This window comes from Variovorax sp. 54 (assembly GCF_002754375.1).
Taxonomy (GTDB): domain Bacteria; phylum Pseudomonadota; class Gammaproteobacteria; order Burkholderiales; family Burkholderiaceae_C; genus Variovorax.
Window position 1 is genome coordinate 5,534,145 of record NZ_PEFF01000001.1, and the last position, 219,947, is coordinate 5,754,091.

Annotated in this window: 223 protein-coding genes and 2 tRNA genes (2 of these 225 cut by a window edge); 120 read left to right on the top strand and 105 right to left on the bottom strand. The window is 67.5% G+C overall.

The window, feature by feature from the left end; genetic code table 11:
• The 7 genes from CLU95_RS25285 to CLU95_RS25315 all read right to left on the bottom strand — a co-directional run.
• Positions 1-430, bottom strand: partial view of a tripartite tricarboxylate transporter substrate binding protein gene (locus CLU95_RS25285; RefSeq protein WP_099796135.1) — the 5' end (the start) only. Its footprint begins 551 nt before the window's first position; the window shows 430 of its 981 coding nt (coding positions 1-430); the start codon lies at positions 428-430; the stop codon falls past the left edge of the window.
• A gap of 53 nt (positions 431-483) precedes the next feature.
• Positions 484-2,055, bottom strand: coding sequence for a galactarate dehydratase (gene garD, locus CLU95_RS25290; protein ID WP_099796136.1), 1,572 nt, complete (start codon positions 2,053-2,055; stop codon positions 484-486).
• 22 nt (positions 2,056-2,077) lie between these two features.
• Positions 2,078-3,373, bottom strand: coding sequence for a TRAP transporter large permease (locus CLU95_RS25295; RefSeq protein WP_099796137.1), 1,296 nt, complete (start codon positions 3,371-3,373; stop codon positions 2,078-2,080).
• A gap of 8 nt (positions 3,374-3,381) precedes the next feature.
• A complete protein-coding gene (locus CLU95_RS25300) occupies positions 3,382-3,870 on the bottom strand; it encodes a TRAP transporter small permease (RefSeq protein ID WP_099796138.1) in 489 nt (162 codons plus the stop codon).
• 139 nt (positions 3,871-4,009) lie between these two features.
• Entirely contained in the window at positions 4,010-4,987 is a 978-nt protein-coding gene (locus CLU95_RS25305; RefSeq protein WP_099796139.1) for a TRAP transporter substrate-binding protein, read from the bottom strand.
• 44 nt (positions 4,988-5,031) lie between these two features.
• Positions 5,032-5,922 carry an SMP-30/gluconolactonase/LRE family protein gene (locus CLU95_RS25310; protein ID WP_099796140.1) on the bottom strand — a complete coding sequence of 297 codons (891 nt, stop codon included), beginning with the start codon at positions 5,920-5,922 and terminating at the stop codon, positions 5,032-5,034.
• 17 nt (positions 5,923-5,939) lie between these two features.
• Positions 5,940-6,764: an NAD-dependent epimerase/dehydratase family protein gene (locus CLU95_RS25315; protein WP_099796141.1), complete on the bottom strand. Its 825-nt coding sequence runs from the start codon at positions 6,762-6,764 to the stop codon at positions 5,940-5,942.
• A 109-nt stretch (positions 6,765-6,873) separates the two neighbouring features.
• Here CLU95_RS25315 and CLU95_RS25320 point away from each other — a divergent pair, with 109 nt between their 5' ends.
• The 7 genes from CLU95_RS25320 to CLU95_RS25350 all read left to right on the top strand — a co-directional run bounded on the left by CLU95_RS25320 (position 6,874) and on the right by CLU95_RS25350 (position 14,254).
• On the top strand, positions 6,874-7,734 hold the full coding sequence (locus CLU95_RS25320) for a FadR/GntR family transcriptional regulator (RefSeq protein ID WP_099797477.1): 861 nt from the start codon (positions 6,874-6,876) through the stop codon (positions 7,732-7,734).
• Positions 7,735-7,857: 123 nt separating this feature from the next.
• On the top strand, positions 7,858-8,847 hold the full coding sequence (locus CLU95_RS25325) for a Bug family tripartite tricarboxylate transporter substrate binding protein (RefSeq protein WP_099796142.1): 990 nt from the start codon (positions 7,858-7,860) through the stop codon (positions 8,845-8,847).
• 150 nt (positions 8,848-8,997) lie between these two features.
• Positions 8,998-9,909 carry a 5-dehydro-4-deoxyglucarate dehydratase gene (gene kdgD / locus CLU95_RS25330; RefSeq protein WP_099796143.1) on the top strand — a complete coding sequence of 304 codons (912 nt, stop codon included), beginning with the start codon at positions 8,998-9,000 and terminating at the stop codon, positions 9,907-9,909.
• A 54-nt stretch (positions 9,910-9,963) separates the two neighbouring features.
• Positions 9,964-10,425: a nuclear transport factor 2 family protein gene (locus tag CLU95_RS25335; RefSeq protein WP_099796144.1), complete on the top strand. Its 462-nt coding sequence runs from the start codon at positions 9,964-9,966 to the stop codon at positions 10,423-10,425.
• Positions 10,426-10,439: 14 nt separating this feature from the next.
• Positions 10,440-11,426, top strand: coding sequence for a Bug family tripartite tricarboxylate transporter substrate binding protein (locus tag CLU95_RS25340; protein WP_099796145.1), 987 nt, complete (start codon positions 10,440-10,442; stop codon positions 11,424-11,426).
• A 16-nt stretch (positions 11,427-11,442) separates the two neighbouring features.
• Complete coding sequence (gene gudD, locus CLU95_RS25345) at positions 11,443-12,804, top strand: glucarate dehydratase (RefSeq protein WP_099796146.1); 1,362 nt, start codon at positions 11,443-11,445, stop codon at positions 12,802-12,804.
• A 13-nt stretch (positions 12,805-12,817) separates the two neighbouring features.
• Positions 12,818-14,254 carry an aldehyde dehydrogenase family protein gene (locus tag CLU95_RS25350; RefSeq protein ID WP_099796147.1) on the top strand — a complete coding sequence of 479 codons (1,437 nt, stop codon included), beginning with the start codon at positions 12,818-12,820 and terminating at the stop codon, positions 14,252-14,254.
• Positions 14,255-14,570: 316 nt separating this feature from the next.
• Here the strand turns inward: CLU95_RS25350 and CLU95_RS25355 are convergent, their stop codons facing one another.
• Positions 14,571-16,109, bottom strand: a complete 1,539-nt coding sequence (locus tag CLU95_RS25355; RefSeq protein WP_099796148.1) for a glycine betaine ABC transporter substrate-binding protein — start codon at positions 16,107-16,109, stop codon at positions 14,571-14,573.
• A gap of 110 nt (positions 16,110-16,219) precedes the next feature.
• Here CLU95_RS25355 and CLU95_RS25360 point away from each other — a divergent pair, with 110 nt between their 5' ends.
• Positions 16,220-17,278, top strand: a complete 1,059-nt coding sequence (locus tag CLU95_RS25360; RefSeq protein ID WP_099796149.1) for an ROK family protein — start codon at positions 16,220-16,222, stop codon at positions 17,276-17,278.
• 8 nt (positions 17,279-17,286) lie between these two features.
• Here CLU95_RS25360 and CLU95_RS25365 read toward each other — a convergent pair whose 3' ends face one another.
• The 4 genes from CLU95_RS25365 to CLU95_RS25380 all read right to left on the bottom strand — a co-directional run bounded on the left by CLU95_RS25365 (position 17,287) and on the right by CLU95_RS25380 (position 22,898).
• Positions 17,287-19,050 (bottom strand): Ig-like domain-containing protein, encoded by a 1,764-nt coding sequence (locus CLU95_RS25365; protein WP_099796150.1) that lies wholly within the window; start codon positions 19,048-19,050, stop codon positions 17,287-17,289.
• Between the two features lie 615 nt (positions 19,051-19,665).
• Positions 19,666-21,045, bottom strand: a complete 1,380-nt coding sequence (locus tag CLU95_RS25370; protein ID WP_099796151.1) for a phospholipase D-like domain-containing protein — start codon at positions 21,043-21,045, stop codon at positions 19,666-19,668.
• A 26-nt stretch (positions 21,046-21,071) separates the two neighbouring features.
• Positions 21,072-21,749 (bottom strand): glutathione S-transferase family protein, encoded by a 678-nt coding sequence (locus CLU95_RS25375; RefSeq protein WP_099796152.1) that lies wholly within the window; start codon positions 21,747-21,749, stop codon positions 21,072-21,074.
• A 27-nt stretch (positions 21,750-21,776) separates the two neighbouring features.
• Positions 21,777-22,898, bottom strand: a complete 1,122-nt coding sequence (locus CLU95_RS25380; protein WP_099796153.1) for a 5-methyltetrahydropteroyltriglutamate--homocysteine S-methyltransferase — start codon at positions 22,896-22,898, stop codon at positions 21,777-21,779.
• Positions 22,899-23,043: 145 nt separating this feature from the next.
• On the opposite strand from CLU95_RS25380, the gene CLU95_RS25385 reads away from it, so the two are divergent.
• From CLU95_RS25385 to CLU95_RS25430, 10 genes are all read left to right on the top strand, one after another.
• The gene (locus CLU95_RS25385) at positions 23,044-24,153 is read left to right on the top strand and encodes an aromatic ring-hydroxylating dioxygenase subunit alpha (protein WP_099796154.1); all 1,110 of its coding nucleotides are present in this window, start codon (positions 23,044-23,046) and stop codon (positions 24,151-24,153) included.
• Positions 24,154-24,167: 14 nt separating this feature from the next.
• Positions 24,168-24,926: a GntR family transcriptional regulator gene (locus CLU95_RS25390; protein ID WP_257214731.1), complete on the top strand. Its 759-nt coding sequence runs from the start codon at positions 24,168-24,170 to the stop codon at positions 24,924-24,926.
• 45 nt (positions 24,927-24,971) lie between these two features.
• Positions 24,972-25,961 carry a PDR/VanB family oxidoreductase gene (locus CLU95_RS25395; RefSeq protein WP_099796156.1) on the top strand — a complete coding sequence of 330 codons (990 nt, stop codon included), beginning with the start codon at positions 24,972-24,974 and terminating at the stop codon, positions 25,959-25,961.
• 154 nt (positions 25,962-26,115) lie between these two features.
• Positions 26,116-27,300: an ABC transporter substrate-binding protein gene (locus tag CLU95_RS25400; RefSeq protein WP_099796157.1), complete on the top strand. Its 1,185-nt coding sequence runs from the start codon at positions 26,116-26,118 to the stop codon at positions 27,298-27,300.
• 142 nt (positions 27,301-27,442) lie between these two features.
• Positions 27,443-28,315, top strand: a complete 873-nt coding sequence (locus CLU95_RS25405) for a branched-chain amino acid ABC transporter permease (RefSeq protein ID WP_099796158.1) — start codon at positions 27,443-27,445, stop codon at positions 28,313-28,315.
• Position 28,316: 1 nt separating this feature from the next.
• Entirely contained in the window at positions 28,317-29,303 is a 987-nt protein-coding gene (locus tag CLU95_RS25410) for a branched-chain amino acid ABC transporter permease (RefSeq protein WP_099796159.1), read from the top strand.
• Positions 29,300-30,061: an ABC transporter ATP-binding protein gene (locus CLU95_RS25415; RefSeq protein WP_099796160.1), complete on the top strand. Its 762-nt coding sequence runs from the start codon at positions 29,300-29,302 to the stop codon at positions 30,059-30,061. The genes CLU95_RS25410 and CLU95_RS25415 overlap by 4 nt, the downstream gene beginning before the upstream one ends.
• Entirely contained in the window at positions 30,054-30,761 is a 708-nt protein-coding gene (locus CLU95_RS25420) for an ABC transporter ATP-binding protein (protein WP_099796161.1), read from the top strand. The genes CLU95_RS25415 and CLU95_RS25420 overlap by 8 nt, the downstream gene beginning before the upstream one ends.
• 38 nt (positions 30,762-30,799) lie before the next feature.
• The gene (locus tag CLU95_RS25425) at positions 30,800-32,503 is read left to right on the top strand and encodes a tannase/feruloyl esterase family alpha/beta hydrolase (protein ID WP_099796162.1); all 1,704 of its coding nucleotides are present in this window, start codon (positions 30,800-30,802) and stop codon (positions 32,501-32,503) included.
• A gap of 128 nt (positions 32,504-32,631) precedes the next feature.
• On the top strand, positions 32,632-32,931 hold the full coding sequence (locus CLU95_RS25430) for a putative quinol monooxygenase (RefSeq protein ID WP_099796163.1): 300 nt from the start codon (positions 32,632-32,634) through the stop codon (positions 32,929-32,931).
• On the opposite strand, the gene CLU95_RS25435 is transcribed toward CLU95_RS25430, so the two are convergent.
• From CLU95_RS25435 to CLU95_RS25445, 3 genes are all read right to left on the bottom strand, one after another.
• Positions 32,928-33,662 (bottom strand): DsbA family protein, encoded by a 735-nt coding sequence (locus tag CLU95_RS25435; protein ID WP_180288672.1) that lies wholly within the window; start codon positions 33,660-33,662, stop codon positions 32,928-32,930. The genes CLU95_RS25430 and CLU95_RS25435 overlap by 4 nt on opposite strands.
• Positions 33,650-34,549, bottom strand: coding sequence for an MBL fold metallo-hydrolase (locus CLU95_RS25440; RefSeq protein WP_099796164.1), 900 nt, complete (start codon positions 34,547-34,549; stop codon positions 33,650-33,652). Before CLU95_RS25440 ends, CLU95_RS25435 begins: the two co-directional genes overlap by 13 nt.
• A gap of 121 nt (positions 34,550-34,670) precedes the next feature.
• On the bottom strand, positions 34,671-35,588 hold the full coding sequence (locus CLU95_RS25445) for a LysR family transcriptional regulator (protein ID WP_099796165.1): 918 nt from the start codon (positions 35,586-35,588) through the stop codon (positions 34,671-34,673).
• A 100-nt stretch (positions 35,589-35,688) separates the two neighbouring features.
• Here CLU95_RS25445 and CLU95_RS25450 point away from each other — a divergent pair, with 100 nt between their 5' ends.
• The 3 genes from CLU95_RS25450 to CLU95_RS25460 are packed head-to-tail and all read left to right on the top strand — an operon-like array spanning position 35,689 to position 38,853.
• A complete protein-coding gene (locus CLU95_RS25450) occupies positions 35,689-36,636 on the top strand; it encodes a hydroxymethylglutaryl-CoA lyase (protein WP_099796166.1) in 948 nt (315 codons plus the stop codon).
• On the top strand, positions 36,633-37,832 hold the full coding sequence (locus CLU95_RS25455; protein WP_099796167.1) for a CaiB/BaiF CoA transferase family protein: 1,200 nt from the start codon (positions 36,633-36,635) through the stop codon (positions 37,830-37,832). Before CLU95_RS25450 ends, CLU95_RS25455 begins: the two co-directional genes overlap by 4 nt.
• A 34-nt stretch (positions 37,833-37,866) precedes the next feature.
• Positions 37,867-38,853, top strand: a complete 987-nt coding sequence (locus CLU95_RS25460) for a tripartite tricarboxylate transporter substrate binding protein (RefSeq protein ID WP_099796168.1) — start codon at positions 37,867-37,869, stop codon at positions 38,851-38,853.
• Between the two features lie 139 nt (positions 38,854-38,992).
• On the opposite strand, the gene CLU95_RS25465 is transcribed toward CLU95_RS25460, so the two are convergent.
• The 3 genes from CLU95_RS25465 to rpoD form a co-directional block, all read right to left on the bottom strand.
• The gene (locus CLU95_RS25465; RefSeq protein ID WP_099796169.1) at positions 38,993-40,120 is read right to left on the bottom strand and encodes an HPP family protein; all 1,128 of its coding nucleotides are present in this window, start codon (positions 40,118-40,120) and stop codon (positions 38,993-38,995) included.
• A gap of 12 nt (positions 40,121-40,132) precedes the next feature.
• Entirely contained in the window at positions 40,133-41,371 is a 1,239-nt protein-coding gene (locus CLU95_RS25470) for a multidrug effflux MFS transporter (RefSeq protein WP_099796170.1), read from the bottom strand.
• A gap of 109 nt (positions 41,372-41,480) precedes the next feature.
• Entirely contained in the window at positions 41,481-43,685 is a 2,205-nt protein-coding gene (gene rpoD, locus CLU95_RS25475; protein ID WP_257214732.1) for an RNA polymerase sigma factor RpoD, read from the bottom strand.
• Between rpoD and CLU95_RS31220 the strand changes: the two genes are divergently transcribed.
• Entirely contained in the window at positions 43,678-43,962 is a 285-nt protein-coding gene (locus tag CLU95_RS31220) for a hypothetical protein (RefSeq protein WP_257214733.1), read from the top strand. The genes rpoD and CLU95_RS31220 overlap by 8 nt on opposite strands.
• A 181-nt stretch (positions 43,963-44,143) precedes the next feature.
• Here the strand turns inward: CLU95_RS31220 and dnaG are convergent, their stop codons facing one another.
• Positions 44,144-46,171 (bottom strand): DNA primase, encoded by a 2,028-nt coding sequence (gene dnaG / locus CLU95_RS25480; RefSeq protein WP_099796172.1) that lies wholly within the window; start codon positions 46,169-46,171, stop codon positions 44,144-44,146.
• A 74-nt stretch (positions 46,172-46,245) separates the two neighbouring features.
• On the opposite strand from dnaG, the gene CLU95_RS25485 reads away from it, so the two are divergent.
• Complete coding sequence (locus tag CLU95_RS25485; protein ID WP_099796173.1) at positions 46,246-47,193, top strand: YihY/virulence factor BrkB family protein; 948 nt, start codon at positions 46,246-46,248, stop codon at positions 47,191-47,193.
• Here the strand turns inward: CLU95_RS25485 and CLU95_RS25490 are convergent.
• Both CLU95_RS25490 and CLU95_RS25495 read right to left on the bottom strand, forming a co-directional pair.
• Positions 47,141-47,899: a 3-hydroxyacyl-CoA dehydrogenase gene (locus tag CLU95_RS25490; RefSeq protein WP_099796174.1), complete on the bottom strand. Its 759-nt coding sequence runs from the start codon at positions 47,897-47,899 to the stop codon at positions 47,141-47,143. The genes CLU95_RS25485 and CLU95_RS25490 overlap by 53 nt on opposite strands.
• Positions 47,900-48,029: 130 nt before the next feature.
• Positions 48,030-48,581 carry a phasin family protein gene (locus CLU95_RS25495; RefSeq protein WP_099796175.1) on the bottom strand — a complete coding sequence of 184 codons (552 nt, stop codon included), beginning with the start codon at positions 48,579-48,581 and terminating at the stop codon, positions 48,030-48,032.
• A 185-nt stretch (positions 48,582-48,766) separates the two neighbouring features.
• Here CLU95_RS25495 and CLU95_RS25500 point away from each other — a divergent pair, with 185 nt between their 5' ends.
• Positions 48,767-49,693, top strand: a complete 927-nt coding sequence (locus CLU95_RS25500; protein WP_099796176.1) for a histone deacetylase family protein — start codon at positions 48,767-48,769, stop codon at positions 49,691-49,693.
• Positions 49,690-50,148, top strand: a complete 459-nt coding sequence (locus CLU95_RS25505; RefSeq protein ID WP_099796177.1) for an acyl-CoA thioesterase — start codon at positions 49,690-49,692, stop codon at positions 50,146-50,148. The genes CLU95_RS25500 and CLU95_RS25505 overlap by 4 nt, the downstream gene beginning before the upstream one ends.
• Before the next feature lie 56 nt (positions 50,149-50,204).
• Here CLU95_RS25505 and CLU95_RS25510 read toward each other — a convergent pair whose 3' ends face one another.
• Together CLU95_RS25510 and CLU95_RS25515 are read right to left on the bottom strand one after the other, a co-directional pair.
• The gene (locus tag CLU95_RS25510; RefSeq protein WP_099796178.1) at positions 50,205-50,615 is read right to left on the bottom strand and encodes a hypothetical protein; all 411 of its coding nucleotides are present in this window, start codon (positions 50,613-50,615) and stop codon (positions 50,205-50,207) included.
• Positions 50,616-50,670: 55 nt separating this feature from the next.
• On the bottom strand, positions 50,671-50,904 hold the full coding sequence (locus CLU95_RS25515) for a CsbD family protein (RefSeq protein ID WP_099796179.1): 234 nt from the start codon (positions 50,902-50,904) through the stop codon (positions 50,671-50,673).
• 188 nt (positions 50,905-51,092) lie between these two features.
• On the opposite strand from CLU95_RS25515, the gene pncB reads away from it, so the two are divergent.
• The 8 genes from pncB to CLU95_RS25555 all read left to right on the top strand — a co-directional run bounded on the left by pncB (position 51,093) and on the right by CLU95_RS25555 (position 60,247).
• The gene (pncB, locus tag CLU95_RS25520) at positions 51,093-52,313 is read left to right on the top strand and encodes a nicotinate phosphoribosyltransferase (protein WP_099796180.1); all 1,221 of its coding nucleotides are present in this window, start codon (positions 51,093-51,095) and stop codon (positions 52,311-52,313) included.
• A 49-nt stretch (positions 52,314-52,362) separates the two neighbouring features.
• Positions 52,363-53,775 (top strand): sodium:proton antiporter, encoded by a 1,413-nt coding sequence (locus CLU95_RS25525; protein ID WP_099796181.1) that lies wholly within the window; start codon positions 52,363-52,365, stop codon positions 53,773-53,775.
• 34 nt (positions 53,776-53,809) lie between these two features.
• Positions 53,810-54,802, top strand: a complete 993-nt coding sequence (locus CLU95_RS25530; protein WP_099796182.1) for a 2-hydroxyacid dehydrogenase — start codon at positions 53,810-53,812, stop codon at positions 54,800-54,802.
• 40 nt (positions 54,803-54,842) lie between these two features.
• Positions 54,843-56,219, top strand: coding sequence for a DNA recombination protein RmuC (locus CLU95_RS25535; protein ID WP_099797479.1), 1,377 nt, complete (start codon positions 54,843-54,845; stop codon positions 56,217-56,219).
• Entirely contained in the window at positions 56,216-57,379 is a 1,164-nt protein-coding gene (locus CLU95_RS25540; protein ID WP_099796183.1) for an MFS transporter, read from the top strand. Before CLU95_RS25535 ends, CLU95_RS25540 begins: the two co-directional genes overlap by 4 nt.
• 131 nt (positions 57,380-57,510) lie before the next feature.
• The gene (locus tag CLU95_RS25545) at positions 57,511-59,049 is read left to right on the top strand and encodes a DHA2 family efflux MFS transporter permease subunit (RefSeq protein WP_099796184.1); all 1,539 of its coding nucleotides are present in this window, start codon (positions 57,511-57,513) and stop codon (positions 59,047-59,049) included.
• A gap of 89 nt (positions 59,050-59,138) precedes the next feature.
• A complete protein-coding gene (locus tag CLU95_RS25550) occupies positions 59,139-59,594 on the top strand; it encodes a hypothetical protein (protein WP_099796185.1) in 456 nt (151 codons plus the stop codon).
• 2 nt (positions 59,595-59,596) lie between these two features.
• A complete protein-coding gene (locus tag CLU95_RS25555; protein ID WP_099796186.1) occupies positions 59,597-60,247 on the top strand; it encodes a TetR/AcrR family transcriptional regulator in 651 nt (216 codons plus the stop codon).
• Positions 60,248-60,256: 9 nt separating this feature from the next.
• On the opposite strand, the gene CLU95_RS25560 is transcribed toward CLU95_RS25555, so the two are convergent.
• The 3 genes from CLU95_RS25560 to earP all read right to left on the bottom strand — a co-directional run bounded on the left by CLU95_RS25560 (position 60,257) and on the right by earP (position 63,038).
• The gene (locus tag CLU95_RS25560) at positions 60,257-61,120 is read right to left on the bottom strand and encodes a TIGR00730 family Rossman fold protein (RefSeq protein ID WP_099797480.1); all 864 of its coding nucleotides are present in this window, start codon (positions 61,118-61,120) and stop codon (positions 60,257-60,259) included.
• Positions 61,121-61,238: 118 nt separating this feature from the next.
• Positions 61,239-61,793: an elongation factor P gene (efp, locus tag CLU95_RS25565; protein WP_093011949.1), complete on the bottom strand. Its 555-nt coding sequence runs from the start codon at positions 61,791-61,793 to the stop codon at positions 61,239-61,241.
• A gap of 153 nt (positions 61,794-61,946) precedes the next feature.
• A complete protein-coding gene (earP, locus tag CLU95_RS25570) occupies positions 61,947-63,038 on the bottom strand; it encodes an elongation factor P maturation arginine rhamnosyltransferase EarP (RefSeq protein ID WP_099796187.1) in 1,092 nt (363 codons plus the stop codon).
• A 104-nt stretch (positions 63,039-63,142) separates the two neighbouring features.
• Here earP and CLU95_RS25575 point away from each other — a divergent pair, with 104 nt between their 5' ends.
• Positions 63,143-64,594, top strand: a complete 1,452-nt coding sequence (locus CLU95_RS25575) for a M20/M25/M40 family metallo-hydrolase (RefSeq protein ID WP_099796188.1) — start codon at positions 63,143-63,145, stop codon at positions 64,592-64,594.
• 64 nt (positions 64,595-64,658) lie between these two features.
• On the opposite strand, the gene CLU95_RS25580 is transcribed toward CLU95_RS25575, so the two are convergent.
• The gene (locus CLU95_RS25580; RefSeq protein ID WP_099796189.1) at positions 64,659-66,743 is read right to left on the bottom strand and encodes a gamma-glutamyltransferase family protein; all 2,085 of its coding nucleotides are present in this window, start codon (positions 66,741-66,743) and stop codon (positions 64,659-64,661) included.
• 154 nt (positions 66,744-66,897) lie between these two features.
• On the opposite strand from CLU95_RS25580, the gene uvrC reads away from it, so the two are divergent.
• The 3 genes from uvrC to CLU95_RS25595 are packed head-to-tail and all read left to right on the top strand — an operon-like array spanning position 66,898 to position 70,379.
• A complete protein-coding gene (uvrC, locus tag CLU95_RS25585) occupies positions 66,898-68,871 on the top strand; it encodes an excinuclease ABC subunit UvrC (protein WP_099796190.1) in 1,974 nt (657 codons plus the stop codon).
• A gap of 57 nt (positions 68,872-68,928) precedes the next feature.
• Positions 68,929-69,495: a CDP-diacylglycerol--glycerol-3-phosphate 3-phosphatidyltransferase gene (gene pgsA / locus CLU95_RS25590; protein ID WP_099796191.1), complete on the top strand. Its 567-nt coding sequence runs from the start codon at positions 68,929-68,931 to the stop codon at positions 69,493-69,495.
• Complete coding sequence (locus CLU95_RS25595) at positions 69,492-70,379, top strand: DMT family transporter (protein ID WP_099796192.1); 888 nt, start codon at positions 69,492-69,494, stop codon at positions 70,377-70,379. Before pgsA ends, CLU95_RS25595 begins: the two co-directional genes overlap by 4 nt.
• A gap of 18 nt (positions 70,380-70,397) precedes the next feature.
• Here the strand turns inward: CLU95_RS25595 and CLU95_RS25600 are convergent, their stop codons facing one another.
• Positions 70,398-71,360 carry a LysR substrate-binding domain-containing protein gene (locus CLU95_RS25600; RefSeq protein ID WP_099796193.1) on the bottom strand — a complete coding sequence of 321 codons (963 nt, stop codon included), beginning with the start codon at positions 71,358-71,360 and terminating at the stop codon, positions 70,398-70,400.
• 70 nt (positions 71,361-71,430) lie between these two features.
• On the opposite strand from CLU95_RS25600, the gene CLU95_RS25605 reads away from it, so the two are divergent.
• From CLU95_RS25605 to CLU95_RS25630, 6 genes are all read left to right on the top strand, one after another.
• Positions 71,431-72,342, top strand: a complete 912-nt coding sequence (locus tag CLU95_RS25605) for an alpha/beta fold hydrolase (protein WP_099796194.1) — start codon at positions 71,431-71,433, stop codon at positions 72,340-72,342.
• Positions 72,339-73,424, top strand: coding sequence for a tartrate dehydrogenase (locus CLU95_RS25610; RefSeq protein ID WP_099796195.1), 1,086 nt, complete (start codon positions 72,339-72,341; stop codon positions 73,422-73,424). The genes CLU95_RS25605 and CLU95_RS25610 overlap by 4 nt, the downstream gene beginning before the upstream one ends.
• 209 nt (positions 73,425-73,633) lie before the next feature.
• Positions 73,634-73,906, top strand: coding sequence for an HU family DNA-binding protein (locus CLU95_RS25615; protein WP_099796196.1), 273 nt, complete (start codon positions 73,634-73,636; stop codon positions 73,904-73,906).
• A 29-nt stretch (positions 73,907-73,935) separates the two neighbouring features.
• Positions 73,936-74,011 (top strand) — tRNA-Val (locus CLU95_RS25620).
• A 76-nt stretch (positions 74,012-74,087) separates the two neighbouring features.
• Positions 74,088-76,007, top strand: coding sequence for a SurA N-terminal domain-containing protein (locus tag CLU95_RS25625; protein ID WP_099796197.1), 1,920 nt, complete (start codon positions 74,088-74,090; stop codon positions 76,005-76,007).
• Between the two features lie 108 nt (positions 76,008-76,115).
• The gene (locus CLU95_RS25630; protein WP_099796198.1) at positions 76,116-76,790 is read left to right on the top strand and encodes a histidine phosphatase family protein; all 675 of its coding nucleotides are present in this window, start codon (positions 76,116-76,118) and stop codon (positions 76,788-76,790) included.
• A 6-nt stretch (positions 76,791-76,796) separates the two neighbouring features.
• Here CLU95_RS25630 and CLU95_RS25635 read toward each other — a convergent pair whose 3' ends face one another.
• Both CLU95_RS25635 and CLU95_RS25640 read right to left on the bottom strand, forming a co-directional pair.
• The gene (locus CLU95_RS25635) at positions 76,797-77,129 is read right to left on the bottom strand and encodes a hypothetical protein (RefSeq protein WP_095744681.1); all 333 of its coding nucleotides are present in this window, start codon (positions 77,127-77,129) and stop codon (positions 76,797-76,799) included.
• Positions 77,130-77,225: 96 nt separating this feature from the next.
• Positions 77,226-77,474 carry a GlsB/YeaQ/YmgE family stress response membrane protein gene (locus tag CLU95_RS25640; protein ID WP_099796199.1) on the bottom strand — a complete coding sequence of 83 codons (249 nt, stop codon included), beginning with the start codon at positions 77,472-77,474 and terminating at the stop codon, positions 77,226-77,228.
• A gap of 278 nt (positions 77,475-77,752) precedes the next feature.
• Here CLU95_RS25640 and CLU95_RS25645 point away from each other — a divergent pair.
• Positions 77,753-77,828 (top strand) — tRNA-His (locus CLU95_RS25645).
• A gap of 287 nt (positions 77,829-78,115) precedes the next feature.
• Positions 78,116-78,463, top strand: a complete 348-nt coding sequence (locus tag CLU95_RS25650) for an H-NS histone family protein (RefSeq protein WP_056583066.1) — start codon at positions 78,116-78,118, stop codon at positions 78,461-78,463.
• Positions 78,464-78,561: 98 nt separating this feature from the next.
• Here the strand turns inward: CLU95_RS25650 and CLU95_RS25655 are convergent, their stop codons facing one another.
• A complete protein-coding gene (locus CLU95_RS25655; protein ID WP_099796200.1) occupies positions 78,562-79,548 on the bottom strand; it encodes an NADPH:quinone oxidoreductase family protein in 987 nt (328 codons plus the stop codon).
• Between the two features lie 128 nt (positions 79,549-79,676).
• Here CLU95_RS25655 and surE point away from each other — a divergent pair, with 128 nt between their 5' ends.
• The 5 genes from surE (at position 79,677) to rlmD (ending at position 84,729) form a co-directional block, all read left to right on the top strand.
• Positions 79,677-80,435, top strand: a complete 759-nt coding sequence (gene surE / locus CLU95_RS25660; protein WP_099796201.1) for a 5'/3'-nucleotidase SurE — start codon at positions 79,677-79,679, stop codon at positions 80,433-80,435.
• Positions 80,436-80,439: 4 nt separating this feature from the next.
• Positions 80,440-81,216 carry a protein-L-isoaspartate(D-aspartate) O-methyltransferase gene (locus CLU95_RS25665; protein ID WP_099796202.1) on the top strand — a complete coding sequence of 259 codons (777 nt, stop codon included), beginning with the start codon at positions 80,440-80,442 and terminating at the stop codon, positions 81,214-81,216.
• A gap of 11 nt (positions 81,217-81,227) precedes the next feature.
• Positions 81,228-82,148, top strand: a complete 921-nt coding sequence (locus CLU95_RS25670; protein WP_099796203.1) for a peptidoglycan DD-metalloendopeptidase family protein — start codon at positions 81,228-81,230, stop codon at positions 82,146-82,148.
• A 4-nt stretch (positions 82,149-82,152) separates the two neighbouring features.
• Positions 82,153-83,226, top strand: a complete 1,074-nt coding sequence (locus tag CLU95_RS25675) for a sigma-70 family RNA polymerase sigma factor (RefSeq protein ID WP_099796204.1) — start codon at positions 82,153-82,155, stop codon at positions 83,224-83,226.
• A 66-nt stretch (positions 83,227-83,292) separates the two neighbouring features.
• Entirely contained in the window at positions 83,293-84,729 is a 1,437-nt protein-coding gene (gene rlmD / locus CLU95_RS25680) for a 23S rRNA (uracil(1939)-C(5))-methyltransferase RlmD (RefSeq protein WP_099796205.1), read from the top strand.
• 46 nt (positions 84,730-84,775) lie between these two features.
• On the opposite strand, the gene CLU95_RS25685 is transcribed toward rlmD, so the two are convergent.
• Positions 84,776-85,477, bottom strand: a complete 702-nt coding sequence (locus CLU95_RS25685; protein WP_099796206.1) for a Bax inhibitor-1/YccA family protein — start codon at positions 85,475-85,477, stop codon at positions 84,776-84,778.
• A gap of 176 nt (positions 85,478-85,653) precedes the next feature.
• On the opposite strand from CLU95_RS25685, the gene CLU95_RS25690 reads away from it, so the two are divergent.
• Complete coding sequence (locus tag CLU95_RS25690) at positions 85,654-86,061, top strand: GlcG/HbpS family heme-binding protein (RefSeq protein WP_099796207.1); 408 nt, start codon at positions 85,654-85,656, stop codon at positions 86,059-86,061.
• 184 nt (positions 86,062-86,245) lie between these two features.
• Here the strand turns inward: CLU95_RS25690 and hemP are convergent, their stop codons facing one another.
• The 12 genes from hemP to bfr all read right to left on the bottom strand — a co-directional run bounded on the left by hemP (position 86,246) and on the right by bfr (position 94,797).
• The gene (gene hemP / locus CLU95_RS25695; protein ID WP_099796208.1) at positions 86,246-86,458 is read right to left on the bottom strand and encodes a hemin uptake protein HemP; all 213 of its coding nucleotides are present in this window, start codon (positions 86,456-86,458) and stop codon (positions 86,246-86,248) included.
• A 103-nt stretch (positions 86,459-86,561) separates the two neighbouring features.
• Positions 86,562-86,975: an ExbD/TolR family protein gene (locus CLU95_RS25700; RefSeq protein ID WP_099796209.1), complete on the bottom strand. Its 414-nt coding sequence runs from the start codon at positions 86,973-86,975 to the stop codon at positions 86,562-86,564.
• Positions 86,976-86,983: 8 nt separating this feature from the next.
• Positions 86,984-87,700 (bottom strand): MotA/TolQ/ExbB proton channel family protein, encoded by a 717-nt coding sequence (locus CLU95_RS25705; protein WP_099796210.1) that lies wholly within the window; start codon positions 87,698-87,700, stop codon positions 86,984-86,986.
• A 22-nt stretch (positions 87,701-87,722) separates the two neighbouring features.
• Positions 87,723-88,412 (bottom strand): energy transducer TonB, encoded by a 690-nt coding sequence (locus tag CLU95_RS25710; RefSeq protein WP_441351516.1) that lies wholly within the window; start codon positions 88,410-88,412, stop codon positions 87,723-87,725.
• Between the two features lie 104 nt (positions 88,413-88,516).
• A complete protein-coding gene (locus CLU95_RS25715; RefSeq protein ID WP_062473051.1) occupies positions 88,517-88,789 on the bottom strand; it encodes a (2Fe-2S)-binding protein in 273 nt (90 codons plus the stop codon).
• A gap of 111 nt (positions 88,790-88,900) precedes the next feature.
• On the bottom strand, positions 88,901-89,581 hold the full coding sequence (locus CLU95_RS25720; RefSeq protein ID WP_099796212.1) for a Fe2+-dependent dioxygenase: 681 nt from the start codon (positions 89,579-89,581) through the stop codon (positions 88,901-88,903).
• A 101-nt stretch (positions 89,582-89,682) separates the two neighbouring features.
• Positions 89,683-91,047 (bottom strand): sulfite reductase subunit alpha, encoded by a 1,365-nt coding sequence (locus CLU95_RS25725; RefSeq protein WP_099796213.1) that lies wholly within the window; start codon positions 91,045-91,047, stop codon positions 89,683-89,685.
• Positions 91,044-92,057: an FAD:protein FMN transferase gene (locus CLU95_RS25730; protein WP_099796214.1), complete on the bottom strand. Its 1,014-nt coding sequence runs from the start codon at positions 92,055-92,057 to the stop codon at positions 91,044-91,046. Before CLU95_RS25730 ends, CLU95_RS25725 begins: the two co-directional genes overlap by 4 nt.
• 32 nt (positions 92,058-92,089) lie before the next feature.
• Positions 92,090-92,899: a DUF4198 domain-containing protein gene (locus CLU95_RS25735; protein ID WP_099796215.1), complete on the bottom strand. Its 810-nt coding sequence runs from the start codon at positions 92,897-92,899 to the stop codon at positions 92,090-92,092.
• A gap of 46 nt (positions 92,900-92,945) precedes the next feature.
• On the bottom strand, positions 92,946-93,446 hold the full coding sequence (locus CLU95_RS25740) for a DUF2271 domain-containing protein (protein WP_180288759.1): 501 nt from the start codon (positions 93,444-93,446) through the stop codon (positions 92,946-92,948).
• A gap of 95 nt (positions 93,447-93,541) precedes the next feature.
• Positions 93,542-94,189, bottom strand: a complete 648-nt coding sequence (locus CLU95_RS25745; RefSeq protein ID WP_099796217.1) for a PepSY-associated TM helix domain-containing protein — start codon at positions 94,187-94,189, stop codon at positions 93,542-93,544.
• A 131-nt stretch (positions 94,190-94,320) separates the two neighbouring features.
• A complete protein-coding gene (gene bfr, locus CLU95_RS25750) occupies positions 94,321-94,797 on the bottom strand; it encodes a bacterioferritin (protein WP_062473038.1) in 477 nt (158 codons plus the stop codon).
• A 259-nt stretch (positions 94,798-95,056) separates the two neighbouring features.
• Here bfr and ahpC point away from each other — a divergent pair, with 259 nt between their 5' ends.
• Both ahpC and ahpF read left to right on the top strand, forming a co-directional pair.
• Entirely contained in the window at positions 95,057-95,620 is a 564-nt protein-coding gene (gene ahpC / locus CLU95_RS25755) for an alkyl hydroperoxide reductase subunit C (protein ID WP_062473036.1), read from the top strand.
• Positions 95,621-95,708: 88 nt separating this feature from the next.
• Positions 95,709-97,265 carry an alkyl hydroperoxide reductase subunit F gene (gene ahpF / locus CLU95_RS25760; protein WP_099796218.1) on the top strand — a complete coding sequence of 519 codons (1,557 nt, stop codon included), beginning with the start codon at positions 95,709-95,711 and terminating at the stop codon, positions 97,263-97,265.
• 81 nt (positions 97,266-97,346) lie between these two features.
• Here the strand turns inward: ahpF and ppsR are convergent, their stop codons facing one another.
• Complete coding sequence (gene ppsR, locus CLU95_RS25765; RefSeq protein WP_062473023.1) at positions 97,347-98,168, bottom strand: posphoenolpyruvate synthetase regulatory kinase/phosphorylase PpsR; 822 nt, start codon at positions 98,166-98,168, stop codon at positions 97,347-97,349.
• Between the two features lie 193 nt (positions 98,169-98,361).
• Between ppsR and ppsA the strand changes: the two genes are divergently transcribed.
• The 7 genes from ppsA to dnaB all read left to right on the top strand — a co-directional run bounded on the left by ppsA (position 98,362) and on the right by dnaB (position 104,605).
• The gene (gene ppsA, locus CLU95_RS25770) at positions 98,362-100,758 is read left to right on the top strand and encodes a phosphoenolpyruvate synthase (RefSeq protein WP_099796219.1); all 2,397 of its coding nucleotides are present in this window, start codon (positions 98,362-98,364) and stop codon (positions 100,756-100,758) included.
• A 225-nt stretch (positions 100,759-100,983) separates the two neighbouring features.
• A complete protein-coding gene (locus CLU95_RS25775) occupies positions 100,984-101,445 on the top strand; it encodes a hypothetical protein (RefSeq protein WP_099796220.1) in 462 nt (153 codons plus the stop codon).
• Positions 101,446-101,561: 116 nt separating this feature from the next.
• The gene (gene rpsF / locus CLU95_RS25780) at positions 101,562-101,936 is read left to right on the top strand and encodes a 30S ribosomal protein S6 (RefSeq protein ID WP_062473016.1); all 375 of its coding nucleotides are present in this window, start codon (positions 101,562-101,564) and stop codon (positions 101,934-101,936) included.
• Positions 101,937-101,940: 4 nt separating this feature from the next.
• On the top strand, positions 101,941-102,255 hold the full coding sequence (priB, locus tag CLU95_RS25785) for a primosomal replication protein N (RefSeq protein ID WP_062473014.1): 315 nt from the start codon (positions 101,941-101,943) through the stop codon (positions 102,253-102,255).
• A 21-nt stretch (positions 102,256-102,276) separates the two neighbouring features.
• On the top strand, positions 102,277-102,558 hold the full coding sequence (rpsR, locus tag CLU95_RS25790; RefSeq protein ID WP_007830781.1) for a 30S ribosomal protein S18: 282 nt from the start codon (positions 102,277-102,279) through the stop codon (positions 102,556-102,558).
• Positions 102,559-102,573: 15 nt separating this feature from the next.
• Positions 102,574-103,026 (top strand): 50S ribosomal protein L9, encoded by a 453-nt coding sequence (gene rplI / locus CLU95_RS25795; protein WP_099796221.1) that lies wholly within the window; start codon positions 102,574-102,576, stop codon positions 103,024-103,026.
• A 172-nt stretch (positions 103,027-103,198) separates the two neighbouring features.
• Positions 103,199-104,605 (top strand): replicative DNA helicase, encoded by a 1,407-nt coding sequence (gene dnaB, locus CLU95_RS25800; protein WP_099796222.1) that lies wholly within the window; start codon positions 103,199-103,201, stop codon positions 104,603-104,605.
• Between the two features lie 20 nt (positions 104,606-104,625).
• On the opposite strand, the gene CLU95_RS25805 is transcribed toward dnaB, so the two are convergent.
• The 8 genes from CLU95_RS25805 to CLU95_RS25840 all read right to left on the bottom strand — a co-directional run bounded on the left by CLU95_RS25805 (position 104,626) and on the right by CLU95_RS25840 (position 110,351).
• Positions 104,626-105,375, bottom strand: coding sequence for a helix-turn-helix transcriptional regulator (locus CLU95_RS25805; protein ID WP_099796223.1), 750 nt, complete (start codon positions 105,373-105,375; stop codon positions 104,626-104,628).
• Entirely contained in the window at positions 105,375-105,842 is a 468-nt protein-coding gene (locus CLU95_RS25810) for an MGMT family protein (RefSeq protein WP_099796224.1), read from the bottom strand. Before CLU95_RS25810 ends, CLU95_RS25805 begins: the two co-directional genes overlap by 1 nt.
• A complete protein-coding gene (locus CLU95_RS25815; RefSeq protein WP_099796225.1) occupies positions 105,839-106,288 on the bottom strand; it encodes a GyrI-like domain-containing protein in 450 nt (149 codons plus the stop codon). The genes CLU95_RS25810 and CLU95_RS25815 overlap by 4 nt, the downstream gene beginning before the upstream one ends.
• Before the next feature lie 43 nt (positions 106,289-106,331).
• A complete protein-coding gene (locus CLU95_RS25820; protein WP_099796226.1) occupies positions 106,332-106,781 on the bottom strand; it encodes an EVE domain-containing protein in 450 nt (149 codons plus the stop codon).
• Positions 106,782-106,787: 6 nt separating this feature from the next.
• Entirely contained in the window at positions 106,788-107,159 is a 372-nt protein-coding gene (locus CLU95_RS25825; protein WP_099796227.1) for a VOC family protein, read from the bottom strand.
• A gap of 162 nt (positions 107,160-107,321) precedes the next feature.
• The gene (locus CLU95_RS25830) at positions 107,322-109,130 is read right to left on the bottom strand and encodes a PhoH family protein (RefSeq protein WP_099796228.1); all 1,809 of its coding nucleotides are present in this window, start codon (positions 109,128-109,130) and stop codon (positions 107,322-107,324) included.
• A 217-nt stretch (positions 109,131-109,347) separates the two neighbouring features.
• Positions 109,348-109,824, bottom strand: coding sequence for a peroxiredoxin (locus CLU95_RS25835; RefSeq protein WP_062472998.1), 477 nt, complete (start codon positions 109,822-109,824; stop codon positions 109,348-109,350).
• Positions 109,825-109,967: 143 nt separating this feature from the next.
• The gene (locus CLU95_RS25840; RefSeq protein ID WP_099796229.1) at positions 109,968-110,351 is read right to left on the bottom strand and encodes an Mth938-like domain-containing protein; all 384 of its coding nucleotides are present in this window, start codon (positions 110,349-110,351) and stop codon (positions 109,968-109,970) included.
• A gap of 100 nt (positions 110,352-110,451) precedes the next feature.
• Between CLU95_RS25840 and CLU95_RS25845 the strand changes: the two genes are divergently transcribed.
• Genes CLU95_RS25845 through CLU95_RS25875 form a run of 7 tightly spaced genes read left to right on the top strand, consistent with a single transcriptional unit; the run spans position 110,452 to position 117,577 of the window.
• Positions 110,452-111,684 (top strand): pyridoxal phosphate-dependent aminotransferase, encoded by a 1,233-nt coding sequence (locus CLU95_RS25845; protein WP_099796230.1) that lies wholly within the window; start codon positions 110,452-110,454, stop codon positions 111,682-111,684.
• Positions 111,681-112,715, top strand: a complete 1,035-nt coding sequence (locus tag CLU95_RS25850; RefSeq protein WP_099796231.1) for a DUF1176 domain-containing protein — start codon at positions 111,681-111,683, stop codon at positions 112,713-112,715. The genes CLU95_RS25845 and CLU95_RS25850 overlap by 4 nt, the downstream gene beginning before the upstream one ends.
• Positions 112,716-112,738: 23 nt before the next feature.
• Positions 112,739-114,061 carry a homoserine dehydrogenase gene (locus tag CLU95_RS25855; RefSeq protein ID WP_099796232.1) on the top strand — a complete coding sequence of 441 codons (1,323 nt, stop codon included), beginning with the start codon at positions 112,739-112,741 and terminating at the stop codon, positions 114,059-114,061.
• A complete protein-coding gene (thrC, locus tag CLU95_RS25860; RefSeq protein ID WP_099796233.1) occupies positions 114,058-115,473 on the top strand; it encodes a threonine synthase in 1,416 nt (471 codons plus the stop codon). Before CLU95_RS25855 ends, thrC begins: the two co-directional genes overlap by 4 nt.
• A gap of 16 nt (positions 115,474-115,489) precedes the next feature.
• Complete coding sequence (mobB, locus tag CLU95_RS25865; protein ID WP_099796234.1) at positions 115,490-116,035, top strand: molybdopterin-guanine dinucleotide biosynthesis protein B; 546 nt, start codon at positions 115,490-115,492, stop codon at positions 116,033-116,035.
• Positions 116,028-117,317 (top strand): molybdopterin molybdotransferase MoeA, encoded by a 1,290-nt coding sequence (locus CLU95_RS25870; protein ID WP_099796235.1) that lies wholly within the window; start codon positions 116,028-116,030, stop codon positions 117,315-117,317. Before mobB ends, CLU95_RS25870 begins: the two co-directional genes overlap by 8 nt.
• Before the next feature lie 8 nt (positions 117,318-117,325).
• A complete protein-coding gene (locus CLU95_RS25875; protein ID WP_099796236.1) occupies positions 117,326-117,577 on the top strand; it encodes a MoaD/ThiS family protein in 252 nt (83 codons plus the stop codon).
• On the opposite strand, the gene dapA (CLU95_RS25880) is transcribed toward CLU95_RS25875, so the two are convergent.
• Positions 117,564-118,463, bottom strand: coding sequence for a 4-hydroxy-tetrahydrodipicolinate synthase (gene dapA / locus CLU95_RS25880; RefSeq protein ID WP_099796237.1), 900 nt, complete (start codon positions 118,461-118,463; stop codon positions 117,564-117,566). The two genes, CLU95_RS25875 and dapA (CLU95_RS25880), sit on opposite strands and share 14 nt — an antisense overlap.
• 252 nt (positions 118,464-118,715) lie before the next feature.
• Between dapA (CLU95_RS25880) and CLU95_RS25885 the strand changes: the two genes are divergently transcribed.
• A complete protein-coding gene (locus CLU95_RS25885) occupies positions 118,716-119,198 on the top strand; it encodes a molybdenum cofactor biosynthesis protein MoaE (protein WP_099796238.1) in 483 nt (160 codons plus the stop codon).
• A 25-nt stretch (positions 119,199-119,223) separates the two neighbouring features.
• Here CLU95_RS25885 and CLU95_RS25890 read toward each other — a convergent pair whose 3' ends face one another.
• Positions 119,224-120,060 carry an acid phosphatase gene (locus CLU95_RS25890; RefSeq protein ID WP_099796239.1) on the bottom strand — a complete coding sequence of 279 codons (837 nt, stop codon included), beginning with the start codon at positions 120,058-120,060 and terminating at the stop codon, positions 119,224-119,226.
• A gap of 123 nt (positions 120,061-120,183) precedes the next feature.
• A complete protein-coding gene (locus CLU95_RS25895) occupies positions 120,184-121,176 on the bottom strand; it encodes a Bug family tripartite tricarboxylate transporter substrate binding protein (RefSeq protein ID WP_099797481.1) in 993 nt (330 codons plus the stop codon).
• Between the two features lie 145 nt (positions 121,177-121,321).
• Between CLU95_RS25895 and clpB the strand changes: the two genes are divergently transcribed.
• Together clpB and CLU95_RS25905 are read left to right on the top strand one after the other, a co-directional pair.
• Entirely contained in the window at positions 121,322-123,943 is a 2,622-nt protein-coding gene (gene clpB / locus CLU95_RS25900) for an ATP-dependent chaperone ClpB (protein WP_099796240.1), read from the top strand.
• A 9-nt stretch (positions 123,944-123,952) separates the two neighbouring features.
• Positions 123,953-124,282, top strand: coding sequence for a hypothetical protein (locus CLU95_RS25905; RefSeq protein ID WP_223301262.1), 330 nt, complete (start codon positions 123,953-123,955; stop codon positions 124,280-124,282).
• Between the two features lie 16 nt (positions 124,283-124,298).
• Here CLU95_RS25905 and CLU95_RS25910 read toward each other — a convergent pair whose 3' ends face one another.
• The 6 genes from CLU95_RS25910 to CLU95_RS25935 are packed head-to-tail and all read right to left on the bottom strand — an operon-like array spanning position 124,299 to position 130,957.
• Complete coding sequence (locus CLU95_RS25910; RefSeq protein WP_099796241.1) at positions 124,299-126,131, bottom strand: AMP-dependent synthetase/ligase; 1,833 nt, start codon at positions 126,129-126,131, stop codon at positions 124,299-124,301.
• Positions 126,128-126,961, bottom strand: coding sequence for an ABC transporter ATP-binding protein (locus tag CLU95_RS25915; protein ID WP_099796242.1), 834 nt, complete (start codon positions 126,959-126,961; stop codon positions 126,128-126,130). The genes CLU95_RS25910 and CLU95_RS25915 overlap by 4 nt, the downstream gene beginning before the upstream one ends.
• Positions 126,962-126,969: 8 nt before the next feature.
• The gene (locus CLU95_RS25920) at positions 126,970-128,154 is read right to left on the bottom strand and encodes an ABC transporter substrate-binding protein (protein WP_099796243.1); all 1,185 of its coding nucleotides are present in this window, start codon (positions 128,152-128,154) and stop codon (positions 126,970-126,972) included.
• A 15-nt stretch (positions 128,155-128,169) separates the two neighbouring features.
• Positions 128,170-129,207 carry a branched-chain amino acid ABC transporter permease gene (locus CLU95_RS25925; protein WP_099796244.1) on the bottom strand — a complete coding sequence of 346 codons (1,038 nt, stop codon included), beginning with the start codon at positions 129,205-129,207 and terminating at the stop codon, positions 128,170-128,172.
• A gap of 2 nt (positions 129,208-129,209) precedes the next feature.
• Positions 129,210-130,088: a branched-chain amino acid ABC transporter permease gene (locus tag CLU95_RS25930; protein WP_056583166.1), complete on the bottom strand. Its 879-nt coding sequence runs from the start codon at positions 130,086-130,088 to the stop codon at positions 129,210-129,212.
• Positions 130,088-130,957, bottom strand: coding sequence for an ABC transporter ATP-binding protein (locus tag CLU95_RS25935; protein ID WP_099796245.1), 870 nt, complete (start codon positions 130,955-130,957; stop codon positions 130,088-130,090). The genes CLU95_RS25930 and CLU95_RS25935 overlap by 1 nt, the downstream gene beginning before the upstream one ends.
• Positions 130,958-131,095: 138 nt before the next feature.
• Between CLU95_RS25935 and CLU95_RS25940 the strand changes: the two genes are divergently transcribed.
• Genes CLU95_RS25940 through arfB form a run of 4 tightly spaced genes read left to right on the top strand, consistent with a single transcriptional unit; the run spans position 131,096 to position 134,197 of the window.
• The gene (locus CLU95_RS25940) at positions 131,096-131,758 is read left to right on the top strand and encodes a TetR/AcrR family transcriptional regulator (RefSeq protein WP_257214734.1); all 663 of its coding nucleotides are present in this window, start codon (positions 131,096-131,098) and stop codon (positions 131,756-131,758) included.
• Entirely contained in the window at positions 131,755-132,546 is a 792-nt protein-coding gene (locus CLU95_RS25945) for an enoyl-CoA hydratase/isomerase family protein (RefSeq protein WP_099796247.1), read from the top strand. Before CLU95_RS25940 ends, CLU95_RS25945 begins: the two co-directional genes overlap by 4 nt.
• Before the next feature lie 42 nt (positions 132,547-132,588).
• The gene (locus CLU95_RS25950; protein ID WP_099796248.1) at positions 132,589-133,773 is read left to right on the top strand and encodes an acetyl-CoA C-acyltransferase family protein; all 1,185 of its coding nucleotides are present in this window, start codon (positions 132,589-132,591) and stop codon (positions 133,771-133,773) included.
• A gap of 16 nt (positions 133,774-133,789) precedes the next feature.
• Positions 133,790-134,197 carry an alternative ribosome rescue aminoacyl-tRNA hydrolase ArfB gene (gene arfB / locus CLU95_RS25955; RefSeq protein ID WP_099796249.1) on the top strand — a complete coding sequence of 136 codons (408 nt, stop codon included), beginning with the start codon at positions 133,790-133,792 and terminating at the stop codon, positions 134,195-134,197.
• Here arfB and CLU95_RS25960 read toward each other — a convergent pair.
• Positions 134,166-134,693 carry a hypothetical protein gene (locus tag CLU95_RS25960; protein ID WP_099796250.1) on the bottom strand — a complete coding sequence of 176 codons (528 nt, stop codon included), beginning with the start codon at positions 134,691-134,693 and terminating at the stop codon, positions 134,166-134,168. The genes arfB and CLU95_RS25960 overlap by 32 nt on opposite strands.
• Before the next feature lie 123 nt (positions 134,694-134,816).
• Here CLU95_RS25960 and CLU95_RS25965 point away from each other — a divergent pair, with 123 nt between their 5' ends.
• Positions 134,817-135,395, top strand: a complete 579-nt coding sequence (locus CLU95_RS25965) for a DUF3299 domain-containing protein (RefSeq protein WP_099796251.1) — start codon at positions 134,817-134,819, stop codon at positions 135,393-135,395.
• Here CLU95_RS25965 and CLU95_RS25970 read toward each other — a convergent pair.
• On the bottom strand, positions 135,379-135,885 hold the full coding sequence (locus CLU95_RS25970) for a GNAT family N-acetyltransferase (protein ID WP_099796252.1): 507 nt from the start codon (positions 135,883-135,885) through the stop codon (positions 135,379-135,381). The genes CLU95_RS25965 and CLU95_RS25970 overlap by 17 nt on opposite strands.
• A gap of 132 nt (positions 135,886-136,017) precedes the next feature.
• On the opposite strand from CLU95_RS25970, the gene CLU95_RS25975 reads away from it, so the two are divergent.
• Positions 136,018-136,431: a GFA family protein gene (locus tag CLU95_RS25975; protein WP_099796253.1), complete on the top strand. Its 414-nt coding sequence runs from the start codon at positions 136,018-136,020 to the stop codon at positions 136,429-136,431.
• Between the two features lie 2 nt (positions 136,432-136,433).
• Here CLU95_RS25975 and CLU95_RS25980 read toward each other — a convergent pair whose 3' ends face one another.
• From CLU95_RS25980 to CLU95_RS26010, 7 genes are all read right to left on the bottom strand, one after another.
• Positions 136,434-137,318, bottom strand: coding sequence for a LysR family transcriptional regulator (locus CLU95_RS25980; protein ID WP_099796254.1), 885 nt, complete (start codon positions 137,316-137,318; stop codon positions 136,434-136,436).
• Between the two features lie 31 nt (positions 137,319-137,349).
• A complete protein-coding gene (locus tag CLU95_RS25985) occupies positions 137,350-139,080 on the bottom strand; it encodes a SulP family inorganic anion transporter (RefSeq protein ID WP_099797482.1) in 1,731 nt (576 codons plus the stop codon).
• A gap of 61 nt (positions 139,081-139,141) precedes the next feature.
• On the bottom strand, positions 139,142-139,600 hold the full coding sequence (locus CLU95_RS25990; protein WP_099796255.1) for a DUF2501 domain-containing protein: 459 nt from the start codon (positions 139,598-139,600) through the stop codon (positions 139,142-139,144).
• A 122-nt stretch (positions 139,601-139,722) separates the two neighbouring features.
• Positions 139,723-140,940, bottom strand: coding sequence for a beta-ketoacyl-[acyl-carrier-protein] synthase family protein (locus CLU95_RS25995; RefSeq protein WP_099796256.1), 1,218 nt, complete (start codon positions 140,938-140,940; stop codon positions 139,723-139,725).
• Positions 140,937-141,179: an acyl carrier protein gene (locus CLU95_RS26000; protein ID WP_099796257.1), complete on the bottom strand. Its 243-nt coding sequence runs from the start codon at positions 141,177-141,179 to the stop codon at positions 140,937-140,939. Before CLU95_RS26000 ends, CLU95_RS25995 begins: the two co-directional genes overlap by 4 nt.
• Positions 141,180-141,347: 168 nt before the next feature.
• Positions 141,348-142,034 carry a phosphatase PAP2 family protein gene (locus CLU95_RS26005; protein WP_099796258.1) on the bottom strand — a complete coding sequence of 229 codons (687 nt, stop codon included), beginning with the start codon at positions 142,032-142,034 and terminating at the stop codon, positions 141,348-141,350.
• A 65-nt stretch (positions 142,035-142,099) separates the two neighbouring features.
• On the bottom strand, positions 142,100-143,002 hold the full coding sequence (locus CLU95_RS26010) for an AraC family transcriptional regulator (protein WP_257214735.1): 903 nt from the start codon (positions 143,000-143,002) through the stop codon (positions 142,100-142,102).
• Positions 143,003-143,091: 89 nt separating this feature from the next.
• Here CLU95_RS26010 and CLU95_RS26015 point away from each other — a divergent pair, with 89 nt between their 5' ends.
• The 4 genes from CLU95_RS26015 to CLU95_RS26030 all read left to right on the top strand — a co-directional run bounded on the left by CLU95_RS26015 (position 143,092) and on the right by CLU95_RS26030 (position 147,722).
• Positions 143,092-144,342: an MFS transporter gene (locus CLU95_RS26015; RefSeq protein ID WP_099796259.1), complete on the top strand. Its 1,251-nt coding sequence runs from the start codon at positions 143,092-143,094 to the stop codon at positions 144,340-144,342.
• 40 nt (positions 144,343-144,382) lie between these two features.
• Entirely contained in the window at positions 144,383-145,135 is a 753-nt protein-coding gene (locus CLU95_RS26020) for a sulfite exporter TauE/SafE family protein (protein WP_099796260.1), read from the top strand.
• A gap of 101 nt (positions 145,136-145,236) precedes the next feature.
• Positions 145,237-146,277, top strand: a complete 1,041-nt coding sequence (locus CLU95_RS26025; protein ID WP_099796261.1) for a MerR family transcriptional regulator — start codon at positions 145,237-145,239, stop codon at positions 146,275-146,277.
• Between the two features lie 26 nt (positions 146,278-146,303).
• A complete protein-coding gene (locus CLU95_RS26030) occupies positions 146,304-147,722 on the top strand; it encodes a carotenoid oxygenase family protein (RefSeq protein WP_218967471.1) in 1,419 nt (472 codons plus the stop codon).
• A gap of 11 nt (positions 147,723-147,733) precedes the next feature.
• Here CLU95_RS26030 and CLU95_RS26035 read toward each other — a convergent pair whose 3' ends face one another.
• Positions 147,734-148,651: an AEC family transporter gene (locus tag CLU95_RS26035; protein ID WP_099796263.1), complete on the bottom strand. Its 918-nt coding sequence runs from the start codon at positions 148,649-148,651 to the stop codon at positions 147,734-147,736.
• Positions 148,652-148,764: 113 nt separating this feature from the next.
• On the opposite strand from CLU95_RS26035, the gene CLU95_RS26040 reads away from it, so the two are divergent.
• The 3 genes from CLU95_RS26040 to CLU95_RS26050 all read left to right on the top strand — a co-directional run bounded on the left by CLU95_RS26040 (position 148,765) and on the right by CLU95_RS26050 (position 152,008).
• A complete protein-coding gene (locus CLU95_RS26040) occupies positions 148,765-149,739 on the top strand; it encodes a tripartite tricarboxylate transporter substrate binding protein BugE (protein ID WP_099796264.1) in 975 nt (324 codons plus the stop codon).
• Positions 149,740-149,806: 67 nt separating this feature from the next.
• A complete protein-coding gene (gene xerD, locus CLU95_RS26045; protein WP_070059540.1) occupies positions 149,807-150,721 on the top strand; it encodes a site-specific tyrosine recombinase XerD in 915 nt (304 codons plus the stop codon).
• A gap of 468 nt (positions 150,722-151,189) precedes the next feature.
• Positions 151,190-152,008 carry a DUF4393 domain-containing protein gene (locus CLU95_RS26050; RefSeq protein WP_099796265.1) on the top strand — a complete coding sequence of 273 codons (819 nt, stop codon included), beginning with the start codon at positions 151,190-151,192 and terminating at the stop codon, positions 152,006-152,008.
• Positions 152,009-152,070: 62 nt separating this feature from the next.
• Here CLU95_RS26050 and CLU95_RS26055 read toward each other — a convergent pair whose 3' ends face one another.
• Positions 152,071-152,955 (bottom strand): LysR substrate-binding domain-containing protein, encoded by an 885-nt coding sequence (locus CLU95_RS26055; RefSeq protein ID WP_099796266.1) that lies wholly within the window; start codon positions 152,953-152,955, stop codon positions 152,071-152,073.
• A 250-nt stretch (positions 152,956-153,205) separates the two neighbouring features.
• On the opposite strand from CLU95_RS26055, the gene phnD reads away from it, so the two are divergent.
• From phnD to CLU95_RS26100, 9 genes are all read left to right on the top strand, one after another.
• Entirely contained in the window at positions 153,206-154,069 is an 864-nt protein-coding gene (phnD, locus tag CLU95_RS26060) for a phosphonate ABC transporter substrate-binding protein (protein WP_099797484.1), read from the top strand.
• On the top strand, positions 154,066-154,917 hold the full coding sequence (gene phnC, locus CLU95_RS26065; protein WP_099796267.1) for a phosphonate ABC transporter ATP-binding protein: 852 nt from the start codon (positions 154,066-154,068) through the stop codon (positions 154,915-154,917). The genes phnD and phnC overlap by 4 nt, the downstream gene beginning before the upstream one ends.
• Positions 154,914-155,735 carry a phosphonate ABC transporter, permease protein PhnE gene (gene phnE, locus CLU95_RS26070; protein ID WP_099796268.1) on the top strand — a complete coding sequence of 274 codons (822 nt, stop codon included), beginning with the start codon at positions 154,914-154,916 and terminating at the stop codon, positions 155,733-155,735. Before phnC ends, phnE begins: the two co-directional genes overlap by 4 nt.
• Before the next feature lie 59 nt (positions 155,736-155,794).
• The gene (gene psrA / locus CLU95_RS26075) at positions 155,795-156,898 is read left to right on the top strand and encodes an iron-containing alcohol dehydrogenase PsrA (RefSeq protein WP_099796269.1); all 1,104 of its coding nucleotides are present in this window, start codon (positions 155,795-155,797) and stop codon (positions 156,896-156,898) included.
• 72 nt (positions 156,899-156,970) lie between these two features.
• The gene (locus tag CLU95_RS26080) at positions 156,971-157,939 is read left to right on the top strand and encodes a Bug family tripartite tricarboxylate transporter substrate binding protein (RefSeq protein WP_099796270.1); all 969 of its coding nucleotides are present in this window, start codon (positions 156,971-156,973) and stop codon (positions 157,937-157,939) included.
• Positions 157,940-157,983: 44 nt separating this feature from the next.
• Positions 157,984-158,976 carry a Bug family tripartite tricarboxylate transporter substrate binding protein gene (locus tag CLU95_RS26085; RefSeq protein ID WP_099797485.1) on the top strand — a complete coding sequence of 331 codons (993 nt, stop codon included), beginning with the start codon at positions 157,984-157,986 and terminating at the stop codon, positions 158,974-158,976.
• 45 nt (positions 158,977-159,021) lie between these two features.
• Entirely contained in the window at positions 159,022-159,603 is a 582-nt protein-coding gene (locus CLU95_RS26090) for a TetR/AcrR family transcriptional regulator (protein ID WP_099796271.1), read from the top strand.
• 94 nt (positions 159,604-159,697) lie between these two features.
• Complete coding sequence (locus tag CLU95_RS26095; RefSeq protein WP_099796272.1) at positions 159,698-160,831, top strand: thiolase family protein; 1,134 nt, start codon at positions 159,698-159,700, stop codon at positions 160,829-160,831.
• A 39-nt stretch (positions 160,832-160,870) separates the two neighbouring features.
• Positions 160,871-161,326, top strand: coding sequence for a MaoC family dehydratase (locus CLU95_RS26100; protein WP_099796273.1), 456 nt, complete (start codon positions 160,871-160,873; stop codon positions 161,324-161,326).
• 3 nt (positions 161,327-161,329) lie between these two features.
• On the opposite strand, the gene CLU95_RS26105 is transcribed toward CLU95_RS26100, so the two are convergent.
• Together CLU95_RS26105 and CLU95_RS26110 are read right to left on the bottom strand one after the other, a co-directional pair.
• Positions 161,330-162,010, bottom strand: coding sequence for a pentapeptide repeat-containing protein (locus tag CLU95_RS26105; protein WP_099796274.1), 681 nt, complete (start codon positions 162,008-162,010; stop codon positions 161,330-161,332).
• Positions 162,007-162,819, bottom strand: coding sequence for a ferritin-like domain-containing protein (locus CLU95_RS26110; protein WP_099796275.1), 813 nt, complete (start codon positions 162,817-162,819; stop codon positions 162,007-162,009). The genes CLU95_RS26105 and CLU95_RS26110 overlap by 4 nt, the downstream gene beginning before the upstream one ends.
• Positions 162,820-162,856: 37 nt before the next feature.
• On the opposite strand from CLU95_RS26110, the gene CLU95_RS26115 reads away from it, so the two are divergent.
• Positions 162,857-163,381, top strand: coding sequence for a gamma carbonic anhydrase family protein (locus tag CLU95_RS26115; RefSeq protein WP_099796276.1), 525 nt, complete (start codon positions 162,857-162,859; stop codon positions 163,379-163,381).
• A gap of 31 nt (positions 163,382-163,412) precedes the next feature.
• A complete protein-coding gene (gene hslO, locus CLU95_RS26120; RefSeq protein ID WP_099796277.1) occupies positions 163,413-164,411 on the top strand; it encodes an Hsp33 family molecular chaperone HslO in 999 nt (332 codons plus the stop codon).
• Between the two features lie 12 nt (positions 164,412-164,423).
• Here hslO and CLU95_RS26125 read toward each other — a convergent pair whose 3' ends face one another.
• Both CLU95_RS26125 and CLU95_RS26130 read right to left on the bottom strand, forming a co-directional pair.
• Entirely contained in the window at positions 164,424-165,302 is an 879-nt protein-coding gene (locus tag CLU95_RS26125) for an NAD(P)-dependent oxidoreductase (protein ID WP_099796278.1), read from the bottom strand.
• Positions 165,303-165,337: 35 nt separating this feature from the next.
• Positions 165,338-166,126, bottom strand: coding sequence for an SDR family oxidoreductase (locus CLU95_RS26130; protein ID WP_099796279.1), 789 nt, complete (start codon positions 166,124-166,126; stop codon positions 165,338-165,340).
• Positions 166,127-166,232: 106 nt separating this feature from the next.
• On the opposite strand from CLU95_RS26130, the gene CLU95_RS26135 reads away from it, so the two are divergent.
• Entirely contained in the window at positions 166,233-167,108 is an 876-nt protein-coding gene (locus tag CLU95_RS26135) for an AraC family transcriptional regulator (protein WP_099796280.1), read from the top strand.
• A gap of 9 nt (positions 167,109-167,117) precedes the next feature.
• On the opposite strand, the gene CLU95_RS26140 is transcribed toward CLU95_RS26135, so the two are convergent.
• Genes CLU95_RS26140 through CLU95_RS26175 form a run of 8 tightly spaced genes read right to left on the bottom strand, consistent with a single transcriptional unit; the run spans position 167,118 to position 173,939 of the window.
• Complete coding sequence (locus CLU95_RS26140) at positions 167,118-168,101, bottom strand: hypothetical protein (RefSeq protein WP_099796281.1); 984 nt, start codon at positions 168,099-168,101, stop codon at positions 167,118-167,120.
• Positions 168,102-168,153: 52 nt separating this feature from the next.
• Positions 168,154-168,831: an AAA family ATPase gene (locus CLU95_RS26145; RefSeq protein WP_099796282.1), complete on the bottom strand. Its 678-nt coding sequence runs from the start codon at positions 168,829-168,831 to the stop codon at positions 168,154-168,156.
• Positions 168,828-169,460, bottom strand: a complete 633-nt coding sequence (pnuC, locus tag CLU95_RS26150; protein WP_099796283.1) for a nicotinamide riboside transporter PnuC — start codon at positions 169,458-169,460, stop codon at positions 168,828-168,830. Before pnuC ends, CLU95_RS26145 begins: the two co-directional genes overlap by 4 nt.
• Positions 169,461-169,485: 25 nt before the next feature.
• Entirely contained in the window at positions 169,486-169,764 is a 279-nt protein-coding gene (ftsB, locus tag CLU95_RS26155; protein WP_070059525.1) for a cell division protein FtsB, read from the bottom strand.
• 15 nt (positions 169,765-169,779) lie between these two features.
• Positions 169,780-171,063 carry a phosphopyruvate hydratase gene (gene eno / locus CLU95_RS26160; protein ID WP_099796284.1) on the bottom strand — a complete coding sequence of 428 codons (1,284 nt, stop codon included), beginning with the start codon at positions 171,061-171,063 and terminating at the stop codon, positions 169,780-169,782.
• Between the two features lie 52 nt (positions 171,064-171,115).
• Positions 171,116-171,406 carry a DUF1330 domain-containing protein gene (locus tag CLU95_RS26165; protein WP_056583246.1) on the bottom strand — a complete coding sequence of 97 codons (291 nt, stop codon included), beginning with the start codon at positions 171,404-171,406 and terminating at the stop codon, positions 171,116-171,118.
• Complete coding sequence (kdsA, locus tag CLU95_RS26170; protein WP_099796285.1) at positions 171,403-172,260, bottom strand: 3-deoxy-8-phosphooctulonate synthase; 858 nt, start codon at positions 172,258-172,260, stop codon at positions 171,403-171,405. Before kdsA ends, CLU95_RS26165 begins: the two co-directional genes overlap by 4 nt.
• Entirely contained in the window at positions 172,257-173,939 is a 1,683-nt protein-coding gene (locus tag CLU95_RS26175) for a CTP synthase (RefSeq protein WP_099796286.1), read from the bottom strand. Before CLU95_RS26175 ends, kdsA begins: the two co-directional genes overlap by 4 nt.
• A 124-nt stretch (positions 173,940-174,063) precedes the next feature.
• Between CLU95_RS26175 and coaBC the strand changes: the two genes are divergently transcribed.
• The 4 genes from coaBC to CLU95_RS26195 all read left to right on the top strand — a co-directional run bounded on the left by coaBC (position 174,064) and on the right by CLU95_RS26195 (position 176,884).
• Positions 174,064-175,287, top strand: coding sequence for a bifunctional phosphopantothenoylcysteine decarboxylase/phosphopantothenate--cysteine ligase CoaBC (gene coaBC / locus CLU95_RS26180; protein WP_099796287.1), 1,224 nt, complete (start codon positions 174,064-174,066; stop codon positions 175,285-175,287).
• On the top strand, positions 175,287-175,727 hold the full coding sequence (locus CLU95_RS26185; protein ID WP_099797486.1) for a hypothetical protein: 441 nt from the start codon (positions 175,287-175,289) through the stop codon (positions 175,725-175,727). The genes coaBC and CLU95_RS26185 overlap by 1 nt, the downstream gene beginning before the upstream one ends.
• 16 nt (positions 175,728-175,743) lie before the next feature.
• Entirely contained in the window at positions 175,744-176,190 is a 447-nt protein-coding gene (gene dut, locus CLU95_RS26190; protein WP_099796288.1) for a dUTP diphosphatase, read from the top strand.
• A 193-nt stretch (positions 176,191-176,383) separates the two neighbouring features.
• Positions 176,384-176,884 (top strand): glycine zipper 2TM domain-containing protein, encoded by a 501-nt coding sequence (locus CLU95_RS26195; RefSeq protein ID WP_062474665.1) that lies wholly within the window; start codon positions 176,384-176,386, stop codon positions 176,882-176,884.
• A 71-nt stretch (positions 176,885-176,955) separates the two neighbouring features.
• Here CLU95_RS26195 and CLU95_RS26200 read toward each other — a convergent pair whose 3' ends face one another.
• Positions 176,956-177,480: an FKBP-type peptidyl-prolyl cis-trans isomerase gene (locus CLU95_RS26200; protein WP_099796289.1), complete on the bottom strand. Its 525-nt coding sequence runs from the start codon at positions 177,478-177,480 to the stop codon at positions 176,956-176,958.
• A 14-nt stretch (positions 177,481-177,494) separates the two neighbouring features.
• Here CLU95_RS26200 and CLU95_RS26205 point away from each other — a divergent pair, with 14 nt between their 5' ends.
• The 3 genes from CLU95_RS26205 (at position 177,495) to CLU95_RS26215 (ending at position 179,476) form a co-directional block, all read left to right on the top strand.
• The gene (locus CLU95_RS26205) at positions 177,495-178,637 is read left to right on the top strand and encodes a JmjC domain-containing protein (protein ID WP_099796290.1); all 1,143 of its coding nucleotides are present in this window, start codon (positions 177,495-177,497) and stop codon (positions 178,635-178,637) included.
• On the top strand, positions 178,627-179,133 hold the full coding sequence (locus tag CLU95_RS26210) for a hypothetical protein (protein ID WP_099796291.1): 507 nt from the start codon (positions 178,627-178,629) through the stop codon (positions 179,131-179,133). Before CLU95_RS26205 ends, CLU95_RS26210 begins: the two co-directional genes overlap by 11 nt.
• 94 nt (positions 179,134-179,227) lie before the next feature.
• Positions 179,228-179,476: a hypothetical protein gene (locus CLU95_RS26215; protein ID WP_099796292.1), complete on the top strand. Its 249-nt coding sequence runs from the start codon at positions 179,228-179,230 to the stop codon at positions 179,474-179,476.
• 81 nt (positions 179,477-179,557) lie between these two features.
• Here the strand turns inward: CLU95_RS26215 and CLU95_RS26220 are convergent, their stop codons facing one another.
• From CLU95_RS26220 to CLU95_RS26250, 8 genes are all read right to left on the bottom strand, one after another.
• Positions 179,558-180,337: an MBL fold metallo-hydrolase gene (locus tag CLU95_RS26220; RefSeq protein WP_099796293.1), complete on the bottom strand. Its 780-nt coding sequence runs from the start codon at positions 180,335-180,337 to the stop codon at positions 179,558-179,560.
• 5 nt (positions 180,338-180,342) lie between these two features.
• Positions 180,343-181,425: an outer membrane protein assembly factor BamC gene (gene bamC, locus CLU95_RS26225; protein WP_099796294.1), complete on the bottom strand. Its 1,083-nt coding sequence runs from the start codon at positions 181,423-181,425 to the stop codon at positions 180,343-180,345.
• Positions 181,426-181,574: 149 nt separating this feature from the next.
• Entirely contained in the window at positions 181,575-182,471 is an 897-nt protein-coding gene (gene dapA, locus CLU95_RS26230; RefSeq protein WP_373670073.1) for a 4-hydroxy-tetrahydrodipicolinate synthase, read from the bottom strand.
• Positions 182,472-182,542: 71 nt separating this feature from the next.
• Entirely contained in the window at positions 182,543-183,115 is a 573-nt protein-coding gene (locus CLU95_RS26235; RefSeq protein WP_099796296.1) for a class I SAM-dependent methyltransferase, read from the bottom strand.
• A 10-nt stretch (positions 183,116-183,125) separates the two neighbouring features.
• Positions 183,126-183,269: a hypothetical protein gene (locus tag CLU95_RS30955; protein ID WP_180288673.1), complete on the bottom strand. Its 144-nt coding sequence runs from the start codon at positions 183,267-183,269 to the stop codon at positions 183,126-183,128.
• Between the two features lie 24 nt (positions 183,270-183,293).
• Positions 183,294-184,523 carry an MFS transporter gene (locus CLU95_RS26240; protein WP_099796297.1) on the bottom strand — a complete coding sequence of 410 codons (1,230 nt, stop codon included), beginning with the start codon at positions 184,521-184,523 and terminating at the stop codon, positions 183,294-183,296.
• A 143-nt stretch (positions 184,524-184,666) separates the two neighbouring features.
• The gene (locus CLU95_RS26245) at positions 184,667-185,863 is read right to left on the bottom strand and encodes an MFS transporter (RefSeq protein WP_099796298.1); all 1,197 of its coding nucleotides are present in this window, start codon (positions 185,861-185,863) and stop codon (positions 184,667-184,669) included.
• Positions 185,856-187,058, bottom strand: coding sequence for a serine hydrolase domain-containing protein (locus tag CLU95_RS26250; RefSeq protein WP_099796299.1), 1,203 nt, complete (start codon positions 187,056-187,058; stop codon positions 185,856-185,858). The genes CLU95_RS26245 and CLU95_RS26250 overlap by 8 nt, the downstream gene beginning before the upstream one ends.
• 90 nt (positions 187,059-187,148) lie before the next feature.
• Here CLU95_RS26250 and CLU95_RS26255 point away from each other — a divergent pair, with 90 nt between their 5' ends.
• The 5 genes from CLU95_RS26255 to CLU95_RS26275 all read left to right on the top strand — a co-directional run bounded on the left by CLU95_RS26255 (position 187,149) and on the right by CLU95_RS26275 (position 193,781).
• On the top strand, positions 187,149-188,060 hold the full coding sequence (locus CLU95_RS26255; RefSeq protein ID WP_099796300.1) for a LysR family transcriptional regulator: 912 nt from the start codon (positions 187,149-187,151) through the stop codon (positions 188,058-188,060).
• 74 nt (positions 188,061-188,134) lie between these two features.
• Positions 188,135-190,123, top strand: coding sequence for a DNA topoisomerase IV subunit B (locus CLU95_RS26260; RefSeq protein WP_099796301.1), 1,989 nt, complete (start codon positions 188,135-188,137; stop codon positions 190,121-190,123).
• Between the two features lie 32 nt (positions 190,124-190,155).
• The gene (locus tag CLU95_RS26265; RefSeq protein WP_099796302.1) at positions 190,156-191,097 is read left to right on the top strand and encodes a lytic transglycosylase domain-containing protein; all 942 of its coding nucleotides are present in this window, start codon (positions 190,156-190,158) and stop codon (positions 191,095-191,097) included.
• Positions 191,098-191,187: 90 nt separating this feature from the next.
• Positions 191,188-193,584, top strand: coding sequence for a DNA topoisomerase IV subunit A (parC, locus tag CLU95_RS26270; protein WP_099796303.1), 2,397 nt, complete (start codon positions 191,188-191,190; stop codon positions 193,582-193,584).
• On the top strand, positions 193,584-193,781 hold the full coding sequence (locus tag CLU95_RS26275; protein WP_225617000.1) for a hypothetical protein: 198 nt from the start codon (positions 193,584-193,586) through the stop codon (positions 193,779-193,781). The genes parC and CLU95_RS26275 overlap by 1 nt, the downstream gene beginning before the upstream one ends.
• An 18-nt stretch (positions 193,782-193,799) precedes the next feature.
• On the opposite strand, the gene CLU95_RS26280 is transcribed toward CLU95_RS26275, so the two are convergent.
• On the bottom strand, positions 193,800-194,771 hold the full coding sequence (locus CLU95_RS26280) for an ABC transporter substrate-binding protein (protein ID WP_099796304.1): 972 nt from the start codon (positions 194,769-194,771) through the stop codon (positions 193,800-193,802).
• 417 nt (positions 194,772-195,188) lie between these two features.
• Complete coding sequence (locus CLU95_RS26285) at positions 195,189-196,316, bottom strand: MBL fold metallo-hydrolase (protein ID WP_099796305.1); 1,128 nt, start codon at positions 196,314-196,316, stop codon at positions 195,189-195,191.
• 153 nt (positions 196,317-196,469) lie between these two features.
• Here CLU95_RS26285 and CLU95_RS26290 point away from each other — a divergent pair, with 153 nt between their 5' ends.
• Entirely contained in the window at positions 196,470-197,000 is a 531-nt protein-coding gene (locus CLU95_RS26290; protein ID WP_099796306.1) for a cysteine hydrolase family protein, read from the top strand.
• Here the strand turns inward: CLU95_RS26290 and CLU95_RS26295 are convergent.
• The 3 genes from CLU95_RS26295 to CLU95_RS26305 form a co-directional block, all read right to left on the bottom strand.
• Positions 196,997-197,734 carry a metallophosphoesterase family protein gene (locus CLU95_RS26295; RefSeq protein WP_099796307.1) on the bottom strand — a complete coding sequence of 246 codons (738 nt, stop codon included), beginning with the start codon at positions 197,732-197,734 and terminating at the stop codon, positions 196,997-196,999. The genes CLU95_RS26290 and CLU95_RS26295 overlap by 4 nt on opposite strands.
• Positions 197,735-197,806: 72 nt before the next feature.
• On the bottom strand, positions 197,807-198,958 hold the full coding sequence (locus CLU95_RS26300; RefSeq protein WP_099796308.1) for an acyl-CoA dehydrogenase family protein: 1,152 nt from the start codon (positions 198,956-198,958) through the stop codon (positions 197,807-197,809).
• A 153-nt stretch (positions 198,959-199,111) separates the two neighbouring features.
• Positions 199,112-200,836 (bottom strand): CorA family divalent cation transporter, encoded by a 1,725-nt coding sequence (locus tag CLU95_RS26305; RefSeq protein ID WP_218967446.1) that lies wholly within the window; start codon positions 200,834-200,836, stop codon positions 199,112-199,114.
• 134 nt (positions 200,837-200,970) lie between these two features.
• On the opposite strand from CLU95_RS26305, the gene CLU95_RS26310 reads away from it, so the two are divergent.
• The 8 genes from CLU95_RS26310 to CLU95_RS26345 all read left to right on the top strand — a co-directional run bounded on the left by CLU95_RS26310 (position 200,971) and on the right by CLU95_RS26345 (position 207,997).
• A complete protein-coding gene (locus CLU95_RS26310; RefSeq protein ID WP_099796309.1) occupies positions 200,971-201,642 on the top strand; it encodes an amino acid ABC transporter permease in 672 nt (223 codons plus the stop codon).
• A gap of 31 nt (positions 201,643-201,673) precedes the next feature.
• Positions 201,674-202,327, top strand: a complete 654-nt coding sequence (locus CLU95_RS26315) for an amino acid ABC transporter permease (protein ID WP_099796310.1) — start codon at positions 201,674-201,676, stop codon at positions 202,325-202,327.
• 51 nt (positions 202,328-202,378) lie between these two features.
• Positions 202,379-203,176 carry a transporter substrate-binding domain-containing protein gene (locus tag CLU95_RS26320; protein WP_099796311.1) on the top strand — a complete coding sequence of 266 codons (798 nt, stop codon included), beginning with the start codon at positions 202,379-202,381 and terminating at the stop codon, positions 203,174-203,176.
• Positions 203,177-203,212: 36 nt separating this feature from the next.
• Positions 203,213-203,968: an amino acid ABC transporter ATP-binding protein gene (locus CLU95_RS26325; protein WP_056583293.1), complete on the top strand. Its 756-nt coding sequence runs from the start codon at positions 203,213-203,215 to the stop codon at positions 203,966-203,968.
• Positions 203,968-204,711 (top strand): sugar phosphate isomerase/epimerase family protein, encoded by a 744-nt coding sequence (locus tag CLU95_RS26330; RefSeq protein WP_099796312.1) that lies wholly within the window; start codon positions 203,968-203,970, stop codon positions 204,709-204,711. Before CLU95_RS26325 ends, CLU95_RS26330 begins: the two co-directional genes overlap by 1 nt.
• Before the next feature lie 10 nt (positions 204,712-204,721).
• Complete coding sequence (locus CLU95_RS26335) at positions 204,722-205,675, top strand: sugar kinase (protein ID WP_099796313.1); 954 nt, start codon at positions 204,722-204,724, stop codon at positions 205,673-205,675.
• Positions 205,675-206,655 (top strand): 2-hydroxyacid dehydrogenase, encoded by a 981-nt coding sequence (locus CLU95_RS26340; protein ID WP_099796314.1) that lies wholly within the window; start codon positions 205,675-205,677, stop codon positions 206,653-206,655. Before CLU95_RS26335 ends, CLU95_RS26340 begins: the two co-directional genes overlap by 1 nt.
• Positions 206,656-206,968: 313 nt before the next feature.
• Entirely contained in the window at positions 206,969-207,997 is a 1,029-nt protein-coding gene (locus tag CLU95_RS26345; RefSeq protein WP_099796315.1) for a LacI family DNA-binding transcriptional regulator, read from the top strand.
• On the opposite strand, the gene CLU95_RS26350 is transcribed toward CLU95_RS26345, so the two are convergent.
• Positions 207,963-209,624, bottom strand: coding sequence for a GMC family oxidoreductase (locus CLU95_RS26350; protein ID WP_099796316.1), 1,662 nt, complete (start codon positions 209,622-209,624; stop codon positions 207,963-207,965). The two genes, CLU95_RS26345 and CLU95_RS26350, sit on opposite strands and share 35 nt — an antisense overlap.
• Before the next feature lie 149 nt (positions 209,625-209,773).
• Between CLU95_RS26350 and CLU95_RS26355 the strand changes: the two genes are divergently transcribed.
• On the top strand, positions 209,774-210,421 hold the full coding sequence (locus CLU95_RS26355; protein ID WP_099796317.1) for a response regulator transcription factor: 648 nt from the start codon (positions 209,774-209,776) through the stop codon (positions 210,419-210,421).
• Positions 210,422-210,442: 21 nt separating this feature from the next.
• Here CLU95_RS26355 and CLU95_RS26360 read toward each other — a convergent pair whose 3' ends face one another.
• The 3 genes from CLU95_RS26360 to CLU95_RS26370 all read right to left on the bottom strand — a co-directional run bounded on the left by CLU95_RS26360 (position 210,443) and on the right by CLU95_RS26370 (position 213,718).
• Positions 210,443-211,543 carry an agmatine deiminase family protein gene (locus tag CLU95_RS26360; RefSeq protein WP_099796318.1) on the bottom strand — a complete coding sequence of 367 codons (1,101 nt, stop codon included), beginning with the start codon at positions 211,541-211,543 and terminating at the stop codon, positions 210,443-210,445.
• Positions 211,544-211,577: 34 nt separating this feature from the next.
• Positions 211,578-212,687 (bottom strand): agmatine deiminase family protein, encoded by a 1,110-nt coding sequence (locus tag CLU95_RS26365; RefSeq protein WP_306513137.1) that lies wholly within the window; start codon positions 212,685-212,687, stop codon positions 211,578-211,580.
• Positions 212,688-212,803: 116 nt separating this feature from the next.
• Positions 212,804-213,718 carry a LysR family transcriptional regulator gene (locus tag CLU95_RS26370; RefSeq protein WP_099796320.1) on the bottom strand — a complete coding sequence of 305 codons (915 nt, stop codon included), beginning with the start codon at positions 213,716-213,718 and terminating at the stop codon, positions 212,804-212,806.
• Positions 213,719-213,818: 100 nt separating this feature from the next.
• On the opposite strand from CLU95_RS26370, the gene CLU95_RS26375 reads away from it, so the two are divergent.
• Complete coding sequence (locus CLU95_RS26375) at positions 213,819-214,886, top strand: agmatine deiminase family protein (protein ID WP_257214737.1); 1,068 nt, start codon at positions 213,819-213,821, stop codon at positions 214,884-214,886.
• Between the two features lie 2 nt (positions 214,887-214,888).
• Here CLU95_RS26375 and CLU95_RS26380 read toward each other — a convergent pair whose 3' ends face one another.
• Positions 214,889-216,640, bottom strand: a complete 1,752-nt coding sequence (locus tag CLU95_RS26380; RefSeq protein WP_099796322.1) for an ATP-binding response regulator — start codon at positions 216,638-216,640, stop codon at positions 214,889-214,891.
• A 145-nt stretch (positions 216,641-216,785) separates the two neighbouring features.
• Entirely contained in the window at positions 216,786-217,547 is a 762-nt protein-coding gene (locus tag CLU95_RS26385) for an IclR family transcriptional regulator (RefSeq protein WP_099796323.1), read from the bottom strand.
• Positions 217,548-217,643: 96 nt separating this feature from the next.
• On the opposite strand from CLU95_RS26385, the gene CLU95_RS26390 reads away from it, so the two are divergent.
• Together CLU95_RS26390 and CLU95_RS26395 are read left to right on the top strand one after the other, a co-directional pair.
• Positions 217,644-218,441, top strand: coding sequence for an enoyl-CoA hydratase (locus tag CLU95_RS26390; RefSeq protein ID WP_099796324.1), 798 nt, complete (start codon positions 217,644-217,646; stop codon positions 218,439-218,441).
• A gap of 3 nt (positions 218,442-218,444) precedes the next feature.
• A protein-coding gene (locus CLU95_RS26395) for an acetate--CoA ligase family protein (protein WP_099796325.1) crosses the window boundary here: on the top strand, positions 218,445-219,947 show its 5' portion. The gene runs 585 nt beyond the window's last position; 1,503 of the gene's 2,088 nt are visible here — the first part of the coding sequence; the start codon lies at positions 218,445-218,447; its stop codon lies off the right edge, out of view.

Sequence of the window (219,947 nt, forward strand, 5' to 3'; positions counted from 1 at the left end):
TCGTGTTCCACGGCGCATCGGCCTTCACGGTGATCGCGGCCGGGTCGGCGTTGAGTTGCGCAATGGGCTGGAAGTCGTCGTAGTTGAACTTGGCCAGGCCCAGGTGCGGCAGCGTGAGCAGCTCCACGGTGAGCACCGCGAGCTTGTAGCCATCGGGCTTGGCGTTGATCACCTCGGTCCAGCCGATGGCGCCACCCGCGCCGGGGCGGTTGACGATCACGATGCTCTGCGAGATGTGCTTGCGGCTCGCTTCAGAGAACGCGCGCGCCAGCCCGTCGGTGCCGCCGCCGGGCTGGTAGGGCACGAGCAGCTCGATGGTGCGGTTCGGGAAGTCGTTGGCTTGCGCCGCGGCGGGCGCGGCCAGACCGAGCGAGAGGGCGGCGGTGGCCGAAAGGGCGGCAATGCCGCGGACGAACTGGCTTCTTTGCATGGTGTCTCTGTCTCCGTTGTTGATCTGTGGTGGCGGCCGGCGAGGCGCGCGGCTCAGGTGACCGGTGCCGGGTTGAACAGCACCAGCGCGTTGTGCAGCTTCCAGTGCTCGGCCCAGGTCTTCTTGCGGCCGCTGGCCACATCGAGCATCAGGCGGAACATCTCCCAGCCGATGTCTTCGATGCTGGCTTCGCCGTCGGCGATGCGGCCTGCGTTCACGTCCATCAGGTCGTGCCAGCGGCGCGCGAGGTCGCTGCGCGTGGCGACCTTGATCACCGGCACCTCGGCCAGCCCGTAGGGTGTGCCGCGGCCGGTGGTGAATACGTGCAGGTTCATGCCGGCCGCGAGTTGCAACGTGCCGCAGATGAAGTCACTGGCGGGCGTGGCGGCGTAGATCAGGCCCTTCTGTTTGACCTTCTCGCCGGGCGCGAGCACGCCGGTGATCGGCGCCGAGCCCGACTTCACGATCGAGCCCATCGCCTTCTCGACGATGTTCGACAGCCCGCCCTTCTTGTTGCCCGGCGTGGTGTTGGCACTGCGGTCGACGCGGCCCTGGTGCAGGTAGGCGTCGTACCAGGCCATCTCGCGGATCATGGCGTCGGCCACTTCGGGCGTGGACGCGCGCGAGGTGAGCTGGTCGATGCCGTCGCGCACCTCGGTCACTTCCGAGAACATCACGGTGGCGCCCGCGCGCACCAGCAGGTCGGTGCAAAAGCCCACGGCGGGGTTGGCGGTGACGCCCGAGAAGGCGTCGCTGCCGCCGCACTGCACGCCCACGACCAGTTCGCTGGCGGGCACGGTCTCGCGTCGGCGTTGGTTCAGGCGCGCGAGGTGCACATCGGCCTGGCGCATCACCGAATCGATCATCGACATGAAGCCGACGTGCGCGTCGTCCTGCAGGCAGACCACGTCGAGGTCGTCGGCGGGCGCGCCGCGTTGGTCGGTGATCGGGATGGTGCCGGGCGGCAGCAGCCGTTCGGGCTGCAGCTTCTCGCAGCCCAGGCTCACGACCATCACCTCGCCGCCGAAGTTCGGGTTGAGGCTGATGTTGCGCAAGGTGCGGATTGGCACGATGGCGTCGGGCGCGTCGATGGCGACGCCGCAGCCGTAGCTGTGTTCGAGCGCCACCACGTCATCGACGTGCGGGTACTTCGGCAGCAGCTCGGCCTTGATGCGTGTCACGGCAAACTCGGTCACGCCGGCCACGCACTGCACGGTCTGCGTGATGGCCAGGATGTTGCGCGTGCCCACCGAGCCGTCGGCGTTGCGGAAGCCCTCGAAGGTGTAGCCCTCGAGCGGCGGCAGGGCAGGGGGCTTGACGGTCGCGATGGGCAGGCCGTCGAGCTCGGGCGCGACCGGCATGCGCATCACGCGCTCGTGCACCCAGCTGCCGCGCGGCAGCGCCTTGAGCGCGTAGCCGATCACCACGTTGTAGCGGACGATGGCCGCACCCTCGGCCAGGTCGGTCAGCGCGACCTTGTGGCCCTGGGGCACGGTGTCGACCAGCACGAGGCCGTCGTCGAAGGCCGTGCCCGTTTTGAGGCCGCCGTCGTTCGCAACGATGGCGACGTTGTCGGCCGCGTGGATGCGGATGTACAGCGGCGGTCGGGTGTTCGCATCGGCCATCGTGAGGCCCTTTCTTCTGTCTTTACTTCACCACCATGAACAGGCTCGGGAGCCAGGTGGAAAACGCGGGAACGAAGGTAACGACCCCGAGCGCAAAGATCAATGCGCCGTAGAAGGGCCAGATGGTCTTCATCACCGTGCCCACCGACACCCCGCCGATGGCACAGCCGACGAACTGGGTGGTGCCCACGGGCGGCGTGTTCAGGCCGAGCGCGCAGTTGATGAGCATCACCACGCCGAACTGCACCGAGGTCATGCCGTACTGCTGTGCAATCGGCAGGAAGATCGGCGTGCACAGCAAGATGGTCGCGGCCATGTCCAGGAAGGTGCCCAGCACGAACAGGATGATGTTGATGAGCAGGAAGATCATCCACGGCGTGGTCGTGAACTGCGACAGCATCTGGCCCGTGAGTTCGGCCACGCCGTACAGGCTGATCAGGTAGCCGAAGGTGCTCGAGATGCCGATCAGCAGCAGGATCACGCCCGTGGTGCGCACCGCCTTCGAGGCGGCCTTGATGAAGTGCTCCCACTTCAGCGTGCGGTACACGAAGATCGTGAGCGCCAGCGCATAGAGCACCGCCACCGCCGCAGATTCGGTCGCCGTGAAGATGCCCGACAGGATGCCGCCGAGGATCAGCACCACGATGAACAGGCCTGGCAATGCCGCTGCGAACGAACGTGCCACGATGTCCCAGCCCGGGAACTTGCCGGCGGGGTAGCCGCGCTTCACGGCCACGAGGTAGGCCGCTGCGAGGTTGCTGAGCGTGAGCACGGCCGCCGGCAGCAGCGCCGCCAGGATCAGCGCCGCGATCGACACCTTGCCGCCCGCGGCGAGCGAGTAAATGATGAGGTTGTGGCTCGTCGGCATCAGCGCGCCGACCAGTGCCGCGTGGGTCGTCACGTTGACCGCGTAGTCGGCGTGATAGCCCTCCTTCTTCATCATCGGGATCATCACGGCGCCCATGGCCGAGACGTCCGCCACGGGCGAGCCCGAGACGCCGCCGAACAAGGTGCAGGCCACCACGTTCGACATGCCGAGACCTCCGCGCACGTGGCCCACGAGGTTGCGCGCAAAGTTGACGATGCGGTCCGCGATGCCGCCGTAGAGCATGAGCTCGCCGGCGAAGATGAAGAACGGAATGGCCAGGAACGAGAAGATGCCCATGCCCGAGGTCATCTGCTGGAAGCCCACCGCGAGCGGCAGGCCTTCGTACAACAGCGTGGCCAGGGCCGACAGGCCGATCGAGAACGCCACCGGCACGCCGAGCAGCAGGAACAGCGTGAACGAGAGGCAAAGAATGAGAAGAGGGGTCGTCATGATGAGGTTCAGCCCCAGGAGGGTTCGACTTCGCGGCCCTGGGCGAGCGCGATGATGTGTTCGATCGAGAACATCACGATGAGGACGCCCGACACGGTGGCGGGCACGTACTTCCAGCCTTCGGAAATCCACAGCGTGGGCAATCTGTAGTCCCACACCGATTCGGCGAGCGAGGCGCAGTTCCAGGCCATGGCCAGGCCGAAGATCAGGATCAGCACGTGGATGAGGTATTCCATCTTCAGGCGCAGCCAGTCGGGTGCGAGCACGAGGAAGGATTCAAGCCCGATGTGGCCCGCGTCGCGCACGCCCACGGCCACGCCCAGCATGGTCACGTAGAGCACCAGCAGCAGCGCGAGGCTTTCGGCCCAGGTGGGGGTGTTGTTGAGCACGTAGCGGCCGAACACCTGCCAGCTCACGGCGCAGATCACCGCGACGAGACCGAGGATGCCCAACCACATGCAGGCACGGGCGAGCGTGCGGCAAAGTTTGGTGTACATATTTCCAGCGCGAAAAATGGAGAGGCCCCGCCTCTTCGTGGAACACCGAGGAACCGGCTTTGCCGGGCCTCAGGTGTTGCCCCCGGTAGGGGGTTGGAGAAGCGACACGAAGTGCGCGAAGCCTGGGGGCGAGCCCTGTTTACTTTGTGTCCTGGACGCGCTTGACCAGGTCTTTCAGCTTCGCGTCCGTGATGAACTTGTCATACACCGGCTTCATCGCGGCCTGGAACGGGGCCTTGTCGACGTCGATGATCTCGGCGCCGCCGGCCTTCACCGTGGCCAGCGACTTCACTTCACGCTCCTGCCACTGCTTGCGCATGTAGGGCACCGATTCCTTGGCGGCCTGGCGGATCCAGCCTTGCTCTTCGGCGGAGAGCTTGTCCCACGCGCGCTTGGAGAACAGCAGCATCTCGGGCGCCATCGAGTGCTCGGTCTTGCTGTAGTACTTGGCGACCTCGAAGGCGCGCGCGCTTTCGTAGGTGGGGTAGTTGTTTTCTGCGGCATCGATGAGGCCGGTCTTCAGGCCGGTGTAGACCTCGCCCATGGGCATCGGCGTGGCGTTGGCGCCCATGGCTTCGAGCATCGATACCCACAGGTCGGACTGCTGCACGCGGACCTTCAGGCCCTTCATGTCGGCGAAGGTGCGCACGGGCTTCTTGGCCGTGAACATCGAGCGCGCGCCGCTGTCGTAGTAGGCCAGGCCCACGAAGCCCTGCTTCTCGCACGACTTCAGGATTTCTTCGCCGATCGGGCCGTCGAGCACCTTGTGCAGGTGTTCGACCGAACGGAACAGGAAGGGCATGGTCGGCACCTGCGTCTCGGCGCAGATGTTGTTCATGGGCGCGATGTTCACGCGCACCATCTGCAGCGCGCCGATCTTGGTCTGCTCGATCGTGTCCTTCTCGTTGCCGAGCGCGCTGTTGTTGAAGACCTTGATGCTGTGCTTGCCCCCGGACAACGCCTTGAGCCGTTCGCTCATGAACTTCACGGCGGTCACCGTGGGGTAGTCGTCGGGGTGGATGTCGGCCGAGCGGAACTCGGTGGCGCCTGCAGCCAGCGTGGTCAACGCGGCCGCAGCGCCGGCAGCAAGTGCGATGAGTGTCTTGTAGAGCTTCATTTGTCTCGTCCTCTTGGTGGTTGTCGTAAACAGAAAGAAAGGGGTCAGCCGCCGAACGCCGGCTCGGGCACGCCGGCCACGCCGGGCCGCAGCGCGAACACGCCGCCGGCCAGCGGCTGGTCCGACAGGTCGATGCCGCCGGGGCGGATCGAGGTGACGAACAGCGTGTCGAGGTTTGCGCCGCCGAAGGCGCACATGGCGGGCTTCTTCACCGGCACGGCGAGCGAGCGGTCGAGCCGGCCGTCGGGCGTGAAGCGGTGCACCAGGCCGGCGTCGTTGCCGCAGATCCAGTAGCAGCCGTCGACGTCCATCGCCGCGCCGTCGGGGCGGCCGGGCAGGGGCTGCATGTCGATGAACAGGCGCCGGTGGTGGGGCGTGCCGGTGTCGGTGTCGTAGTCGAAGGCCCAGACGGCCTGCACGCTCGGGTGCGAGTCCGACAGGTACATCGTGCGGCCGTCGGGGCTGAAGGCCAGGCCGTTGGGCACGATCAGGTCGTCGAGCTTCAGGGCGGCGCCGTCGTCGCCGGGGCCGTAGCTGTAAAGACGGCCGACGCGTGCGCCGGCGGCCATGTCGAGCAGCATCGTGCCGGCCCAGAAGCGGCCCTGCCGGTCGCAGCGGCCGTCGTTGAAGCGCATGCCCGGCGCGGCGTGCGCCACTGGCGCGAGCGGCGTGGCCGCGAGCGTGCCGTCGGTGCGCGGGCGCAGCGAGAACAGGCCGCTTTCCATGCCGGCGATCCACTCGCCGAGTTGGTCGGCGCGGGGTGCGATGCAGGCGATCATTTCATCGGCCTGCCACGTCGCATGGCCTTCGCCGGCGTGCCAGCGGTTGAGCGTGCGCGCGGGAATGTCGACCCAGTAGAGCGCCTGCTGCGCGGCCAGCCACACCGGGCTTTCGCCCGTGCCGTTGCGCGCGTCGAGAACGAGGTCGGCTTGCATGTCGTGGTGCTGCGCGTTCAGTCGCCGAACGGGCCTTGAGCAGTGAACGCGCCGCCCTGGTAGATGGCGTTCGGGTCGGTGGGCGCCACCTTCGGCTGCGCCTCGACCTTGTCGCGGAACACCTCGGAGCTGTCTTGCGGCACGAAGCCCAGGTGCGCGGCGGCGGCGTTGTTCCACCACAGGTCGCGGTTGGCCGACATGCCGTAGACCACCGTGTGCTTCACGTCGGGCGTGAAGAGCGACTTTTCGATCAGCGCCGTGAGGTCGCGGTAGCTGAGCCAGGTGCTCATCATGCGGCGGTTGAGCGGCTCGGGGAACGACGAGCCGATGCGGATGCTCACCGTTTCGATGGCCCAGCGGTCGAAGTAGAACTGCGCCATGTCTTCGCCGAAAGACTTCGACAGGCCGTAGTAGCCGTCGGGCCGGCGCGCGGCGTGCGCGTCGATGTGCTCGTCTTGTTTGTAGAAGCCGATCACGTGGTTCGAGCTGGCGAACACCACGCGCTTCACGCCGTGGCGGCGCGCGGCCTCGTACAGATTGAACACGCCCTTGATGTTGGCTTCGAGCACTTCTTCGAAAGGGCGCTCGACCGACACGCCGCCGAAATGGGCGATGGCGTCGCAGCCGGCCACCAGCGCGTCGACCGCGGCCTTGTCGGACAGGTTGCAGGGCACGACTTCTTCGTGCGCGCCCGTGGCCGGCGCGATGTCGGCGATGTCGGAGAGGCGGATCACGTTCGCAAACGGTGCGAGCCGTTCGCGCAGCACGCGGCCCAGGCCGCCGGCGGCGCCGGTCAGCAGCAAGCGGCCGAGTGGGGAGGAGGGGGCTTCAGGCGTCGACATGTCTTCGGGATGTGTGATGGGAAGCGGAGGGAGTGGACAACTGTGTCACCGTTTTTAGGTGATAAGTTATCTGTTGTCGTACAACTGTGAGGGGATTATGATCGTCGCCATGGCCCCAACGATTGCGGGTAATCCCGAAGTTCAGAAAACGACCGCCGACAACCCGGCGGGAAGCGCCGCCTTCGTGGGGCGGCCGCGCCAGCGCGCGCGCGGCCTGGCGCACGGGCTGGTGGAAGACCTGGGCGAGAAGATCCGCAGCCAGTCGCTGCGGCCGGGCGACAAGCTGCCGACCGAGTCGGCCATCATGCAAGCCTATGGCGTGAGCCGCACCGTGGTGCGCGAGGCGCTGTCGAAGCTGCAGGCGGGCGGGCTGGTCGAGACGTTGCACGGCGTGGGCACCTTCGTGCTGCAGCCGCGTCCGGGCGGCATGGGCGGTGTGTTCCGCCTCGATCCCGGCGAGATCGCAACCTCGGTCGACGTGCTCGCCGTGCTCGAGCTGCGCATCAGCCTGGAGACCGAATCCGCCGGGCTGGCCGCGAGCCGGCGCACCGACGAGCAGCTGGTCGCGATGCGCCAGGCGCTCGACGCGTTCGAGCAGAACGTCACGGTGGGCGGCGACACCGTGGCGCCCGATTTCGCTTTCCACCTGGAGATCGCGCAGTCGACCGGCAACCCCTATTTCGCCGACATCATGCGGCACCTGGGCACGACGATCATCCCGCGCACGCGCATCAGCGCGATCCGCGTGCAGGACGGCAGCTACCTGAGCCGCGTGAACCGCGAGCACGAAGAAATCTACGCGGCCATCGCGCGCCGCGACCCCGAGTCGGCACGCGCCGCGATGCGCATCCACCTGACCAACAGCCGCGAGCGGCTGCGCATGGCGCAGGAAGCCGCGCAACAGCAAAAAGCCAAGGCGGAGGCGGCCGGCAACGGCGCCGCTTCGTCCGACAACACCCCTTCGCGCTGAGTTCGCCCTGAGTTTTCAGGGCCCAAGTCTGGACAAGCTGATTTTCTAGTTGTACGATGACTGATAACATGCGACGCCATCGCGGCCACGCATGCCTGCATCGAACTTCAGGAGACAGCCCCCATGACCGTCAACCGACGCGGCGCGCTCGGCGCCGCCCTCGCCACCACACTGGCCGCCAGCCTGCCCTTGCACGCATTCGCGCAAGGGGCGGGCGGCAATTGGCCTTCCAAACCCATCCGTTTGATCGTGCCGTACCCGCCGGGCGGCTCGTCGGACATCATTGCGCGCGCCATCGGCCAGCCGCTGTCCGAAGCGCTGGGCCAGCCCGTGGTCATCGAGAACCGCGCGGGCGCCAACGGCAACCTCGGCGCCGACATGCTGGCCAAGGCGCCGGGCGACGGCCACACGCTCATGCTGTGCGACCTCGGCGCGCTGGCCATCAGTCCGTCGCTGTACCCCAAGCTGCCCTTCGACCCGTCGAAGGACCTGCGCAGCGTGGCCATGCTGGCCTACTCGCCGCACCTGCTGGTGGTGCACCCCTCGGTGCAGGCGAACACGCTGAAGGAACTGGTCGAGCTGTCGAAGAAGAGCGACCTCAACTTCGCCGTCACCGCCAGCGGCAGCACCGCGCACCTGGCCGGCGTCGAGTTGCAGCGCAAGAGCGGCGCCAAGTGGGAATACGTGCCCTACAAGGGCGGCGTGCAGGCCGTGCTCGACACCGTCGCCGGCCAGACGCAGGTGCTCATGAACGGCATGCTGGCCACGTACCCGCATGTGCAGAGCGGCAAGCTCAAGCTCATCGCGGTGTCGAAGTCGACGCGCATGCCGCTGATCGGCAACGTGCCGACCATCGCGGAGCAGGGCGTTCCCGGCTACGAGTCGGGCACATGGCAGGGCGTGGTCGCGGCGCGCGGCACCCCTGACGCGGTGATCGCCCGGCTCAACAAGGAACTGGTCCGCATCATCCGCACGCCCGACATCCGGGCGCGCCTGGCGGGGCAGGGCGCCGAGGTCGTGACCATGACCGCGCCCGAGCAGGACCAGTTCTTCGCCAAGGAGCGCGCGCGCTGGGCGCAAGTGATCCAGCAGGCCAACCTGAAGCTCGACTAGTCATGTGGGCCCCCCGGCTTTGCACTCGCTTCGCTCCGTGTCATTCGCCACCCCCCGAGGGGGAGGCGCGGCTCGCCTTGGGGCGGCCCGGCGGCGGCCGCCTCCCCGCTCCCTGAATTTTTTCCTTTTACTTTTTTATTGGAATCTCCGATGAACCCGCAAGAACTCAAGACCATCATGGGCTCCGGCCTGCTCTCGTTCCCGCTGACCGACTTCGACAGCAACGGCGACTTCCACAAGAAGGGCTACATCGAGCGCCTCGAATGGCTGGCGCCCTACGGCGCGAGCGCGCTGTTCGCCGCGGGCGGCACGGGCGAGTTCTTCTCGCTGACGGGTGAGGAGTACCCCGAGATCATCCAGACCGCGGTCGACACCTGCCGCGGCGTGGTGCCGATCATTGCCGGCGCCGGCGGCCCGACGCGCTTTGCCATTCAATGCGCGCAAGCCGCAGAGAAGGCCGGCGCGCACGGCATCCTGCTGCTGCCGCACTACCTCACCGAAGCCGGCCAGGAAGGCCTGGCCGCGCATGTCGAGGCCGTGTGCAAGAGCGTGAAGTTCGGCGTGATCGTCTACAACCGCGCCTCGAGCCGCCTCAAGCCCGACACGCTGGCCCGCCTGGCCGAGCGCAACCCGAACCTCGTCGGCTTCAAGGACGGCGTGGGCGACATCGAAGCGATGGTCGCGATCTTCCAGAAGATGGGCGACCGCTTCGCCTACCTGGGTGGCCTGCCGACGGCCGAGGTCTATGCCGCGGCCTACAAGGCGATGGGCACGCCCGTGTACTCGTCGGCGGTCTTCAACTTCATTCCGAAGACGGCGATGGATTTCTATCACGCGGTCGCCAACGACGACATGGCCACGCAGCACCACCTGCTGAAGAACTTCTTCATGCCCTACCTCGAGCTGCGCAACCGCGTGCCCGGCTACGCCGTGAGCATCGTGAAGGCCGGCGCCAAGCTCGTCGGCCACGACGCCGGCCCCGTGCGCGCGCCGCTGACCGACCTGAAGCCCGACGAGATGGACGCGCTGAAGGCGCTCATCGACACGCTCGGCCCGCAGTAAGCAGGCACTGATCGCAGTAGTCGACCGCACCACAGAACAACAGGAGACAACGACATGCTCATCAGAAAATTCTTCCTCGCCGCCGCAGCGACCGCCGTGTTCGCAGGCTGCGCCGCCAGCGGTGGCAGCAGCAGCGGCGGTGCATCGGCCGAACCGGCAGTGGCCGCGGCCGCCGAGCGGCTGCGCATCGCCATGGTCGACCCGACGCCTGCCGCGCTGCGCGCGCTGGTGGCCGACGACCTGAGCTACGGTCATTCGGGCGGCAAGGTCGACACGCAGGCCAGCTTCATCAGCGACCTGCTCGACCGCAAGTCGGACTTCGTGACCATCGCGATCACCGACCAGACCATCAAGGTGGTCGACGGAAACACCGCCATCGTGCGTCACACGCTCACGGCCGACACCAACGACTCGGGCAAGCCCGGCAAGGTTGCGCTGAAGATCCTCGGCGTCTGGCACAAGCAGGGCGGCGAGTGGAAGCTGCTCGCGCGCCAGGCCGTTCGCCTTCCTTCCTGATCGGACCACCGCTGATGAAGAGAAAGCAATTCCTGTCGGCGGGCCTCGCGCTCGCCGCCACCGCGCTGCTGCCGTTGCACGCCTTGGCGCAGGCCGACACATGGCCGCAGCAGAAACCCGTGACCATCATCGTGCCGTTCCCGGCCGGCGGTTCCACCGACATGGTGGCGCGCGCGCTGGCGCAGCAGCTGCAGGCCAAGCTCGGCGGCAGCTTCGTGGTCGACAACCGACCCGGCGCCACCGGCACCATCGGCACCGGCTTCGTGCGGCGCGCACTGCCCGACGGCTACACGCTGCTGGTGTCGTCGCTCGGCGCCTTCGTCGTCACGCCGCACCTGCAGAAGAGCGTGCCCTACGACGCCACCAAAGACTTCGACTACATCAGCGTGCCCGTGCAGGCGCCCAACGTGCTCGTGGCCAACGTTGCGCGGCCCGAACACACCGTGGCCGACGTGCTCGCGCTCTTGCGCAAGACGCCGGGCAAGGTCTCGTTCGCGAGCTCTGGCAACGGCTCGTCCGACCACCTGTCGGCCGAACTCTTCTGGCAGCAATCGAAGACCGAAGGCGTGCACGTGCCCTACAAGGGCGGTGCGCCGGCCGTGAACGATCTGCTGGGCAACCAGGTCGATTTTTCGTTCCAGAACGTGAACGCCGTGCTGCCGCACATCCGCGCCGGCAAGCTGCGCGCGATTGCCGTCACCGGCGACAAGCGCTCGCCCGTGCTGCCCGACGTGCCCACGCTCGCCGAAGCCGGCGTGAAGGGCGCGGAGGTTTACTCGTGGCAGGGCATGGCCGCACCGAAGGGCCTGCCGCCCGCCACGAAGAAGAAGCTGAGCGACGCGGTCATTGCCGCCATGCAAGACCCCGAGACGAAGAAACGCATGCTCGACCAGGGCCTGGAAATCGTCGCGAGCACCCCAGAAGACTTCACTGCTTTCCAGTTGCGCGAATGGGCGCGATGGAAGACGCTCATCGACACCCGCCACATCACTGCCGACTGAGCCACCGAGCCCGAAGATGACCTCTCCTGAATCCGCTGCTTCCCCCGCCGTGTCGGGCGCGCCCGTCGTCACCGCCATGCGCGTCGTGCCCGTTGCGGGCCACGACAGCATGCTGATGAACCTCAGCGGCGCGCACGGCCCGTTCTTCACGCGCAACCTGCTGATCCTCACCGACAGCGCCGGCCACACCGGCGTGGGCGAAGTGCCGGGCGGCGAGAAGATCCGCCAGACGCTCGAGGACGCACGCGACCTCATCGTGGGCCAGCCCATCGGCAACCACAACGCCGTGCTCAACCGCATGCGCAACGCGTTTGCCGCGCGCGACAGCGGCGGGCGCGGCCTGCAGACCTTCGACCTGCGCGTGACCATTCACGCCGTCACCGCCGCCGAAGCCGCTCTGCTCGACCTGCTGGGTCAGCACCTGGGCGTGCCCGTGGCCGCGCTGCTCGGCGAAGGCCAGCAGCGCGATGCGGTGCAGATGCTCGGCTACCTCTTCTACGTGGGCGACCGCACGAAGACCGACCTGGCGTACGAGACCGACCCCGGCGCCGACAACGACTGGTTCCGCCTGCGCCACGAAGAGGCCATGACGCCCGAGGCCATCGTGCGACTGGCCGAAGCCACGCATGCGCGCTACGGTTTCACCGACTTCAAGCTCAAGGGCGGCGTGCTGCGCGGCGAGGAAGAGGTCGAAGCCATCCGCGCGCTGCACGAGCGCTTTCCGCAGGCGCGCGTCACGCTCGACCCGAACGGCGGCTGGCTGCTGGCCGACGCCATCCGCCTGTGCCGCGACCTGCACGGCGTGATGGCCTATGCCGAAGACCCCTGCGGCGCCGAGGGCGTGTTCTCGGGCCGCGAGGTGATGGCCGAGTTCCGCCGCGCCACCGGCCTGCCCACCGCCACCAACATGGTCGCCACCGATTGGCGCGAGATGGTGCACAGCCTCTCGCTGCAGTCGGTCGACATCCCGCTGGCCGATCCGCACTTCTGGACGATGCAGGGTTCGGTGCGCGTGGCGCAGCTGTGCCAGGCCTGGGGCCTGACCTGGGGCTCGCATTCGAACAACCACTTCGACGTGTCGCTCGCGATGTTCACGCACGTGGCCGCTGCCGCACCCGGCAAGGTCACGGCCATCGACACGCACTGGATCTGGCAGGACGGCCAGCGCCTCACGAAGGCGCCGCTGCAGATCGAAGGCGGCCTCGTGCAGGTGCCCACGCGCGGCGGCCTGGGCATCGAGCTCGACATGGCCGAGGTCGAGAAGGCGCACCAGCTGTACCTGACGCATGGCCTGGGCGCGCGCAACGACGCGCAGGCGATGCAGTACCTCATTCCCAACTGGACTTTCGACAACAAGCGGCCTTGCATGGTCCGCTGAAGGAAACGACGCAATGCAGAACTTCGACAACCTCATCAACGGCGAATGGCTGGCCGGCCAAAGCTACAGCCCCAACATCAACCCCAGCAACCTGGCCGACGTGCTGGGCCAGTACACGCAGGGCGACAAGGGCCACGTCGACGCGGCGGTGGCTGCTGCCACAGCCGCCTTCCCCGCATGGGCGACCGGCAGCATCCAGGCGCGCTCCGACGCGCTCGACAAGATCGGCACCGAGATCCTTGCGCGCAAGGAAGAACTCGGCACGCTGCTCGCGCGTGAAGAAGGCAAGACCAAGGCCGAAGGCATCGGCGAGGCCACGCGTGCGGGGCAGATCTTCAAGTTCTTCGCGGGCGAGTGCCTGCGCCTGTCGGGTGAGCTGCTGCCTTCGGTGCGTCCGAACATCGGCGTGGAGATCACGCGCGAGCCGGTCGGCGTGGTCGGTCTCATCACGCCGTGGAACTTCCCCATCGCGATTCCTGCCTGGAAGATCGCTCCGGCATTGGCCTTCGGCAACTGCGTGGTGCTCAAGCCCGCCGACCTCGTGCCGGGCTGCGCCTGGGCGCTGGCCGAGATCATCAGCCGCTCGGGCATTCCGGCCGGCGTGTTCAACCTCGTGATGGGCCGCGGCAGCGTGATCGGCGATGCGCTGGTGAACCACCCCGGCATCCATGCGATCAGCTTCACGGGCTCGGTGGGCGTGGGCCGCAACATCGCGGTGCAATGCGTCACGAATCACAAGAAGGTGCAGCTCGAAATGGGCGGCAAGAACCCGCAGGTGGTGCTCGACGATGCCGACCTCGCGCAGGCCGTGGAGCTCAGCGTGCAGAGCGCGTTCTACTCGACGGGCCAGCGCTGCACGGCATCGAGCCGCCTCATCGTGACCGAAGGCATCTACCCGAAGTTCATCGAGGCGATGAAGACGCGCATGGCGAAGATCAAGGTCGGCGACGCGCTCGCGCAGGGCACCGACGTGGGCCCGGTCTCGTCGAAGTCGCAACTCGACCAGGACATGGAATACGTGGCCATCGGCAAGGGCGAAGGCGCCACGCTGGCGGCCGGTGGTGAGCTGCTGAAGCTGGAGACCGACGGCTACTACATGTCGCCTGCGTTGTTCAGTGAGTCGGCCGCAAACATGCGCATCAACCGCGAGGAAGTGTTCGGCCCAGTGGCGAGCGTGATCCGCGTGAAGAACTACGAAGAGGCGCTGGCCACGGCCAACGACACCGAGTTCGGTCTGTCGGCTGGCATCGCGACCACTTCGCTGAAGTACGCGACGCACTTCAAGCGCCACAGCCAGGCGGGCATGGTGATGGTGAACCTGCCGACGGCGGGGGTGGACTATCACGTGCCGTTCGGTGGCCGCAAAGGGTCGAGCTACGGGCCGCGTGAGCAGGGCAAGTACGCGCAGGAGTTCTTCACAACGGTGAAGACGGCGTACACGCTGGCTTGACGTTTCTCTTCTGAATTGTTGGAAGCCCCCGGGTGGGGGCTTTTTTACGTCTGCTGTTTTCGGGGTGCGTGCAAAGGACACCGGGTACTTCCCTCCGCGAATGTCCCCCGCTTCGCTCCTCCTTGATTTCGCTGCGGGAAGCACCCAGTGCCCTGTGCACGAGGGCACGCTGTGCGCTTGCAGTCGATCAACGACTTCTACTGAAAACGATCACGCTGGCGGTGTGCCTTGCGCAGCGAAATCAAGGAGGAGGCCGCAGGCCGGGGGACATTCGCGGAGCAAGGTACGCCGTCGGCGTGATCGCGCCCTGAACAGCTCAGGCCAATGGCGCCCTGCGACTGCGCCGCATCAGAAACTCGATCAGCTCGAAGATGCCTTCGCTGATCAACGCCATGGCCGCAGCCGGCAGCGCACCGGCCATCAACAGCTCGCGATCATTGAGCGCCAGCCCCGTCACGATGCGCTCGCCAAAGCCGCCCGCGCCGATGAAGGCCGCGATGGTGGCGGTGCCGATGGCAATCGCAGTGGCTGTTCGCACGCCTGCCAACAACGTGGGCAGCGCAAGAGGCAGCAGCACCACCTGAAGGCTCTGCGGCGGTGTCATACCCAGCGCGGTGCCGGCCAGTCGCAGGCCATTGGGCACCTCGGTCAACCCGGTCACGGTGTTGCGCATGATCGGCAACAGCGAGTACAGCGTGAGCGCGATGAGTGCGGGCAGCGCGCCGATGGCACCGAGCAGCGAGATCAGCACCGCGAGCAGCGCCAGCGAGGGCACGGTCTGCATCACGCTCGCAAAGCCCAGCACCACGGCGCGCAGCCGCAGGTGCGGAAACACGAGGATCGCGAGCGGCACGCCGATGAGGATCGCCACGCCGACCGACACCGCCACCAGCAGCAGATGCTGGCGCGCAAGCGGCCAGAGGTCGGGCCCGAAGAGCTTGGCCGTGAAGCCGCGCGCGGCGCTCGGCGGTGTCTTGCCGTCTTTGGTGGCGCCGGCGAGGAAGTCGCGCGCGATGGTGTCGAAGCGCACGCCCTGCAGTTCGGCGCGTGCGTTCATCGCGATCATGGCGTGCTCGTCGATGGTGCCTTCGAGCGCCTGCAATGCGGCCCAGGCTTTCGGCAGCCGCGCCGGCAGGTCGAGGCGGTAGAGCACCACGGCGTCGTAGCGCGGAAAGTACTTCTTGTCGTCTTCCAGCACACGCAGGCCAAGGTGGTCGATCTTGGCGTCGGTGGTGTAGATGTCGATGGCGTCGATCTGCTTGGCCGTCATCGCCTCGTAGGCCAGGCCGTGGTCGAGACCGGTCGGTGTCTGCGTGAAGCCGTAGCTTGCCGCCAGGCCTTTCCATCCGTCGGCGCGGCCGATGAATTCGTTCGATAGCCCGATGCGCAGCTCGGGGTGCTTCGCCAGGTCGCTCAGCGTGCGCAGCCCGAGATTGTCGGCATCGGCGGCGCGCACGGCCAGCGCGTAGCCGTCGTTGAAGCCCATTGGAATCGCCACGCCGAGGCCGAGCGGCGCGAGCGCGGCGTTCATCGCTTCGCGCGTGTCGGCGGGCGAGCCCTTGAGGATTTCGAGTGCGATGGTGCCGGTGTATTCGGCGTAGAGGTCGATGGCGCCGGAACGCAATGCTTCGTAGACGATGGCCGTGTTGCCCAGGCCCTGGCGAATGACGGGCGGCGATGCGGTGTGCGGCGCGGCGGTCTGCGCCAGCACCTCGGCCAGGATGTACGACTCGGTGAAGCGCTTGGAGCCAACGCGCAAGGTCTCGTCGGCGGCCTGCGCACAGGGCGCAGCGGCCAGCCAGAGCATCGCGGGAAGCCACAGGGCGGCGCGCCAGAAGCTGCGAAGCAGGTGCATCCGGGTCAGTGTATCGGCATCGCCGCGCCAGCCGTACCCGTCCGTCTCCTACACGCCGTGGTGCGCGGGGCCGATGCGCCACGGGCGTGCAACAGCCCATAGTGGCCGTCATGAAAAAGACCAAGCACGCGCTCCCCGGTCCCGACATCCATGGCCTGCGCGAGCTGCCCGGACTGCGCGTGGACGGCTACAGCCTGCAGCTGCGCGACAAGAACGGTTTCGTCGGCGACCAGGCCAGCCAGACGGCGTTTCGCGAACTGCTCGAGCGCTGGCGCAAGCGGCGCCGCAAGACGGGCCGCGACCCGCTGGGCAAGACCCATTCGCGCAACTTGAGCAAGAAGGACCTCGACCGCGCGCTGCAAGAGAAAACCGCCACGGCCGCCGGCGATGTGATGCATGGCGCCATCGAGGAGTTCGCGGAAGAACTGGCCTTCGTGATCCAGCGCTTCGTGCGCCAGCCCTCGTGGCGCAAGGTGCAGCGCATCGTGGTCGGCGGTGGTTTTCCCGAGAGCGACGTGGGCGAGCGCGCGATCCTGGAGGCGGGCGCGATGCTAGAAGACCTGGGCGTGCATGTGCAGCTGGGCCGGCTGTCGCACAACGTCGACGACGGCGGGCTGATCGGCTGGGTGCACCTGACGCCGCCGGCCCTGTTGAAGGGGCACGACGCGATTCTTGCGGTGGACATCGGCGGCACCAACGTGCGCTGCGGCATCGTGAAGACGCGCCATCGCAAGGCGCCCGACTTCTCGCGCGCGAAAGTGGTCCGGCGCGAGAAGTGGCGTCATGCCGACGACGGCCCGAACCGCAGCCACATGGTCGAGCGCATCGCCGACATGCTCGAGGACATGGTGATCTACGCCGATCGCCACAAGATCCGGCTCGCGCCCTTCATCGGCATCGGCTGCCCGGGGTTGATCCGCGCCGACGGCTCGATCGCGCGCGGCGCGCAGAACCTGCCGGGCGACTGGGAGAGCCGCGCCTTCCACCTGCCGGCTGCGCTGTGGCAACGCCTGCCGATCATCGGCTCGGGCGCGACGCTGGTGCTCATGCACAACGACGCGGTGGTGCAGGGCCTGAGCGAGCTGCCCTTCATGCGCGACGTGCGGCACTGGGGCGTGCTGACCATCGGCACGGGGCTGGGCAACGCCAGCTTCACGAACCGGCGCTGAGTCTGGCCTTACAGATCCTCGGGCCGCAGTTCCGCGCCCACGCGCGCAACGGCCGAGGTGGTGGCGACATTGCCCGCCGCATCGGTGGCGCGCAGTTCGATGTTCGCCAGGCCCGCGCGCGCGGGTGTCCAGCTGCAGGCGTAGGGCGCGGCGCGCAGTGCGCAGACGGTCTTGCCGTCGACGATGAAGGCCAACTCGGCCACGCTGACATCGTCGGACGCGCTGGCCGACAGCCGCACCGGCAGGCCGGCCGCCGACGAGGCCATGGGCGGCACATTGAGCGTCACGGTCGGTGCCGTGGTGTCGGCGGGCGCGCGCACGATCACCTGCGCCGAGGCGACCTCGGCATTGCCCGCGGCATCGACCGCGATCACGCGGACGATCTGCACGCCGGGCGCCGTGGGCGTCCAGTGGCAGGTGTAGGGCGGGGCAGTGAAGGTGCAGATCGGCAGGCTGTCGGTGCCGATCACCTTCACGCCGAACACGCCGACGTTGTCGACCGCCACGGGCGCCAGCGCCACCGGCTGGCCCACGGTCGCCATCGCGGGCGCGGCCAGCGACACCGCAGGCTTCTGGCTGTCGGGCACGCCCAGCGGCAGGTCGATGGTGAAGGCCGCTTGCCCCTGCACCGCCTTCTGTTCGAAGGCGTCGAAGATGGTGAACCACGTCGCGCCCGGTGCGCGGCCCGAGGCCTGGGCCTTCACGAGCAGCGTGGTCTTGCCGACGGCGAAGCAGCTGAAGCCGCAGCGCCAGTCGAAGACGAAGCGGCCTTCGGCATTGGTTGTGCCTTGTGCGATGGGCTCCAGCGGCTTGCCGGCGCCCAGGTCGCGCCACACCGAAACCGGCGCGCCGGCCAGTGCGGCGCCGCTCTCACGCTCGGTCACGCGCACCTGCGTGGCGGTGGTCCCGGCCATGAACTTCGAGCTGCCGAGCTTGGGCCAGTCGCGCCAGTCGGTGTTGATCTGCGCCTTGGTGCCTTCGGTGAAGCGGATCAGGCCGAGCGTGGCGACACGGTTGGCGGCCGGGTCGTAGCGCTGCTCGAACACGGTGCCCAGCAGCGGGTCGAGGCGCCAGTGCTGGCGCGTCCACCAGTAGCGGTCGGTGTGCTTCACGAGGGCGAGGTCGCTGGCGGGCGCGGTCTCGGTGGTGTCGGCGACGGCGATGGCGTTGTAGTACTCGCCGGAGCCGGCGCCGAACACATGCTCCAGCTCGTGCAGCAGGGTCTTGAGCTGGCGGCCGAGGTAGTCCTTCTCGGTGGACTCGGGCGCGGCGGAGGTGATGGCGCGCGACAGGCGCAGCGGGTCGTGGATGGCGGTCCAGTTCAGGTTCCACGTCACGCCGGTGGGCGGGAAGGTGGTGCTCGTGGTCAGGCCGCCATGGCTGTAGCCGCGCTTCGACGGCCCGACGCACAGCACGATCTCGCCGCCGGCCACGCCGTTGAAGCCGCAGGGTGGCGCCGCACCGGGCGCGACGATCTGCAGGTCTTTCGCGGGGTCGAAGGTGAAGCTGCGCACCGTCTCGCGCATGAACACGGTGTTGAGGTCGGCCACGTACTGCGCGAGGCGGCGGCCGGCCTCGGGCGCGCCGATGTCGGCCGCCAGTTGCGGGTCGATGAAGAAGCGCAGGCGGTGCACGCTCGGCGTGGCGCGGCCGACTTCGTTCAGGGCCGCCCAGGTCGGGGCGGCGGACAGCGGCAGCAGCGTGGCCAATGCGACAGGCAAGGCTGCGCCCAGCCGGCGCGCGAGCGCCAGCAGCGAATCCATGGAGGGCATCGATTTTTCTCCCCGTGCTCAGGGGAATCCGGCAGTGATCAACAACAAAGGGGATCGCTTCGGGCCGCGCGAAGGTGTCGCCCGGCGCCCAGCGCACAGACCCCGCGGCGACCGCCTTTGCCGGTCACGCTCCTGCATCGCATCGAGGTCGCCGAGGGCGATACGCCCTGACGGACGCCGATGCTTCTGAAGTGCGGGGAACTGGTTGCAAATTTAGAAGAGAAAGGGCGGACCGCTCATTCCTCCACGCAAGACTTGCAATAACCAGTGAACCTTTATCTTAAGTTTCGACCCCCGTAGGAAGGGGGCTTGCCTCGCTGTAGTGGGTGCCTGTTATTTGGGCACTTTGTCACGACAGCGGTATTGCGCGTGCAAGCACCCTGGGGGTGCGGCGAGAAGAAAGCTCGCATCGGTTTTTCCCCGGAGCCGGGGCGCAAGATTTCCAACGGATGGCGCCAGGGTCGGCCCTTGAAGACCAGGCCCGGGCGGGCTGCCCCGCGATGCAGGGGGCTCCGACAGATCGTCATCCACCGGAACCGGTGGCGATTCTAGTGTGAATGTTCAATTAGTTTCAATTGTGTTGCATTCGTGCATCTGGAGCGATGCGCCGCCCACCTACAGCTGGAACGCGATGGTCAGCAGCAGCCCTTCGGCGATGTCGCGCAGCAGCCCCGGGCGCCGTGCACGGTAGGGCTCGCCGGCCGAGGCGGTGGTCTCGATCCATTCGGCGAACCATTCGATGTCGTCGCGCCCGTAGAACACCACGGCCGCTTCGTGATTCAGCAACAAGCTGCGCAGGTCGAGGTTGATCGAGCCGCACATTGCCAGCTCGTCGTCGACCACCACGGCCTTGGCGTGCGCCATGAAGGGCAGCATGCGAAAGCTCACGCCCGCGCGTGCGAGGTCGCGCATGGCGCGTGCGCGCACGAAGTCGGCGAGGCGATGGTTCGACTGCGCGGGCATCGCGATGGTCACTTGCACGCCGCGCCGTGCGGCCAGCCGCAGCGCGTCGCGCAGGCCGTCGCCGGGCACGAAGTAGGGCGTGATCGCGAGCAGGCGGTGCTCGGCGCGAAAGCAGGCGTCGATGAGCAGCGCGTGCGCCGTGTCTTCGGTCTGGTCGGGGCCGCTTGGCAGGAACTGCGCCATGGCGCAGCCGGGGCCCGCGGGCACGTCGTCGGCGGTGATGGCGCGTGCCTTGCGTCCGCGCACCGAGCTCCAGTCGTGGTCGAACTGGCGCGCGGCAGCGGCGGCCACGCTGCCGCGCAGGTCGAACGACAGGTCGTGCCAGGCTTCGGGGTGCTTGTCGTTGCCGGTGAAGTATTCGCCCGCGAGGTTGCGCCCGCCCGACCACAGCCAGCGGTCGTCGGCAATGGTGAGCTTGCGGTGGTTGCGCAGGTTGCGCGGCCCGATGCGGCGCAGGCTGAAGAAGGGGCGGAACACCGCCACCTCGCCGCCGGCCGCGCGCAGCCGGTCGAAGTGATGGCGCGGCAGCGAGAGCGCGCCGAAGCCGTCGAGCAGCACGCGCACCTTGATGCCCTCGCGCGCACGCTGCGCGAGCCGCGCGAGCACGGCCTGCCCGAGCGCGTCGTCGCCGATGATGAAGGTGCACACGTCCAGGCGTTGCTGCGCGCCGTCGATCACCTCGAACAGCGCTTCGCGCGCGGCTTCGCCGTCGGCATGCATGCGGATCGCGCAGCGACCGGGCGGCGCCAGGCCGAAGCTCTCGATGAGGTCGGCCGCCCAGTGGCCTGGCGGCATCGCGCGCGGCGGCCGGGGCGCGCCGGCCGGGCGCAGCTTGCGCTGGCCGAACAGCAGGTACATCGGCAGGATCACATACGGCATCAGCACCAGCCCCATGACCCACGCGATGGCGGTGGTGGGGGCGCGCTGCTCGCGGCGCGTGCGCGTGGTCAGCACATAGACCAGCAACGCGAAAGTGACGGCAAGAAAATGCTGCGAGGGTGAGGGCAGCCAGTCGAAGGAGGTGTCCGGCATGGGGCGGGTGATGCCTCGGTGCCCGTTCAGCGCTGAAGGAAGGCCGGCACGCCGCGCCCTTGCGACGCCAGGAACCGCATCATCGGATCGACCACTGTGCGCACGGCGGGCCGCGCGCCCACGCGGTCGCGCCAGGCCACGAGGCGCGGCGTGGCGTCGGTCATGCCGGCGCCCTTGCGGTCGGCGAAGACGTGGGCCATGTAGAAAGCGATGTCGGCGAAGCCGTACGGCCCGGCCAGGAACTCGCGCGTGGCGAGCAGGCCTTCCATCTCTTCGTAGAAGCGTGCGCAGCCGGCGCATGCGGCCACGGCCGGCGCGCTCTGCATGGCGTCCTGCAAGCCGAACAGCTTGATGACGTTCGGAAAGAACACCTCGTCCGAGGTCTGCTCCAGCTGCCGTGCGCGGGCCCGGTCGGCAATGCCTTCGGGCCACAGCGCAGGCTGCGGGTAGCGGTCTTCGAGGTACTCGAAGATCTGCGTCGAGTCGAACAGCGCCACGTCGTTATCGACCAGCACCGGCACCTGCTGCTTCACCGGGTTCACGCGCAGCACCTCGGGGTGCTTGGGCTCGTAGGCATCGTCGATGGTGAACGGCACCATGATGAGCTCGAAGTTGATGCCTTTTTCGTACGCGGCGATCTGCACCTTCGCGCCGAACATGCTGAGGGGGCCGGAGTAGAGGCGTGTCGTTGTCGTCGTCGTCATGCCCCCGACTTCAACAGAAACCGCGCGTCAGGTCGAGCCCCAGACTTCCTGCGCGGTTTCGACCACAAGGCGCAGCTTGTTGCGCTGCGCTTCGACGGCGATGTTGTTGCCGTGCACCGTGCTGGAGAAGCCGCACTGCGGCGACAGCGCGAGCTGTTCGAGCGGCGCGTACTTGGCGGCCTCTTCGATGCGGCGCTTGAGCTCGTCCTTGTCTTCCATCTCGCCGAACTTGGTGGTCACCAAGCCGAGCACCACGGTCTTGCCCTTGGGCAGATAGCGCAGCGGCTTGAAGTCGCCCGAGCGGGCGTCGTCGTATTCCATGAAGTAGGCGTCGAGGTCCATCTCCTTCAGGAGCGCCTCGGCCACGGGCTCGTAGTTGCCGGCGGCGGCGTGCGTGCTCTTGAAGTTGCCGCGGCACAGGTGCATGGCCAGCAGCATGCCCGGCGGCTTCTGCGCCACCACCTTGTTGATGAATGCTGCATAGCGGTGGGGCAGTTCGTTCGGGTCGTCCCCGCGCTTGCGGGCGGCTTCGCGCATGTGCTCGTCGCACAGGTAGGCGAGGTTGGTGTCGTCCATCTGCACGTAGGTGCAACCGGCGGCGGCCAGCGAGCGCAGTTCGTCGCCGTAGGCCTTGGCCACATCGTCGTAGAAGGTCGGGTCGAGCTCGGGGTACGCCTCTTTGCTGATGCCGGCGCGGCCACCGCGGAAGTGCAGCATCGTCGGCGAAGGAATGGTCACCTTCGGCGTGCGGCCGGCCGACACCTGGCTCTTGAGGTACTGGAAGTCGGCGAGCTGGATGTCCTTCACGTGGCGCACCTTGTCGAGCACGCGCATCGCGGGCGGCGCCAGTTCCTCGGTGCCATCGGGGCGGCGGATGGTGACCGGAATGTCGGTCTTCACGCCGCCGAGCTGGTCGAGGAAGTCGATGTGGAAGTAGGTGCGGCGGAACTCGCCGTCGGTGATGCTCTTGAGGCCGATGTCTTCCTGGAAGCGGACGATCTCGGTGATGGCCTTGTCTTCGACCTCGCGCAGTTGCGCGGGCGTGATCTGGCCCTTGGCTTTCTGCTCGCGTGCTTCGAGCAGGTACTGGGGGCGCAAAAAGCTGCCCACGTGGTCGTAGCGGGCGGGCAGGGCGGCATGCTGGGACATGGAATGAACTCCGTCGTGACTGTGAACGAGCGGAATCCTATCGCCTTCGCGCGAAGCTTGTTTGTATACGTTGAACTCAGTATTTACCCTCAAATAAGGGGTTCCACGCTGGAATTTCTCGCTGTTCTGTATACATTGCGTATTCATGAAGACGCCCACGACCGCCTTTCCGCTCAACGCCTGGTATGCCGCCGCCTACGACGTCGAAGTGCGCCACGCGCTGCTGCCGCGCACGATCTGCAACCAGAAGCTGGTGATGTTCCGCCGCACCGACGGCCAGGTGGCCGCGCTCGAAGACGCCTGCTGGCACCGGCTGATGCCACTGTCGCTCGGCCGGCTCGAAGGCGACGAGCTGGTCTGCGGCTACCACGGCCTGGTCTACAACAGCCAGGGCCGCTGCACCCACATGCCGAGCCAGGAAACGCTCAACCCCTCGGCCTGCGTGCGCAGCTTTCCGGTGGTCGAGAAGCACCGCTTCGTGTGGATCTGGCCCGGCGACCCGGCCAAGGCCGACCCCGCGCTCGTGCCCGACATGCACTGGAACGACGACGCGGCCTGGGCCGGCGACGGCAAGATGATCCGCGTCAATTGCGACTACCGCCTCGTGGTCGACAACCTCATGGACCTCACGCACGAGACCTTCGTGCACGGCTCGTCGATCGGCAACCGCGAGGTGGCCGAGGCGCCCTTCGTCGCCACGCACGGCGACCGCTCGGCCACCGTCACGCGCTGGATGGAAAACATCGACGCGCCGCCGTTCTGGGGCAACCAGATCCGCCATGCGCGCGGCTACACGGGCAAGGTCGACCGCTGGCAGATCATCCGTTTCGAAGGCCCGTGCACGGTGAACATCGACGTCGGCGTGGCCGAAGCGGGCAGCGGCGCGGTGCCGTCGGGCAGCAATCCCGGCGACCGCAGCAAGGGCGTCAACGGCTACGTGCTCAACACCATCACGCCCGAGACCGACAAGACCTGCCTGTACTTCTGGGCCTTTGCGCGCAACTACTGCCTGGGCGAGCAGCGCCTCACGCACGAGCTGCGCGAGGGCGTCTCGGGCATCTTCCGCGAGGACGAGATCGTGCTCGAGGCGCAGCAGAAAGCCATCGACGAGCACCCCGACCACCAGTTCTACAACCTCAACATCGACGCCGGCTCGATGTGGGCGCGCCGCCTCATCGACCGCATGATCGAGAAGGAGCGGCCCGCGCGCGCCGCGATCCCGATCCGCTCCGTCGAAGCGTCGCAGGCCGCGTGATGAAGGTCGCCCCCATGACTTCCGCCGAGCCTGGCGACAGCGGCAGCTCGCAGGCCGTGAAGGCGCAGCTGCGTTTGCGCGAAATGATTCTGGCGGGCGAACTGCCCGGCGGCGCGCGCATTGCCGAAGTCGCCATCTCCGAGCAGCTCGGCGTGTCGCGCACGCCGGTGCGCAGCGCGCTCATGCGGCTGGAACAAGAAGGTTTGCTCGAAGCGCTGCCCAACGGCGGCTATGCGGTGCGCACCTTTTCCGAACGCGACGTGGCCGACGCCATCGAGCTGCGCGGCACGCTCGAAGGCCTGGTGGCGCGGCTGGCGGCCGAGCGCGGCGCGGCGCCCGTGGTGCTGCGCGAGGCGCGCGCCTGCCTCACGCGCATCGACGAACTGCTGCGCGAGCCCGCGCTCGACGACGCGGCCTTCTCGCGCTACGTGACGCACAACGAAAAATTTCATGCGCTGCTGTGCGAGATGGCCGGCAGCCCCGTCATCGCGCAGCAGCTCGAACGCGTGGTCAACCTGCCGTTTGCTTCGCCCTCGGGCTTCGTCATCGTGCAGGCCAACTCGCCGGCCGCGCGCGACATGCTTGTGATCGCGCAGGACCAGCACCTGCAGGTGCTCGATGCCATCGAATCCGGCGAGGGCTCGCGCGCCGAGGCGCTGATGCGCGAGCACAGCCGCATCGCACGGCGCAACCTGCGCGAGGCGCTGCACGGCACGCCGAGCGCCGAGCAGCGCCCGCTGCCGGGCGTGCAACTGATCCGCCGTCGCGGCTGATCGACGACGTTCTTCCTTCTTTCTTTCCCTGCTGGTGTTCCCCCGATGAAAAGCGATCTCCAATGGATGCAGGCGCAAATCGTGGCGCTGCGCGACGTCACGCCCACCGTGCGCGAATTCACGCTGCGCCCCGACGCCGACTTCGTCGCCGCGCATGAGCCCGGCGCCCACCTGCAGGTGCAGGTGATGACCGAGCAGGGCCGCGTGCAGACGCGTTCGTACTCGCTGGTGGGCGAGGGCGATGGCAGTTGCTGGCGCATCGCCGTCAAGCGGCTGGACGACGGCCGTGGCGGCTCGCGCGCGATGTGGCGCCTGGCCGTGGGCGATCGGCTGCAGGTGAGCGCGCCGCAGAACCACTTTCCGCTCGACCTCGCGGCGCCCGGCTACCTGCTGGTGGCGGGCGGCATCGGCATCACGCCGCTGGTGCTGATGGCGCAGCGCCTCGGCGCGCTGGCGCAACGTCGCGGCGTGCCGGTGGCCATGCTGTACGGCGCGCGCCACGCGGGCGAGTTCGGCTACCTCGACACCCTGCGCGAGGCATTGGGCGAAGCCGGCGTGCAGGCGCACGAAGGCGCCGCGCCCATCGACTTCGACGCCGCCATCGCCGCGCTGCCGCCCGGCGGCCAGCTCTACACCTGCGGCCCCGTGCCGATGCTCGAAGCCGTCAAGCGCGCCTGGGCCGCGGCCGGCCGACCGCTCGCAGATTTGCGCTTCGAAACCTTCGGCAGCAGCGGGCGGCTTGCGACGCAGGCCTTCACCGTGCGCATTCCGCGCCACGACCTGTCGATCACCGTGCCGGCCGACTGCACCCTGCTCGACGCGCTCGATGCGGCCGGCGTGCAGACCCTGTCGGACTGCAAGCGCGGCGAGTGCGGCCTGTGCGCCATGGACGTGCTGGCCGTGGACGGCGAGGTCGACCACCGCGACGTGTTCCTGAGCCCGCACGAGAAGCAGGCGACCACGCGCATCTGCGCCTGCGTGTCACGCGCCGTGGGTACGCTCACGCTCGATTCCGCGTACCGTCCCGACCACTGAAAAAATAGGTTGCGCGATCATCGCGCAACCATTCGATTGATCGCGCAACAAAGTCCCGCCACGCGGGTGGGTAGGTGATTGCCTGCTGCGCCAATTGTTGCGAATTGTTCAAAATATGCCCGGTTTCGCATTCCGTCCCTCAAAGGAAAACTCCATGCAAAGACGCCATCTCATTCAGACCGCCGGCCTTTCGGCGATTGCGCTCGCCGCCGCGCTGTCGCTGCCCGTGGCCAGCGCCCAGGACAACAAGTTCAAGATCGGCCTGATCCTGCCGATGACGGGCCAGTCGGCCTCCACCGGCCGCCAGATCGAGGCCGCCGCGCGGCTGTACATGGCGCAGAACGGCGACACCGTGGCCGGCAAGAAGGTCGAGCTGATCGTGAAGGACGACACCGGCCTGCCCGACGTGACCAAGCGCCTGGCGCAGGAGCTCATCGTCAACGACAAGGTCAACGTGATCGCCGGCTTCGGCATCACTCCGGCCGCGCTGGCCGCCGCGCCGCTGGCCACGCAGTCGAAGACGCCGCAGGTCGTGATGGCCGCCGCCACCTCGAGCATCACCGAGGCCTCGCCCTACATCGTGCGCAGCAGCTTCACGCTGCCGCAGGTGTCCGTGGTGATGGGCGACTGGGCGCCCAAGAACGGCGTGAAGTCGGTCGTGACGCTGGTCACCGACTACGGCCCCGGCAACGACGCCGAAAAATTCTTCAGCGAGCGCTTCCAGCTCAACGGCGGCAAGGTGCTCGAAAAACTGCGCGTACCGCTGCGCAACCCCGACTTCGCGCCGTTCCTGCAGAAGGTGCGCGACGCCAAGCCCGACGCACTGTTCGTCTTCGTGCCCTCGGGCGCGGGCGCGGCGGTGATGAAGCAGTTCCTGGAGCGCGGCATGGACAAGGCGGGCATCAAGATGATCGCCACCGGCGACGTGACCGACGACGATCAGCTGAACGACATGGGCGACGGCGCGCTGGGCGTGGTCACCTCGCACCACTACTCGGCCGCGCACCCTTCGGCGCTCAACAAGAAGTTCGTCGAGGCCTTCCAGAAAGCCAACCCCAAGATGCGCCCCAACTTCATGGCCGTGGGCGGCTATGACGGCATGCGCGTGATCTACGAAGCCCTCAAGACCACCAAGGGCCAGGGCGGCGGCGAAGCACTGCTGGCCGCCATGAAGGGCCAGGTCTTCGAGAGCCCGCGCGGCCAGGTGCTGATCGACGCGCAGACGCGCGACATCGTGCAGGACGTGTACCTGCGCAAGGTTGAAAAGAAGGACGGGCAGCTCTACAACGTCGAGTTCGACGTGATCAAGGGTGTGAAGGACCCGGGCAAGGCGAAGTAATTTTTTGCTTCGTCGCGTGGGAGCGCTGCCGTTCAGGGCGACGCTCCCGCCGACGGGGGACATTCGCGGAGGGAAGTACCCGGTGGCCTGAGCACACACCCTGAACAGCAGCATCCAGAACGAACGCACCCAGACAACCGACATGCTGACCATTCTTTTCGACGGCATCGCCTACGGCATGCTGCTCTTCGTCCTCGCCGTGGGGCTGGCCGTGACGCTCGGGCTGATGAACTTCATCAACCTCGCGCACGGTGCCTTCGCCATGGCGGGCGGCTACCTCACCGTGTTCGCGATGCAGAAGTTCGGCGTGCCGTTTCTGGCCTGCCTGCCGCTTGCGTTCATCGTCGTCGCGCTGGCCGGCGCGGTGCTGGAGCGCACGCTCTACCGGCCGATGTACGGCAAGCCGCACCTGGACCAGGTGCTGTTTTCCATCGGGCTGGCGTTCATGGCCGTCGCGGCCGTTGACTACTTCGTCGGCTCGTCGCAGCAGAACCTGCACCTGCCCGAGTGGCTGCGCGGGCGCACCGAGATCGGCGACGGCGCCACGTTGCTCGGCATGGGCCACTACCGCCTGTTCATCATCGGCGTGTGCGCCGTGCTCACCGTGGTGCTGCAGCTCATTCTCTCGAAGACGCGCTTCGGCAGCCGCCTGCGCGCGGCGGTCGACGACCCGCGCGTGGCGGCCGGGCTGGGCATCAACGTCAACATCGTGTTCATGCTGACCTTCGCCGTGGGCTCGGGTTTGGCCGGGCTGGGCGGTGCATTGGGCGCGGAAATCCTCGGGCTCGATCCGACGTTCCCGCTCAAGTACATGATCTATTTCCTCATCGTGGTCTCGGTCGGCGGCACCTCGTCGATCACCGGGCCGCTCGCCGCCGCGCTGCTGCTCGGCATTGCCGACGTGGCGGGCAAGTACTTCATTCCGAAGATGGGTGCGTTCACCGTCTACCTGCTCATGATCCTGATCCTCATGTGGCGGCCGCAAGGCCTGTTCACGCGCAAGGGAGGCCGTTGACATGAGCGCGCCTGCCTATGAATCGGCCCTGCTGCGCACCGCGCGCTGGCGCCCCTGGGAGTTCGTGATCTGGGCCGTGGCCTTCGCGCTGCCGCTGGCCATGCCCTCGCACTCGCTGCTGGTCAACGAGATCGCCATCGTCGCGCTGTTCGCGATGTCGCTCGACCTGATCCTCGGCTACACCGGCATCGTGTCGCTCGGCCATGCCGCCTTCTTCGGCTTCGGTGCGTATGCCGCCGCGCTGTTCGCCAAGCTCGTCATGCCCGACCCGACCGTCGGCCTCGTGTTCGCCACCGTGCTCTCGGCGCTGCTGGGCCTCGTGGCCAGCGTGACGATCTTGCGCGGCAGCGACCTCACGCGGCTCATGGTCACGCTCGGCACCGCGCTGCTGCTGCTCGAACTGGCCAACAAGCTCGACTGGCTCACCGGCGGCGCCGACGGCCTGCAGGGTGTGGTCATGGGGCCGGTGCTGGGCCTCTTCGAATTCGACCTCTACGGCCGCACGGCCGCGTGGTACTCGCTGGCCGTGATGCTCGTGCTGTTCCTCGTGATGCGCCGCATCGTGCATTCGCCCTTCGGCGCCACGCTCAAGGCCATCCGCGACAACCGGCTGCGTGCCATGGCCATCGGCATCCCGGTGGTGTCGCGGCTCGCCGTGGTCTACACGGTGGCCGCCGGCATCGCGGGCGCGGCGGGCGCGCTGCTGGCGCAGACCACCGGCTTCGCCTCGCTCGACGTGCTGGCCTTCGACCGTTCGGCCGACGTGCTGCTGATGCTGGTCATCGGCGGCGTGGGCTGGCTGTATGGCGGCGTGACCGGCGCCATCGTCTTCAAGCTGCTGCAGAACTGGCTGTCGTCGGTCACGCCGCAGTACTGGATGTTCTGGATCGGCTTGATCCTGGTGCTGCTGGTGCTCGTGGGACGCGATCGGTTGCTCAAGCCGTGGACGTGGTTCGGCATGGGCAAGAAGAAGGGCGGTGCCGCATGAGCGATACCGTGCTCTCGACCCAAGGCCTCGTGATGCGCTTCGGCGGCATCACGGCCACGAACAACGTCACGATGGAACTGAAGCGGGGCGCACGCCATGCGCTCATCGGCCCGAACGGCGCCGGCAAGACCACGCTGATCAACCTGCTGACGGGCGTGCTCACGCCCACCGAAGGCCGCATCTCGCTGCTCGGCGAAGACATCACCATGCTCGCGCCGCACAAGCGCGTGGCGCGCGGACTGGTGCGCACCTTCCAGATCAACCAGCTCTTCGATTCGATGACGCCGCTGGAAACGCTGGCGCTCGTGGTGTCGCAGCAGAAGGGCATCGCCGCGCAATGGTGGCGCCCGCTGGGTGCGGACAAGCGCATCGCCGAGCGGGCAGGGCAACTGCTGGAGCAGTTCCACCTCGCCGACGTGGCGCAGCAGCAGACCAAATTCATGGCCTACGGCAAGCGCCGCCTGCTGGAGATCGCCATCGCGCTGGCCTGCGAGCCGCGCGTGCTGCTGCTCGACGAGCCCGTGGCGGGCGTGCCCGCTGGCGAACGCGAAGAGCTGCTGCAGACCGTGGCCGCGCTGCCGTCCGACGTGTCGGTGCTGCTCATCGAGCACGACATGGATTTGGTGTTCAGCTTTGCCGACCGCATGACGGTGCTCGTCAACGGCGCACTGCTGACCGAGGGCGACCCCGAGACGATCGCCAACGATCCGAAAGTGAAAGAGGTCTACCTGGGCCACGGAGAACATGCCCATGTCTGAACTGCTGCGCATCGAGAACCTGAGCGCCGGCTACGGCGAGGCCGTGGTGCTGCACGACGTGGCGTTCACGCTCGGCGAGGGCCAGACGCTCGCGCTGCTGGGCCGCAACGGCACGGGCAAGACCACGCTCATCAACACGCTGGCCGGTGCCACGCGCCAGCACGGCGGCACCATCGCGCTCGGCGGGCAGGCGGCGCTGCACAAGCTGCAGCCGCACCAGCGCGCGGCAGCGGGCATCGGCTGGGTGCCGCAGGAGCGCAACATCTTCAAGTCGCTCACCGTGCACGAGAACCTCACCGCGGTGGAGCGGCCGGGCAAGTGGAATCCGCAGCGCGTGTATGAGATGTTCCCGCGCCTGGCCGAGCGCAAGACCAACCTGGGCACGCAGTTGTCGGGTGGCGAACAACAGATGCTGGCCGTGGGCCGCGCGCTGGTGCTCAACCCCAAGCTGCTGCTGCTAGACGAGCCGCTCGAAGGCCTCGCGCCGATCATCGTGGAAGAGCTGCTGCGCGCGATTCGTCGCATCACGCAGGACGAAGGGCTGGCCGCGATCATCGTGGAGCAGCACCCGCAGGCGATCCTCGCGATCTCCGACCACGCCGTGGTGCTCGACCACGGGACCATCGTGCACACCGACACGGCCGCGGCGCTGCGTGCGCAGCCCGAGGTGCTCGACCGGCTGCTGGGCGTGGCGCGGTAGCAGCGGTCACTCACAACGAACCACAAGGAGACAGACAGATGGCGATCCCCCAGACAGTGTTCAGCGGGGGCGCCATGCTGGCGACCGCCGCCTTGCTCGCCGCATGCGGCACGGCCCCGACCGGCCCCACACGCCTCGGCCTCGGCGCCGATCCGGCCCAAGCCTGCGCGGCGCTCACCGCACCGGTGGCGGCCACCGCCATCGGCCTGCCCAGCGGCGCGGCGACGATCGATTCCGCGGCGCTCGTGCCGGCGTCCGCGCTCGCCGTGGCCGAGCGCGGCCCCAGCCCTGCGTCGCGCATCACGCCGGCGATGCCCGCGTACTGCAAGGTGCTCGGGCGCATCGCACCGGTCGACGCGAGCGCGCCGCCGATCCTGTTCCAGGTCAACCTGCCGCTCGCATGGAACGGGCGCAGCGTGCAGTACGGCGGCGGGGGCTTCAACGGCGTGCTGATCACCGGCCTTTCGCTGGTGCCGGCGGGCCGCTTCGACCAGCCCACGCCGCTCGCGCAGGGCTACGTGACCTACGGCACCGACTCGGGCCACCAGAACGTGCAGGGCCAGCCGCCGCAGGCCTTTGCGCTCAACGACGAGGCGCTCGTGAACTTCGCGCACGCCTCGTACAAGAAGGTGCGCGACGTGGCGGTGGCGCTGACGCAGCGCGCCTACGGCCACGCGCCGCAGAAGCTCTACTTCATGGGCAGCTCCGAAGGCGGGCGCGAGGCGCTCACGATGGCGCAGCGCTATCCGCAGGACTTCGACGGCATCTTCAGCCGCGTGCCGGTGATCAACTGGACCGGGCTGCAGCATGCGGGCACGCGCAACGGCATCGCCACCTTCGGCGAAGGCTGGCTGCGGCCCGCGCAGGTGCAGCTGGTGCACAACGCGGTGCTGGCGTCGTGCGACGCGACGGATGGCGTGGCCGACCGCATCGTGTCGAACCCGGTGGCCTGCCTGCAGCGCTTCGACCCCGCCACCTTGCGCTGCGCGTCGGGCACGAGCGGCGACAACTGCCTCAACGACGCGCAGGTGCAGGCGGTGCGCACGCTGCGCACACCGTGGCGCTCGCCCGTGCCGCTGGCGCATGGCGTCACCGAGTACCCGGGCTGGGGCATCGGCGGCGAAGGTACGCCGGCCTTCGCTTCGATGGGCGGCTGGAACGCCTGGTGGACGGGCACCGCCGCACCGACCGTGCCGCCGCAGCCGAGCAACGGCATCGCGTGGTTCTACGGCAGCGGGGCGCTGCAGTATTTCTATGCGCGCAACCCGTCGCTCGACGCGCGCAACTACCGCGCCGAAGACTTTGCCGCGCGCATCGCCACCGTGTCGCAGCTGATGGACTCGACCAATCCCGACCTCAGCGCCTTCCATGCGCGCGGCGGCAAGCTGCTGGTGCTGGAGCACATGGCCGACTACGCGCAGAGCCCGTTCGCGGGCATCCGCTATTACGAGGCGGTGGTGGCACGCATGGGCCGCGAGAACGTGGACCGCTTCATGCGCCTGTACACCGCGCCCGGTGTCGACCATGTGGGCAGCGGCGCACCGGCCAACGTCGACATGCTTGGCGCGCTGGCCGATTGGGTCGAGCGCGGGCGGGCGCCGTCGGGGCTGCAACTGCTTGAACAAGAAGTGCAGCCGCCGTTCAGGACCACCCGTGCGCGTCCGCTGTGCGAGTGGCCGCTGTGGCCGCGCTATGTGAGTGGCGATGCGTCGCAGGCGGCGAGCTTCCAGTGCAGCCGGTAGCGCGCGCTTGAAGAGGTCGCGATCTTCAAGGAGCGATTGAAAGAGTTTCCGGGTGCGGGGGCTTTTTCATGTGCGGGTGTCAGCACAGACTGCAGGCAACAGAACTTCTTGCCGCAGCGCACCGACCCATGAGCACCACGCCCCTCATCAGCATCGCCGTATTGAAGGCCAGGACCGGCCAGCGCGAGGCGCTGCGCGACGCCTTGAGCGCGCTGGTGGCGCCCACACGGCAGGAGCCTGGCTGCCTCGACTACACCTTGTTCGAACTGCGCGACGAGCCCGGCAGCTTCTACATGCGCGAGTCGTTCCAGGACCAGGCCGCGCTCGACGCGCATTTCGCCACGCCGTATTTCCAGGCCTTCGAGCAGCGGTTCGACGAGTTGCTGGACGCGCCGATCCGGCTGGTGTTCCTGGAGAAGGTCGCCTAGATCGCGCAGCCGTCGGGGCCGCACGTTTCAGGCGCCGCAGTTGCCGCAGGCGTCGGCGCGACGAAGGTGGCGAGTTGCGCCTTCCAGTCGTCCGCACGCCCCAGCCACGGCCCGATGTCGATGCGGCCCGCACTGCCATCGGCCTGCGCGAGCACGAAGGTCGGAAAGCCCTGGCCGCCCGAGCGCTGCAGCAGGTCGCGGCTTGCGGCGATGTGCTGCGTGGTGGCGTCGCCCGTGTGCTGCGCGAAGGCTGCAGCAAAAACATCGGCATCGAAGCCAAGCTCGACTGCCAGCGCGGCGAGCACGCCGGCCTCCGCGATGCGCTGGCCTTCGACGTAGTGCGCCTGCTGCACGCGGTGCGCCATGTCCAGCCCGCCGCCCGCGCGCAGCGATTCGGCGGCGAGGATGGCGGTGATCGGCGGGGCCGAATCCATCACCGCGCCGCTGTCGCGCAGCAGGCCTTCGAAGTAGGCCTCGCCGAAGGGCTGGCCCGTGAGTTCGGCGATGCGCTTGTCGTGCGGGATCACGTAGTCGCGCCACTGCGGCGTGATGGGGCGGCGGTTGGCGCCGGTCATCATGCCGCCGCCGTGGAATTCGACGCGCAGGCCCGGCACGGCGCGCGCCGCCTCGACCAGTGGCGCGGCGGCATAGCACCAGCCGCACAGCGGATCGAAGATGTAGTGCAGCGTGGCGGTGTCGCCGTTGCTGTTGCTGTTGGTTATTGCGGCCACTTCATTTCTCCCTTGATGACCTTGGCGCCCAGTTCGAGCGACGAGGCGTCTTCGAGCTTCGGGTAGCGCTGCTTCATGGCGGCGATGAGCGCGGCCGAGTCCTTGGCCTTGGTGGCTTCGGTCTCGAAGGCTTTCAGGTAGTCGCGCGTGAACTTCACCGAAGCCACGGTGTAGGGCGCCGAGCCGTCGGCGTTGGGCAGGTAGTGGCCGGGCACCACGGTCTTGGGGTGCAGCGCGGCGATGCGGTCGAGCGTCTTGAGCCAGTCGCGGCGCGACTGCACGGTTTGCGTGTCGGCCACCCAGACGTGGATGTTGGCCGACACCGGAATGCCGCCGACCACCGCCTTCAGCGAGGGAATCCACGCGAAGGTGCGCGCGGGCGTGGCGCTGTCGAGGCCGACGACCTGGATCTTTTTGCCTTCGAGCGTGAGGCTGTCGCCGGCCAGCGGCTCGGGCACGACCAGCGCCTGGGGCGCGTTGTCCTTGAGGATCGGGCGCCAATGCGCGAGCTTGCCGTCTTTCGAGGCCTGGATGGCGGCCACGGTCTGCGGCGTGGCGACGATCTTGGCGTCGGGGAACGCGGCGCGGATCACGTCGAGGCCGAAGTAGTAGTCGGGGTCGCTGTGGCTGATGTAGACCGTGGTCAGCTTCTTGCCGCTGTCCTTGATCTTCTGCACCAGCGCCTGCGCGTCGTTGCGCTGGAATTGGGCGTCGACCAGCACGGCGTCGGTGGCGCCGGCGACCAGCACCGACGACACGGGGAACATCGACTTGGTGCCGGGGTTGTAGACGTCGATCTTCAGCGGCTGGGCGGCCTGGGCGGCGAAGGGCGCGAAGGCGAATGCGGCGGACAGGGCGGCGGCGGCAACGAGGGTTCTGCGGAACATGGCGGTGTCTTTCGGTCGGTGGGTTGGATGGGTGACAGCGTGAACAGACCGAATGTTAGGTTGCGGGAAACGAAACAAAAACCACCGCCAGGACAATGGATCGTTTCGGTTATCGGACGAATCAGCCGGCTTCCGCGCGGTCCGTGGCGCATCGCTCCAGGTGCGCGACCAGCAGCTGCGCCGAGGGCGACAGCGTCGCCTCGCTGCGAAAGCAGATCGCGAAACGACGGCGCGCCCAGTCGTCCGTGAGCGGCATCAGCCGCAGCCCGAAGGCCTCGGTGAAGGGCCGGGCGACTTCCGCCGGCACCACGCTGATGGCCAGCCCGGCGCGCACCACGCGCAGCGCCGCATCGAAGTTCGACACCAGCACGCGGTACACGAGCGGCTTGCCGGCCACGGCCGCTTCGCGCGCGAGCATCAGCTGCACGGCGCTCAGCGCGGGCATGCCGACGAATTCGTGGTCGAGCACATCCTCGAAGCGCACCGCGTCGTGGCGTGCCACGGGGTGCGACGGGTGCGCGACGATCGCCAAGTGGTCCGACCGGTAATCGCGCCGCTCCAGCCCGTCGAGGTCGGCCGCGTCCCAGCACAGGCCGATGGAGGCCACGCCCTCGCGGATGCCGCGCACGATCTCGGGGCTCACGCGCTCTTCCATGTCGACGCGGATGTTGCGGTGCGCCGGGTCTTGCAGAAAGCCGGCGACGTCCTCGGCCAGCGATTCGGCCATGACCGAGGCCGACGCCAGGACGCGCACATGCCCGCGCGCCCCGCCCGCATAGGCGGCCATGTCGCGCTCGATGCGGGTGGCGCTGCCGAGCATGGCGCGCGCGTGTTCGAGCAGCGTTTCGCCGGCCGGCGTGGGCACCACGCCACGGCGCTTGCGCAGCAGCAGCGGCGTGCCGACCGTGTCTTCGAGCTGCGCGAGGCGCTTGCTGATCGCCGAGCCGACGATGTTCGCTTGCTCGCCCGCGCGCGCGATGCTGCGGCTCTCGCAGACGGCCACGAAGAGGCGCAGGGTGGTCAGGTCGAGGTCTCTCATGAAGTTCCAATTTGGAAGCCAATGGCTTCCAAAATATACCTTCAGGACTGAATCGGAACTTCTACGATGGGCGCCATTCCCTCACGACGGAGACAAAACCTTGATTCACGCCTTCCTGCCGCCGCGCGCGGTCGTCCGCGAAGTGGGCCTGCGCGACGGGCTGCAAAGCATTGCCCGCGTGCTGCCCACCGCCCACAAGCTCGAGTGGATCCGCGACGCGCACGCGGCCGGCCAGCGCGAGATCGAGGTCGGCTCGTTCGTGCCGGCGCACCTGCTGCCGCAGCTGGCCGACACGGCCGAGCTGCTGGCGTATGCGAAGACGCTGCCGGGCCTGTTCGCTTCGGTGCTCGTGCCCAACCTCAAGGGCGCGGAGCGCGCCATCGCCGGCGAGGCCGACCTGATGATGGTGCCGCTGTCGGCCAGCCACGCGCACAGCCTGGCCAACCTGCGCAAGACGCCCGACGAGGTGGTGGCCGAGGTCGGGCGCATGCGCGCGGCGCGCGATGCGGCGGGTTCGAAGACGCTGATCGACGGCGGCGTCGGCACGGCGTTCGGCTGCACGATCCAGGGCCATGTCGACCCCGACGAAGTGCTGCGGCTGATGCAGGCATTGCTCGATGCCGGCGCCGACCGCGTGAGCCTCGCCGACACGGTGGGCTACGCCGATCCGGCGATGGTGCGCAGCCTGTTCGAGCGCGCGCTGCGCATCGCGGGCGACCGCCTGTGGTGCGGCCATTTCCACGACACGCGCGGGCTGGGGCTCGCCAATGTCTACGCGGCGCTGGAGGTCGGCATCACGCGCTTCGATGCGTGCCTCGCCGGCATCGGCGGCTGTCCGCATGCGCCGGGCGCGAGCGGCAATGTCGACACCGAAGACCTCGTCTTCATGCTTGAGAGCATGGGCGTGGCGACGGGCGTCGACCTGCCGAAGCTGCTCGACCTGAGGAAGCGCGTGGCCGGCTGGCTCGACGGCGAGACGCTGCAGGGCACGGTGTGGCGCGCGGGTTTTCCGAAGACCTTCGCACTGTCGGAAGGCGTCGCGGCATGAGCAACGAAGCAAAACGCCTGCCGCTCGCGGGCATCCGTGTGGTCGAGTTCACGCACATGGTGATGGGCCCGACCTGCGGCATGGTGCTGGCCGACCTGGGCGCCGAGGTCATCAAGGTCGAGCCGATCGACGGCGACCGCACGCGGCATCTGCTCGGCGCGGGCGCGGGCTTCTTCCCGATGTTCAACCGCAACAAGAAGAGCATCGCACTCGACCTGCGCCATCCGCAGGGGCTCGAGGCGGCGCTGCGGCTGTGCGCCACGGCCGACGTGGTGGCGCAGAACTTCCGGCCCGGCACGATGGACAAGTACGGCCTGGGTTATGCCGCGCTCGGCAAGCTCAATCCGCGCCTCGTGTACGTGAACCACACGGGCTTCCTGCCCGGCCCGTATGAGCACCGCACCGCGCTCGACGAGGTGGTGCAGATGATGGGCGGGCTCGCCTACATGACCGGGCGCCCCGGCGATCCGCTGCGCGCGGGGAGCAGCGTGAACGACATCATGGGCGGCATGTTCGGTGCCATCGGCGCCATCGCCGCGCTGATGCAGCGCGCCGAAACCGGCCAGGGGCAGGAGGTGCAGTCGGCGCTGTTCGAGAACAACGTGTTCCTCGTCGGCCAGCACATGCTGCAGTACGCGATCACGGGGCAGGCGGCGGCACCGATGCCCGAGCGCATCTCGGCCTGGGCGCTGTACGACGTGTTCACCGTGAAGGACGGCGAGCAGATATTCCTGGCGGCTGTGAGCGACGCGCAATGGAAGACCTTCTGCGACGCGCTGGGCTTCGACGACCTGAAGGCCGACGCCACCTTGCAGACCAACAACGACCGCGTGCGCCTGCGTCCCAGCTTGCTGGCCGAATTGCGCACGCGCCTGGCCGACCGCTCGGCCGCCGAGCTGTCGGCGATCTTCGAGGCACGCGGCCTGCCGTTCGCACCGATCACGCGGCCCGAAGACCTGTACGCCGATCCGCACCTGAAGGCCACGGGCGGCCTCGCGGACATCCGCCTGCCCGACGGCGAACGCGCGGGCGAGATGGCGCAGACGACGTTGTTCCCGATCACGCTCGGCGGCGAGCGCCTGGGCGTGCGCCTGCACCCGCCGACGCTGGGCGAACACACGCGCGAGCTGCTGGCCGAGCTGGGCTATGCCGGCGCGCAGGTGGATGCGATGCATGCCGATGCGGCCATCGCCTGATTGCTTCATCCAAAACAAGACGAGAGACAAGACCATGACCACGAACATTTTTCCGATGAACCGCCGCGCGATGCTGGGTTTCGGCGCGAGCGCCGCGGCGCTCGCTGCACTTCCCGCGCTCGCGCAGGGCTCCGACAAACCCGTGCGCTTCATCCTGCCGATCAGCGCGGGCTCGGGTGTGGACGCCATCGCGCGCGCCGCCTCGGTTGCGCTCGGCAAGGCGCTGGGCCAGCCGGTGGTGATCGAGAACCTGCCGGGTGCCGGCGGCATCACCGGCACTTCGGCCGTGATCAAGGCGCTGCCCGACGGTTTCACGCTCGGCATGGTGTCGAACAACCATGTGATCAACCCGAGCGTGTTCAAGAAGATGCCCTTCGACGCCATCACCGACATCACACCCATCAGCGTGGTCGGCGCCACGCCGCTGGTGCTGGCCGTGAACCCGAAGCTGCCGGCGAAGAACGTGAAGGAACTGGTGGCGTTGCTGCGCGCGAAACCCGAGGGCTACAACTACGCCTCGTCGGGCAACGGCACCATCATCCACCTCGCGGGCGAGATGTTCATGGACGAGGCCGGCGTGAAGGCGCGGCATATTCCGTACAAGGGCACGGGGCCGATGGTGACCGACATGATCGCGGGGCAGGTCGAGATGGGCGTGGTCGCGCTGCCGGCGGTGCAGCAGCACATCAAGAGCGGCGCGCTGCGCGCCATCGGCGTGTGCGGCCCGGCACGCTCGCCGGCCGCGCCCGACATGCCGACCATCGCGGAGCAGGGGCTGCCGAACTACGCGGTCGAAGGCTGGTTCGCGGTGATCGGCCCGCCGAAGATGCAGCCGGCCGACGTCAAGCGCGTGCACGAAGCCATCGTGGCCGCCTTCGGTGCGCCAGAGGTGCGCGAGGCGATGGACAAGCAGGGCAACATCGTCAAGCCCACGTCGCCCGAGCAGGCCGCGAGCTACTTCCGCAGCGAGGCCGCGCGCTATGCGGCGCTGGTGAAGAAGGCGAACGTGGTGCTGGAATAAAGGTCTTGCTCCTTCCCCTCCCGGGGAAGGTTGGGATGGGGGCACGCGGCCTTCGATGAAGCGCCGCGTTGTCGTGGAAGCCGTCGTGCCCCCACCCCCGGCCCTCCTCCGGAAGGGGAGGGAGAAACACAGGCGAGGCCTACGCCGGGCTCACCGCGCGGTACAGCGCCCGCACGAAATCCGACTGCGTGATCATTCCCGTCAGCCGCTTCTCGCTGTCGATGATCGGAATGTGGTGGTGCCCGCCTTCCGAGAACAGCGGCACCAGCTCGACCACCGGCCGGTCGGCGCTGGCCACGCGCACCTGGCGCGTCATGATCTGGCCGACCACCTCGGGCTTGTTCGACATCACCGTGCGCGTGGCACGGATCAGGTCGCGCAGCCGGCCCGCGATGCCGTCGTGGTGCTGCAGGTCGAGCTGGCGAAAGAAGTCGGCCTGCGTGACGATGCCGACCACGCGGCGCGTGCGGTCGGTCACTGGCAGCGCCTTGATGCGGTGCTGGTGCATCAGCGTCCAGGCTTCCTGCAGCGGCGTGCCGAACTCCACCGAGATCGGCGTGCCCGACATGATGTCGGCGCAGTGCAGCGTGCCCAGGCGGCGCTTGTACGACTCCAGCTCGGTCTGCTGTATCAGCGACTCGAGGTCGTCGCGGCTGATGTCGAGCACCTGGTTGTAGCGCGCCAGCACGGCGTCGATGTCGCTCTGGCTGAAGCGCGCATCGGGCGAGGGCGGGCGTGCCACCTGCACGTGCGGATAGCGTCGGCCTGTGAGCGTGTTGTAGGCCACGCCGGCCAGCACCAGCAGCACCGAGTTCACGAGCACGGGGAACAGCGCCGCCGAGAAATCGGTGGTGTGCGTGAGCACCGCGAGCAGCGCCGCCGCGCCGCCGGGCGGGTGCAGGCAGCGCGTGAAGAACATCAGGCCGATGGCCAGCGCCACAGCGACGGCGGCTGCGAGCGCGGTGTCGGGAATCCAGCTCGCGCAGGCGATGCCCACGAGCGTCGACAGCGTGTTGCCGCCGATCACCGACCAGGGCTGGGCCAGCGGGCTGGCGGGCACGGCGAACACGAGCACGGCGGTGGCGCCCATCGGTGCGACCAGCCACACGGCGTGCTCCAGCGGGACGGCCAGCCAGCGGCACAGCAGGCCGGTGATCAGCAGCCCGATGCCTGCGCCGCCCACGGCGCGCAGGCGCTCGCGCGCATTGACGTTGGAGGGGCCCGGGAGCCAGGCGCGCAGATAAGTCCACAGTGCGGCGAATCGCATCCCGCGTCTCCCTCAGGCTTCGTCGAGAGCCACCCGACGCCCGATGTCGGGCCAACGGTGGTGCAGCCAGACCCAGGCGACCAGCCCGATCGCGAGCATCAGCGCGGAGGTGAGGGCCAGTGCCAGCGTGGAGTGCATCACCAGCGGCGCCACCGCGCCGGCCACGACGCCGTTGGCGGTGGAGCCGATGACGGCCTGCAACGACGAGGCCATGCCGCGGCGCTCGGGGTGCAGGTCGAGCACGAGCAGCGTGACCACGGGCACCATCAGCGCCCAGCCGAAGGCGAACACCGCCAGCGGCCACACGGCCCAGGCCACATGCGCCTGGAAGAAGATGTTGGCCACCACGTTGACCACCGAGGTGACCATCATGATCAGGAAGCCGTCGCGGATCTGCCGCTTGGGCGCCACCTTGCCGGCCATGCGGCCGCTGGCGCGCGCGCCGAGCATGATGCCGCCGATGGTCAGCAGGAAGAACCAGAAGAACTGCTGCGGCTGCAGCGCGAGGTGGTCGCCCAGGAACGCGGGCGCGGCCAGCACGTAGAGAAACATGCCGTTGAAGGGCACGCCGCTTGCGAAGGCCAGCAGCAGAAAGCGCGGGTCGGAGCACAGGTCGCGGTAGCCGCGCATCAGGTGGCGCACCTGGAAGGGCTGGCGGTGGTCCTTGTGCAGCGTCTCGGGCAGCAGCTTGTAGTTGGCGACGAACAGCACCACGCCCACGGCCACGAGGAACCAGAAGATCGAGTGCCAGCCCGCGTGCACGAACAGGAAGCCGCCCACGATGGGCGCAATGGCCGGCGCGACGCCGAAGTAGATCGTGACCTGGCTCATCACCCGCTGCGCCTCGGCCGGCGGGAACATGTCGCGGATCACGGCACGCGACACCACGATGCCGGCGCCGGTCGACAACCCCTGCAGGCCGCGGAACAGCACCAGCTGCGTGATGTTCTGCGACAGCGCGCAGCCCAGCGAGGCGAGCGTGAACACCGCCAGCCCCCACAGCACCACGGGCCGGCGCCCGAAGCTGTCCGACAGCGCGCCGTGGAACAGGTTCATGAACGCGAAGCCGAACAGGTAGGCCGATAGCGTCTGCTGCATCTCGGCCGGCGTCGCGCCGATGGAGTGCGCAATGCCCGAGAACGCCGGGATGTAGGTGTCGATGGAGAAGGGCCCGAGCATGCCCAGTACGGCGAGCAGCACGGCAAGCGCCCAGCGCGGGGCCTGCCAGAGTTTGTCTGCGTCGGGATTCATGGAAAGGCGGCTCCGTTGTACTTGTAGTGTGTGTCGGTGGAAAAGAAACGAGAACGCCCGCCGCCCGGGTGAGGGGCAAGGCGGGCGCTTGGGCTTCAGCGAACCTGGATTACAGGGTGTCGATGAAGCTGCGCAGCTTGTCGGAACGCGACGGGTGCTTCAGCTTGCGCAGCGCCTTGGCTTCGATCTGGCGGATGCGCTCGCGGGTCACGTCGAACTGCTTGCCGACTTCTTCCAGCGTGTGGTCGGTCGACATTTCGATGCCGAAGCGCATGCGCAGCACCTTGGCTTCGCGTGGCGTGAGGGAGTCGAGGATGTCCTTGACCACGTCGCGCAGGCCGGCTTGCATCGCGGCCTCGATGGGGGCCGTGTTGCTGCTGTCCTCGATGAAGTCGCCCAGGTGCGAATCGTCGTCGTCGCCGATGGGGGTTTCCATCGAGATCGGCTCTTTCGCGATCTTCATGATCTTGCGGATCTTGTCTTCCGGGATCTCCATCTTGGCGGCCAGGATGCCGGCGTCGGGCTCGAAGCCGAACTCCTGCAAATGCTGGCGCGAGATGCGGTTCATCTTGTTGATCGTCTCGATCATGTGCACCGGAATGCGGATGGTGCGCGCCTGGTCGGCGATCGAGCGGGTGATGGCCTGGCGGATCCACCACGTGGCGTACGTCGAGAACTTGTAGCCGCGACGGTATTCGAACTTGTCGACCGCCTTCATCAGGCCGATGTTGCCTTCCTGAATCAGGTCCAGGAACTGCAGGCCGCGGTTGGTGTACTTCTTGGCGATGGAGATCACGAGGCGCAGGTTGGCCTCGATCATTTCCTTCTTGGCATCGCGCGAGGACGATTCGCCCTCGTTCATGCGCTTGTTGATGTCCTTGAGCTCGGTCAGCGGCACCACGACGCGCGACTGGATGTCGGTGAGCTTCTGCTGCAGTTCCTGCACCGGCGGGATGTTGCGCGCGAGCACTGCGCTCCAGGGCTTGCCGGCGGCAGACTGCTTCTCGACCCACTTGAGGTTGAGCAGGTTCGAGGCGATGCGGTTGCCGTTCTTGTCGAAGCCGCTGAAATCGCGAATGAACTCGTCCTGCGGGAAGCCGCACTTGTCCACGATGATGCGGCGCAGTTCGCGTTCCTTCTTGCGAACGTCGTCCACCTGCGTGCGCACCAGGTCGCACAGCTTCTCGATGGTCTTGGCCGTGAAGCGGATGGTCATGAGCTCGTCGGACACGGCCTGCTGGGCCTTGGTGTACGCCGGCGTGCCGTAGCCTTCCTTCTCGTAGATCTTGTGGATCTTCTCGAACATCTCGGCGATGCGGTCGAAGCGCGAGAGGGCGTCGTTCTTGAGCTCTTCGAGCTTCTTGGTCAGGGCCTTGGAGCCGCCCTTGCCGTCGTCGTCGTCTTCTTCGTCGAATTCGTCGAAGTCTTCTTCGGCCACGTAGTCGTCGGCCTCGTTGGGGTTCGAGAAGCCGTCGACGATGGTCGAAATGACGACCTTGCCTTCACGGATGGTCGCGGCCATTTCGAGGATCGCGGCAATGGTGGCGGGGGAGGCCGAAATGGCTTCCATCATGGCCATCAGGCCGCCTTCGATGCGCTTGGCGATTTCGATTTCGCCTTCGCGCGTCAGCAGTTCGACCGTGCCCATTTCGCGCATGTACATGCGGACGGGGTCGGTGGTGCGGCCGAATTCGCTGTCCACCGTGGAGAGCGCGGCTTCGGCTTCTTCCTCGGCTTCTTCCACCGTGGTGGCGGTGGGCGCGGTGTTGTTCAGCAGCAGGGTTTCGGCGTCGGGGGTTTGCTCGTACACCGCCACGCCCATGTCGTTGAGCATGGTGACCACGACTTCCATGGTCTCGGCGTCGACCAGCTTGTCGGGCAGGTGGTCGGAGATTTCGCCGTGCGTGAGGTAGCCGCGGGTCTTGCCCAGCGTGATCAGGGTCTTCAGGCGCGAGCGGCGCTTGGCCAGGTCTTCTTCGGAGAGCACGGTCTCGTCGAGGCCGAACTCCTTCATCAAGGCGCGTTCCTTCGCCTTGCTGATCTTCATGCGCAGCGGCTTGACCTTTTCTTCAGTGGTCGCGACGACCGCGGGCTCGTCACCGGCCAGGTCTTCTTCGATGTCCGACAGGTCGACGTCGCTCTCGCCGGCTTCCTTGGCGGCCTTGGGCTTGCGCCCGCGCTTGGCGCCGGTGGCGGGCGCAGCTGCAGCGCTGGCGGCCTTGGGCGGACGGCCAACTTTCTTGGCAGCGGGGGCAGCCGTGGCAGTGGCCGCGGCTTTTTTGGGATCGTCGAGAGAGGTCGATTTCGTGGACACGGTTTTCACTTTCGTTGCGGCTGCCGTTTTGGACGCGGCGGCAGCCGTCTTGGTTGCCGGTTTGGCACCGGCTTTCAGCGGTTTCTCTGCTGCGGGCTTGGTGGCGACGCTTTTGACGACGCTTTTGGCAAGTGAAGGAGCAGGCTTCTTTGAACTGGGCATACGACCTCGTTACGACAAGAAAAGACAAGCGGGATCACAGGCGCGCTGTCACGCGGACAGCACCACCATGCCCGTGCACAGGCACGGACAAAACAATTGGGAAACGAGGAATTAATTCCTCACCAGGCAAGATGTCGGGCGAACATTTGGTATGCAGTCCTTGCGGTTATTGACCCTTTCCGCCGGAATTTACCGTTGGAGTGCGTTGCGCTAGGGGTCGGCCCGGAGGTGCTGCTGTCGCTCTTGCCTAATTTCGCCAGTTGCGAAGCCCTACATTATAGCCTGTTGCGCAAATTTCAAGCAGTATCTGTCCCCGACGCGCGAATGCGGTCTCGCAATTCGAGCCGGCGGGCTTCCAGCGCCTTGTAGCGTTCCAGGGCTTTCGGGTCTTTTCCGACCGACGCGATGGCCTCGCTCTGCTGGGCCTTCAGTCGGTCGTCGAGCATGAAGTCGAGCACGCTCGCCAGCTCCTTGGCGGCATCGGCCAGGTGCTGTTCTTCCTCGCCCTCGGGCACCGGCCCGGCCTCCGAAACGCTCATGAGGCGCTCGGCCAGCGGCGCGAAATCGAGCCCGCGCAGGCCTTCGCGCAGCGCCGCCCAGGGTTGCACGCCGTGCTCGTGCAGCTGGCTGTCCAGCCAGGTGAAGAGGGCGCCGTGCTCGCCCGGCAGGTCGCACAGCATCACGTGCAGCTCGTGCGACAGCGCTTCCCACTGCGCCATGTTCGACAGCACCAGCCGCACCGCCACATCGGGTCGGCTCGGCGGCTTGCCGCGTCCGCGCAGCGGCTCGATGGGCTCCTCGAACTTGCCGCCCCAGCGCTTGCCCTTGGTGAACTTGCGCGGCTGGAACTTGGGCTTGCTCTCGTTTTCGTAGCGCGGCGGCTCGTAGTCCTGCGCGGGCGGCATGTCCGGGTAGTAGTCGCCGGGGTCATTGCCGTAGCTGTCGGGTTCGCTGTGGCGCTGCGGGGCCTGGGACGGCGCACCGGCACCCTTGCGCGGGCCGGGCGCGGCCGTGGCCCACAGGTCGGACAGCGCCGCGGCGTCGAGCTGCACCAGCGTGGCGATCTCGCTGAGCAGCTGCCGCTTGAGCGCGCCGTCGGGCATGGCGCTCCAGAGCGGGCGCACGTTGCTGGTCATGTGGGCGCGGCCCTCGGCGGAACTCAGGTCGCAGCCTTCGCGGGCGGCTTCGAGCATGAAGCGCGACAGCGGCGTGGCCTCGGCCACGAAGCCCGCGAAGGCCTCGGCGCCGTGCGCGCGGATGTAGCTGTCGGGGTCGTGCTCGGCCGGCAGGAACAGGAACTTGATGCTGCGCGTGTCGGTGGCATAGGGCAGGGCGCCATCGAGCGCCTTGCGCGCGGCGCGGCGTCCGGCGGCATCGCCGTCGAAGCTGAACACCACCGATTCGGTGAAGCGGAAGAGCTTCTGCACATGCTCGGTGGTGCAGGCGGTGCCGAGCGTGGCCACCGCATTCGGAAAGCCGAGCTGCGCCAGCGCGACCACGTCCATGTAGCCCTCGGTGACGAGCGCGTAGCCGCGGTCGCGGAAGGCGGCGCGCGCTTCGTACAGGCCGTAGAGCTCGCGGCCCTTGCTGAAGACGGGCGTTTCGGGCGAATTCAGGTACTTGGGCTTTTCGTCGCCGAGCACGCGCCCGCCGAAGCCGATGCACTCGCCCTTGACGTTGCGGATCGGGAACATCACGCGGTCGCGGAAGCGGTCGTAGCGCTTGGCCTCCTCGTCGCTGAGCTTGCCTTCCTCGTTGTTGACGATCACCAGTCCGCTCTCGGCGAGCAACGGATCGTCGTAGTCGGGGAACACGCTGGCCAGCGCACGCCAGCCGGCCGGCGCATAGCCGATGCCGAACTGCTTGGCGACCTCGCCCGAGACGCCGCGGCCCTTGAGGTAGTCGATGGCGCCGGGCGCCTGGCGCAGCGCCTTGCGGTAGGCGTCGCCGGCTTTTTCGAGCACGTCGGTCAGCGTGGCCTGTTTCTGGCGCTGGGTGGCGGCGCGGGCGCGTTCGGCGGGCGAAACGTCGTCCTCGGGCACGACCAGGCCGTACTGGCCGGCCAGGTCGTGCACGGCTTCGACGAAGCCCATGCCCGCGTGTTCCATGAGGAAGCCGATGGCGTTGCCGTGCACGCCGCAACCGAAGCAGTGATAGAACTGCTTGGTCGGGCTGACCGAGAACGAGGGCGACTTCTCGCCGTGGAAGGGGCACAGCCCCATGAAATTGGCGCCGGCCTTCTTGAGCTGAACGTAGCGGCCGACAATTTCGACCACATCGGCGCGCGCGATGAGTTCCTGGATGAATGAAGCGGGGATGGTCATGGCTGCGGGGAGCGGCAAATCATACGCAAGCCGACGGGCGGCATACTGAACCCCGCCGCAAATCCACATCACGCATGAAGACGCCCCTGCCTTTGCAACACGCCGCGCCGCTGCTGCGCCACCCGCTGCGCTTCGTCTGGGGCGCGCTCAAGGACTTCCGTGCCAACCAGGGGTTGCTGCTGGCGGGGGCGGTCGCCTATTACGCGCTGCTGTCCATCGTGCCGCTGCTGATCGTGAGCGTGATGGCGCTGTCGCACGTGATCGACCAGGGCGAGCTGCTGCGCACCATCGGGCGCTACCTCGAATGGCTGCTGCCGGGGCAGTCGAAAGCGATCGTGGCCGAGCTGTCGAGCTTCCTGGACCACCGCTCGGTGCTCGGGCCGGTGCTGCTGGTGACGATGATTTTCTTCAGCTCGCTGGCGTTCAGCGTGCTCGAAAGCGCGATGGCGGTGATCTTTCACCACCGCAAGGACGATCACAAACGGCACTTCCTGGTGTCGGTGGCGATGCCGTACCTCTACATCCTGAGCCTGTGCGCGGGGCTGTTGCTGGTCACGCTGGTGTCGGGGGCGCTGCAACTGGTGGGGCAGGAAAGCGTCGACCTGCTGGGGCGCAGCTGGTCGCTGTCGGGCATTTCGGGCCTGCTGCTGTACCTGCTGGGGCTGGGCGGCGAGATCTTCATGCTGACCTCGCTCTACCTCGTGATGCCGGCGGGGCGCATGTCGCTGCGGCATGCGCTGCTGGGCGGCGTGACCGCCGCGCTGCTGTGGGAGGCCACGCGGCGCGTGCTGATCTGGTATTTCTCGACGCTGTCGCAGGTGAACATCGTCTACGGCTCGCTCACCACGGCGATCGTGGTGCTGCTGAGCCTGGAAATCGCCGCCATGCTGGTGCTGCTTGGCGCCCAGGTGATCGCGAACTACGAGCGCCTGGACCGCACCGGCAGCACGGCGCTGCCGGCGTCCGAGATCAGCGAGGGGCCAATCGAATCGCTCCGTCCAGACGAATCACCTCGCCGTTGAGCATGTCGTTCTCGATGATGTGCTTGGCCAGCTTGGCGTAATCGTCGGGCGTGCCCAGGCGCGACGGGAAGGGCACGCTGGCGGCCAGCGCGTCCTGCACCTCTTGCGGCATGCCGAACAGCATGGGCGTGCCGAAGATGCCGGGGGCGATGGTCATGTTGCGGATGCCGCTGCGCGCGAGGTCGCGGGCGATCGGCAGGGTCATGCCGACCACGCCGCCCTTCGAGGCGCTGTAGGCGGCCTGGCCGATCTGGCCGTCGTAGGCTGCGACCGAGGCGGTCGAAATCAGCACGCCGCGTTCGCCGGTGGCTTCGGGCTCGTTCTTGCCCATGGCGTCGGCCGCGAGGCGGATCATGTTGAAGCTGCCGATCAGGTTGACCGTGACGGTCTTGCTGAACACGGCCAGCGCGTGCGGGCCGTTCTTGCCCACAGTCTTCTCGGCCGGTGCGATGCCGGCGCAGTTGACGAGGCCCATCAGCTTGCCGAGCTTGGCAGCGGCGGCCACCACGGCCTGGCCGTCGGCTTCCTGGCTCACGTCGCACTTGACGAACACGCCACCGATCTCGCGGGCGACGGCTTCGCCCTTGTCAGCCTGCATGTCGGCGATGACCACCTTGGCGCCGTTGGCGGCCAGCATGCGCGCCGTGCCTTCGCCGAGGCCCGAAGCGCCACCGGTCACGATAAAAACCTTGCCGTCGATTTGCATTGAGAGTCTCCAGAAATGAGACCTGCATTATCGAAGACGGCTGCCGGGCCAAAAAAAAGGCCTCGTCGTGAGACGAGGCCCTGAATTGGATCCGTGAGGACCCAAGGAGACAACTGGTGGTGGTCGGTGCTTAGCGCTTGCGCGAAGCGGTGGCCGTCTTGGCAGCGGCGACGGCTTGGGTCGACACGGCGTTGAAGTTGGCTTCGGCGACGTCCGACGCTTGCTTGACGGCCTTCTGGACCGATTCGAAAGCGTTGTTGGCGGCAGCCACGGCGCTCTTCAGCACGGCAACGGCGGTTTCCGAACCGGCGGGGGCGTTCTTGGATGCGCTGTCGACCAGACCGACGAAGGCTTGCTGGGCTTCAGCGGCCTTGGCTTCGAAAGCCTTCGAGAATTCGGCGTTCGTGCCTTGGGCGATGTCGTACAGGTGACGGCTGTAGGCAGCGGTCTTTTCAGCCAGGGGCTGGAACAGGCTGGCTTGCAGCGTCAGCAGCTCTTGGGCGTCCTTGACGCTCAGGGCGGCCTGGACGGTGCTCTGGGCTTCGGTCAGCGCGGCCTTGGAAGCGGTCACGTTCAGTTCGACCAGCTTTTCAACGCCTTCGAAAGCCTTGGAGGTCAGGCCGAACAGGGTTTCGAGGTTTGCTTTTTGAGCGGCGAGGATTTGGTCAGCGGTCAGGGCCATTTGAGATCTCCAGAAAGGATGATGGGGTGGTCGATTCACGTTGCGCTGCGCCTCGTCGTTCATGTTGCGGTGCAGCATGGCCTGAAGTATAGGCAGCTGACTGTGACGAGCAAGTGCTTTTTTGTTGCTGTGCAGCAATTTAGAAGTGGCCTTCTAAATCCGGCCTGCGCGGCCAGAATGCGGCCATGCGTGCTTTCTATTCCGGGCAGTTCGTCCTGCCCCTGCCGCCGGGCCACCGCTTTCCCATGTCGCGCTACGCGATGCTGCGCGACCGCCTGCAGGAACAGCTGCCGGCCGTCGAGATGGACCCGGCCCCGCGCGCCACCGACGACGAGCTCGCGCTGGCCCACACGCCCGAATGGATCGCCGCCGTCAGCGAAGGCCGTGTGAGCCCGCAGGCCATGCGCGAGATCGGCTTTCCCTGGAGCGAGGCGATGGTCGAGCGCTCGCGCCGTTCCACCGGCGCCACCATCGCCGCCTGCCGCGCGGCCTTCGCGGGCGGCGTGTCGGCCAACATGGCGGGCGGCACGCACCACGCCTACGCCGACAAGGGCAGCGGCTTCTGCGTCTTCAACGACGCGGCGGTGGCCGCGCGGCTCATGCAGGTCGAACAGGCCCGCGCCGGCCGGCTGCTCAAGGTGGCGATGATCGATCTCGACGTGCACCAGGGCAACGGCACCGCCCGCATCTTCCAGGGCGACCCCAGCGTGTTCACGCTGTCGGTGCACGGTCAGAAGAATTTCCCGTTCCGCAAGGAGGCGAGCGACCTCGACGTGGAACTGCCTGACGGCTGCGGCGACACCGACTACCTCGCGGCGCTGGAGCACGCGCTCGACGAGCTCGACCGCCGCTTCTCGCCCGGCCTCGTGATCTACCTGGCCGGCGCCGACCCCTTCGAGCGCGACCGGCTGGGCCGTCTCAAGCTGAGCTTCGACGGCCTGGAGGCGCGCGACCGCCGCGTGTTCGACTGGACCTGGCAGCGCCGCATCCCGACGGCCTTCGCGATGGCCGGCGGCTACGCCAGCGACATCGCCGAGACGGTGCAGGTGCAGCTGGGCACCTTCCGGGTGGCGCTGGACTACTGGCGCCGCTGGCAAAATGCCGCGCGATGAGCGCCCCGAACCCGACACCCACCCCCAAGCCCACGCCCCACACCCGCAGCGCCTATCGGGCGTTTCGCAGCATCCCGACGCGCTGGGCCGACAACGACATGTACGGCCACGTCAACAACGTCGTCTACTACAGCTGGTTCGACACCGCGGTGAATGCGCTGCTCATCGAGCGCGGCGCGCTCGACATCCACGGCGGCCCCACCATCGGCTTCGTGGTCGAGACGCAGTGCAACTACTTCGCGCCGCTGGCCTTCCCGCAGACGGTGGAAGCAGGCATCCGCGTGGCGCAGGCGGGCCGATCGAGCGTGCGCTACGAGATCGCGCTCTTCGCCGAGGGCTCCGACACCGCGGCTGCGCAGGGGCACTTCGTGCATGTGTACGTCGATCGCGCGACGCAGCGGCCGGTGCCGTTGCCCGAGGCGCTGCAGCAAGTGGTCGATTCGCTGCGCGCCTGAGCGCCCACGAAAAACGGCGCCCGCAGGCGCCGTCGTGAGCGGGGGCAGGGCCCCGCTTACATCGTCTTCTTCATGGCCTTGATGTCGGCCTTGCCCTGGGCCTCGTCGGCCTTGGCCTGCTTCACGCACGCGTCCTTGGCCGCGCCGGTCTGGTCGTCGCACTTTTCCTTTGCGACTTCATAGGTGGCCTTCACCTTCTCTTCGGCCACCTTGCGGGCATGGCTGTCGCTCGGCTGGTACTGCTGCTCCAGCTCGGCCTTGGCCACTTCTTCCTTGCCCTTGGCTTCCTTCTGGCAGACGTCCTTGGCGTTGTCCTTCATCGTGTCGCACTGGGCCTTGGCGACCTTGTAGTCGGCCTCGACCTTTTCCTTGGCGACCTTGTACTCGTCCTTGGTCATGGCCCCGGCCTGGCTGGCGACGAAGCAGGTGGAGGCGAGGGCGAGCATGACGAGGTGCTGTTTTTTCATGGTGTGTGTCCTTTGCGGTGAGTGACGGAAAGAAGAGCGCAGGGCGCGTTCGTTCTCAGTACTTTTCGAACCAGAGCGCGTCCGGCGAGCGGCCGTCGCGCGATTCCCAGTCCTTCACCTGCTTCTCGGCCTCGTCGCGGCTGATGCCGTGGCGTTCCTGGATGCGGCCCAGCAATTGGTCGCGCTTGCCGGCGATGACGTCGAAGTCGTCGTCGGTCAGCTTGCCCCATTGCTCGCGGACCTTGCCCTTGAGCTGCTTCCAGTTGCCTTCGATGGTGTCCTTGTTCATGCGAATCTCCTTGAGAAAGAGTGATGACCCGGCGGAACATGCCGCCGCCGTGAAATCAATGTCGCGTGAGTGATTCCCCCTGCCGGTAGGACGTGCAGTCCGACCCTCGTAGGCAGAGGCCGACGCAGGCCGTGATAATGGAACGGACGCCGACGCCAGAGACCCGACGAGACACCGCGCACCGCACCATGATCATTCACAGCCTGCTCGACACCGACCTCTACAAGTTCACGATGATGCAGGTGGTCCTGCACCACTTTCCGGGGGCGCGGGTCGAGTACCGCTTCAAGTGCCGCAACCCCGGCGTCAACCTCGCGCAGTTCGCGGGCCAGATCCGCGACGAGATCCGCAGCCTGTGCTCGCTGCAGTTCCGCGATGCCGAACTCGCCTACCTGCGCTCGATGCGCTTCATCAAGAGCGACTTCGTCGACTTCCTGGGACTGTTCAGGCTCAACGAGAAGTACATCAACGTCATTCCCCAGCCCTCGGGCGAGCTCGAGATCCGCATCAAGGGCCCGTGGCTGCACACGATCCTGTTCGAGATCCCGGTGCTGGCCATCGTGAACGAGGTCTACTTTCGCAACACGCAGAAGAACCCCGACTTCGAGGAAGGCCGCCGCCGCCTTGACCTCAAGATCAGCCAGCTGCAAGAGGCCGGCCTGGGCGACCTCAAGATTGCCGACTACGGCACGCGCCGCCGCTTCTCCAAAGACTGGCACGAAGAAGTGCTGCGCACGTTGACGCAACGGCTCGGCGCTGTGGCCTCGCCGCCGGCCAAGTCGCCCGCCGGCGAACACCTGCCGCAGCTGGCGGGCACCAGCAACGTGCTGTACGCCATGAAGCTCGGGCTCATTCCACTGGGCACCATGGCGCACGAATACCTGCAGGCCTGCCAGGCGCTGGGCCCGCGGCTGCGCGACAGCCAGATCTTCGGCTTCGAGAGCTGGGCCCGTGAATACCGCGGCGACCTGGGCATTGCGCTGTCCGACGTGTACGGCATGAGCGCCTTCCTGCGCGATTTCGACCTGTACTTCTGCAAGCTCTTCGACGGCGCTCGCCACGACAGCGGCGACCCGTTCCAGTGGGGCGAGCGCATGCTGGCGCACTACCACGCGAACCGGGTCGATCCGCTCACCAAGACGCTGATCTTCAGCGACGGCCTCACGGTGCCGCGCACCATCGAGCTGTACCAGCAGTTCCGCGGCCGTTGCCTGCTGGCCTTCGGCATCGGCACCAACCTCACCAACGACCTGGGCTACGAGCCGCTGCAGATCGTCATCAAGATGATCCAGTGCAACGACCAGCCGGTGGCCAAGCTGTCGGACACGCCGTCCAAGAACATGTGCGAGGACGAGAAATACCTGGCCTACCTGCGCCAGGTCTTCGAGATCGAACAACCCCCCGCGTGAACCCTGTACCGACCCCCGTACGGCGCTTCGTCTGGTACGGTACAGCCCCATGAAAAAATCCCTCCGACTGGCCGCGGCCGCACTGCTGCCGCTGATGTTCCCCGCCCTCGCGTCGGCCGCCGAATTCAACGGCGCCACGCTGTCGCCGCTGTGGGGCGTGCCCTTCGCAGGCATCCTGCTGTCGATCGCGCTCATGCCGTTGCTGGTGCCGTCGTTCTGGCACCACCACTACGGCAAAGTGTCGGCCGCCTGGTCGCTGGCCTTCCTGCTGCCCTTCGCCGTGATCTACGGCGCGCCGTTGGCCGGGGCGCAGACGGTGCATGCGCTGGTCGAGGAATACATCCCCTTCATCATCCTGCTCACCGCGCTGTTCACGGTGGCGGGGGGCATCCACATCCGGGGCAACCTGCACGGCGCGCCCGGGCTCAACACGGCCATCCTGGCCATCGGTGCGGTGCTCGCGAGCTTCATGGGGACCACGGGCGCCTCGATGCTGCTGATCCGCCCGCTGATCCGCGCCAACGACAACCGGGCGAACCGGGCGCACGTGGTCGTGTTCTTCATCTTCATCGTCTCGAACGCGGGCGGCTCGCTCACGCCGCTGGGCGATCCGCCGCTGTTCCTGGGCTTCCTGAAGGGCGTCGACTTCTTCTGGACCGCGCAGCACATCCTGCCCGACACGCTGTTCATCCTGGCCGTGCTGCTCGTGCTGTTCTACCTGATCGACCGCCATTACTACCGCAAGGAAGGCGTGCTGCCGGTCGACCCGACGCCCGACACCAAGCGCATCGGCTTCGACGGCGCCATCAACTTCGTGCTGCTGGGCGGCGTGATCGCGCTGGTGCTGATCAGCGGCTTCTGGAAGTCGCCGGTCACCTTCGACATCTACGGCTCCAAGATGGGCCTGCCGGGCCTGGTACGCGACGTGGGCCTCATTGCCATCACGCTGCTGTCGCTGAAGATCACCGCCGCCAAGGTGCACGCCGACAACCAGTTCGAATGGGGCCCGATGGCCGAGGTGGCCAAGCTCTTCGCCGGCATCTTCCTGACGATCATTCCGGTGATCGCCATGCTCAAGGCCGGCACGCAGGGCCCGTTCGGCGCCATCGTCGCAGCCGTGACGCGCGCCGACGGCCAGCCTGACCCGGCCATGTACTTCTGGGCCACCGGCATCCTGAGCTCGTTCCTGGACAACGCACCCACCTACCTCGTGTTCTTCAACACGGCGGGCGGGGACCCGGTGGCGCTCATGACCACCTACGCCACCACGCTGGCCGCCATCTCGGCCGGCGCCGTGTTCATGGGCGCCAACACCTACATCGGCAACGCGCCGAACCTGATGGTCAAGGCCATCGCCGAAAGCCGCGGCGTGCGCATGCCCAGCTTCTTCGGCTACATGGTGTGGTCGGGCGCGATCCTGGTCCCGCTGTTCGTGCTGACCACCTTCATCTTCTTCCGCTGATCCCTTCCGCCCTTCAAAGAAAGAGACACGTTCCATGAGCAGCAGCAAGCCCAAGATCCTGGTCGCGCGCGCGGTGTTCCCCGAGACCCTGGCGCGCCTCGCGCAGCATTTCGAGGTCGAGTCGAACCAGGCTGACGAGACCTGGAGCAAGGACCAACTGATCGCAAAGCTGCAAGGCAAGCAGGGCGCCTTCACCACCGGCAGCGAACGCATCGATGCCGCGGTGCTCGATGCCTGCCCGGAACTGAAGATCTGCGCCAACATGGCCGTGGGCTACAACAACTTCGACGTCGACGCCATGGCCGCGCGCGGCGTGCTGGGCACCAACGCGCCCGACGTGCTGACCGAGACCACGGCCGACTTCGGCTTCGCGCTGCTCATGGCCACCGCGCGCCGCATCACCGAGAGCGAACACTTCCTGCGCGCCGGCAAGTGGGAAAAGTGGAGCTACGACATGTTCGCCGGCTCCGACATCCACGGCGCCACGCTCGGCATCATCGGCATGGGCCGCATCGGGCAGGGCATTGCCAAGCGCGGCGCGCACGGCTTCGGCATGAACGTGATCTATCACAACCGTTCGCGCCTCGACGCCGCGCTCGAGGCCGAATGCAAGGCCAGCTACGTCGGCAAGGAAGAGCTGCTCAAGACCGCCGACCACGTCGTGCTGGTCGTGCCGTACTCGCCGGCCTCGCACCACACCATCGGCGCGGCCGAGATCGCGCTCATGAAGCCGACCGCCACGCTGATCAACATCGCGCGCGGCGGCATCGTCGACGACGCCGCGCTGGCCGTGGCGCTGCGCGAGAAGCGCATCGCCGCCGCCGGCCTCGACGTGTTCGAGGGCGAGCCGAAGGTCCACCCCGATCTGCTGACCGTGCCGAACGTGGTGCTCACGCCGCACATCGCCAGCGCCACCGTGCCCACGCGCCGCGCCATGGCCGACCTGGCGGCCGACAACCTCATCGCCTGGGGCAGCGGCAAGGGCGCGCTGACGCCGGTCACGCCGGTGCCATCGGCCACGAAGTAGTTCAACCTGACCGCGAGAGCGACACGCCCCCACCTTGGAACTGACGGAATTGATTCTTCTCGCACTGGCCGCACTCGCCGTGGTGCAGCTGGTGCTGGTCATCTGGCTGCTGGCCCGCCGGCAACCCGCACCTGATCACAGCGAGATGCTGGGCGTGCTTGCCGCGATGGGCCGCGCCAACGAGCGCACCGAGCGCGAACTGCGCCGCGAGATCGGCGAGAACTCGCGCGGTGCGCGCCAGGAAACCGCGCAGGCCTTCGCCACCTTCCAGCAGTCGTTGACGCAGCAGGGCGCCGAGGCCACGCGCACGCAGAACGCGCAGCTCGACGCCTTCGCGCTGCAGCTCGCCTCGCTGCAAAAAACCCTGGCCGACACGCTGAACACCCAGCTGCAGGGCCTGAGCGAATCGAATGCGCGCCGCCTCGCCGAGGTGCGCACGACCATGGAAACCCAGCTCGCCCAGCTGCAGCAGAGCAACGCCGCCAAGCTCGACGAGATGCGCAAGACCGTCGACGAGAAGCTGCAGAGCACGCTCGAAGCGCGCCTGGGCGAGAGCTTCAAGCAGGTGGCCGACCGGCTCGAGCAGGTGCACAAGGGTCTGGGCGAAATGCAGACGCTGGCCGTGGGCGTCGGCAGCCTGCAGCGCGTGCTGTCTAACGTGAAGACGCGCGGCGTGTTCGGCGAAGTGCAGCTGGAGGCGCTGCTCGAGCAGGTGCTCACGCCCGAGCAGTACGCGCGCCAGATCGAGACCAAGCCGCGCAGCGGCCAGCGCGTCGACTTCGCGATCCGCTTTCCGGGGCGCGGCGATGACGGCGCGCCGGTGTGGCTGCCGATCGATGCCAAGTTTCCGCGCGACGACTACGAACGCCTCATCGACGCCCACGAGCGCGCCGATGCCGCCGGTGCCGAGGCCGCGGCCAAGGCACTTGAAGCCCGCATCCGCACCGAGGCCAAGTCGATCGCCGAGAACTACCTCGCGGCGCCGCACACCACCGACTTCGCGATCCTGTTCCTGCCGGTCGAAAGCCTCTACGCCGAGGTTCTGCGCCGCCCCGGCCTGATGGACGCGATCCAGCGCCAGCACCGCGTGACGCTGGCCGGTCCGACCACCTTGCTCGCGATGCTCAACAGCCTGCACATGGGCTTTCGCACGCTGGCGCTGGAGCGCCAGGCCTCCGAGGTCTGGAAGGTGCTCGGTGCGGTCAAGACCGAATTCGAGCGCTATGGCGAATGGGTGGCGCGCATCAAGGAACAAGTGGCCAAGGCCTCCGACACCATCGACAAGGCCGACACGCGCGCCAAGCAGATGCGGCTAGCGCTGCGCAAGGTCGAGGCCTTGCCCGAGGGGCAGTCCGAGGCGCTGCTGCCGCCCATTGCCGGCACTGATCTCGACAGCGAGGGCGACGACACCCCGTGAAAGGTTCTGAACTGCTGCGCGTCATCGGCGCCCAGGTCTGCCTGCACGCCACGATGGCGGGCATGCGGCTCGCGACCCCGCTGCTCGCGCTGCAGCAAGGCTACAGCGCCGCAGCCGTCGGCCTGCTGATCGCGCTGTTCGCGCTGACCCAAGTGTTCCTTGCGCTGCCCGCCGGGCGCTTTGCCGACCGGCACGGGTTCAAGCGGCCGCTGTGGCTGTCGGTGATCGCGGCTTCGGGCGGGGCCGGGCTGGCGTTGATTTTTCCGGTGTTCCCCGTCATGTGCATCGCCGCGCTGCTGACCGGCGGCGCCACCGGCGCGACCGTCATCGCGCTGCAGCGGCACGTGGGGCGCTCGGCCACCGATCCGACGCAGCTCAAGCGCGTGTTCAGCTGGCTGGCCATCGCGCCGGCGGCGGCGAACTTCGTCGGTCCCTTCCTGGCCGGCATGCTGATCGATCACGCCGGCCGTGCACCGGCCGACCTGCTGGCCTTTCGCATCTGCTTCGCCGTGATGGCCTTCCTGCCGCTGCTGTGCTGGCTGCTGGCGCGCGGTGCGCACGAGCCGCCGCGGGTGCCGCCAGTGCCGGGCGCCGTGCCCACGCGGGCCTGGGACCTGCTGCGCGAGCCGATGTTCCGCCGCCTGCTGTTCGTGAACTGGCTGCAGTCGTCGAGCTGGGACGTGCACGCCTTCGTGCTGCCGGTGCTGGGCCACGACCGGGGCATCAGCGCCTCGGTGATCGGCTCCATCCTTGGCGCCTTCGCAATTGCCGCGGCGATCATCCGCGTGGTGCTGCCGCTGATCGCCTCGCGCGCGTCGGAGCGCAGCGTGATCCTGAGCTCGACGGTTGTCACCGCCGCCGTGTTCGCCGTCTATCCGTTGCTGAACTCGCCGTGGACCATGGGCATCTGCTCCGTGATCCTGGGCTTCGCGCTCGGCGCGGTGCAGCCGATGGTGATGAGCATGCTGCACCAGATCACGCCGCATGCGCGGCATGGCGAAGCGCTCGGGCTGCGGCTCATGACCATCAACGCATCGAGCGTCGCGATGCCGATGCTGTTCGGCTCGTTGGGTGCGCTGATCGGCATCACCGGCGTGTTCTGGGTGGTGGGCGGCGTGCTGGCGCTGGGCGCGAAAGCGACCTGGGGATTGAAGCTCTGACATGCACGGGGAGGGCGCCTGATCGCGGCCTGAATCCCACGTTGCAAATAACAGTAATTCTCATTTGATTGACAAAATACTGACTCAAAGTCAGTATCGGCGCCTTCTTCGTTCCTGACCCGAAGGCGTCCATGGACTCCCATTCCCCGTCGGCGGCTGCCGACCCGCGCCGCCGCCTGGCCCTGGTGGCGGCGGTCTACCTCGGCAGCTTCATTGCCACGCTCGACGTGAGCATCGTCAACGTCGCGCTGCCCACGTTGCAGCGCGCGCTCGCGACCGACCTGGCCGGGCTGCAGTGGGTGATCGACATCTATGCGCTGTGCCTGTCGGCCTTCATGCTGTCGGCCGGCTCCCTCGGCGACCGCTACGGCCGCAAGCGCGCCTGGCTGGCCGGCGTGGTGGTCTTCACCGTGGGCTCGGCGATGTGCGCGATGGCGTCGGGGCTGCCGATGCTGCTCGCGGGCCGCGCGGTGCAGGGCGTGGCGGGCGCGCTGATGATTCCGGGTGCGCTGTCGCTGCTGGCGCACGCTTTCCCCGAGCCAGCGAGCCGCGCACGGGTGATTGGCGGCTGGTCGTCGTTCACGGCGCTGTCGCTGATCCTCGGGCCGATGCTCGGCGGCCTGCTGGTGGACCACGCGGGCTGGCAGAGCATCTTCCTCATCAACCTGCCGATCGGCGTGCTGACCGTGGCGCTGGGGATGTGGGGCCTGCGCGAGTCGTCGCACCCCGAGCACGCGGCGCTCGACCCGGCCGGGCAGGTGCTCAGCGTGCTCTGGCTGGGGGCGTTGACTTACGGGCTCATCGCTGCGGGCGAACATGGCTGGGGCTCGCGCCACGCGGTGATCGCTCTTGTCGCGGCAGGTGTCGGGCTGGCGCTGTTTCTGGTCGTGGAGGCGCGCGTGGAGCGGCCGCTGCTGCCGCTCGCGCTGTTCCGCGACGCGCGCTTTTCGGTCACCAACTTCGCCTCGTTCGTGCTCGGCTTTTCGACCTATGCGAGCCTGTTCTTCTTCTCGTTGTTCCTGCAGCAGGTGCAGGGCTGGTCGGCCAGTGAGACCGGTTGGCGGCTGGTGCCGCAGTTCGTGGCGACGGGCGTCGTGGCTTCGCAGTTCGGCCGGCTGGCGCGCCGCTTCGAGGTCCACACGCTGATGGTCGCGGGCTACGGGCTGATCGGCGCGGCGATGCTGTTGCTGACGCTGTTCTCGGCCGACACGCCGTACCTGCCGCTGGCGTTGATCTTCGTGGCGCTGGGCGTGGGCGCGGGCCTGGCCGTGCCAGCCACGAGCACGGCGGTGATGGCCTCGGTGCCCGCGCAGCGCTCGGGCATGGCCTCGGCGACCATGAACGCGTTGCGCCAGGGCGGCATGCTGATCGGCATCGCGCTGCTCGGCACGCTGATGCGCACGCGCGCCACCGCGTTGATGACCGAGTCGCTCGCGCGTGCCGGCGTGCCCGATGCGTCGCAGGCGGCTGTGGCTGCGGTCTCGCGGCATGACCTCGGCGCGCTTGCGGCGCTCGACGCCGGCACCGCGCAGCGGTTCTTGAGCGATGCGCTCGCGGGCGGCTTCCATGCCGCGATGGCCTGTGCCGGCGTGGCCGGGTTGGTGGCGGCGGGGCTGCTGCTGCGTGTCAGGCCGCGTGCCGCCGCAGTGGCCGCCGCCACGCGCGCCTGAGCTGGGAGCCGCTCGCCATGCCCGCTGTACGCGTTCCTTTCCTGCGCCGGAGTGCCCGACGCCTTCTGTCCATTCCCAAGGAGTCTTTCATGGTCCGTCATGAACTCAGTCAATGGCCGCTGGTCATCAGCGTGTCTACAGGCTTGCAGACGCTGGAAAGCATGCAGGCCTTCTCCGAGGACTGGAACCGCTGGCTCGACCGCGGCGAGCCCTTTGTCTCGCTGCGCGTGTTCGCGGACGCCGACGCGCTGGTGCATCCCGAGGGCAGTGCGCAGCGCGCCAAGCAGTGGCTGCAGGCGCGCGGCGCCGACATCCGCCGCCATATGATGGGCATGGCGAGCGTGGTGCCCGCCGACCAGTTCGAGAAGATCAGCAAGATGAACGTCGAGAAGCTCTTCGGCATTCCCGCCAGCACCTTCGCCCGCACCGACGAAGCCCTGACCTGGTTGCGCGAACGCGTGATGGCGCCGCGCGGCCTGATCCTCGATGCCGCGGCGGTGCGCGCTGCCATCGACACGGCACGCGCGGGTGCCACGGCCTCCTGACCATGACAAACAGCAGCCCCGACGACACCCCTGCCACCACCGCACGCCGCCGCACCAAGGCGCCGCAGACCCGCGCCGCCGCGCTGATGGACGCTGCCGAGCAGCTGTTCATCACCAAAGGCATTGCGGCCACCAGCATCGATGACATCGCGGCCGGCGCGCAGGTGGCCAAGGGCACCTTCTATCTGTACTTCCCGTCGAAGGAGGCGATGCTCGGCGCGTTGCAGCAGCGCTTCGTCGACACCTTCTGCGGGCGCCTGCAGGAGGCGATGGACCGCCACGCGCCGGGCAAGTACCGCGCGCGGCTCAAGGCCTGGGTGGAGACGGGGCTGGAGACCTACCTGGACAACGTCGCGTTGCACGACGTGGTGTTCCACGAGTACCGGCCCGAGGACCGGCGCATGCGCAACGACAACGTCGTCATCACGCAGCTCGTGACCCTGCTGACGCAAGGCGACGCCGCGGGCGTGTGGGAGGTCGAGGACGCGACGCTGACGGCCGTGATCCTCTTCAATGCACTGCACGGCGTGGCCGACGATGCCGTGGCGATGGGGCCGCACGCGAACCCCGTGGCCGACCGGCGCCGCCGCGCCCGCGCGCTCACGCGCTTCTTCGAGCAGGCCCTGCGGCCCGACGACAGCGACGACGCCTGATCGCGTCGGTCAGAGTTTGTAGAAACGCTTGATGGCGTCCCACGCGTCTTCGGGCGCGTCGACGTATTCGAAGAGCTTCACGTCGCCCGGCGAGATCACGCCTTCGTCCACCAGGAAGTCGAAGTCGATCATCTTCTTCCAGTAGGCCGAGCCGAACAGCACGATCGGCACCGGCTTCGACTTCTTGGTCTGCACCAGCGTGATGACTTCGAACAGCTCGTCGAGCGTGCCGAAGCCGCCGGGGAACGCCACCAGCGCCTTCGCACGCATCATGAAATGCATCTTGCGGATCGCGAAGTAGTGGAACTTGAAGCTCAGCGCCGGCGTGACGTAGGGGTTGGCTTCTTCTTCCATCGGCAGCGCGATGGCCAGGCCGACCGAGAGGCCGCCGGCTTCGTGCGCGCCGCGGTTGGCCGCCTGCATGATGCCGGGGCCGCCGCCGGTGCACACGAAGAGCTTGTCCTGCGGCTCCTTCTTCTCGCTGTACTGCGCGACCAGCTTGCCGAAGGTGCGCGCCTTCTCGTAGTAGTGCGAGTTGCGCGCGAGCCGGCGCCAGCGGTCGGCCGCGGCCGTGTCGCCGGCCGCCTCGGCCTGCGTGACCAGCGCGGTGGCTTCGTCTTCGCTGCGGAAGCGCGCACTGCCGAAGACCACCACCGTGTTCTCGATGCCGTGCGCGCGCTGCTCGAGGTCGGGCTTCATCAGCTCCAACTGCATGCGGATGCCGCGCGTTTCGCGGCGCAGCAGGAACTCGGGATCGGCGAAGGCCAGGCGCGAGGGATCGGGGTCCAGGGGCAGGCCCCGGTCGGAGTGGGACTGCAACGTGGCCCAGGCATCGGCCAGGCGCTTGTCGTGAATGTTGTGCGTGTTGTTCATGGAGCTGTCGAGCTGAATTGACCAGACATTGTGCGCCGACGCAAGCGGTGTGCCCGCCAACGAAAAAGGCTCCTTGCGGAGCCTTTTTGTGGTGGTGGTCAACCGGGTGCGAACGCGCTCAGACGCGCTTGCGGTATTCGCCGGTGCGGGTGTCGATTTCGATCTTGTCGCCTTGTGCAACGAAGAGCGGCACGCCGATTTCGAAGCCGGTGGCGATCTTGGCGGGCTTCATGACCTTGCCCGAGGTGTCGCCCTTGACGGCCGGCTCGGTCCAGGTGATTTCGCGCTCGACGCTGGTCGGCAGTTCGACCGAGATGGCCTTGCCGTCGTAGAACACCACTTCGACAGCCATGCCGTCTTCGAGGTAGTTCAGGGCGTCGCCCATGTTCTCGGCTTCGACTTCGTACTGGTTGTACTCGGTGTCCATGCAGACATACATCGGGTCGGCGAAGTAGGAGTAGGTGCACTCCTTCTTGTCGAGCACGATCTGGTCGATCTTGTCGTCGGCCTTGAAGACCACTTCGGTGTTGAAGTTGGCGATCAGGCTCTTGAGCTTCATGCGCACGGTGGCGCTGTTGCGGCCGCCGCGGCTGTACTCGGTCTTCAGGACGACCATCGGGTCCTTGCCGTGCATGATGACGTTGCCGGCGCGGATTTCTTGAGCGATTTTCATATCAGGTTCTCTGGATGTTGGCCGCTCGGTGCGCGGGGCCCTCGGCGCTGTGTGCCGTCGTATCTGGCCCCGCCGTACATGTCCCGCGGCAGGTTTGGCGAAAGGCGTCCCGGACCACGGCGGTCAGGGCTGAATTCCGCAAAGCCTGCTATTTTAGCTTTTTCCGGCGACCAGCTGCCGCAGTTGGGCGAGCAGATCGTCCTGCGCGAGCAGCCTGTCGCGCGCCGCACGGGCGGTTTCGCGCCATGCCGCCAGCGGGCCGGGTGGGGGCAGGGCGCTGTCGCCGAAGCCGTTCCAGGCGTGGTGAAAAAGCCGCAGCGCGGGCGGGGCGCCGAGCCAGTCGAGCCAGGCGTTGAGCTTGACGTGGTGCGCGTCGTCGTCCTGCGGGTAGATCTGCCAGACCAGGGGCGCACCGGCCCAGAGGGCGCGCACCAGGGAGTCTTCGCCGCGCACGAAGTTGAGGTCGCAGGCCCACAGCAGGTGGTCGAAATCCGCCTGGCTGAGGTAGGGGAGGTATGAAATTGATAGCGAACTTTGGACGCCCATCGGGCGATCAGGCGCATCAAGGCTCGCCTGCACGGCGCGCGCGGCCCGGCCCGCGGTGACCAGCAAGCGCGTGGGCACCGAGTCGGCAGCCAACTGGGCCAGCAGAGCGGTCAGCGCCGGCGGCTCGTAACAGAAGAGCGAGACCAGGCGTTCGCCTTCCTGCCAGGGAATCTGCTGCGCCTCCAGCCAGCGCGCCCGGTCGAAGCGTGCCTGGCGCGCCATCAGGTCGGGCTCGCGCAGCAGGCCGCCGGTCGCAGGCGTGAAGCCCGGGTAGAAGAAACGCTTCGTCAGCCCGGCGCCCGGGCCTTTGAACACCGGCGACGGCAGCCGGTGCAGCTTCTCGACATAGGGCTCGGCCGACAGGTATTCGAGGTTGATCCAGGCCTGCGCATGGCTCGGGGCTTGCGCGAAACGCGCGACGAGTTCGGGCTCCGGGTCGCAACCGAAAGCTTCGACCAGCACGTCAGGCACCGAGTCGGCAACGGCGCGGCGCACGACTTCGGCGTCGGACCAGTCGATCACCTGCACGCCGTCGCAGCCGGCCGGCGCCATCCAGTGCAGCGCCGTCGGGTCGTCGACCCACAGCCGCGCGCGCTCGCCGGCCGCCGCCAGCTGGCAGGCCAGGCGCCAGCAGACGCCCAGGTCGCCGTGGTTGTCGATGACTTTGCAGAAGATGTCCCATTGCATGCGCGTGCCCATGGCCGCGAGTGTGCCTGCCTTCGCGGTCGCCCAGGCGCAGGCGAAAACGCCGCGTGATTGCTATGCTGGCCCTCGCCACAACAACCATCGGAGAGAGCCAGACCATGAGGATGCAGACCCGTCGCCGTTCGCAGATTTCTTCTTCGTCTCCCTTGTCCGCCGCCCGACGCGGCGTGCTCGCGCTCTCGCTGGCCCTGGCCGGCATCGCCGGCGCCCAGGCCCAGACCGCGCCGCTCACCGCTCAACAGCAGCGCTTCCGCGAGATCTACAAGGAGCTGATCGAGATCAACACCACCCACTCGGTGGGTGACAACACCGCCGCGGCGCGGGCCATGGAAAAACGGCTGGTCGATGCCGGCTTCGCCGCGGGCGACATCCAGATCTTCGAGCCCTTCCCGAAGAAGGGGAACCTGGTGCTGCGCTTCAAGGGCGACGGCAGCAAGAAGCCGCTGCTGCTGCTGGCGCACATCGACGTGGTCGAGGCCCGCCGCGAAGACTGGAAGACCGACCCCTTCAAGCTGCAGGAAACCGGCGGCTACTTCACGGCGCGCGGCGCCATCGACGACAAGGCGATGGCCGCGGCGCTGGTCTCCGTGCTGGGGCAGCTCAAGCAGGAAGGCTTCAAGCCCAAGCGCGACATCATCCTGGCGCTCACGGCCGACGAGGAGCGCGGCGACGCGCTGAGCAACGGCGCCTTCTGGCTCATCAACAACAAGCCCGAGCTGCTGCAGGCCGAGTTCGGCATCAACGAAGGCGGCGGCGGCGAGCTGCGCGGCGGCAAGCCGAACCTGCACCGCATGCAGGTGGCCGAGAAGATGTACACGACCTACATGCTCGAGGCGCGCGACGTCGGCGGCCACAGCTCGGTGCCGACCAAGACCAACCCGATCTACGCGCTCTCGGCCGGCCTGGAGCGCCTGGGCAACTACGCGTTTCCGATCAAGCTCGCGGACGTCACCAAGACCTACTTCGCGCGCAGCGCACCCTTTGCCGCCGGCCAGCTGGCCGACGACATGCGCGCCATCGGCAGCGGCAACCCCGACGCCGGCGTGCTCGAGCGCATGACGGCCAACCCGGCCTACAACGCGCAGCTGCGCACCACCTGCGTGGCGACGATGGTGCAGGCCGGCCATGCCGAGAACGCGCTGCCGCAATCGGCCAAGGCCACGGTCAACTGCCGCATCCTGCCGCACGACGATCCCGAGGAGGTCGAGCGCCTGCTGACCCAGGCGGTGGGCAACGACAAGATCGTGGTGCGCAACATGGGCAAGCCGCTGCGCAGCCCGGCCTCGCCGCTCAACGGCGACCTCGTGAAGACGGTCGAGACGCTCACGCAGCAGATGTGGCCCGGCGTGCCCGTGGTGCCCGCGATGAGCACCGGCGCCACCGACAGCCGCTTCCTGCGCAACGCCGGCATCCCGATGTACGGCGTGACCGGCATGTTCCTCGAGCCGACCGATGCGCGCGCGCACGGGCTGGACGAGCGCATCGAGATCCAGCGCCTGTACGACGGGCGCGAGTTCCTGTACCGGCTGGTGTCGGAAGTCGCGAAGTAAATAGACAGATCAGTGATCAGGCCGAAGGGCCGGCGCGGCGAGGGCTGCGCCGGCCCTTGGTCGTTCAGGGCGTGAAGGTGTCGCCCAGCACGATGCCCTCGCGGCGCGGGTCTGCACCGCCGGTCAGCGCGGGCTTGCCGCCGACGTTCGTGCGGATGATGGTGCTCACGCCGCTGGACTGCGCGCCGAAGTTCACCGTGTGACCGAGCGCTCGCAGGCCAGCAATCAGCGGGTCGTTGTTGCCCGCGTTGGAGGTGTCGATGGCCGGATGCTCGCCGCCTACGTTGGTGAGGCTGTAGGTGGCGCCGGAGGGCGTTGGTGGTGGGGTGTTGGTGGCACCGAAGTCGACCAGCGACGTGGCTTGTTGCGCATCGAGTCCCCAGTCGAGCGCGCCAACCAGTGTCTTCACCACGTACTGGATGATCGTGCCGCCGCCCGGCGAGCCGGTGCCCATCACGAACTCGCCCATGCTGCCGTCGGCGTTCTTCTTGAACACCAGCGTCGGCGCCATCGTGCTACGCGGGCGCTTGCCGGGCGCGACGCGGTTGGCGAACTTCACGTTCGGGGTCACCGAGGTGTCGATCGGGTTGGGCGCGAAGTCGGTCAGCTGGTTGTTCAGCAGGAAGCCCTGCGTCATGTGGAACGAGCCCATGCTGGCTTCCACCGTCGTGGTCATCACGACCACGTTCCCTTGCTTGTCGACGACGGTGAAGTGCGTGGTGCCATGCTCTTCGGTCTTGTCGACGCCCAGCGGCACATCGCCCCGATCGCCAGCCTTGGCGAGGTTCATGCTCTTCGTCAGGCTGATGAGGCTGGCGCGGCCCTGCAGGTAGGACTTGTCGATCAGCATGGCGGGGCTGCCGCCGGGCAGCGGCACGAAGTCGGTGTCGGCCACGTACTTGTCGCGGTCGGCATATGCCAGCCGCTCGGCCTCGCTCACCAGGTGCACGCCCATCACGCTCGGCTTGCCGCCTTCGAGGTCGATGGCGGTCGGCTTGTACAGGCCCAGGTTGAAGGTCTCCAGGATGCCGAGGGTGGCCACCACCGCGATGCCGCCCGAGGACGGCGGCGACATGCTGCACACGTAGTAGTCGCGGTACGTGCCGCAGACTGGGTCGCGGCGCTTGGCCTTGTAGTTGGCCAGGTCGGTCAGCGTGGTCTTGCCGGGCGTGATGGCCGAGCCGTCGCTGGCTGCCGTGGTGACGCCGATCTTGTCGACGATGCCCTTGGCGATGTCGCCCGTGTAGAAGGCGTTGGCGCCTTGCGTGGCGATGGTGGTGAGCGTCCTGGCGTAGGCCGGGTTCGTGAGCTTGGTGCCCAGCGCCTTGGGCGTGCCGTCGGCGTTGAAGAAATAGGCCGTGGCGTCGGCGTCTCGCTTCAGGCTCGACGCGGAACCCGCGATGGCGCTCGCCATGCGTCCGCCGATCAGGAAGCCGTCGGACGCGAGCGTGATGCCGTAGCCGAACAGGTCTTTCCAGGGCAGCTTGCCGTGGTCTTGATACGCGATGTCGAGCATGCGCACGGCGCCGGGCGTGCCGATGGAGCGACCGCTCGCTCGGGCGCCGCCGGGCTTGGGCGCGGTCTGGTCGTTCGTGTCGTCGATCCAGCGCAGGTAGTTCTCGGTGGCCGCGGCAGGCGCCGTCTCACGCCCGTCGTAGGCCTGCAGCTTCTTCGTCGCCGCGTCGTAATGGAGCATGAAGGCGCCGCCGCCCAGCCCGCTCGATTGCGGCTCGACCAGACCGAGCACGGCCTGCACCGCCACCGCCGCATCGACCGCGCTGCCGCCCGCTTTGAGCACGTCGCAGCCGGCGCGCGTGGCCAGCGGGTGGTTCGCCACCACCATGTAGTTCTTGGCGTAGACCAGCTTGTGGCCCGGCACATAGCCCGACGCCGGTTCCGGTGCGGCCGGATCGCCCGGGTCGCCCGAGCCGACGACCACGGAGGTGCCGCTGCTCGGAATCTGGCAGCCGTTGTCTGGGGCGGGCGGGGTGGGCGGCGGCTGGTTGGCCGCGTTGATCGCCGCGATGGCCGCGACGAGCGCGGCGTTGTTCTGCGCGTCGTTGTTGCTGCTGCCGCCGCAGCCGGCCACGGCCAGGGAGAGCGCGAGGGGCGTCAGGGCCCACCACACGCGCGTGGAGTTTTTCTTCATGGAGAGTGCTTCCCGAGTGCTGTTATTTGAAGGACAACGGGCGCTCCTCGCGCCCGCACCCATCATGAGCACATTTCGTTCCCGCCCGTGTCACGTGCGTGCGGGGTGGCCGGGTTCGCCGCGGGGCCTCGCGCCGCGCGCCACAATAGCCGCCATGTCCGACGTGCATTCCGATCAATTGCTCAGCGAAGTCGCGGCCCTGCCGCAGCTGCCGGGCGTCTACCGCTATTTCGACGCGGCCGGCGCCGTGCTGTATGTGGGCAAGGCGCGCAACCTGAAGAAGCGGGTCGCCAACTACTTTCAGAAGAGCCACGGGGGCACCCGCATCGGCCACATGATCTCGAAGATCGTGCGCATGGAGACCACCGTGGTGCGCTCCGAAGCCGAGGCGCTGCTGCTCGAGAACAACCTGATCAAGACGCTCAAGCCGCGCTACAACATCCTATTTCGCGACGACAAGAGCTACCCTTACCTGAAGATCGCCTCGCACGCCTTTCCGCGGCTGGCCTACTACCGCGGCGCGGTCGACAAGAAGCACCGCTACTTCGGGCCGTACCCGAGCGCCTGGGCGGTGAAGGAATCGATCCAGCTGCTGCAGAAGGTGTTCCGCCTGCGCACCTGCGAGGACACGGTGTACGCCAACCGCACGCGCCCCTGCCTGCTGTACCAGATCAAGCGCTGCAGCGGCCCCTGCGTGGCGCTCATTTCGCCCGAGGCCTACGCGCAGGACGTGGCCAGCGCCGAGGCCTTCCTGCTCGGCGACACGCAGGGCGTGCTCTCCACGCTGGAGCAGCGCATGACGGCGCACGCCGAGAAGCTCGAGTTCGAGCAGGCGGCCGAGCTGCGCAACCAGATGTCGGCGATCTCGCGCGTGCTGCACCAGCAGTCGATCGAGGTGGTGTCCGACAAGGACGTCGACATCCTCGCGGTCAAGGTGCAGGGCGGCAAGGCCTGCGTCAACCTCGCGATGGTGCGTGGCGGGCGCCACCTGGGCGATCGCGCGTACTTTCCGGTGCACGTGGACGACGCGGCACAGATCCACCACGGCGAACTCGACGCGGAAGAGGGCGTCGACCCGGTGGCCGCCGACCCGATCGAGGTGCAGGTGCTCGAGGCCTTCATTGCGCAGCACTACATCGACGTGCCGGTGCCCGCCACGCTGGTGCTGGGCCGGCAGGTGAGCCGCGCGCTCATCGAGGCCATTTCGCAGCAGGCCGGTGCGCGCGTGACGGCGGTGTTCCAGCCGCACGAACAGCGTCGTCACTGGCTCGAGATGGCCGAGACGAATGCCGGCCTGCAGCTCGCGCGGTTGCTGGCCGAAGAGGGCTCGCAGCAGGCGCGCACCCGCGCGCTGGCCGATGCGCTCGAGCTGGCGTCGGACGACCTGGACAACTTCCGCGTCGAGTGCTTCGACATCTCGCACACGGCGGGCGAGGCCACGCAGGCCTCGTGCGTGGTGTTCGCGCACCACACGATGCAGAACCGCGAGTACCGCCGCTACAACATCGAGGGCATCACGCCCGGCGACGACTACGCCGCCATGCGCCAGGTGCTGCACCGCCGCTACGGCAAGCTGGCCGAGGCGATGGCGGCCGAGACCGAGGCGCTGGCTCCGGGCGACGCCGAGAGCGAAGGGGCCGAAGGCGTCGAGGCACCGCCGCCCAAGACCCCGGCCGCGCGCATGCCCGATCTGGTGCTGGTCGACGGTGGCAAGGGCCAGGTGTCGATGGCGCGCGAGGTGTTCAGCGAACTGGGCCTGCCGCTGTCGCTGATCGTCGGCGTCGAGAAGGGCGAGGGCCGCAAGGTCGGGCTCGAAGAGCTGGTGTTCGCCGACGGCCGCGAAAAGGTCTACCTCGGCAAGGATTCGGCGGCCCTGATGCTGGTGGCGCAGATCCGCGACGAGGCGCACCGTTTCGCCATCACCGGCATGCGGGCCAAGCGCGCCAAGGTGCGCGTGGGCGGCAGCCAGCTCGAAGACATTCCGGGCATCGGCCCGAAACGCCGGGCGCGCCTGCTGCAACGTTTCGGCGGCATCCGCGGCGTGGCGGCAGCGAGCGTGGAGGACATCGCATCGGTCGAAGGCATTGCCACCGAATTGGCCGAGGAAATCTATCGCGCGCTGCGTTGAAGACGGGATTGCCCCCGACCTTCCAGCGCTTCACGCGTGCATGACACAATCGCCCGCATGTTCTGGACCCTACCGACCATCATGACCTGGACGCGCATCGTCGCGATTCCGTTGATCGTCGGCGTTTTCTACCTGCCGATCAGCGAGCCGATGCGCAACCTGATCGCCACGGTGATGTTCATCGTGTTCGCCGCTACCGACTGGCTCGACGGTTACCTGGCGCGCAAGCTCAACCAGACCTCGTCCTTCGGCGCCTTTCTCGATCCGGTGGCCGACAAGTTCCTGGTGTGCGCCGCCCTGCTGGTGCTGGTGCATCTGCAGCGCGCCGACGTGTTCGTGGCGCTCATCATCATCGGCCGCGAGATCGCCATCTCGGCGCTGCGCGAATGGATGGCGCGCATCGGCGCCGGCAAGAGCGTGGCGGTCCACATGATCGGCAAGGTCAAGACGACCGTGCAGATGGTCGCGATTCCCTTCCTGCTTTATGACGGGCACCTCTTCAAGGTGATCGACACCGGCTTCTGGGGGCAGTGGCTGATCTGGATCTCGGCGGTGCTCACCGTCTGGTCGATGGTCTATTACCTGCAGAAGGCCATTCCCGAGATCCGGGCCCACTCCAAATGACGGCGGCCGTCTCGGCCCGCAACGCAGGCTGGCTGCGGGCGATGCCGGCGGTCTTTGTGCTGATCTGGAGCACGGGATTCATCGTTGCGCGCTATGGCATGCCCTACGCGCCGCCCCTCAAGTTTTTGGCCGTTCGCTATGCGCTGTCGCTCGCCTGCTTCGGCCTGTGGGTCATGCTCGCGCGGGTGGCGTGGCCGTCGAAGCGCGCGCAATGGGGGCACCTCGCAGTCACGGGCGTGCTGATGCAGGCCGGCTATCTCGGTGGTGTCTGGGCTGCGGTGCATGCCGGCATGGGCGCGGGGCTGGTCGCGCTGCTGGTCGGCATCCAGCCGGTGCTCACGGCGGTCTGGCTGTCTTTCAATGGCGGGCGCATTTCGGGGCGGCAGTGGACCGGGCTCGCCCTGGGCTTTGCAGGGCTGGTGCTCGTGGTGTCGCGCAAGCTGGGGCAGGGCACCGAGGTCAACGCGCTGACGATGGGGCTGGCCGTGATGGCGCTGCTGTCGATCACGGCGGGCACGCTGTACCAGAAGCGCTTCGTCGCGCCGTGCGACGTGCGCAGCGCCAGCGCGGTGCAGATGGCGGCCGCGCTGCTCGTGACTCTGCCTTTTGCCGCGCTCGAGACGCAGGCCATCGAATGGAACACGCATTCGATCGGCGCGATGGCGTGGTCGGTGCTGGCGCTGTCGCTGGGCGGCAGCTCGCTGCTTTATATGTTGATCCAGCGCGGCACGGCCACGGCCGTCACCAGCCTGCTGTACCTCGTGCCGCCGTGCACGGCGCTGATGGCCTGGCTGCTGTTCGCCGAACCGATCACCTGGACCACGGTGCTGGGCATCGGCTTGACGGCCATCGGCGTGAGCCTCGTGGTGCGCGCCGAGCGCTGACGGCGCTTTCTTTTTCTTTCAGCGCCCGCCCGGCTTGACCGGCTTCCAGGGCTCCGAGCGGAACTGTTCGACCAGGTGATCGACCAGCAGACGCACGCGGCGCGGCGTCTTCGGCCGCCAGGGCGCGACCCAGTGGATGTCGGCGTCGGGCATGCCGTACTGCGGCAATACGCGCACGAGTTCGCCGCCGGCCAGCTGCGGCGCGATGTCCCAGAGGCTGCGCAGCATGACGCCGTGGCCCGCGAGGCACCAGTCGCGCACCATCTCTCCTGAATTGCTCGTGAGCGGACCCTGCACCCGCACGCGTGCCGTGCTGCCGTCACGCGCGTGGCGCAGTGTCCAGAGCGCGAACTGGCGCGACTGCGCCGCGTCGCCGTTCTCACGCGCGATCAGGCAGTCGTGCGTGGCCAGCGCTTCCACCGTGGCGGGCGTGCCGCGGCGTGCAAGGTAGTCGGGCGAGGCGGCCAGCACACGCTGGTTGCGCGCGATGCGGCGAGTGGTCCAGTCGGCGGCGCGGTGCTGCTGCACCGCCCACAGCCAGACCGCGCCGTCGTAGCCTTCGGCGCCCAGGTCGGGCAGCTGCTCGGTCAGCAGCAGCTCGACCTGCAGGCCGGGGTGCTGCGCCTGGAAGTCCGCGAGCGCCGGGCCGAGCCAGCGCCGGCCGAAGCCGAAGGTGGCGGCGAGGCGGACCGTGCCGATCAGCGCGTTCTGCCGTTCGCCGAGTTCGCTTTCGAGCGCCGCGAAGCCGTCGAGCAGCGTGCGCGCATGCAGGCACACGGCCTCGCCCTCGGCCGTGACACTGAGCCGCCGCGTCGTGCGATCGAACAGCCGCTGCCCGAGCCGAGCCTCCAGCGCGCCGAGCCGTTTGGTGACGACCGAGGGCACCACGTCGAGCGTGGCCGCCGCGCCGGCCAGGCTGCCCTGGTCGCGGATGGCCAGCACCAGTTCGAGATCGCCGCGTTCCATCGCGTGGGGATTCATGCCAAATCGGAAAGTATGAATTGGCTGATTGTTGCTTGATGGCCGCCGGGGTGCAACGCACAATCGTGGCGTGACGGCTTCTTTCCTCGACTTCCCCCGCTTCGACATCGCCCGCGATGGCGTGCGCATCCATGGTCGCATCGGCGGGCAGGGCGCCCCCTTGCTGCTGTTGCACGGCCATCCGCAGACGCATGCGATCTGGCACCGCGTGGCGCCTGCGCTGGCCGAGCGCTTCACGGTGGTTGCCGTGGACCTGCGCGGCTATGGCGACTCGGGTCGCCCGGCGGCCGACGACGAGCACGCGGTCTACAGCAAGCGGGAGATGGCGCGTGACGCGCTGGCCGCCATGCAACACCACGGCTTCGAACGCTTCGCCGTGCTCGCGCACGACCGCGGCGCGCGTGTGGCGCACCGGCTCGCAGCCGACCATCCGGGCGCGGTCGAGCGCATGCTGCTGCTCGACATCGCGCCGACGCTGGCGATGTACGAAGGCACCTCTGAAGCGTTTGCCAAGGCCTACTGGCACTGGTTCTTCCTGATCCAGCCGCCGCCGCTGCCCGAGGCGCTGATTGCCTCCGATCCGGTGCGCTATGTGCGCAGCGTGATGGGCGGGCGGCACGCGGGGCTCGCGCCGTTCGCGCCCGAGGTGCTGGCCGAGTACGAACGCTGCATCGCCATCGCTGGCACCGCCGAAGCCATCTGCGAGGACTACCGCGCCTCCGCCACGATCGACCTCGTGCACGACCGCGCCGACATCGCCGCCGGTCGTCGCCTCGCGCAGCCGCTGCGCGTGCTGTGGGGCGAGCATGGCGCGGTGGGGCGCGCGTTCGACGTGCTCTCGCTGTGGCGCGAGCGGGCCGACGACGTGTCGGGCCACGCGCTGCCCTGCGGCCACTACATCCCCGAAGAAGCCCCCGAGGCCTTGCTGGCCGAGGCGCTGAATTTTTTCGTTTCCCCTGAACACCCAGGAGCCACTTCATGAGCACCCACAGAATCGCAGTCATCGCCGGCGACGGCATCGGCAAGGAAGTCATGCCCGAGGGGCTGCGCGTGCTCGATGCGGCGGCGCGCAAATTCGGCATCGACCTGAAGTTCGACCACTTCGACTTCTCGAGCTGGGACTATTGCGAGAAGCACGGCCAGATGCTGCCCGACAACTGGAAAGACCAGATCGGCGGCCACGACGCCATCTTCTTCGGTGCGGTCGGCTGGCCCGAGAAGATTCCCGACCACGTGTCGCTGTGGGGCTCGCTGCTCATGTTCCGCCGCGAGTTCGACCAGTACATCAACCTGCGCCCCGCGCGCCTGATGCCCGGCATCATCGCGCCGGTGGTGCGCCGCGACGGCTCGCCGCGTGAACCCGGCGAGATCGACATGTACATCGTGCGCGAGAACACCGAGGGCGAGTACTCGAGCATCGGCGGGCGCATGTACCAAGGCACGCCGCGCGAGATCGTGGTGCAGGAAACCGTGATGTCGCGCGTGGGCGTCGACCGCGTGCTGAAGTTCGCGTTCGAGCTGGCGCAGTCGCGGCCGAAGAAGCACCTGACGAGCGCCACCAAGTCGAACGGCATCTCGATCACCATGCCGTACTGGGACGAGCGCGTGGTGGAAATGGCCAAGGGCTACCCGGGCATCACGCTCGACAAGTTCCACATCGACATCCTCACGGCGCACTTCGTGCAGCGGCCCGACTTCTTCGATGTGGTGGTGGCGAGCAACCTGTTCGGCGACATCCTGTCCGACCTGGGCCCGGCCTGCACCGGCACGATCGGCATCGCGCCCAGCGCCAACCTCAACCCCGAGCGCACCACGCCCTCGCTGTTCGAGCCCGTGCACGGCTCGGCGCCCGATATTGCCGGCCAGGGCATCGCCAACCCGATCGGCCAGATCTGGTGCGGCGCGATGATGCTGGAGTTCCTCGGCCACAAGGACGCGCACGACGCGATCCTGGCGACCATCGAGAAGGTGCTCGCGCCCCAAAGCGGCGCACCGCGCACCCCGGACATCGGCGGTCGGGCGGGCACGGCCGACCTCGGAAAGGCAATTGCCGAGGCCCTTTGAAAAGTACGTCGCGAAACGCCCCTAAAATCGCGCGCTCCGCTGGGCTGCAGAGCCTTGTGTCTTATTGACACCCCGCAGACCAGTGGTTGTAATCCTCGCTGGCAGTGCGCTGCCGAGGCGTCAGGCCTGCCATGTTCTTGAGTCGCACCCGTCGCGGCCAGGTCGCAGCTGACGAAAGCCGACCAACTTTTTTTCGACAAGGGGCCCTTGTGAACAAGACCGAACTGATTGAGCACATCGCAAAGAACGCCGATATTTCCAAAGCCGCAGCGACCCGTGCGCTCGAATCCACCATTGGCGCCATTCGCACCACGCTCAAGAAGGGCGGCTCCGTGTCGCTCGTCGGTTTCGGCACTTTCGCAGTCGGCAAACGCGCAGCCCGCACCGGCCGGAATCCCCGCACCGGCGAGGCGATTAAAATCAAGGCTGCCAAGATCCCGAAGTTCCGTCCCGGCAAGGCGCTCAAAGACGCGCTGAACTGAGGCTGTAGACTCGGAGAGTATTTCAGGTGGGGTGCTTAGCTCAGTTGGTAGAGCGGCGCCCTTACAAGGCGTAGGTCGGGGGTTCGAGCCCCTCAGCACCCACCACCACCCGATGCAAAGGCGAACACCGGTTCGCCTTTTTTATTGCCGTCCGGCGCCCGTCGAAAAAGAGTGTTCAAGCATGTTTGATACCTTCCGCAAGTACAACAAAGTCGTGATGATTTTCTTGTTCTTGCTGATCATTCCCTCGTTCGTCTTCTTTGGTGTCGAGCGCTACCAGGGCATGGGCGGCGACGAGAAGGTGGCCCGCATCCAGGGTCACGACATCACCAAGCCCGAGTGGGATCAGCAGCACCGCGTCGAGACCGACCGCATCCGCCAGCAGTCGCCCAACGTCGATCCGACGCTGCTCGACTCCGACGCGCTGCGCTACGCCACGCTGGAACGGATGGTGCGCGAGCGCGTGCTGGCGGCCGCGGCGGTCAAGTCCAACGTGTCGGTGTCCGAAGACCGCCTCTCGCGCATGTACGCGCAGGATGCCGGCTTGGCCGCCTTCCGCACACCCAAGGGTGACTTCGACAGCGAGGCTTTCCTTCGCGCCACCGGCCGCACGCCCGCGCAGTACGAAGCCTCGTTGCGCGCCGAGATGGCCTCGCAGCAGGTGCTGCTGGGCGTGACGGGCACGAGCTTCGCGCCGGCGGCACTGACCGCGGCCACGGTGAATGCCTTCTACGACCGCCGTGAAATCCAGGTGGCGCGCTTCGCACCCGAGAGCTTTGCGTCGAAGGTGACGGTCAGCGATGCCGACATCGAGACCTACTACAAGGACCACACGGCGCAGTTCCAGGCGCCGGAGCAGGCCAGCATCGAGTACCTCGTGCTCGACCTCGAAGCCGCGAAGAAGAACATCGTCGCGAACGAAGCCGACCTCAAGACCTACTACGAACAGAACACCGCGCGCTTCGGCACCAAGGAAGAGCGCCGTGCCAGCCACATCCTGATCACCGCACCGGCCAGCATGTCCAGCGGCGACCGCGCCAAGGCGAAGGCCAAGGCCGAGCAGCTGCTGGCCGACGTGAAGAAGGCACCGAACACCTTCGCCGACGTAGCACGCAAGAACTCGCAGGACCCCGGCTCGGCCGAGAAGGGCGGCGACCTCGACTTCGTCACGCGCGGCGCGATGGTCAAGCCGTTCGAAGACGCGATGTTCGCGCTCAAGAAGGGCGACATCAGCGACCTCGTCGAAACCGAGTTCGGCTACCACATCATTCAGCTGACCGACATCAAGCCGGCCGTGGTGCCGCCTTTCGAGAAGGTGCGCGCCACCATCGAGAGCGAAGTGCGCGCACAACAGGCCACGCAAGAATTCGCGAAGGCTGCGGAAATTTTCACGGACACCGTGTATCAGCAGCCCGAGAGCCTCAAGCCGGCCGCCGAGAAGCTCAAGCTCACGATCCAGACCGCCACCAACGTGCCGCGCACGCCCGCGCCGGGTGCCACGGGTCCGCTTGCCAGCCGCAACTTCCTGCAGGCGCTGTATGCCTCCGACGCGCTGGAGCGCAAGCAGAACACCGAAGCCATCGAAGTCGGCCCGAACCAGCTGGCATCGGGCCGCGTGACGCAATACACGGCCGCGCATCCGATTCCGCTGGCCGAGGTGAAGGACAAGATTCGCGCACAGCTCATCACCGAGCGCGCTGCTGCATTGGCCAAGGCCGAAGGCGAAGCCAAGCTCGCCGCCTGGAAGGTCAAGGCCGACGGCGCCACCTTCGGCGCGCCGGTCACGGTGTCGCGCATCGACGCGCAGTCGCAGCCCGCACCGGTGATCGACGCCGCATTGCGCGCCGATGGCGCCAAGCTGCCCGCGCTGCTCGGCGTGGACCTCGGCATGCAAGGCTACGCCGTGGTCCGCGTGACCAAGGTCGTGCCGCGCACGCCACCGACGGCCGAACAGGCACAGCAGGAAAGCATGCAGATCGCTCAGTCGGTGACCGCCGCCGAAGCCGCTGCGTACTACGAGCTGCTGAAGCAGCGCTTCAAGGTCGAGATCCTCGTGCCGAAGCCGGCCGACACGCTGCCGACCGCTGCAGCGGCTCGCTGATACAGACGAGCAACCGCTGCTCGCAACAAGCCCGGGTCCGACGACCCGGGCTTTTTTTGGTCGCACGAGGGACAAGCGCCGCCCGTGCTTCTTGCCAGAATCCGGCGCATGGGAACCCTTTACCTCGTGCGCCACGGACAGGCCAGCTTCGGTGCTGCCGACTATGACAACCTGAGTGAGCTCGGCCACCGGCAGGCCGTGCGCCTGGGCGAATACTGGCGCGAGCGCGGCATGCGTTTCGATGCCGTCATCACCGGCACGTTGAAGCGCCACAAGCAGACCTGGGAGGGCATCGCGCAGGGGCTCGGGCTGTCGCGCGACGACGTGCTGCCGTGGCCGGGACTCAACGAGTACGACAGCGAAGCCGTCATTGCCACGGTGCACCAGGGCAAGCTCGAGAAGCCCGATTCACCCGAGATGTACCGGCATCATTTCCGCCTGTTGCGCGACGGGCTCGGCGCATGGATGCAGGGGCGCACGGCGCCGGTCGGCATGCCGAGCTACGTCGACTTCCTGGCCGGCGTGACCACGGCGCTCGACCATGTGCGCGAGCGGCACCACGGCGCGAAGGTGCTGGTGGTGTCGAGCGGCGGGCCGATCAGCACCGCGGTCGGCCATGTGCTGGGCACCAGCGCCGAGACGACCATCGAACTCAACCTGCGCATCCGCAACAGCTCGGTGACCGAGTTTGCCTTCACGCCGAAGCGGCACATGCTCGTGACCTACAACACCTTGCCGCACCTCGATGGGCCGGCGTACGAGGATTGGGTCACGTATTCCTGAACAGCGTCAGGCCTGCCAGACGCCGTAGCCGGCGCGGCGCAGGGCGATGCCCAGGTCGACCTCCATCAGCCGCGCATCGTCATACGGCATCGGGTTGTAGCGTTCGTAGAGCGCGGGCAGCAGCCGCAGGCCGAACTCCTGCACGAAGCGGTTGGCCTGGATGCCGGCCTTGTGCTTGTCGAAACGGATGTCGGGGTCCAGGCCGGTCATGCCGACATAGACGAAGGGCTTGCCGAGTTGGTAGTCGGGGTTGGCGCGCCGGAAGCGGCCGTTGTTCCAGACGCGATCGTCGAGTTCGACCACATAGACGTGGTGACGGGCGCGTGGTTTGCGGGGCATCGGCGGGGAGGCCTCGCGAGGCTGGCTGAAGAAGTGCGGGGTTCAGGCAGCCGGAGCCACCGGCCGCATTGCGCGGCACGGCGTCTGGGGCATCAATCAGCTCTTGCGCTTGATGAGACCGTAGAGAACCAGCAACACGATCGCACCCAGCACGGAGGCGATGAAGCCGGCGCCCTGGCCGGCGGTGTACCAGCCCATCGCCTGGCCCAGGTAGGTCACGCCCACCGAACCTGCAACGCCGATCAGCGTGGTGACGATGAAGCCGGCGGAGTCGTCGCCCGGCTTGACGGCCCGCGCCACGAGACCCACGACGAACCCGATCAGGATAGTCCAGACGATGCTCATGAAGAAGTTCCTTTGAAGAAGTGAAAGTGGCGGGAGCCGGGCCCGGCCGGGCCGCTCGCATTCATGATAGCGGAGGCATTCGCGCGTCGGTGTCGGCCAGACACATCGAACGGGCGACTGCGAAGTTATGCCCACGGGGCAGGGCGGATGTGTGGCGGCAGACCATCGCGAACGGCCTGCGAAGGCGCTGGGTCGCACGTCGATGTGGCATTTCGGCGTCTTTGGTGACCGCGAGATCGAAAGCCGCGATTTTTAACGCTACAATCAGAGGCTCTACGGTGGCTGTAGCTCAGTTGGTAGAGTCCCAGATTGTGATTCTGGTCGTCGTGGGTTCGAGTCCCATCAGCCACCCCAAAAAATTCAGTCCCTGCGCTATTTCTCAATAGCACCCAAGGGATTCCAACGCCGGGCTTGCCCGGCGTTGTCATTTCTGGCTTCGCCGTCGCTTCAAGCGCCAGGTTGCAAGCCGCATTCTTTCCCCCTGCTACCCTGATTTTGAAAAGTGCCCAAAATGGTGCGCGTGTGTTGCGCCTTGTTGCATTCAACCAATGCGTCTGCATTTTTCTGCTGAAAAGGCGCTTGTGGCAAAAGTGGTTTGAATTAGAATTCAGCCGTTTTCAATTCACAACAGGAGTCCAACAATGGCTTCGTCACTCGCCGATATCAATTCCCAGATCCAGAAGCACGACGAGCAGATTGCCCAATTGCGCAAGCAGGCCGAAGACCTGCGTAACCAGGAACGGGCCGGCGTGATCGAAGAAGTGCGCAGGAAGATTGCGGAATACGGTTTGACCGCTTCCGATCTGAAGCTGGGTGGTGGCCGTGCCGCCGCAACCAAGCGCAGCGCAGGTCCTGCAGCAGCCAAGGCCGCCGCCAAATACCGCGGCCCGACGGGCGAAACCTGGTCCGGTGGCCGTGGCCGCAAGCCGCGCTGGGTCACGGAAGCCCTGGCAGCCGGCAAGTCGCTCTCCGATTACGAGATCAAGTGATTGCCCGCAGAATCAGTTGGACATTCGCCCAATAAAAAAGCCCGCTTCGGCGGGCTTTTTTATTGGGAAGCGCGCAGGGTGATGCGCGCGTGCCCCGGTCAGTTCACCATCACGAGTTTTCCCTTGACGCCGCGCGATCCCATGTGCGCATAGGCGGCCTTCAATTCGGCCATCGGCATCGTGCTGTCGATCACCGGCTTGATTTTTCCCTGGCCGTACCACTGGGCCAATTCGGCCATCATCTGTGCATTCGCCTTGGGTTCGCGCTTGGCGAAATCGCCCCAGAACACGCCCACGAGCGACGCGCCTTTGAGCAGCGTCAGATTCAATGGCAGCGACGGGATCGGGCCCGACGCAAAACCGACCACCAAATAGCGACCGCGCCAGCCAATCGAGCGGAATGCCGGTTCTGCGAAATCGCCGCCCACGGGGTCGTAAATCACATCCGGGCCTTTGCCGTCGGTCGCAGCTTTGATGGCGTCGCGGAAACCATTGGGCAGCGCGTGCGTCGTGTAATTGATCGTCACGTCGGCGCCAATCGAGCGGCAGAGTTCGCACTTCTCGTCGGTCGATGCTGCTGCAATCACTTTGGCGCCCGCCGCCTTGGCGATCTGGATGGCCGCGGTGCCCACGCCGCCGGCCGCGCCGAGCACCAGCACGGTTTCGCCGGCCTTGAGCTGCGCGCGGTCCATCAGTGCGTGCCACGAGGTGGCGTAGATCATGATGAACGCGGCGGCATCCACGTGGCCGAAGCCTTCGGGCAGCGGCATGCACAGCGCAGCGGGTGCCAGCGTGTGGGTGCCGAAGCCGCCGGTGCCCGACAGGCACGCCACGTTCTGGCCGACCTTGAGGTGGGTGACGCCTTCGCCCACTGCCTGAATCACGCCCGCATATTCCGATCCGGGAACGAAGGGCAGCGGCGGCTTGATCTGGTACTTGTTCTGCACGATCAGCAGGTCGGGGAAATTCAGGCTGGCCGCCTTGATTTCGATCAGCACCTGGCCCGGGCCCGGTGTGGGGGTGGGCAGTTCTTTCCAGGTCAGCGCGTCGACGCCGGTGGGGTTTTCGCAAAGCCATGCGTGCATGCTCGGGGTCTCCTTTGAATGAGTCGTGTGGGCAATGAATTCGGGGCGATGATAGGCGGCGCTGTGGTGCGGCGTTGTCCCTGCTGCGACGCACCCCGCACCTACAATCCGCTGCACCCAGAAGCACCATGAAGATACTTATTTCCAATGACGATGGCTTTCAGGCGCCGGGCATCGTCGCGCTGCATGACGCGCTCAAGGACATCGCCGACGTCGAAGTCGTGGCCCCCGAGCACAACAACAGCGCCAAGTCGAATGCACTGACCCTGGCCGCGCCGCTGTATGTGCACAAGGCGCACAACGGCTTCCGCTATGTGACGGGCACGCCGGCCGATTGCGTGCACATCGCGCTCAAGGGCCTGCTCGACTACCGCCCCGACCTCGTGGTCTCGGGCATCAACAACGGCGCCAACATGGGCGACGACACCATTTATTCAGGCACCGTGGGCGCGGCGATGGAGGCCTACCTGTTCGGCATCCCGGCCATCGCGTTCTCGCAGATCGAAAAGGGCTGGGCGCATGTGGATGCGGCGGCCCAGGTGGCGCGCCGGCTCGTGCAGCAGATCGAGCGCGAAAAGATGCTCGGCGGCCCCGCCTTCCTGCTCAACGTGAACGTGCCGAACCGACCGTTCGACGAGCTGAAGCCCGTCAAGGTCTGCCGCCTCGGCCGCCGCCACGCGGCCGAAAAGGTGATCACGCAAGACAGCCCGCGCGGAGAAACCATGTACTGGATCGCCGGTGCAGGCAGCGCCAAGGACAGCGGAGAGGGCACCGACTTCCACGCGACCGCGGACGGCCACATCGCGCTGACGCCCTTGCAGATCGACCTGACCGACCACGCCAACCTAGGCCAATGGCGCGAGACGGTCGCCCGTCTCGGCAATTGACGACATGGCGACCCCTCCACGGCCCAGTTTCCCGGTTCGACTGACCCCCACTGCCTCGGCCGCCACGCGCGGGCGCATGCCCGCTGTGCCGGTCAAGCCGATGGTGTCGTCCACGCCCTCGATGGCCTCCGATGCCGTGCGCGCGCGCATGGTGCAGAGGCTTGCGGCCCAGGGCATCAGCGATGCACGCGTGCTGCGCGCCATGGGCGCGGTCGAGCGGCATCGCTTCGTCGACAGCGCGCTGGTCAACCAGGCCTACGAAGACACCAGCTTGCCGATCGGGCTGGGGCAGACCATTTCCAAGCCCAATGTGGTGGCTCGCATGATCGAGCTGCTGCTGGGCGCGCCGGCACTGGCTGGCAAACCGCAGGACCGCCTCGGCCGCGTGCTAGAGATCGGCACCGGCTGCGGCTACCAGGCCGCAGTGCTGAACGAAGTGGCCACCGAGGTCTACAGCATCGAGCGCCTGCGCGGGTTGCACGAACGTGCCCGCATCAACCTGCGGCACTTCCGGCTGGCCACCGTTCACCTGATGTTGGGCGACGGCATGATCGGTTACGCAAAGGGCGCGCCCTACGCGGGCATCATCGCGGCGGCAGGCGGCGAGGCTGTGCCCGAGGCCTGGATCACGCAGCTCGCAGTGGGTGGCCGCATCGTCGCGCCGACCCATTCCGCCACCGGTGGACAAGCCCTCGTCGTGATCGATAAGACCCCTCGTGGGCTCGAGCGGCGCATTCTTGAGGCGGTTCACTTTGTCCCCCTAAAATCGGGCATCGCTTGAAGGAATAACAAATGCAGGGTTTTGGCAATCGGAGTTTGTTCGCAGGCATCACGTTGGCAGTTGTGCTCGTGATCGCAGGCTGCTCCGCACCGCGGGGTCCCGCGCCGGTCGAAGACCGGGGCACGATGACGCGCGCACCCGGGGCGACGGCGCCCGGTGGTCCCCCCATCACGACCGATGCGTCGGGCAAGCCGCTCGCCGGTATCGAGAACTACGGCAAGCCCGGCTACTACGCCGTGCGCCCCGGTGACTCCATCCGTCGCATCGGCAGCGAAACGGGCCAGCGCTGGCAGGACATCGTGCGCTGGAACAACCTCGACAACCCCGACCTGATCGAAGTCGGCCAGGTGTTGCGCGTGATTCCGCCAACTGGCGCCAGCGGCAGCACGGCCGTCGCTACGGCACCGTCTTCCTCTTCTTCCTCTGAAGGCGCAACCACGAAGCCGGTGGCCCCGCAGGCCTCCGTCACGCCGGCCGTGCCGGCCAGCGGTGCGAGCGGCACCAAGTCGCCGGCGCCTGTCACGGCCTCGCCCTCGGGGCCGAGCAGCGGCAACTCGGGCGACGACGACCTGGGGTGGATCTGGCCCGCGAGCGGTTCGCTGATCGCCGGTTTCGACGAAGCCAAGAACAAGGGCTACGACATCAGTGGCAAGGCCGGTGACCCCGTGCTGGCCGCGGCCGACGGCCGTGTGGTCTACGCCGGTGCCGGCCTGCGCGGCTACGGCAACCTGATCATCCTGAAGCACAACAACACCTACCTCACGGCGTATGCGCACAACCAGACGCTGCTCGTGAAGGAAGACCAGTCGGTTCAGAAGGGCCAGAAGATCGCCGAAATGGGCAACAGCGACGCCGATCGCGTGAAGCTGCATTTCGAGATCCGCCGCCAGGGCAAGCCCGTCGACCCGTCGCGTTACCTGCCCAATCGGTGATGCCATGGCTGCCTCCCGCCCTCGCCGCACACTGCCCGTGCGCGGGCTGGCGGGGCAGGGCAGCCCTTCACCTCGAACCAACGGGGGCCGCAATGGCCACCAGGACAGCGGCGACGAGCCGCTGAGCACGGACTCTCTTCCCGACGACCCCACCGCGGATCCGTCGATTCCCTCTGCAGCATCGACCCCGCTTCACGGTGCGACCGCCGAAGTCATGGGCGGCGAGGGTGCCGATGCCCTGACCATCTACCTGCGCCAGGTCCGGCGCACCGAACTCTTTACCCCCGCCGAGGAATACGCCGCCGCCTGCGCAGCACGTGCCGGCGACTTCGCGGCGCGGCAATCGATGATCGAGCACAACCTTCGGCTCGTGGTCAACATCGCCAAGAACTACCTGGGGCGCGGCATGCCGCTGTCCGACCTCATCGAGGAAGGCAACCTCGGGCTGATGCACGCCATCACCAAGTTCGAGCCCGAGCGCGGGTTTCGTTTTTCCACTTACGCGACCTGGTGGATTCGCCAATCGGTCGAACGTGCCGTCATCACGCAGTCGCGCGCGATTCGCCTGCCAGTGCATGTCGTGCGCGAGCTGCAGCAGGTCCTCAGGGCGCGTCGCACGCTCGAGGGCGATGCGGAGTTCCTGGCGAGTCGGCCGGACGGCGTGCGCGTCGAAGACGTGGCCGCGCTGCTCGGTCGCGAGGTGCAGGCCGTGGCCGACCTGCTGGCGCTGGCCGAGACGCCGCGTTCGCTCGATGCAGGCGACGCGCACGGCGAAGAAGGCTTCACACTGGCCGACACCGTGGCCTCCGACGACGAGCAGGGAAATCCGGCCGGCGTGACGCACACGCACGAGGTCGAGCGCCTGCTCGACCAGTGGGTGCAGGCCCTCAACGCGCGGGAGCGCGAGGTGCTCGAAGGCCGCTATGGTCTGCACGACCGGGAGCCCGAAACGCTCGAGGTGCTGAGCGTGCGGCTGGGCCTGACGCGGGAGCGCGTGCGGCAGATCCAGAACGAGGCGCTGGCCAAGATGCGCAAGCAGCTGGCGCGCTCCGGCGTGGGCCGCGACTCGCTGTTCTAGAGGCTCAAGAAAAGAAGGTAACCCGTCGCGGCCGGACCGCCCCGGCCACGCTGAGACAATCGGGGGATGACGGAATCCATCGAAGAAAAGAAAGTCCCCGCGAACCCCGCCGATGAATGGCTCCTGGTCGAGTCGCTCGACCTGGACGCGCAAGGCGTTTCACACAAGGCCGACGGCATGGTCGTGTTCATCGACGGCGCGCTGCCCTTCGAGGAAGTGCAGTTCAACGTCCATCGCCGCAAGAACAACTGGGAACAGGGCACGGTCACGCAGATCCGCCGCGAGTCCTCGCAGCGTGTGCGCCCCGGCTGCCCGCATTTCGGCCTGCACACGGGCGCGTGCGGCGGTTGCAAGATGCAGCACCTCGACGCCTCGGCCCAGGTGGCGGTGAAGCAGCGTGCCATGGAAGACAACCTCTGGCACCTCGGCAAGGTCAAGCCCGAGAACCTGCTGCGCCCGCTCGAGGGCCCGGCCTGGCACTACCGCTACCGGGCGCGCCTGTCGGTGCGCCACGTGGTCAAGAAGGGCACGGTGCTGATCGGCTTCCACGAGCGCAAGAGCCGCTACCTGGCCGACATGCAGGTCTGCCCCGTGCTGCCCAAGCAGGTCAGCGCCATGCTGATGCCGCTGCGCGCGCTGATCGGATCCATGGATGCGCGCGAGACCTGCCCGCAGATCGAGCTGGCCTGCGGCGACGCGCCGGATTCGACCGCGCTGGGCACCATCGCCCTGGTGCTGCGGCACCTGGAGCCGCTGTCGGGCGCCGACATCGGACGGCTCAAAGCCTTTGCGGCCGAGAACGAGGGCGTTCAATGGTGGCTGCAGGCCAAGGGCCCGGACACCGTGAAGCTGCTGGAAGAAGGCGGCACACCGCTGGCTTACCGCCTGCCCGCGTTCGGCGTGACGATGCCGTTCAAGCCCACCGATTTCACCCAGGTCAACCCGCACATCAACCGCGCGCTGGTCGGCAAGGCACTGCGCCTGCTCGACGTGAAGCCCGAGGAACGCGTGATCGACTGGTTCTGCGGCTTGGGCAACTTCACGCTGCCGCTGGCCAGCCAGGCGCGCGAGGTGCTGGGCATCGAGGGCAGCGACACGCTGGTGGCGCGCGCGACCGAGAACTTCAAGAGAAATCAGCCGGCAACGCCCGCGCGGCGTGCGCTGTCGGCCACCCAGTTCGTGACGCGCAACCTGTTCGACATGACGCCCGAGATGCTGGTGGCCGACGGCAGCGCCGACAAGTGGCTGGTCGACCCGCCGCGCGAAGGCGCCTTTGCGCTGGCCAAGGCGATGGCCGACCTGCACCTGCAACCTGAGCTCCGCACCGGCGGCTGGACGCCGCCGAAGCGCATCGTGTACGTGAGCTGCAACCCGTCGACGCTGGCGCGCGACGCCGGCCTGCTGGTGCACCAGGCGGGCTACCGCTGCACGTTCGCGGGGGTGGTGAACATGTTCCCGCACACCGCGCACGTCGAGTCGATCGCGGTCTTCGAGCTGGAATGAAAAAAGGCCCGAGAGGGCCTTTTTTCTTGGGGTCGGGGAAAGCGGCTCAGTCGCGCTCGCCGCCGAAGATGCCGAGCAGGGCCAGCAGGCTCTGGAACACGTTGAACATGTCCAGGTACAGGGCCAACGTGGCGCTGATGTAATTGGTTTCGCCGCCGTCCATTATCTGCTTCAGGTCATAGAGCATGTAGGCCGAGAAGATGCCGATGGCGGCCACCGAGATCACCAGCATGCCGGTGCTCGAGCCCACGAAGACGTTGATGACGGCGCCGAGCATCAGCACCAGGGCGCCGACGAACAGGAACTTGCCCATGCCCGACAGGTCGCGCTTGATGACCGTGGCCAGCGAGGCCATCACGAAGAACACGCCGGCAGTGCCGCCGAAGGCCGTCATGATCAGTTCGGGGCCGTTCTTGAAGCCCAGCACCATCGCGAGCAGGCGCGACAGCATCAGGCCCATGAAGAAGGTGAAGCCCAGCAGCACCGGCACGCCGGCGGCCGAGTTCTTGGTCTTCTCGATCGCGAACATGAAGCCGAAGGCGCCGCCGAGGAAGACCATCAGCCCGAGCCCGCCGGTGAGCGAGCGGGTGATGCCGGTGCTCACGCCGATCCAGGCGCCCAGCACGGTGGGCAGCATGCTCAGCGCCAGCAGCCAGTAGGTATTGCGCAGCACGCGCTGGCGTTCGGCCTGCGGCAGTGTCTGGCCGTAGCCGGTGGAAGTGTCGAGGGTGGTCACACGGTCGTTCATGGCCGAAGCTCCTGAGGTTGCTGCATGCATGCAATGACACGCAGTTGGGCGCATTCTAGGGGGCTGCAAGAGGGGGTATTGCAAAGACCGTATGCCCGATGTTCTTAAGCCCCGACGGGACGCTGCGGCGCCCCGCCGTTATGCTGTCGGGTTTTCGACGCAACCTGAGCTTATTCATGAAGACCAAATCATTCCTCGAACTCGCCGACGTCAAGGCCATTGCCGCTGCAGCGGAAGCCGAGGCCCTGAAGAACAACTGGGCCGTGACCATCGCCATCTCCGACGACGCCGGCAACCTGCTCTGGCTGCAGCGCCTGGACGGTGCCGCCGCGCTGTCCTCGCACATCGCCCCCGCCAAGGCGCACACCGCCGCCATGGGCCGTCGCGACAGCAAGGTCTATGAAGACATCATCAACGGCGGCCGCACCGCGTTCCTGACGGCGCCCCTGGTGGAAGGCTTGCTCGAAGGCGGCGTGCCGATCGTGAAGGACGGCCACGTCATTGGCGCAGTCGGCGTGAGCGGCGTGAAGTCGAACGAAGACGCGCAAATCGCCAAGGCCGGCATCGCCGCGCTCGGCCTGTAAGCCTTTTCCTTTCGCCCAAAGCAAAACGCCGACCATCTGGTCGGCGTTTTCTTTTTCGGGGCTTCAGCGTGAAAAAAAGCTTGGCTAGTCGGCGAACCGTTGGCTAGCAAAAAACGACCCTTCGGAGATGAATCTCCTCGAGTCGCCCCACGATGAAACTTGCGCGAGGGGCGGGCTGATCGACCTACTTGGTCAGGATCAGCTTGCCGAGTTTGGTGGCTTGAAGCCGGTAGAGCGAGCCGTTGTGCATGATGCCCACGGTCTTGCTTCCTTTCAGAAGCTCGGTGCTTTCGACCATCGGTGCCGGACGCGCCACCTGGATCGATGCATGACCGCCACCCGATTGGTCGAGCGAAGGGTGGTTCAGAACAGAAAAGGCATTCGGGGTGGCTGGCATCTGGAGTTCCTTTATGGAAGCGATGAGTGAATGATAATGATTCTCAATAAAAAGTCAATCGTCGCGATCAACTTTTTTTCAATCATTTGTTCATTCGTTCAGATCACTTCGCGTCGGGCTCGGTGATGAAGCCGATCTTGCGCACGCCGGCCTCACGCGCCTCGGCCATGGCCTTGGCCACGCGCTCGTAGCGCACGGCCTTGTCGCCGCGGATGTGCAGCTCGGGCTGCGGTTCCTTGGCGGCTTCGGCGGCCAGGCGGTTCGGCAGCTGGCTGTCGTCGATCTTCTCTTCGTTCCAGTAATAGGAGCCGTCGGCCGTGACGCTGAACAGGATGTTCTGCGGCTTGGGCTGCTCGGGCTCGCTGCTGGCACGGGGCAGGTCGATGTTGACCGCGTGCTTCATGACCGGCACGGTGATGATGAAGATGATCAGGAGCACCAGCATGACGTCGACGAGCGGCGTCATGTTGATCTCGTTCATCACCTCATCGGGTTCGTCTTGGGTTCCGAAAGCCATGATGCTGCTCAGCCCTTCTTGAGCGGAACCACGATCGCTTCATTGCCGCCGCTTTGCACGCGGGCGCCGGTCACGAAGTAGGCATGCAGGTCGTGGGCAAAGCTGTTGAGCTTGGTCAGCACGAACTTGTTGCCGCGCACCAGGGCGTTGTAGCCCAGCACGGCGGGGATGGCGACCGCCAGGCCCAGGGCCGTCATGATCAGCGCTTCGCCGATCGGGCCGGCCACCTTGTCGATGGTCGCCTGGCCGGCCGAGCCGATGCTCATCAGCGCGTGGTAGATGCCCCAGACCGTGCCGAACAGGCCGATGAACGGTGCCGTCGAGCCCACCGAAGCGAGGATGGCGAGGCCGGTCTGCAGGCGCGCCGTGAAGGCGTCGATGCCGTTGCGCAGGGCGCGCGTGATCCAGTCGCTCACGTCGAGCGCGTCGTGCAGGTGTGCCTTGGTGTTGCGGTGGTGGGCTGCGGCTTCTCGGCCCTCGAGTGCCAGCGCGCGGAAGGGGTTGCCGTCGCCGGTGCCCAGCTTGTTCAGGGCGGTGGCGAAGTCTTCGCTGTGCCAGAAGTCTTGCGAGTGCTTGGCGAAGCGCTTGTAGCGGATGACGTCGAGCGCCTTCACGATGATCACGATCCACGATGCGAGGGACATGCCGATCAACAGAATCGCGACAGCCTTGGTGACGAAGTCGCCCTGATTCCAGACGTTCATCAAGCCAAAATGGGAATCCATACGAAGTTGCTCCAGAGAAAAATTAGTTCAGGACGTAGTTGACGGGGGCGTCGTAAGACATGGCCTGCACCACGCCGTTGACCTTGCCGGGCACGAACCGGCATTTCATGATGTATTCCACGGCCGCCTCGTCGAGGCGATCGAAGCCGCTGGACTTCTTGACGTCCGCGCTTTTAGGCAGTCCGTCAACGCCCACGAGCACGCGCACGATCACTTTGCCCTGCTCGCCGAGGCGCTTGCTCATGGCCGGGTAAACCGGCTTCGGATTTTGTAGATAGTCGGCGTTGCTCGACGGCAATGACACAGCCGGCGGCGCCGGAGGCGACGGCGGCGGTGCGGGAGGGGCTGGCGGCGCGGGCGGTGCCGGTGGGGCAGGCGGGGGCGGCGGCTCGGTGGTGCCTGCGGGCGCGTTCGGCGCGGGCGTCGGCTTGGGCTCGCGGATGGCCTGCGGGCGCGGCGGCGGCGGCGCCTTGCTCACCTTGGGTTGCGGCGGCGGAGGAGGCGGGGGCGGCGGGTCGGCCTTGGGTTTTGGCGGCTCGACGAACTGGCTGAGGATCTCGACGGGAATCACCACTTCGGCGGCCCGGCGCAGCAGGCCGCTTTGCAGCGCCCACAGCGCGGCGCCGTGAAAGAGGATCACACCGCCGGCAATGACGACAGTGCGCGACAGGCCAAGAAAGGAGGGAGGGGGGGCAAAGCGGTCAGACACGATCAACCATTCGAATGCGGGCACTACAAATCGTGCCCCGATTGCAGCAAAACCGCTACAGAGACGCTACTTGCGAAAAATCCACCAGACAGAGCCGGCGACGAGGATCAGGCTGCCGCCGAGAGCCGAGACGAGTTCCATGCTTTGCTTTCCTTGATGGAGTTGGCAAGCTGGATCGCTCTCGGCGCCGATTCGCAGTTGAGTGCGGCCACCGGGTGAGAGACGCTGCACTGCGCCACGATGTCGCGGGCACAACCTTCACACTGGCCACACTGGGTGGCCACGCCGAGTTCGAACTGGACTTCGTCGAAAGTCATGCCCGCGCGCACATGACGTGCGATTTCACGGTCAGAGACTCGGCGGCAGACGCAAACGATCATGGCAGTGAAAGCGGCAGTTGGCTGGCTGTTGGATGTGACTCATTATAAATAAGAATCCATCGCATTTGCAATAACTATGGCTGACATGCGGTCGGAGTTTGCAAGCCGGTGTTACACCTCGGCCCAGAGGCGCAGCAGGTTGTGATAGTGGCCGGTGAGCGCCACGGTTTCCTCGCATTCGCCCAGGCGGGCGCGCAGTTTCTGGATCGTCTGGTCGAGTTCGAACAGCATGCCGCGCTGTGCGTCGTTGCGCACCATGCTCTGCAGCCAGAAAAATGAGCACACCCGGGCCCCGCGCGTGACCGGGTGCACGCGGTGCAGGCTGCTCGCCGGGTAAAGGATGAGGTCGCCGGCCGGCAGCTTCACTTCGTGCGAGCCGTAGGTGTCGATCACTTCGAGCTCGCCACCTTCGTAATCTTCCGGATCGCTCAGGAAGAGGGTGCACGACAGGTCGGTGCGCAGCTGCTGGCTGCTGCCCGGCACGGCGCGCACCGAGCCGTCGACATGCACGCCGTAGTGCTCGCCGCCCTCGTAGCGGTTGAACAGCGGGGGCACGAAACGCGAAGGCAGCGCCGCCGAGAAGAACAGCGCGTGGCGCGAGAGCGCGGCCAGGATGGTTGCGCCGAGTTCGCGCGAGACGGGTGAAGACTCCGGCAGCTGGCGGTTGCGCTTCACCTGCGCGCCCTGGTCGCCCACGGTTTCTCGGCCGTCGATCCACTGGGTGGCGTCGAGGGCGGCGCGCATCTCGCGCACCTGGTCGGGGCTGAGGACGTCGGGAATATGCAGCATCATTTCGAGGAACTCCGGAGAAAGGAATCGCGCCGCGCGCTCACGGCCGGGCCGATGATGCCGCACGGGGAGCGTTGCGTCGGCGGCGGGCCATCCGGTCCGATTCAGTAGACATCACGCCGGTAGCGTCCGCTGGCGGACAGCTCGGCCCAAAGATCGTCGCCGGCGATCTGTCGCAGCGCGGCGTCCACGCCCGACGCCATGCCCTGCAGGCTGCCGCAGACATAGACGGCCGCGCCGTCGCGCAGCCAGGCCTGCAGCGTGTCGGCCACCTGCAGCAGCCGGTGCTGCACGTAGAAGCGCTCGGCCTGGTCGCGCGAGAACACCATGTCGAGCCGCGCGAGCGTGCCGTCGGCCTGCCAGCCTTCGATCTCCTCGCGGCAAAGGAAGTCGTGGGCGGACTGGCGCTCGCCGAACACCAGCCAGTTGTCTTTCCGGCCGGCGGCGGCGCGCGCGCGCAGATGGGCGCGCAGCCCGGCCAGCCCGGTGCCGTTGCCGATCAGGATCAGTGGACGGTTCTCGTTGCCCTCGAGCTGGAAGCCGCGGTGCGGCCGCAGGCGCAGCGCGACGGTGTCGCCGACCGAGAGCGTCGAGGTGAGCAGGCCCGATGCCGCGCCCATGGAACCGTCGGGGTGCTGTTCCTGCCGCACGAGCAACTGCAGTTCGCCATCGGCGGGCATGGAGGCGATCGAGTAGTCGCGCGGTCGTGCCGGATCACTCGCGACCGCCACCTGCACCAGGTCGCCCGACGCCCAGTGCGGCAGGGTGCCGGCTGGCGGTGTCAGGCCGATGTGAAAGACCGGGCCGCCCGTGCTGCCGGCGTTGAGCAGTTCGCGCCGCGTGAGCCGCCAGGGCGCAAAGCTCGCCGGGGCGTCGTCGGTGTCCTCGGGTGCGTCGCCCCAACGCGAGTGCCAGTCGGCGAGCGCGGCGGGGTCGCTGTTGTCGACCTCGAGGGGGGCGAAGTCGCGCACGGCGCCGGACGTGTGGAGCCACGCATCGAGTGCGCGGCCGAAGCCGCAGAAGTGGGCGTACTGGCGGTCGCCCAGCGCCAGCACGGCGTAGCGCAGCGAAGGCAACGCCAGCGGCGTACCCATCACGCGCTCGGCGAACACGCTGGCCCCGTCGGGCGCGTCGCCTTCGCCGTAGGTGCTGGCCACGAAGAGTGCCCGGCGGGCCGAGGCGAGCGTGGCGCTGTCGAGTGCGTTGAGCGCCATCACGCGCACCGCGGTGCCAGCCGCGCGCAGCCGCCGTGCGGTCTGCCAGGCGATGGTTTCGGCCTGGCCGGTCTGGCTGGCGAACAGCACGAGGGTGGGCGAGGCTTGCGCGTCGTCACTGGCCGACAGCGCCGCAGCTTCGCGGGCTGCAGTGGCGTGCAGTCCCCGCTGACGCGCATAGATGCCCAGGCACAGCGCGGCATAGGCCGCGACCGTGGCGCTGGCCCCCAGCGCACGCCACAAGGTCTCGGTCATGCGCCGGCCTGCGCCTGCCACGCGCGCGTGGCGCGCTCGGTGAGCGATCCGTCGTCGGCGCGGGAGATGAACAAGGCCGCGACGTCGCGCTGCTGCGCAAAGGCCAGGCCCTCGTCGGGGCCGAGCACGGTCAGCACGGTGGCGAGCGCATCGGCCTGCATGCATTGCGGGTGCAGCACCGTGACGCTGGCCAGTGCATGCGCCACCGGCTCGCCATCGCGCGGATCGATGGTGTGCGACCAGCTGCGGCCTTCGAGCGCGCGCCGGTGCCAGCGGTCGCCCGAGGTGGCCACGGCCATGTCGGCCAGGGCGATGCGTTGCGGGAGTGGCATCTCGGTGTCGACCTGCACTTGCCACGGCGCGCCGCCGGGTCGTCGGCCGATGCCGCGCAGCTCGCCGCCGATCTCGAGCAGCAGGTCGGTGAGGCCGAGTGCGCGCAGCGCGTCGACACCGTGGTCGACTGCGAAGCCTTTGGCGATACCCGAGAGATCGAGCTGCACGCCGCCGGGTTGCAGCAGCGTGTGATCGGATTCATCGAACGTCAGCCGTTGCCAGCCGACATTCGAGTGGATCACGGCCAGCGCGTCGGGCGAGGGCAGGGTGTTGTCCTGCGACGCTGCGGGGCCAAAGCCCCAGCGCGCCACCAGTGCGCCGACCGTCGGATCGATCGCACCGCCGCTGGCCTGCGCCCACGCGAGCGCGCACTGCATCACCCGCGCAAACTCCGCCGGCAGCGCATGGCGCGAGCCAGCGGGCGCCGCGTTGAAGCGGCTGATGAGGGAGTCGGGCTCCCAATGGCTCATCTGCGCGATCACGCGCGTGAGCGCGGCTTCGACCGCCTCGCGCATCTGCGCGAGCGGCAGCATCTGCGGGTTGTCGAAGCGCAGCGACCAGGTCGTGCCCATCGTCTGCCCGCCGAGCTGCTGAAGGCTGGCGGGATCGGCGCGACGGGGGACGGCCGCGTTGGCGTAGCCGCCCACGCGCCAGGTGGTGCTGAACGAAAGGCCCAAGGGAGCGGGTGCTGCCGGTACAGGCGGCAGGGTCAGGGCATCACTTCCAGGGTGGCCGCGTAGCTCAGGCGGCGTTCCTTGGCTTGCGGCACGGTGGTCTTGCTGTCCTTGGTGCTGGCGTCGAGCCAGTACATGCCGGCGCTCGGCCAGGTCACGCTGAACTGGCCCTTGTCGTCGGTCTTGAGCTTGAGCTCTTCGAGCTTGTCGCGGTACTGGGTGTTGCCGGCGGTCACCGTCACTTCGAGGTCCTTGGCGGGCTTGCCGTCCAGGTGCAGCGTGAAGGTGGCCTTCTCGCCCTTGGCGAGGTCGGTCGGGCTGCCGGCCGAGATCAGTTCCAGGCCCTGGCCGATGGGCTTGAGCGCCGAGGGCTTGCCGACGGTCACGAAGGTCTCGATGCGGCCGGCCGATTGCGTGATCGTCACGTCCTGCGCGTCGGCCGGGATTTCCTTGCCGATGGTCTCGGCGGTGCCGCGGGCGCGCTTGTTCTGGCCCGTGGCCTTGTCCTTCCAGGCGGCGAACGCGCCGTTGTTGACCACCGCGATGCGGTACGTGCCCGGCTGTGCGACGTTCACGTCGAACACGTTGCGCAGCTTGAGCTTGGCTTCGGATTCGGGCTTCACTGCGCTGCCGTCGGGGGCGGTGATCTGCAGGCCCTCCAGGCGCAGCGGCGCGTGGTTGGCAACGAACAGGTCGTTCGACACGGCGGCGTCGACGCTCACGGTGTCGGCCTTCGACAGTACGGTGGTCGAGGGCAGCAGCCAGGCGTTGTGCGCCTGGGTCACGGAAGCAACGGCCGAAAGGGCGAGGGCGAGGCCGGCGGCGCGCAGGGTGAAGCGGGTCATGGGGGTCCTTGGAATGAGAGGGCAGGCGGGTGTGTGGAGGCGATGTTCAGGGCTTGAGTTCGAGCTTGATCTCGCCGAGCTCTTCCTTGCCGGCCACGACCGGTTGCGCAGCCGCGGTGGGCGGCCACTGGAACGGGATGGTCACGACTTCGCGGCCGCCGACTTCACGGGCGGCTTCCACCACCAGTTTGTAGGCGCCGGGGGCGAGCTTCGGCATGGCGCCCGAGCCTTCGGTGAAGCTCAGCTGGTGCTTGCCTGCGGGCTTGGAGGCGCCGGTCACGCCGTCGACCGGCACGGCCAGTTCACGGCCGCCGCGGCGCCACCACTGGCGCATGTCCTTGAGCCACTTGGTGCCTTCGCCTTCGGGGTTGTTGGTCTTGGTGCGCACGTCGTACCAGACGGCCAGCGTGCCGGCCATCGTGCTGTCGGCGCGCTCGATCCAGGTCGCCACGTAGGGACGGTGGTACTCCGACACGTTGAGCCGGGGGATCTCGATGTTGACCGACAGGCCGGCGGCAATGGCCGGAGCCGCGAACAGCGCTGACATGGCGATCGGTGCGAGCGAGTAGCGAAGGTGCACGGGAAACCTCTTTTCCTGAATCAACAAAAACAACGTGCCGACTGATCCAGCTATCGAATCGGTCAGTGAATGAACAGCAGCGCGAGCAGCACGGGCACCACCAGCCCCATGCCCACCATGGGCCAAGTGAAGGGGCGGTTGCCTGCATGCATCTTGAGAATGAACAGCCCGGTGACCGAGAAGACCAGCGTGGCGGCCGCGAAGATGTCGATGAACCAGCTCCAGGCCGTGCCGGTGTTGCGGCCCTTGTGCAGGTCGTTGAAATAGGAGAGCCAGCCTCGGTCGGTGCGCTCGTATTCGACCTCGCCTTCAGGCAGGCTCAGGCGCAGCCAGGCGTCGCCGCCGGGGCGAGGGAGCGAGAGGTAGATTTCGTCGTCGGACCACTCGGCCTCGCGGGCGGCGGTGTCGATGTCCCACTGCTTGCGCAGCCAGGCTTGCAGGTCTGCGGGGAGCGGGGCCTTGCCCTGCTGGGCCTTGGCGGCCGGCAGCTGTTGTTCGAGGCGGGCGCGCAGCGCGTCGTCGACGGTGCCGTTGTGCGTGGTGACCACCGGCTTGGCCTCGATCTGGCCCGCGTGGTTGAGCGTGAAGCCCGTGACGCTGAACAGAATCATCCCGACAAGACAGATGGCAGAACTGACCCAATGCCACTCGTGGAGGGTCTTGAGCCAATAGGCGCGGCGGCGGTTGTCGGAACGGGCGGGGGCAGTCATCGAAAGCGCGAATTGTATTCGCGCAGATGAGAATGACTGCTATTCAGTGAGGATAAAGTTAAGTAAAGAGCAATAAAAAACGGGACCGAAGCCCCGTTTGTTTGCAATGCCGTGGCGGCGCTGCGTTGTGCTTACTCGAGCTCGCCCACCTGCAACTGCAGGTAGTTCTGCAGGCCGACGCGGTCGATCAGGTCGATCTGCGTCTCGAGGAAGTCGATGTGCTCCTCGGTGTCGTCCAGGATCTCTTGCAGCAGGTCGCGCGAGACATAGTCGCGCACCGATTCGCAATGCGCGATGCCGTCCTTGATGGTCGCTTGCGCGCCGGTTTCGGCGCCGAGGTCGCAGCGCAGCAGCTCGGGCACGTCTTCGCCGATGTTCAGCTTGCCCAGGTCCTGCAGGTTGGGCAGGCCGTCGAGCATGAAGATGCGGTCCATGAGCTTGTCGGCGTGCTTCATCTCGCCGATGGATTCTTCGTATTCCTTCTTTGCCAGCTTGTCCAGGCCCCAGTGCTTGAGCATGCGGTAGTGGAGGAAGTACTGGTTGATCGCAGTCAGCTCGTTCTTGAGCTGCGCCTGCAGGTGTTCGATGACTTTGGGGTCGCCCTTCATGATTCTTTTCCTTGTTCTGAAAGCGGTGATTGTCGGAGGGGCGAACACGCACTTGCAAGCAAACCCATGCTGCGCCGGTCTGCATGCGTGTGATGGTGATACACGTTCGTATTGACCTGGCGCAAGGCGATGCGCGAGGCGATGGCAAACATAGGGGGTTCCAATACTTTCAATAGTTGATATCTATCAAAAACTACGTATTGGTAGTTATACTCATGGCTCGCACTTTTCTTTCCAACCGCAGCATCCAAGGAATCACATGTCCCTGATCAACACCGCAGTCCAACCCTTCAAGACCCAGGCTTACCTCAATGGCAAGTTCATCGATGTGTCCGACGAGACGCTCAAGGGCAAGTGGTCTGTGCTGATCTTCATGCCGGCGGCCTTCACCTTCAATTGCCCGACCGAAGTCGAAGACGCGGCCGACCACTACCCCGAGTTCCAGAAGCTGGGTGCCGAGGTCTACATCGTGACCACCGACACGCACTTCTCGCACAAGGTCTGGCACGACACGTCGCCGGCTGTCGGCAAGGCCAAGTTCCCCCTGGTGGGCGACCCGACCCACACGCTGACCAACGCGTTCGGCGTGCACATCCCCGAAGAAGGCCTGGCACTGCGCGGCACCTTCGTGATCAACCCCGACGGCATCATCAAGACCGCCGAAGTGCACTCCAACGAAATCGCCCGCGACGTCAAGGAAACCCTGCGCAAGCTGAAGGCAGCTGTCTACACCGCCGAGCACCCGAACGAAGTCTGCCCGGCCAAGTGGAATGACGGCGACAAGACCATCGCTCCGTCGTTCGACCTCGTCGGCAAGATCTAAGCGCCCCGCGCAAAGCCCGGGCGCTCACGAAGCCCCGGGCTTTTTTGTCCCCAGTTGATAGTTTTCAGATATCGAAAGTGAGTCCCTCATGCTTGACGCCAGCACCAAAGCCCAATTGAAAAGTTACCTCGAACGCGCCACGCAGCCGATCGAGATCGTTGCCTCGCTCGATGACAGCAAGGCTTCGGGCGAAATGCTGTCACTGCTGAAGGACGTTGCCGAAGTCTCGCCGCTGGTCACGCTGACCGAAAGCCGCGACGACAACCACCGCAAGCCCTCGTTCTCGGTCAATCGCCCGAGCGAAAACCACGGCCCGCGCTTTGCCGGCCTGCCGATGGGCCATGAATTCACATCGCTGATCCTTGCGCTGCTGCAGATCGGCGGCTACCCACCCAAGGTCGAGCAGGCCGTGCTCGACCAGATCAAGGCGCTCGACGGCGACTTCGAGTTCGAGATCTACGTCTCGCTCACCTGCCACAACTGCCCCGACGTGGTCCAGGCGCTGAACCTGATGGCCATCCAGAACCCGCGCATCCGCACCACGATGATCGAGGGCGGCACCTTCCAGGATGAGGTCAAGGAACGCCAGATCATGGCCGTGCCGACCGTGTTCCTGAACGGCACCGAGTTCGGCCAGGGCCGCATGAGCCTGGAAGAAATCCTCGCCAAGATCGACACCAGCGGCGTCGAGCGCGAAGCCGCCCAGATCGCCGCCAAGGACGCGTTCGACGTGCTGATCGTCGGCGGCGGCCCCGCCGGCGCCGCCGCTGCGGTGTACGCCGCACGCAAGGGCATCCGCACGGGTGTCGCCTCGGAGCGCTTCGGCGGCCAGGTGCTCGACACGCTGGGCATCGAGAACTTCATCTCGATCAAGGAAACCGAAGGACCGAAGTTCGCCCACGCCCTCGAAGAGCATGTGCGCGACTACGACGTCGACATCATGAATCTGCAGCGCGCCAAGGCGCTGGTGCCGGGCAACGACCTCATCGAGGTGCAACTCGAAAGCGGCGCGTCGCTCAAGAGCAAGACCGTCATCATCTCGACCGGTGCCCGCTGGCGCAACATCAACGTGCCGGGCGAGCATGAGTTCAAGAACAAGGGCGTGGCCTACTGCCCGCACTGCGATGGCCCGCTGTTCAAGGGCAAGCGCGTCGCCGTCATCGGCGGCGGCAACTCGGGTGTCGAGGCCGCCATCGACCTCGCCGGCATCGTCGGCCACGTCACGCTGATCGAATTCGACACGCAACTGCGCGCCGATGCCGTGCTGCAGCGCAAGCTCAAGAGCCTGAAGAACGTCGACATTTTCACCAACGCGCAGACCACCGAGATCACCGGCGACCAGAAGGTCAACGGCCTGGTCTACAAGGACCGCGCGACGGGCGAACTGAAGAAGGTCGAACTCGAAGGCGTGTTCATCCAGATCGGCCTCGTGCCCAACACCGACTGGCTCAAGGGCACGGTCGAGCTCACGAAGCACGGCGAGATCGTTGTCGATGCGCGTGGCCAGACCTCGGTGCCCGGCGTGTTCGCGGCGGGCGACGTCACCACGGTGCCGTTCAAGCAGATCATCATCGCGGCCGGCGACGGCGCGAAGGCGGCGCTCGGCGCATTCGACCACCTGATCCGCTCGACGGCGCCGGCCTGAGCCCCGGGGGAGCGCTGAAAGAAAAGGGGTGCCATCGAGCAGATGGCACCCCTTTTTCTCGTGCGTGACGGGTGAGGCGGATCAGTAGACCAGCCGCTCAGGCCGCAGCTCTTGCAGGATCGTGGTGGCGATTTCCTCGATCGACTTGGTGGTGGTCGACAGCCAGCGGATGCCGGCGCGCCGCATCATGGCCTCGGCTTCGCTGATTTCGTGGCGGCAGTTCTCGAGGCTGGCGTAGCGCGAGTTGGGGCGGCGCTCGTTGCGGATCTCGCTCAGCCGCTCGGGCTGGATCGTCAGGCCGAAGATCTTCTTGCGGTGCGGGCTCAGCGCGGGCGGGAGCTGGCGGCGGTCGAAGTCTTCGGGAATCAGCGGGTAGTTCGCCGCCTTCAGGCCGTGCTGCATCGCCAGATAGAGCGAGGTGGGCGTCTTGCCGCTGCGGCTCACGCCGACCAGGATCACGTCGGCGCCTTCGAGGTCGCGGTGGCTCTGGCCGTCGTCGTGCTGCAGGCTGAAGTCGATGGCCGCGATGCGGTCGTTGTAGGCCTTGCTCTTGCTCACGTCGCTGAAACGGCCGATGCGATGGTTCGACTTCATGGCCAGCTCGATTTCGAGCGGCCGCACGAAGGTGCCGAACATGTCGAGCAGCATGCCCTTGCAGCCGGTTTCGATCACGCCCAGCACGTCCATGTTGGCCAGCGTGGTGAAGACGATGGGCCGAACGCCCTCGACCTCGGCTGTGTGGTTGATCTGCCGCACCGCCTGGTGCGCCTTGTCGACTGTGTCGGTGAACGGCAGCCGCACGTGGCGCGGCTTCATCTCGAACTGGGCCAGAACGGCGTTGCCGAAGGTTTCGGCGGTGATGCCGGTGCCGTCGGAGACGAAGAAAACAGTGCGTGTATGCATGGTGTTGCTTTTGCGGCGGAGTCCTGCGGCGCGCGCGACCTGCCACGCCTACAATCCGGGCCATTATCGGGAATCCGCTTTCCCCACCCCCTCGAATTCTTTCCATGCACACCGCGACCGCACCCAAAGCAACGACAACGATCGTGCTGCGCCGTCTGCATGCAGCGCCGGTTTCAACTTCTGGAGCTTCCCCATGTCTGCACTTTTCGAGGCGACCGCACTGGTCGTGCCATTTGAAAACCTGAGGATGACCGACGTCGAGTCGGTTGGCGGCAAGAACGCCAGCCTCGGCGAAATGATCTCGCAGCTGCCCCAGGGCGTGCGCGTGCCGACCGGTTTTGCGACCACGGCCCACGCGTTCCGCCAGTTCCTGGCGCATGACGGCTTGGCCGACAAGATCAGCAAGCGCCTGGCCGCGCTGGACACCGAAGACGTGCGCGCCCTGGCCACGGCCGGCGCTGAGATCCGCGCCATGGTCGAGGCCCAGCCGTTCCCGGCCGACCTGCAGAAAGCCATCGGCGAGGCCTTTGCCACGCTGAGCGCCGGCAACCCGTCCGCCTCGTTCGCCGTGCGTTCCTCGGCCACCGCCGAAGACCTGCCCGACGCCTCGTTCGCCGGTCAGCAGGAAACCTTCCTGAACGTGGTCGGCATCGACGACGTGCTGCACAAGATGAAGGAGGTGTTCGCCTCCCTCTACAACGACCGTGCCATCAGCTACCGCGTGCACAAGGGCTTCGAGCACGACGTGGTCGCGCTGTCGGCCGGCGTGCAGCGCATGGTGCGCTCCGACCTCGGCGCCGCCGGCGTGATGTTCACCATCGACACCGAGTCGGGCTTCGACCAGGTCGTGTTCATCACCTCGAGCTACGGCCTGGGTGAGACGGTGGTGCAGGGCTCGGTGAACCCCGACGAGTTCTACGTGCACAAGCCGACCCTCAAGGCCGGCAAGAAGGCCGTCATTCGCCGCAACCTCGGCTCCAAGCTGATCCAGATGGAGTTCGCCACGCCTGAAGAGAAGAAGGCGAGCGGCAAGCTGGTCAAGACCACCGACGTCAAGGCCGAGCAGCGCAACCGCTACTCGCTGAGCGACGCCGACGTCGAGCAACTGGCCCGCTATGCGCTGGTGATCGAAGAGCACTACGGCCGCCCGATGGACATCGAGTGGGGCAAGGACGGCACCGACGGCCACCTCTACATCCTGCAGGCGCGTCCCGAAACGGTGAAGAGCCAGCAGCAGGGCAAGGCCGAGCAGCGCTACAAGCTGCTGGGCAAGGGCGCCGTGCTGGCCGAAGGCCGTGCCATCGGCCAGAAGATCGGCACCGGTGCCGTGCGCATCGTGCACAACATCAGCGAGATGGACCAGGTGCAGGCCGGCGACGTGCTCGTCACCGACATGACCGACCCCAACTGGGAGCCGGTGATGAAGCGCGCTGCCGCCATCGTCACCAACCGCGGCGGGCGCACCTGCCACGCGGCCATCATTGCGCGCGAACTTGGCATTCCGGCCGTGGTCGGCTGCGGCGACGCCACCGACCTGCTCAAGGACGGCACGCTCGTCACCGTGAGCTGCGCCGAGGGCGACACCGGCTTCATCTACGACGGCCTGCTCGAGACCGAAGTCACCGAAGTGCAGCGCGGCGTGATGCCCGAGATCGACCTGAAGATCATGATGAACGTGGGCAATCCCCAGCTCGCCTTCGACTTCGCGCAGCTGCCGAACCACGGCGTGGGCCTGGCCCGCCTCGAGTTCATCATCAACAACAACATCGGCGTGCATCCGAAGGCGATCCTCGACTACCCGAACGTCGATAACGACCTGAAGAAGGCCGTCGAGTCGGTGGCCCGCGGCCATGCCTCGCCGCGTGCGTTCTACGTCGACAAGGTGACCGAAGGCGTCGCAACCATCGCCGCTGCGTTCTGGCCCAAGCCCGTCATCGTGCGCCTCTCGGATTTCAAGTCGAACGAGTACCGCAAGCTGATCGGCGGCAGCCGCTACGAGCCCGAGGAAGAAAACCCGATGCTGGGCTTCCGCGGCGCCGCGCGCTACCTGAGCGCCGACTTCGGCGAGGCCTTCGCCATGGAGTGCGAGGCGCTCAAGCGCGTGCGCAACGACATGGGTCTGACCAACGTGCAGATCATGGTGCCCTTCGTGCGCACCCTGGGCCAGGCCGAACGCGTGACCACGCTGCTGGGCGAGCACGGCCTGAAGCGCGGCGAAAACACGCTCAAGCTGATCATGATGTGCGAGGTGCCGAGCAATGCCGTGCTGCCGGAAGAGTTCCTGAAGTTCTTCGACGGCTTCTCGATCGGTTCGAATGACCTGACCCAGCTCACGCTGGGCCTGGACCGCGACTCCGGCCTCGAGCTGCTGGCGGCCGACTTCGACGAGCGCGACCCGGCCATCAAGGCGCTGCTGAGCCGCGTCATCAAGGCCTGCAAGGACCAGGGCAAGTACGTCGGTATCTGCGGCCAGGGCCCCAGCGACCACCCGGACTTCGCGCTGTGGCTGGCGGAGCAGGGCATCGAATCGATTTCGCTGAACCCTGACAGCGTGATCGACACCTGGCAGCAACTGGCCCAGCGAGGCTGAGCCCGCGCGCGGCGGGCATGCCCCAAGGCATGCGCCGCCGCGTGATGCAACGCGGCGAATGGCGGAAATCCCCATCGGGGATTCCCCCGTGCCCGCCCGTGCAAATGAAACAAAGTGCGTTTCCGGTGTCAGACTCGTGACATTCGCAGGCGGCGCACCCCGGTTGCCTGCCTGAGGCGACGCCGGCCCATCAGGGCCCGTGTCAGCACTTCGCCGGAGACCCCCATGATTCTTGTCAAGACGGAAGCCGGACAGCAGGTCCTCAAGGACCGCTCGGTGCCGTTGACGCCGCGCCAGCGCTCGGCGTTCATCCAGTTCGACGGCAAACGCTCGATCGACGACGTGCTGGGCTCGGGCCTGGGCATCGGGCGCGAAGAGGTCGAGCAGATGGTCGCGTTGGGCCTGCTGGCGCCCTTGGACGGCCAGCCGGCTGCGGCGCCCGCAGCCGTGGCGGCGGCCCCGGCGCCTGCTGCATCTTCCTCTGGCCGCAGTCGGCAGCAGCGCTACAAGGATGCGTACCCGATCGCCACCCAGCTGACCGGCAGCCTGGGTCTGATGGGCTTCCGGCTCAACCTCCAGGTCGAGGGCACGACCAGCTACGAAGACCTCCTGGCGCTGGCGCCCAAGATCCGCGCCGCCGTGGGCACGGAGAAGGCCGCCGCCCTCGACAAGGCCCTCAACGACTGAGCTGCCTTGCCGGATTGCGCAAGACAGGGCTATAATCGCCGGCTTTGCCTTGCCATACCGCGCCCGACGCTGCGGATGGCTTTTCCTCTTCCACGGAAGAATCCACAAGGAGTGCCATGCGTCACTACGAAATCATCTTGCTCATCCACCCGGATCAGAGCGAACAAGTTCCGGCCATGCTGGAGCGTTACAAGGGCCTGATCACGGCCGGCGGCGGCAAGGTCCACCGCGTTGAAGACTGGGGCCGCCGTCAGCTGGCTTACCAGATCAACAAGCTCAACAAGGCCCACTACCTGTGCGTCAACATCGAAGCTGAACAAGCCGTGATGGGTGAACTGGAACACGCGTTCAAGTTCAACGATGCCGTGCTGCGTCACCTGACCGTTCAGAAGAAGAAGGCCGACACCGGTCCTTCGTCGATGATGAAGACGGTCGAGCGCGAAGAGGCCCGCAAGGCCCAGCAGGCCGAATACGCCGCCAACAACAACTGATGGCGTGACGGCTGCCGCTGCGGCGACCGGGGTCAACCAGCTTCTGCTGACCGCCTCTGTCGCCGAACTCGGAACCCTGCGATACACGCCAGCCGGCCTTCCCGCCCTCGATCTGAAGCTCGACCATGAGTCGACGCTCCAGGAGGCGGGGAAGCCCCGGCAGGTGAAGACGGCCCTTAAAGCCGTTGCGTTCGGCGCCATCGCCGAGCGACTCGCAGCGCAGTCGATGGGAAGTCTCTGGCGATTCCAGGGGTTTCTCGCGACACCGGGCAACGGCAAGCATCCGGTCCTGCACATCCAGGATTTTCAGCAAGATTAATTTTCGACAAGAGGTCCCCCAATGGCCACGTTCAAGAAATTCAACAAAGACAAGCGCCCGAAGCGCAACACCCAGTCGCTGCTGTTCAAGCGCAAGCGCTTCTGCCGTTTCACCGTCGCTGGCGTCGAAGAAATCGACTACAAGGACATCGACACGCTGCGTGACTTCATCAGCGAAAACGGCAAGATCATCCCCGCACGCCTGACCGGCACGCGCGCGATCTACCAGCGTCAGCTGAACACCGCCATCAAGCGCGCGCGCTTCCTGGCCATGGTGCCGTACAGCGACCAGCACCGCGTCTAAGAAGGAGCACACACCATGCAAATCATTCTTCTGGACAAGGTTCTGAACGTCGGCGGCCTGGGCGACATCGTCAAGGTCAAGGACGGCTACGCACGCAACTTCCTGATCCCCTCGGGCCGCGCCCGTCGCGCCACCGCTGCCAACAAGGCCGAATTCGAAGCCAAGCGCGTCGAACTCGAAAAGGCTGCCGCCGTCAAGCTGGCCGAGTCGCAAGCCCAGGGCGAAAAGCTCGCCGGCTCGACCGTCAAGCTGACCCAAAAGGCTGGCGTGGACGGCCGTCTGTTCGGTTCGGTCACCAACGGCGACATCGCCGAAGAGCTGAACAAGCAAGGCTACAAGGTTGCCAAGTCGCAAGTGCGTCTGCCCAACGGCCCGATCAAGGTGGTTGGCGACAACACCGTGAGCGTCTCGCTGCACACCGACGTGGTCGTCGAGATCACCGTCACGGTCTACGGCGAAACCGCCTGATCGTTTGCAGCGCCCCGTGCGCTGACGCAAGAAAGCCGCCTTCGGGCGGCTTTTTCTTTTCTGCGCACGAGTTGTCCACCTCGCCGCACCGGAAGTTCACTGTTTATTAACAACCTTGTCCACACACGCTGCGCTCTGCGCGGCTTAGCATGCAGGGTTGCAAGGGAAGTCCATGTCCGCCGTTTTCTCCTATGCCGACAATGATTCGTCGGCCGACCGCCAGATCGCGCAACTGCGCATTCCGCCTCATTCCATCGAGGCCGAATCCAGCGTGCTGGGGGGCTTGCTGCTGGACAACGGCGCCTGGGATCGCATGGGCGACCTGCTGGTCGACGGCGACTTCTACCGTCACGAACACAAGCTGATCTACGCAGCCATCGGCGGGCTGATCAATGCCAGCAAGCCGGCCGACGTGATCACGGTCTTCGAGCAGCTGCAGAACCTCGGCAAGGCCGACGACATCGGCGGGCTGGTCTACCTGAACTCGCTCGCGCAGTACGTGCCGAGCGCGAGCAACATCCGGCGCTACGCCGAGATCGTGCGCGAGCGCTCCATCCTGCGCAAGCTGGTGTCCGCCGCCGACGAGATCGCGACCAACGCCTTCAATCCGCAGGGCAAGGCGGTCGACAAGATCCTGGACGAAGCCGAGCAGAAGATCTTCAACATCGGCGAAGAAGGCACGCGGATGAAGCAGGGCTTCCAGAGCATGGATGCCCTGGTGGTCGAGCTGCTCGACCGCGTGACCGAGATGGCCGAGAACCCGAACGACATCACGGGCGTGCGCACGGGCTTCCACGACTTCGACAAGATGACCTCGGGCCTGCAGCCGGGCGACATGATCGTGCTGGCCGCGCGTCCGTCGATGGGCAAGACCTCGCTCGCGATCAACATCGCCGAGCACGTGGCGCTCGAAGAGGGGCTGCCGGTGGCGGTGTTCTCGATGGAAATGGGCGCCGCCCAGCTGGCGGTGCGTATCGTGGGCTCCATCGGCCGCATCGACCAGGGCCACCTGCGCACCGGCAAGCTCAGCGACGAAGAGTGGCCGCGCCTGACCGAAGCGATCGAGAAGCTGCGCACGGTGTCGCTGCACATCGACGAGACGCCGGGTCTTTCGTCCAGCGAGCTGCGCGCCAATGCGCGCCGGCTGGCGCGCCAGTACGGGCGCCTCGGCCTGATCGTGGTCGACTACCTGCAGCTCATGTCGACCAGCAGTTCGGGCGACGAGAACCGCGCCACGGCCGTGGGCGAAATCTCGCGCGGCCTGAAGATGCTGGCCAAGGAACTGAAGTGCCCGGTGATCGCGCTGTCGCAGCTCAGCCGCGGCGTGGAAGCGCGAACCGACAAGCGTCCCATGATGAGCGACTTGCGCGAATCCGGCGCCATCGAGCAGGACGCGGACATCATCATGTTCATCTACCGCGACGACTACTACAACAAAGAGTCGAAGGAGCCGGGCGTGGCCGAGGTGATCATCAGCAAGCACCGTAACGGCCCGACCGGCACGGTGAAGCTGGCCTTCCTGAAGCCGATCACCAAGTTCGAGAACCTGGTCGGCTACAGCAACAACGACGAGTACTGACCGGCCCGCGCGGCAGGTCGTCAGCCGGCGTCGCTGCCGGGCTCGGGCGTCGAAGCCGGCGGCTTCTGCGCCCACTCCTTGTGCCGCGCCGCCTCGGCCTTCACCTGCCGCAGCAGGTCGGCCAGCGTCTTGCCGGGTTCGTCCCGGAAGCGCGTGTCGAGCACCTCCACGGCCTCCATGCGGTCGACCCGGAAGCCGCGGAAATCGTTGCGCAGCTCGCACCACGTCGAGAGCGTCCAGACCTTGCCCCAATAGAAGCAGCCCAGCGGCCGCACCGTGCGCTCGCTGGCATCGCCCGAGACGTCGCGGTAGTGCAGCCGCAGCTTCTGGTGAGCCTGCACGGCCTCGCGCAGCGTTTGCAGCCGGGTGCGCAAAGCGTCGTCGAGACCGAGCGCGGGCGCATACAGCGCCAGCGCCTCGGCCGACACGCGCGCCGCCGGCGGCAGCACCGACAGGATCTTTCCAAGGCCCGTTTCGATGTTGCGCGCCATCGCCGGATCGACCCAGCTCTGGGTCATGCGCGCGGCGGCCACGAGTGCCGATGCCTCGTCTTGCGTGAACATCAAGGGCGGCAGCTCGAAGCCCGCGCCCAGCCGGTAGCCGACGCCGGCCTCGCCTTCGATGGGCACGCCCTGGTGCTGCAGGTCGGCCACGTCGCGGTACACCGTGCGCTCCGACACCTCCAGGCGCTGCGCCAAAAAGGCGGCCGTGGTGAGCCGGCGGCCGCGGATGAGCTGCACGAGCTGGAAGAGGCGGTCGGCGCGGCGCATCAACGCGTACCGACGAGTTTTCTGGCGAAGTCCTCGACAAAGTAGCGCTTGCCGCGCTGGACCACCGTGTGGCCTTCGGTCTCGAGGCGCGACATCTGGGCCTCGATGCTGCCCGGGTATTTGGGATTGAGTTCGCCGCCGATCTTGAGCGTGCGCCAGTAAGGCGTGCGCTCGGTATCGGTCGTGGCTTCCTCGGTGGCATGGGCCACCATGTGGGCAAAGATGGCAGTGGTCACGGTGCAGCCGATGGTCGCGCGATGCCGCGCCGCGATCTCTTCGCCGATGCCGAGCACGGTCGTGAGCCGGCCTTCGGGCACGCCGCGCATCGCGTCCTCGACTTCGGCGGGCGAGGGCGTGGCGATGGTGCCCTCGCCGTGCCGCGCGCGCATGGCCGGGGGAATGGCCTTCACGTTCGGCAGGTTCGGGTAGCCGGCCAGCCTGTCGCGCCAGCCCTTGCGTGTGCTCATGAGACTCCGATATGGATCGCCACTGCGTCCGGCCCCTCGTAGGCTTCGAAATCGCTGCGGTAGCGGCGAACGATTTCCGGGTGCGCCTCGAAATACTGCCAGATGCGCTGCCAGGTGGCGATCACCATCTGCGGCATGTCGCCGCGGCCGGTGAAGACGAGGTAATTGCCTGCTTCGATGGCGACGCTGTCCGCGCCATCCGAAACGGCCACGCCGGCCGTCACGTCGAAGGCGCCGTGCGCATCCGATTCGTAGACGGAGTAAATGCTGAAGATGCGCGTATCGCCGGTGCGGTACGGCGTCGCGTCGTAGGTCTGCTCGCCGAAGAAGCGGTTCCACAGTGCGCCGATGCGGGCGGTGGCGGGGTCGTTCTCTTCACGGTTGGTCGTGCGTGCCGTGAGGCCGGAGACCCGGAAGGCGTCTTGGTGTTGGCGGATGGGGTCCATGCGTTGTTTCTCCGGAGGTGTCGGATGAGGAGGGCGAAGGCGCTCAAAACAGGAGCGCCTTCGGTTCGGCCTTCATCGTCTGCGCGATCAGTTTCATGTCGATGTCGGTGATGTCGAACAGGCCGAAGCGGAATTTGTAGCCCCATTGCTTCGGGGTTTCGATGAAGGCGAGGCGTTCGATCAACGGGGCGATGGGCGCCTCGTGCGCGGCGACATAGGCCACGTCGCGACGCCACGGGACGAAGCCGTTGCCCATGTCGAACTCGTACGGGTCGCCAGGCTGGACGATGCCGAGCGACACGAAGCTTTGCAGCTTGTCCGTGCCGCCGAACACCGTGGCCGGCGAATAGTAGGCCACGCGGTCGCCCGCTGCCACGCGCTTGAGCGGTGCGAGCTTGCCGTGGCCCACCTGCATGAACCCGAGCGGCCGGTGGTCCCGGCCGCGCCGGGCATGCTCGGCGCTGGCGACCGCAATCCAGTTGCGCTGTGCCATGGCGTGTCAGGCCGGGGCGTGCAGGCCGACTTCGTTGCCTTCGGTGTCGCGCAGGTGGGCGATGAAGCCCATGCCCGGCGGCAGCGCCGACTTGGGCGCCACGATCTGCCCGCCGGCCGCCTCGACGCGCGAGAGCACGGTATCGATGCCGGTGCAGTCCAGGTAGATGCGGATGCCGCTGCCGGCCTGCGCGCTGGTGTTGGCGCCGGGCTTCAGCGCGCCGCCGGTGGCGGGGTCGTCGTAGGGGAACACGGCCAAGGGGTTGCCGCCGAAGTCCTCGCGGCGCAGCTTGCGCGCGAGCACGGTTTCGTAGAAGGCCTGGGCGCGGTCCAGATTGGCGACGGGAATCTCGAACCAGGTGATGGCGTGGGTGGTCATGAAGTGCTCGCTTTCTTTCGTTCGTTGTTGCGTTGGAGGGAGCCTGGATGGTGCGAGCCGCCTCCTGACAACGTCTTGTCAGTAGCCTGTCATGACGGACGAAAAAAAGCCCGCGATGCTCCGGGAGCATGCGCGGGCTCGGGTCGGCCGGGGCCGACGAACTTAGAGCACGTCGCTCGCGAAATCCGCCAGTCGCGAGCGTTCGCCGCGCGCCAGCGTGATGTGCCCGCCGTGCGGCCAGCCCTTGAACTTGTCGACCGCGAAGGTCAGGCCCGACGAACCTTCGGTGAGGTAGGGCGTGTCGATCTGCGCGAGGTTGCCCATGCAGATGATCTTCGTGCCGGGGCCGGCGCGGGTGATCAGCGTCTTCATCTGCTTGGGCGTGAGGTTCTGCGCCTCGTCGATGATCACGTACTTGTTCAGGAAGGTGCGTCCGCGCATGAAGTTCATGCTCTTGACCTTGATGCGGCTGCGGATCAGCTCGTTGGTGGCCGCGCGGCCCCACTCGCCGGCACCACCGCCGTCGCCCTTGGCCAGGAACTCGAGGTTGTCGTCCAGCGCACCCATCCAGGGGCCCATCTTCTCTTCTTCGGTGCCGGGCAGGAAGCCGATGTCTTCACCGACGCTCACCGTCGCGCGGGTCATGATGATCTCGGTGTAGCGGCGGTCGTCGAGCACCTGGGTGAGGCCGGAGGCCAGCGCCATCAGGGTCTTGCCGGTGCCGGCAGTGCCGGTCAGCGTGACGAAGTCGATCTCGGGGTCCATCAGCAGGTTCATCGCGAAGTTCTGCTCGCGGTTGCGCGTGTTCACGCCCCACACCGCGTTCTTGCCCGAGCTGTAGTCCTTGAGCGTCTTGAGCACGGCGGTCTTGTCGCGGATCTCGGTGACGCGCGCGTACATGCTCGGCTCGCCGGGCGCCTCGAAGAAGACGAACTGGTTGATGTACAGGTTGGGCACGATCGGACCGCTGATTCGGTAGAACGTGTTGCTGCCGCTCTGCCAGCTTTCGACCGTCTTGCTCTGGCGCGTCCAGAAGTCGGGCGGCAGTGCGAGCGAGCCGGCGTAGAGTAGGTCGCCGTCTTCCAGCGTCTTGTCGTTCTGGTAGTCGTCGGTGGCCAGGCCCAGGGCGCGCGCCTTGACGCGCATGTTGATGTCTTTCGACACCAGCACCACTTCCTGCTTCGCCTTGCCCGGGCGGTCTTTCGCGTATTCGTCGCGCAGGGCCTGGACCACGCCCAGGATCTGGTTGTCGGCCTTGCCCTGGGGCAGGCTGACCGGCAGCGAATAGTCGAGTGGCGCGGTCTGGAAGAACAGCCGGCCGCCGGCCTCGCGATGGCCGGTGGTGTCGAGCTTCAGGCCTTTGTCGATGTCGGCGTCCTGCGCACCGGCCAACGCATCGAGCGTGCGGCTGGTCTGGCGGCCGTTGCGGGCGACTTCGGTCGTGCCCTTCTTGTGGCCGTCGAGCTCTTCCAGCACGATCATCGGCAGGAAGATGTCGTGCTCTTCGAAGCGGAACAGGCACATCGGGTCGTGCAACAGCACGTTCGTGTCGAGCACGAACAGCTTGGCCGGGCCGGTGGATTTGCGCTTGGGGCGTGCCGGGCTGTGGAGCGACGCGACCGGCGCGACGGCGGCGGGCGGCGGCGTGGGCACGCGCGTCTCGACCTGCACCATCGCGGGTTGTGGTTGCTGCTGCGGTGCGCTCACCGGTACTGGTGCGGACATGGGCGCCGGGGCGGGCGCAGCCTTCGTTTTCGAGCGGCGTGCCGGTCGCGCGGCCGGTGCATCGCCGCCGCCTTCCGTGCCGAGGTTGTCGAACAGCTCCAACGGCTGCGGTCCGCTCTTGGCGGGGGCGTCGTCGCGCGAATCGCCGGAACGGCGCGAGTTTCTGTGCGAGGGACGGGCGGGTGCGTCGATCGCGTCCGGCGAGAGCAATGCGGCGCGTTTCGTGGGGGCGGGAGGCAATGGCATGGGTCAGGTCGCTCGCAAGGAAGAAAGAGGAGGGCCGGAAAACGAAAAAGCCGCCTGTAGACCCAGGCGGCTTCGTTCGGAGGATGCGGTCGTGGAGCTCAACGGCATGAAGCCATTATGCACACCGCAAAAGACGCACCAGGGGCTCTTTGCACGCCGCGTGGGGCAATTCCCACGACTTGATGCAAAAGCGCACGCCCGGTGCCTTGCGGCGCGGTCAGGCAGCCTTCTTGAGTGCCTTGACGGCCTTGAGGACGTCTTCGACATGGCCCGGAACCTTGAGCCCGCGCCATTCGGCCTTCAGGATGCCGTCGGCGCCGATCAGGAAGGTGCTGCGCTCGATGCCCTTGACCTTCTTGCCGTACATGATCTTGTTCTTGACCACGCCGAACATGTGGCACATTTTTTCTTCGGTGTCGGCAATCAGTTCGAACGGGAGTTCGAGCTTGGCCTTGAATTCGTCGTGCGACTTCATGTTGTCGCGCGACACGCCGAAGACGGTGGCACCGGCTTTTTCGAAGTCTTTGTAATGGTCGCGGAACTGCATCGCTTCGGTCGTGCAACCCGGAGTGTTATCTTTCGGGTAAAAATACATGACCATGACGTGGCCGAGGTGCGAGGTGTTCGAAACCTTGATGCCGCCCGTGGCGTTGGCGTCGAATTCAGGAATGGGTTTGTTGACAACGATCGCCATGAAACTTGTTTTCTCCGTTAGATTCCGTTCTCCGAGCCCTCTCAGCCTTTTTCGGGCTTGCTCGATGAACGGAGGATTGGTCGTTGCTAACTTTGGGTAGCTGGCCGGTTCGCAACCCGCTATTTTACCTCGAAAACCCCCTCTCAGTCAGCCGCCGGGCTCTCGACCAGCAAGGCGGCGATCACGTGCCGTCCTTCGCCGGCCAGGATGTTGTAGGTTCGGCAGGCCGCCGGGGTGTCCATGGTCTCCACGCCGGTGCGCTGCGCCATCAGGGGCTGCAGCCATGCGGGCTGGGGGAAACGGATGCGGGTTCCGCTGCCGAAGATGACCAATTCGGCGCCCAAAGAGGCCAATTGCGCGAAATGTTCGGGCCCTAGCTGGTCGAAACGCGTGCAATCCCAGGCAAAGCGTTCGCCGCGCGAACCGACGACCACGCTGCCCTCGATCTTTTCGTTGTTGATCGCGACCCAGCCGGGGCCGTGTGCGGTGAGGGTCTGGGCGTCGGATTTGTCAGGCTGGAGCTTCATCGGGGCACTGGGAACTGTGGTCAAATTATAGGTTTTCCCTAGTGACACGAGGCCCGCAGGGGCCTTTGACCTTCGAGTAAACCCGCCCGGGAGGGCCCCTTTGAAGCAGCTCAAGAAATCGGCCAAGCTGGCCAACGTCCTCTATGACATCCGCGGTCCCATCATGGACGCCGCCAAGCAGATGGAGGAAGAAGGCCAGAAGATCATCAAGCTCAACATCGGCAATCTGGCCGTGTTCGGGTTCGATGCGCCTGAGGAAATCCAGCAGGACATGATCCGCAACCTGCCGACCTCGGCGGGGTATTCGGACAGCAAGGGTGTTTTCGCGGCGCGCAAGGCCGTGATGCACGAGACCCAGAAGCAGGGCATCGCGGGCGTCACGCTCGACGACATCTACCTGGGCAACGGCGCCAGCGAGCTGATCGCCATGTCGACCAACGCGCTGCTCAACGACGGCGACGAGCTGCTGCTGCCGGCCCCCGACTACCCGCTGTGGACCGCCTCCACGAGCCTGTCGGGCGGAACGCCGGTGCACTATCTGTGCGACGAGGACAACGGCTGGATGCCGAACCTGGCCGACATCCGCGCCAAGATCACGCCGCGCACCAAGGGCATCGTGGTCATCAACCCGAACAATCCGACCGGCGCGCTCTATTCCGACGACCTGCTCAAGAGCCTCGTCGAGATCGCACGCGAGCACGGCCTCGTGATCTTTGCCGACGAGGTCTACGACAAGGTGCTGTACGACGGCGTCAAGCACACGGCGATTGCCAGCCTGTCGACCGATGTGCTCACGCTGACTTTCAATTCGCTGTCCAAGAGCTACCGCTCGTGCGGCTATCGCGCCGGCTGGCTCGTGGTGTCGGGCGACAAGCGCAGCGCACGCGACTACATCGAGGGCCTGAACATGCTCTCGAACATGCGCCTGTGCGCCAACGTGCCGGGCCAGTGGGCGATCCAGACGGCGCTCGGCGGCTACCAGAGCATCAACGACCTCGTGGGCGAGGGCGGCCGCCTGCGTCGCCAGCGCGACCTGGCCTACGAACTGATCACCGCCATTCCGGGCGTGAGCTGCGTCAAGCCCAGCGCCGCGCTCTACATGTTCCCCAAGCTCGATCCTGCGGTCTATCCGATTGCGGACGACCGCCAGTTCTTCCTCGAGCTGCTGAAAGAAACCCGCGTGATGCTGGTGCAGGGCACCGGCTTCAACTGGGCCACGCCGGACCACTTCCGCATCGTGTTCCTGCCCCATGAAGACGACTTGCGCGAGGCCATCAACCGCATCGCCAAGTTCCTGGAGCAGTACCGGTTGCGTCGCAAGACGGGACCATGAAATCCGCCTGCGTCGCTGCCGCGCTGTTGCTGGGCGCACTGTCTGTCGGCGCGGCCGAGAAGAAAGAGCTGGTCTCGTTCTCGCACAACGACTGGGAACTGGTCTGCGACAACACGCGCACCTGCCGCGCCGCCGGCTACCAGTCGGAGAGCGGGCAATCGGAGCCGGTGTCGATGCTCCTCACGCGCGCCGCGGGGCCTGACCAGGCCATCGAAGTCCAGTTGCAGGTCGGCGGCGAAGGCGAGGCGAAAGGCCCGCTGCGGCTCAAGGTCGGCAGCGCTACTGTTTCGGGTCTCAAGGCCGACACCGCGACCCTCGATGCCGGGCAGGCCCGCACCGTCCTTCCCGAGCTGCTGAAAAGCAGCGAGGCGACCGTCACCGCCAACGGCGGCAAGAAGTGGACGCTGTCGCTCGCCGGCCTCAATGCCGTGCTGCTGAAGATGGATGACACGCAAGGCCGCATCGGCACGCCGGGCGCGCTGGTGCGCCGTGGCACCAAGCCTGAAGCTTCCGTGCTGCCTCCCGTGCCGGCCCCCGCCGTCAACGTGGTCAAGCCGCCCAAGGCGAAGCCCGGCGACGCCGGGCTGCCCGCGCGCATCTTTCCGTCGCTCGACGTTGCCGCAGTGAAGGAACAGTGCAACAACAGCACCGACTTCAGCGCCAAGTCGCTGGAGGTTGTCCGCCTGAGCGGCAGCAAGGTGCTGCTGTCCATGGGCTGCGGCATGGGCGCGTACAACTATTCGAGCCTGCTCTGGATCGCCAACGACAAGCCGCCCTATGCGCCGGTGTCCCTCGAGGCGAACGGCGACTTCGACGACAGCGACGCCAGCGTCACCTCGGCCATGAAGGGCCGCGGCGTCGGCGACTGCTGGTCCAGCGAAACCTGGCACTTCAACGGCACGACCTTCGTGCGCACCGGCGCGTCCGGCGACGGCATGTGCCGCGGCTTTGCAGGCGGCGCCTGGAGCCTGCCGCGCTATGTCAGCCGCATCGTGGACGCTGCACCGTCCGCCACCCCATCCAAACCATGAACGCCATGAGCGCGACTCTCCCAATGAAACCCATCCAAGTAGGCCTGCTCGGCGCAGGCACGGTCGGCAGCGGCACCTTCAAGGTGCTCCAGCGCAACCAGGAAGAAATCAAGCGCCGCGCCGGCCGCGGCATCGAGATCACCATGGTGGCCGACCTCGACACCGCCCGTGCCCGCGAAGTGGCCGGTGAAGGCGTGACGGTGGTCGCCGATGCGCGCGAAGTCATCGCCAACCCCGACATCGACATCGTCATCGAACTCATCGGCGGCTACGGCATCGCCAAGCAGCTCGTGCTCGAGGCCATCGCGGCCGGCAAGCACGTGGTCACCGCCAACAAGGCACTGCTCGCCGTGCACGGCACCGAGATCTTCGCCGCCGCCCACGCCAAGGGCGTGATGGTGGCCTTCGAGGCCGCGGTGGCCGGCGGCATTCCGATCATCAAGGCGCTGCGCGAAGGCCTCACGGCCAACAGCATCCAGTGGCTGGCCGGCATCATCAACGGCACGACCAACTTCATCCTGTCCGAGATGCGCGACAAGGGACTGGACTTCGCCACCGTGCTGAAGGAAGCCCAGCGCCTGGGCTATGCCGAAGCCGACCCCACCTTCGACATCGAAGGTGTCGACGCCGCGCACAAGGTCACGCTGATGAGCGCCATCGCGTTCGGCATCCCCGTGCAGTTCGACAAGGCGCACATCGAAGGCATCACCAAGCTCGCCGCGCAAGACATCAAGTACGCCGAGCAGCTCGGCTACCGCATCAAGCTGCTGGGCATCACCAAGCGCACGGCCAAGGGCATCGAGCTGCGCGTGCACCCGTCGCTGGTGCCGTCCAAGCGCCTGCTGGCCAATGTCGAAGGCGCCATGAACGCCGTGGTGGTGCACGGCGACGCCGTCGGCACCACGCTGTACTACGGCAAGGGCGCGGGCAGCGAGCCCACCGCCAGCGCCGTGATCGCCGACCTGGTCGACATCACCCGCCTGCACACCGCCGACGCCGCGCACCGCGTGCCGCACCTGGCCTTCCACCCCGACGCCATGAGCGACCTGAAGGTGCTGCCGATGTCGGAAGTCGTCACCAGCTACTACCTGCGCCTGCGCGTGGCCGACCAGGCCGGCGTGCTCGCCAAGGTGACGGGCCTGCTGGCCACCGCCGGCATCAGCATCGACGCCGTGCTCCAGCGCGAGGCCGACGAAGTGGGTGGCGAAGGCTCCACGCAGACCGACCTCATCATCCTCACGCACGACGCGCGCGAGGGCACCGTCGACGACGTCATGGCCGAACTGCAGGCGCTGCCGACCGTGCTCGAACCCATCGTGCGCATCCGCAAGGAAGAGTTGAAGTGAACTACCTGAGCACCCGCGGCCACCCCGACCGCAAGCGCTTCTGCGACATCCTCCTCGAAGGCCTCGCGCCTGATGGCGGCCTGTACCTGCCCGAGACGTACCCGGAGGTCGACGCCGCCACGCTCGCCAAATGGCGCGCGCTGCCGTACAACGAGCTGGCCTTCGAGATCCTCTCGCTGTACATCGACGACATTCCTGCGGCCGACCTGAAGGCGATCTGCGCGAAGACCTACACGGCCGAAGTGTTCGGCTCCGACGAGATCGTGCCGCTGCGCGAGCTCGAAGACGGCGTGTACCTGGAAGCCCTGTCCAACGGCCCCACGCTGGCCTTCAAGGACATGGCGATGCAGCTGCTGGGCAACCTGTTCGAGTACGAACTGGCCCGCCGCGGCGCCGAGCTCAACATCCTGGGCGCGACCAGCGGCGACACCGGCAGCGCGGCCGAGTACGCCATGCGCGGCAAGAAGGGCGTGCGCGTCTTCATGACCTCGCCCGACGGCCGCATGAGCCCGTTCCAGCAGGCGCAGATGTTCAGCCTGCAAGACGCCAACATCCACAACATCGCCATCACCGGCGTGTTCGACGACTGCCAGGACATCGTCAAGGCGGTTTCGAACGACCTGGGCTTCAAGCGCAAGTACCGCATCGGCACGGTCAACTCGATCAACTGGGCGCGCCTGCTGGCGCAGGTCGTCTATTACTTCGCGGGCTACTTCCAGGCCACGGCGAGCAACGACAAGCCCGTGAGCTTCACCGTGCCTTCGGGCAACTTCGGCAACGTCTGCGCGGGCCACGTGGCACGCATGATGGGCCTGCCGATCCAGACGCTGGTGGTCGCCACCAACGAGAACGACGTGCTCGACGAGTTCTTCCGCACCGGCGTGTACCGCGTGCGCGCGGCGGTCGATACGCACGAAACCTCGAGCCCGTCGATGGACATCAGCAAGGCCAGCAACTTCGAGCGCTTCGTGTTCGACCTGGTCGGTCGCGATGCAGCCCGCCTGCGCCAGCTGTTCGTGGACGACCTGGGCCTGCGGGGCAGCTTCGACCTGAGCGCCGACCCGGCGTTCAAGCAGGCCGCCGAGCGCTTCGGCTTTCGCAGCGGGCGCAGCACGCACGCCGACCGGCTCGCGATGATCCGCGACACCGAGAAGCGCTTTGCCACGCTGATCGACCCGCACACGGCCGACGGCCTCAAGGCCGCGCGCGAGCAACTGGTGCCCGGCGTGCCGATGGTGGTGCTCGAAACCGCACTGCCGATCAAGTTCGCATCCACGGTGGTCGAGGCGCTGGGCGAAGAGCCCACGCGCCCGAAGAAGTTCGAAGGCATCGAAGCCTTGCCCAAGCGCGTGGTCCAGCTGCCGGCCGATGCCGAGGCCGTCAAGGCCTACATCGCCGAGCACTGCGACTGACGCGGACGGCCACGGCATGAAGGTCGTCGGCTTCGCCGGTTACTCCGGCGCAGGCAAGACCACGCTGGTGGAGCGCCTGATCCCCGTGCTCAAGCAGCGCGGCCTGCGCGTGTCGGTGGTGAAGCACGCGCACCACAAGTTCGACGTCGACCATCCCGGCAAGGACACCTGGCGCCACCGGCAGGCCGGGGCCTTCGAGGTGGTCGTCGCGTCCGACAAGCGCCTCGCACTCATGCGCGAGTTCGAGGTGCCGGCGGACCTCACGGTGCACCAGCTGATCGCCGAGTTGCACCCGGCGGTCGACTGGGTGCTGGTCGAGGGCTTCCGGCACAGCGACGTGCACAAGATCGAGGTCTGGCGCCCGACCGGCGACGGCGAGGCGCCGCGCCCTGCGCTGTACATCGACGACCCTTTCGTCACGGCCATCGCCACCGACGCACCGGCCGGCCTGCCCGAGCCCACGGCGCGCCCGGTGCTCGACCTCAACGACGCCGAGGCCATTGCGACGTGGTTGATCGACAGCGGCGAGCGCTTCGACTACAACCCCGAACACCATGGCTGACTCTTCCCCCGTTCCCTTCGCCGCCTCGTCCTTGCGCCCGCCGCTGATGCCGCTCGATGAAGCGATCGCGGTGCTGCTCGCGAAGGCGCAGCCGGTGCTGTCGACCGAAAGCGTCGGCACCTTCGACGCCGACGGGCGCGTGCTGGCGCAGGACCTCGTCTCGGGCCTCACCGTGCCGCCGCGCGACAACAGCGCGATGGACGGTTATGCCGTGCGCGCGGCCGATTGCGCCACGCCCGGTACCGAGCTGGCGGTCGCACAGCGCATCCCCGCAGGCACCGTTGGCACGCCGCTCGCGGCCGGCACGGCGGCGCGCATCTTCACGGGCGCGCAGATTCCGGAGGGCGCCGACGCGGTCGTCATGCAGGAAGACACGACCGCCACGCCGCAGGAAGGTGGCCTGGGTTCGGTGCGCATCGCCATCGCGCCCGTGGCTGGCCAATGGGTCCGCCGCGCGGGTGAAGACGTGGCCTCGGGCGACGTGGTGCTCAAGCGCGGTGAACGCCTCACGCCCGCCGCGCTCGGCCTGGCCGCCAGCGTCGGCTTCGACACGCTGCAGGTCGCGCGCAAGCCGCGCGTGGCCATGTTGTCCACCGGAGACGAACTGGTGATGCCCGGCGAGGTCGCACCCGACGCGATGAAGCCCGGCGCGATCTACAACTCGAACCGCTTCTTCATGCGCGCGCTGCTGCATCGCCTGGGCTGCGAGGTGAACGACCTGGGCATCGTGCCCGACAACCGCGATGCCACCATCGCCGCGCTGCGCGATGCGGCCGAGACGAGCGACCTGATCATCACGACCGGCGGCGTCTCGGTGGGCGAAGAAGACCACATCCGCGCCGCACTGCAGTCGCTCGGCGAGCTGCAGCTGTGGTCGCTGTCGATGAAGCCCGGCAAGCCTTTCGCCTACGGCTCGATCGCGCGCAGCAACGAGCAGGGCGCGTGCCATGTCACGGGGCTGCCCGGCAACCCGGTGTCGAGCTTCCTGACCTTCCTGATGCTGGTGCGGCCCTTTTTGCTCACGCTGCAGGGAGCCACGCGCGTGACGCCCGAGGCCGTGCCGCTGCGTGCCGATTTCGACTGGCTGCGTGCCGACAAGCGCCGCGAGTTCCTGCGCGTGCGGCGCAACGCGGCAGGCGGGCTCGACCTGTTCGCCAACCAGAGTTCGGGCGTGCTCACCTCGATGGTCTGGGGCGACGGCCTGGTGGAAAACCCGGCGGGCCGGACCATCAAGGCCGGCGACACCGTGAACTTCATTCCCCTCGCATCGCTGCTCGGCTGAATCTCTCCATGAAGGTCCGCATCCGTTATTTCGCCTCGGTGCGCGAGGCACTGTCCAGCAGCGGCGAAACCGTCGACACGCAGGCCGGCACCCTCGCGGCTCTGCGCGACGAACTCATCGCCCGTGGCGGTGCCTACGCTGCCGCGCTCGCACGCGGCAAGGCCGTGCGCATGGCGCTCGACCAGGCCATGAGCGACGAAGCCGCCGCACTCAGCGACGACTGCGAAGTCGCGTTCTTCCCGCCCGTCACGGGCGGCTGAGCCGCGCGTCCAGCGCCACGAGGCGCTCGCGCAGGCCGTCCGACGCGCGCGTCATCGGCGAGCGCAGCTCGTCACGCAGTTCGCCCGCATGCGCCAGCAGCGCCTTCAGCGGGCCCGGGTTCGGTTCGGCAAACAGCATCTCCAGCAGCGGTTGCAGCGGCTGCCATTCGGCGCGCGCCTCGGCCAGCCGGTTCTCGGCCAGCAGGCGCACCAGCCGCACGAGGCGCTTCGTCTGCACATGGCCGCTGGCTGCGATGGCGCCCACGCCGCCTTCGGCCATGGTGGCGAAGATCTGGTGGTCTTCGCCCGTGAGCACCTGCAGCCGGCCATCGGCGATCACTGCGCGCGTCTTGGCCATGTCGCCGCCGCAGTCCTTGATGCCGCGGATGCGCGGGTGCTCGGCCAGCGCCAGCAGCGTCTCGCGCGCGATGGTCACGCCGGTGCGGTAGGGGATGTCGTAGACCAGCACCGGCACCGTGCTGGCATCGGCGATGGCGTGGAACCACTCGAGTACGCCGGCTTGCGACGGACGGATGTAGTGCGGTGCGGACACCAGCAGGCCCGCCAGCGGGCGTTCCGAGAGCTTGCGCGCCCACGCCTTGGCCTTGCCCAGGTGGTAGCCCGACACGCCCATGACGACCGGCAGGCCGCCCGCGGCGGTCAGCACGGTGTCGAGCACGGCCAGCTGTTCGGCCTCGTCGAGCGCGGCGGCTTCACCGGTCGAGCCGCAGGGCACGAAGCCGGTCACGCCGTCGTCGGCAAGCCGCCGGACGAGCGCCGCCAGGGCGGTGTGGTCGACCGCGCCATCACGGAACGGGGTGACGAGGGCGACCCACAGGCCCGAGAAATCGGTGGGGGTGTCGGCGGTTGGTTGTTGATGTGGCACGCAGGCTTCCTTTCAGGAATCGACCGATGGAAAGAACCACCGTCCGATGCGCGCGCAACCCAAGAGGGGCCAAAGCCTTGGCAGGGTTCCGTCGCTCATCCGACGACGGAACCTCGGCTCCGGTCAGACGAGCTTTGGTTTTTTGGCTTTGCAGCCTTGGCGCGCGCAGCGGCTCTCGGGCTGCGACAGCAGCAGGGAGAACGCGGCGAGGCAAGGCATTGCAGCAGTCTAGCGCGATGCCACAATTCGGACATGAGCGTTGCGCGTGTTTCGATCCAGACGGCCGATTTCGATCTCTCTGAAGAGGTCGCCACGTTGCGCGCTGGCGACAAACGCGTGGGTGCCGTCTGCAGTTTTGTAGGCACGGTCAGAGACCGCAACGACGGCAGCACCATCGCGTCGATGGAGCTGGAGCACTACCCCGGAATGACCGAGAAGGCCATCGAGGCCATGATCGACGCCGCCCACAAGCGCTTCGACATCCTCGGCGCGCGCGTGATCCACCGCGTGGGGCTGCTGCAGCCGCTCGACCAGATCATGATGGTGGCGGTGGTGTCCGCCCACCGCGGCCAGAGCTTCCAGGCCTGCGAGTTCCTGATGGACTACCTGAAGACCCAGGCGCCGTTCTGGAAGAAGGAGCAGACGCCCGAGGGCGCCCGCTGGGTCGATGCCCGCGTGACCGACGACGAGGCGCTGGCACGCTGGGGTATCGCGGCCTCGAACAGCGCCACCTGAGCGGCGCGTTCGGCGCGTTCGAGACTTACGGCGCGATCAGCGCCGAGGTCGCCAGTGCCTTCGCTTCCGCACTGCAATCCTGAGCGGGCACGGCACCCGCCGCGCGTGCCTTCGCAATCTCCGACCGGGCGCCCGCCATCTGCGCCTGGAACACTGGGTTCGTGTGCAGCTTCGCCACCGTCGCCGCGCCGACCAGCCGTCCGTTCTCGATGTCGCTTTGCCAGTGCACGCCGCAGATCGCGCGGCTCTGTGAGAAGGCCCGGCCGCGCTGCAGCAGCGCATCGCCGCGTTCGGGCGCGAGTTCCGTCAGCACCAGCGCCCAGGCCCAGCCCACGGCCGAGTGCCCTGAGGGGTAGGAGCCGTCCTTGGCCAGCGAGGCTTCTTCAGCGGGCGTGCAGCTGCCGGTCTTGAAGGCGACGAAGGGGCGCGTGCGGTTGTAGGTGTTCTTGGCCTTGTAGGTGGCCGAGCCGGCATCGGCCAGCGTGCGACGCAGCAGCATGTTCAGGTTCGGCGTGGCCTGCTCGGAGATGGGCATGCCCAGCGCGCACGAGAACACCTCGGCGGCCTTCGGAAACTTGAGGTTGGCGTCCTGCACCGCCAGTGCGCCGCGCGGCGTGCCCTGCAGGGCCGTGAGCGCGCGGAAGGTGGCGCCATCGGCTGCCAATGCGGCCGAGCCCTCGGCCGGAGGCGCCGGCAGCAGGGCGAGGCTGTCGGGCAGTTCGGCGATGGGCAGGTAGCCCTTGAGGTAGCCCGAGCCCGGACGCAATTCGCCGACTTCGGCAGGGGAAATGGGGGCGGTGCTGCCGCAGGCGCCAAGCAGCAGCGCGGCCGCCAGGGAGGCGGCGAGGGTCGTGAATTGCATGAGGGATGTGTCTCCGGCTTTGTTTTTTGAAAGGTGAGGTCCCATCGTAGAGGGACCCCACCGGGCCGGAATATCACCCATGTGACGGAGGCCCCCTCAGCCCGCCCGTCGTTTCGAAACAGCTCAGGGCTTGAAGCCGCTCGCCTGGATGATCTTTTCCCAGGTCTGCGTGTAAGTGCGCACGCGGCCCGCGAACTGGCCCTGGGGCTCGTAGCCGACCGTCAGGCCCATGGTGGTGAGCTTCTGCTTCACGTCGGGCATGGCAAGCACCTTCTGCAGCGCGTCGCCGTATTTGTCGATGACCGCTTGCGGCGTGCCGACCGGCGCGAAGATGCCGTAGTAGGGCAGGTCTTCCAGGTTCGCAAAGCCCAGCTCGGTGAAGGTCGGCACGTTCGGCAGCAGCGCCTGGCGCTTCGCGCCGATGGAGGCCACGATGCGCACCTTGCCCGCGCGGTGGTTCTCGATGAAGTCCGGCACCGAGGCGATGCCCGCCGTGATCTGGTTGCCCAGCATGTCGGCCGTCATGGGCGCGCTGCCGCGATACGGTGCGGGCTGCACGTCGATCTTGTACTTGTCCGAGATCATCTTCACGAGGAACTCGGGGATCGACGCCGGTGCCGGCACGCCGATCGTTTCCTTACCGCCCTTTTGCGTGCGAACCCACTTCACGTACTCGTCGATGCTCTTGGCCGGCGTGCCGCCCGACACCGCCAGCACGTTGGCAAAGGTGGCAAAGCCGGCCACGGGCACGAAGTCAGTGGCCGGGTTGAAGCCCGGGTTCTTCACCACCTGCGGCAGGATCGAAATGGAGTGGTCATGCGACAGGAACAGCGTGTGGCCGTCGGCCGGTGCGGCCTTCAGCGCCTGCGCCGCAATCTGGCCGCCCGCACCCGCGCGGTTCTCGACCACCACGGGCACGCCCAGCACGTCCTTGAGCTTTTCGCCCAGGGTGCGCGCAATCGCGTCGGTGCCCGCGCCGGCGGGAAAGCCCACAAGGATGCGCACCGGCGTGCCGCTCTGGGCCTGTGCCAGCCCGGCCATGCCCAGGGCAGCCGCCAAAAGACCCACGCTGAACGCGCGGCGCATCGGTTGGACGCGCTGCATTGAAAAAACCATGATCGACTCCATTCGAGATAAAGAGAGAAATGCCTGTGGCAAGAAGGTGCGGGGCCCGGTGCAATACCCGTGCCCAGGGTGCAAATCCGATTCGCAACCTTGAATCGTGCCCGAACAGCCCTATTTTGGATGCAGGAATACCACCATGCGACAAGACAAACTCACCACCAAATTTCAGGAAGCACTGAGCGACGCCCAGACGCTGGCGCTCGGCAACGACAACGCCTACATCGAACCGGCCCACCTGCTGGTCGCGATGCTGCGCCAGGACGATGGCCCGCGTGCCCTGCTGGAGCGTGCCGGCGTCAACGTGCCCGGGCTGCTGCAGGCCGCCGAAGGCGCCATCAAGAAACTGCCCCAGGTGCAGGGCCACGACATCGTGCAGGTCGGCCCCGAGCTGGGCAAGCTGCTGCAGGCGACCGAGAAGGAAGCCATCAAGCGCAATGACCAGTTCATTGCGGGCGAACTCTTTCTGCTGGCCGTGGCCGACAGCAAGGCCGACATCGGCAAGCTCGCCAAAGAAAATGGCCTGAGCCGCAAGTCGCTCGAGTCGGCCATCGAGGCCGTGCGCGGCGGGCAGGGCGTGAACAGCGCCGATGCCGAAGGCCAGCGCGAAGCCCTCAAGAAATACTGCATGGACCTCACCGAGCGTGCCCGCCTGGGCAAGCTCGATCCGGTCATCGGCCGCGACGAAGAAATCCGCCGTGCCATCCAGGTGCTGCAACGCCGCACCAAGAACAACCCCGTGCTCATCGGCGAACCCGGCGTGGGCAAGACCGCCATCGTCGAAGGCCTCGCGCAGCGCATCGTCGCGGGCGAGGTGCCCGATTCGCTCAAGGGCAAGCGCGTGCTGTCGCTCGACATGGCCGCGCTGCTCGCGGGCGCCAAGTTCCGCGGTGAGTTCGAAGAACGCCTGAAGACCGTGCTCAACGAACTCGCGAAGGACGAAGGCCAGACCATCGTCTTCATCGACGAGCTGCACACCATGGTCGGCGCCGGCAAGGCCGAGGGCGCGATGGATGCGGGCAACATGCTCAAGCCCGCGCTTGCGCGTGGCGAACTGCACTGCGTCGGCGCCACCACGCTGGACGAATACCGCAAGTACATCGAGAAAGATGCCGCACTGGAGCGCCGCTTCCAGAAGATCATCGTGGGCGAGCCCACTGTGGAGGCCACCATCGCCATCCTGCGCGGCCTGCAAGAGAAGTACGAAGTGCACCACGGCGTGCAGATCACCGACCCGGCCATCGTGGCCGCGGCCGAGCTGTCTGACCGCTACATCACCGACCGCTTCCTGCCCGACAAGGCCATCGACCTGATCGACGAGGCCGCGGCCAAGATCAAGATCGAGATGGACTCCAAGCCCGAGGTCATGGACCGCCTCGACCGCCGCCTGATCCAGCTGCAGATCGAGCGCGAAGCCGTGCGCCGCGAGAAGGACGAAGCCTCGCAGAAGCGCTTCGGCCTCATCGAGGACGAGATCACCAAGCTGCAAAAGGAAATCGCCGACTACGACGAGATCTGGCAGGCCGAGAAGGCCCAGGCCCAGGGCAGCGCGCATGTGCGCGAAGACATCGACAAGATCAAGTTCCAGATCGAAGAGTGGAAGCGCAAGGGCGACTTCAACAAGGTCGCCGAGCTGCAATACGGCCAACTGCCGGCGCTCGAAAAGCGCCTGAAGGAAGCCGAAGAAAGCGAGGCGAACAAGGGCAAGTCCAGCGCGCCCACGCTGCTGCGTACGCAGGTCGGCGCGGAAGAAATCGCCGAGGTCGTGGCACGTGCCACCGGCATTCCGGTCGCCAAGCTGATGCAGGGCGAGCGCGACAAGCTGCTCGTCATGGAAGACAAGCTGCACGAGCGCGTGGTCGGCCAGGACGAGGCCATCGGTGCGGTCGCGAATGCGATCCGCCGTTCGCGCTCGGGCCTGTCTGACCCGAACCGCCCCACGGGTTCGTTCCTGTTCCTCGGCCCCACGGGCGTGGGCAAGACCGAGCTGTGCAAGGCGCTCGCGGGCTTCCTGTTCGACAGCGAAGACCACCTGATCCGCATCGACATGAGCGAGTTCATGGAGAAGCATTCGGTCGCCCGCCTGATCGGCGCACCGCCGGGCTACGTGGGCTACGAAGAGGGCGGCTACCTCACGGAAGCCGTGCGCCGCAAGCCCTACAGCGTGGTGCTGCTCGACGAGGTCGAGAAGGCCCACCCCGACGTGTTCAACGTGCTGCTGCAGGTGCTCGACGACGGTCGCCTCACGGATGGCCAGGGCCGCACCGTGGACTTCAAGAACACCGTGATCGTGATGACCAGCAACATCGGCTCGCCGATCATCCAGGCGATGGTGGGTCAGCCGAGCGAGGACATCAAGGAAGCGGTGTGGGACGAGTTGAAGAACTACTTCCGCCCCGAGTTCCTGAACCGCATCGACGAAACGGTCGTGTTCCACGCGCTCGACGCGAAGAACATCGAATCGATCGCTGCGATCCAGCTCAAGGTGCTGAAGGCACGTCTGGCGAAGATGGACCTGGGCCTGGAGGTGTCGCCCGCGGCGCTGGCCGAAATCGCCAAGGTCGGCTTCGACCCGGTGTTCGGTGCGCGTCCGCTCAAGCGCGCCATCCAGCAGCGCATCGAGAACCCGCTCTCGCGGCTGCTGCTCGACGGCAGCTTCGGGCCGAAGGACATGATCGAGGTCGAAACCGACCCGATCCAGTCGCCGGGCCAGTTTTCGTTCCGCAAGGGCGGGGAACCAACGGCGGCTGCATCGGCCTAAAGTCGGATGATGAACTTCATTCTTCGCGTCATTCTTCTGCTCCTGGGGCTGGTCTTCGCGGCCAGCCTGGCCGTGGCGGCCCTGCTGCTGGCGGCGGTGTGGGGTGTGCGCTACGCCTGGGGGCGTCTCACGGGCAAGCCCGTGACGCCCTGGGTCATGCGTTTCAACCCCCGCTCGGGCTTCGACCGATTTCGCCATGCGGCACAGCAGCCCGCCGAGCCCACGGCGGCCGACGTGGTCAGCGCCCGTGCGCGCGGCGAGTCGGTGCGCAGCCCGGTCGTGCTGGGCCCGGCCGACGATGTGACCGATGTGCGGGCCCGGCCCGTGCGCGGCGACTGAACCTCTTTCTTCTCGATCAGGCGCTGTACAGCGCCTCGATCTCGTCGGCGTAAGCCTTGTAGATGCTGGAGCGCCGCACCTTCATGGTCGCGGTGACTTCACCGTCGTCATGGTCCAACTCTTTGGTGAGCAGATGAAAACGTCTGATCTGCGACACCTGCGCCAGCTTCCCGTTGCCGCGCGCCACTTCGGCCTCGATCAGCGCGCGCACCTTGGGTTCTTCCACCAGTGAGCGAAAGTGCGTGAAGGGCAGGCGCTGGGCCTCGGCCCATTTGCCGACCGTCTCGTAGTCGATCTGCAGCAGCGCGCCGACGAACTTGCGGCCGTCCGCCACCACGATGCATTCCTTGATGAAGGGGCTGCCCTTCATGGTGTTCTCGATCTCCGAGGGCGTGAGGTTCTTGCCGCCGGCGGTGATCATGATGTCCTTCAGCCGATCGACGATGCGCAGCTGGCCGCCGGCTTCCTCGCGCACCACGTCGCCCGTGTGCAGCCAGCCGTCGCGGATCGATGAGGCCGTGGCCTCGGGGTTCTTGTAGTAGCCCTCGAACACCATGTCGCCGCGCACCAGCAACTCGCCCGCTTCGCCCACGCGGTGCTCGGTGCCCTGCGTGGGCGGGCCGACGGTGCCGATGGTCACGGCGTCCGCGCGGTGGCCCGAGACCATGCCGGTCGATTCGGTGAGCCCATACACCTCGACCAGCGGCACGCCCAGTGTGCGAAAGAAGCGCACCACGTCCGCCGGAATCGGCGCCGCGCCCGTGAGCGCGATGCGCGCGCGGCGCAGGCCGATGAAGTTCTGCAGCGCGCGCAGCACGGTCCAGTAGGCGAGGGCGAAGCGGCCGCGTTCGGCCAGCGTCCAGGCGCTGCGCGGCTTCTCGGCCAGCGGTGCGCAGGCCTCGATGGCCTTGCGGAACAGCGCGCGCTGCAATCCGCCGGCTTCCTGCATCTTGATGCTGATGCCCGCGTGCAGCTTTTCCCAGATGCGCGGCACGCCGAGGAACATGGTGGGCGCGACCTCGCGCAGGTCTTCCTGCACGGTGCGGATCGATTCGCCGAAGTTGACCTGCGAGCCCAGGTACAGCGGCACGAAGGCCGTGAGCATCTGCTCGGCCACGTGGCACAGCGGCAGGTACGACAGGTGCGTGGTGCCGCCGTCGAGAGCCAGCCGCTCGACGATGCCGGGCACGACACCGCGGATGTTGCGGTACGAAATCATCGCGCCCTTGGGCTTGCCGGTGGAGCCCGAGGTGTAGATCATCAAACCGATGTCGGCGAGCGTCTGGCGTTGCAGGGCGGCGTCGATGAGCGCTGTGCCGTCGCGTGCGAGCACGTCGGCGCCGGCCTGCTCAACCTCCGCAAAGGTCGCGATGCGCTCGCGCACCTCGGGCGGGTAGCTCGCGAGGCCCTTGGTCTCGATCACGATGATCTTGCGCAGGCGCGGCAATTGGTCGAGCGCGTCGAGCACCTTGTCGGTCTGCTCCTGGTCTTCGCAGACGATCACCTCGATGTCGGCATGGCCGACCACGTAGGCGACCTCGTTGCTCGGGCTGGTGGGGTACACACCCACGGTCACGGCGCCGATGAGCCCCGCGCCCATCTGCGCGAGCAGCCATTCGACGCGGTTCTCGGAAATGACGCCCAGGTGCCCGCCCGGTGCGAGGCCCATTGCATGCAGGCCCAGGCCGAAGCGGCTGGCGCGCTGCAGGTAGCCGGCCCAGTCCAGCGGGTGCCAGATGCCGAAGTCCTTCTGCCGGATCGCGATGCGCTGCGGCTGCAGGCGCGCCTGCTCGCGCAGCATCTGCGGCAGCGTGAGCGAAGGGAGCACGTTCGTCGTCGGGGTCGTCATGACAGCCAGCGCTTGCGGCGCTTGTAGTGCTTCAGCTCGCGGAAGCTGCGCGATTCGCCGCTGCCGCCCACGCCGAGATAGAACTCGCGCACATCGGGGTCGGCCGCGAGGCGCTCGGCGCTGCCGTCGATCACGACCTTGCCGCTTTCCATGATGTAGCCCGTGTGCGCAATGGCCAGTGCCACGCTGGCGTTCTGTTCCACCAGCAGCATCGAGGTACCGCGCTCGGCGTTGATGCGCGCGATGATCGTGAAGATGTCCTCGACCAGCTTGGGCGACAGGCCCAGCGAGGGCTCGTCGAGCAATATCAATTGGGGCTGCGCGACCAGCGCGCGGCCGATGGCGAGCATCTGCTGCTCGCCGCCCGAGAGGTAGCCCGCGAGGCCCTTGCGGCGCTCGTGCAGGCGAGGGAAGTAGGCATAGACGTCGTCGAAGTTGCGCGACGCGGGCGCGGCGCCCGCGCGCCCCGTCAGCGCATAGGTCGCGGCGACCAGGTTCTCTTCGACCGTGAGGTCTTCGAACACGCGGCGGCCTTCCATCACATGGCTGAGGCCGCGCCGCACCAGCTGCTGCGGCGCGAGCCGTTCGGTCGGTGCGCCGTCGAACACGATGCGGCCGGCCTCGACCTCGCCGTCTTCCAGCGCGAGCAGGCCCGACACCGCCTTCAGCGTGGTCGACTTGCCCGCGCCGTTGCTGCCCAGCAGCGCCACGATCTGCCCGCGCGGCACGGCCAGCGACAGGCCGCGCAGCACCTGCACGACCTTGTTGTAGACCACCTCGATGTTGTTGACCTCCAACACGAGGTCGGGCGGTGCCGCGCGCGCGTCCATCGTGTCGATCAGTTCAGTGCGATCCAGTCCGACGCCGGCACCATCTTCTGCGCCTTCATGTCGGCCTTGTAGACGCGGCCCACGGGGATCGAGTTTCCCTTGATGGTGATCGGCGTGCCGATGATCCCGCCGGTGTCGAAGTCCTTGATGGTGTTGAGCGCGGCCTTCAGGTTCTTGCCGTCGAGCGGCTTGCCGGCGTCGAGCGTGCGCTTGGCGGCCTCGGTGAACAGCATCGCCGTGAGGAAGCCCTGCGTGTAGGCCGTGCTCTGGTACTCGGGGCGCAGTGCGCGGATCTTGTCGAGCATCGGCGCCTTGGCCGTGGTGTCGTAGTAGTAGCGGTAGGGCATGACGCCCATGAAGCCGTCGCCGCCTTCGCCCATCTTCATGACGGTGGAGCTGTCCATGGTCCAGAAGGTGCCCATCCACTTGCTGGTCATGCCCATCTGCTTGCCCTGCTGCACGAACTCGGGAATGGGCGCGAGGATGTAGCCGTGGAAGATCGTGTAGTCGGGCGCGGCGCGGCGCAGCTTGATGACCTCGGTCGACACGTCGACGCTGCCCGCGGGCGTCATGAGCTTCACCGGCACGCTCAGGCCCAGCTTCTTGGCAGCGGCTTCGCTGGCCTCGATCGGGTCGCGGCCAAACTCGGAATCGGAGTACACGAAGGCCACCTTCGCGCCCGGCTTTTCCTTGGCGATGTGGCGCAGCAGGATGCCGATCTGCTCGGTGTAGTCGGGGCCGACCAGGAACTGGTTCGGGTACTTGGCCGGGTCGTTGAGCTCGGTGGCAAACGAGGCGCCCGCCATCAGGATCTGGCCGCCGCGGTCGAGCTCGGGGTTGATGGTCTTCGAGAAACCGGTGGAGTCGCCGTAGTAGAGGTTGACCTTGTTCTGGCTCGTGATCTTCTTGAAGGCCGCCACCGACACGTCGACCTTGTAGCCCGTGTCTTCCGGCACGTAGCGCAGCTTGCGGCCCTTGATGCCGCCCGCGTCGTTGACGATCTTCACGTAGTCGGCAATGCCGGCGTTGATGCCCACGCCCGCGAAGGCGAACACGCCGGTCATGGGAATCGAGCCGCCGATGACGATGTCTTCATTGCCTTGCGCATTCGCGAACGGCACGGCGGCCGCGAGACCTGCGGCGATCAGCAGGGCGCGGCGGTGGGGGGAAAGCTTCTTCGGTGTGTTGGGCATGCTTGTCTCCTGGTTCTAGTTACGAAACGGCCATAGATGGAAAAAGCGGCGTATGCGCCGCCACACTTCTGCGAGCCCGTGCGGCTCGAACACCAGAAATCCGACGATCAGCAGGCCGAAGACGACGGTGCGCACCGGCGAGAGGAACACGGTCATCTCGACGCCGCCCGGCAGCAGGTCGACCACCAGCTTGAGCAGTTCGGGCACCATGGTCATGAACACGGCGCCGAAGATGCCGCCCAGGATGGTGCCCATGCCGCCGACGATGATGGCGGCCAGGAAGAAGATCGACATCAGCAGCGGAAAGCTCTCGGGCGTGACCACACGGAAGAAGTAGGCCCACAGCCCGCCCGCCACGCCCGCGTAGAACGACGAGAGCCCGAACGACAGCAGCTTGTAGCGCAGCAGCGGAATGCCCAGCACCTCGGCCGAGATGTCGCGGTCGCGGATGGCGATGAAGGCGCGCCCCACGCGCGTGCGGAACAGGTTGGCCGCGCCGAGCACCATGAGCACCATCACCGGAACGATCACCCAGTACAGGCGGAACGACGTGTCCAGCGGCAGGCCGAAGAGCTGCGCGGGCGGCAGCGAGATGCCGGTGGTGCCGCCCGTGAGCTTGAGGTTGGCGAACAGGAAGTGCGTGATGAACGAGGCCGCGATGGTCGCGATCGCCAGGTACAGGCCCTTCACGCGCAGCGACGGAATGCCGACGATCAACCCGCCGAGCATCGCGACCACGCCGCCCGCGAGGATGTTCAGAAGGAAGGGCGTGCCCAGCCGCGTCTGCATGATCGCGACGGTGTAGGCACCCAGGCCCATGAACGCGGCCTGCCCGAGGCTCACGAGGCCCGTGTAGCCCGTGAGGATGTTCAGGCCCGTGGCGCTCGCGACGTTGATGGCGACGAGGCACGCGAGGTAAAGCCAGTAGTCGCTGGCCATGAAAGGGAACAACACGAGCAGCGCCGTGCCGATCGCGAGCCACACCTTCTGCGTGCGCGAATCGAACAGCGCCGCGTCGGCGGTGTAGCTTTGCTTGAGGGTGCCGATGCGCATGGCTAGAGTCTCTCGATCTCGTGCGTGCCGAAGAGGCCGTAAGGCCGCACCATCAGCACGAACACCAGCACGATGAAGGTGGCGAGCAGCTTGTATTCGCCGCCGAGGTAGGAGCCGGCCAGCGCTTCGATCAGCCCGATGAGCACGCCGCCGACCAGCGCGCCGAGCACGCTGTCGAGCCCGCCGACGATCACCACCACCAGCACCGACAGCCCGAACACGCCCATCGACGACGAGATGCCGCCGATGGCGCCGACGATGATGCCGGCCACCGCCGCGATCATGGACGAGGCCACCCAGGCCAGCGAGAACACGCGCGGCACGTGGATGCCCATCGAGTACGCCGCCGCCTGGTCCGAGGCCGTGGCCCGCAGCGCCACGCCGCCGCGCCAGAAGCGGAACAGCAGCAGCACGAGCCCGATCAGCACCACCGCGATCAGCGCGCCATAAGCGATCTTCGGCGCCAGGAAGGCCTCGCCGACCATCACGGGGGTGTTGGGCAGGAACTCGGGCAGGCGGCGCTGGTCGGCGGTCCAGATGATCTCGACCAGCCCGACGAGGATCGACGCCAGCCCCACCGTCACCATGAACACCGAGATCGGCGGCTCGCCCAGCAGCGGGCGGATCATGGTGCGCTCGATCACCGCGCCCAGCAGGCCGGTGCCGATCACCGAGCCCAGCACCGCCATCCAGATCGGCAGCGAGAAGCTCGCCGCGAAGGTGAAGAACAGGTAGGCGCCGACCATCAGCATCTCGCCGATGGCGATGTTGACCACGCGCGTCGCCTTGTAGACCAGCACGAAGGCCAGCGCCGCCAGCGCATACAGGCCGCCGCCGGCAATGCCGGTGAGCGCGATCTCGAAGAGGTAGGCCCAATCCATCAGGCGACTCCTGCCGTGGCTTCGCCGCGCAGCCGGCGACGCAGCTCGCCGACATCGCCCGCGCCGAGGTAGGCGCGGATCACTTCGGGGTCGGCCTGCACCTGCGCCGGTGTGCCTTGTGCAATGACCTGGCCGAAGTTGAGCACCACCACGTGGTCCGACAGGTCCATCACCATGCCCATGTCGTGCTCGACCATCAGCACCGTGATGCCCCACTCGCGCCGCACGTCGAGGATGAAGCGCGCCATGTCTTCGGTTTCCTCGCGGTTCATGCCGGCCACGGGCTCGTCGAGCATCAGCACCTTGGGCTGCATGGCCAGCGCGCGCGCCATTTCCACGCGCTTCTGCAGGCCGTAGGGCAGGGCGGCCACCGAGGCGTGGCGGATGTGGTCGATCTCGAGGAAATCGATGATGCGTTCTTCGACGTCGCGGCGCAGCTCGGCCTCTTCGCGGCGCGCGCGGCCCAGGTAGAAGAGGGCGTCGAACACGTGGGTCTTCAGGTGCGCATGGCGGCCGAGCTTGATGTTGTCGAGCACGGTCATGCCGCGGAACAGCGCGATGTTCTGGAAGCTGCGCGCCAGGCCCAGCGCGGCGCGCTTGGGGGCGGGCAGGCGGGTGATGTCCGCGCCCTCGAACAGCACGCGGCCCTGCGAGGGCTTGTAGAAGCCCGAGATGGTGTTGAACAGCGAGGTCTTGCCCGCGCCGTTGGGCCCGATCACCGCGGTGATGGAGCCGGGCGCGACGCTGAAGCCGACGTTGGTGAGCGCTTTCACGCCGCCGAATGCCAGCGTCAACGCCTCGGCCTGCAGCACCGGGGCCGTGGCGGAGGGGGCCGAAATGGAGGGTTCCCGTCGAGTCTCGTCAGGCATGGCTAAGGGGCGCGCCGCAAGGTCAGGGTTTGTGTCCAGCAGCGAAATGCTACTGGCCCGTAAAATTCCTACTGGCCGGTAATGTCCGTGTTCGCCGCAGGTCGCGGCATCGGGACTTTCCCCGCCCGCACAAACCCCATGCCCCGTTCCTCCGCCGTTCCTGCTCCAGCGCCTGCCTCTCCGTGGGCGCCCGCCGACCGCCGCGCGCAGCAGCGCGAAGTGAAGCGCATGGCCGTGTTGCGCACGGCCGCCCAGCTCTTCAACGAGCGCGGCTTCCACGCGACCTCGCTCGACGACATTGCCGAGCGGCTCAACGTGAGCAAGCCCACGCTGTACTACTACATCGAGAACAAGGACCAGATCCTGCTCGAGTGCGTGAAGATGGCGCTCGACCTCATGCAGACCGGCATCGGCGAGGTGCGCGCCGCGGGCGGCAGCGCCATCGACCAGCTCAAGGCCTGCATGCGCATCTACTCGGGCGTGGTCACGCAGGACTTCGGCATGTGCGTGATCCGCATCGGCGAAGACCCGCTGCCCGACCCGCTCAAGAAGGAACTGCGCCGCCTCAAGGCCGGCATCGACGGGCATTTCCGCCGGCTGATCGAAGAGGGCGTGGCCGAAGGCGCGCTGGCGCCCTGCGACCCGAAGATGGCGGCCTTCATGCTGGCCGGTGCGCTGAGCTGGATCGGCCGCTGGTATCGCCCCGACGGCGACCTCACGCCCGACCAGATCGCCGACCAGGGCATCGAGCTGCTACTCAACGGCGTGCTGCAGCGCGCCCCGACGAAAGTGAACCCATGACCCAAGAGACCTCTTCTTCCCCACTGCTGGTGGGCCGCGAAGGCGCAGTGGCCACGCTGCGCTTCAACCGGCCGGCCGCGCTCAATGCCATCGACGTGCCGATGGCCACCGCCTTCCTCGCCGCCGCACGCACCTTGGCTGCCGACAAGAGCGTGCGCGCCGTGCTGCTGAGCGGCGCGGGCAAGGGCTTCATGGCCGGTGGCGACCTCGGCGTGCTGAGCGCCGACCCGAAGCAGGGCGCGGCCGACCTCATCGGCCCGCTGCACGAAGCGCTGACCGTGCTCGACGCCATGGACGCCCCGCTGGTCGCGCAGGTGCACGGCGTGGCGGCCGGCGCGGGCCTGAGCCTGATGCTGCAGGCCGACTTCGTGCTCGCGGCCGAAGGCACGCGCTTCAACCTGGCCTACGTGAACATCGGCACCAGCTGCGACGTCGGCGCCTCGTGGGCGCTGCCACGCCTGGTCGGCATGCGCCGCGCGCTCGAGATCGCGATGCTCGGCGACACCTACGACACCGCCGCCGCCGAGCGCATGGGCCTCATCAACCGCGTGGTGCCTGCCGCCGACCTCGAGTCCGAAGCGATGGCCCTCGCGCAGCGGCTGGCCAAGGGCCCGACCGTGGCGCTGGGCAACCTGCGCCGGCTGATGCGCGGCTCGCTCGACCGCGACCTCGCGAGCCAGCTCGACGCCGAGTCGGCCGCGTTCCAGTCGTGCGCGGCCACCGACGATTTCCGCATTGGCCTCGATGCCTTTTTCGGCAAGAAGCCCGCGGCCTTCACCGGCCGCTGAAGAATTCCGCTTTTCGTTTTTTCAATCCAGGAGATCCATCCCATGACCCAACGCGACATCTTCGTGGTCGGCACCGCCCGCACCGCCATCGGCACCTTCGGCGGTGCACTGAAAGACGTGCCCAACACCCAACTGGCCACCACCGCCGTCAAGGCAGCCATCGAGCGCAGCGGCGTGGCCGCAGACGCCATCGGCCATGTGGTCATGGGCAACGTGATTCCCACCGACGTGAAGGACGCGTACCTGAGCCGCGTGGCCGCCATCGATGCGGGCTGCCCGATCGAGACGCCGGCCTTCAACGTGAACCGCCTGTGCGGCTCGGGCCTGCAGGCCATCGTGTCGGCGGCGCAGGCCATTGCGCTGGGCGACTGCGACATCGCCATCGGCGGTGGTTCGGAATCGATGAGCCGCGGTCCGTACTTCGACACCTCGGCGCGCTATGGCGCACGCATGGGCGACGCGGTGCTGGTCGACTACATGCTGGGCATCCTGCACGACCCGTGGGAGAAGATTCACATGGGCATCACCGCCGAGAACGTGGCCGCGCGCTACGGCATCACGCGTGAGCAGATGGACGAACTGGCCGTGACCAGCCAGCAGCGCGCCGCCGCCGCCATTGCCGCAGGCCGCTTCAAGGAACAGATCGTTCCGGTCGAAGTGAAGACGCGCAAGGGCGTCGTGCTGTTCGACACCGACGAGCACGTGCGCGCTGACACCACCATGGACACGCTCGCGAAGATGAAGCCTGCGTTCAAGAAGGACGGCCTCGTGACCGCCGGCAATGCGTCGGGCATCAACGACGGCGCAGCCGCCGTGGTGCTGGCCGAAGGTGGCCGCGTGAAGGCACTGGGCCTGAAGCCGCTGGCGCGCCTTGTCGGCTACGCGCACGCAGGTGTCGAACCCGCGTACATGGGCATCGGCCCGGTGCCGGCCACGCGCAAGGTGCTGGAGCGCACGGGCCTGAAGGTCAGCGACTTCGATGTGATCGAGTCGAACGAAGCGTTCGCCGCACAGGCCTGCGCCGTCATCAAGGAACTGGGCTTCGACCCCGCCAAGGTGAACCCGAACGGCTCGGGCATCTCGCTGGGCCATCCGGTGGGCGCAACCGGCGCGATCATCACGACGAAGGCGATCGCCGAGCTGCACCGCACCGGTGGCCGCTATGCGCTGGTCACGATGTGCATCGGCGGCGGGCAAGGCATTGCCGCCGTCTTCGAACGGGTTTGAGGGCACACTTGCCTGCATGCTCCGACCGCCCCTCCTGATCAATCCCGACGAAGTCGAGATCAGCGCCATTCGTGCGCAGGGGGCGGGCGGGCAGAACGTCAACAAGGTGTCGAGCGCAGTGCACCTGCGCTACGACATCCATGCCAGCTCGCTGCCCGACGACGTGAAGGAACGGTTGCTCGCCCTGCGCGACAGCCGCATCACGCAGGAAGGCGTGTTCGTGCTCAAGGCCCAGCAGCACCGCACGCAGGAAATGAACCGCGCCGACGCGTTCGCGCGGCTGCAGGCGGTGGTCGACAGCGTGGCGACGCCGCCGCGCGTGCGGCGCGCCACCAAGCCCACCTACGGTTCGAAGCAGCGCCGGCTCGAAGGCAAGAGCCAGCGCTCGCAGATCAAGAACCTGCGCGGGCGGGTGCAGGACTGACCGGCTTGTCGCCGCGCAGCCGCTTGATCTGCAGCGTCACGCCGACCACGTACAGCGCGCCGAGCACCGCGGTGATCGCCTTCAGTTCGGGCGCCTCGGCGCTCGGCAGCAGCGGCGCGCCCAGCGGCAGGCGCGTCAGTGTTTCGGTGAAGGCCGGAATCCAGTGGAAGAGAAAGCTCGCCGAATAGGCGACGGCCTCGATGTAGCGCGACTTGGCCCCGAGCCGCCCGTATCCCGCCAGCGCCCCGACGGCCAGCGCCACCAAAGTGATGATGCCCAGTGCATGCGGCTTGCCGAAGCCGCCGTGCTGGAAGATGCCGAAGCCCGTGAGGCAGGTCAGCACCGTGGTCCAGATGAAGACCTGGCCCAAGCCGGTGCGCAGGGTGATTTCCTTGTAGCGCAGCAGGGCCCAGAGGCCTGCGAACACGGCGATCAGGCTGATCGCGGTGTGAACCGTGCCGAGTGACGTCAATCCCAGCCATCCTGTGGGTGCCATGCGGATCTCCTCGTGGTCGTGGTGCGGAATTCTGGTGCCGTCCGTAACTTGTGTCATCTGTTTCAAAAAAACCGTAAGTCCCCGTTTGCACGCCCGAAACATTGGGCAAGCAAAATGCAGGGCATGAGTGCTTTCGTTTCGCGCGTCGTGTCGGCGTTGCTTGTGACCTTCGCGTGCATCGGATTGGCCGGCTGTGGCCAGGAAGGAGCAGGCGAGCAGGCGGCGGGCCCGTCCGCCGCACAAGAACTTGCATGGGACGCCCTGATCCCCAAGGACTGGGACCCCACCCAGCGCTACCGCAACATCAGCCTCGAGGCGTTGCGCGACAACGACCCGCGCGCGATCCAGATGCTCGACGAGATGCGTGCCGTCTGGGACAACGCGCCGGTCAACGTCGCGCTCGACGGCAAGCCCGTCACGCTTTCAGGCTTCGTCGTGCCGCTCGATGCCACGCCCGACGGCATCCGCGAGTTCCTGCTGGTGCCGTACTTCGGCGCCTGCATCCACACCCCGCCACCACCCGCGAACCAGATCGTCCACGTGATCGCGCCGGCGCCCGTGAAGGGGCTGCACGCGATGGACACGGTGCGCGTCAGCGGCACGCTCAAGGCGGCGCGTTATTCGTCGGCGGACATGGGCGTGAGCGGCTACGAGATCGCGTCGGCGGTGGTCGAGCGGCTGGCGGTCACGCAGGGGCCGTGAAGGCCGCCAGCTCGCCCAAGGCCGGCTCCAGCAGCCGGTAGCTCAGCCGCTCGGCGACGCGGAACGCACCGAGCCCTTCATAGAACGCGATGCCGCGCGCATTCGTCGCCTTCACGGGCCAGTCGATGCGGTGGCACCCGTGGGCGATGGCGCGCGCAGCCACCCAGGCCATGAGGGCGCGACCCGCCCCCGCACTGCGGTGGCCCGACTTCACGTAGAGCTCCTTGAGCTGGCAGTGCTTGCGCTGCTCCGGCGCGAAGTCGACCAGCGAGAAGAGCCAGGTGATCGCGGCCAGCCCGACCACGGTGCGCGCGTCTGTCGACACCACCACGAGCTGGTGCGGTGAATCGGGGGCGAGGAGATTGCCCAGCAGGTGCTCGCGCACCAACTCGCGGGGGACGCGCGCGGCTTCGTTGTAGAAGGCGTGCAGTTCGGTCAGCAGCTCGATGAGCGAATCGTGTTGGGCTTCGGACACCAGATCGACATGCATGGCATTTCCTTTGGATGGGGCTGCGTGACTGCCGGATTCTGGCCGGACCCGGATTCACGACGATCTTGTTACTCCCCCATGGCGCCCTCGTGCGGCTAGATTGCCCCTCATCACTTCGAAAGGGCAAGAACCATGAACCCGGCCTACACCGGCGGTTGCGCGTGCGGCGCCATTCGCTACGAGATTTCAGGGGAACCCGTGTTCCAGAACGACTGCCAGTGCCTCGACTGCCAGCGCAAGAGCGGCACGGGCCACGGCTCGTACCTCAGCTTCGCGGGCGCCGAGGTGCAGCAGACCGGCGCGGCCACGCTGTGGAGCCTCAAGGGCGACAGCGGCAACGTCAAGACGCGCGCCTTCTGCCCGACCTGCGGCTCGCCCGTGTACATGACCTTCGCCGCGATGCCCGGCGTCTTCACCGTGCATGCCGCGAGCCTGGACGACCCGGGGCGCTACCGGCCGCAGGCGGTCACGTATGCGGTGCGCGGGCACGCCTGGGACTTTCTCGACCCGGCGCTGCCGAAGTTCGAGCGGATGCCGCCGGGCTGAATTCAGCCCAGGCGCTGCGAGAGGAAATCGAGGAATGAGGTGATCCGTGCCGACAGCTGCGTGTTGCGGTAGTACACGGCGTTGACGGGCTGGCGCACGTCGACCGTGTCCTTCGGCAGCACCTGCACCAGCGCGCCGCTGGCGCGGTCGGTGGCGGTCATGAAATCCGACAGGCAGACGATGCCCACGCCGGCCAGCGCGAGCTGGCGCAGCGTCTCGCCGCTCGATGCGACGACGGTGGGCGCAATCGTCCATTCGTCGCCATGCACGCCGCGCAGCGGCCAGCGGTTCAGCGACTCGGGCTGGGTGAAGCCCAGCAACGCGTGGCCGGGCAGCTCGTCCACCTTGCGCGGCTTGCCGTGGGCCTCCAGGTACGCGGAGCTTGCGAGCACGCGCAGCCGGTGCGTGCCGAGCGGGCGCGCATGCAGCGTGGAATCGCGCAGCGGGCCGATGCGGATCGCCACGTCGGTGCGCCGCTCCAGCAGGTCGATGGGCAGGTCGTCGGTGTCGAGCTCCAGGCTGATCTGCGGGTAGAGCCGGCGGAACTCCGGCACCAGCGGCACGATGGCATGGAGCATGAAGGGCGAGGCCGCGTTCACGCGCAAGCGGCCGGCCGGTTGCTGGCGGCGCGCGGCCATGTGCTCTTCGGCATCGTCGATCGCATCGAGGATGGCGCGCGTGCGTTGCAAAAAGGCGGCGCCTTCTTCGGTGAGTTCGAGCCGCCGCGTGGTGCGGCGCATCAGCGTGGTGCCGAGCTTCTGTTCGAGCCGGCTCAGCGCGCGGCTGATGCCCGACACGGTCTGGCCCAGCTGGTCGGCTGCGGCGGTGATCGAGCCGGTGTCCACCACGGCGCGGAAGGCGACCAGTTCTTCGATGGTGGTTTTCATGGCGCCCGCGTCAGCGAAAAGAGGGGCGCGGTCAGGCCGCGGCTTCGGCCTCGTCAGGCATCTCGATGCGCGGCATCAGCGCGGCCAGCGCCTCGGCGTCGGTGCGGTAGCTGAAGAGCATCGGCCCCGGTGCCAGCAGGCCGGCACGTTCCAGCACCTGCATGGCCGGCAGCTTCATGCCGCTCAGGTGCAGGCGCACGCCCTTGGATTCCATCATCCGGCGGATCGAGCCGAACACTTCAGCGCCGGTGATGTCGATGCGGTTGATCGGCTGCGCGAACAGGCACACGTCGGTCAGGTCGGGGCGCTCGGCCAGCGCGACCGTGAGCGCGCGCTCCAGCGTGGAGGCGGAGGCGAAGTCGAGTTCGGCGTCCATGCGCACGGCGTACAGCTGCGGCGCGAGCGGCGGCAGTTTCCAGAGGTGGCGGTCGCGCAGGCTGCCGTCGGGGTGCAGGCCCACTTCGATGATGCGCGGGTGCAGGTGGCGGTACATGTAGTGCGCCAGGCTGGCGAGCAGGCCGCCCAGCACGCCCCAGTAGATGCTCGGCGCGGTGGCGATGGTGAGCACGAAGGTGCCGAAGGCGATGCCGGCCTCCAGCTTCGAGATGCGCCACAGCGCGGTGAAGCTCGACGGCTTGACCAGCCCGAGGATGGCCGTGACCACCACCGCCGCCAGCACCGCCTGCGGCACGTGGTACAGCAGCGGCATGAGCCACAGCAGCGCACCGGCGACCACGGCCACGCTGAACAGCGTCGCCCAGCCGGTCTGTGCGCCGGCATAGAGCGTGATGGCCGAGCGCGAGAACGACGAGCTGGTGGGGAACGCGCCCGTGAAGCCCGAGGCCAGCTTGGCCAGGCCCTGGCCGATCAGGTCCTGGTTTTCGTTCCACAGCGTGCCGGCGCGGCCGTTGTCGACCTTGGCGCTCGACGCGGTTTCGAGAAAGCTCACCAGCGTGATCATCAGCGCGGGCAGCACCAGCGCGCTGAAGGTGTGCGCCGGCAGCAGGCCGGGCCAGTAGAACGAGGGCAGGCCCGAGGGCAGGGCGCCCACCACGGCGCCGCCGCGCAGCGCGTAGTTGATGGTCCAGCTGATGGCCGCGGCGCCGGCCACCAGCGCCATCGTGGTCGGAAAGCGCGGCACCCAGCGCTTGCCCAGCCACAGCACGGCGATGCTGCCCAGGCCGAAGGCGATGGCCGTGAGGTCGGGCAGCGGCCCGCCCTGCAGCACCTGCGGAATGGTGCGGCCCGTGAAGCCGAGCAGCGCGGGAAGCTGCGAGATGGCGATCAGTACCGCCGCACCCTGCGTGAAGCCGATCAGCACCGGCGAATTCACCAGCCGCAGCAGCCAGCCGAAGCGCCCCGCGCCGAGCACGATCTGGATCGCGCCCGACATCAGCGTGAGCCACACCGCCATCGCCACCCATTCTTCGCTGCCCGCCACCGCCAGCGGCGCGAGCGACGCGCCGACCAGCAGGCTGGTGAGCGCGGTCGGCCCGACCGACAGGCGTTGCGACGAGCTGAACATCACGGCGATGAGCGCCGGGAACAGCGCCGCATACACGCCCGTGACCAGCGGCATGCCCGCCAGCGCCGCGTAGGCCACGCCCTGCGGCAGCACCATCAGCGCGACGGTGATGCCGGCCATGGCCTCGTTGCGCAGCAGCGCGGCGGAAGGTCGGGGCCAGGCGAGGCAGGGAACCCAGCGCGCGAGGCGCTGGCGAAGAGAGGGTGCGGGGGAAGAGGAGGGGGAAGCCGGATTCATGAAGCGGGGCGCGCGCACGGCGGGCACGCCGCGCGCGGAGAGCGGGAGAGAGAGAAAGAGCCTAGATCAGGGAGGTCGCGTTTTTCAGGACGTAGTCGCAGGCCTTTTCCTTGACCTTCGACGACAGTCCCTTGAGGTTGAGCGACTTGCCGTCGCCGCCCTTGAGCAGCCCCTTGGCGCCGCTCGCGAAGTCGTTTTCCTGTTTCTTCTGGCCGGTGATCTTGGCCAGCAGCTTGTCCTTGACGGACGCTGCATCGCCGCCGAGGTAGTTGTTCTTGACGCAGTACTCGAGCACGCCGGCCGCGCTGCCGATGGTGCTGGAGCCGACGGCGGGCATCTTGAAGCCGCCGAGGCTGAGGTTGCTGAGCGCAGAACCGCCACCGCTGCTGTTGCCGCTGGTGCCCTGCGAGTTGACGGCAGCGCCGGCCTGTTCTTTGAGCTGGTCGAGCAGGTTGTTGGCCTGTGCCGAGGCGCCTGCGGCAAGCAGGGCGAGGGCGACGAATGTGGAGCGAACGTGCATGGTGGCCTCCTTGGACGGACATGGGGGGAGAAGCGCCCACCAGCATACCGGAGAGCCCGGAATGTCTCTATCGCGTGGGGCACAGCGGCACGGGGTGCGCACGGCCCGAAAAAGCACGCGGCTCAGCCCCGGCGGAACAGCAGCACCGAGTTCGTGCCGCCGAAGGCGAAGGAGTTGCTGATGGCGGCCTCGAGCGCGGGCGCGGCGCAGTCGCCGGGGGCGACGAGGTTCATCTGGCAGTCGGGGTCGATGGCGCTGCAGTTTGCGTTGGGCGGCAACTCGCGCCGGTGCAGCGCCAGCACGGTGATGAGCGCCTCGATGGCCCCGGCTGCGCCCAGCATGTGGCCGTGCAGCGCCTTGGTCGAGCTGACGCGCAGGGTGTCGAAGTCGCTGCCCCAGACCTCGGCCAGCGCGTTGCGCTCGACCACGTCGCCGATGCGCGTGGCCGTGCCGTGCGCGTTGCAGTAGCCCACGTCGCGCGGCTGCAGGCCGGCCTGGCGCAGCGCGGCGCGCAGGGCGCGGGCCTGGCCGGGCGCGTCGGGTTTGGTGAGGTGGGTGGCGTCGCTGCTGAGGCCCCAGCCGGCCAGCGTGGCGTAGCGGCGGGCGCCGCGCGCGCGGGCGCGCTCGGCCGACTCGAGAATGAGGAAGGCCGAGCCTTCGCCCAGCGCAAAGCCACTGCGATCCGTGGCAAAGGGGCGCACCGCGCCGGCCGCTTCGCCGGGTTGGAACCCAGCCAGCGTCTGCATGGCCTGCCAGGCCAGCACCACGCCCGGGACGATCAGCGCTTCGCTGCCGCCCGCGATGGCGATGTCGACCTCGCCGCGCTGCACCGCTTTGGCGGCCTCGGCGATGGCCACCGACGACGAGGCGCAGGCGACCGAATAGGTGAGCACCGGGCCGAGCACGCCGTTGCGCATGGCCACGTGGGCAGCAGGCGCGTTGGGCATGAAGGCGGGAATGGTGAGCGGCGAGACGCGCCCGTTGCCGCGGTAGGCGGCCTCGAGTGCGGCGGCGCCGCCCATGCCGCAACCGGCGTAGACGCCCACGCGCTCGGCATTTACGCCGGCATCGCTCAGGGCCAGACCGGCGTCGCGCAGGGCGAGGTCGGCGGCGGCCACGGCGAGCTGGCTCACGCGGTCGACGCCCGCGAGCTGCAGCTTGGTGAACCAGCGCGTCTCGTCGAAGGCGACCGTGGCGGCGGCGGCGGGTTTGGGGAGTTCGGGGAAAACCGGCGCGAGGGCCGAGCGGCCCTGCAGCAGGGCGTTGAACAGCGCGTCGGGCGCGTCGCCGTGAGGCGCCATGACGCCCAGTCCGGTGACGGCGACTTCGTGCGTGCTCACGCGGGTTTGGCGGCGCGGACCTTGTCGACCAGCTGCGCGAGCTCGGCCAGGGTGTCGATGGTCGCGTCTTCGTCGGGCATGGTGATGCCGAAATGGTCTTCGATGGCGAACAGGAATTCGGCCAGTGCCAGCGAATCGAGTCCGCCGGTTTCACGCATCGAGGCGTGGGGGTCGAGCTTGGACGGTTCGATGCCGTACTTCTCGTGGATCAGGTCCTGCAATTCCTTCAGCGAACTCATCTGCGATGCCTGTCGTCTTGTGCCGCCGTTGATCGATGGGCTGCCTGTCCCTTGCGGGTGGGCGGGCCACGGGTCGATCCCTTCCTCGTTCGGCCTGTGTTGAATGTGATCAATGGTGAATGATGATATCCGCTTCGACCCTAGGGAAATCCTCTGGTCAACCTCTGCTCAATGTTTGCCGGGCCGCCAGCGCAGCGAGGGCAGCGCAAAGGCCAGTCCGAGCAGCGCACCAGCCACCGCGTCGAGCACCACGTGCTGCTTGACCGCCAGTGTCGAGTAGGCAATGGCGGCAAACCAGGCCCAGTTGATCGCCTGCAGCACCCATGGCGTGCGCGCCGCGCGCAGCACGTCGGCCAGGCGCACGGCGGTGAAGATGGCGACCGCCACGTGCATCGACGGGCAGGCGTTGCCCGCTGCGTCCACACCCTGCAGCATCGCGAAGCCGGGGTAGCCCGAGACGTCGATGTCCAGCGGCGGGATCTGCGTCGGCCAGACATAGAAGATGCCCAGGCCGCTCAGGCACAGCGCGACGATCCACAGCCCGTAGACCACCAGCTCGCGAAACGTGAGCTGCAACCCCGGCGCGAGGCCCACGTACACCCACAGCGACAGGTAGGCGCCGAGCGTGTAGGGCTGGAACGGAATCAAGTGGTCCAGCGCCGTCAGCGGCATCACCGTGACCGGAAAGACCGGGTTGCGCAGCAGGTGGAAGTAGCCGATGAAGAACAGCCAGGTGAAGGCCGTGGTGCCGACCGCTTTCAGCAGGAAATGGCGGCGGATGCGCAGCCAGATGTCGGCGGTCCACGTTGCAGGCCTGGCCTCGGCCGTGATGTGCAGGGGGATCGGTGAGTGCATGGTGTCGGTGTCGGTCGCCGATCTTGCCAGAGCACCATGACGTGCCCCGTCCATGCCCTGCGGCGTCAAAGGGCGGCCGTTCGCTTGCGGTGCTGGAACGACGTGGGCGAGCGCCCCGTGGCTGCCTTGAACATGGCGCAGAAGGCGCTGTCGGTGGCGTAGCCGCTGGCCGACGCCACCTGGCTCACGGCCATGCCGCGTGCCAGCAGTGGCAGCGCGTGTGCCATCACGGCCTGCTGGCGCCATTGCTGCCAGCTCATGCCGAGCTGGTCGCGAAACAGCCGCGCCACCGTGCGCTCGCTGGCGCCGATGGCGGCGGCGCGCTCGGCCAGCGTGGCGCGGTCGGCCGGGTTGCGCAGCAGCGTCTCGCACAGCTGGCGCAGGCGCTTGTCGGAGGGCAGCGGCACGTCGATGCGGATCTGCGTGGCGCGCTCGACCTCGTCGACCAAGAGCGGTGCGATCATGCGTTCGCGCTGCGGTGCATGCGGGTCGGCCGGCGGCAGGCCGTCGGGCGTGGTGTCGAGTGCGAGCATCAGCGCGCGCAGCAGCGGGCTGATCTCGAGCACCTCGCACTTCTCCCAGGTGGGCGCGATCCAGGCGTGCAGGTAGACAGTGCGCAGCTCGGCGTCTTCGATCAGCGTGATGCTGTGCTGCATGTTGGCCGGCACCCACAGCGCGCGCGACGGCGGCACGATGTAGCTGCCGTCCTGCGTGCTCAGGCGGATCACGCCGCGCGTCGAGAAGGTGAGCTGCGGCCACGGGTGCTCGTGCAGTTCGACGAGCGTATCGGCGCTTAGAAAGTGTTCCTTGGCGCGCAGCGGGCGCACGGCGTCGGGGGCGTACAGGTGCGGCGTGAGCGGGCCCACGCTGGTGGTCGGCGCGGTGGGCGTTCCGCGCGGCTTGGCGGGGGTGGCTGGCTCGGAAGCGGGCAGGGCGGTCGGAGCGGTGGGAGGAACGGCGCTTGGCATGGTTTCGACAAATGTTGTCGCTGTATCGCCATTCTGCCGCGTCGGCGCCGCATAGCATCGGTGCCCGCACCGGTTTTTTGTAGCAATCCATGTCTTCCACTTCCTCGACAGCCGTTCCCGCCACCACTTTGCGCACCGACGCCCAACTGATCGGGCTGGTCGGCCTGGCGCATGCGGTGAGCCATTTCAGCCAGCTGATCCTGGCGCCGCTGTTCCCGTGGCTGAAGGACGCGTTCAACGTGAGCTACACCGAGCTGGGCGCGGTGCTCACGGTGTTCTTCGTGGTCTCGTGCATCGTGCAGGCGGCCTCGGGCTTCATCGTCGACAAGCTGGGCCCGCGCCCGGTGCTGTTCGTCGGGCTGGGCGCGCTGGGGCTCGCGGCCTTCGGCTATGCCATGGCACAGAGCTACTGGATGCTGCTGGCCTGCGCCGTGGTCGGTGGCATCGGCAACGGCGTGTTCCACCCGGTGGACTACACGCTGTTCAACCGCAAGGTCGCGCCCACGCGACTGGGCCATGCCTACAGCGTGCACGGCATCACCGGCAGCCTGGGCTGGGCGCTGGCGCCGGCCTTCGTGGTGCCGATCGCCATCGCGTTCTCGTGGCGCGTGGCGCTGGCCTCGGCCGGCGTGGTGGCGATCGTGGTGCTGCTGATCCTGTGGATCTACCGCAGCGTGCTGGCGCTCGATGCGGCGGCCGTGCACAAGGCCACGGGGCACGGCGAGCCCACGCCGGTCGGCGGCGAGTTCGACTTTCTGCGCATCCCGGCCGTGTGGATGTGCTTCGGCTTCTTCTTTTTCTACGCCGCCGTGATCAGCGTGGTGCAGACCTTCGCCCCCGTGGCCGCCGGCCACCTGCACGCGGTGCCCGTGGCGCTGGTGGCGGTGTGCCTCACGGTCTACATGGTGGCGAGCGCGGCCGGCATGGTGGTGGGCGGCTTCCTGGCCTCCGACCCTTCACGCTGCGAGCGCATCGTGGGTGCGGGCTTCGGCGTGGCCGCGGCGCTGGCGCTGGTGCTGGCCTTCGCGCAGTTCCCGCCCGTGATGGTGCCGGTGCTGTTCGGCGCGATGGGTTTCGTCTCGGGCATCGCCGGGCCGTCGCGCGACCTGCTGGTGAAGAAGTCGACGCCGCCCAATGCGACCGGGCGCGTCTACGGCGTGGTGTACGCGGGCCTGGACATCGGCCAGGCCGTGGCGCCGCTGGTGTTCGGCCGCCTGATGGACGCCGGTCAGTACACCAGCGTGATCGTCGGGCTGGCGCTGGTGCAGGGCGTGCTCATCGCCAGCGCCTTCAATGTGCGGCGCGTGCGCCGCACGGCGCTGGTCCCCGCATCGGCGTAGGTCGCCCGAGGGCGGGGCAGCGGCCCCTATCATCGGCCGCATGCAAGCCTTGTATGTCTATGTGATCGTCGGCGCTGTGCTGGCGGGGTTCGTGCAGGGCTTGTCGGGCTTTGCCTTCGGCATGGTCGCGATGTCGGTCTGGGCCTGGACGCTGGAGCCGCAGCTGGCCGCCGTGCTCGCGCTGTTCGGGGCCCTCACGGGGCAGGTGATTGCGGCGCTCACGGTGCGCCGTTCTTTCGACAAGCGCATCCTTTGGCCCTTCGTGCTCGGTGGATTGGTCGGCGTGCCCTTCGGTGTGTGGCTGCTGCCGCACCTGGACATCGTGCTGTTCAAGGTGTGCCTGGGCACGCTGCTGGTGCTGTGGTGCCCGGCCATGCTGATGTCGCAGCACCTGCCGAAGATCACTTTTGGCGGTCGCGCGGCGGACGGCGTTGCGGGTGCCATCGGCGGCGTGATGGCGGGCATCGGCGGCTTCTCGGGTGTCGTGCCCACGTTGTGGTGCACGCTGCGCGGCTTTCAGCGCGACACGCAACGCGCTGTGATCCAGAACTTCAACCTCTCGATGCTGGCCGTGGCCTTTGCGGTGCATGTGGCGAGCGGGAGCATTGGGCGTTCGGTTGTGCCGTTGCTGGTGTTGGTCGCCGCGGCAGTCGCGGTGCCGGTGTTGTTGGGGGCGCGGCTGTATATCGGGATCAGCGAAGCGGCGTTTCGCAAGATCGTCCTGAGCCTGCTGACCTTGTCAGGCATCGCGATGCTGGCGTCGGCGGTGCCCGCGTTGCTGCAGCGCAGCTGACGCCCGCGCCGGCGGAAAACGGCGCACCTCTTTTTCACGAAACTACCTTGACCCTCTCGTAACGGCACGCTCTACGATGCCTTCAACTTGAGAGGGAAGGCATGTACCTGAGGATTGGCGAACTGGCCCGGCGCACCGGGCTCACCGTGCGCGCGCTGCGGCATTACGACGACATCGGCCTGCTGGTGCCGTCGCAGCGTTCGGACGGCGGCTACCGTCTCTACGACCGCACCGACGTCGCGCGGCTGTACCGCATCCAGGCGCTGCGGCGGCTCGACCTGTCGCTGGCCGAGATCCAGGGCCTGCTCGACCGCGCGGCCGACGGGCTGTCGGAGGTTGTGGCGCAGCAGCTGTCGCAGCTCGAACGCGAGATCGCGCAGGCCACGGCATTGCGCACGCACCTGCTGACGCTGCAGGCCCAGCTGCAGGCCCGCACCGAACCCGCCATCGACGACTGGCTCGTGGCGCTCGAGCGCACGGTCGCGGGCGCGAAGTATTTCAGCGACGACGAGCTCGGCCGGCTCCAGGCCGGGCGCGACGGTTTCGCTGACGCGGTGGCGCCCGAGCGTGCCGAGCTGACCACAACGCTCCATGCCCTGGTTGCCGCGGGCGCCTCGCCGGAAAGCGCGCAGGCGCAGGCCCTCGCGCAGCGCTGGATCGCGCTGCTGCTCGAAGAGGCCGGCGGCGACGAAGCCCTGCTCATGCAGCTCTACGCCATGCACTGGAACGAGCCCGCGCTGCACTCGCTGACCGGTGTCGACCGCGCCGGCATGCAGTTCATCTCGCATGCGATGGCCTACGCGCGGCTGCAGCGGTACGGCGCACATTGCGACGCCGCCGAGATGGCCTTGCTCGCGCAGCACTACGTTGCGCAGACCGACGCGTGGCCCCCGCTGATCGCCGATGTGCGACAGCAGATGCGGCAGGGCGCGGCGCCCGACAGCGCGCCGGTGCGCGTGCTGGCTGCCCGCTGGCAGGCGCTGTCCCTGGCCAAGGCCGGGGGCGATGCGGCACTGAACGCCAAGCTGCAGGCGGCCTTCCGCAACGACCCCACGCTGCGCACCGGCTCGGGCATCGACGCGCCGCTGGCGGCCTACATCGGGCGTGCCATCGCGCAGCTCGCCGAACCCCATTCCCTTTGAACGACCAGGAACCTCCAGTGACCGCCATGCCCCGGGCCAACGCCCATTTCTTCACCGGCAACTACGCCCCGCTCACCGAGGAGCACGACATCGCGGCCCTCGCCATCGACGGTGCGATCCCGCCGGAACTCTCGGGCACGCTCTACCGCGTGGGGCCGAGCCCGCAGCACGCACCGCGCGACGACAACTACCACTGGTTTTCGGGCGACGGCATGGTGCATGCGTTTCACATCGACGGCGGGCAGGTGGCGTACCGCAACCGCTGGGCGCGCACGCCCAAGTGGCAGCTGGAGAACGAGGCCGGGCGCGCGCTGTTCGGCTCCTTCGGCAACCCCGCGACCAGCGATCCGGCGGTGATCGGGCGCAACAGCGGCACGGCCAACACCAGCATGCTCTGGCACGGCGGCCGGCTGTTCGCGCTCGAGGAATCGCACCAGCCCTTCGAGCTCGACGCCTTCACGCTGGCATCGAGAGGGCACCAGAGCTTCGGCGACCGCCTGACGACGCGCTGCACCGCGCATCCGAAGCGCGACCCGCAAACCGGCGAGCTGCATTTCTTTGCCTACTCACCCGACGGCCCCGGCACGCCCGGCATGCTCTACGGCGTGATGGACAGCCAGTGCGAAGTGACCGCGCTGCAGACCTTCGACGCACCGTACGCCAGCATGGCGCACGACTTCATGCTGACGCGCGGGCACGTGCTCTTTCCGGTCATGCCCCTGACCACCAGCGTGGAGCGCGCAATGCGCGGCCTGCCGCTGCTGGCCTGGGATGCCGACAAGCGCACCCACGTCGGCGTGCTGCGGCGCGGTGCCGCGGTCGACACCCTGCGCTGGTTCGAGACCGAGGCCTGCCATATGTTCCACGTCATGAACGCGTGGGACGAGGGCGACACCGTCATCGCGCTCGTGATGCAGTCGGACACCGCGCCCGGTCTGCCCGATGCGCAGGGCCGCCCCGGCGACCCGCACGCGATGGCCGCGCGCCTGTGCCGATGGACCTTCGACCTGGCCGGCACCGGCAATGGTTTCCAGCGCGAGTACCTCGACGATCTGGTGGGGGAGTTCCCGCGCATCGACGAGCGTTTCGCGGGCAGCCGCACTCGGTACGGCTTCTATGCCTGCCATGCGACCGCCCGTGCCCGGGGCGATGCCGAGAGCGTGCTTTTCGACAGCCTTGCGCGCATCGACCTGGAGACCGGCGAGCGCCACCTCCACACGCTGCCGCCGGGCGATGTCGTGTCGGAGCCGGTGTTCGTGCCGCGCGCACCGCGCGCCGACGAAGGCGACGGCTGGCTCCTGGCCGTGGTCTGGCGCGAGAAGACCTGGCGCAGCGACCTGATCGTGCTCGACGCCCGCGACCTGCGCGCTGCGCCGGTCGCGACAGCCCGGCTGCCGCACCGCGTGCCGTTCGGCTTCCACGGCAACTGGCGGCCGAACGCGTAGCCGCCGGCGGGTCAGCGTGGCAGCGCCAGCGCGAACGGCAGGCTTGCCACGCCCAGGATGGTCGACAGCGTGACCAACCCCGCGACATACGGCCCGTTGTAGCCCATGCGCGCCGCCAGCACATAGGCACTCGACGCGGTCGGCACGGCCGAGAAGGCCATCAGCACCGAAGCCTGCGTCGCATCCAGCTTCAAGGCCAGCGACAACCCCCAAGCGACGAGCGGCAAAAAGAAATGCCGTATCGCCAACACCGACACCGCCAGCGTCTTGCCTCGCCCCAGCGTCGCGAACTGCATGCCCGCACCCGCCGCAAGCAGCCCCAGCGCCAGCGACGCCGCTCCGATGCGCGTGAGCGTCGGCGTGAGCCAGGTCGGCACCGTGAGGCCCAGCACATTGGCGATCAGCCCCGCCAGCGTCGCCACGATCAGCGGGTTGCGCACGAGCTGCCGCACGAAGCCGGTCTGCGCGTGGCGCGTCATCGGCCACACGGCGGCGATGTTGAACATCGGCACGCACACGCCGATCAGCACGGCGATGAGCAACAAGCCCTCGGGCCCGGCCAGCCGCTCGGCCAGCGCCAGGCAGATGAACGAATTGAAGCGGAACGCGATCTGCGCGCTGGCGGCGTGGTCGTGGCGGTCGATGTGCGAGCGCAGGCCCGGCACGAAGGGCAGGGCGTAGGCCATCGCGATGCCGGCCAGCCCGACGCCGACGCCCGCGGTCAGCAGGCTCGAGGTGGCACCAAAGTCGAGCGGGCTGCGCACGATCGAATGGAACAACAGGACGGGAAATAGAAAGTAATACACCAGGCTCTCGACCTGGTCCCACACGCGGCGGTCGAGCGCGGTGTAGCGGCACAGGAGCCAGCCGATGGCGATGAGGGAGAAGTCGGGGAAGAGCAGCTGCGCGTAGTTCACCGCTTCGAGCATAAACCGCCACAACTGTGGGTATTCCACAGCATGAAGGAAAGCCCCGACCCGCTAGCATCCGGGCTTCGCTTTTTTCCGGCCCCGGCCGGTCCCGTCTAGTCAAGGAGTTATCGATGCAACGTCGTCAATGGAGCGCGCTTGCGGGCGCCGCCGCGCTGGTCGCAGTGGCAGGTCAGAGTTTCGCGCAGGGCTATCCCACCAAGCCGGTCGAACTGAGTGTGCCGTTCGCACCCGGCGGCACGACGGACATCGTGGCGCGCGTGATCGCCGACCCGCTGGGCAAGGTGCTGGGCCAGCCCGTGGTGGTGATCAACCGCGCCGGTGGCGGCGGCATCGTGGGTGCGGCCGAAACCGCGCGTGCGCCGGCCGACGGCTACAAGCTGGGCGTGGCCACGGTGTCGAGCACGGCGGCCAACCCGGCCATCAACCCGAAGACGCCGTACGACCCGATCACCGACTTCACGCCGATCATCAACATCGCGGCCACGCCGAACGTGATCGCGGTGAACCCGAGCTTCCCGGCCAAGAACTACGCCGAGTTCGTGGCCGAGCTGAAGAAGAACCCGGGCAAGTATTCGTACGCCTCGTCGGGCACGGGCGGCATTGGCCACCTGCTGATGGAGCTGTACAAGAGCCTGACCACGACCTTCGTCACGCACATCCCGTACCGCGGCGCGGGCCCGGCGCTGAACGACGTGGTGGCCGGTCAGGTGCCGATCATCTTCGACAACCTGCCCTCGGCGATGCCCTTCATCCAGAGCGGCCGCCTGGTGCCGATCGTGGTGTCGGCACCGACGCGCGTGGCCGGCCTGCCGAACGTGCCGACCTTCAAGGAAGTCGGCCTGGAGCCGGTCAACCGCATGGCTTACTACGGCATCCTCGGCCCCAAGGGCCTGCCGAAGGAAGTGGTCGACAAGATCAACGCGGGCGTGAAGAAGGCGGTGGAAGATCCGGCCGTGAAGAAGCGCATCGAAGACACCGGCTCGCTGATCGTGGCCAACTCGCCCGACCAATTCGCCGCGCAGATCAAGGCCGAGTTCGACGTGTACAAGCAGGTCGTGAAGAAGCAGAACCTCAAGCTCGACTGAGCCCCTTCGCTTCCCCCAAAAGCCGCCCGCGTTCCGGGCGGCTTTTTCTTTTGTTATCTTGCACCGCATGACCGAGGCCGCTGCCGCTCCCCCCACCGCCGACATCGACACCTTCATCGACGCCCTCTGGCTCGAGGACGGGCTGTCGAAGAACACGCTGGCCGCCTACCGCCGCGACCTCGCGCTGTTCGCGCAGTGGCTGCGCGAACAGCGGGGCGGCATGGGGCTCGATGCCGCGCGCGAGACCGACCTGCAGGCCTACATGGGCGTGCGCCTGTCCACCAAGGGCAAGGCGACCTCGGCGAACCGCCGGCTCACGGTGTTCAAGCGCTACTACCGCTGGGCGCTGCGCGAGCGCCGCATCACGGCCGACCCGAGCATCCGCCTCATGCCCGCGCGCCAGATGCCGCGCGCCATCAAGACGCTGTCCGAGAAGCAGGTCGACGACCTGCTGGCCGCACCCGACGTCGAGAGCCCGCTCGGCCTGCGCGACCGCGCCATGCTGGAGCTGATGTACGCGAGCGGCCTGCGCGTGAGCGAGCTGGTCGCCCTGAAGGCGATCGACATGAGCCTCAACGACGGCGTGCTGCGCGTGCTCGGCAAGGGCAACAAGGAACGCCTCGTGCCCTTCGGCGGCGAGGCGCGGCGCTGGATCGAACGCTATCTCGACGAATCGCGTCCCGTGATCCTCGACGGCCAGCAGACGCCCGACCTGTTCGTGACCGCACGCGGCGCGGGCATGACGCGCGTGATGTTCTGGGTCATCGTGAAGAAGCAGGCGGCCGCGGCCGGCATCCACGTGCCGCTGTCGCCGCACACGCTGCGCCATGCGTTCGCCACGCACCTGTTGAACCACGGCGTCGATCTGCGCGCGGTGCAGCTGCTGCTGGGGCACGCCGACATCTCGACCACCACCATCTACACGCACGTGGCGCGCGAGCGCCTGAAGCAGCTGCACGCGGCGCACCATCCGCGCGGCTGATTGCACGACGGCGCGGAGGCATCCTGACTACTCTGTTGAGTCTTGCGTGATGTCGATCAACGCGCCCCTTGTGGGCTGCTATTGCATTCTTTGTGCTGGTGTCGCTTCGATTGTTGAAAACATCAAAATGAGGATTAGGGCTGTTCACACGGTGGTTCTCGAAGTCCTCGCCAGTTGAATCGCCTATCCAATCGTCGGAGTCGCGCAGAACTGTCTGCCCGAGCGTCACGATGACATGCTCGATGTACCGCGTAGTTGATGCGCGCTCCGGGATCTCGCACTTCCCATTGGTCTTACCCATCGCCATCTTCGCCGCGTAGCAGCAATCTTTGACTTTACCCGGGGGCATCCGAACGGCGGGCTCTAAATGAAAAGAGTTCGCCCAATTTTGCTAGCTGGGGCCCTCGATAATCGTCAAATCCTGCGCCTCGTCTATATTAGTGTCGGACGCACTATTTGGAGGAAAAGATGACCGGTGAAGACTCGATAAAAGTTGCCAAAGAGGGCGTGTCGCTTGTTGTCGAAGTCATTAAGGCTGCGGGTGATAACCCGCAGGTGAAGGAAGCTGCGAGTAATCTCGGCCAAACTGCAGTGACGCTGACGAAGACCATAAACAATGTTCTTGTCCCGCTAGCGGCCATTAACTTCGCCTTCGATAAGGCAAGAATCTACTTCGCAGGAAAATTTCAGCAGGAGATCGCCGAAAAAACGTCGGAAATCCCTCCCGAGCACATCGTGGAGCCGAAGGCTTCCATCGCTGGTCCGATGTTGCAGGGACTTGCGTTCACCCATGAAGAGCCCGACCTCAAAGAGATGTATCTCAATCTGTTGGCAACTTCCATGGATGGGCGAACGGCTTCGGTTGCTCATCCCGCATTCGTTGAAATCATCAAGCAGCTTGACAGCGTTGATGCAAAAATGATTCGTGGCCTGCTCCAATCTCGGGTCGCGATTCCAATCGTTCAGATTCACAAAAAGCTACCTGGAAACGGTGGCTACAACGTACTTATCGAACACTTGTTGAATCTGAGTGACCCACAGGGTGAGGCCGCTGAGCGTGTAGGTGTCCCGGCGATGGTTGACAACTGGATCCGTCTCGGCCTAGTTAGCGTTGCCTACGATAAGTTCTTCACCGATGAGGCTCTCTATTCATGGGTGGAAAGACGTCCTGAATTCCTGCGACTAAGCCAAGAACCTCAATCTGACGGAGCAAAGGTTGAGTTCCAGAAGGGCATCTTGCAATGCACCTCGCTTGGAAAACGTTTTGCGGATGCGGTGGGCCTGTAGCAGTTCCGAAAGAGTTCATTGGTTACGTGATTCGGCGGCACTTTGGCAAGGTGCACGCGCTCTCAGTTCTTGCGCTTGCGCGCTTCGATGGCCGGCACCAGCGTGTCGTAGAAGGCGCTCACCATGCGCATCTCGCGCCGCTCGGCGAGGCACAGCACGTGGGCGTAGGTAAAAATTTCGGTGTCGCTGAAGCCGACCATGTGCAGGTTGGGCCCCGGCACAAACTCCACGCCCGACACGGCCGCGATGCCCAGGCCTTGCGCCACGGCTTCGCGGATCACTTCGCGACTGCTGATCTCCATCACCACGTCGACCTCGACCTTGGCTTTGGCCAGCGCCAGTTCGAGCGCTTTGCGCGTGGTCGATCCTTGCTCGCGCAGGATGAGCCGTTCGCCCTGCAGCTCTGCGAGCCGGATGTTGCGCCGCTTCGCAAAGCGGTGCGTGGAGGGCACGAACATCACGACCGGGTGCTGGCTGAAGGGCACCGACAGAAAGCGGTCGTCGCGCACCAGCTGCGCGAGCACGCCGACGTCGGCGCTGTAGTCGAGCAGGCGGTCGAGCACGTCCTGTGAATTGCCGGTGCTCACCGTGACCTTCACGTCGGGGTAGCGCAGGCTGAAGTCGACCAGCATCTTGGTCACGTGGTACGGGCCCACGGCCGCCACGCGCAGGTGGCCGGTGCGCAGCGTGCCGGCATCGCCGAGCAGTGCCACCGCATCGCCTTCGAGGCTGAAGATCTGCTGCGCGAGCTGCATGAGCTGTTCGCCGATTTCGGTGAGCTGCACGCGCCGGCCGCGCCGGTGGAAGAGCTCGACCTGGTAGGCCTCTTCGAGAAAGCGCACCTGCGTGGTGATGGTGGGCTGGCTCACATGCAGGTGTTCGGCAGCCCGCGTGAAGCTGCCTTCGCGGGCCACGGCATAGAAGGAACGCAGCTGGGTGAGGCGCATCGCGGGAGCCTTTCTGATCTATAGCTTCAGTATATAGATCATCGAAAAAATTTGAATTTGATAGATACGAGTACCAGTGATGTACTCGCGCTCAAGACGGACCAGGCCTCGACAGAAACACGCCGGACGTCCCGAATCCTCACGCTGTCATCACCATGACACGCACGACTGGAAGACTCGAAACGGGTACTTTTGCCCTTCGAAACGACCTGAGGATTCCATGCAACGCAGACCACTGGAGACAACCATGATGAAGCGTAGAAAGTTGCTGCTCGGCACTGCCGCCGTGACAGCGTCCGCCTTCGTGCCGATGGCACGGGCACAGCAGGTTCTCACTGTCGGGCTGATTCCTTCCGAGGATTCGCGCGCCATGATTGCCAACAGCCAGGCCATGATGGACATGCTGTCCAAGGCCCTCGGTTTCGCGGTCAAGCCCTTCGTGGCGGCCGACTACAACGGGGTGATCGAAGCGCTGCGTTCCAAGCGGCTCGACGTGGCCTACCTCGGCCCGTTCTCTTATGTGCTGGGCACCACGGTGGCCGACATCGAGGCCTTTGCAGTGGCCGAGACCAAGAAGGCCGGGCGCTCCTACTATCACAGCCAGATCGTGACCCACAAGGACACCGGCATCAAGACGGTGGCCGACCTCAAGGGCAAGACCTTCGCCTTTGTCGACCCCAGCTCGACCTCGGGCCATCTGTTCCCGAAGGCCGGCCTGATGAAGGCGGGCTTCAATCCCGACAAGGATTTCGGCCGCGTGATTTTTTCGGGCTCGCACGACTCGAGCGCGATCGCGGTGCAGAACAAGAAGGTGGACGCCGCGGCCATTGCCGACCGCATCCTCGACGCTGCCGTGTCCAAGGGCCTGGTCAAGCGCGAGGACCTGGTCGAGGTCTGGAAGTCGGAACCGATTCCCGAGTCGCCCACCGTGTGGCGCAAAGACCTGCCTGCCGACCTGAAGAAGCGCGTGCAGGCCGCCTTCCTGCAGGTGAAGGACATTCCCTGGTCCGACCAGGGTCTGCTCAACGGTTTCCACCCGACCAACGACGCGGCCTACGACATCATCCGCGACACGGCCAAGGTGCTGAACCTCGACCTGAGGAAGATGAAATGATCGAGATCCGCGGGCTGTGCAAGCGCTACGGCGACTTCACCGCGCTCCACCGTGTCGACCTCACGGTGGCCAAGGGTGAGTTCGTCGTCATCCTCGGCGCGTCGGGTGCGGGCAAGTCGACCTTGCTGCGTTGCATCAACCACCTGGCCGAGCCGAGCGAAGGCGAGATCCATGTGGACGGCGAGCGCTCGCGCGGCGACCGCGCCGGGCTGCGCAAGGTGCGTCGCGACGTGGCGATGATCTTCCAGCACTACAACGTGGTGCCGCGCCTGTCGGTGCTCAAGAACGTGCTGACGGGGCGGCTGGGTTCCATGCCCGCGATGCTGTCGTGGTTCCAGGTGTTCCCCTCGAAGGACATCGCCATCGCCCGCGAATGCCTGCGCCGCGTCGAGCTCGACCACAAGGCCGACTTGCGCACCGACACGCTCTCGGGCGGACAGAAGCAGCGCGTGGGCATTGCCCGCGCGCTGGCGCAAAAGCCGAAGGTGATCCTGGCCGACGAGCCCGTCGCCAGCCTCGACCCCAAGACCTCGCGCAAGGTGCTGAACTACCTGAAGCAGGCCAGTCGGCAGGACGGCATCACGGTGATCTGCAACCTGCACCAGGTCGACTACGCCCGCGAGTTCGCGCAGCGCGTGATCGGCGTGGCGGGCGGACGCATCGTGTTCGAAGGCCGGCCCGACGAGCTGACCGACGAGGTGCTGCACCTCATCTATCCGGGCGGCGTGGACGAAGGCGCTGAAGTCGCCCCTGCAGGCGCAGAGCCTGCAACGTCGACCTTGCCCGCCGCGGCCCTTCATGCGGTGCCGGCGCGCACCGCCCCGCAACTCGCCATGGAGCAATCATGATTGCCATCGGACGCTTCAATGTGCTGATCGCCAAGAGCGGTGGCAACCCCGGGTGGTGGAAATACGCCGTGGCCGTGCTCGCCGGCATCGGCGTGCTCTGGTGGGCCGCCATCGGCAGCCAGGTGAGCTTCGGCGAACTGGCCAAGGGCATGCCGTGGATCGCCGACTTCCTCGGGCGCATGCTGCCGCCCAACTGGGAGTTCATGCAGAAGCTCGTGGGCCCCGCCATCGAGACCGTGCAGATCGCGCTGTGGGGCACGCTGCTGGCGGTGATCCTGGCAGTGCCGCTGTGCTTCTTCGCGGCGCGCAACATCTCGCCGAACGTCGCCGTGTTTCATGCGATGCGGCAGGTGCTCAACATCACGCGCGGCATCAACGAGATCATCCTGGCGCTGATCTTCGTGGCGGCCGTCGGCCTCGGTCCGTTCCCCGGCGTGCTGGCGCTGGCGCTGCACGGTGCGGGCATGCTCGGCAAGTTCTTCGCCGAGTCGATCGAGGAGATCGACCAGGGCCCGCTCGAAGCGCTGCGCGCCACCGGTGCAGGGCCGATCCAGACCATCATCTTCGGCGTCATTCCGCAGGTGGTCACCGCGTGGATCGGCGTGATCGTCTACCGCTTCGAGACCAACCTGCGCCAGGCCACCGTGCTGGGCATGGTGGGCGCGGGCGGCATCGGCTTCGAGCTCGTGGGCAGCATGAAGCTGTTCCAGTACCAGGACACGGCCACCTGCATCCTGGTGATCGTCGTGATGGTCATGACCGCCGACTACCTCTCGACCCGGCTGCGCGGCTGGATCCAGCAGGGCGCGCACCGGTGACCCGCTCGTTCTTCGCGTCTCTCCCCGCGGCGTTTGCCGCCTCCTGAAGAAACCCCTCCATGAGCGCCAACTACCACAACCCCGTGCACAGCGTGTACGGGGCAGGGGCCCTGCTGTCCCTGCCGAAGCTGCTCGAAGGCCGGCGCGCCGCGCTGGTGACCTTTCCCGAGGCGCGTGCGCTGGGCCTGCTCGACCGGCTGGAGGCCGTGCTCGGGGACGCGCTGGCCTGCACGCTCGACCAGACGCGGCCCAACCCCGACGTGGCGGAACTGGCCGAAACCTACGAGTGGTTCTGGCGCACGCATGCCGACGTCGAGGTGATCGTCGCGGTCGGCGGCGGCAGCGCCATCGACACGGCGAAGGCGCTGATGGTGGCCGACGACCACGGGCGCTTTGCCGATCTGGTGGCCGGGCTCGCGGGCGAGCGGCCCTTCGTGGCCACGCGCCACAAGACGCTCATCGCCGTGCCCACCACGGCGGGCACCGGCAGCGAGGTCACGCCCTGGGCCACCATCTGGGACCGCGAGCGGCAGAAGAAGTACTCGCTGCACCTGCCGCAGACCTGGCCGAGCCATGCCATCGTCGATCCCGAGCTGATGTTGTCGCTGCCCGCGGCGGTCACGCTGCAGAGTGGGCTCGATGCGCTGTCGCATGCGCTCGAAGCGATCTGGAACGTCAACGCCAATCCGATGTCCGACACCTTCGCTGTCGCGGCCGTGCAGGACACGCTGGAGGTGCTGCCGCAGCTCATGGCCCGGCTCGACGACGTGGCGCTGCGCGGGCGCATGGCGCTCGCGGCGCTGAAGGCGGGCATGGCGTTCTCCAACACCAAGACCGCGCTCGCGCATTCCATCTCGTACGAGATGACGCTGCGCTACGGCCTGCCGCACGGCATTGCCTGTTCGTTCCCGCTGCCGATGGTGCTGGCGCGGGCCATTGGCCGCCGGCCCGACCGCGACGCGGTGCTGGCGCAGGCGCTGCGCATGCCGCTGGCCGAGGCGCCGGCGCTGCTCGCTGCCTTCATCGAATCGCTGGGCGTGAAGACGCGTTTCGCCGACTACGGTGTGGGCGAGGACGAGGCGCGCGAGATGCTGCGCCATGCGCAGGGCGGGGCGCGCGGGCGCAACTTCATCGGCAACGATGTGGAGGCGCAAGAAGCCTGAGAAGGTGCGAGCCGGAGGTCCGGCGATGTTTCAAAATGGACGCTCTTATTCAAGAGACATCGAGAGACATCCATGAACCTTCGCAGACTCTGCACCGGCCTCGCGCTGGCCACGACCGCCGGCCTGGCCATCGCCCAGGGCTATCCCACCGCCAAGCCCATCCGCCTGATCGTCGGCTACCCGCCCGGCGGCGGCATCGACTTTGCGGCGCGCACGGTGCAGGTGCCGCTGCAGGAAGCGCTGAAGCAGCAGCTGGTGGTCGACTACAAGCCAGGCGCCAGCGGCATGATCGCGGCCACCGAGCTCACGCGCCAGCCGGCCGACGGCTACACGCTGCTGCTGGCCAACACCGGCCCCTTCGCCATCGCGCCGTACCTGCAGAGCAAGCCGCCGTACGACCCGATCAAGCAGTTCACCTACATCGGCCAGATCAGCCAGGGCAGCTACATCGCCGTGACGCGGCCCGACCATCCGGCGAAGAACCTCAAGGAGTTCGTGGCGTGGGCCAAGGGCCAGCCCGGCAAGGTCAACTTCGCCTCGGGTGGCAACGGCACCTCGACGCACCTGAACGGCGAGCTCATGAATCAGGTGACGGGCCTGGACATGACGCACGTGCCGTACAAGGGCAGCGCACCTGCGGTGCAAGACCTGCTCGGCGGGCAGACGCAGATCCTCATCGACGCGGGCAGCGTGCTGCTGCCGCAGGTGAAGGGCGGCAAGCTCAAGGCGCTGGCCGTGACCGGCCCGGTGCGCGACCCGCAACTGCCCGACGTGCCGACGGTGAAGGAACTGGGCCTCGCAGGCATGGAGGCAGTCGGCTTCCAGGGGCTGGTCGGCCCCGCCAACATGCCGAAGGACGTGGTCGATCGCCTGTCGGGTGAACTCGCCAAGGCCTTGGCGACGCCCGAGATCAAGGCCAAGTTCGCGACGGCCGGCGCCGAGGTGCATCCGCTCGGCCCGGCGGCGTTTGCGGCTTTCGTCAAGGCGGACAATGAGAAATGGTCCAAGCTGATCCGCGAACGCAAGCTGCAGCTGGACTGACCGATCTTTCTCCTTCTCCTCGACGCATGCCTTTCATCGACACCATGAACTTCCTCGCCGCCTCCAAGCACTCGCGCCGCACCACGACCCGGCTGCTCGCCGCCGCGGCGCTGTGCGCGGCCAGCGGCGCGCATGCGCAGGCCGTGCCGCGCACCGTGCGGCTCATCGTGGCCTACCCGGCGGGCGGCGTGAGCGACGTGGTCGCCCGCGCGCTCGGCGACCGGCTCGCCACGCAACTGGGCACCACGGTGATCGTCGACAACCGCGCGGGCGCGAGCGGGGCCATCGGCATGGACGCCGTGGCCAAGGCCGCGCCCGACGGCGCGACGCTGGGCTTCTCGGCCATCAGCCCGCTGGTGCTGAGCCCGCACCTGGGCAAGCTGCCGTTCGACCCGCTGAAGGACATCGTGCCGGTGGCCAGCGTGATGTATTCGCCCGTGCTGCTGGTCGCTACGCCCGCCAGCAAGGCGAAAGATTTCCGCGCACTGATTGCCGAGGCCAAGGCGCAGCCTGGCGCAGTGCGCTGGGCCACGTCGGGGCCGGCCTCGCTCGGGCACATCGTGCTCGAGCAGGTGCGCGCGACGGCCGGCGTGGACATCACGCACGTGCCTTACAAGGGCGGCGGCCAGCAGCTCAACGACGCGCTGAGCGGGCAGTTTGAAATTTTGTCGACCAACGCCAGCCCGACGTTGTCGGCGCACATCCAGTCGGGCAAGCTGCGCCCGCTGGCGGCCGGCGCGCCCGCGCGGCTCGAGAGCCTGCCGCAGGTGCCCACGCTGGCCGAGCTGGGCTACAGCGCGGCCAACATCCATTCGCTGTTCGGCGTGTTCGCGCCCGCGGGCACGCCGGCGGCGCTGGTCGCGAAGTACAACGCCGAGATCAACAAGGCGCTCGCCAGCCCCGAGCTGCGCGCCAAGCTCACGGCCACCGACAACGTGCCCGCCACGGGCACGCCCGCCGCCTTCGCCAAGGAAATCGCCAGCGAGTTCGAGAGCAACGGCCGCATCGTGAAGGCCGCGGGCATCAAGGCCGATTGACCCCGGCGCTTGCAGGGGTGAGATTGCCTACCTTATAGTAGGTAGATGCACGACGCTTCCACCCTGGCCCCCGGCGGCACCCGCGATCAGATTCTTGCGGTGGCGCGCGGGCTCATCGAAACCCGTTCGTACCTGGGCTTCAGCTTCCAGGACGTGGCCAACGCGGTGGGCGTGCGCAAGGCCAGCCTCTACCACCACTTTCCCACCAAGGAAGCGCTGGGCATTGCGGTGATTCAGGGCGCCACGCAGGGCTTCAAGGACTGGGTGGCGGCGCGCGCGCGCGAGCCCCAGGACGCGCTCGAATCCTATTTCCGCATGTACCGCAACACGCTGAAGGCGGGCTCGGGCCTGTGCCCGGCGGGCGCGCTGGCGCCGGGCTGGGACTGCATCAACGAGGACCTGCGCCAGGCCGTGCAGGCCTTGCGCAACACGCAGGTGATGTGGCTCACCGGCGTGCTCGGCGCGCTGGTGCCGGCGCAGGCGCAAAAAGACAACCCCGTGGCCTCGCTCGCGGCCTTCGTGTTCTCGTCGTGCCAGGGCGCGCTGCTCGCGTCACGCATGACGGGGCGCGTCGAAGACTTCGACGACGCCATCGCCCAGCTGCGGCGCGCGCTGCCGCTCGACTGACCGATCTGTTTCACCACGGGCACGCCGGGCGTGCCTTTTTTTGAACCCCGAAGCCTACCGATTGGATGGTAGTTTTTCTCCAAGGAGTGTTCCCATGAAAGCCGTGATTTCCGCCTACGCCCGTTCCCCGTTCCACTTCGCCAAGAAGGGCGCGCTGGCCGAGGTGCGCCCCGACACGCTCGCCGCCGGCGTGGTGCAGGGCCTGCTGCAGCGCACCGACCTCGACCCTGCGCTGCTTGAAGACATCATCCTGGGCTGCGCCTACCCCGAGGCGTCGCAGGGCAACAACCTCGCGCGCATCGTCGGGCTGCTGGCCGGGCTGCCGCACGAGGTGGGCGGCATGACGGTGAACCGCTTCTGCGGCTCGTCGATGCAGGCCGTGCACATCGCCGCCGCGCAGATCGAGGCGGGCATGGGCGAGGCTTTCCTGTGCGTGGGCGTGGAGTCGATGACGATGGTGCCGCAGGGCGGCTTCAACTTCTCGCCCAGCCCCGAGCTGCTGGCGAACAGCGATGCCTACATCTCGATGGGCGAGACGGCCGAGAACGTCGCGCAGCGCTGGAACGTGAGCCGCGCTGACCAGGAAGCGCTGGCCGTCGAGTCGCACCGCAAGGCAACCGAAGCGCGTGCACAGGGCCGGCTGGCCGCCGAGATCGTGCCGGTGCGCCTGGCCTCCGGCGAGGTGGTCGATGCCGACGGCTGCATCCGCCCCTCGACCTCGGCCGAGGCGCTGGCCAACCTCAAGCCCGCGTTCCGTCCCGACGGCGTGGTCACGGCCGGCACCGCGTCGCCGCTGACCGACGGTGCGGCCGTGGTGCTGGTCACCAGCGACGCCTTCGCCGCGAAGCACGGCCTGAAGCCGCTGGCGCGCATCCGCTCGTTCGCGACCGTGGGCGTCGACCCGGCCGTCATGGGCATCGGCCCGATTCCCGCCACGCGCAAGGCGCTGGCACGCGCAGGCTTGAGCGTGGCCGACCTCGACGTGGTCGAGATCAACGAGGCCTTCTCGTCGCAGGCGCTGGCCTGCATCCGCGACCTCGGGCTTGACCCGGCCACCGTCAACCTCGACGGCGGCGGCCTGGCCATCGGCCACCCGCTGGGCGCCACCGGCGCGCGCATCACGGGCAAGGCGGCGGCGCTGCTGGCACGCGAGAGCGGTCGCTATGCGCTCGCGACCCAATGCATCGGCGGCGGGCAGGGCATTGCCACCATCCTCGAGCGCGTCTGATCGCCCGAGAATGACGGGCAACGAAACAAGGAGACTCCCATGGCCACGCTGTTGTATCTCGAAGACCTGAAGGTCGGCGACCGTTTCCAGAGCGGCGAACACCTGCTCGACGTGGCGCAGATCAAGGCCTTCGCGCAGCAGTTCGATCCGCAGCCCTTCCACACCGACGAAGAGGCTGCAAAGAACACCTTCTTCGGCGGGCTGGCCGCGAGCGGCTGGCACACGGCCGCGCTCACGATGAAGCTGCTGGTCGACAGCGGCATCCCGCTGGCGGACGGCATCATCGGCTCGGGCGGCGAGCTGCAGTGGCCCAAGCCCACGCGGCCCGGCGACGTGCTGCATGTGCTGAGCGAGGTGGTCGACATCACGCCCTCGCGCTCCAAGCCCGGCCGCGCGATGGTCACGATGCGTTGCCAGACGCGCAACCAGCGTGGCGAGGTGCTGCAGTACTTCACGCCGAAGCTGGTGGTGCACAGCCGCACCGCGACGTCTTGAATCTCAGACGACGCGCAGACCCAGTTCCTCGACCAGCGCGGCGGCCTGCCGGTGGGAGATGGTCGCGCCCTTGAACGGCGCGGCATTGGCCAGCCGCAGGCCGCCCAGGTCCACGTCGCGCAGGTCGGCGCCTTCGAAGCGCGCGAGCTTCAGGTGCGCGTTGCGCAGGCTGCCGCCTTCGAAGATGGTCTCGCGGAAATCGCAGCCCGACAGGTCGGCTTCCGACAGGTCGAGCTGCGCGAGCGTCTGCTTGCGAAACGACAGGCCGCGCAGGTGCGCGTCGATCAGCAGCGAATCCTTGAACACCACGCCCAGCGCCGACACCTCGCCGAAGTGCGCCCCCGTGAGCTTCACGCCGGTGAAGAGCGCCGAGGGCAGCTTGGCGCGCGCCCACTGCGTGTTGTTCAGGTCGCAGTCCTGGAAGCGCGCGTTCGTGAGGTCGGCGAGCCCGAAGTCGGCTTGGCGCGCGCGGCAGCCGACCCAGCGCGTGTCGGCCAGTTGTGCGCGGTCGAAGGAGGTTTCGGCGAAGCTGCACAGCGTGAACTGCGCGCCGCGCAGGTCGAGGCGCGACAGGTCGGCCTCGTCGAAATGGCAGCGTTCGAAGTGCGGCGGCGTGTCGCGGCCCTGCAGGCAGGCTTGCAGGTCGGCGCGGGACCAGGTCTGGTCGGAAATCACATCAGTCATTCGGGGCGGCAATCGGTCAGCGCACGCAGCTCAGCGGGGCTGAAGCCCGCCCGGCTGCGTGCTTCGAGGTTGAAAGGCGGTTTGTGGCGCGGCGCGTCGTAGCGCGCCACCAGGGCCGGGTAGTTGGCTTCGGCGTCGAGCCCGACGCGTTCGCACAGCCAGCGGTACCAGTGGTTGCCGATGGCCACGTGGCCCACTTCGTCGCGCAGGATGATGTCGAGGATTTCCACGGCACGCAGCGCATCGGGCGTGTTCACGCGCTTGAGCTTGGACTGGATCAGCGGCGTGGCGTCGAGCCCGCGCGCCTCGAGCGTGCGCGGCACCAGCGCCATGCGCGCGAGCACGTCGTCCTTGGTTTTCTCGCACATGTTCCACAGGCCGTCGTGGCCCGGAAAGTCGCCGTAGCGCCAGCCCATGCCCTGCAGGTGCGTGTGCAGCATCGTGAAGTGCTGCGCCTCCTCGTCGGCCACGCGCAGCCAGTCACGGTAGTAGGCCTCGGGCATGCCGTCGTAGCGCCACACGGCGTCCAGCGCGAGGTTGATCGCGTTGAACTCGATGTGGCAGATCGAATGGATCAGCGCGGCGCGGCCTTCGGGCGTGAAGGGCGAGCGCTTCTGCACGGCCGTGGCGGCCACGCGCAGCGGGCGTTCGGGACGGCCGGGCACGCCGTCATCGTCGCCGGGCGTGCGCAGGGGCTCGAGTGCTATGGAAACAGTAGCTGCCTGTGCAGCCGTGGCGCGCGTGGCGGCCACCTTGTCGTCGGGGTCTGTCAGGCGCAGCGCGGCCAGCGCGCTCAATCGGGGGTGCATCCCTACAATTCTAGTTTTGCCCCCGGAGACAACCACGATGGCGATTTACGAATTGGATGGCATTGCCCCGCGCCTTGGCGAAGGCGCATGGGTCGCGGACAGCGCCCAGGTCATGGGCAACGTCGAACTGGCCGAGAACGCGAGCGTCTGGTTCGGCGCCGTGCTGCGCGGCGACACCGAGGTGCTGACCATCGGGCGCAACAGCAACATCCAGGACCTGTCGGTGCTGCACGCCGACATCGGTTGCCCGCTGACCATCGGCGACAACGTGACGGTGGGGCACCAGGTGATGCTGCACGGCTGCACCATCGGCGACAACTCGCTGATCGGCATCCAGGCGGTGGTCTTGAATAACGCGAGGATCGGCCGCAATTCGATCGTTGGCGCCGGCAGCGTCGTGACCGAGGGCAAGGAGTTTCCCGACAACTCCCTCATCATCGGCTCGCCCGCCAAGGTGGTGCGCACGCTCGACGATGCAGCCGCCGCCAAGCTGCGGCAAAGCGCCGAGCACTATGTAGAAAACGCCCATCGCTTCGCGAAGGGCCTGAAAAAAATCGCCTGACCCGCGCAGGCACACAGAGAAAGAATCCGTTTTGAGCGAGCTGCACAAATTCCTGTTCGATGGCCTGCCGGTGCGCGGCATGATCGTGCGCCTGACGGATGCGTGGCAGGAGATCCTTGCGCGGCGCGCCTCCAACACCGCCACCGGCCCGTACCCGCCACCGGTGGCCGAACTGCTCGGCGAGATGACGGCCGCGGCCACGCTGATGCAGTCGAACATCAAGTTCAACGGCGCGTTGATCCTGCAGATCTTCGGCGACGGCCCCGTGAAGGTGGCCGTGGCCGAGGCCAAGCCCGACCTGAGCCTGCGCGCCACCGCCAAGGTGATCGGCGACCTGCCGGCCGACGCGCACCTGCCCGACATGGTCAACGTGAACAACAAGGGCCGCTGCGCCATCACGCTCGACCCGAAAGACAAGCTCCCGGGTGCCACGCCGTACCAGGGCGTCGTGCCGCTGTTCGGCGAGGACGGCGAGAAGCTGGGCAAGCTCAGCGACGTGCTGCAGCACTACATGCTGCAAAGCGAGCAGCTCGACACCACGCTGGTGCTCGCGGCCGACGACAAGGTGGCCGCCGGCCTGCTGATCCAGCGCCTGCCGGTGAAGGGCGAGGGCAACCTCGAAGGCACCTCCGACAAGGACCGCGACCAGGCCAGCGAAGACCGCATCGGCCGCAACGAGGAATACAACCGCATCTCGATCCTCGCGTCGAGCCTCACACGCGACGAACTGCTCACGCTCGACGTCGAGACCATCCTGCGCCGCCTGTTCTGGGAAGAAAAGCTGCTGCGCTTCGAACCGCAGGCCGGCCTGCTGGGCCCGCATTTCGCATGCACCTGCGGCCGCGAGCGCGTGGCGCAGATGATCCGCGGGCTGGGTGTGGAAGAGGCCGAGGAAATCCTCGCTGAGCGCGGCGACATCGAGGTCGGCTGCGACTTCTGCGGCAAGCAGTACCGCTTCGACGCGATCGACACCGCGCAGCTGTTCAAGCCGCCGGGCGACCAGCTGCCGGGCAGCCCGGTCGTCCAGTAAGCGCGACGCGGTTCAAGCGGGCTGCGGCTGTTGTTGCCGCAGCACCTTGACCATCGCGGCCAGGCGCTCGTGGCCCAGGTCCGCGCCCAGCGCGCGGTCGAACTGTCCCTTCAGGAAATCCGGAAAGCTCGCGTCGAGCTGCGTCTCGCGCGCCTGCTTCACGAACAGCCGGCCCGAGCCTGCGCAGGTGGCCATCGAACTTTCGGGCTCGCCGTACTGGTTGGCGTGGATGGCCTCGCCCTCGGCCTGGATCATCTCGCCCAGCACCGGCGAGATCGCGCCGATCATCTGAGAGAACCCGTCCACCGGCAGCCCTTCGGCTTCGCAGATGCGCACGCCGTGGAAGAAGCCGCTCATGGCGCCGAACATGCACGAGAGCGTGGCCAGGTCCCAGGCGGCTGCATTGCCGATCGGCTCGCCCATGTGCTGGATGTTGCCGGCGATGGCTTCGAGCAGTGGCCGGCAGGCGGCAAGGGCGCGTGCTTCACCGGAGATGAAGAGCGGCGTGTCGGGCCGGCCGATCTGGCCCGGTGTGGCGAGCAGGGCGCAGTCGAGATAAGCCACGCCGCTCAGCGCGGCCCAGTCGTCGCGCGCGTCCTGCGGCGTGCCGGTGCTCAGCTGCACCAGCACCTTGCCGCGCAGCGCATCGTGAACGCCGGGCGCGGCAAGGATGGCGCGCGACGCCGGGTAGTCGGCCACGCAGACCAGCACCACGGGGCTCGCCTGCACGGCGGCCAGGGCCGTTGGTGCGAGCACGGTGCCTTGGTTGAGCAGAGGCTTTGCGCGCTCGGCGGTGCGGTTCCACACCGTCAGCGTGAATTTCGAGGATTGCAGGGCGCGCGCGAGGGCCACGCCCATGGGGCCGAGGCCGATGAGGGAAACGTCGGTCATGTGAAGTCCTTGGAGAGAGATCGGATCAAGCGAGATCAAGCGGTGGCCGGCGTCAGGCCCTGGCCCAGCCCGCCGTCGACGGTGAGCCGTGCGCCGGTCGTGAAGGTCGCCTCGAAGGCGAAGAAGAGCACCGCGCGCGCCACTTCGGCCGAGGTGCCGTGGCGGCGCATCGGCGTGATCTGGTCGCCCAGGCGCATGAACTCGGCGCGCTCTTCGGCGCTCGCGTCGATCACGCCGAGCGTGGGCGTGTCGATGAAGCCGGGGCTCACCACGTTCACGCGGATGCCGCGCGTCACGAGCTCCGCCGCGAAGCCCGAGGCCATCGAGCGCAGCGCGGCCTTGGTGGCGCTGTAGACGCTCATGCCGTGCATGCCGCCTTCGTCCGCGATGGACGAGGTGAAGACGATCGCGCTGCCCGAAGGCATCAGCGGTGCGAGGCGCTGCACCGTGAAGAACGGGCCCTTGGTGTTGACCGCGAAAGCGCGGTCGTAGCCGGCCTCGGTCACCTGCTCGAAGGGTTCGAGCGACGAGATGCCCGCGTTGATGTGCAGCAGGTCGATGCGGCCGAAGCGCTCGCGCACCGTGGCGGTGAGCGTGTCGATGTCGGCCAGCGAGGCCGCGTCGGACGCCAGCACATGCGCGCGCGGGCCGAACGGGCCGAGCACGCGGCGTGCGGCCTCCAGGTTCTGCGGATTGCGCCCGGTCACGAGCACGTCGGCGCCGCCGTCGAGCAGCGCCTGTGCGGTGGCCAGGCCCATGCCGAGGGTGCCGCCGGTGATGACGGCTTTCTTGCCTGCGTAGGGGGTGTGTGGTGTGGTGTTCATGGCCGTCGATGATCCGGATCGCGCGGCTTCCGGTCGCGCACGTTCAGCCGTGGGGGAGCACAAACGGTCGCCGGCATGCGCGGCGCTGGCGGCCCATAATGTTTCGATGAGTGATACCGATCTGGACACCGATCTGCGCGGGCACGGAGGTCTGGCGCCCGAGGTGGCGCTGTCGGCCGACAGCTTCGTCGCGCCGCCCGCCACCGGCAGCCTGCGCGTCGACGTGCGCCAGACCCCCGGCGGCGTGGTCGGCTACGAGGCGCTGCCCGACCACCGCCTCAAGCTGCACGCGGGCGCGCCGGTGGCGGGCGCCTGCCAGTTCCATCGTTTTCTCTACACGCGCGGCGACCTCGACATCCTGCCGGCCGGCAGCACCGACATCTGGCACGAAGAATCGGCGAGCACCTCGGTGGTGGTGCGCATGGCGCCCGCGCTGCTCGTGCGCACGGCCGACGAGATGGGCCTGCCGGCCGAGCGCGCGGTGCTCGGCGAGCGCCACCAGTTCCGCAATCCGCAGATCGAGCACATCGCCTGGGCGCTCGACGCCGAGCGTCGCGCGGGCTTTCCCAACGGCCGGCTCTACACCGACAGCCTCGGCACCGCGCTCGCGGTGCAGCTGATCGCCGCCGGCCCGCAGGTGGCGCCGTCACCCGCGCAGGGGCTGACGCGGCTGCAGCTGAAACGCGTCACGGAGTTCATCGAGGCGCATCTGGACGGCGACCTGTCGCTGGCCGCATTGGCGGAAGTCGCGGGCCTGAGCGCCTCGCACCTGAAGACGCAGTTCAAGCGCTCGACCGGCCAGGCGGTGCATGCCTACGTGGTGCACCGCCGCGTCGACCGCGCGCGCAGCCTGCTGCTGAACAGCGAGCTGCCCGCGAGCCTCGTGGCGCTCGAGAGCGGCTTCTCGCACCAGAGCCACATGGCGCGCTGCATGCGCCGCGTGCTGGGCCTCACGCCCGGCGAGGTGCGGCGCGCGGCCTGAGGTCGGTGTTCAGCGGGCTTCGTCGTCGAAGCCGCTGAATTCGATGTCGGGCGCGCTCGTGTTGTGCTTCGAGGGCAGGCTGCGGCCGAAGCGCACCTGCGTGGCGTTCAGCGTCTTCACCTCGGGCAGCGGCAGCACCTGTTCGGCCGCCTGCGGCGAGGCCTGCCAGCGCACCTCGCTCATGTCGGCGTTGTCGGGCGTCACGTACATCGACCGCAGCACCGCGAAGGGCTGCTTGGCGCTCACCGTGGGTTGGGAGAGCGTCACGTCGAGCGCGGTGCGGGTGCGGCTGATCTCGGTCACGCGCGCCACCGCCTTGCTTCCGTTGGTGAAGCGCAGGTGGATGGCGAGGGGCTTGGGCACGACGCGGATCGATGCGATGTTCACCACCGGACGCCCGGCCTGCACGACCGGGCCGAGCAGGAACGACGAGCCGTACACGCCGTCGCCGAAGCGCGCCTCGGGCAGCGGCTTGAGGCGCCAGTAGCCGTCGGAGGGGTAGAGCACGATGGCCTCGAGCGCCTTGCCTTTTTCCTTCTTGAACACCTGCAGCAGGTGAAAGCCGCGGTCGTGGCGCATGCCGACCTGCACCGGCACGCGCGCCGGCCGCCAGAAGGTCGGCAGCGTCATGCCGACGACGCGCCACTGCGCGTTGTCGAGCAGCACGACGGTGCGCTTCCTGAAGCGGTGCGCCGGGTCGGTGGGGTGCGCGCCGCCGTCGAAATTGCAGCCCGAGAAATCGGGCGCGGTGACGTCGTTGCCGATGGTGCCGAGGTAGCTCGGCTGCAGCGCTTCGATGCGCATGCGGCGGATGCCATCGCCGCGCAGCACCATCGACACGTTGTCTTCTTCGGCACAGGCCGTGGCGGTGGTGGCGTTCTCGACGGTGGCTGCAACGGGCGCAGCAGAAGCGGTGCCGGCGGTCAGCAGCAGGGCGAGGAAAGCGGCGGCAGGAGTGCGCGAGGCAGGGCGCGCAGCAATCGAAACGGGCATCGGGTCTCCGGTGAAGGGGAGAGGGCGCGCGAGCACCTGCGAACCGAAAGGCTCAGGTGGGGTCGCGGCGCGCCATCAGGTCGCTGAAGAGCTTATGTTCGCATTCCGGGTCGGAACACTTCTCGCAAGGCCATGTCCACGAGGCGGGCTTCGCATCGCGGCGGGTGCGCGTGCGGGCGCGGCCTTCGTTGCCGGCGATGGTGTTGATCGCGTTCCATGCGTTCGCCAGCCGCTCGCCGCCGCTGCCGTGCACCACGGCGTACGAGAGGCCGGCGCGCGAGAGCGCGGCGCGCACCAGCGTGTCGGTCGGCTGGCGCGCATGCGGGCCATCGCGCATGTCGTCGGCCACCCAGGGCAGGTCGAGCGCGGTGAGCAAGGTGATGGCATAGCGCCGCTGTGCGGCCAGCGCGCTGTCGTAGAGCGAGGTGTCGGCGAACAGCTGCTCGCTGTAGACCGCCGTCATGAGCGCCGTGGTATCGGCCACCACCACGCCCGTGGCGGCAGCGGCGTCGATGCGGCGCATCTGTTCGTCGGCGATGGCCTGTTGTTCGTCGGGACGCGGCGTGCGGCCTTCGCGTTCGCACCATTCGCGCAGGTACTCACCCACCAGCGTGACGGGCGTGCCGCGGTCTTGCAGGCGCTGTGCGATGGCGCGCGAAAGCTCGGTCTTGCCGGTGCTCTCGGCGCCCACGAGCGCGATGACGCAGCCGGTCGGCAGGTTCGGCGTCATGCGGGCACCACCTTCGTGGTGGCCTTCGGCAGGCGCAGCCGCCATGCCAGGAAGCCGGCCACGCTGAGCACGGCGAACACCGCGTACAGCGCTGTCGTGAGCCACAGGCCCTTGTGGATGAACAGGCCCACGCTGACGACATTGACGGCCAGCCAGATGAGCCAGTTCTCGATGAATTTGCGTCCGAGCAAAAACTGCCCGACCAGGCTCAGGCCCGTGACAAAGCCGTCCCACCAGGGCACGTCGGTGTTGGTGAAGCGGCGCAGGAAGAGGGCGACCACGGGCCACGCAATCGCGCAGGCCACGAGGGCATACGCGGTGCCGCGCGGCGACAGCCGGCTGACCCGCAAGGCGCTGCCGTCGGCGCGAAAGCCGCGCAGCCATTGCGCCCAGCCCCACAGGGCAACGAAGGCAAAGAAAACTTGAAGGGAGGCGTCGCCGTAGATGCGTGCGTTGGCGAACACCACCACGTAGAGCAGCGAGCTGACGATGGCCAGCGGCCAGCCCCAGTGGATCTCGCGCATGTTGCAGCCGACCATCGCGAGCGCGAGCACGGCGGCGACGAGTTCGAGCCAGGTGACGGGAGAACCCCACAGCGCAAAGGCGGAGGCCGAGAGAAGCTCTGGCATCGAGAAGCGGTGGCGAAGGAAAGGGTCAGTGCGCGATCTGCACGAAGACTTCGTTCGGTTTGACCATGCCGAGTTCCGCGCGGGCGCGTTCCTCGACCATCTCGAGGCCGTCTTTCAGGTCATTGACTTCGGACGCGAGCCGCTCGTTATTGAGGGCGGCCTTGGCGTTGGCGTCCTTCTGGTCGGCCAGCTGGGTTCTCAGCTGGGCGACCTCGCGCACGCTGCCGCGCCCGTTCCACAGCTGCCACTGCAGGATGACCAGCAGCAGAACCAGGATGAGAGGAGGGACGAAGCGCGCGCGCATGCAGGCTGCGAGGCGCTACTTGAGGTTGTAGAACGCGCCGCGGCCCGGGTAGACGGCGATGTCGCCGAGGTCTTCTTCGATGCGCAGCAGCTGGTTGTACTTGGCGATGCGGTCCGAACGCGACAGCGAGCCGGTCTTGATCTGGCCGGCGTTGGTGCCCACGGCGATGTCGGCGATGGTGCTGTCTTCGGTCTCGCCCGAACGGTGCGAGATGACGGCCGTGTAGCCCGCGCGCTTGGCCATCTCGATGGCGGCGAAGGTTTCGGTCAGCGTGCCGATCTGGTTGATCTTGATCAGGATCGAGTTGGCGATGCCCTTGTCGATGCCCTCTTGCAGGATCTTGGTGTTGGTGACGAACAGGTCGTCGCCCACCAGCTGCACGCGCTTGCCCAGGCGGTCGGTGAGCAGCTTCCAGCCGTCCCAGTCGCCTTCGTGCATGCCGTCTTCGATGCTGATGATCGGGTACTTGTCGACCCAGGTCGCCAGCATGTCGGCCCAGTTGCCGGCCGACAGCGTGAGGTTCTCGCCCGACAGCACGTAGTTGCCGTCCTTGTAGAACTCGCTGGCTGCGCAGTCCAGGCCCAGGGCGATCTGTTCGCCCGCAACGTAGCCGGCCTTGTCGATGGCTTCCAGGATGAGCTGGATGGCGGCTTCGTGGCTCTCGACGCTGGGGGCAAAGCCGCCTTCGTCGCCCACGGCCGTGCTGATGCCGCGGTCGCCCAGGATCTTCTTCAGGGCGTGGAACACTTCGGCGCCGTAGCGCACGGCCTCGCGGAAGCTCTTGGCGCCCACGGGGATGATCATGAACTCTTGCAGATCGAGGCTGTTGTTGGCGTGCGCGCCGCCGTTGATGACGTTCATCATCGGCACCGGCAGCTGCATGCCGCCCATGCCGCCGAAGTAGCGGTACAGCGGCAGGCCCGACTCTTCAGCCGCGGCGCGGGCCACGGCCATCGAGACGGCGAGCGTGGCGTTGGCGCCCAGGCGGGCCTTGTTGTCGGTGCCGTCCAGGTCGATCATCGTGCGATCGAGGAAGGCCTGTTCGCTGGCGTCCAGGCCCAGCACGGCTTCCGAGATCTCGGTGTTGATGTTCTCGACGGCCTTCAGCACGCCCTTGCCGAGGTAGCGGCTCTTGTCGCCGTCGCGCAGCTCGATGGCCTCGCGCGAACCGGTCGAAGCGCCCGAGGGCACGGCCGCACGGCCCATGGTGCCCGATTCGAGCAGCACGTCGCACTCGACGGTGGGGTTGCCTCGGCTGTCGAGAATTTCGCGGCCGACGATGTCAACGATTGCACTCATCTCTATCTCTTTCTCTGGGTCTCTTGGTGGAGTGGACTGGCAAAAAACGGAATCAAAGGCCTTCGACCGCGATCATGTTCATGATGGCGGCGCCGGCACGCGCTTCACGCGCCTTCAGGTATTCGGGTGTTTCGTAGAAGGCCTTGGCCTGCTCGAAGCTGGGGAATTTGAGCACGACCACGCGGGTGGGCTTCCAGTCGCCTTCGAGCGGCTGCACCTGGCCGCCGCGCACGCAGACTTCGGCGCCGTGCGCCTGCATCGCGACGCTCGACCACTTCTTGTATTCCTCGTACTGCGTCGGGTTCGTGACCTCGACGTGGGCAATGACATAACCGCTGCTCATGCTTGAAAACTGTCCTCTAGGAATGCGTTTTTCTTGGTGACCCGGTCGAGCGCCAGCAGCGTTTCGAGCAGGGCCTTCATGTGCTTGAGCGGCACGGCGTTGGGGCCGTCGCTCAGGGCTTTGTTCGGGTCGGGGTGCGTCTCCATGAAGAGGCCGGCCACGCCCACGGCCACGGCCGCACGCGAGAGCACGGGCACCATTTCGCGCTGTCCGCCCGAGCTGGTGCCCTGGCCGCCGGGGAGCTGCACCGAGTGCGTGGCGTCGAACACCACGGGCGCCTTCGTCTCGCGCATGATCGCGAGCGAGCGCATGTCCGAGACGAGGTTGTTGTAGCCGAAGCTGGCGCCGCGTTCGCAGGCCATGAAGCTGTCTTCGTCGAGGCCGGCTTCTTTGGCAGCAGCGCGGGCCTTGTCGATCACGTTCTTCATGTCGTGCGGTGCGAGGAACTGGCCCTTCTTGATGTTCACCGGCTTGCCCGACTGCGCCGCGGCGTGGATGAAGTCGGTCTGGCGGCACAGGAAGGCGGGCGTCTGCAGCACGTCGACCACCTTGGCGGCCTCGGTGATGTCTTCGTGGGTGTGCACGTCGGTCAGCACGGGCAGGCCGAGTTCGCGCTTCACCTTGGCCAGGATTTCGAGGCCCTTGTCGCGGCCCGGGCCGCGAAAGCTCGTGCCCGACGAGCGGTTGGCCTTGTCGAAGCTGCTCTTGAAGATGAACGGGATGCCCAGCGACGCCGTGATTTCCTTCAGCGTGCCGGCCGTGTCCATCTGCAGCTGCTCGGATTCGACCACGCAGGGGCCTGCGATCAGGAAGAAAGGCTGGTCCAGTCCGATGTCGAATCCGCAAAGCTTCATGCAACGGCCTTGAGCGTCTTGTTGGTGCTGCCCGCGCCCTTGTCCTTGTGGTCGAGCGCCGCCTTGATGAAGGCGTTGAACAACGGATGGCCGCCCCACGGGGTCGACTTGAACTCGGGATGGAACTGCACGCCCATGAACCACGGGTGCACGTTCTGCGGCAGCTCGACGATTTCGGTCAGGTGCTCGCGCTGCGTGAGCGCCGAGATCACGAGGCCGGCATTGCGCAGCTCGTCGAGGTAGTTGACGTTGGCTTCGTAGCGGTGGCGATGGCGCTCGGTGACCACGTCGCCGTAGATGCTGTGCGCCAGTGTGCCGGGCGTGACGTCGGAGCTCTGTGCGCCCAGGCGCATGGTGCCGCCGAGGTCGGACTTCTCGTCGCGCGTCTTCACGGTGCCGTCGCGGTCCTTCCACTCGGTGATCAGCGCGATCACGGGGGTGGGCGTTTCCGGGTCGAACTCGGTGCTGTTGGCGTTCTTGAGGCCGGCCACGTGGCGGGCGTACTCGATGGTGGCCACCTGCATGCCCAGGCAGATGCCCAGGTAGGGCACCTTCGATTCGCGGGCGAAGCGGGCGGCCGAGATCTTGCCTTCGACACCGCGCTGGCCGAAGCCACCCGGCACGAGGATGGCGTCGTATTTCGCCAGGCGCGACACGTCTTGCGCCGAGATGGTCTCGGAGTCGATGTAGTCGATCTTCACGCGCGCATGGTTCTTCATGCCGGCGTGGCGCAGTGCCTCGTTGAGCGACTTGTAGCTGTCTGACAGGTCGACGTACTTGCCGACCATGGCAATCGACACTTCCTGTTGCGGATGCTCGACCTCGTACACCAGGTCGTCCCAGCGCGTGAGCTTGGCCGGCGGCGTGTTGATGCGCAGCTTGTCGCAGATCAGGCCATCCAGGCCCTGTTCGTGCAGCATGCGGGGCACCTTGTAGATGGTGTCCACGTCCCACATGGAGATCACGCCCCATTCGGGCACGTTCGAGAACAGCGAGATCTTGGCGCGCTCGTCGTCGGGAATCGGGCGGTCGGCGCGGCACAGCAGCACGTCGGCCTGGATGCCGATGGCGCGCAGTTCCTTGGCGGTGTGCTGTGTCGGCTTGGTCTTGAGCTCGCCGGCGGCGGCGATCCAGGGCACGTACGAGAGGTGCACGAAGGCCGAGTTGTTCGGGCCGTTGCGCAGGCTCATCTGGCGCACGGCTTCGAGGAAGGGCAGCGATTCGATGTCGCCGACCGTGCCGCCGATTTCGACGATGGCCACGTCGACTTCGTGCGGGGTGCCGATGCCGGCGCCGCGCTTGATGTATTCCTGGATCTCGTTCGTGATGTGCGGAATGACCTGCACGGTCTTGCCGAGGTAGTCGCCGCGGCGTTCCTTCTCGAGCACGGTCTTGTAGATCTGACCGGTCGTGAAGTTGTTGGCCTTGCGCATGCGCGTGTTGATGAAGCGCTCGTAGTGGCCGAGGTCGAGGTCGGTCTCGGCGCCGTCATCGGTGACGAACACCTCGCCATGCTGGAACGGTGACATCGTGCCGGGGTCGACATTGATGTACGGATCGAGCTTGATGAGGGTGACTTGGAGGCCGCGCGATTCGAGGATCGCGGCGAGCGAGGCGGAGGCGATTCCCTTGCCAAGGGAAGATACGACACCACCGGTGACGAAGACAAATTTGGTCATGCCAGTTCCGGACGCGTGAATCCGGGCAGTGGGAAATTGCGATTATAGGTGTCCCCTTTGTGCCTCCACGGCCCAAGGCCATCCCATTCCTGATCTTGTCGGTATGTGAGCAACAATATGTCCCATGCAAGATCTCGCCGGCAAACACATCGTCCTCGGACTCACAGGGGGCATCGCCTGCTACAAATCGGCCGAGCTGTGCCGCCTGCTCGTGAAGGCGGGCGCCACGGTGCAGGTCGTGATGACCGAGGCGGCCGAGCAGTTCATGACGCCAGTCACGATGCAGGCGCTCTCGGGGCGCACCGTCTACACCTCGCAGTGGGACGCGCGCGAACCGAACAACATGCCGCACATCAACCTGAGCCGCGAGGCCGATGCGATCGTGCTGGCGCCGTGCAGCGCTGATTTCATTGCGCGGCTGGTGCAAGGGCGTTCCGACGAACTGCTGAGCCTGCTGTGCCTGGCGCGTCCGACCGACCGCGTGCCGCTGTTGATCGCCCCGGCCATGAACCGCGAGATGTGGGCCCATCCGGCCACGCAGCGCAACCTGATGCAGGTGGCCGCCGACGGCGCGACCGTGCTGGGCGTGGGCAGCGGCTGGCAGGCCTGCGGCGAAACCGGCGACGGGCGCATGCTCGAACCGGCGCAACTGCTCGAGGACATCACGGCCTTCTTCCAACCCAAGTTGCTTGCGGGGCAGAAGGTGCTGGTCACGGCGGGCCCGACCTTCGAGGCGCTGGACCCGATCCGCGGCATCACCAACCATTCGTCCGGCAAGATGGGTTTCGCCATCGCCCGCGCGGCGCGCGAGGCCGGTGCTGAGGTCACGCTGGTGGCCGGTCCTGTGCACCTGCCGACGCCGCGCGGCGTGAGCCGCATCGACGTGCTGTCGGCGCAGGAGATGCTCGAAGCCACGACCCGTGCGGCGCAGGTTGCTAGCATTTTCGTAGCAACAGCTGCCGTGGCCGACTGGCGTCCTGCCACGCACAGCGACCAGAAGATCAAGAAAGACGGCAGCGGCCAGACGCCGGTGCTGCACTTCGTCGAGAACCCCGACATCCTGCTCACCGTGGCCAAGAGCGAGCGCGCGCAGTCCAGGAAGCTGTTCTGCGTGGGCTTTGCCGCCGAGAGCGAGAACCTCACCGAGCACGCCAAGGCCAAGCGCGAGCGCAAGGACATTCCGCTGCTGGTGGGCAACATCGGCCCGCTGACCTTCGGACAGGACGACAACGCGCTGCTGCTGGTGGACGCCAAGGGCGTGCGCGAGCTGCCCCGCGCGCCCAAGCTCCGGCTGGCGCGCGAACTGATGACGGAAATTGCCGCGCGACTTCCCGATTGGAGGGCCTGATGAACACCGAATCGAACACACCACCCAATGGCGACTTCGCTCGCTACGTGGAGCAGCTTTCGGCGCGCGCGGGCCAGTCCACCCGTGTCCCGGGCAAGGAGTCCGAGCACGGGCTGGACGTCGGCATGACGCCTTCGCCGGGCGCGCAGGGGTCCACTGTCGCGCGGCGTGAATCGCCGAGCGGCGAAGCTGGGAAGGCAGAGGCCGGCCAGGCCATCGCCCCGGCCACGCTCAAGGTGCTGGCCGGCATGGCCGCGCTGGTGTTCCTGGTGCTGTGGGCCATCGGCGTGCCGATCTCCGTGCTGGTCCTGGGGGCCGCCGCGGCCGCCTGGTTCGGCAAGCGTTTTCTCAAGGGCCTCAACCTGAGGCCCGGGGTCGCCAAGTGGCAGCAGGTGCTTGAAGAAGCCGCCCGCAAGCAAAAAGAACAGCAACAGAAGTAAACAAGGCAGCAAGTCAGTGAAAGTAGACGTCCGAATCCTCGATCCGCGCATGGTGGATCAATTGCCCACGTATGCCACTCCCGGAAGCGCCGGCCTCGATCTGCGGGCCTGCCTCGATGCCCCGATCACGCTCGAACCCAATGCCTGGCAACTGGTGGGCACCGGCATCGCAATCCATCTGGCCGATCCGGCCTATGCGGCGCTGATCCTTCCGCGCTCGGGCCTGGGCCACAAGCACGGCATCGTGCTGGGCAACCTCGTCGGCCTGATCGACAGCGACTACCAGGGCGAGCTGAAGGTCAGCGCCTGGAACCGCAGCAACACGCCCTTCGTGTTGCAACCGATGGAACGGCTCGCCCAGCTGGTCATCGTGCCGGTGGTGCAGGCGCAGTTTCAGGTGGTCACCGAATTTGCAGCCTCGCAACGTGGCGAGGGCGGCTACGGCTCGACCGGCAAGCGCTGAGCTCTTGTGGCCCCGGCAAAGCTGAAGGGCACCTGAGTATCCAAGGCGTAAAGAGCGGAACTGCCGGCGCGCGGTTCGCCTCGAAGGTTTCAGCGTGTGTCTTTCGTCATCGCGGCTTCGGCTGAGGCGTTAGACACCAGGCAGGCATGCCGCCCCTCCGGGCGCGTGCTGTTTTCTTCGAGGAGCCTCTTTCATGAACATCTCAATGCGCTTCATTTCCGTCACGGCGTCCGTGCTCGCACTGGCCACGCTCACGGCCTGTGTCGCGCCGGCCCCGGTCTACCAGACCTCGCGCTATCCCTACCAGGCCCCGCCGCGGGCGATCCAGTACCAGGAAGCGGCCTACGTCGAGTACGGCCACGTGGCCAACATCGAGGTGCTGCGCAGCGAAACCGCAGGCGTCGGCACTACGGGTGGCGGTGCCATCGCGGGCGGCCTCATCGGCGGCGTGGTGGGCAACCAGTTCGGACGCGGCAACGGCCGTGCCGCAGCCACCGCGCTCGGCCTCGTGGGTGGCGCCTTGCTGGGCAACACCATCGAGGCCCAGCAGAACGGCCCGCGCGCCTACGAAAGCTACCGCGTCTCGGTGCAGACCGACCGGGGCGGCTACCGTGCCTTCGACGTGCAAAACCCGGGCGACCTGCGCATCGGCGACCGCGTGCGCATCGACAACGGTCACATCTCGCGCATGTAAGCGGTCGGCCGCACGCGCAAAGAAAAAAGCCGGGCAGTGCCCGGCTTTTGCTTTGATGGGATGGCGTGGTCTCAGTGCAGCATCTGGTTGCCCGGCGCCATCGGCGGCACCTTGAAGAAGGCGGTGCCTGCCGTGCCGCGGCCGACTTCTTCTTCGGTGGCTTCGCGCACCGAACGCACCGTGATGTCCAGGCGGATCGCGATGCCCGCCAGCGGGTGGTTGCCGTCGAGCACGAGGTGGTCGGGATAAATTTCGGCCACGGTGTAGATCGTGTCCTTGGGGATGCCGTCGCTCACGCCCTTGGGCAGGGCGGAGCCGTCGAAGGTCATGCCTTCCTCGGTGCCCTCAGGGAACAGCGAACGCGGCTCCAGGAAGAGCAGCTGGTCGTTGAAGTCGCCGAAGCCCTGCTCGGGTTCGATCTGCAGTTGGACGCGCGCGCCGGGCTCATGGCCCTGCAGGGCGGCCTCGATCACGTCGAAGAGGTCGTCGCCGCCCACCATGAATTCCACCGGCTCGTCGAGCACGTCCAGCACATCGCCCAGCGTGTCTTTCATGGTCCAGGTCAGGCCGACCACGCATTGTTCAGAGATTTCCATTGCAGAATTCTCCCATGGAGATCAATCAACCGCTGCCGTTGCTCGGCGGCCTGAGTCCCGCGCAGTTCATGCGCCGGTACTGGCAAAAGAAACCCCTGCTGATCCGGCAGGCCGTTCCCTCGATGGTGCCACCGATCGACCGCCCCGCGCTCTTCGCGCTGGCGGAGCGTGAGGGGGTCGAGTCCCGCCTCATCCGGCATGGAAAAGCCGGCTGGTCGCTGAAGCACGGCCCGTTGCCCCGGCGCGCGCTGCCGCCGCTGAAGCAGCCGGGCTGGACGATGCTGGTGCAGGGCGTCGACCTGCACCACGACGGCGTGCACGACCTGCTGCGGCAGTTCCGCTTCCTGCCCGACGCGCGCCTGGACGACCTGATGATCAGCTACGCGAGCGACACCGGCGGGGTCGGCCCGCATTTCGACAGCTACGACGTGTTCCTGCTGCAGGCGCAGGGCCAGCGCCGCTGGTCCATCGGCAAGCAGTCCGACCTGCGGCTGCAGCCCGACGTGCCGCTCAAGGTGCTCGAGCACTTCGAGCCCGAGCAGACCTTCGTGCTCGAGCCCGGCGACATGCTGTACCTGCCGCCGAAGTACGCCCACGACGGCGTGGCGGTGGGCGACGACTGCATGACCTACTCCATTGGGCTGCGCTCGTCCGCCGTGGGCGAGTTGGGCGCTGACCTGCTGGCGCGTGTCGCGCAGGCCTATTCGGAAGACCTGGAAGACGCCGGCCCGGCCGAACTGGCGCGCTACCGCGACCCGTCGCAACCCGCGGTCGAGGCCCCGGCCGCGATGCCGGCTGCGCTGCAGGATTTCGCGCGCAAGGCCGTCGAGGCCGCGTTGCGCGACCCCGATGCCATCGACCGCGCGCTGGGCGAATCGCTCACCGAGCCGAAGGCCAATGTCTGGTTCGGCGAGGGCGCCCAGGCGCCCGAGGTGCTGCGCGAAGTCTCGCTCGACCGGCGCACGCGCATGCTCTACGACGCGCGGCACATCTACATCAACGGCGAGAGCTTCCGCGCCGGTGGGGCCGATGCCACGCTGATGCGGCGGCTGGCCGACCAGCGTGCGCTCGGTGCGCGTGATCTGGCCCGCGCCAGCGAGGGTGCGCGGGCGCTGCTGGGCGATTGGTGCGAGGCGGGCTGGCTGCATGCTGAGTGACGGCGCCGTCCCGGTCTTGATCGAAGGCCGCTTCGACGGCCGGGAGGCGTTTGCCGACCTCGTGCGCAACGCCTTGTCTGCCGCTGCGCACCAGGGCTGGAACGAGATCGCCTTCAGCGACCCCGACTTCGCCGACTGGCCCCTGGGCGAGCGCGCGAGCATCGAGGCGCTGCAGGCCTGGTCGGCCAGCGGGCGCCGCCTGCTGCTGCTGGCGCGGCGCTTCGACCTGGTGGAGCGCGGTCATGCGCGCTTCGTGACGTGGCGCCGCACCTGGGACCACATCGTCGAATGTCGCGCGGCAGGCCGTACAGGTGCGGCCGAGGAGGTGCCCAGCGCCCTCTGGATGCCCACCTGGTGCCTGCACCGCATCGACCCCGAACGCAGCCGCGGCGTCTGCAGCAGCGAGGCGCGTGCCCGGCGGGAGCTGCGCGAAAGCTTCGATGAGTGCTGGCGCCAGGGCCGGCCGGCCTTTCCCGCCTCCACGCTCGGCTTGTAAGCCAATGCCGCAAATACACGCCCGCGACATATCCCGGCGGGGTTGGCGGTCTAGAATTTTTTGGTTCCAGACCTTCATTGCCAAAGGAGTCCTCATGAAGAAGTCGTCGTCCGTCCTGATTGCCTCGCTGATCGCCGCTGCCGCCCTGGTGGCCTGCGGAAAGAAAGAGGACGCCGCGCCTGCGGTCGTGACCCCGCCGCCCGCTCCCGTGACCGAACCCGCACCCGCCGCATCGCCGGCCGCCGCGCCTGCATCGGCACCGTCGGCCGCCGCCTCGTCGGCCCTGGACGCAGCCAACGCCGCGACCGAAGCCGCCAAGAAGGGCGAGGCACCGAAGCAGTAATTCCGCTGCACGGTCCGCACCATGCAAAAAGCCGCCTTCGGGCGGCTTTTTCATGGGGGGGGAGGGCGCTGCCCCGCCTTGTCAAACGTCGAGCCAAGGCGAGCCCTCGGCGGCGGTGGCCGTGAGCATCTCGGCCTCGTCGCCGCCCAGCGCATCGGCCATGAGGCGACGCACGATCTCGGGCCGGTTGTTCTGTTCGCTCAGGTGCGCCGCGACCACGTGGCGCAGCCCGTCGTGAAGCACGGCACGCGCGATCTCGGCGGCCGCGGTGTTCGATAGGTGGCCGTAGTTGCCGCCCACGCGCTGCTTCAGGAACGCCGGGTAGGCCGAGCCGGCGAGCAGGTCGCTGTCGTGGTTGAACTCCAGCAGCAGCGCGTGCGCGCCGCGCAGCCGGGCCAGCACATGGCTGGTGGCGTGGCCCAGGTCGGTCAGCACGCCCAGCGTGCGGTTGCCGTCGGTGCAGCGCAGCTGCAGGGGCTCGCGCGCGTCGTGGGGCACGGTGAAGGGCTGCAGGCAGAGGTCGCCGACGGTGAACTCGGCGTCGTCGCGCGCCAGGTGCAGGCGGCCTTCGTAGTCGCGGCCGCCGGTGGCAAGCCACGTACCTTTGCTCATCCAGACCGGGATGCGGTCGCGCAGCGACAGGGCATGGGCGCAACCGATGTGGTCGCCATGCTCGTGGGTGATGAAGACGGCGTCGAGGTCCGCTGCGGCCAGGCCCGCCTGGGCCAGGCGCCGGTCGAGCTGGCGAATGCCGAAGCCGCAGTCGACGAGGAGGCGGGTGGTGCGGCCGGCGCTGGTCGTCGCTTCGACCAGCGCGGCGTTGCCCGTGCTGCCGCTGCCGAGGCTTCGGAAGCGGAGCATGGGGCTTACTTCAGGTCGTCGGCGATGACCTTGACGATGCGCTGCGCGTTGGCCGAGGTTTCGGGCGCGCCGGCGTCGTTCAGGACCGAGACCGTGGTGGCTTCGCCCTGGCTCTTGACCGAGATGCGGAACTTGATCGGCGCTTCGTCCTTCTTGGAGCTGCTGAACAGCTTGCCGAAGAAGCCGTCGTCCTTCTTGTCGGGGTTCGGCGTCACATAGCGCACGAAGTAGATGCCGGCGCTGCGGTCGCGGTCTTCGACGGTGAAGCCGGTGCGGTCCAGGGCCAGGCCGACACGGCGCCATGCGCGGTCGAAGCCTTCGTTGATCTGCACGACCGGCTGGTTGCCGATGGTGGACACGGTGGCGGTCTTGGGCGTTGCGGTGGTCGCAGCGAGGATCTTCGACTGCTCTTGCGTCACGCCGAGCTTGACCATCAGGCGGCGCAGGAATTCGGTCTCGAGTTCGGGATCGCTCGGGCGGGCCTGCCACACGGTCTGGTCCTGGCGGGAGTTGTTGTAGACCTCCTGCATGCCGCGGTGGCTGATGAAGATCTCGGTGCTGCCGTTGGGGTTGCGCTCCAGGCGGGTGCGGAAGCGGTCGAGTTCGCCGGTCGAGTAGACCGAGTCGACCAGCTTGCCCAGCGTGCCGCGGATGATGTCCTGCGGCAGCTTGGCGCGGTTCTCGGCCCAGTCGGTTTCCATGATGCCCAGGTTGCGCTGGTCGGTGGTCAGCAGGAAGCCGCTTTCCTGCCAGAAGTCTTTGACAGGCTCCCAGAGCTGGTCGGGCGTGCGGTTGATGACGATCCAGCGCTGCGTGCCCGAGCGCTCCATGCGCACGTCGCCGATGTTGGCCACGGCGGTGGGAATGCCCGGTGCGTTCGCGACGCCCGCCTGGTAGGCGTTGGCGGTGACGGCACCGCCCGGCACCGCGTAGCGGTTGTCACGCGAGAGCTGCGAGAGATCGGGTGGGACTTCGAGCGTCGGGGCCTTGCCTGCGCTCTTGTAGTCGATCTTGTCGCTCTCGAGGACGGAGCAGGCGGCGAGGCTGGCAACGAGGGCCAGCAGTGCGAATCGCGAAATGTTCTTCAACGTCGTCTTCCTTGGTGGAATGGTTCGGTCAATCGATGGGCCCCAGCGCCCCGCCCTCTCTGAGCACTGTTCCGGCAAAAGGTTGCTTGACCTTGTTGCGAACAGGGAGAAGGGCAGGCGGGAACCGGTGTGATCGGTGGGAAGCTCGGTCAGTCCTTGAGCAGGCCGGTGGCGCGCAGGGCGCCCTCGACCGCTGGGCGGCTTGCTTCGCCGAGTTCCGTGAGCGGCAGCCGCAGGGCGCCGCCGCACAGACCCAGGCGGGCCATGGCCCACTTGAGCGGGATCGGGTTGGGTTCGACGAACAGGTTGCGGTGCAGCGGCATCAGTTCGAACTGGATCTGCATGGCGCGCTTCACGTCGCCGGCCAGCGCAGCCACGCACAGCTCGTGCATCTTGCGCGGCGCCACGTTGGCCGTGACGCTGATGTTGCCCTGGCCGCCGCACAGCATGAGCGCCACCGCGGTCGGGTCGTCGCCGGAGTACACGGCAAAGTTCTTCGGCAGGTCGCGAATGAGCCACTGGGCACGTTCGATGTTGCCGGTGGCTTCCTTGATGCCGATGATGCCGGGCACCTGCGCCAGGCGCAGCACGGTGTCGTGCGCCATATCGGCGACGGTGCGGCCGGGCACGTTGTACAGCACGACGGGCAGGTCGCCGACAGCTTCGGCGATGGCCTTGAAGTGCTGGTACTGGCCTTCTTGCGTGGGCTTGTTGTAGTAGGGAACGACCTGGAGTTGCGAGTCGGCGCCAACGCCTTTGGCGAACTTGGCGAGCTCGATGGCTTCCTTGGTCGAGTTCGCGCCGCAGCCGGCCATCACGGGCACGCGGCCCCGGGCTTGCTCGACGGATACGCGGATGATTTCGCAGTGCTCTTCCACATCGACCGTCGGCGATTCGCCGGTGGTGCCGACCACGCCAAGGCAGTCGGTGCCTTCGTCAATGTGCCAGTCGATGAGCCGCCGCAGGGCGGGGTAGTCGACACTGCCGTCGTCGTGCATCGGCGTGACGAGCGCGACGATGCTGCCTGTCAGTTGCTCCAAGGGAATCTCTTTGTCGGTGGACGAAAGCGGCCATTCTACTGACTCCGGCCGGGCCGGAGACAGTTGTGTCGGCCAGCTCAGCTGGCCTTCAGGAAGTGGCGCGGCGGGGCGCCCGCGGCTGCTTCGCCGGGCCGCACAGCGGCGATGCGCTGGACGAAGCGCGCCGGCTCCGGCAGGAAGCCGTCTTCATAGGCGACGACCTGCAGGCTGGCGCAGGCCCCGAGCAGTTCGCCCGGCTGCAGCAGGAAATCGGGCCGCGAGGGCTTGCCGACGGTTTCGTTGCCGGCCGCGAAGGTCTCGTACAGCAGCACGCCGCCCGGCGCCACGGCGGCCACGATGTCGGCCATGCGCGGGCGCCAGAGGTAGTTCGTGACGACCACCGCGCCGAAGCGCTGGGCCGCGAAGGGCCAGGGGCCCGATTCGATGTCGGCCGCCACCACCCGCCCGAAGGCGCCGGCCGCTTCGACGGCCTCGGGAGCGCGGTCGACACCGGTCGCCGCGTGGCCGCGCCCGGCGAACCACTGCATGTGCCGGCCCGACCCGCAGGCCACGTCGAGCACCGTGGCGTTCGGGGCGAGCAGGTGCGACCAGCGCACGATCCATTCGGAGGGCGTGGTGTTCGAATGCACGGGAATTGCTACATCTTTCATAGCTGCCTGTTCAGAAACAGGACCACACCTGGTCGACCAGCGTGACCAGGAACGCCGGATGCACGTACAGCGCGAACACGCCGCCCAGCGCCGCCAGCACGGCGGCGAGCCAGGCGGCCTGGGCCAGGTAGTGGTTGCGCGCACGGGGTGTCATGGCGGTTTTCCTTGATAGAGGCGGTCAGCCCGCCACGGCGGCCGGCCGGACCCCGCGCGCAATGGCGCTCTCCTTCACCGGCAGGTTGATCAGCGCGGCAAACACGCCCAGCGCGATCGAGATGTACCAGACGATGTTGTAGCTGCCCGTCGTGTCATACAGGAAGCCGCCGAGCCACACGCCCAGGAACGAGCCCACCTGGTGGCTCAGGAACACGAAGCCGCTGAGCATCGACAGGTGCGCCACGCCGAAGATGCCCGCCACGATGGCGTTGGTGGCCGGCACGGTCGACAGCCACAGGAAGCCCATCGCCGCCGAAAAGACGTACACGCTGAGCGGCGAGATCGGCACCAGCAGGAAGAGGGCGATCGACACCGCCCGCGCCAGGTAGATGGCCGCCAGGATCTTGGGCTTGGACAGCTTCTGCCCCAGCAGGCCGACCGTGTAGGTGCCGAACACGTTGAACAGGCCGATGAGCGCCAGCGCGTAGCCGGCCACGTCGGCCGACAGGCTCTGGTCGCGCAGGTAGGTCGGCATGTGGATGCCGATGAAGGCCAGCTGGAAGCCGCACACGAAGTAGCCCGCCATCAGCAGCCCGAAGCTCGGGTAGCGGAAGGCCTCGCCCACGGCCTGCAGCACCGACTGGTCGCGGTGGCCGGCCAGCGCCGCCGTCTTGGGTTCGCGCAGGCCGAAAGCCAGCGGGATGATCACGAGCACCACCACTGCCAGCATCGCCAGCGCGGTCTGCCAGCCGAAGGCGCCGATCAGTCGGCCCTCGATGGGCGCCATGAGGAACTGCCCGAACGAACCGGCCGCCGCGGCCACGCCCATCGCCCACGAGCGCCGCTCGGCCGGGATCTGCCGACCGATCACGCCGTAGATCACGGCGTAGGTCGAGCCCGCCTGCGCCGCGCCGATCAGCACGCCCGCGCTCAGCGTGAACAGCAGCGGCGTCGGCGAATGCGCCATGCCGAACAGGCCCAGCGCATAGAAGATCGCACCGCCGATCAGCACGCGGAACGCGCCGAAGCGGTCGGCCAGCATGCCGGCGAACACGCCGAAGATGCCCCACGACAGGTTCTGCACCGCGAGCGCGAACGAGAAGGTCTGCCGGCTCCAGTCCTGCGCCTGCGTGATGGGCTGCAGCCAGAGGCCGAAGCCGTGGCGGATGCCCATCGAGAGCGTGACGATCATGGCGCCGCAGAACAGCACCTGCTTGATCGAAAGGGTGGGGGCGGGGGAGGCGGCTTGCATCCTACGAATGTAGCGAAATGCCTGCTGCGGCAGGTGGCGTGGCGGCCAAAGCCATTGATGATTTGTGGGCGCGGTTTCGATGCGTGTACCGCATCAAACAAAGAAGGCAGGCGCGCGGCCTGCCTTCCGGTTTCAGGTGGTGGTCAGCGCGCAGGCGCCGCTGCCGCGCCGCGCGCACCCGGGAACCCGTGCTCGCAGGCCCGCCATGCGAGCACCAGCCCCGGCACCAGCAATGCAAGCAGTGACCAGGGCAGGCTGCCCGCGCCGCCGCCCTGCAGCAGCAGGCCGCCCGCCAGCCCGCCGCCCGCGATGGCGAGGTTCCAGGTCGTCACCACCATCGACTGCGCCACGTCCGCCGCATCGCCGGCCGCCTGGGCCGAGGCGGTCTGGAACAGCGTTGCCGCGCCGCCGAAGGCCAGGCCCCAGGCCGCGACCGCGAGGTACACGCCCGCCGCCGATCCGCCCGCTGCGGCGAGCATCAGCGCCGCCAGCGCGAAGGCCGCCGTGCCGGCCAGCACCAGCACGCGCAGCCAGCGGTCGATCAGCACGCCCGTGAGCCAGATGCCGCCCAGCGAGGCCGCGCCGAAGACCAGCAGCACCCGTCCGACCTGCGCGCCGAGCCCTGCGTGGGCCAGGAAGGGCGCGATGTAGGTGTAGAGGATGTTGTGCGCGAGCACGAAGGCGAACATCACGGCCAGCACCGGCCGCACGCCCGGCAGCAGGAACACGCGGCGCACGCTTTGCTGGCGTCCGGCGGCTTGGCCCGGGAAGTCGGGCACCTGCCAGCGCACCCAGCCGAGCAGCAGCACCGACAGCGCCGACATGATCAAAAAGGCCGGCCGCCAGCCAACGCTCGCCCCCAGCAGCGTGCCCGCCGGAATGCCCAGCGACAGCGCCAGCGGCGCGCCCAGCATCGCCACGGCAATGGCGCGGCCCTGCTGCGACGGCGCCACCATGCGCGCCGCGTGCCCGGCCAGCAGCGCCCACAGCAGCCCCGCGAACACGCCGGCGAAGAAGCGCGCGACCAGCGTCAGCGTGTAGTCGTGCGACAGCGCCGTCACTGTGTTGACCACCGCGAAGCCGCCGATCGCGCCCATCAGCAGCGGCCGTCGCCGCCAGCCGCGCGTGAAGGCCACCAGCGGAATGGCCGCCACCAGCGAGCCCAGCGCGTACACGGTGACGAGCTGGCCGACCAGCGCGGGCGCAACGCCCAGGTCGGCGCCGATCTGCGGCAGCAGGCCGGCGGGCATCGCCTCGGTGAGGATGGTGATGAAGCCGCCAGCCGCCAGCGCCAGCAGGCCCGAGAGGGGCAGCCGGGAGGAAGAGGTCGTGTCACGCATAGACGGCGTCCCGCAGTTCGGTGACGAAGCGGCCCGACATGCCTTCATAGAGCGTGTTCGTGAAGGCCACCACGCTCAGCCCGCGCGCCCGGTCCACGAACCAGGCGTGGCCGTAGGCACCGCCCCAGCGCCAGGTGCCGGGCGATTCGGGCGTCTGCGTGGGCTGCGGGTCGTGCAGCACCGAGAAGCCCAGGCCGAAGCCCCAGCCCGGCGCATCCGCCGGCCCCCAGTCACCCGTGTGGTTGCGGCCCATCGCGTCGACGGTGGTGGCGTGCAGCAGCGGGGCGCCGCCGGTGCGCAGTGTTTCGAGCAGGCGCAAAAAGTCGCCCGCGCTGCCGACCATGCCGGCGCCGCCCGAGGGCCAGGCGCTGGCGTCGAAGGCGCGCGCCGGATCGAAACGGATGCCGACAGCGCCCTCGAACGGCGTGGCCACGACGGGGCCGTCCATGCGTCGCGACGGCGTGGCGCCAGGGCCGTTCACGTAGGGCGTGGCGAGCCGCAGGTCGCCGGGTGCGGCAGCGAAGCCCGTGTCGTGCATCTGCAGCGGCGCGGTCACCAGCGTGCGCACCGCCTCGGGCAGCGGCAGGCCGCTGGCCGCCTCGACCACCGCGCCAATCACGTCGATGGCCAGCGAATAGAGCCAGCCCGTGCCGGGCGGGTACAGCAACGGCACGCCGGCCAGGCGCTGCAGGTTGCCGGCCAGCGTGAGGCCCTCGTCGCGGTCCATGCCGTCCGACACGCCGGCGCGCGCGTACGGGCCGTCCTCCGAGCTTTCGAAGAAGCGGTAGCCCAGCCCGGCCGTGTGGGTCAGCAGCTGCCGCGGCGTGATGACGGCTTCGCCGCCACCAGCATCCTCAGGCAGGCGAGGGCGGAAGTCCGGCAGCCAGCGCGTCACCGGATCGTCCAGGCTCAGGCGGCCCTGGTCCACGAGCACCATCGCGGCGGTCGAGACGATCGGCTTGGACACCGAGGCCAGCCGGAACAGCGCGTCCTCATGCATCGGCCGGCCGGCCTCGCGGTCGGCCAGTCCGGCGGCGCGCCGATGGACGAGGCGCCCGCCGTGGCGCACCAGCACCACGGCGCCGACCAGACGCTGTTCGGCAAGCGCGCGGTCGATGGCGGCGTCGATGCGCGATGGGTCCGGGCCCGGCCAGGCCGGGGCAAAAGTGGGGGAAATGTCGAGGAGAAAGGTCATGCGGCCCACGATAGAAAGAAGCCGACTTCGGATAAAGACGGCTACAGTTCCGATCAATGCGGACATCGAAGTCCGTAATGGAGATTCCCCATGGACAGCCTCAGCGGCTTCGCCGTCTTCGTTCAGGTCGCCGAGACCCGCAGCTTCGTGGCGGCCGGGCGCGCGCTCGGCGTGTCGGCCTCGGCCGTGGGCAAGCGCGTGGCACGGCTCGAGGAGCGGCTGGGCGTGCGCCTGTTCCACCGCAGCACGCGCAGCATCACGCTCACCGCCGAGGGCGCGCTGTTCCTGGCGCGCAGCCGCCGCGTGCTGGCCGAGATCGAGGCCGCCGAGCAGGAGCTGTCGCACGCCGCCGAGGCGCCGCGCGGGCGGCTGCGCGTGAGCCTGCCGCTGGTCAGCTCGCTGGTGCTGCCGGTGCTGGCCGACTTCATGGCCGCCTACCCAGCGATCGAGCTCGACCTCGACTTCAGCGACCGGCTCGTCGACGTCATCGAGGAAGGCTTCGACGCCGTGGTGCGCACCGGCGAGCCCGCGGATTCACGGCTGTCGTCGCGCCAGCTCGGCGAGTTCTCGCAGCTGCTCGTGGCCTCGCCCGGCTACCTGGCGCGCCACGGCACGCCCGCCTCGCCGGACGACCTGGCCCGGCACGCCTGCCTGCACTACCGCTACCCGGCGACGGGCAAGGTGGAGGTCTGGCCGCTGGCGCCCGGGCCCGACGGCGGCGAGGTGCGCCCGCCGGTCTCGATGATCTGCAACAACATCGAGACCCGCCTGTGCTTTGCGCTGCGCGGGCGCGGTATTGCCTGCCTGCCCGACTTCAGCGTGCGCGCTGCCTTGGCCGAGGGCACGCTGCAGACGGTGCTGACCGACCATCTGCTGCGGCCCCGTACCATCGCGTTCCGCGTGCTGTGGCCGTCGGGGCGCCATCCGTCGCCCAAGCTGCGGGCGTTCATCGACTTCCTGGGCGCGCGGATGTTCGGCCCGCCCGTAGAAATCAGCGCCTGATGTGCGAAAAGACCGAAGCCGGTGCCTGTATGGGTATCCAGTCATTTCAACCCAACTGACTACAATCCGCCCCCATGGCGACTTCCCCCAAGACATCTTCAGACTCCGCTTCCGGCTATTCGGAAGGCTCCATCCGCGTGCTCAAGGGCCTCGAGCCCGTGAAGCAGCGCCCGGGCATGTACACCCGGACCGACAACCCCCTGCACATCATTCAGGAAGTGCTGGACAACGCCGCCGACGAAGCGCTGGCGGGCTACGGCAAGAAGATCAAGGTCACGCTGCACACCGACGGCTCGGTCAGCATCGAGGACGACGGCCGCGGCATTCCGTTCGGCATGCACCCTGAAGAACAGGCGCCCGTGGTCGAGCTGGTGTTCACCCGGCTGCACGCCGGCGGCAAGTTCGACAAGGGCTCGGGCGGCGCCTACAGCTTCTCTGGCGGCCTGCACGGCGTGGGTGTGTCGGTGACCAATGCGCTGTCCAAGCGCCTCGAAGTGACCTCGCACCGTGAAGGCTCGATCGCCAAGCTGGCCTTCAGCGCCGGCGACGTGATCGAGGCGCTCGAAATCCGCAAGCTCGAAGCGGGCGAGCGCAAGCAGGGCACCACCGTGCGCGCCTGGCCCGACGCCAAGTACTTCGAAACCGCCGCGCTGCCCATGGGCGAACTCACGCACCTGCTGCGCAGCAAGGCCGTGCTGATGCCCGGCGTGAGCGTCACGCTGGTGAATGAGAAGACCGGGGAAAGCCAGCAGTGGCTCTACAAGGGCGGCCTGAGCGACTACCTCATGCAGACGCTCAACGGCGACCCGGTCATTCCGCTGTTCGAAGGCAGCGGCCATGCCGACAAGAACGCCGACAACTTCGCCGAAGGCGAAGGCGCCGACTGGTGCGTGGCCTTCACCGAAGACGGCCAGCCGGTGCGCGAGAGCTACGTCAACCTGATTCCCACCAGCGCCGGTGGCACGCACGAAAGCGGTCTGCGCGACGGCCTCTTCACCGCGGTGAAGAGCTTCATCGAGCTGCACTCGCTGCTGCCCAAGGGCGTGAAGCTCCTGCCCGAAGACGTGTTTGCGCGCGCCTCGTACGTGCTCAGCGCGAAGGTGCTCGACCCGCAGTTCCAGGGCCAGATCAAGGAACGCCTGAATTCGCGCGACGCCGTGCGCCTGGTGTCCAGCTTCGTGCGCCCCACGCTCGAGCTGTGGCTCAACCAGCACGTCGACTACGGCAAGAAGCTGGCCGAGCTGGCCATCAAGGCCGCGCAGACGCGCCAGCGCGCCGGCCAGAAGGTCGAGAAGCGCAAGGGCTCCGGCGTGGCCGTGTTGCCCGGCAAGCTGACCGACTGCGAGAGCAAGGACATCAGCCACAACGAAGTGTTCCTGGTCGAGGGCGACTCCGCCGGCGGCAGCGCCAAGATGGGCCGCGACAAGGAAAGCCAGGCCATCCTGCCGCTGCGCGGCAAGGTGCTCAACACCTGGGAAGTGGAGCGCGACCGCCTGTTCGCCAACACCGAAATCCACGACATCTCGGTGGCCGTGGGCGTCGATCCGCACGGCCCCACTGACACGCCCGACATGAGCGGCCTGCGCTACGGCAAGATCTGCATCCTGTCGGACGCCGATGTGGACGGCTCGCACATCCAGGTGCTGCTGCTCACGCTGTTCTTCCGGCACTTTCCCAAGCTCATCGAAGCCGGCCACGTGTATGTCGCAAAGCCGCCATTGTTCCGGGTCGATGCGCCCGCGCGTGGCAAGAAGCCGGCCTCCAAGGTCTACGCGCTGGACGAAGGCGAACTCACCGCCACGCTCGACAAATTGCGCAAGGATGGCGTGCGCGAAGGCGCCTGGAGCATCAGCCGCTTCAAGGGCCTGGGTGAAATGAACGCGGAACAATTGTGGGAAACCACGCTCAATCCGGACACGCGTCGCCTGATGAAGGTCCAATTGGGCCGGTTCGACTTTTCGTCCACCCAGGGCGAGATCACCAAGCTGATGGGCAAGGGCGAAGCGGCGGCGCGGCGCGAGCTCATGGAATTGCGCGCAGACGACGTCGACATCGACGTCTGAGTTTTCCCTTTTCTTTCCTTCTTCTCACACGCATGTCGGTTTTCAAGCGTTCGCTGTGGTTGGTCTTTTTGCTGTGCATGCAGCAGGGGCTCGCGCACGCCGCCGACATTTACGGCTACATCGACAGCAACGGCGTGGCCCACTTCGCGGCCGAGAAGGTCGACGAGCGTTACAAGATCTTCTTCCAGGGCGGCCAGAGCTTCGACACCGCCAAGGGCATTTCGCCGCTGGGCCGTGGCGGCGGCATAAACCGCCGGCTCGACGGCAAGGTGTCGTCGGCGTCGCAGAACCTGCTGGCCATGTTCGAGGCCTCGCCCGGCTACAAGACCGCCAAGTCGGCGCTGCGCGATGCGTCGAGCAAGCACGCCATCGACTACGAGCTGCTGCAGGCGCTGGTCGCCACCGAATCGGGCTTCGACGCCAGGGCCGTCTCGCCCAAGGGCGCGATGGGGCTCATGCAGCTCATGCCCGCCACTGCGCAGCGCTACGGCGTGGCGACGGACAAGCGCGGCACCATCGAGAAAAAGCTGTTCGACCCGCACATCAACATCGCCGCCGGCTCGCGCTACCTGCGCGACCTGATCGCCATGTTCCCGGGGCAGATCGAGCTCGCACTGGCCGCCTACAACGCGGGCGAGGGCGCGGTGCAGCGGGCGGGCAACAAGATCCCGAACTACAAGGAAACGCAGAACTACGTGCAGACCGTGCTGCAGCTGTATGCGTACCTGAAGCCCTCGGCCGTGACGGTGGGCGGCAACCTGCGCAGCGGCACGGGCAGCAGCGGTGGCGGCAAGACGCCGGGGCGCATCCGCATGGAGATGTCGGTGCCCAAGGGCGGCGCGATCGGCCGCGGCAATATGCCGTCCGAGTCGCCGCGCAACGTGCCGACGATGCCCGAGGTTCCCGAGCTGTCCGACGTGCCGACCGGCGCAGCCGAGCCGGGCGACGCTTCGCCGCCGTCTCCGTTGTCCTGACGCCGAAGACCGCGATGCACCCCTCTTTCACTTCGGGCTGAGCGCACCACGCACGCAGCCCCACGCAACTGTTTTCTTTCTCTCTTCTTCATGGACGACTCTCAACCTCCGCTCGACCTTGCAGGCCCCACCGACGGCGACACCACCCTCACGCTGGCCGACTACGCGCAGACCGCCTACCTTGAATACGCCCTGAGCGTGGTCAAGGGCCGCGCGCTGCCCGATGTGTCCGACGGCCAGAAGCCGGTGCAGCGGCGCATCCTGTACTCGATGTCGCGCATGGGCCTGGGCTTCGGCGGCACCAACGGCACCGTGGGCGCCAAGCCCGTGAAGAGCGCGCGCGTCGTCGGCGACGTGCTTGGCCGCTTCCACCCGCACAGCGACCAGGCCGCGTACGACGCGCTGGTGCGCATGGCGCAAGACTTTTCGCAGCGCTATCCGCTGGTCGACGGCCAGGGCAACTTCGGCAGCCGCGACGGCGACGGCGCCGCGGCCATGCGCTACACCGAAGCGCGCCTGGCGCGCATCACCAGCCTGCTGCTCGACGAGATCGACGAAGGCACGGTCGACTTCATTCCCAACTACGACGGCAGCACCGAAGAGCCGCGCCTGCTGCCCGCGCGGCTGCCGTTCACGCTGCTCAATGGCGCCAGCGGCATCGCCGTGGGCCTGGCCACCGAAATCCCGAGCCACAACCTGCGCGAAATTGCCGATGCCTGCGTGGCGCTGATCAAGTCGAACGGCAAGCTCAGCGAAGAAGAACTGCTGGCGATCGTGCCCGGCCCCGACTACCCGGGCGGCGCGCAGATCATCAGTGGCGCCAGCGACATCGCCGACGCCTACCGCACCGGCCGCGGCTCGCTCAAGGTGCGCGCGCGCTGGACGATCGAAGACCTCGCGCGCGGCCAGTGGCAGCTCGTGGTCAACGAACTGCCGCCGGGCGTCAGCACGCAGAAGGTACTCGAAGAGATCGAGGAAATCACCAACCCGAAGGTCAAGGCCGGCAAGAAGGCACTGAGTGCCGACCAGACGCAACTGAAGGCCGCGATGCTGTCGATGCTCGACGTGGTGCGCGACGAGTCGAGCAAGGACGCCGCCGTGCGCCTGGTGTTCGAGCCCAAGACCTCGCGCATCAGCCAGGACGAGTTCGCGACCACGCTGCTCGCGCAGACCTCGCTCGAGACGTCGTCGTCGATCAACCTCACGATGGTCGGCATCGACGGCAAGCCGACGCAGAAGTCGCTGCGCCAGATGCTCAACGAGTGGATCGCGTTCCGCGAGATCACCGTCGAGAAGCGTTCGCGGTTCCGCCTGAACAAGGTCATGGATCGCATCCACATCCTCGAGGGTCGGCAGCTGGTGCTGCTGAACATCGACGAGGTCATCGCCATCATCCGCGCGGCCGAAGACCCCAAGGCTGCGCTCATTGCGCGCTTCAACCTCAGCGACATCCAGGCAGAAGACATTCTTGAAATCCGGCTGCGCCAGCTTGCGCGGCTGGAGGCCATCAAGATCCAGCAGCAACTCGATGAGTTGCGCTTGGAACAGAAAAAACTCGAAGACATCCTCTCCAGCCCGGCCACGCTGCGCCGCCTGCTGGTGAAGGAAATCGAGGCCGACGCCAAGACCTTCGAAGACCCGCGCCGCACGCTCATCCAGGCCGAGAAGCGCGCCGTGGCCGAGGTGAAGGTGGTCGACGAGCCCGTCACCGTGATCGTGTCGCAGAAGGGCTGGGTGCGCGCGCAGAAGGGCTGGGCCAGCGAGAAGGCGGCCGGCAACGGAGGCACTGCGCCCGAGTACAGCTTCAAGTCGGGCGACACGCTCTACGGCGCCTTCGAATGCCGCAGCGTCGACACGCTGCTGGTCTTCGGCAGCGCGAAGGACAAGAGCGTGCGCGTCTACACCGTGCCCGTGGCCTCGCTGCCCGGCGCGCGCGGCGACGGCCAGCCCGTCACCACGCTCATCGAGCTCGATGCCGGCACGCACGTCACGCATTTCTTCGCGGGCCCGGTGGGCGCCTGCGTGCTGCTCGCCAACACGGGCGGCTACGGCTTCATGGCCACCGTCGAGAACATGATGTCGCGCCAGCGCGGCGGCAAGGCCTTCATCGACGTGGGCGAGGGCGAGCAGCTGTGCCGTCCGTCGCTGGTGGGTGGCGCGAGCGGGGCCGAGCCGATGCCGGCCGCCACGCACGTGGCCTGCGCCTCGAGCGGCAAGCGCATCCTGACCTTCGACATCGCCGAACTCAAGAGCCTGCCCAAGGGTGGTCGCGGCCTGACGCTGATCGACCTGGAGCCCAAGGACACGCTGGCCGGCGCGGTGGCCTACACGCGCAGCGTGCGCATCGAAGGCGTCGCCCGCGGCGGCAAGGAGCGCGAAGAAACGCTCGAGATCCGATCGCTCAACAACGCGATGGGCACGCGCGGGCGCAAGGGCAAGGTGGCCGACCTCGGGTTCACGCCGGCAAGCGTGCTGCGGGTGCTCTGATGCTGGGCGGCATCGACATCAGCATCCTCGGCGTGATCCTCGCCGTGGTCACGGGCTTCGGCAGCTACATCCTGGGGCGCCGCATGCGCGAGAAGCGGCAGGGCAAGCGGCGCGCGAAAGACCGCGCCATCGCGCAGGCCAACGAGACGCGTCAGGTGCGCCGCGCGCGCGAGCGGCGCGAGCAGGAAGGCAAGTAAGTCGGTCGGCGGGAGGGCTCACCAGCCCTCGTAGCCGCCGACGTTCTCGCGCGTCACGAGCTTCGACGGCAACAGCAGCACGCGCTGCTGCGGCGGCGCCTGGCCTGCCAGCAGCTTCAACCCGATCTCGGCCGCCCGTTGGCCCATCAACGCGGGCGACTGCGTCGCGCTGCCGGCGATCAGTGTGGACGGGTCGCGCAGGCGTTGCACCACCTCCGGCGAGCCATCCATCGCCGTGATGACGATGTCGCGGCGCCCCGCGACCTGGGCCGCCATTTCCGCGCCGATGCCGCACAGGTCGTTGATGGCGAACACGCCCGACAGCTTCGGGTGCTGTGCGAGCAGCCGGGTCATCTGCTCGACGCCGCCGTCCTTGGTGGCACCGCCGTTCAATGCCATCGGCACGACACGCACGCCGGGCGCGGCGCCCAGTGCTTCGCGGCAGCCGCTCACACGGCCGACAGCCGCAGTGTTCGGGGGGCCGTCGATGATCGCCACTTCGCCCTTGCCGCCGAGCGTGCGCACCAGATGTTCACAGGCCAGCTTGCCCGCCGCGCGGCTGTCGGTCACCACGGCCGCATCGGCGCCTTGCACGAGCGCATCGACCGCCACGACCTTGATGCCGGCCGCGCGCGCCTCAGCGACGCGGGCGTTGAGGCTGGTCGAATCGACCGGCGTCACGATCACGAGCTGCACGCGCTGGCGGATCATTTCCTTGAGCTGCTCGTCCTGCCGCTGCGGATCGAACCCGCTCGACACGACGGTGATGTGCGCGGCGCGCTGCCTTCCGTCGGCCAGCGTCGTTTCCACTGCGCGGGCGATGTGGGCAAAGAAGGGGTTGCGCAGATCGCTGACAAGCACGCCGACACGCGGGCCTTTGCCAGGGTCGCCGTGGGTCGCGAGTGCGCTGCCGGCGAGGCCCATGCCGAGAACGACTGCCAGCAGCCAGATGCGCGGGCGTCGTTTCGTGAGCAGGGATGCAAGGGGCATCGTCGAGAGCGGAAGCAGTGAGCGGGATTCGATGATGACAGGTTCGATGCGTCCTGACACCCCTCGCGCAGGCACTGTGCGCGGGTGCTACCGGCATCGGTGGTCATCGGCGCGGAGCGGCATGCGCCGTGGTGCGCGCGCACCCTTCGAAAGTGCTCGAACCAATGTCCAGGCGCCTCCGAAGGGTGGTTGCTTCTACCGCGGTGACGGGGCCTCACGTCGCACCGGTTCCTGTTGTCGTCGTGCTCCCTGTGGCTGCTGCCTTGCAGACGATCTGGCTTCCCGGCCGGCGCTTCCTTCGAGGGAGTCGTCGCGGCGGTGAAGCGATTGAACCGATGACCAGTTAACCGTCCGTAAACCTTTTAAAAGTGGCGAGCAACAATCGAAATATTCACCGGCGCGTGGAGGACGGCGCGCTCACTTCAGCCCGGCCCACCAACGCACGTTGGTGCGCGCCTGACCCACCGTGAGCACCTCGCCGATCACCGGCGTGGCCAGGTCGATCTTCTTCGCCTGCGCCAGGTCGGCGATGCGGTCCAGCGGGTCGTGCCAGGTGTGAAAGGCCAGGTCGAAGGTGCTGTTGTGCACCGAGTACAGCACCTTGCCGCGCAGGTCTTCGAAGGCCTGCACGCTCTGTTCGGGCGTCATGTGCACGCCGGGCCAGTAGGCGTCGTAGGCGCCGTTTTCCATCAGCGCGAGGTCGAAGCCGCCGAAGCGTTCGCCGATCTGCTTGAAGCCCGGAAAGTAGCCCGAGTCGCCGCTGTAGAAGATGCGCTGATCGCCGCTTTGCACCACCCACGAGGCCCACAGCGTGCGGTCGCGGTCGGTCAGCGTGACCGCGCGGCCCGAGAAATGCTGCGCCGGCGTGGCCGTGAGCTTCACGCCCGCATGCTCGCCGCCTTGCCACCAGTCGAGCTCGGTCACGCGCTCGGCGGGCACGCCCATCTCGACGAGCCGGGCGCGCACGCCCAGCGGCACGAAGTAGCGCTGCACGCGGGTGGCGAGGTACTCGATGGTGGAGACGTCCAGGTGGTCGTAGTGGTCGTGCGAAAGAATCACGGCCTCGATCGGCGGCAGCTGCTCCAGCTGGATCGGCGGCTTGTGAAAGCGCTTCGGCCCGACCCACGTGAAGGGCGAGACGCGCTCGCTGAACACGGGGTCGATGAGCCAGTACTTGCCCTTGAGCTTCAGCAGGTGCGACGAGTGGCCCAGGCGTACGACGTGATTGGCATCGGTCGCGAGCGCGTCGAGTGCCTGGGGCGTCAGGGCGCGCACCGGAATGGGATCGGCGGGCACGGTGTCGACCTTGCTGCCGACGATGAAGCGCGACCAGATGCGCCACGTGCTGGCGGCGGGCAGCAACTCGGGGTTGGGCATGTTCTGGAACACGCCGCCCTTGAACTGCGGCGATTTCTCATAGGGCGTTTCCCCGCCACCGGCCGTGCTGCAGCCTGCGACGAAGGCGCAACCCGCCGTGGCGAGCACGGCACCGCGGCGCAGCAGTCGGGGTAAGTAAGCGCCTTGCGAATCCGATTCGTCAGCCATGGGAAGCCCTCTTGATGTGTGTTGGTCTTGAGGCGCGAGACTAGCGGGAGTTGGCCTTTCAATGGTTTCAGCGACAGAAACATTCGGCGGGCGGGGGCAATCCGCGGGTCGGCGGCATACTCCGGCGATCCACGTCCACAGCCCTTCATCGCCATGAAAACTGCCATCCTCGTCATCGACATGCAGCGCGGCCTTTGCGGCGATCCGCCCCGGCCGTACGAGTCCGAAGCGGTCATCGGGCGCATCAACGCACTCACGGCGCGGGCCCGCGCGGCCGGCGCGCCGGTGGCCTTCATCCAGCACGAGAACGCCATCGACCTGGAATTCGATTCCGAGCGCTGGCAGCTGGCCGATGCCTTGCAGGTGACGCCAGCCGACGCCCGCCTGCGCAAGACCACGCCCGATTCGTTCCTGCGCACGCCGCTCGAAGCTTGGCTGTCGGGGCAGGGCGTGCGGCGCGTGGTGGTCTGCGGCTATTCGTCGGAGTTCTGCGTGGACACGACCGTGCGCCGCGCCGCCGCACTGGGCTACGAGGTGGTGCTGGCGGCCGACGCGCATACCTCGCACGACAAACCGCACGCCAAGGGCGCCTTCATCCGCGCGCACCACAACGCGACGCTGTCGGACATCACGAGCTTCGGCGTGCCGATCCGCGCGATCGACAGCGCGCAGATCGATCTTTAAGACATGCGCCCGGTCGCCAGGGCATGGGCCCAGTCGGGCCGCCCGTGCTTCAGCGCCAGCGCCGACATGGCCGTGTGGTCGTAGGGCACTGAAACCAGCCGGGCGGTCCAGCCACCCTCGCGCTGCTCGGCGATGGCATAGCGCGCATTCGGCGAACCCGTCTCGACGGCATGCGGATGCGGATGGATGTCGGCATACGCCGGCAGGCCGACGCTGCCCGGGTTGACGATCAATGGCCCGCTGGAGGCGTGCACCGCGCGCGGCACATGCGTGTGGCCGCACGCGATCAGCCCGGCCTCGACGTGGCCGAGGCGCGCATCGATTTCCTGCAGCGTGGCCGCACGGAAATTCGCGGGCTCCACGGTCTCCAGAAAGTATTCGAGATCGCTGGCCGGCGTGCCGTGGCAGAGCACAACCTCAGGGCTGAAGCGAAGGTGGGGCACCAGCGACGCCATCCATTCGAACTCCTTCGCGCCGAGCCGCGCATGCGCGAACGCGTCGGACGGGCCGCGCCCTCCGGCAGGCAAGGAGAGAAGCTGGCGTTCGTGGTTTCCGGCCAGCTGGACCCAGTCCTGCGCCATCAGGAACTGCGCGGTCTCCAGCGGCATCAACGGACCGGAGAGGCTGTCGCCCAGATTGACGATGGCATCCGCGCCGCGGCGGGCGATGTCCTCGACCACGGCTTCGAGGGCGGGGAGATTTCCGTGGATGTCGGAGACGATGGCAATGCGCATTCGCGGGCCTTGGGCATGGAGCAGGGTGGGCGCGATCTTAGATCGCGCGTCTGCCGCCCCGTCGGCCCGGCGTCATCCCACGAGCTTTCGCGCGATCAGGTCCTTCATGATCTCGCTGGTGCCGCCGTAGATGCGCTGCACGCGCGCATCGGCATACATCCGCGCGATCGGGTACTCGACCATGTAGCCGTAGCCGCCAAAGAGCTGCAGGCATTCGTCGGTCACCTTGCCCTGTTGCTCGGTGCACCACAGCTTGGCCATGTAGGCGGCTTCCTGGTCGAGCGTGCCGTCGACCATGCGCTGGATGCAGTCGTTGACGAAGGTGCGCACCACGTGCGCGATGGTGGCGCACTCGGCGAGCTTGAAGCGCGTGTTCTGGAAATCGAACACCGTCTGCCCGAAGGCCTTGCGCTGCTGCGTGTATTGCACCGTCAGCTCCACCGCGCGCTCGATCACCGCGGCGGCCGGAACGCACAGGAACAGGCGTTCATACGACAGCTGGCTCATGAGCTGGATGAAGCCGTCGCCCTCCTTGCCGCCAAGCAGGTGGTCGGCCGGAACGCGCACGCCGTCGAAGAAGATCTCGGCCGTGTCCGATGCGTGCTGACCCAGCTTTTCGAGCCGCCGGCCGACGCGAAAGCCCGGCAGGTTGTCGGTCTCGAGCACGACCAGCGACACGCCGCGGCTGCCCGCCTCGCCGGTGCGCACCGCCACCACGAGCAGGTTGCCCGTGAAGCCGTTGGTGATGAAGGTCTTGGCGCCATCGATCACGTAGTGGTCGCCGTCGCGCCGGGCACGGGTGCGCAGCGCCTTCAGGTCCGATCCACAGCCGGGCTCGGTGAGCGCGATGCCGGCCAGCATCTCGCCGCTGGCGAGCTTCGGAAGCCAGCGCATCTTTTGCGCCTCGGTGCCGTAGTCGAGGATGTAGTGCGCGGCGAGGTTGTGCACGCCGGTGTTGGCGGGAAACTCGGCCTTGGCCAGTTCGTCCTGCACCACCATCTGGTACGCCGGCGAGGCGCCTGCGCCGCCATAGGCCTCGTCCACTTCGGGCAGCAGGAAGCCCATGGCCCCGAACGGACGCCAGACCTCCCGCGGAATGAAACCCTGGCGGCGCCAGCCGTCCAGGTGCGGCGAGAGTTCGGCCGCGATGTAGCGGCGCGCCTGCTCGCGGAAGGCGTCGATTTCTTCGTCCATCCAGCGATGGCGGTGAAGCTGTGGAAGCATGGGTTTGTCTCCGTCGGACCCGCGAATGCAGGGTCTCTTTGTGAGTGCCCATGGTAGAAATCAACGACGCCGCAGCGCGAGTGCGCATCGCACCGTTCCGATGGCAAAAGACCTCAGTTCTTCACACCGGCCCTGCGCGGTGCCGCCGATGCGTCAGTCCGCCCCCGCCCGCCACACCCGCGCCAGCGCCGCCAGCTTGCCCCGCAAACTCAGCTTGTCGTTCGACAGCGCATCGATGAAGTCCGACAGCCGCTGCGACTTCACCATCGTGTAGATCGTGAGCCAGGTGGTGAGCACGAACACCACGCCGAACCAGATCGCCTTGCGCCACAGCGGCGCGTCGGCCTCGGCCAGCAGGTTCATGCCGAGGAAGCCGGTCGTCACGGTGCCGATGAGGCCGAACAGCGTGACCACCGTGAGCCGCACGACGGTGCTGGCCTGCCGGCGCAGGCTGTCGGCGTCGAGGTAGGTGTTCATGTCGGCGATGCGCGCCTTCACCTCGTCGTACAGCGGGTCGAGCCGCAGGTGCGTGGCGCACATGTGCGAGAGCGCGCGCACCTGCGCCTGCTCCGAGATTTCGTGGAACCAGTAGCGGTGCGTGAAGCGCAGGAAGCGTTCGAAGCTTGCGCGGATGGCGCGCTTGAACTGCTTCACGCTCGGCGTGCTGCGGATGTTGAGTTTCTTGAGTGCCTCGACCAGCTGGTCCGAGAACATCAGCAGCGAGGCCTTCTGGAAGTGCGCGATGAGGAACAGCAGGAAGTGCTGGTGCCTGAACTGCGCGAGCACGCCGCGGTCGCGGCAGCAGAAGAACTCGGAGCGCGCGTCGCCCACCACGATGAGGGCGTGGCCGTTGCACAGGTAGCGCGTGTTGGGGGCGGCACCCGCGTTCACCCAGAAGCGGTCGTAGCAGTATTTGTGCTCGAAGTCGGCCAGATGGTGCTCGGCGTAGGGCAGGTGGGCATCGGCCCCGCCCGCACCCGTGACCAATGCGAGCCGCACGAAGTCGTCGCGCGTGAGGCGGCGCGGATCGTCGAGCGACAGGTAGGCCATCACCGGCATGCGGTAGTACTCGATCTGGCGGTAGCGCAGCACGCCGGGGTCGTCCGAATGGTCGCTCACCAGCGGCTGCATCAGGTAGGCCCAGTGCGCGGCAATGCGTGGCGCGCGGTGCTGAGCCACGTGCGACAGGAAGGCGTCGCGCTGCTGCGCGTCGGAGGCGGCGAGCACGCGGCCGTCGGCACCCAGCCACTCGACGCTGGCCATGCAGTGCAGGGCGGCGCCATCGGCCTCCCAGCCTGAAGGGTAGGCACGGCCGAAGCGGTAAAGAATGTCCTGCGCCTGCGCGAGGCTCAGGTGGTCGGTGCCGACCTCGAGGTTGAGCAGCACCACGTCGATGTCGAAGAAGAAGTACAGGTCGCAATGAATCACGTCGAGCGTGATAGGGGCCTCGCCGGGCCGGGCCACCAGCCGCACGGACGCAATGTCGCGGCGGCGGAACACGCGCATCGGCGAGTCGCCGTCGTTGCCCGTGCCGTCGCTGGTGCTGCTGCTGCTGCTGCTGCTGCTGCGCGATCGGCCTTCGCCGTACAGGAAGCGCTGCACGTACGGCAGGAAGCTCACGAACTCGTTGTAGTGCCGCTCGTGAAAGCGGCCGCTGTCGCCGGTGTATTCGTCGACCTCCTCGCGCCAGGGCGAGGCCTCGCCCATGTCGCGCAGCACGTGCCAGGGGCCGTGGTGCGAAGGCGCCGCGCCGGGCGCCGGCACGAGGCGCAAGGGCCAGAGCAGCGCCTGCCGGAAATGCTGCACGACGGGGCCGGTGGCCGGGGTGCTTGCCGGGAGAGAGGTGGGTTCCACGGGGTCCGCATGGGGGTTCGGCATCGCGCCAGTGTAGGCAGGCGGGTGGGTCAAAACGCCCACCTAGGGGAATCCCTAGCTAGGGCTGAAACCGGTTTCATTTAAGCTGCAAGCATTCCTTTCAGGGTCCGCGCACGGCTTTCCGTGCCCGCTCCACCATGAACTACCAGTTCCAATTCGAAGCCGTCTTTGCCGCCTGGCCGCTGCTGCTCAAGGGCACGTGGATCACGGTGCAGCTCTCGCTCATCGCCACCCTGTTGGGGCTGGTGGTCGCCATTTTTTGCGCCTGGGGCAAGACCTCGGGGCCGGGCTGGCTGCGCTTCATCGTCAATGCGTACATCGAGGTGATCCGCAACACGCCGTTCATCGTGCAGCTGTTTTTCTTCTTCTTCGCGCTGCCGGCCATCGGCCTGCGCTGGTCGCCGCAAACGGCCGCGCTGGTGGCCATGGTGGTGAACCTCGGCGCCTACGCCACGGAGATCATCCGCGCGGGCATCGAGTCGATTCCCAAGGGGCAGATCGAGGCGGGCCGCGCGCTCAACCTCAAGCCCTGGGAAATCTTCCGCTTCGTGATCATCAAGCCCGCGCTGAAGGCGATCTACCCGGCGCTCACGAGCCAGTTCATCCTGCTGATGCTGAGTTCGGCGGTGGTCTCGGTCATCTCGGCCGACGACCTGACCTCGGTGGCCGCCAACCTGCAGTCGCAGACCTTCCGCAGCTTCGAGATCTACATCGTGGTTGCTGCCATCTACCTCGCGCTGGCGCTGGCCTTCTCGGCCATGTTCAAGCTGATCTACAAGCGCACGCTCAACTACCCGGACCGCCGGTAACTGACTGACCACGACGGACGGAGCACACACCATGCGCACCTTCGGTTTTCCCGAATTCCTTTTCATCCTCGAAGCGGCCAAGTGGACGCTTGCGCTGTCGGCCATCGCCTTCGTGGGCGGCGCCATTCTTGGGCTGGCCATCGCGCTGATGCGCACGTCGGAGTCGACGTGGGCGCGCGCCGTGTCGACCACCTTCATCCAGATCTTCCAGGGCACGCCGCTGCTGCTGCAGCTGTTCCTGGTGTTCTTCGGCGCGCCGGTGCTGGGGCTGGACATCAACCCGTGGGTGGCTGCGGGCGTGGCGCTCATCCTGAACAGCGCGGCCTTCCTCGGCGAAATCTGGCGCGGCTGCATCCAGGCCATTCCGCGCGGCCAGTGGGAGGCGGCGCAGGCGCTCAACCTCAAGTACGCGGCGCGCATGCGCGACGTGGTGCTGCCGCAGGCCTTCAAGATCGCGCTGGCGCCCACGGTGGGCTACCTGGTGCAGATCATCAAGGGCACGTCGCTCGCGGCCATCATCGGTTTCGTCGAGATCACGCGGGCCGGGCAGATCGTCAACAACGCCACCTTCCAGCCGCTCATCGTGTTCTCGGTGGTGGCCGCCATCTACTTCGCGATCTGCTGGCCGCTGTCGCTGCTCGCGGCGCGCATGGAGCGCAAGCGCGCTCTCGCGTTGGCCCGCTGACCGTTCCTCGTTTTTCTCGTCGCTTCCTTTCTTTTTCAGGAGACACATCCCATGACCCGTACCTCTACCCGCCGCGCAGCGCTCGCCGCCCTGGGCCTCGGCGCCGCCCTGACCGTGTTCGCACCATTCGCGTCCGCACAGACCGTGGCCGACATCAAGAAGAAGGGCGAGATCACCATCGGCATGCTGGTCGACTTTCCGCCCTACGGCACCACCGACGCGAAGAACCAGCCCGACGGCTACGACGCCGACGTGGCCAAGCTGCTGGCGAAAGACTGGGGCGTCAAGGCCAACATCGTGCCGGTCACCGGCCCGAACCGCATTCCGTTCCTGCTGACCAACAAGGTCGACCTGCTGGTCGCTTCGCTGGCCGTGACGCCCGAGCGCGCCAAGCAGGTGCAGTTCTCGCAGCCCTACGCAGCCGCGACCATCGTGCTGTACGGCGCGACCAAGACCTCGATCAAAGCCGCTGGCGACCTGAAGGGCCTGCGCGTGGGCGTGGCCCGCGCATCAACGCAAGACGTGGCCGTGACCAAGGCCGCACCCGAAGGCACCGAGATCCGCCGCTTCGACGACGACGCCTCGGCCATGCAGGCGCTGATCTCGGGCCAGGTCGATGCGATTGGCTGCTCGGTCACCGTGGCGGCGCAGATCGCCAAGCGCGTGCCGGCCAACACCTTCGAAAACAAGTTCACGCTGGTGCAGCAGTCGATGGGCATCGCGATGCGTCCGGGCCAGGAAGAGCTGACCAAGGCCGTGAACGAATTCGTGCAGAAGAACACCGCCAACGGCGAGCTGAACAAGCTGTACCAGAAGTGGCTGCAGGCCGACCTGCCCAAGATGCAGTAATCACCACGGTTCACAGAGGCTGAAGGAAATCCTGGCATGACGACGGAATCGATCATCCGCATGGAAGCGGTCAACAAGTGGTACGGTGAATTCCAGGTGTTGACCGGCATCGACCTGTCGGTGCGCCAGGGCGAGCGCATCGTGATCTGCGGGCCTTCGGGCTCGGGCAAGTCGACGCTCATCCGCTGCATCAACCGGCTCGAGACGGTGCAAAAGGGCCGCATCGTGGTCGACGGCATCGACCTCACCGCGGGCGGCAAGAACGTCGACGCGGTGCGCGCCGAAGTCGGCATGGTGTTCCAGCAGTTCAACCTGTTCCCGCACCTCACCATCCTCGAGAACTGCACGCTGGCGCCGATGCGCTCGCGCGGCATGACCAAGGCGCAGGCGGAAGAGGTGGCCATGAAGTACCTCACGCGCGTGCGCATTCCCGAGCAGGCGAAGAAGTACCCGAGCCAGCTCTCGGGCGGCCAGCAGCAGCGCGTGGCCATTGCGCGCGCGCTGTGCATGTCGCCCAAGATCATGCTGTTCGACGAGCCCACCTCGGCGCTCGACCCCGAGATGGTCAAGGAAGTGCTCGACACCATGATCGGCCTGGCCGAAGACGGCATGACCATGCTGTGCGTCACGCACGAGATGGGCTTTGCCCGCAGCGTGGCCGACCGCGTGATCTTCATGGCCGACGGCAAGATCGTCGAGCAGGCACCGCCGCAGGAGTTCTTCGGCAACCCCAAGGACGAGCGCACGCGCCAGTTCCTGGGTCAGATTCTCAGCTCGCACCAAGCCCACTGATGGCCTTCGAAGTCCTGATTTCTCTGTCGTCCTTCGGTGCGGCCGAGGTGGGGCGGCACGGCCAGCTCTGGTGCTCGCAACTCTCGCGCGCCGCAGGCGCCGATTCGGTGGAAGTGCGCGGCGAGATGCTGCGCGACGCCGAGGCCGAACTGCCCGCGCTGAACGGTCTTGCGTCCGTGTACTCCAGCCCCGAGGGCCTGTGGGCCGGAGGCGGCTGGCTCGACAGCGCCGCGCTTCAACGCGGCATCGCCGCCGCCACGCGCGTGGGCGCAAAGCGGCTCAAGATGGCCATCGGCGACTTCCAGCCGTCGTCGCACGGTTCGCTCTGGGGCCTGAAGGTCGCGCTGGCCGAAACTCGCGTCGAGCTGCTGATCGAGAACGACCAGACCGTGCGCGCCGGCACGCTGGCCGCGCTGCAGACCTTCTTCGACGTGGCCGACCGCGCCGGCGTGTCGCTGGGCATGACCTTCGACATGGGCAACTGGCACTGGCTCGGCGAGTGCCCGCTGCAGGCCGCGCAGGCGCTCGGCCACCGCGTGCGCTATGTGCATTGCAAGGGCGCGCAGCGCCTGCCGCACAAGTGGGTGGCGGTGCCTCTGGGCGACTCGGTCGCGCCGTGGCGCGCGGTGCTGCGCGCACTGCCGGCCGACGTGCCGCACGCCATCGAATACCCGCTCGTGGGCGACGACCTGCTGGCCGTCACCCGCACGCAGATCGACTTCATCCGCGCCGCACGGGCGTAGGAACACACACATGACGGAACCCACCGCTTTCGATGTCGCCTTGTTCGGCGAAGCCATGCTGCTGCTGGTGGCCGACCGGCCCGGCCCGCTGGAAGATGCAGAGGCGTTCCACAAGCGCACCGCCGGCGCCGAGACCAACGTGGCCATCGGCCTGTCGCGCCTCGGCCTCAAGGTGGGCTGGGCCAGCCGCCTGGGCACCGATTCGATGGGCCGCGCGCTGCTGGCCGCGATGCGCGCCGAAGGCATCGACTGCTCGCACGTGATCACCGACGCGACGCAGCGCACCGGCTTCCAGTTCAAGGGCCGCGTCACCGACGGCAGCGACCCGCCAATCGAATACCACCGCAAGGGCTCGGCTGCGAGCCACATGGGCCCGGCCGACGTCGACGAAGCCTGGCTGCGCTCGGCGCGCCACCTGCATGCCACCGGTGTGTTCGCGGCCATCTCCGAGACCAGCCTGCAGGCCGCGCTCAAGACCATGGACGTGATGCGCGCGGCCGGCCGCACCATCTCGTTCGACACCAACCTGCGGCCCACGCTGTGGTCGTCCACCGAAACGATGCGCCACTGGGTGAACGAACTCGCCTCGCGCGCCGACTGGGTGCTGCCCGGCATCGAAGAGGGCCTGCTGCTCACCGGCCACGACAAGCCCGAAGACGTCGCGAAGTTCTACCGCGAACGCGGCGCGAAGCTGGTCGTCGTCAAGCTCGGCGCGGCCGGCGCGTACTACGACAGCGACGTGGCCGGCACCGGCCATGTAGCCGGCTTCCCTGTGAAGGAAGTGATCGACACCGTGGGGGCGGGCGACGGCTTTGCGGCCGGCGTGGTGAGCGCGCTGCTCGAGGGCAAGCGCGTGCCCGACGCAGTGCGTCGCGGCGCCTGGATCGGCGCGCGCGCCGTGCAGGTGCTCGGCGACACCGAAGGCCTGCCGACGCGGGCGCAACTCGAAGAAGCGGGGCTCTGATGACGAAGAAGAATGTGCTGGTGTTCCGGCCCCTGCCCGAAGACCAGCTCGCGCGCCTGCAGGCGGTGCACCACGTCACCGTGGCCGATCCACGCAAGGAACCCGAGGCCTTTGCCGCTGCACTTGCCACCGCGCACGGCCTGATCGGTTCGAGCTACAACGTCGACGCCGCGCTGCTGGATGCGGCGCCGCAGCTCGAGGTGATTTCGAGCGTGTCGGTCGGTGTCGACAACTACGCACTGGCTGAATTGCACCAGCGCGGCATCGTGCTGTGCCACACGCCCGACGTGCTGACTGAAACGGTCGCCGACACCGTGTTCGCGATCCTCATGGCCACGCAGCGCCGCGTGGTGGAGTTGTCGAACCTCGTGCGCGAAGGCCGCTGGACGAAGAACATCGGCGAAGAGTTCTTCGGCACCGACGTGCACGGCAAGACGCTGGGCATCCTCGGCTTCGGCCGCATCGGCCAGGCCGTGGCGCGCCGTGCCGCTTTGGGCTTCGGCATGCCGGTGCTCTATCACTCGCGTCGCGCGGTCGACCTGGCCGCGCAGGCGCCCGAACTGCAAGGCCGCGCCACGCACACGCCGCTGGACGACCTGCTCGCGCGTGCCGACATCGTGCTGGCGATGCTGCCGCTGACCGACGCCACGCGCGGCATGATCGATGCCGCCTTCTTTGCACGCATGAAGCCGGGCGCGTCGTTCATCAACGGCGGCCGCGGCGCCACCGTGAACGAAGCCGCGCTGCTCGAGGCGCTCGACCACGGCACCTTGCGCGCAGCAGGGCTCGACGTGTTCGCGAAGGAACCGCTGCCAGCTGAGTCGCCGCTGCGCACGCACCCGCGTGTGACGCCGCTGCCGCACATCGGCTCGGCGACGCATGAGACGCGGCACGCGATGGCGGAGCTGGCGACGACCAACCTGCTGCAAGTGCTGGCGGGTGAGAAGCCGACGGCGCCGTACGACACGGCCGGAGCATGACTGCGATCCCGCTTTTCTCCCTCCCCTCCCGGGGGAGGGCGGGGGTGGGGGCCAGCGGCGCATCCATTGAGCGCTCTGCCTGCCCCCATCCCAACCTTCCCCCGGAAGGGGAAGGCGCAACACAGAGGCATCGGCTGCGAAGGTCCGGCCTGTCTTGCTCCCTCTCCCCTCGGGGAGAGGGCGGGGGTGAGGGCAGCGGCCGTCACTTAAGCACTGCCTGCACTAGTGCCGCCGGCCCTCACCCCAACCCTCTCCCCAAGGGGAGAGGGAGCCAAAGCCGCCCACCGCGTTTTTCGCCTTTCGGGGGCAGACCATGAAACCCTCCGGCCGCGCCACCATCGCCGACGTCGCCGAGGCGGCCGGCGTCTCCAAGGCCACCGTCTCGCGCTTCCTGAACCACCGCGAGCGCCTGCTGAGCCCCGACATCGCCACGCGCGTCGAGGCCGCCATCGCCAAGCTGGCGTACTCGCCCAGCCCGATGGCGCAGGCGCTGAGCCATGGCCGCTCTCGGCTCATCGGCTTGATCGTGGCCGACATCACCAACCCGTACTCGGTGGCCGTGCTGCGCGGCGCCGAGAAGGCCTGCCAGGACGCCGGCTACCTCGTGATGCTGTTCAACCTCGGCAACGAGAGCGAACGCGAGCGCGAGGCCATCAATGCGCTCGCGGGCTACCAGGTCGACGGCTTCATCCTCAACACGCTGGGGCGCGGCAGCAACGTGGTCGACGCGGTCACGCTGCACGGCAAGCCCGCCGTGCTGGTCGACCGCCGGCACACGGGCATGCACACCGACTTCGTCTCGCTCGACAACCACGCCGCGATGCGTGACACCTGCGGCCACCTGGTCGAGGGCGGCTACCGCGAGCTGCTGTACGTCACCGAGCCGCAGAAGGGCGTCAGCTCGCGGCGCGAGCGCACGGCCGCTTTCGGCGCCTGCGTGGCCGCGCACGAGCCGCGCGTGGCGGGCGAGGTCTTCGAATCGGTCGAGGGCGAGAACGACGCGCTCGACGAGGCCTTGCGCGCACTGCGCCAGCGCGCCAAGCGCGGCCGCCGCGCGGCGGTGGTCGCGGGCAATGCCGTGGTCACGCTGCGCGTGGCGCAGGCCATGGCGCGGCTCGACTGGCGCTTCGGGGCCGACCTGGGTTTCGTGGGCTTCGACGATCCCGAATGGGCCTCGCTCATCGGGCCGGGCCTGAGCACGGTGGCGCAGCCGACCGACGAGATCGGCCGCGCCGCCGCCACCTGCCTCATCGAGCGCCTGCGCGGGCTCGACGCGGCGCCGCGTCAGCTGTTGCTGCCCGGCGAACTCATGGTGCGAGGGTCATCGACGGCACTGCCGTAGCGGGTTGCGCGAAGGCGACAGGCCCGCGCATCCAGCCGGCCGCGCGCTCCGCGATCATGACCGTCGGCGCATTGGTGTTGCCGCCGATCAGCGTCGGCATCACCGAGGCATCGACCACGCGCAGGCCCGCGATGCCGTGCACGCGCAGTTGCGGGTCGACCACCGCCATCGCATCCACGCCCATCTTGCAGGTGCCTACCGGGTGGTAGATGGTGTCGGCGCGCGCGCGGATGTGCTGTTCGAGCTGCGCGTCGGTGTGGGCGTCGGCGGTGTAGACCTCGCGGTGGCGGTACTTTTCGAGCGCGGGCGAACGCATGATCTCGCGCGTCTTCTTCACGCCCTGCAGCAGCAGCGCCATGTCTTCCGGGTCGGCCAGGAAGCGCGGGTCGATGCGTGGCGCCGAGTCGGGGCTGGCGTCGGTCAGGCGCACGTCGCCCCGGCCCTTGGGGCGCAGCACGCACACATGGCATGAGAAGCCGAAGCCCGCGTGCAGCTTGCGCGCATGGTCGTCGGTGATCGCGATCACGAAGTGCAACTGCAGGTCGGGCCGGCGCAGTTCGGGCGACGACTTGATGAAGGCGCCGCCTTCCGCGAACGGCGTGGCGACCAGGCCCGTGCCGTCGCGGCGCCACTGGGTGATGGCTTTCAGCAGCTGCAGCCCGCCGACCGGGCCGATGCCGAACATGTCGGTCTGCTTCGATTTGTAGGCGACGATGAAGTCGCAGTGGTCCTGCAGGTTCTGCCCCACGCCGCGCAGCGCATGCCGCACTTCGATGCCGTGGCGCGCGAGTTCGTCGGGGTCGCCGATGCCCGAGAGCATCAGCAGCTGCGGCGAGTTGAAGGCGCCGCCGCACAGCGCCACCTCGCGGCGCGCGCGAATCGTTTCGACGTTGCCGCCGCGCCGCACTTCCACGCCCACGGCGCGCCGGTCTTCGAGCACCACGCGCAGGGCCTGCGTGCCGGTCAGCACCGAGAGGTTGGGGCGCTGGTCCATCACTGGGTGCAGGTAGGCCGCGGCGGCCGAGCAGCGCTCGCCGTTCTTCGCACCGCCGTGGAACTGCGTGACCTGGTAGAGCCCCGCGCCTTCCTGCTCGGGGCCGTTGAAGTCGTCGTTGCGCGGAATGCCGCACTCGGCGGCGGCGCGCACGAAGGCCTCGCTGAGGGCGCGCGGGCTTTGCTGCTCCGACACCTGCAGCGGGCCGTCCGCACCGTGCAGCGCGCTCGCGCCGCGCTGGTTGCTCTCGGCGCGCAGGAAGTGCGGCAGCACCTCGTCGAAGCGCCAGCCGGCACAGCCTGAACGTGCCCAGTCGTCGTAGTCCTCGCGGTGGCCGCGCACGTAGAGCATGGCGTTGATCGCGCTGGAGCCACCGAGGCAGCGCCCGCGCGGCTGGTAGCCGCGCCGCCCGTTCAGGCCGGGCTGCGGCACGGTCTGGTAGGCGTAGTTGTTGATGCGCGGGCGGCCCGGCAGCATCGCGACCACGGCGGCCGGCGCCCGCACGAGGATGCCGCGGCCGTCGCCGCCGGCCTCTATGAGGCAGACCGTCACCGACGGGTCTTCGCTCAGGCGCGAGGCCAGCGTGGCGCCCCCCGAGCCGCCGCCCACGATCACGTAGTCGAATTCCGCCATGGCATCTGGTCCTTCTTTTCGTTGGATGTTGGGAGCGCCGATGTGTGCACGGCATTGTGGCCAGCGACCCCGGGGTCGGGCCCAGCGGGTTTCCCCTGTGGGTCACGGGAAACCGTGGGCCAGGCGCAGGTTGCGGCCAGAATCGGAACATGCCCGCCACCATCCTGCTGATCGACGACCATGCGATGTTCCGCGAGGGCCTGTTCCTCGCACTGCGCGAGGCCGAGCCCTCGATGACCGTCACCACGGCCCGCAACGGCGCCGAAGCGCTCGAGGCGCTCGCCACCTTGCCCCGGCTCGACGCGGTGATGACGGACTACTACCTGCCCGACCTCGGCGGCGCGGCCCTGCTGGCCGAGCTGCACCGGCGGCGCAGCGGCCTGCGCATCCTGGTGCTGTCGGCCTCTGAAGACCCGCAGGACATCGACACCGCGCTCGACGCCGGCGCGCAAGGCTTCGTGCACAAGTCGGCCGACAGCCAGCAGCTCATGGACGCGCTGCGCCGCGTGATGGCGGGCGAGCAGAACGTGGTGCAGGCCTCGCCGGCGGGTGCCGCCATGCTGCCCGTGCTGTCGACGCCCACCGACGTGCTGAGCACGCTCACGGGGCGACAGGCCGAGGTGCTGCAGCTCCTGTGCGAAGGGCTGCGCAATGCGGAGATCGCGCTGCGCCTGGCGACCAGCGAGAAGACGATCAAGGCGCACATCTCGGTGATCTTCGGCGCGCTCGGCGTGACGAGCCGCACGCAGGCCGTGATCGCGGCGCGGCGCGCGGGGATGCTCGGGCGCCCGCGCTAACCAGTCAGTGCCGCAAAGCAATCAGCGCGGCTGCTGCTGCGTGGTGCAGTGGATGCCGCCGCCACCGGCGGCAATGGCGTCGATGTCGAGCTGCACCACCTCACGCTTGGGGAACAGATCGCGCAGCAGCGCACGGGCGTTGCCGTCGGCGCGCGCATCGCCGAACTGCGGCGCAATGACGGCGCCGTTGCAGACGTAGAAGTTGATGTAGCCCGCCGCGAACTCGTCCGACTCGAAGGTGCTGCGCACCGTCTCCGGGCCGCGCAGCACTTCCACGCGCAGGCGCTGCCCGCGTGCGTCGGTGGCTTGGCGCAGGATCTCCAGGTGGCGCCGGGTCACGGCGTGGTCGTAGGAGTCGGGGTCGTCGTCCAGGCCCGCGACCACCACGCCCGGCGCGGCAAAGCGCGCATAGAAATCGGTGTGGCCGTCGGTGATGTCGCGGCCCGCGATGCCGGGCAGCCAGATGATCTTGCGCAGGCCCAGCAGGCGCTTCAACTCGGCTTCGCAGGCGTCCTTGCGCAGGCCGGGGTTGCGGTTGGCGTTGAGCACGCAGCTCTCGGTGATGATGGCCGTGCCCGCGCCGTCGACCTCGATGCCGCCGCCTTCGAGCACGAGCCGCGTGCGCAGGCGCTGCACCTCGGCGGCGTCGGTCACGTAGTCGGCCACCTCGGCATCGCGCGCATGCGATTGCTTGTTGCCCCAGCCGTTGAAGTTGAAGTCGACGCCGGCCCACTCGCCCGCGCCGTTGCGCACGAACACCGGGCCGGTGTCACGCATCCAGAGGTCGTCCACCGGCTGCACCTCGAGCGTCACGCGGTTGCCGCACAGCCGCGCGGCCAGGTCGTGCTCCTGTTCGCGCACCAGCAGGTGCACGGGCTCGAAGGCGGCGATGGTGCGGGCGATGCCTGCCAGGTGCTCGCGCGCCGGCTTCAGCAGGCGCCGTCCCCAGACCCGTTCGCTGGGGCCGAAGGACATCCAGGTGGCGCGGTGCGCATCGCCCTCGTCGGGCATGTGCCAGGTGTCGGGTGCGGCGGCCGTGGCCGTGGCGACCACGCCCAACGAGGCCAGAGGGGCCAGGCTCAGGCCGTGCAGCAGGCGGCGGCGGGTCAGGGGAAGGTGCATGTCGGTCTCCGGAATCAGGGGAGGGCGCGCGGGGTCACGCGGGTTCTTGCTGGGTGGTGCAGTGGATGCCGCCGCCGCCCGCGGCGATGGCGTCGATGTCCAGCTGCACGATCTGGTGGCTGGGCAGGTGCGCCGCCAGTGCCGCGCGGGCTGCGCTGTCGGCCACGGCGTCGCCGAACTCGGGCATGAACACCGCCTTGTCGGTGAGGAAGAAGTTGACGTAGCCGGCCGCGAAATCCTTGCGCGCATAGGTGGGGCGCACTTGGCCGGGCGTCTTCAGCGTGACGATCTGCAGGGGCCGGCCGCGCGCGTCGGTGGCGCCGGTCAGCAGCTCCAGGTGGCGGCGCGTGACGGCGTGGTCGAAGGAGGTCGGGTCGGTGTCCAGCGCCGCCACGACCACGCCGGGCTTGAGGAAGCGCGCGTAGAAGTCGGTGTGGCCGTCGGTGATGTCGTGGCCCGCGATGCCCGGCAGCCAGATGATCTTGTCCAGCCCCAGCATGCGCTTGAGCTCGACCTCTGCATCGGCCTTGCTGACGCCCGGGTTGCGGTTCTTGTTGAGCACGCAGCTCTCCGTGATGAGGGCAGTGCCCTGCCCGTCGACCTCGATGCCGCCGCCTTCCAGCACCAGGCTGCTGCGCAGCAGCGGCACGCCGGTGAGTTCGGCCATGCGCGCCGCCACCGTGGCGTCGCGGGCATGGGGCTGCCGGTTGCCCCAGCCGTTGAAGTTGAAGTTCACGGCGGCGCGTTCGCCGCGGGTGTTGCGCACGAAAACGCAGCCCGTGTCGCGCATCCAGAGGTCGTCGATGGCGTGTTCGATCAGGTGCACGTTGGAGCCGCAGAGTTGGCGGGCCGTGGAAACATCCGCGGGGTTGACCAGCATCTTGACCGGTTCGTAGACGCTGATGGCATTGGCGATGCGCGCCAGCGCCTGATGCACCGGTTGGCGCATCTCGGCCGTCCAGACGGATTCGCGCGCCACGAAGGCCATCCACACGGCGCGGTGGGCGTCGCCTTCGTCGGGCATGCGCCAGCCGGATGCCGGCGCCGGGGCCGGTGCGGGAGACGGCGAAGGGGCAGGCATGGGCACGGGGAAGGGCGGCAGCATGCCGCTGCCGCCCCCACCACCGCCGCCGCAAGCGGTCACGAGTCCACCGAAAAGGCCGAGGCCGCCCAGGCCCAGGAGAGTGCGTCGAGTTGTCATTGGAATCAGGGTTACTACTAGGTTCTAGGAAGCCCTGGATTCTGTCGACGCCTATCTATCTACACAATTGATGTCTTTTCACCAGATTGATCGATCTGGCTCATGCCAATGGCATCCTCCTGGGCAAACAGCAGCAGGCTGTCGAACACCTCCCGCACCAGCGGCAGGCGTGACGGGCCCTCGGTGCGCGAGATCCAGAGGGTGCCCAGCGGCAGGCGCGGGCTGTCCGGCAACTGCCGCAGTTGCCCCGTGCGCAGGGCGTCGTCGGCCAGCAGGCGCGACACCAGCGCGATGCCCCGGCCGCGCAGTGCCGCGTCGAGCACGAGGCGCGGGTCGTCGTAGATCGCGGCCTTGCGCCGGCCGCCGAAATGCGCGCGGATGAAAGGGCCGATGCGGTCGCTCGTGAGGTCTTCTTCGAGGCACAGCAAGCCGAGGTGGGCGTCGTCTTCTTTCTGTGCGGGCGGGCCGACGGCCACGAGTTCGTCGGTGAGCAGCGGCACCTCGAACACGCCCTCATGCCGCAGCGGCGCGCGGCTGATGGCGATGTCCACGTCGAGTTCGTCGATGAAGCGCGCGCTTTCGTCGACCGAGATGATCGGGCACAGGTCGGGGTGCGCTTGCAGCAGCCGGTCGACACGCGGCTGCAGCCAGCCGCTGGCCACCGGCGCGGGGCACACCAGCGTGACGAGGCGGTCGTCCATGTAGGTTTCGATGCGGGCCAGCCCGTTGCGGATGTGCTCAAGCGACTTGCCCACGCTGTCCAGCAGCAGGCTCCCCGCCACCGTCAGCTCCACGCCGCGCCCCTTGCGCCGGAACAGCGGCTGGCCGACCTGCTGTTCGAGCTGCGAGATCTGGTGGCTCACGGCCGACTGCGAGACGAACAGCTCTTCTGCCGCGCGCGAGTAGTTGCCCAGGCGCGCCGCCGCCTCGAAGCCGATGAGGAACTTGAAAGAGGGCAGTCGGGTGTTGGACATATGAGTGCGGTCGATGAATTCGGCCAAGAAATGTCGCTTTTTCATCGATGAAATTCAAGTCAGAGTCAAGGTTCCTGCAATTTCTCTTCTGAAGGACCCTTTGATTTCCAACGATTTCGACGCCCGCCGTGCTGGCCTGCGCATGCCCGCCGAATGGGAGCCGATGGCCGCCACCTGGCTGGGCTGGCCGGTGCTCGACCACCGCGAAGCCCTGTGGGGCATGCACTACGACGCGGTCTGTCGCGCGTTCGGCCTGCTGGCGCGCACCATCGCGCGCTACCAGCGCTGCATCGTGGCCGCGCATGCACCGCTGGCCGACGCGGCCCGTGAGCTCTGCGGCCCGCAGGTGCGCGTCGTGCCCATCGCGGCCGAAGACAACTGGCTGCGCGACTGCGGTCCGATCTTCCTCGTCGACGAGCATCGGGTGAGCCAGACCGCGGTGGGCTTCCGCTTCAACGCATGGGGCGAGAAGTACCACCCGCACGACGGTTGCCAGCGCGCCGCCGCGGACATCGCCGCGCTGGCCGGCGTGCCGCTGGTGCGCTCGGACATGGTGCTCGAAGGCGGCGCCTTCTACGTCGACGGGCAAGGCACGCTGCTCACCACCGAGAGCTGCCTGCTGCACCCCAACCGCAACCCGGGCCTGCGCAAGCCGCAGATCGAGGCCGAGCTGCGGCGCATGCTGGGCGTGCAGAAGATCGTCTGGCTGCCGGGCCACGCAGCCGAGGTGGAGACCGATGGCCACATCGACGGCATCGCGTCGTTCATTGCGCCGGCCCGCATTCTTTTCAATGCGGCCGACCCCGACCAGGGCGACTACTTTCGCGCGATGCAGGAGAACCGCCGCGCGCTCGAACTCGCGACCGATGCGTGTGGCCGTCGCTTCGAGCTGCTCGACCTGCCCGTGCCGCGCGATGTGCACAGCTACGGCAGCGCGCGCTTCTGCGACCTGTATTCGAACTACATCCTCGTCAACGGCGCGGTGATCTCGACCGCCTTCGGTGTGCCGCGCGACGCGCAGGCGCGCGAGGTGTTGGCGCGCGCGTTTCCCGACCGCCGCGTCGAGCTGCTGCCCATCGATGCGATCTCGCTGGGTGGCGGCGCCGTGCACTGCTCCACGCAGCAACAGCCGATGCTGGGGAGTCGCCTGGCCGTGCGTGGCTTCTGACCTCAGCCCGCAGCGGCGATCAGCTGCGACACCGTCGCCTGCAACTGCGCCGGGTCCACCGGCTTGTGCAGCATCTGCCAACCGCGCGCCGCCACGTCGCTCAGGCGCCGCGGATCGGTGTCGCCGCTCACGATCAGCGCGGGAATGGTGTCGTCGTTGTAGTCCTCGTGCAGGCGGTCGACCACGTCGATGCCGGTCTCGCCCGCGCGCAGGCGGTAGTCGCTGATGATGAGCGCCGGCTTGCCCGTCTGACGCGCGGCGAGCGCCAGCAGCTCGTCGCCGCTTTCGGCCGCGATCACGCGCAGGCCCCAGCTTTCGAGCAGCAGCTGCAGGCCGTGGCGGCTTTCTCCGTCGTCCTCGGCCACGAGCACGAGGCGGCCGGTGTCGGCCGGCAGCGGCGGGGGCGGCGCTTCGGGCACGGGCAGCGCCTGTCGCGCCAGCGGCACCGTCACCGAGAACACCGTGCCCTGGCCCACGCGCGAGCGCAGCGCCAGCGGATGGCCGAGCAGCGCGGCCGTGCGCCGCACGATGGCCAGGCCCAGGCCCAGCCCCTTGGTGCGGTCGCGCTCGGGGTTGCCGAGCTGATGGAACTCCCAGAACACCTGCTCCTGTTCGGTCGGCGGAATGCCGACGCCGGTGTCCCACACCTCGATGCGCAGCGCGTCGGCGCCCGCGCGGCGGCAGCCGATGAGCACGCCGCCGCGCGCCGTGTAGCGGATCGCGTTCTCCACCAGGTTGCGCAGCACGCGGTCGAGCAACGCGGGGTCGGAGTGCACCACGGCATCGACTGCGCGCAAGCGCAGCGACAGCGCCTTGCCCGCTGCCTGCGGCGCGAACTCCAGCACGATCTGGTCGAGCAGCCCCGCCAGCGCAAACGGCCGCGCCTTCACGCGCACCACGCCCGCGTCGAGCCGCGAGACATTGAGCAGGCCTTCGAACAGCAGCCCCATCGCGGCGGCGGCGCGGCCGATGCTGTCGACCAGGTGCCGGCTCGCCGCCGGCAGCGCGTGTCCGCGCAGCACGCCCACGAACAGGCTCAGCGCATGCACCGGCTGGCGCAGGTCGTGGCTGGCGGCGGCGAGGAAGCGCGACTTGGCCAGGTCGCTGCGCTCGGCCGCGTCCTTCTCGAGGCGCAGCTGCCGCAGCAGGTAGAGGTTTTCAAAACGCAGCTCGAGCGAATCGACTTGCGTGCGGTACATGCGCTGCGCGAACGCCAGCGTGACGAACAGGTAGAGCACGCCGGCCGCCGACATCACGCGCAGCAGCACGTCGTCGAGCGTGGCCATCGCGAGGATCGCGGGCGCGAAGTACGTCACCTGGAAACCGTAGAGCAGCCCCAGGTCGATGCAGTACGCGTAGATCGCGCCCGTGCCCATGGTGAGCATTGCCACGACGATGAACATCTGCTGCGGCAGCGCGACCTGCAGCATCCACCCCGCGAGCGGCAACCCCCACAGCAACCCGCCGAGCACCGCGCCGACCATGGCGCCGCGCTGCCAGCGGCGCAGCGCGCCGGGGTCGTGCTCGGCATGCCGGTAGCGCGCCACCTGCCACGCGCGCGCCGCCGTGAGCGCCGCGTTGGCGCCGACCCAGGCCAGCAACTGCTCGTGTGCGACGGCGCCCCACAGCGCCGCGACCACCAGCCCCGCCGTGAGCATCACACCGAGCAGCGAGAACGGAAAGTTGCGTCGCAAGGCGGCCATGCGCGCGGCGAAGACGGGATCGGCGGGCGTCGTGGGTGGGGTGGCGCTCATCGGTGTGTGATGGGTGGGGAGGTGGGATCGCCGAAGGTGGCGATCGCAAGGTAACGCGTGGCTTGGGGGGGCGTCATGGGACTTTAGTCCAATGCCTCCCGCCGCCGCAGGCCCACCCCTGCGCGTGGCCGGGCCCTGTCGCCTGCTATCTGATGGCGTCGCTGCGCGGCAACTGCGTCTTCAACAACAACGCCATCTCCTTCTTGCGCGCCGGCGGCAGCCGCGGCGTGATCGCACCGAAGCTGATCGCGGCCAACGTGGTGGCCGACGCCGCAAAGGTGCGCCCCACGCCCGACACGCCTTCCGTGAGCGTGTCCACGATGTCCGCATGGCCCGCCGCGCGCGTGCGCTTCACGGCCTGCTTCATGCGCTCGCGGGTGAAGCCGGCCTGCGCGTACTCGGCGGTGTGGCGCTCGAGGATGCGATCGATCTCAACGTCGGACAGCGCGGCCATCAGCGCCAGTCCGCCCGCGCCCAGGCCGAGCAGGCGGCGCCCGCCGACGTCGGTGGTGAACACCTTCACCGGAAAGTGCCCCTCTTCGCGGTGCAGGCACACGCAATAGTCGCCCTGGCGGATCACGAGGAACACGGTGTCGCCCGACATGCGCGCGAGCTTCTGCATGACGGCGCGGCACGAGTCCACCAGCGGCACGCGCCGCATGGAGGCAAAGCCCATCTGCATGGCGTCGATGCCCAGGCGGTAGGCCTTGCCGTCGGGGTCGCGCTCGGCGAACTGCTCCTCGACCAGGCACGAGAGCAGGCGGTGCACGGTGGAGCGCTCCAGCCCCGAGGCGGCGATCACCTCGGTGAGCTTGATGCCTTCCTCGTGGTGCTCGGCCAGCAGGCGCAGCAGCTGCAGGGCGCGCCGCAGGCTCTGGGCGCCGGCGGTCTCTCTGGGTTCGTCCATATAGTGGGAAAAATTGGAATTAGTGTTTGGGATGCAGGAATTTCGAAGTCTAAACTGACCTCGCCCAAGACCCAGACACAGACCCGGAGACACACGATGGCCTACGACACCCTCGAAATCGAACACCACGGCGCCGTGCGCCGCATCCTGCTGGCCCGCGACGCCCAGCGCAACGCCCAGAGCCAGCAGATGCTGGACGAGCTCATGGCTGCCTTCGACGACGCCGCGCGCGACGACACGGTGAACGCCGTGGTGCTCGGCGGCAAGGGCGCGCATTTCTCGGCCGGCCACGACCTCAAGCAGGCGCAGGCCGAGCGCGCCAACTTCACCGTCGAAGAGCGCTGGGCCTACGAAGAGCTGCGCTACTTCGACTACTCGATGCGCATCTGGGACTTTCCCAAGCCCACCATCGCGCAGGTGCAGGGCGCCTGCGTGGCGGGCGGTTTCATGATCGCCAACATGTGCGACCTGGTGGTCGCAAGCGAGTCGGCCTTCTTCAGCGACCCCGTGGGCCACACGCTGGGCGCGGCGGCCACCGAGGTGCTGATCCACCCGTGGGTGATGGGCGCGCGCAAGGCCAAGGAAATGCTCTACACCGGCGGCAAGCTGTCGGCGCAGGAGGCGCATGCCATCGGGATGGTCAACCGCGTCGTGCCCGATGCCGAACTGGCCGACGCTGCACTGGCGCTCGCGCAGCAGATCGCCAAGGCGCCGCCGTTCGGGCTGCGCCTGATCAAGCGTTCGATCAACCGCACGCTCGATGCGCAGGGCCTGCGCACGGCGCTCGCTGCGCACTTCGACACGCACCAGCTCTCGCACCTGAGCGAGGGCTTTCTCACGGCCCGCGACCGCGGCCTGGCCTCGGCCATCCAGAAGAACCCCGCCTCCGCCTGAACGATGACCTTGCACCGTCTCGAACCCCTGCTGAACCCGGCCTCCATCGCCGTGGTCGGCGCCAGCGGCAACGCCGCGCGCATCGGCGGCATGCCGCTCGCGCACCTCACGAAATTCGGCTACGCCGGCGCGATCTACCCGATCAATCCCAAGTACGAAGAAGTCTTCGGCCTGCGCTGCTGGCCGGACCTCGAAGCGCTGCCCGCCGCACCCGACCTGGTGGTGCTTGCGCTGGCTGCGGCCGAGGTCACGCCGATGCTGAAGCGCTGCCAGGCGCGCGGCGTGCGCGCCGTCATCGTCTATGCCGCGGGCTTTGCCGAAGCCGGTGACGCGGGCGCCGCATTGCAGGCCGAGCTGGAAGCCTTCGTGGCCACCACCGACATGGTGGTGGCGGGCCCGAACGCCATGGGTTTTGCCAACCTGAACACGCAGGCCCACACCAACTTCGCGTCGGTGTTCAACACCGCGCCGATGCAGCAGGGCCCGGGTCGCGTGAGCCTGCTCACGCAAAGCGGCAACGTCTGCGCCGCGGTGTATGCCATTGCGCGGCGGTTGGGCGTGGAGTTCAGCCACTTCATCAACACCGGCAACGAAGCCTGCGTGGACTTCGCGCAGTACCTCGAGTACCTGGCGCAGGACGACGCGACCGAAGTGGGCATCGGCTACATCGAGGAGCTGCGCGACGGCCCGCGCTTCATGGAGGCCGCGGCCGAGTTCGTGCGGCGCGACAAGCTGCTCATCCTCTACAAGGCCGGCGAGACGGAGAAGGGCTCCGAGGCCGTGCGCTCGCACACCTCGGCGCTGGCGGGCGACCAGCAGATCTACCAGGCGGCGTTCCGCCAGCTCAACATCATCCAGAGCCACGACTTCGCGCAGATGGCGCAGCTCGCGCACCTGGCGGGCTACAGGCAGCGCAGCGCGGGCCAACGCGTGGCGATCATCACCATCTCGGGCGCGCTGGGCGCGATCCTGGCCGACAAGTTCATCGGCCAGGGACTCGACGTGCCCACGCTGCCGCAGCCGCTGCAAGACCAGCTGCGCGCCGGCATTCCCGACTACGGCATGGTCTCCAACCCGGTCGACGTGACGGGCAACGTGGTGAACGACCCCGGCTTCGTGCGCACGGCGATGGAAGCGCTGGCGGTGTCCGACGCCATCGATGCCATCGTGGTCTACGCGCCGGGCTACATGCTCGACCGCATGGCCGACGACCTGTGCGCCGTGGCCGAAAACCATTCGCGCCTGATCGTCGCCATCGACACCGGCGCAGCGAAGACGCGCGAGCAACTGCGTGCGGGCGGCGTGCCGGTGTTCGAGGACATCGGCGTGGCGGTGTCGGCGCTGTCGCCCTTCCTGCTGTGGCAGGAGCGGCGCAAGCACAACCCGTGGCTGCAGGTACGCCGCCAGCCTGCGCCCGCGCGTGCCACGCTGGCGGGGCGGGCCGACGAGCACACCACCAAGCGCTACCTCGCCGAGTTCGGCGTGCAGCCGGTCGACGAGGCCGTG

Excerpts from the sequence above, each read along its gene's own strand:
- CLU95_RS25420 (WP_099796161.1), top strand. The coding sequence starts at position 30,054 with ATGTCTGAACTGCTGCGCATCGAGAACCTGAGCGCCGGCTACGGCGAG.
- CLU95_RS25965 (WP_099796251.1), top strand. The coding sequence starts at position 134,817 with ATGAGTGCTTTCGTTTCGCGCGTCGTGTCGGCGTTGCTTGTGACCTTC.
- CLU95_RS25340 (WP_099796145.1), top strand. The coding sequence starts at position 10,440 with ATGAAGAGAAAGCAATTCCTGTCGGCGGGCCTCGCGCTCGCCGCCACC.
- arfB (WP_099796249.1), top strand. The coding sequence starts at position 133,790 with ATGCTCCGACCGCCCCTCCTGATCAATCCCGACGAAGTCGAGATCAGC.
- CLU95_RS26210 (WP_099796291.1), top strand. The coding sequence starts at position 178,627 with ATGCTGAGTGACGGCGCCGTCCCGGTCTTGATCGAAGGCCGCTTCGAC.
- mobB (WP_099796234.1), top strand. The coding sequence starts at position 115,490 with ATGAAGGTCGTCGGCTTCGCCGGTTACTCCGGCGCAGGCAAGACCACG.
- CLU95_RS25400 (WP_099796157.1), top strand. The coding sequence starts at position 26,116 with ATGCAAAGACGCCATCTCATTCAGACCGCCGGCCTTTCGGCGATTGCG.
- CLU95_RS25350 (WP_099796147.1), top strand. The coding sequence starts at position 12,818 with ATGCAGAACTTCGACAACCTCATCAACGGCGAATGGCTGGCCGGCCAA.
- CLU95_RS25805 (WP_099796223.1), bottom strand. The coding sequence starts at position 105,375 with ATGCGCCGCGCCGACCGCCTCTTCCAGCTCGTGCAGCTCATCCGCGGC.
- CLU95_RS25390 (WP_257214731.1), top strand. The coding sequence starts at position 24,168 with ATGACTTCCGCCGAGCCTGGCGACAGCGGCAGCTCGCAGGCCGTGAAG.
- CLU95_RS26320 (WP_099796311.1), top strand. The coding sequence starts at position 202,379 with ATGACCCGTACCTCTACCCGCCGCGCAGCGCTCGCCGCCCTGGGCCTC.
- CLU95_RS26250 (WP_099796299.1), bottom strand. The coding sequence starts at position 187,058 with ATGACCTTTCTCCTCGACATTTCCCCCACTTTTGCCCCGGCCTGGCCG.
- dnaG (WP_099796172.1), bottom strand. The coding sequence starts at position 46,171 with ATGACCATCCCCGCTTCATTCATCCAGGAACTCATCGCGCGCGCCGAT.
- CLU95_RS26290 (WP_099796306.1), top strand. The coding sequence starts at position 196,470 with ATGAAAACTGCCATCCTCGTCATCGACATGCAGCGCGGCCTTTGCGGC.
- CLU95_RS25990 (WP_099796255.1), bottom strand. The coding sequence starts at position 139,600 with ATGCACGTTCGCTCCACATTCGTCGCCCTCGCCCTGCTTGCCGCAGGC.
- CLU95_RS25895 (WP_099797481.1), bottom strand. The coding sequence starts at position 121,176 with ATGGTTTTTTCAATGCAGCGCGTCCAACCGATGCGCCGCGCGTTCAGC.
- CLU95_RS25890 (WP_099796239.1), bottom strand. The coding sequence starts at position 120,060 with ATGCAATTCACGACCCTCGCCGCCTCCCTGGCGGCCGCGCTGCTGCTT.
- CLU95_RS26020 (WP_099796260.1), top strand. The coding sequence starts at position 144,383 with ATGCAAGCCTTGTATGTCTATGTGATCGTCGGCGCTGTGCTGGCGGGG.
- CLU95_RS25580 (WP_099796189.1), bottom strand. The coding sequence starts at position 66,743 with ATGAAGAAAAACTCCACGCGCGTGTGGTGGGCCCTGACGCCCCTCGCG.
- garD (WP_099796136.1), bottom strand. The coding sequence starts at position 2,055 with ATGGCCGATGCGAACACCCGACCGCCGCTGTACATCCGCATCCACGCG.
- hemP (WP_099796208.1), bottom strand. The coding sequence starts at position 86,458 with ATGCCAGCCACCCCGAATGCCTTTTCTGTTCTGAACCACCCTTCGCTC.
- CLU95_RS26100 (WP_099796273.1), top strand. The coding sequence starts at position 160,871 with ATGGCCACGCTGTTGTATCTCGAAGACCTGAAGGTCGGCGACCGTTTC.
- CLU95_RS26025 (WP_099796261.1), top strand. The coding sequence starts at position 145,237 with ATGTACCTGAGGATTGGCGAACTGGCCCGGCGCACCGGGCTCACCGTG.
- CLU95_RS25685 (WP_099796206.1), bottom strand. The coding sequence starts at position 85,477 with ATGAACGACCGTGTGACCACCCTCGACACTTCCACCGGCTACGGCCAG.
- CLU95_RS26010 (WP_257214735.1), bottom strand. The coding sequence starts at position 143,002 with ATGCCAAGCGCCGTTCCTCCCACCGCTCCGACCGCCCTGCCCGCTTCC.
- CLU95_RS25855 (WP_099796232.1), top strand. The coding sequence starts at position 112,739 with ATGAAACCCATCCAAGTAGGCCTGCTCGGCGCAGGCACGGTCGGCAGC.
- pgsA (WP_099796191.1), top strand. The coding sequence starts at position 68,929 with ATGTTCTGGACCCTACCGACCATCATGACCTGGACGCGCATCGTCGCG.
- CLU95_RS25525 (WP_099796181.1), top strand. The coding sequence starts at position 52,363 with ATGAAAAAATCCCTCCGACTGGCCGCGGCCGCACTGCTGCCGCTGATG.
- CLU95_RS25640 (WP_099796199.1), bottom strand. The coding sequence starts at position 77,474 with ATGAGCATCGTCTGGACTATCCTGATCGGGTTCGTCGTGGGTCTCGTG.
- CLU95_RS25820 (WP_099796226.1), bottom strand. The coding sequence starts at position 106,781 with ATGGCACAGCGCAACTGGATTGCGGTCGCCAGCGCCGAGCATGCCCGG.
- CLU95_RS25335 (WP_099796144.1), top strand. The coding sequence starts at position 9,964 with ATGCTCATCAGAAAATTCTTCCTCGCCGCCGCAGCGACCGCCGTGTTC.
- CLU95_RS26115 (WP_099796276.1), top strand. The coding sequence starts at position 162,857 with ATGGCGATTTACGAATTGGATGGCATTGCCCCGCGCCTTGGCGAAGGC.
- CLU95_RS25550 (WP_099796185.1), top strand. The coding sequence starts at position 59,139 with ATGGTCCGTCATGAACTCAGTCAATGGCCGCTGGTCATCAGCGTGTCT.
- CLU95_RS25705 (WP_099796210.1), bottom strand. The coding sequence starts at position 87,700 with ATGGATTCCCATTTTGGCTTGATGAACGTCTGGAATCAGGGCGACTTC.
- CLU95_RS25715 (WP_062473051.1), bottom strand. The coding sequence starts at position 88,789 with ATGATCGTTTGCGTCTGCCGCCGAGTCTCTGACCGTGAAATCGCACGT.
- CLU95_RS26040 (WP_099796264.1), top strand. The coding sequence starts at position 148,765 with ATGCAACGTCGTCAATGGAGCGCGCTTGCGGGCGCCGCCGCGCTGGTC.
- CLU95_RS26105 (WP_099796274.1), bottom strand. The coding sequence starts at position 162,010 with ATGACTGATGTGATTTCCGACCAGACCTGGTCCCGCGCCGACCTGCAA.
- CLU95_RS26135 (WP_099796280.1), top strand. The coding sequence starts at position 166,233 with ATGAGTGATACCGATCTGGACACCGATCTGCGCGGGCACGGAGGTCTG.
- CLU95_RS26185 (WP_099797486.1), top strand. The coding sequence starts at position 175,287 with ATGAACACCGAATCGAACACACCACCCAATGGCGACTTCGCTCGCTAC.
- CLU95_RS26200 (WP_099796289.1), bottom strand. The coding sequence starts at position 177,480 with ATGGAAATCTCTGAACAATGCGTGGTCGGCCTGACCTGGACCATGAAA.
- CLU95_RS25905 (WP_223301262.1), top strand. The coding sequence starts at position 123,953 with ATGAACTTCATTCTTCGCGTCATTCTTCTGCTCCTGGGGCTGGTCTTC.
- CLU95_RS25320 (WP_099797477.1), top strand. The coding sequence starts at position 6,874 with ATGGCCCCAACGATTGCGGGTAATCCCGAAGTTCAGAAAACGACCGCC.
- CLU95_RS26080 (WP_099796270.1), top strand. The coding sequence starts at position 156,971 with ATGAACCTTCGCAGACTCTGCACCGGCCTCGCGCTGGCCACGACCGCC.
- ftsB (WP_070059525.1), bottom strand. The coding sequence starts at position 169,764 with ATGCGCGCGCGCTTCGTCCCTCCTCTCATCCTGGTTCTGCTGCTGGTC.
- CLU95_RS26300 (WP_099796308.1), bottom strand. The coding sequence starts at position 198,958 with ATGCTTCCACAGCTTCACCGCCATCGCTGGATGGACGAAGAAATCGAC.
- CLU95_RS25445 (WP_099796165.1), bottom strand. The coding sequence starts at position 35,588 with ATGAGAGACCTCGACCTGACCACCCTGCGCCTCTTCGTGGCCGTCTGC.
- CLU95_RS26265 (WP_099796302.1), top strand. The coding sequence starts at position 190,156 with ATGTCGGTTTTCAAGCGTTCGCTGTGGTTGGTCTTTTTGCTGTGCATG.
- CLU95_RS25975 (WP_099796253.1), top strand. The coding sequence starts at position 136,018 with ATGAACCCGGCCTACACCGGCGGTTGCGCGTGCGGCGCCATTCGCTAC.
- CLU95_RS25915 (WP_099796242.1), bottom strand. The coding sequence starts at position 126,961 with ATGGACGCGCGCGCGGCACCGCCCGACCTCGTGTTGGAGGTCAACAAC.
- CLU95_RS26305 (WP_218967446.1), bottom strand. The coding sequence starts at position 200,836 with ATGCCGAACCCCCATGCGGACCCCGTGGAACCCACCTCTCTCCCGGCA.
- CLU95_RS25825 (WP_099796227.1), bottom strand. The coding sequence starts at position 107,159 with ATGACCACCCACGCCATCACCTGGTTCGAGATTCCCGTCGCCAATCTG.
- CLU95_RS25295 (WP_099796137.1), bottom strand. The coding sequence starts at position 3,373 with ATGACGACCCCTCTTCTCATTCTTTGCCTCTCGTTCACGCTGTTCCTG.
- CLU95_RS25365 (WP_099796150.1), bottom strand. The coding sequence starts at position 19,050 with ATGCCCTCCATGGATTCGCTGCTGGCGCTCGCGCGCCGGCTGGGCGCA.
- CLU95_RS26295 (WP_099796307.1), bottom strand. The coding sequence starts at position 197,734 with ATGCGCATTGCCATCGTCTCCGACATCCACGGAAATCTCCCCGCCCTC.
- CLU95_RS25500 (WP_099796176.1), top strand. The coding sequence starts at position 48,767 with ATGCGTGCTTTCTATTCCGGGCAGTTCGTCCTGCCCCTGCCGCCGGGC.
- CLU95_RS25300 (WP_099796138.1), bottom strand. The coding sequence starts at position 3,870 with ATGTACACCAAACTTTGCCGCACGCTCGCCCGTGCCTGCATGTGGTTG.
- CLU95_RS25395 (WP_099796156.1), top strand. The coding sequence starts at position 24,972 with ATGAAAAGCGATCTCCAATGGATGCAGGCGCAAATCGTGGCGCTGCGC.
- CLU95_RS25385 (WP_099796154.1), top strand. The coding sequence starts at position 23,044 with ATGAAGACGCCCACGACCGCCTTTCCGCTCAACGCCTGGTATGCCGCC.
- CLU95_RS25970 (WP_099796252.1), bottom strand. The coding sequence starts at position 135,885 with ATGCATGTCGATCTGGTGTCCGAAGCCCAACACGATTCGCTCATCGAG.
- ppsA (WP_099796219.1), top strand. The coding sequence starts at position 98,362 with ATGTCTGCACTTTTCGAGGCGACCGCACTGGTCGTGCCATTTGAAAAC.
- CLU95_RS26095 (WP_099796272.1), top strand. The coding sequence starts at position 159,698 with ATGAAAGCCGTGATTTCCGCCTACGCCCGTTCCCCGTTCCACTTCGCC.
- CLU95_RS25675 (WP_099796204.1), top strand. The coding sequence starts at position 82,153 with ATGGCTGCCTCCCGCCCTCGCCGCACACTGCCCGTGCGCGGGCTGGCG.
- CLU95_RS26260 (WP_099796301.1), top strand. The coding sequence starts at position 188,135 with ATGGCGACTTCCCCCAAGACATCTTCAGACTCCGCTTCCGGCTATTCG.
- CLU95_RS25840 (WP_099796229.1), bottom strand. The coding sequence starts at position 110,351 with ATGAAGCTCCAGCCTGACAAATCCGACGCCCAGACCCTCACCGCACAC.
- CLU95_RS25960 (WP_099796250.1), bottom strand. The coding sequence starts at position 134,693 with ATGGCACCCACAGGATGGCTGGGATTGACGTCACTCGGCACGGTTCAC.
- CLU95_RS25440 (WP_099796164.1), bottom strand. The coding sequence starts at position 34,549 with ATGTTCCGCAGAACCCTCGTTGCCGCCGCCGCCCTGTCCGCCGCATTC.
- CLU95_RS25875 (WP_099796236.1), top strand. The coding sequence starts at position 117,326 with ATGAAGGTCCGCATCCGTTATTTCGCCTCGGTGCGCGAGGCACTGTCC.
- CLU95_RS26390 (WP_099796324.1), top strand. The coding sequence starts at position 217,644 with ATGGCCTACGACACCCTCGAAATCGAACACCACGGCGCCGTGCGCCGC.
- CLU95_RS25465 (WP_099796169.1), bottom strand. The coding sequence starts at position 40,120 with ATGCGATTCGCCGCACTGTGGACTTATCTGCGCGCCTGGCTCCCGGGC.
- CLU95_RS25720 (WP_099796212.1), bottom strand. The coding sequence starts at position 89,581 with ATGATGCTGCATATTCCCGACGTCCTCAGCCCCGACCAGGTGCGCGAG.
- CLU95_RS26315 (WP_099796310.1), top strand. The coding sequence starts at position 201,674 with ATGCGCACCTTCGGTTTTCCCGAATTCCTTTTCATCCTCGAAGCGGCC.
- pnuC (WP_099796283.1), bottom strand. The coding sequence starts at position 169,460 with ATGCCAGAGCTTCTCTCGGCCTCCGCCTTTGCGCTGTGGGGTTCTCCC.
- CLU95_RS25830 (WP_099796228.1), bottom strand. The coding sequence starts at position 109,130 with ATGCCATTGCCTCCCGCCCCCACGAAACGCGCCGCATTGCTCTCGCCG.
- CLU95_RS25600 (WP_099796193.1), bottom strand. The coding sequence starts at position 71,360 with ATGAATCCCCACGCGATGGAACGCGGCGATCTCGAACTGGTGCTGGCC.
- CLU95_RS25885 (WP_099796238.1), top strand. The coding sequence starts at position 118,716 with ATGAGCGTTGCGCGTGTTTCGATCCAGACGGCCGATTTCGATCTCTCT.
- CLU95_RS25470 (WP_099796170.1), bottom strand. The coding sequence starts at position 41,371 with ATGAATCCCGACGCAGACAAACTCTGGCAGGCCCCGCGCTGGGCGCTT.
- bfr (WP_062473038.1), bottom strand. The coding sequence starts at position 94,797 with ATGAAGGGCGACCCCAAAGTCATCGAACACCTGCAGGCGCAGCTCAAG.
- CLU95_RS25425 (WP_099796162.1), top strand. The coding sequence starts at position 30,800 with ATGGCGATCCCCCAGACAGTGTTCAGCGGGGGCGCCATGCTGGCGACC.
- CLU95_RS25725 (WP_099796213.1), bottom strand. The coding sequence starts at position 91,047 with ATGACCGAGACCTTGTGGCGTGCGCTGGGGGCCAGCGCCACGGTCGCG.
- clpB (WP_099796240.1), top strand. The coding sequence starts at position 121,322 with ATGCGACAAGACAAACTCACCACCAAATTTCAGGAAGCACTGAGCGAC.
- CLU95_RS26175 (WP_099796286.1), bottom strand. The coding sequence starts at position 173,939 with ATGACCAAATTTGTCTTCGTCACCGGTGGTGTCGTATCTTCCCTTGGC.
- CLU95_RS26215 (WP_099796292.1), top strand. The coding sequence starts at position 179,228 with ATGAAGAAGTCGTCGTCCGTCCTGATTGCCTCGCTGATCGCCGCTGCC.
- CLU95_RS25635 (WP_095744681.1), bottom strand. The coding sequence starts at position 77,129 with ATGCCCCGCAAACCACGCGCCCGTCACCACGTCTATGTGGTCGAACTC.
- CLU95_RS26205 (WP_099796290.1), top strand. The coding sequence starts at position 177,495 with ATGGAGATCAATCAACCGCTGCCGTTGCTCGGCGGCCTGAGTCCCGCG.
- CLU95_RS25575 (WP_099796188.1), top strand. The coding sequence starts at position 63,143 with ATGAGGATGCAGACCCGTCGCCGTTCGCAGATTTCTTCTTCGTCTCCC.
- ahpC (WP_062473036.1), top strand. The coding sequence starts at position 95,057 with ATGTCCCTGATCAACACCGCAGTCCAACCCTTCAAGACCCAGGCTTAC.
- CLU95_RS25380 (WP_099796153.1), bottom strand. The coding sequence starts at position 22,898 with ATGTCCCAGCATGCCGCCCTGCCCGCCCGCTACGACCACGTGGGCAGC.
- CLU95_RS26125 (WP_099796278.1), bottom strand. The coding sequence starts at position 165,302 with ATGACCGACGTTTCCCTCATCGGCCTCGGCCCCATGGGCGTGGCCCTC.
- CLU95_RS25920 (WP_099796243.1), bottom strand. The coding sequence starts at position 128,154 with ATGCCCAACACACCGAAGAAGCTTTCCCCCCACCGCCGCGCCCTGCTG.
- CLU95_RS26195 (WP_062474665.1), top strand. The coding sequence starts at position 176,384 with ATGAACATCTCAATGCGCTTCATTTCCGTCACGGCGTCCGTGCTCGCA.
- CLU95_RS26310 (WP_099796309.1), top strand. The coding sequence starts at position 200,971 with ATGAACTACCAGTTCCAATTCGAAGCCGTCTTTGCCGCCTGGCCGCTG.
- CLU95_RS25655 (WP_099796200.1), bottom strand. The coding sequence starts at position 79,548 with ATGCACGCATGGCTTTGCGAAAACCCCACCGGCGTCGACGCGCTGACC.
- CLU95_RS25515 (WP_099796179.1), bottom strand. The coding sequence starts at position 50,904 with ATGAACAAGGACACCATCGAAGGCAACTGGAAGCAGCTCAAGGGCAAG.
- CLU95_RS25485 (WP_099796173.1), top strand. The coding sequence starts at position 46,246 with ATGAAGACGCCCCTGCCTTTGCAACACGCCGCGCCGCTGCTGCGCCAC.
- CLU95_RS25810 (WP_099796224.1), bottom strand. The coding sequence starts at position 105,842 with ATGAGCACACGCAAGGGCTGGCGCGACAGGCTGGCCGGCTACCCGAAC.
- CLU95_RS25650 (WP_056583066.1), top strand. The coding sequence starts at position 78,116 with ATGGCTTCGTCACTCGCCGATATCAATTCCCAGATCCAGAAGCACGAC.
- CLU95_RS25625 (WP_099796197.1), top strand. The coding sequence starts at position 74,088 with ATGTTTGATACCTTCCGCAAGTACAACAAAGTCGTGATGATTTTCTTG.
- CLU95_RS26110 (WP_099796275.1), bottom strand. The coding sequence starts at position 162,819 with ATGCACCCCCGATTGAGCGCGCTGGCCGCGCTGCGCCTGACAGACCCC.
- CLU95_RS25310 (WP_099796140.1), bottom strand. The coding sequence starts at position 5,922 with ATGCAAGCCGACCTCGTTCTCGACGCGCGCAACGGCACGGGCGAAAGC.
- rplI (WP_099796221.1), top strand. The coding sequence starts at position 102,574 with ATGCAAATCATTCTTCTGGACAAGGTTCTGAACGTCGGCGGCCTGGGC.
- CLU95_RS25930 (WP_056583166.1), bottom strand. The coding sequence starts at position 130,088 with ATGGATTGGGCCTACCTCTTCGAGATCGCGCTCACCGGCATTGCCGGC.
- uvrC (WP_099796190.1), top strand. The coding sequence starts at position 66,898 with ATGTCCGACGTGCATTCCGATCAATTGCTCAGCGAAGTCGCGGCCCTG.
- CLU95_RS26005 (WP_099796258.1), bottom strand. The coding sequence starts at position 142,034 with ATGCACTCACCGATCCCCCTGCACATCACGGCCGAGGCCAGGCCTGCA.
- CLU95_RS26345 (WP_099796315.1), top strand. The coding sequence starts at position 206,969 with ATGAAACCCTCCGGCCGCGCCACCATCGCCGACGTCGCCGAGGCGGCC.
- CLU95_RS26330 (WP_099796312.1), top strand. The coding sequence starts at position 203,968 with ATGGCCTTCGAAGTCCTGATTTCTCTGTCGTCCTTCGGTGCGGCCGAG.
- CLU95_RS25305 (WP_099796139.1), bottom strand. The coding sequence starts at position 4,987 with ATGAAGCTCTACAAGACACTCATCGCACTTGCTGCCGGCGCTGCGGCC.
- CLU95_RS26035 (WP_099796263.1), bottom strand. The coding sequence starts at position 148,651 with ATGCTCGAAGCGGTGAACTACGCGCAGCTGCTCTTCCCCGACTTCTCC.
- phnC (WP_099796267.1), top strand. The coding sequence starts at position 154,066 with ATGATCGAGATCCGCGGGCTGTGCAAGCGCTACGGCGACTTCACCGCG.
- CLU95_RS25870 (WP_099796235.1), top strand. The coding sequence starts at position 116,028 with ATGGCTGACTCTTCCCCCGTTCCCTTCGCCGCCTCGTCCTTGCGCCCG.
- CLU95_RS25850 (WP_099796231.1), top strand. The coding sequence starts at position 111,681 with ATGAAATCCGCCTGCGTCGCTGCCGCGCTGTTGCTGGGCGCACTGTCT.
- CLU95_RS25530 (WP_099796182.1), top strand. The coding sequence starts at position 53,810 with ATGAGCAGCAGCAAGCCCAAGATCCTGGTCGCGCGCGCGGTGTTCCCC.
- CLU95_RS25700 (WP_099796209.1), bottom strand. The coding sequence starts at position 86,975 with ATGGCTTTCGGAACCCAAGACGAACCCGATGAGGTGATGAACGAGATC.
- CLU95_RS26055 (WP_099796266.1), bottom strand. The coding sequence starts at position 152,955 with ATGCGCCTCACCCAGCTGCGTTCCTTCTATGCCGTGGCCCGCGAAGGC.
- CLU95_RS25315 (WP_099796141.1), bottom strand. The coding sequence starts at position 6,764 with ATGTCGACGCCTGAAGCCCCCTCCTCCCCACTCGGCCGCTTGCTGCTG.
- rpsR (WP_007830781.1), top strand. The coding sequence starts at position 102,277 with ATGGCCACGTTCAAGAAATTCAACAAAGACAAGCGCCCGAAGCGCAAC.
- CLU95_RS25925 (WP_099796244.1), bottom strand. The coding sequence starts at position 129,207 with ATGCGCATCGGCACCCTCAAGCAAAGCTACACCGCCGACGCGGCGCTG.
- CLU95_RS26145 (WP_099796282.1), bottom strand. The coding sequence starts at position 168,831 with ATGACGCCGAACCTGCCGACCGGCTGCGTCATCGCGCTCGTGGGCGCC.
- CLU95_RS25415 (WP_099796160.1), top strand. The coding sequence starts at position 29,300 with ATGAGCGATACCGTGCTCTCGACCCAAGGCCTCGTGATGCGCTTCGGC.
- CLU95_RS30955 (WP_180288673.1), bottom strand. The coding sequence starts at position 183,269 with ATGACACCCCGTGCGCGCAACCACTACCTGGCCCAGGCCGCCTGGCTC.
- CLU95_RS25740 (WP_180288759.1), bottom strand. The coding sequence starts at position 93,446 with ATGTCAGCGCTGTTCGCGGCTCCGGCCATTGCCGCCGGCCTGTCGGTC.
- CLU95_RS25410 (WP_099796159.1), top strand. The coding sequence starts at position 28,317 with ATGAGCGCGCCTGCCTATGAATCGGCCCTGCTGCGCACCGCGCGCTGG.
- eno (WP_099796284.1), bottom strand. The coding sequence starts at position 171,063 with ATGAGTGCAATCGTTGACATCGTCGGCCGCGAAATTCTCGACAGCCGA.
- CLU95_RS26325 (WP_056583293.1), top strand. The coding sequence starts at position 203,213 with ATGACGACGGAATCGATCATCCGCATGGAAGCGGTCAACAAGTGGTAC.
- psrA (WP_099796269.1), top strand. The coding sequence starts at position 155,795 with ATGAGCGCCAACTACCACAACCCCGTGCACAGCGTGTACGGGGCAGGG.
- CLU95_RS25460 (WP_099796168.1), top strand. The coding sequence starts at position 37,867 with ATGACCACGAACATTTTTCCGATGAACCGCCGCGCGATGCTGGGTTTC.
- CLU95_RS26380 (WP_099796322.1), bottom strand. The coding sequence starts at position 216,640 with ATGAGCGCCACCCCACCCACGACGCCCGCCGATCCCGTCTTCGCCGCG.
- CLU95_RS26235 (WP_099796296.1), bottom strand. The coding sequence starts at position 183,115 with ATGAAAGATGTAGCAATTCCCGTGCATTCGAACACCACGCCCTCCGAA.
- phnD (WP_099797484.1), top strand. The coding sequence starts at position 153,206 with ATGAAGCGTAGAAAGTTGCTGCTCGGCACTGCCGCCGTGACAGCGTCC.
- parC (WP_099796303.1), top strand. The coding sequence starts at position 191,188 with ATGGACGACTCTCAACCTCCGCTCGACCTTGCAGGCCCCACCGACGGC.
- CLU95_RS25690 (WP_099796207.1), top strand. The coding sequence starts at position 85,654 with ATGAAGACCAAATCATTCCTCGAACTCGCCGACGTCAAGGCCATTGCC.
- CLU95_RS25355 (WP_099796148.1), bottom strand. The coding sequence starts at position 16,109 with ATGCACCTGCTTCGCAGCTTCTGGCGCGCCGCCCTGTGGCTTCCCGCG.
- surE (WP_099796201.1), top strand. The coding sequence starts at position 79,677 with ATGAAGATACTTATTTCCAATGACGATGGCTTTCAGGCGCCGGGCATC.
- CLU95_RS26015 (WP_099796259.1), top strand. The coding sequence starts at position 143,092 with ATGTCTTCCACTTCCTCGACAGCCGTTCCCGCCACCACTTTGCGCACC.
- CLU95_RS25505 (WP_099796177.1), top strand. The coding sequence starts at position 49,690 with ATGAGCGCCCCGAACCCGACACCCACCCCCAAGCCCACGCCCCACACC.
- CLU95_RS25665 (WP_099796202.1), top strand. The coding sequence starts at position 80,440 with ATGGCGACCCCTCCACGGCCCAGTTTCCCGGTTCGACTGACCCCCACT.
- CLU95_RS26335 (WP_099796313.1), top strand. The coding sequence starts at position 204,722 with ATGACGGAACCCACCGCTTTCGATGTCGCCTTGTTCGGCGAAGCCATG.
- CLU95_RS25835 (WP_062472998.1), bottom strand. The coding sequence starts at position 109,824 with ATGGCGATCGTTGTCAACAAACCCATTCCTGAATTCGACGCCAACGCC.
- rlmD (WP_099796205.1), top strand. The coding sequence starts at position 83,293 with ATGACGGAATCCATCGAAGAAAAGAAAGTCCCCGCGAACCCCGCCGAT.
- CLU95_RS26350 (WP_099796316.1), bottom strand. The coding sequence starts at position 209,624 with ATGGCGGAATTCGACTACGTGATCGTGGGCGGCGGCTCGGGGGGCGCC.
- CLU95_RS25940 (WP_257214734.1), top strand. The coding sequence starts at position 131,096 with ATGCCCCGTTCCTCCGCCGTTCCTGCTCCAGCGCCTGCCTCTCCGTGG.
- CLU95_RS26370 (WP_099796320.1), bottom strand. The coding sequence starts at position 213,718 with ATGTCCAACACCCGACTGCCCTCTTTCAAGTTCCTCATCGGCTTCGAG.
- CLU95_RS26340 (WP_099796314.1), top strand. The coding sequence starts at position 205,675 with ATGACGAAGAAGAATGTGCTGGTGTTCCGGCCCCTGCCCGAAGACCAG.
- efp (WP_093011949.1), bottom strand. The coding sequence starts at position 61,793 with ATGAAAATCGCTCAAGAAATCCGCGCCGGCAACGTCATCATGCACGGC.
- CLU95_RS26085 (WP_099797485.1), top strand. The coding sequence starts at position 157,984 with ATGAACTTCCTCGCCGCCTCCAAGCACTCGCGCCGCACCACGACCCGG.
- CLU95_RS26090 (WP_099796271.1), top strand. The coding sequence starts at position 159,022 with ATGCACGACGCTTCCACCCTGGCCCCCGGCGGCACCCGCGATCAGATT.
- CLU95_RS25555 (WP_099796186.1), top strand. The coding sequence starts at position 59,597 with ATGACAAACAGCAGCCCCGACGACACCCCTGCCACCACCGCACGCCGC.
- CLU95_RS25595 (WP_099796192.1), top strand. The coding sequence starts at position 69,492 with ATGACGGCGGCCGTCTCGGCCCGCAACGCAGGCTGGCTGCGGGCGATG.
- CLU95_RS26240 (WP_099796297.1), bottom strand. The coding sequence starts at position 184,523 with ATGCAAGCCGCCTCCCCCGCCCCCACCCTTTCGATCAAGCAGGTGCTG.
- CLU95_RS26275 (WP_225617000.1), top strand. The coding sequence starts at position 193,584 with ATGCTGGGCGGCATCGACATCAGCATCCTCGGCGTGATCCTCGCCGTG.
- CLU95_RS26130 (WP_099796279.1), bottom strand. The coding sequence starts at position 166,126 with ATGAACACCACACCACACACCCCCTACGCAGGCAAGAAAGCCGTCATC.
- CLU95_RS25370 (WP_099796151.1), bottom strand. The coding sequence starts at position 21,045 with ATGCCGGACACCTCCTTCGACTGGCTGCCCTCACCCTCGCAGCATTTT.
- gudD (WP_099796146.1), top strand. The coding sequence starts at position 11,443 with ATGACCTCTCCTGAATCCGCTGCTTCCCCCGCCGTGTCGGGCGCGCCC.
- kdgD (WP_099796143.1), top strand. The coding sequence starts at position 8,998 with ATGAACCCGCAAGAACTCAAGACCATCATGGGCTCCGGCCTGCTCTCG.
- CLU95_RS25735 (WP_099796215.1), bottom strand. The coding sequence starts at position 92,899 with ATGACCCGCTTCACCCTGCGCGCCGCCGGCCTCGCCCTCGCCCTTTCG.
- CLU95_RS25910 (WP_099796241.1), bottom strand. The coding sequence starts at position 126,131 with ATGACGACCCCGACGACGAACGTGCTCCCTTCGCTCACGCTGCCGCAG.
- CLU95_RS25815 (WP_099796225.1), bottom strand. The coding sequence starts at position 106,288 with ATGGACCCCATCCGCCAACACCAAGACGCCTTCCGGGTCTCCGGCCTC.
- CLU95_RS25980 (WP_099796254.1), bottom strand. The coding sequence starts at position 137,318 with ATGAAAACCACCATCGAAGAACTGGTCGCCTTCCGCGCCGTGGTGGAC.
- CLU95_RS26255 (WP_099796300.1), top strand. The coding sequence starts at position 187,149 with ATGGACAGCCTCAGCGGCTTCGCCGTCTTCGTTCAGGTCGCCGAGACC.
- dnaB (WP_099796222.1), top strand. The coding sequence starts at position 103,199 with ATGTCCGCCGTTTTCTCCTATGCCGACAATGATTCGTCGGCCGACCGC.
- CLU95_RS25325 (WP_099796142.1), top strand. The coding sequence starts at position 7,858 with ATGACCGTCAACCGACGCGGCGCGCTCGGCGCCGCCCTCGCCACCACA.
- CLU95_RS25405 (WP_099796158.1), top strand. The coding sequence starts at position 27,443 with ATGCTGACCATTCTTTTCGACGGCATCGCCTACGGCATGCTGCTCTTC.
- xerD (WP_070059540.1), top strand. The coding sequence starts at position 149,807 with ATGACCGAGGCCGCTGCCGCTCCCCCCACCGCCGACATCGACACCTTC.
- ahpF (WP_099796218.1), top strand. The coding sequence starts at position 95,709 with ATGCTTGACGCCAGCACCAAAGCCCAATTGAAAAGTTACCTCGAACGC.
- CLU95_RS26280 (WP_099796304.1), bottom strand. The coding sequence starts at position 194,771 with ATGCCCCTTGCATCCCTGCTCACGAAACGACGCCCGCGCATCTGGCTG.
- CLU95_RS25360 (WP_099796149.1), top strand. The coding sequence starts at position 16,220 with ATGAAAAAGACCAAGCACGCGCTCCCCGGTCCCGACATCCATGGCCTG.
- CLU95_RS25775 (WP_099796220.1), top strand. The coding sequence starts at position 100,984 with ATGATTCTTGTCAAGACGGAAGCCGGACAGCAGGTCCTCAAGGACCGC.
- CLU95_RS26165 (WP_056583246.1), bottom strand. The coding sequence starts at position 171,406 with ATGAGCAGCGGTTATGTCATTGCCCACGTCGAGGTCACGAACCCGACG.
- CLU95_RS26140 (WP_099796281.1), bottom strand. The coding sequence starts at position 168,101 with ATGCCCGTTTCGATTGCTGCGCGCCCTGCCTCGCGCACTCCTGCCGCC.
- CLU95_RS26285 (WP_099796305.1), bottom strand. The coding sequence starts at position 196,316 with ATGGCTGACGAATCGGATTCGCAAGGCGCTTACTTACCCCGACTGCTG.
- pncB (WP_099796180.1), top strand. The coding sequence starts at position 51,093 with ATGATCATTCACAGCCTGCTCGACACCGACCTCTACAAGTTCACGATG.
- CLU95_RS25375 (WP_099796152.1), bottom strand. The coding sequence starts at position 21,749 with ATGACGACGACGACAACGACACGCCTCTACTCCGGCCCCCTCAGCATG.
- ppsR (WP_062473023.1), bottom strand. The coding sequence starts at position 98,168 with ATGCATACACGCACTGTTTTCTTCGTCTCCGACGGCACCGGCATCACC.
- coaBC (WP_099796287.1), top strand. The coding sequence starts at position 174,064 with ATGCAAGATCTCGCCGGCAAACACATCGTCCTCGGACTCACAGGGGGC.
- CLU95_RS26220 (WP_099796293.1), bottom strand. The coding sequence starts at position 180,337 with ATGCTCCGCTTCCGAAGCCTCGGCAGCGGCAGCACGGGCAACGCCGCG.
- CLU95_RS25630 (WP_099796198.1), top strand. The coding sequence starts at position 76,116 with ATGGGAACCCTTTACCTCGTGCGCCACGGACAGGCCAGCTTCGGTGCT.
- CLU95_RS25455 (WP_099796167.1), top strand. The coding sequence starts at position 36,633 with ATGAGCAACGAAGCAAAACGCCTGCCGCTCGCGGGCATCCGTGTGGTC.
- CLU95_RS25560 (WP_099797480.1), bottom strand. The coding sequence starts at position 61,120 with ATGAACAACACGCACAACATTCACGACAAGCGCCTGGCCGATGCCTGG.
- CLU95_RS26360 (WP_099796318.1), bottom strand. The coding sequence starts at position 211,543 with ATGCACCTTCCCCTGACCCGCCGCCGCCTGCTGCACGGCCTGAGCCTG.
- CLU95_RS25945 (WP_099796247.1), top strand. The coding sequence starts at position 131,755 with ATGACCCAAGAGACCTCTTCTTCCCCACTGCTGGTGGGCCGCGAAGGC.
- CLU95_RS26030 (WP_218967471.1), top strand. The coding sequence starts at position 146,304 with ATGCCCCGGGCCAACGCCCATTTCTTCACCGGCAACTACGCCCCGCTC.
- CLU95_RS25950 (WP_099796248.1), top strand. The coding sequence starts at position 132,589 with ATGACCCAACGCGACATCTTCGTGGTCGGCACCGCCCGCACCGCCATC.
- CLU95_RS25510 (WP_099796178.1), bottom strand. The coding sequence starts at position 50,615 with ATGAAAAAACAGCACCTCGTCATGCTCGCCCTCGCCTCCACCTGCTTC.
- rpsF (WP_062473016.1), top strand. The coding sequence starts at position 101,562 with ATGCGTCACTACGAAATCATCTTGCTCATCCACCCGGATCAGAGCGAA.
- CLU95_RS25430 (WP_099796163.1), top strand. The coding sequence starts at position 32,632 with ATGAGCACCACGCCCCTCATCAGCATCGCCGTATTGAAGGCCAGGACC.
- CLU95_RS25935 (WP_099796245.1), bottom strand. The coding sequence starts at position 130,957 with ATGCCTGACGAGACTCGACGGGAACCCTCCATTTCGGCCCCCTCCGCC.
- CLU95_RS26245 (WP_099796298.1), bottom strand. The coding sequence starts at position 185,863 with ATGCGTGACACGACCTCTTCCTCCCGGCTGCCCCTCTCGGGCCTGCTG.
- phnE (WP_099796268.1), top strand. The coding sequence starts at position 154,914 with ATGATTGCCATCGGACGCTTCAATGTGCTGATCGCCAAGAGCGGTGGC.
- CLU95_RS25610 (WP_099796195.1), top strand. The coding sequence starts at position 72,339 with ATGAGCACCCACAGAATCGCAGTCATCGCCGGCGACGGCATCGGCAAG.
- CLU95_RS25985 (WP_099797482.1), bottom strand. The coding sequence starts at position 139,080 with ATGAATCCGGCTTCCCCCTCCTCTTCCCCCGCACCCTCTCTTCGCCAG.
- CLU95_RS25745 (WP_099796217.1), bottom strand. The coding sequence starts at position 94,189 with ATGACTGCCCCCGCCCGTTCCGACAACCGCCGCCGCGCCTATTGGCTC.
- CLU95_RS26050 (WP_099796265.1), top strand. The coding sequence starts at position 151,190 with ATGACCGGTGAAGACTCGATAAAAGTTGCCAAAGAGGGCGTGTCGCTT.
- CLU95_RS25490 (WP_099796174.1), bottom strand. The coding sequence starts at position 47,899 with ATGCAAATCGACGGCAAGGTTTTTATCGTGACCGGTGGCGCTTCGGGC.
- CLU95_RS25545 (WP_099796184.1), top strand. The coding sequence starts at position 57,511 with ATGGACTCCCATTCCCCGTCGGCGGCTGCCGACCCGCGCCGCCGCCTG.
- kdsA (WP_099796285.1), bottom strand. The coding sequence starts at position 172,260 with ATGAAGCTTTGCGGATTCGACATCGGACTGGACCAGCCTTTCTTCCTG.
- CLU95_RS25495 (WP_099796175.1), bottom strand. The coding sequence starts at position 48,581 with ATGGCCCTGACCGCTGACCAAATCCTCGCCGCTCAAAAAGCAAACCTC.
- CLU95_RS26000 (WP_099796257.1), bottom strand. The coding sequence starts at position 141,179 with ATGAGTTCGCTGAAGGAATTGCAGGACCTGATCCACGAGAAGTACGGC.
- CLU95_RS26385 (WP_099796323.1), bottom strand. The coding sequence starts at position 217,547 with ATGGACGAACCCAGAGAGACCGCCGGCGCCCAGAGCCTGCGGCGCGCC.
- CLU95_RS26355 (WP_099796317.1), top strand. The coding sequence starts at position 209,774 with ATGCCCGCCACCATCCTGCTGATCGACGACCATGCGATGTTCCGCGAG.
- earP (WP_099796187.1), bottom strand. The coding sequence starts at position 63,038 with ATGGGCACGCGCATGCAATGGGACATCTTCTGCAAAGTCATCGACAAC.
- CLU95_RS25670 (WP_099796203.1), top strand. The coding sequence starts at position 81,228 with ATGCAGGGTTTTGGCAATCGGAGTTTGTTCGCAGGCATCACGTTGGCA.